The sequence below is a fragment of the Flavimaricola marinus genome (assembly GCF_900184895.1).
GTDB classification, from domain to species: domain Bacteria; phylum Pseudomonadota; class Alphaproteobacteria; order Rhodobacterales; family Rhodobacteraceae; genus Flavimaricola; species Flavimaricola marinus.
Window position 1 is genome coordinate 1078383 of record NZ_FXZK01000001.1, and the last position, 228015, is coordinate 1306397.

Below are 228015 nucleotides of genomic sequence, written 5' to 3' on the forward strand. Positions count from 1 at the left end.
GTTGACGTCCATCACCGCATCCCAATCGGCCTCGGAAAACTCCAGCGCATCATCGCGGCGAATGATGCCGGCGTTATTAATCAGGATATCGATATCAGGTCCGTCGAACAGGGTCTGACCCGCCATCGGATCGGCAAAATCGACGAGAACCGACGAGGCGACGCCGCCCCCGGCCTCGATCTGGGCGACCGTCTCGTCACAAGACCGGCGACCGGCGCAGAGCACCTCGGCCCCGGCTTGGGCCAAGCCCACGGCGATGGCCTGACCGATGCCGGTATTGGCCCCGGTCACGAGGGCGCGTTTGCCGTTCAGGGAAAAAGCAGCATTCACCGCAACGCCTCCATCGGGATCATGTCCATGTCGGTGAAGTCGACGTTATCACCGGCCATCGCCCAGCAGAAGGTATATGCGCCGGTCCCCGCACCGCAATGGATCGACCACGGCGGCGAGATCACCGCCTCTTCGTTGGCCATCACAATATGGCGGGTCTGCGACGGCTCGCCCATAAAGTGGAACACACGCTGGTCGGCGCCTACGTCAAAATAGAGATAGGCCTCCATCCGGCGGTCATGGGTGTGGGCGGGCATGGTGTTCCAGACGGAGCCTTCCGCGAATTGGGTGTAACCCATGAGCAATTGGCAGCTCTCGGCCACCTCCGGGTGGAGGAATTGCAGGATGACGCGCTCGTTGGCGGTCTCCTTGGCGCCCATCTCGACGCGGCGAGCGTCCGCGAGGGTGATCAGCTTGGTCGGGCATGTGCGATGGGCCGGAGCCGACAGGATGTAGAACCGGCCCGCGCCGGCAAACTCGACCGGGCCAGCACCCATCCCGATATACAGAACCTCGCCACGCTCCAGCGTGTAGGTTTCGCCGGTGACGGCGACGGTGCCCGTGTCGCCCACGTTCAACACCGCCATCTCGCGGCGCTCAAGGAAGGTCGCGGTGCCGGTCTCTTCGACGCGGTCCAGGGTCAGGGTGCCGGCGGCAGGAACAGCAGAGCCGAGGATCAGACGGTCATAGTGACTGTAGACGATGTTGATCTCGCCCTCCGCGAACAGGCCGCCCACATGGAAATGATCGCGCAACTGTTCGGTGTCCAATCCCTTGGCCGTCGCCGGATCAATCGCATAACGGGTTTGGGTCTTAAGCATGAGGTCGGTCCTTTTCGGTCAAAGAAAATCGTCGCGGCGCGGCGTGAAGGTGTCGATCAGAGTGCCGGCCGCCATGCAGACACAGCCGTGGCGCGCGCCGGACGGGATGATCAGGCTGTCTCCGGCGGCAAGGTCATGGTCCTGGCCATCCAGATGAAAACGGAACTTGCCGCTTTCCACGTAGGTCGATTGCACGTGAGGGTGATCGTGGAGCTTGCCCTCGGCACCTTCTTCGAAACGAAAAGCGACGACCATCAGCGGCTCCGCCTCGGCAAGAATTTGACGGGTGACACCAGGGTCGGCGGCGACAACGGGATAAGACATGTGAAACCTCCGAGGATTGAAAATCAGGCCGCGCGGGACGCAAGTCGAACAGACGGGGGCGCTTGAACCAGAGGTCCGATCAGGATACCCAAGCAGAACAGCATCCGAACAAGCGGCTCTCCGGGCAACACATCAGTCAAACGCTTTTCCTCACGGCTCCCCCACTCCCTCTTCATCCTCTACTAATATTCTAGTATACTACCTGTCAAGACTGGTATACTACGAAGACGAGCAAACACCGGCGACGGGAAAGGGCGCGCGGGGAAAGGGTGACGATGTCAACGGGACAAGCCATTGAACCGCTGGAGAAGATGGGGGAGCCGTCGGTCACCGATCAGGTATTCGGCGTCTTGCGGCACCAGATCCTCAACTTGACGCTCGAGCCCGGCACCAAACTCTCCGAGATAGAAGTCGCACGGCAGATGGACGTGTCGCGTCAGCCGGTGCGCAATGCCTTCTACAGCCTGTCGAAACAGGGGCTTCTCGTGATCCGGCCGCAGCGAGCCACGCAAGTCAGCCTGATCTCAGAGCCTGACGTCGCTCAGGCCAACTTCATCCGGACCGCTCTGGAAGCAGAGACCTGCCGGATCGCCGCACAGAGCATGACCAAGGATGATCTCAAGGTGCTGGAAACCCTGATCCAGGATCAGTTCTCGGCAGAGGCGGCGGGGGACAAGCCCTTGTTCCACCAGCTCGACGACCAATTCCACCAAGAGATCTGCAATCGGACCGGCGCACCGCACGCGTGGGAGATCATCTACGAATCCAAGGCTCACGTGGACCGGGTCCGCATGCTCTCGCTCGATCTCGGATTGAGGGCGGCGATCGACGGACATGTCGCGATCTTCGATGCGATCAAGGCCCGGAACGAGGTGGACGCGGTCGCCGCACTTCGGGCGCACCTGTCGCGGATCCGCATTGCATTCAACGACATCAAGGCCAGCCACCCCGACTGGTTCGACACCGACGCCTAGGCGATCGACCCTGCCATCGGCGCCATGCGGTGCATCAAGGCACACAGGCCCGTTCCCGAATACATCGCCCCTGACCTCGCCGCCCGCGGAACCGGCACTCCGGCCGGGGGCAACGGCGCGGGCCCGAATGACCGGCGCGCCGAACGGTTCAGGACCACCGACACGACCTGTCCGACAGCGGCGTGACTCCGGGCCGCGCGGTGCTTGCGTTGAATCGGACAAGCTGCGAGATTTCCAAGGACGCAAAGCCAACCAGAAGCCGGGGCCTAAAACTTGAGCACATCCACCAAAGAAACCGACATCTTCGATCTGCGCTTCGAGCGCAGCGCATCCGATCTGCTGCCGATGCTGGACGCGCTCTATTCCGGGCATCCGGAATACAAGGCCACGCGGCAAGAGCTGATCGACGAAATGCGCAAGGCGTGGAAGCAACGGCCCGCAGACCTCAAGACGCTCGATCTCAAACGGGATCTGGAACCTGATTGGTTCCAGCGGCCGGACATGGTGGGCTATGTCTTCTATATCGACAGGTTCGCCGGCAACCTGAAGGGCATCCACGACAAGCTCGACTACCTCGAATCGCTGGGGGTGACCTACGTGCACCTGATGCCGTGCCTCAAGCCACGGCCGGGGGACAGCGACGGCGGCTATTCGGTGATGGACTACCGCAAGATCAACCCCGATCTGGGCACCATGACAGAGCTGCAAAAGCTGGCGAAGGTGCTGCGAGAGCGGGGCATCTCGCTCTGCATCGACATGGTGCTGAACCACACGGCCAAGGAACATGAATGGGCGCAAAAGGCGCGCAAGGGCGACCCGGCCTACCAAGACATGTATCTGATGTTCGACGACGACCGGCTGCCAAAGGCCTACGAACAGTCGCTCGTCGAGGTCTTTCCCGACAACGCGCCGGGGAACTTCACCTATTACGACGATATGGAGAAATGGGTCTGGACCACGTTCAACGAACACCAGTGGGATCTGAACTGGGCCAACCCCCGCGTGTTCCTCGAAATCGCCAAGATCATGATGTTCCTCGCCAACAAGGGGCTCACGGTCATGCGGCTGGACGCCGTTGCCTTCATGTGGAAGCGGCTGGGCACCCGGTGCCAGTCGGAACCGGAAGTGCACATGATCCTGCGGGCGCTCAGGGCGGTGACGCGGATCGTTGCGGCGTCGGTGCTGCATCTGGAGGAAGCGATCGTCGGCCCCGCAGAGATGCTCACCTATTTCGGACGTGGCGAACACGACGGGCGGGAAGGCAACCTCGCCTACCACAACAACCTCATGGTGCAATACTGGAGCGCGCTGGCCACGCGGGACACCGGGATGATGACCTATGTCATGCGGACGCACTTCCCGGAAAACCTGACCAACGCCACCTATGCGACCTACGCCCGCTGCCACGACGATATCGGCTGGGCGATCACCGACGAAGACGCCAACGCAATGGGGGTCACCGGTCAGGGGCACCGGGCCTTCCTGTCTGACTTCTACGAAGGGGTGTTCGAGGGGAGCTTCGCCCGCGGCGCCCTGTTCCAGAGCAACGAGGAAACCGGCGACAAACGTATCTCCGGCACATTCGCGTCACTGGCGGGATTGGAACGGGCGCTGGAATCCGGAGACGACGTCCTCGTCAAGATGGCCGTCGAACGGATCCTGATGGGCAATGCCCTCATCGCCTCTTACGGCGGCGTGCCGCTGATCTATATGGGCGACGAGATCGCGCTGCTCAATGAATACAGCTATCTGGACGAACCGGATCACGCACACGACAGCCGCTGGCTGCACCGGCCGCACATGGATTGGAACGCGGTGGCCGAAGCCGAAAAGGGCGAAACGCCCGCCGGTCAGATTCTGGCAGGCACCCGGCATATTCTGGCGCGGCGCAAGGCCACGCCGCAATTGCACGGGGGCTACCCCACCCGAGTGCTCGACGCACCGAACAACGCGATCTTCGCCTTCGCGCGGATCACGCCGACGGGCAATCTGATCGGGCTTTTCAACTTCTCGGAATACGTGCAGGTGATCCCCCGCCAATGGCTCGTGGATAATGGCGTGACGCATTTCCACGATGCACTCGCGAACTCGAGCGCGGGGCTTCAGTCGGGAACGCTGACCTTGTTGCCATATGGGCGCGCTTGGGTCATCTGAATACCCTCAGTTCACGGCAATTGAATGAATTGATCGGCCGCAATAGCGGCCGATTTTCAATTGTATGGCTGAATACAATTCCAACTCAAACATTGTCGCAGCAGTCAATGGCAATTATCGACGAAAAAAAGACGCATGGTATGAAACCATGCGTCAGTGAAAATATGAATGCCGCGAGGGACAGAGAGCAACGGCATTCACATTTGGCAATAACGTCGATTAACAGCGGGGAGGAAGCAAATCGACTTGCCGAATTCAGTCGTTAAACGCGGGCGGTGCTGCCGCGCGGGCCGGCAAAGAACCAGATGATAAAGCCGAGAACGGGCAGAACCAAAACCAGAAGAGTCCAAAGAAGTTTCGACCCTCCGGAGGCACCGCTTTGCCAGATGTTGATCAGCGCGTAAACCGCAAGTGCCAAACCCAGGATGCCAAGAATACCATATTCCATGAGAGTCTCCAATTCTTCCAGTGTTGCTATCTACCAACGCGAAAGTCGGTGAATTGTTCCATGTAAATTTCGATACGAGCGGGATCGAGGCTATGACGGCCTATCCCGCGCCGTCCGGTCAGGCCGCGGGCATCGCGGCCGCTCCGGTCGCCTCGTCCACCGGCCGCGCCCCGACAAAGGTCCAGGCGTCACCCGTCTCCGAGACAGAGAACGCACGAGCGTCGACGGGAATGATCTTGTCGAGGAAACCGATCATCCGGTTCGCCCGCTCCGGTGCGCCGACCACGGCATAACGGGACACGTGCTTGAGCGCCCGGAACCGCGATTCAATGACGTCGTCGTCGAACAGGCTGTCCCAGTCGCTACCGGTAAAGCCGCTCAAATCGAGAAGAAGATTGACCTTCTTGTGCTGGTCGAACGCAATGTTCATCACCTTGGCCAGCGCCTCGGACGCGTCGTCCGTCATCCGGCCGGTCACCTTGAAGGCATAGACCGTCGGAACATCGGTCTTGATCTGCTGAATTGGTCCAAAAGAAAAAGCCATGTCGTTTCCCATCTGTCAGAGCGAAGAAGGGCCGGAGCGTATGCCCCGGCCCCTGCATTGATTAGCCTTCGTAGGCAGGCTGCTGCTCAAGCGCCTCTTGCGAAGCGTCGATGTAGACACGGAAGTGTCCGTCGCCGTCGGCACGCATGATGTTCAGCTCGTCCAGCGTCACGGCGACCGGGTGTTCGCCAATGCCGAGGAAGCCACCAACGTCGATCACGGCGCGGTCCAGCTTGCCGTCAGCGGTCAGAAGAAGCTCGGAAATCTCACCGACATCTTCGTCGCCAACGCCGTAGACGCGGGCACCGGTCAGGTCTTCGGTGTTGAGATCTTCGACCACGGCGGTCTGGAAACCGTCACGTTCGATGTCGGGACGGGTCAGCATGGGGCGGGCGTCTGCCTCCATCTGGTCCATCTCGGTGTCCATCTCTTCGGACATGTCCGTATCCAGTTCGGCGGCCATCTCTTCGTCGGTCATCTGGTCGTCCATCTCGGCACCCAGAGCGGTCCGCTCATAGGCAGGAGCGTCTTCCACGCCGGCTGTCGAGGCGTTGATCACCAGGAAGAAGTCGTCGCTGTCGCCCTCTTCGTTGACGAACTGGATTTCGGACATGTTCACCGAAACGTCCTTTTCGCCAATTCCGAGGAAACCGCCGACGCCGACGATCACGGATTGAACTTCGCCGGAACGGGTCAGAATGATTTCATTGATTTCACCAATGTCGTCCCATTCGGTTTCGCCGTCGGCGGCAATGGTATTGTTGATATCGGCCTCGGATGCGTAAACGCGCATACCGATCAATTCCGATGCATTCAGGTTTGTTTCCACGTCAAAGGTCATATCCGAAAAGGCGCTGGTATGGCCATCGGCATATGCTGCTGTTCCAAGAACCAATGCGGTGGCGGCTGTCGTGAGGAAGCGTGTCATTTCGTTTCTCCTATTAATGGTGCGCCGTCGTCGGGCGCTACAGCCTCACAACTGCGGCAACTCGATATTGGTTCCGTTCAATTCAACGATAGTTTGCTTGACGACGGGTCGATCGGCGGAAAAGTTCCGACGCATATATATAGTGCGCGGTCACTGAATGCTTGGCGGCTATTTCGGAACGATTTAATCAACGGCGCGTTGGATGGGTAATCGAAACGTGACAGGAGATCGCTATGACCATGAATACGCTCACCGACGTCTACCTTGACCAGCTGCAGGACATCTGGAGCGCCAACAAGCAATCGCTCGACGTTGTCGTCGAACTTGGCAAGGCCGCCAGCGACAAGGAGCTGTCGAAAGCCCTGATCGACGGCTCCAACGGCATCAACGACGGTCTGCAAAAGGTCGCCGAGATCTGCAACAAGCACGGCATCAAGCCGAGCGGCGAGCACTGCAAGGGGATGGAGGGCCTCGTCAAGGAAGCCCACGCCCACGTGCTGGATGCCGAATTCAGCGACGATGACGTGCGCGACGCCATGATCATCACGCAGTATCAGCGGATGGTGCACTACGCGTTGGCCGGCTACGGCTGCCTCGTCGCCTTCGCCAACCGGATCGGCGAAGACGAAGACGGCGCGATCCTGCAAGAATGCCTCGATCACACCTATGACGGCGACCGCCGCATGACCGAGATCGCGACGAGCGGCATCAACAAGGCCGCCGCCGCCTGATTGCACTGCCAGTGACGATAAAATGCCATGCCGGCCCCGCTGCATAGCCGGGGCCGGTTTGCTATGTGGTGCCCGGCATGATCGCGTCGGCGCGCGACTACTTCCGAGGCATACCCTTCTGCCGCATCAATCGCTTCTGCGCTGCAATACGGAACGGCGCATTGGGGGCGCCATAGCCGGAATAGCCGCCGCGCCGCTCGACGATTTCAAAGAACATCCCGCCTGCATAGGGTCTGGAATAGTATTGAAAGAACGTCCCGTTCGCGTCTTCGTCATAAAGAATGTTGCCCGCCTTGAGCTTGGCCAGCATCTCCGGCGCGAGGTCGAAGCGGGCGACGAGATCGGCGTAATAGTTGTCCGACATCGGCAGAGGCTCGAACCCTTTCGACGCCATCGCGGCACTCGTCGCAAAGATATCCGAGCTTGCCAGCGCGATATGCTGAACCGAGGCACCGAAGCTGTCGGCCAGAAAACCACCCGCCATCGTGCGATGCGTTTCGGCACCGTTCAGGGTGATGCGAATGGACCCGTCCGACGCCTCCAGCGCCTGACTGCGGACCAACCCGTCCGGGTCGACCACATCCACCATCGGCGTTTTCCGCATCTGGAAAAGCGTCGTGTAGAACAGCGACCAACTCAGCATTTCGTCGTAGCTCATCGTCTGCGCCAGATGGTCGATCCGGGTCAGCCCCGCATCGCCGTGCTCCCCGGCGGTCGGTTCGAATTCGACGGTCCAGACGTCATTCAGCCCCGAGGCCTCGTCGATAAAGTGCAGGACGCTGCCGCTCAGGCCGCGGATGGCGGGAATATCAAGCTCTCCCGGGCCGACCGCTTGCCTGAACGTATCCGCCCCGAGCTTCTGGGCACGATCCACGGCAGCGCCGGCATAATCGACGGCGATACCGATATCGCACACTGTGGTGCCGTGCATCGTGTAGGCGCTGCTGGCGTATCCGGTGGTCTCGCGGTTCACGACGATACGGATTTCGCCTTGGGTCCATAGCGCCAGCTTCTTGGCGATATGGGTGCCGGAATGCCGGAATCCGAGGGTTCGGAACATCTCCTCCAACGCATCCGCCTCGTCACGTCGGGTCGCGAACTCGACGAACGAGACGCCATTCACGAGGGCGCGTCCGGGCATTTCCGGGGCAGGCTGTGGTTCTACGGGCTCACAGCGTCGAACGTCATCCATCAGGGCCACGAGCGACCGATAGCCATCCTTGGCGATCGTTCTGGGCCGGCCGCCACGGAATTGATCGTTGAAGATCTCGAGCGAGATCGGCCCGGCGTATCCAGTGGCGACGACGGCCCTCATGAAATCGGCAACCGCAAGATCACCTTCGCCGGGCATATTGCGGAAATGACGCGACCAATAGAGCAGGTCCATCTCGATCAGCGGGGCATCGGCAAGCTGGACATAAAAGATCTTGTCGCCCGGAATGCGCCGGATCGTGTCCGGGTCGATCTTGCGTGCCAAGGTATGAAAACTGTCGAGGATCAAGCCGACGTTGTCGTGGTCCGCACGTCTGACGATCTCCCACGCATCACGGTGATCGTTGACATGCCTGCCCCATGCCAGCGCCTCATAACCGACGCGAAGGCCGCGGCTGGCCGCGCGGTCGCCCAGTTCGGCAAAGTCCTGCGCGGCGCGATCGATCCCGCCAAGAGCCTCCGGATGGCAGCTGGAGCACACCAGAACGAGATCGGTCCCCAGCTCCTGCATCAGATCGAACTTGCGCTCGGCGCGATCAAAGGCCTTTGCGCGCAGCGGCTCCGGCAACCCCTCGAAGTCACGGAAAGGCTGAAAAAGCTGGATCTCCAGCCCCATGGACCGGATCAGATCACCCACCTCGCGGGGATGGCCGTCGTGGGCGATGAAGTCCTGCTCGAAAATCTCGATACCGTCAAAGCCGGCGGCCGCAATGGCTTCCAGCTTTTCGACCAGATTGCCCGAGATGGATACCGTCGCGATGGAGGTCTTCATGCGTCGTCTCCCTGGATCGCGGCGCGAAGAGCCGCGTGGTCGATGTCCTGCCCGGTGAATATCTCCCAGGCATCGACACCCTGCCCAAAGAACAGCTCATAGCCCGTGATGACGGTCAGTCCGGCCTTTGCGGCGTCCTGAAGGAACTGGGTGTCCACAGGTGTATAGACCGCGTCAAAGACCCAAGTGGCGCCCTGCATCGCCTCGGCTTCGAGGGGCGAGCCTCCGATGCCGACCATTCCCAGCGGTGTGCAATTGATGATCCCGTCCGCACCGCGCGCGGCGGTAACGGCGTCGGTCAAGACCTCGATGCACGTCTCTGAGCCGAGCGATGTCAGCGCCTGCGCAAGAGCGTCCGCCTTGGCGGGATCGAGGTCGACGCAACGAATGACCCGCGCACCCAGCCCGACGAGCCCGAAAGCGACGGCCTTGCCCACGCCGCCGGTCCCGATCAGGCAGACCACGCCGGGCGGCTCGGTGCCGCGGATCGACCGGTAGGCATGCATGAAACCGGTATAGTCCGTGTTGAAACCCTTGGGTCCGTCCTCACCAAAGACAACCGTGTTGACGGCACCGATGCCGCGGACCAACGGGTCGGTCACGGTCACTTTTGCGGTCACGACCTCCTTGTAGGGATAGGTCACGTTGATGCCGCGATAGCCCGACTTGAGGACCTGTTCGAACACCTCGTCGAACGAGCGGCCCATGTCTTTCGGGATCAGCCGGTCATAGGTCACATCCCGGCCTGTCAGCTTGCCCGCAGTCCGGTGCAGTCGCGGCGATTTCGACCGGGTGATATTGTCGCCGATCAGGCCGAGTTTGATGGTGCCGGTCGTTGCTTGGGTCATGTCGTTGCCCTTCCAAAAAGGCGGTTCTTCATGGCGGTCCAGAGCGGTGTCTGACTGACAAAGATCATGATCACCGACACGAAAAGAACCAGAGAGAGCGGGCTGGTGACGATCCCCTCGAAAAAGCGGCCAAGGTCTTCCCGCTCGGAAATGATCGCGCGGCGCCAGTTGTCGTCCAGCAGGCGCGACAGGATCACACCCAGAATGACAGGTCCGAGCGGATAACCATAGTGGCGCATGAAATATCCGAACACGCCAAATCCGAGCATCCAGTAGACGTCGGTGATCGAATTGTTCACCGCATAGGCGCCCACGATCGACAACAGCAGGATCAGCGGAATGATGATCGAACGGGGCATTTCGACGATCTTGGTAAAGATCCTGATGCCTGTCAGCCCGAATATCAACATGAAGACGTTCGCCGTCAGCAGGGCTCCGACGATGAACCAGAACATGTCGGGTTGATCGATCATCAGCATCGGTCCGGGGTTCAGCCCGTGAATGAACAGCGCACCGATCATGATCGCAGTCACCGCGTCACCGGGAATGCCAAGCGTCATCATCGGGATGAACGCCCCGCCCACGGCGGCATTGTTGGCAGTCTCGGGCGCGACAAGGCCCTCCATCGCGCCCTCGCCAAAGGGGACGTCGGGCTCCTTGGTCACGCGTTTCGCATGGTCATAGGCCATCAGCGCGGCGATGTCGCCGCCGGTTCCGGGCAAGGCGCCGATGATCACCCCGATCGAAGAGGTCTGAAGCGACAGCGGCAGGTATTTCCGAATGGTGCCGAACGAGGGAACGATGCGGTCGATCTTCTGGCGGACCGACTTCATGTTGACGTTCTGAAGCTGCTGCAGCGCCTCGGAGACGCCAAACATGCCGATCATCACGGCGATGAACGAGATCCCGCCCTCCATGATCTTGAAGTCGAAGGTGAAACGCTCCGCGAAGGTCAGCGGGTCGCGACCGACGGCACCGATGGCAATGCCGAAGGCACCGGCAAAGATGCCCTTGACCAGAGACCCGCTCGACAGCGACCCGACCAGAAGGATGCCGAGCACGGCCAGCAGCATGTAGTCGCGGGGCTGAAAGGTCAGGGCGAATTCCGAAACGAAAGGCGCCGCAAGGGCCAGCACCAGAATGCCGATCAGCCCGCCGAAGAACGACATGACCGTGGTGACGCCGATGGCCTCGCCGGCCGCGCCCTTCTGCGCCATGGGATAGCCGTCCATCGCCGTGGCGATGGCCGAGGGCGCTCCGGGTATATTGAGCAGGATCGCGGTGCGTGAACCGCCGTAGACGCCGCCCATGTAGATGCCGACCATCAGCGAAATCGCGGGCAGCACCTCCCACGAGAAGGTAAAGGAGATCAGGATCGACACGGCCATCGTTACCGAAAGACCGGGGATCGCTCCGATATAGATGCCCGCAAAGGTGCCGACGCCTACCAACATCAAGAGCTGCGGCTGGGTAAAGACCGTCAGGATCGCAAGGAGGGTTTCCATGGTCAGCCCTTTCCCGAAAAGAAATTGCGGAAGATCTGGATGAACTCGGCCTCCGGCACGATGCCCGCAGGCAGCAGGACGGTGAACAGGATGCGAAACACCAGCCAGATCACCAGAAGGGACACGAATGCCATGGTCAGCGCATGGGCCCAGCTCTTGCCGGACAAGAGCTTGAAGGCGGCGATCAGAAACAGCGCGGCGGTCGGCAGGAAACCCAAGGGTTTCAGCAGCACGCCGAACAGCACGAGAAATCCGACGAAGACGACGACCATCATCGGCAGGATGTCTTTCGACAGGGTCTCGCCCGCAACCCTGGGCAGCCTCGCGGTGCGAACCGCGACCACAAGCGCAGAGATCACCATGACCAGACTCGTCGCCATCGGGATCGAACCGGGCGATGACAGCGCCTTGAACCCGGAGATGCCGTAGGCGCTGTATAGCAGGCCAAGGCTCGCCACGGTCAGAAAGACCGCAAAGCCAAGCTCACCCGGTCTGCGCTTTTCGACGTAGCCGCCCGGCAACGCGTCCGACGTGCCGTCGTGATGGTCCATGTCGCCTCTGAATTCGGGATCCATGATGTGCCTCCTCCCTCATGTGATATCCCGGCTCCCCACCCGGGAAAGAAAAAGGCGCCACCCTGCGATGGGCTGGGTGGCGCCTTTGGTCGGGCGGCCTGGCTGGGCCACCCGTTCGATACGGCTTGGTCTATTCGCCCGGGCGCGCGATGCCGAACTCTTCCGGCGACGCCTGCGTCAGACCGGCGTCATCCAGAAGCCATGCTGTGCCCTGCTGCCACTTGGTCAGAAACTCGGTGGCCTCGTCACCGCTGATGTTCATCATGGTAAAGCCGCGACCGTCCATCAGGGAAACGAACTCCTCGTTTTCGGCCGCTGTCGCATAGGCCGCGGTCAGTGCCTCGACCACGTCGTCCGGCGTGCCGTTCTTGACGAAAACGCCAAAGAAGGGGCCCCAGGGCAAGTAGGTCGCATAGTTTGCGTTGGCATCGGTTGCGATCTGCACATCGGGCAAGGTGGCGTTGGGCTCGGTATCGAACACCAGTAGCGGCTTCATGTTGCCGGCACGAACGCCTTCGATCGCCGCGCCCAGAACTGCGGGCATCACGTCGATGGCACCGCCCTGAAGGGCAGTCAGAGCGGGGCCGTCGCCGTCATAGGGAACCGCGATCACGTCGAGCTCGCCCTCGACGGTGTTCATCATCGCGGTGATGACCGACGGCAGGCCACCGGGACCGGTGGCGCCCATCTTCAGCTCGCCCGGGTTCTCGGCGATATAGGCCAGCATCCCAGCATAATCGTCGAACGGCGCGTCGACATTGGCCACCAGCAGGGGCGTGCCGCGGGCCAGCAGGTTGATCGGTGTAAAGGCGGAATAGTCCTCGTCGCCCAGACCCATGATCTTGTAGAGCATGGGGTTCTCGGCGCCCATCAACAGGGTATAGCCATCGGCCTCGGCATCGACGACGTAGTTCAGAGCGATCGCACCCACGGCACCGGTCATGTTCTGCATGACGACAGTGCCGCCAAGCGCGTCTTCGGCATGAGGGGTGACCGACCGCATCACGGTGTCGGTCGAGCCGCCGGCACCCCATTGGATGATGCCTTGAATCTCCTTCGCCGGATAATCTTGCGCGGTGGCAACGGTCGCACTCAGGCCAAGCGCTACGACGGCGCCCATAAGTTTCCGAGACATCTCTGTCCTCCCTAGGTGTTTTTCAGCCAACGATTCGCTCCTCGCCTCGTCGGTCGCCTCTGTTTATGTACCCACGGGTTAATTTGTCAAATAAAATGTACCCGTGGGTTAAAGTTATGCTATCCCAAGGTCAGAATCGTGAATTATCGAAGGCAGTTACCATGAATGGCAGCGCGGACAGCCCGGCCAACAGTCGCAAGACCTCGTGGAAAAAAGACCCCGAGGCCGTCAAAGAAAACATTCTGGCCATTGCCACCGAGGAATTCGCCGCCCACGGGCTGTCCGGCGCGAACATCAACGAAATCGCGCGCAAGACCTCCACGTCAAAGCGGATGATCTACTACTACTTCGGCGACAAGGAGGGGCTCTACTGCGCTGTCCTCGAAGGCGTCTACAGCGCGTTGCGGCGCAGCGAGGATCTGCTCGACGTGGCCGGGCTGGAACCGGTGCAGGCCCTGCGGCGGCTCGTGGAATCGACGTTCGACACCCACGCCAACGCACCGCACTTCATCCGGCTCGTGATGATCGAGAACATCCACAACGGCGACTACCTGCGGAAATCCGACATCGTGCCGAAACTGAACCGCTCGATCATCGACAAGCTCGAGGAAGTCTGCGCCCGGGGCAAGGCGATGGGTCTGTTTCGCGACGGCGCGGACGCGCTTCAGCTGCACTGGCTGATCAGCTCGTTCAGCTTCTACAACGTGTCGAACAAGGCCACCTTTTCGGCATCGTTCGGCACGTCGATCTACTCCAAGTCACAGCAATCGATCCTCAAGGCACGGACGACCGACATGATTCTGGCGGCCGTCGTGATCGGATATGAACCAAAGTCCTGGAACTGACGCGGCCCCCGATCCGTCATGGGTCTGATGAAGATCCGTTCAAACGTTGCGGGCGACAGGTGCGGCGGTCAAAGCAGCTTCTTGCGCAGGGTAGAGGATATGACCTCGCCGCTGATGACGAGGGCGAGGATCGTGATCAGGACCATCGAAACCTCCTGCCACTGAAACGTGTCGATCGCGCCCTGCAGGATGATCCCGATCCCCCCCGCACCAACGAGGCCGAGGACGGTGGATTCGCGCAGGTTGATGTCCCAACGCAGGATGCTGACGGCAAAGAACGCGGGCATGACCTGCGGGACGATGCCATAGATCACCGTCTTGAACCGAGAGGCACCGCAGGCCTCCAGCGCCTCGATGGGGGCGTGGTCGATCTCCTCGATCGCCTCGCCCAGAAGCTTGCCCAGAAATCCGATGGACCGAAACATGATCGCGATGATGCCCGCGATGATACCCGGGCCAAAGATCGCCACGAACAACAGCGCCCAGATGATCGTGTTGACCGACCGGGACGACACCAGAATGAAGCGGCCGATCCACAGGCAGGCCCTGTTCGGCGTCGTGTTCTGGGCCGAGATATAGGCCACCGGCAGCGACAGCAGGATGGCGAGCATCGTGGCGATGGTGGCGATGTTGATCGTCTGCCACGTCGCCTCGAGGATCGACGGCAGGTTGGTCGGATCGGGCGGCACCATCCGGGCAAAGAGATCCGCCAGCTGGATCGGCGCGTCCCAGACCCATTCCCAGATCACGTCGATGCTGCTCAGCGCCCAGACCACTACGACCGTGGCGGCCAGCATCACGAGATAGCGCCGCAGCCGCTCCGCAGGGGTGAATCGCGCCCAATCTTGTGCCCTGTCGGTGGTCATGTCATCCGCTTTCTGATCACGCCGCTGACGGCTTCGGATATCAGGATCGCGCCGACGATCACCATGGTGATGGCAAGCGCAAAGTCATAGTCGTAGCGGCCAAAGGCATTGGCGAGCGTCGCCCCGATGCCGCCCGCGCCGACGATGCCGACCACCGCAGACGCGCGCAGATTGCTGTCGAGCTGGTAGATGCCGAGGCCGACGAGACGGGGCATGATCTGCGGCAGGATGGCGTAGACCATGGTGCTCAGAAACGGCGCTCCGGCAGAGCGTATCGCCTCGACCTGACCGAAATCGATCTCTTCGATCCGTTCGGCCAGCAGCTTGGCGACAAAGCCGATGGAATAGATCGTCAGGGTCAGCGCACCGGCCAGCGGGCCAAATCCCACGGCCTTTACAAAAATGATCGCCACGATCACCGGATGGAAACTGCGCGCGAGGATAAAGATCCCGCGTCCAAGGAAATAGACCGGCTTGGGGGAGACGTTCCGCGCCGCCATGAAGGCCAGCGGCACCGACAGGATCATCCCGAGGGTGGTGGCGAGGATGGCGATCTTCAGGCTTTCCATAAAGCCCGAGATCATCAGGCCGGAGCGGTCGAAACTTGGCGGGAAAGCACCGCTGAAGATGCGCCCCGCACGCGCAAAGCCTTCGGACGTACGCTCCCAATCGATGGGCAGTGTGGCGATGGTGCCGATGACATAGGCCGCGACCGACAGAATGAATAGCCAGCGCAGGGCGGGCGACTGGATGAATGGCGGCTTGCGCCAGGTCGTCGGGGTGCTCATGCAACCGCCCCGATTTCCTGCCGGTCCTCGGACGGGGTGCCAGCATAGATTTCGTCCATCTGCGCGGCGTCCAGCGCGGCGGGCTTGTCGTCAAAGATGATGCGGCCATAGCGCATGCCGACGATGCGGTCGCTGAACTCCTTCGCTTCGGTCACGTTGTGGATGTTGATGATGACCGGCAGGTTCAGCTCGCGGGCAAGGTCGCGCAGCAGGGTCATGATCTGCTCCGACGTCTTGGGATCCAGCGAAGCGGTCGGCTCGTCCGCAAGCAGGATTTCGGGCCGCTGCATCAGGGCGCGGACCACGCCGACGCGCTGGCGTTCGCCGCCGGAAAGCTCGTCTGCACGCTTGTCGGCATATTGCGCAATGCCGACACGTTCCATCAGCTCGAACGCACGTTCGATGTCGGCAGCGGGATAGCGGCGGGTGATCGCCGCCCATGTCGAGATATAGCCGAGGCGACCGGACTGGACGTTCTCCATCACGCTCAGACGGTCCACCAGATTGAAGCCCTGAAACACCATGCCGATGCGGCGGCGGGCGCGGCGCAGATCCTTGGCGGCCAGCTTGGTGATGTCCGTGCCGTTGAGGGTGATCGACCCCTCGGTCGGCTCGACAAGACGGTTCACGCAGCGCAGCAGGGTGCTCTTGCCCGCGCCAGACGAACCGATGATCGACATCAGCTGTTCTCCCTGAACCAACAGGTTCAGATCCTTCAGGACAGGCGCACCTTTGCCGTATCGCTTCACGAGATTCTTGATTTCGAGCATGGAGCCTCTCAGGGGGTATTCGGGCCGCCCCGATCAAAGGATCGGGACGGCGATGTCGTTGCGGTTCGGGATCAGTTCGCCGCGAGACCCTGCGGCGTGTACTCGACACCGTTCGAGGCCTGGATTTCGCGGATGACGGCCCACTGGTCCTTGTAGGTGATCGGGATGAACCGGCTCACGCCTTCGAACTCGTCACCAAGGGCGGTGCCTTCGAATTCGAACGAAAAGAACGCCTGCCGGATCGTTTCGGCGAGCTCCGGATCCAGATCGTGCGCGAGTGTGAACGAGGTCGTCGGGAACGGATCGCTTTCCCAGATCTTGCGCACGTCGGCAGGGTCGTAGAGGCCGCGCTCGGCCATGCGGTCGACCACTTCCGACGCAACCGGTGCCGCGTCGTAGTCGCCCGCGACCACGCCCAGCATGGATTGGTCGTGCGAGCCGGAATAGATCACCTCGTAATCCTCGTCGGGAACGACGCCGAGGCCCGGAAACAGGGCGCGTGGCGCCTGGTTGCCGGAGTTCGACGTGGGCGAGGTATGCGCCACGCGCCGGCCCGCCAGATCGGATACCTGCTGGATGTCGCTGTCGGCCTGGGTAAAGACCTGCAGGCGATAGCCGAATTGGCCGTCGTCCGCACCCATGATGGCAAAGGGCACCGCACCGGCAAGGTTGACGGCAAACGGCGTCGGACCGGTCGAGAACCCGGCGATGTGCAAACGGCCCGACCGCATCGCTTCGACCTCGGCGGAGTTGGATTGCACCGCGAAGAACTGGACATCCTTGCCGGTCTCGGCCTCGAGGTGGGCGATGAACGGCGCCCAGATGTCGGCGTAAACGGCCGGATCCTCGACGGGGGTATAGGCAAATACCAATGTGTTGGGATCGTTCAGCTCTGCCGGATCGGTCGGAGTATCGGCGACCATATCGCCGTTCGCATCGCAATAAAGCACATCCAGCGCACCGCGCTCGGGACAATCCTGTGCGGCGGCGGCTGTCGCGCTTGCCAATACCACAAGGCTCGCAGCCCAGGCTGCGTTGGTCAGTCTTATCGTCATGTCAGTCAGTCTCCCTAGTTGTATCGCAACTCGCGGCGGGATCCTCCAACCCGGTGCCACGGCGATCTGGCTGAGCCTACGGCCCTTCTTCGACCCATGGCGAGGCTACCATTGTTAACAGTCGGTTACAGGGAGGGGGTCTTGTGTTAACAGTGTTACGGTCCGGCACGATATCGCAGGGTCAGACCTATACCGCGCACCCGCTTTGCGCCAGATTGTCAGTCTCGGCGGTGGATCAGGGAGGGATTGCACAGTGCCTGAGACGCGGGACCAGATGAATGCGTCGCCCATAGTCGCCATTGTCGATGATGACCATGAGGTTCGGGTCACGCTGTGCGAATTGCTGGAGCGCAGCGGCTTCACACCTGTGGCCTGCGAGGGCAGCGCCGATTTCCTGGCGCTGGGCGATCCGCCCCGTGTCGATCTCGCGATCATCGATCTGCGGCTGCGCGCGGAATCCGGACTCGACCTCGCGGTGCAGATCCGCGCCCGCTACGAATTGCCCATCGTCATGCTGACCGGCGTCGGCGACGAGATCGACCAGATCATCGGGCTCGAAACAGGCGCCGACGACTATCTGATGAAGCCGTTCAACCCCCGCGAACTGGTGGCGCGGATCCGGTCGGTGCTGCGGCGCTATGGGCACGGGGTCAACCGCAAGCCCTCGGCGCCCGAGCACACGATCGCCTTCGGCGCCAAGCGGATCGACCTCAAGAGCCGGGCCCTTCTGGATGCGGCGGGGGACGAGATCCCGCTGACCAACGGCGAATACCGGCTGCTGGAATATCTGGCCCGCAATCCCGAGCGGGTGATCTCGCGGCCCGAACTGCTGTCCGAACTCGGCTCGGACATGGAGCGCTACGTCGATCGCACCATCGACGTTCTGATCCTGCGGCTGCGGCGCAAGATCGAGGACACGCCGTCCAAACCGGTCCACCTGCAAACCCGGCGGGCGCAGGGGTATTACTTTCAGCTGAATGCCGATTGACCTCATGCCGACACGGTTCCGCGATCTAAGCGTCAAGGCGCGTCTGTTCAGCGCAATCGTGACGCTATGCGTGGTGACGCTGGTGATCTCGGGCGTCAGCCTGCTGATGCTGCGCAACGCCGAGAACTGGCTGGACAGGATCCACCAAGAGACACTCGCAGAAGTCTCGCAAGCACTCGAACTGTCCCGGAATGCCGCCGATCTCGCGACGGCGGCCCCGTTTCTGCTGACCGTGCAGATGCCGTTTCAACGGCAAGCGGACGCGGCCGAGATCCTGCGGACGATCGACCGGATGGACGATCTGTCCTCTGGCCGGGACGAATTGGACCTGCCCCTGTCGCGAATCCGGGTGGCCATCGACAGACTGCTGGGTCTCTCGTCTCCGCAAGGCGAGCTGGATGCTCAGATCGCACAGGGCGACGCCGATCTGACCCGGCTGTTGGACAGGTATGCACAACGGGCCGACCGCGAGCGGGCCAACCTCGATGACCGGCTGTCCTGGGCGGCGCTCAACAGGTTGGCGAACGAGGCGCGCAACATGACCCGCGCGCAGGGGATCCTCGAAGTGGGAGAGCTGAACCGTCGCTACAACAAGAGCCGTGCGGCGATGCCTCGGACAGAGATCGTGGCACAGGGGCTGCTGGAGATCGAAGCCGTGCTGACCCGGCAGCCCGAAGACCTGTTCCAGCTCAAGTATCGGTCGCTGACCGCAGCACTCGACGCCGAGAATGCGCTGTTCCGGATCAAGCAGTTGTCGGGCGACATCAGCGACTACGCGACCCGGCGCGTTCAGGACGCGCAGGATCGGTTGAGCCTCGCACAGATGCAAACCTCGCGGGATCTGGGCATCGCGCAGACCGGCGTCGCCGTCCTTGGCCTGTTCAGCCTGTGCATCGCGGTGATGTCGGCGCTCTTCGTGTCGCGCTACGTGACGCGGAACCTGCGGCGGATCGCCGACGGGATGCACCGGCTGGCCTCGGGCGACCATACGGCCACGCTCTCCGATCAGGGAATGTCGCACGACGAGATCGGGCAGCTGTTCCACGCTTTCGGCGTCTTTCGGGCCAATGCGCGCAAACTGGTCCGGCGCACCGCGCAGATCAAACGTCAGAACGCTATGTTCGCCAGTGTCTTCAGCAATATCAAGGACGGCGCCGCGATCCTGTCCTCCACCGGCGTGATCGAGGCCGAGAATGACAAGGTGCGTGCGCTGCTGCATCTTTCGCCCGGCGCCGGCAGCGGCCCCCAGACGATGCAGGATCTCTTCGCTGCGTCGTCCTTTGTCCTGCAAAGCAGCGAGGACGAACGCGGCGGGTTCGAGGAATATACCAATCCCGCAGGCGAAGTCATCGAGGTGCGCAAATCCGACCTGCCGGACGGGCGGGCGGTCTGGCTGTTGTCCGAGGCGACCGAGCGCAAGCTCATCGACGACCGGCTCGAAGAGATCCGGCGCGTCGAGACCCTGGGCAAGGTCACGGGCGAGGTCGCCCATGATTTCGGCAACATCCTGTCGACCATCTCGGGCAACCTGCACCTGCTCGATCCGATCGACCCGGCCACGGCGCCCATTCATCTCGGCCGCATCCGAACCGCGGTCGATCTGGGCGTGTCGCTGACGGAAAGGCTCGTGGCCTTTGCGCGCAAGCAACAACTCGATTCCGAACGGGTCGAAATCGGATCGCTGATCGAAGGGATGATGGACCTGCTGGATATCGCCCTGCCCCAGTCCGTGACACTCCACCTCGACCTCGGCGAGACCCCGCAATACGCCATCCTCGATCCCGGACAGTTGGAAAGCGCGCTTCTCAACGTCTGCATGAATGCGGGACAGGCGATCACCGGCTCCGGCAACATCTGGATCACGCTGGGGGCCGAGAACGATCAGGTCGTCCTGTCAGTCAGGGACGACGGGGCGGGGATGGACGAGAAGACCCGCCGCCGCGCATCCGATCCGTTCTTCACCGCCCGACCGGACGGCGAGGGCACCGGGCTGGGATTGTCGATGGTCTACGGATTCGTCACCCAATCCGGCGGGACGATGGTGATCCGCTCGGTCCTCGGCCGGGGCACGGAAATCACCATTCGGTTCCCCGCATCCCGGCAGGTGCCCGACAAGGAGGTCGGGCAAAGGCTGGCAGGCCGGGCGCTCGTGGTCGACGACGACCCCGCCTCGGCAAAGCACCTGCGGGGCTTGCTCAGCGCCATGGGCTACGCGGCAGACTGTGCCACCAGCTTCTCTCAGGCCCGGGACATCGTCGACCAGACGCCCGACTTCGCGCTGATCGTCTCGGACCTCAATCTGGATCACGGCCAGTCGGGGCTGCATCTGATCCAGACGGTCCTGCGCCGGGACGCATCCGCGCGCGCGGTGCTGATGTCCTCCAGACTGCCCGACGAAGCCATGCTGACAGAGCCCTACAAAGATCGGATCGCGATGCTGGAAAAGCCTGTCACAAGCGCTGTTCTGTTCGAGAAAGCCTCCGGTCTGGGGCGAACATGAGACCGGGCCGAAATGGTCGGCAGGCTCCGCATCGCGCGATAGCGCGGCGGGCATGAGCGCCCGCTATGCGTATCGCACCGGCTGCACCCCTGCGGCAAAGACGACACGGCGCTTTCGAAAGGCCGGACCCTCGACGATCTCCGGGCTGGTGATCCGATCCATTCGGAAATGCCGAACGTCTTCTCGGGTCGGGTCCCACGCGACCAGATACCAAAGCGGCGGCAGGATCAGCATGGCCTGCGGTTCCACACGGCGGGTCGACCTCGCGCCCCCCGCGTCGCTGTAGTCGAACGTCAGATGCAGACAGTCCAGAAACGCACGCTCAAAAGCCGGGAGCAGCTCGCTGTCGATCGGTCCGACGCCCGAGACATCGACCTGCGGGGCCAGCGGCCCGACATAGAGGCTGTCGAGCAATCGACGCAGGTCGCGGAGCTTGTCAGACGGCAAGGACTTTTCGATCTTCGACAGCCCGCTATCGGCAAGGCCGGCGAACGGAAGCGATCCCGCGGCCCGCATGCTCGCAATGCCAAGTATCAGCGCGAAGACTTCGGGCACCGACAATCTGGCCGTCGTCTGGACGGACCCCGGATCGAGATAGAGCCCGCCACCCCGGCCCTGATCGGCATGGATCACATAGCCCTCGTCACGCAGCGCGGACAGGTCGCGCAGGATGGTGCTGCGCGACGCACCGACCTCGGCTCCGAGGGCGTCGATTGTGGTCGGACCGCCGCGGCGGAGGCTTCGGACGATGGCGTCCTGTCTGGATCGGCTCTTCATTCTTCGTCCCTAGCACATAAAGGTGTCAGGTTTTGATACCTTTTGCGGCTAGGCCCGTTTGAACCAATCAAACAGGAGATACCACATGCCCACGATCGCCAATTTTCCCGCCCCGACGCTCGTCACGCTCGGTGACATCGAACTGGAGGTTTTCGAAGCAGGCGAGGAGAACAGAGGCAACCCCATCGTGCTGTGCCACGGATGGCCCGAACACGCCTATTCATGGCGGCACCAAATGCCCGCGCTCGCAAAGGCAGGTTTCCACGTCATCGTCCCCAACCAGCGGGGCTATGGCAATTCCTCGCGCCCCGAGGACGTGGCGGAATACGACATCGCCCATCTGACGGGGGATCTCGCCGCGCTCCTGGATCACTTCGGCTATGACGATGCGGTGTTCGTCGGGCATGACTGGGGCGCCAACGTCGTGTGGAACATGGCGCTGCTGCACCCAGACAGGGTGCGGAAGATCGTCAACCTCGCGCTGCCCTATCAGGTCCGAACGCCCATGCCCTGGATCGACTTCATGGCGGCGGTGTTTGGCGACGACAACTATTTCGTCCACTTCAACCGGCAGCCCGGCGTCGCGGATGCGGTCCTGAAACGGCACACCGGCCAGTTTCTGCAAAACCTGTTTCGCAAGAACCTGCCGCCGGAACCGCCGGAACCGGGCATGATGATGATCAACCTCGCCCAATCCTCGACGCCGCTGGGCGATCCGGTGATGAGCGACGACGAACTCGCCGTCTTCACGGCGTCGTTCGACGCGACCGGGTTCACCGGCAGTATCAACTGGTATCGAAACATGGACCGGAATTGGCATCTTCTGGCAAACGTCGATCCGGTCATTCGGCACCCCGCACTGATGATCTACGGCACTCAGGACATGATCCCTCCGTCCGAAAACCTCGCGGAATTCGTGCCCAACGTCGAGGTGCTCAGCCTTGAGTGCGGGCATTGGATTCAGCAGGAAAAGCCGCAGGAGACAACACAGGCGATCCTGAAATGGCTCGCCGTGGCGCAGGCCGCATAGGCCCGTCGACAGCGGCTCTCGGAGCACCGCGAAGGGCAAGCGACATCTGGCACCCGCCGCGATGTCGCGGCCAGCGTCAAGACGCGGCGCCTCCCTTCGGGATCGAGGGGGGCGCCAACGGCCTATCGGCCGCTCCCTGCATCAGGCGGGTTGCAGCAAATCGGCCCCGATCCGAAGGACTTCGGCCACCAGCAGATCCAGATCCTCGCTCCGGGTCCGGTGATTGCAGATCGCCACGCGCAGGCAATGACGGCCGCGCAACGTCGTATCGCTGATAACCGCGATCCCGGTCTCCTGCAGACGCAGCATGATTTCCGTGTTGTGGGCGCGCAATCCGGCTTCGTCCAAACCGTCCGGTTCATGGCGAAAGCAGACCACCGCCGCGACTGTCGGCGCCATCAGCGCCAGCTGCGGCTCCTTTTCGACAAGCGACGTGAGGTGACGCGCCTGAGCGACGGTCTGGTCCAGCATCCGGCCGAATGTCTCGACGCCGAATTGGCGCAGCATCATCCAGACCTTCAGCGCCCGAAATCCGCGCGAGGTTTCGGGACCGTAGTCGTGCAGGAATTCCGCGGCCGCCAGACCACGGGTCGCGACCTGCAGATACTCGGCATCCTCCGCAAAGGTGGCACGGTGAATCCTGCGGTCGCGGACCAGCGCACAGCCCACGTCGAACGGAGCCTGCAAACCCTTGTGCAGATCAAGCGCCAGCGAATCCGCGCGATCGATCCCGGCCACCAGATGCCGGCTTTCCGGTGCGATGGCGAACATCGCGCCGATACAGCCATCGACATGCAGCCAAAGGCCTTCCTCGCCGCACAGATCGGCGATCTCGGGGACAGGGTCGATGGAGCTGGTGTTGGTCGTCCCCGCCGTCGCAATCACACAGGCCGGGCGCAGGCCCGCCTCCCGGTCGGCCTGAATGGCCTTGCGGAGCGCGTCCATATCCATCTGAAACGCGTCATCCGTTGGCACACGAACCAGCGCCTTGGCCCCGAGGCCCAGCAGGTTCATCGCCTTCATGTGGCAATTATGGACCTGATCCGATGCGTAGAACCGAAGCGGTGCCGCAATGTCGGCCACGCTCTGCTGGTGCAGATCGACACCGGCCATCGCGTTTCGGGCGGCTGTCAGGCCCACGATATTCGCCATGGACCCGGCGTTGACCAATATGCCGCTTGCCCCTTCGGGAAAGCCCATCATTTGCCGCAGCCAATCCGTGACCTGCAGATCGACTTGGGCTGCGCCGGTATCTCCGCCGCCCAGGTTGGTGCCGTCGACCCCCGCCAGAAAGTCCGCCAAGGCGCCGGTCAAGCAGCCCGCGCCCATGTACCAGCCCCAGAAACGCGGATGAATATTGCCCATCGCATAGGGGTAGAGAGTCCCCGTCACGTCCGCATAGACGGCGTCCAGGGGCGTGCCTTTCGCCGGTGGCGGCCCCTCGAACCCTTGCCGCGTCGCGGCGGGCATCGGTTGCCAGACCGGGCCGTCGCGCAATCCTTGCAGCCGGGCGATGGCATCGTCGACCATCCCGTGAGCAAGCCTGCGCATCTCGTCCCAATTGTCGGGATCAAGCGAGATTTCCGATGCATCTTCACGAATCCGAGCCATTCTCAGCCCTCCATGTCAGTGGGTCATCCCGTCTCAATCGCGCCTTGCATCACGCGGCTCCATCCGGGTTTGGCGAGATGTGCCAGAGCCCTTCAAGGCTCCACCATCCTTGACCCACGAGTCAATGCCGGGCGGTTTCGGCGCCATCCGCCGGCAAAACGCCACACCAGAAAGGGCCAGTCGGCGCGGATCAAGGTCCACCCAAACGTGTCGCCGGCATGGTCGGGAGCCAGCCGAGACGATGCCCAACCTCCCGGCAGCAGTGCGCGGATGGTTCACCGATGCGGCTGGATCGTGGCGATATTCGTCGTGTAGAAGTGTCGGACAGGGCAAACCCGCCCCCGCATCGAAACCGACGCGCCCGGCCAAATGCGCACCGTGCAGACCTACCGGCCGTCGTGTCGCCGCGACGGCAACCCGCCATCCGCAAACGGGTGAACTTGCCACCGCGGGCACGGCGGAGCATCAAGGTTCACCACGCAATATTGGAAAGAAACAGATGACCAGCCAGCCACAGGACGCCGACACCATCAAAGAGCGGGTTTCGTCCCTGCTGTCGCAGATGACGGTCGAAGAGAAAGCCGGACAACTGACGCAATACTTCACCTTTCCCGGTGTGCAGGAACAGCTGGATGTCGTCGAAGCCGAGCTGCGGGCCGGTCGGGCCGGATCGCTACTCTTTGTGGCCGAGGCAGATGAGATTGACCGGCTGCAACGGATCGCGGTCGAGGAATCGCGGTTGGGGATTCCGGTGCTCTTCGGCTACGATGTCATCCACGGTTTCCGCACCGCCATGCCGGTGCCGCTGGCGCTTGCCGCCAGCTGGGATCCGCAACTGGCCGAGGATTGTCAGGCCGTCGCCGCGAAAGAAGCGCGGTCCATCGGGCTGCACTGGGCCTTCGCGCCGATGGTCGACATCGCCCGCGACCCGCGCTGGGGCCGGATGATCGAGGGCGCCGGCGAAGACCCCTACCTGGGATCGGCAATGGCCGCCGCGCAGGTCCGCGGCTTCCAAGGGCCGCGCATCGGAACGCCGGATCGGGTCATCGCCGGGCCGAAGCATTTCGCAGGCTATGGCGGATCTCTCGGCGGGCGCGACTATGACGAGGCCGATCTGTCCGACAGTGAGCTGTGGAACATTCACCTGCCGCCCTTCAAGGCCGCCATCGAGGCGGGGGCAGGCAATATCATGAGCGCCTACATGGGCCTCAACGGCGTGCCGGCATCGGGAAACCACTGGCTGCTGACCGAAGTGCTGCGCGACGCATGGGGCTTTGAGGGGTTCGTCGTGACGGATGCCGGAGCTGCCGCCGACCTCGAAACCCACCACTTCGCCGCCGACCTCAAGGATGCCGCCGTGCGGGCGCTCAACGCCGGGATCGACATGGAAATGGCGCCGCCTTTCGACGACAGGTCCGCGTTCAAGACGCTGCCCGAGGCGCTGAAGGCCGGGCGGATCACCATGGACCGGCTCGACCTTTCGGTCAGTCGCATTCTGGAACAGAAGTTCCGCATGGGGCTGTTTGAAAGCCCCTATGTCGACCGCGCACGATCCGTGCAGGTTCTGGCCATGCCCGAGCACCGGGAGGTGGCGCGTCGGGCCGCGGAACGATCCGCCGTTCTGCTGCGCAACACCGGCGACCTGCTGCCGCTGAGCCGCGATCAGGGGTCGATCGCGGTGATCGGACCGTTCGCCGATGCCGCCAGAGACACCTCCGGTCCGTGGATCTTCAAACAGGACGACGGCGAAACCGTCACCGTGCTGGAGGGCATTCGCAAGGCCGTAGGCAATGCGACGCGGGTGGATCATTCGGTGGGGGTTTCGGTCCCGAAACGGCTGCATCCGTCGATCTTTGAAAACCCGTTCACGCCCGCGACACCGGAAATCACGGTCGACGACGATGCCGAGATCGCGCAGGCGGTCAAACTGGCCACCGATGCGGAGGTCGCCGTTCTGGTCCTGGGCGAAGGGCAGATCATGATCGGCGAGCACGCGTCGCGCTCGACCCTCGACCTGCCGGGTCGCCAGCAGGAACTGCTCGAAGCCGTGGTGGCCACCGGCACACCGACGGTGCTCCTGATCATGACCGGCCGTCCGCTGGACCTGAAAGGTGTCGAGCCAGAGGCGCAAATGATGGTCTGGTATCCTGGTACGCGCGGCGGAGACGCCATCGCACGGCTGCTCTTTGGCGAGGCGGTGCCGGGCGGCAAGCTGCCCTACAACTGGCCGCGCAACATCGGCCAGATCCCCCTGCCCTACGCGCATCTTCGATCCTTCAAACCGGAAGAGACGACCATGCGCTATTGGAACGAGGGCAATGCGCCGCTGTTCCCGTTCGGCTTCGGTCTGAGCTACACCTCGTTCGACTACGACAATCTGAGGCTCTCGGCCGAACAGATCGCCGTCGGTGAGGCGATCGAGGTGACGGTCGATGTCACCAACAAGGGTGACGTGACGGCGGACGAGGTCGTCCAGCTCTACATCCACCAACGGTTCGGAACATCGGCCCGCCCGGTGCGCGAGTTGAAAGGCTTCCGACGGGTCAATATCGAGGCACACCAGACTCAGGAGGTGACGTTCACGCTCGGGCCGGACGAATTGCGGTATTGGAGCACCGCGACGCGGGACTGGGTGCAGGATGCGACGGTCTTCGATGTTTTCGTCGGAGGGTCGTCCACGGCGGCTTTGTCGACGCGGTTCGAGGTCACCGCCTAGCGATCCCGCCGAAAGCGGACAAGCGCGGCAGCCGTCGATGGGCAACTGCCGGTCCGACAACCCTCAAGGCAACAGCCCCCGCCCTTCGCCGAGGGAGGGGGCAACCCAACACGGTGCATCAGGGCGATCAAGAAGAGCCACACTCATGGCAGGAGGCCCGATGCCAAAGGCGAGCCCCGATTCGTGGAAAGCCTGTTCAGTCTGGCCGCATGATAGAGCAACGGGGCAGGATCAATGTCCGCACCGGAAAACCGACGCAACTGAACAAAGCTATGCATCGTCTCTTCGAGATTGCCCTACGGATCAAACGCTTCGCAGTTCCGATCGATGAGCGAGTTCGCGTGTCACTGGATTGAATGAATATCGCCAACGACGTGCTCAACCAAACGCGCACTGTTAGGAAAAGGGCGCGTCAGCTCCAGATCACATCAAGACGCTATGACCACCACCGCGATTGAAAATGCAACTCCAGGTGCCGCGGGCTCAGCTTTGGGAACTGTCATCCCCATATGTGCCCAAAAACTCACAGCGAACGGACTTCACTCTTATACTTCAAGCCAGAAGTTTCAGTTATAAGGGTAAAGTGGTGAGCCCGTCGGGGTTCGAACCCGAGACCTACTGATTAAAAGTCTTACGGTCTATTACTCCTCTTGTTTCGATGAGGCTCGTAGAAACACTGCAAGCCACTACAATATAACAAGATATCCTAGAATTAGTCTTACTTTCTTTATCTTCCCTACTTCCCTTTTCGACGACAAAAGCTTACCAATTGCTTACCCACTCAAGACACGAAGCATAGTCATGCCAAAGCAGCGTCTATCCAAATCCATCGTCGACCAACTCGAAGCACTCGACACAGAAACAGTCTACTGGGACGCCGCCCTCCCTGGTTTTGGCGTTCGGATTAAGCCCAGCGGGTCCAAATCCTACGTAGTCCAGTATCGTGTTAGAAGCTCTGGACGCTCGCGCAGAAAAACAATCGGACAACATGGGCCGCTTATGTCGTTTGCGCAGGCGAGATCAATTGCGACAGGTTTACTTTCAGACGTAGTGCGAGGCGGCGACCCGGTCGCGGAGGCGAGAGCAATTCGTGTCGCGCCAACGGTGCAAGACCTTTGCAACCAATATCTCGAAGCTCACGCCATACCGAAGAAGCGACCCAAAAGTGTTGCCAACGATCGTTCGATGATCGACCGCCTCATTCTGCCAGAAATGGCAGCGCATAAGGTTTCAGAAGTCGGCCACAAGGACATTCAGTCTTTCCACAACTCACTCAAAGCGACGCCCTACCAAGCCAACCGGGCACTATCCTTGCTTTCAAAGATGTTCGAGCTGGCAATCAAATGGGGAATGCGATCCGACAACCCCGCCAAGGGCATCGGCAAGTTCCAAGAAGAAAAACGCCACCGTTGGCTGTCGCAAGACGAGTTAAACCGACTGGGACAAGCTCTGGATCGGCATCCAAACCAGACAGCGGCGAACGCAATCCGACTACAACTTCTCACAGGTGCCCGCATTGGCGAGGTCCTGACTGCAAAATGGAGTGACTTCGATCTAGATCGCGGCGTCTGGATCAAGCCATCTCATCATACCAAACAGAAACGTACCGAACATTTGCCGTTGTCGTCGGCAGCAGTGACGCTCCTGAGTGGCGTTATGTCCAATCGTGCAGGTTCGGATTTCGTTTTCCCGGGCAGGTCTGGCGACAAGCCGATGATCGACCTCAAGAAGTTCTGGAGATCAGTTCTTTCGGTTGCCGAGATAAGCGACTACCGGATCCACGACAATCGTCACACCTACGCATCGCAGCTCGTATCGAACGGGGCAAGCTTGGCTATTGTCGGCCGCCTTCTCGGGCACACAAATCCAATGACAACCCAAAGGTACGCTCACATTGCGGATGACCCGCTCCGCGCTGCGACCGAGGTCATGGTCGGAAAAATGAAGCTTACGGTGTCAGTTAATAAAGGTACGTGATTGTTGTGTAAGGTCAGGATGCATCGATTTCAGTCGCCCTGCGTGTTTCAAGGCTCGAAAAACGTAGCGGTGAGATTAGCGACCTTTACTCGCTGACAGACGAGCAGATGGCCAAGCTTTCCCCGTTCTTCCCGAAGCCGCATGGCAAGCCGCGAGTTGATGTCAAGCGCGTGTCTATTGGGATTATCTTCATCAATCGCAATGGGTTGCGCTGGAGCGATGCTCCTGCCCCTTACGTCCTGCACAAGATGCTCTACGGCCGGTGGAAATGTCGAAGCGAGAAGGCATTTTCAAGCGGATAATGGCCTGGTTGACTGCGAAATACGGCCAGCGGAAGACCTTGATGATCGACGCGACGTACCTGAACGCACATCGAACGGCGACCAGCATGGCCGCCAGGAATGGGGGGTACGGTCGCGTGATCGGTCGCACCAAGGGCGGCATAAACACCTATCTACACGCCGCCTGCGAGAGGTGAGCCATGATGCGCCATTGGTTCGAGCACATTGGCGAATGACGATCGATCGACCTGTTTGTCACCGCCGGACAAGTGCGATGCTAGTCCTGATCCGCGATCTCGCCTCCAGAGGGGATCTTAAGTCCTCCTCCGTGCTGCAGGTTGTCGGATTGACCCCGGCTGTGGCCCGGCTTGCAGCCACTGTGGGGCCAGGTCATTCAGTCATCAGGCTTTGTACCGACAATTTGCGTATCAACGAAGCCACCGCTCGCTCGACGTCAAGGACCGTCTGCAGAAAGGTGGAGATCGGCAAGCAGAGCGAGTCGTCAGGGATCGTGGTGCTGCCGGGATAAGGGTTGCCGTACAGCAAGGCTCCGGGTTCCAACGACGCTCCTTTGCCTTGGTTGAAGCGCGGGACACTTTCAGCTTTTCGCATCGGATACCGCGCGATGCATCACCGTCGTAAAAGAGCTCAAAGTTGGTATTCGCCGCAGACCGCTACAAGTGCCGCTATTGCCCGATAAGCCATTTCTGCCGATCGTTTCAAGTACGTCCTGAGCCAGATCGGTTCGAGGTCTCTTGCGCAAGTTAAGCAGCTACCACTCCCTTGAGGCGTCAGTCAAGCTCTTCGTGCCGAATGGAGGACGCAAACATGGATTTTATCGCCAAGGCAACCGCATTGGTGGGCGGCACGGTCGCTTATGTGCGACGCAGGGGATCTCCCTCGTTTCAAGCCTTCGGCCCCGAGCCCGATATTCCCGAGGCCCGCAAACAAGGGATCATGACCTTGAAGATGCCCGTCGCCGAGGGCTGGAAAGATGGTCGCGTGCCCATATGCGCGCCCGGCCTTGCAGTGAACGCCTTTGCCACGGGCCTAGACCACCCACGCTGGATCGAGGTCCTGCCCAACGGTGACGTCCTGGTGGCTGAATCCAAAGAGCAGGCTGGTCCGCCAAAGACCCTGATGGATCACGCGGCACAAGCGACGATGCGGCGAGTCAAAGCAATTGGTGAAAGCGCGAACCGGGTTACCCTCTGGCGGGATGCAGACGGGGACGGCATGGCGGAAATCCGTGAGGTTTTCGTGGAGAATCAGAACCAGCCGTTCGGAATGGCGTTGGTTGGGAACCGTTTCTATCTCGGCAATACCGATGGCATCAAGGTGTTCGACTACACACCGGGCGACACCGCGCTGTCGGGCAGCGGTCAGACGCTGGTAGAGTTCAAGCCGCATGGCCACTGGACGCGGAGCCTCATCGTCTCATCCGACGGCACAAAGATTTATGCTGGTGTGGGATCCCTCTCGAACATCGGTGATCAGGGCCTTGAGGCCGAAGAGGGCCGTGCAGCGATCTGGGAGTTGGATCTGGCCTCCGGAAAGGCGCGCATTTTTGCTTCGGGCCTGCGCAATGCCGTCGGCATGGCTTGGGAGCCGGTCACGGGCAAGCTCTGGACCGTCGTCAACGAGCGTGATGGGCTGGGCGACGAAACGCCGCCTGATTATCTCACCTCGGTCGAGGAAGGAGGCTTCTACGGTTGGCCCTTTTGCTATTGGGGAAAGACATTGGACGATCGCGTCCCGCAAGACCCGGCCATGGTCGCCAAAGCGATCACGCCTGATTTTGCCCTCGGCGGCCACACAGCGTCGCTTGGTCTGTGCTGGATGCCGGAAGGTACACTGCCCGGTTTCGGATCCGGTATGGTGATTGGCCAGCATGGATCATGGAATCGCTCAAAGCTGAGCGGCTACAAGTTGATCTTCGTGCCGTTCGCCAACGGAGCACCGAGCGGCCCGGCGCAGGACATCCTCACAGGGTTTCTGTCCGAGGACGAGAAACTGGCCTATGGGCGGCCCGTTGGCGTGACGCTGGGGCCAGATGGAAAATCCCTCCTTATGGCGGATGACGTCGGCGATATAATCTGGCGCGTGTCTGGCGCGGCTTGAGGGCCGCCAGATGCGCGGAATGATGGCGCGAGTGTCGATTTCCGAAGAAGAAGGTCCTCGCGCCAGCGGACTATCTTGCCAAAGCCGGCGCCGAGTTGAATCCTGATCTCAAGTAGGCCGCCAACGGCCCGTCCTATGGGCTTTGCCGCAGCATTGGATAATTGCCTTGAACGGTCAGATTGGGCAGTGCACGACACGTGCCCAATATCGTCGAGCTCTACTCCTACCTGACCGCCGAAAGCCCTGTTCGAGCCCGGCGACGACTCGTTCCGTCTGGCAAGTTCTTCGCCAAACAATAGCTACTTGGCTACGCGCTGGTTGGAGAAGGTCGCTCGCCGCGCACCCGGAGCTTCGTTCTTGAACCGGCTCGCACCTTGTTTCGAATCGCCCGCTGTCTGAAGTGAACCGCGGCAAGATCAGTTTCGGCTGTCCAGTCCGGTCGTCTGGACGACACCCATCGCTTCCAGCGCGGAATCAGTGAAACTGTAGTCCACGATGTCACCGAGTTCGATCGCCGGGACATCGTTGAAATCGGGATTCGTATAGATGAAATCCACCGAGGCCTGCAGGGTATCGGCACGCATACAGCCATTGACGCACCAGAGTGTGGCATTGAACTCCGCAGTGCGTTCGATGCTGTCGCGCTCCAGGTCGGGGCGCGCAGCCGCCGCGGCCTCGACCCAGTGCTCAGGATTGGCAGCGAAATCGCGTGAGGCATCGATGATCGCATTGGTGAAGCGTTGAAGAGCCTCTTGCTTTTCTTCGATGGTGTCCTCGCGCGCGACCAGGAATTTCGGTTGGGCCGGCGCACGCGACGCAAAAACGTCGGCGGGCACCAAGATATGCAGGCCGGGCGTGTCCTCGACCGCAGCAAAAGTTCCGAATGAAACAGTCGTCGCATCCACCCGGCCGACCGCAAGCGCCTGAACACGGACGGACGGCGGGCCAATGGCGACATAGCTCGGTGCGTTGTCGTCGATGCCGAAGCTGCGTAACGCTGCCTGTGTCAGCGCATGGTCAAGGCCGCCGATGTCGGAGATCGCGAAGCTACGGCCGGTGAGTTCCTCGAGCGAGGTGATGTCCGATCGCGATGCGATCAGGAAGGGAATACCCGATCCAACAGAAAGGAAGCCGCGAACTGGTAGGTCGTTGCCCGCCGTGAGGCGGATTGCAGCATCGATGCTGATATGAGCAACGTCTACATCACCCGATTGAAGCGCAGCAGCTGCCAAAGGTGAGCCGTCTAGACCCACGAAGGTCACTTTGACCTGGTGCTTGTCGTAGTATCCGAAGTCCTCGGCCAGCTGAAACACTGAGGACGTAGTCGGATTGAATACGTTGTCGTCCGTGGCAAGTGTCACGATGAGTTCGGGGTATTCCTGCGCCAAGGCAGCGCCGGTCCCGGTCAATGCGACCAGTGCGGCAGCCGCGAGAGCCGATCTTAGCAATGATGTGGTCGATTCGAACATGACGGTTACCTCTAGTAAGGGCCCTCTGTCGCTAGGGCGGGAAAGTGGAATCACGCGGACCTTCGGAAGACGGGCAACGGCTCGAAGTCCTTGCTGAGTATCGTCCCGACAGCGTCATGCCCCATCCAGCCGCGGATGAGCGTGGCATAGACGCGGCGGAAGTCGGTTGTGTACTTGAGGTTCCCTTCATCGAGGTCGGTCAGACTCGGAACGCCGCCATAGTGACCGCCGTGTATTGGTTTGCCGATAATGAAAGCGGGGCCTGCTGTACCATGGTCGGTGCCTAGACTGGTATTCTCGGCCACCCTCCGGCCAAACTCGGAGAACGCCATCAACAACACGTCGTCGCCCCGCCCGAGCCTGTCCATGTCGCGCAGAAAGGCGGCAATGTGATCTGACGTGTATGACCACAGACGCGTATGCAGGTTGCCCTGATGGACATGGGTATCGAACGCGTTGTTTCGGTAGGGGACGTAGTAGACGTTGGTCGGGAAGTCGGCCGCAATCAGCGCGGCGACCCGTTCGAGTCCCCAGTTCACCAGACCGTAGTCGACAGGTGTTTCGTAGCTATCCCAAGCCTCGCGGACCAATCGTTCCGAACGGCTGGCGCTGGCCGCGATATCGAGCAGATAGTCCAGTGGAGGGTTTTGATCCACTCCGCTTTTGGCGTCGCCGGCTGCGATTGCTTTCGCCTCGGCATGGAACATGCGGCGGCTGAATTTCTCGGGATCGTCGAAGACCAGTGGCACATGGTGCATCGCCTTGACTGCAATCGACTGGTGGTCGTCGATGTTGACGAGAAAGTTCTGCCTGTGCCCTGCGGGATCGATGGCGTCCGCCATGCGTCCCAGCCACCCATAGACTTCGCCGCTATTCGGCGCGCCGGTCTGCCAATAGGCCATCGACGAAAAATGTGAGAACGATGGTTGGTCGTAGCCGACGCCGTGGACGATGGCCATCTGCCCGTCCTTGTAGAGCCGCTCGAAGCCCGTCATCGAGTTTTGGAAGGCAAAGTGGTCGTCGATGCGGATGGCCTTGTCTTCGCGGATGCCCAGATTTGGCCGCGACCGGTAGTAGGCGTCATCGGCAAAGGGAATGACGGTGTTCAGCCCATCATTTCCGCCGGACAATTCGACGATGACCAGGATACGGTCACTAGGGTCCTGCTTGGTCAGTTTCGACCAGACGGGCGAGCTGGCGATGCCTCCGGCACCTTCGAGAACGATGCTGTCATAGCCCGACTTGATAAGGGTGTCCCTTTCGTCGGCGGTCAGCTTGGATCGTTTGGCCATTTCACTGTTCCCTGGACACTTCAGGCTAATTGATACTGTGGCGTGCACATGATCGCGTGGGCCACCAACCGCAGACCGTATTCGGTATAACCCTGGGCCCTCTCCAGTTCGGACGTGCCGAGCTCTTCGGTCAGCATCTCGATCAGTGCATTGCGCGAAGACGCGGTCAGAGGCACGCACAGAAGACGTCCGCCAAGAAGGTCGACCGCGTCTTCGGTCGTGCGGGCGCCCTCGGCAGAGAGTGTCTTGGTCAGATCGAACTGGGCTGCTGCTCTTGGGATCGGCTTCAACTTGCGCATGGCCTCCTGCCAGCCCATGAGATTGCCGAACCGGGTATTGAAGCTCTCCTGTATGCCAGCGGTCGCACTGGGAGCCGCACCCTCTTCGAGCGTTGCGGCTGTGATTTCCATGCCCGCATTTATGTTGTCATTGGTTCGGCGGACGATGTCGCCCGGTTCGTAATTCGGGTCGACGAACGAGATCATGTCGGGGAACATCACCTCGCGGGCAAAGTTTCCGCGCTCGAACAGAAGGCCCGGGGTAATCCAGGCTCGGCCTTCACTCCATCCTGCGACGGTCGGCGGATAGAGCAGTATCTGACCCAAAGTCTTGCCGGTCGTAAACGGATCGGGGATCCCCGGCAGTGCGTCGAGGCCGAGCTTACGATATGTCGATAAAATGAGTTCGGTCGGCGACATGATATGCGTGGCGATGGACGCGTCGCTGTAGAAGTCCTCCGACAGGAACAGCGTCTTCAGAAACGGAGCCAGCTGGTAGTCGCCGTCGCGCAACAGGCTGCCCAGCTCGATGGCGAAACCCTCGGGAATGTCATCGCGCACGAAGAAGCGATAGAGCTTGGTGGCGATATAATTGGCCGTTTGCTCCTGATCGAGGATCATGGCGAGGATATCGTCCCCGTCAAAAGCCCCTCTCTCGCCGAAGAAGGTCTTATCGCCCGTGTCGTGTTTGGCTTCGTCGAAGCGAAATTCCAGATCGTCGTTGCTCCAGCCGGTGAAGGCGCGGGCGGCTTCGCGGATGTCATCCTCGGTGTAGTTGCCGACCCCCAAGGTAAAGAGTTCCATGACCTCGCGACCGAAATTCTCGTTTGGGGAGCCTTTCACGTTGTGCGTCGCATCGAGGAAAACGAGCATCGCCGGGTCTTTGGCGATCGCGGTCAAGAGATCGCGGAAGCTTCCCAGCGCGCCTGCCCGAAGCGTGTCGATCTGGAGCTTGATCTTGCGGTAATCGCGCACCTTTTCCTCTCCGGTCGCGAAATGGCCATGCCAGAAGAGCGTCATCTTTTCTTCAAGCGGATGGCCACTTCGGAGCATCCGCTCAAGCCACCAGAATGCGACGCGCCGGGTCTCGAGCATGCTTGCGCGGCGCCAGTAAAAGAAGCGATTGGTGGCAGGCTGCAACGGGCGCGGCCCGGTGGGCTTGTTCTTCACACCCATGACCTCGCCAGTTTCGGCGGCCTCGTCGGTTGTGGCCGGGCGCGAAGGGGGGAAATCGGCAAGGTTGGGTTCCCAGAAGCCGGAGTCTTCAAAATCCAGCAAGGTTGGTCCATCGGCCCGTCCGCTGATGAAAAGATCGACCGCGTCGCTTGGAGACATGGCTGCAAGTTCTGCGATCTCGGCTGGTGTCCCTCCGAAACCGGCACGGCTCAGAAGATGTTCGGCTCGTTTGATGTTCCAATGTGACGCGCTGATCGGCGCGAGGCTACCCTCGGCTAGTGGTGTCATGCCGGCCTCCCTCCAATGCGCCGTGGTCTGCCGCGCGGATCGATATCGGGATGGTAGGCAAGGCGCCGGTTTCGGACAATTCCCCGGCGACCTATCAGATCGATAAGCAAATCCTATCGGGTCGGATCGTCTGTCGGCGCGGGGCGTCCGAAGGCACCGGCCAGTTCCTCGAGAGCGGTTCCCTCGCGACCCATCGCCTGGATTCTGTCCCACAAAGAGCGGCGGAGTTCGGCAAAGACAGGGAGGCCGCGAGGATCCGTCTGAGAACGTGGCCCAGGCAGATCGACCGGGATGATGGCATCTATGCGGCCCGGTCTCGGGCGCAGAACCACGATCCTCTGGGAAAGGATGATCGCCTCATCGATGTCATGTGTCACGAAGACAACGGCCATGTGCCGCCGCTCCCAAAGCCGCAACAGTTCGATGCGAAGCGTTTCTCGTGTCATCGCGTCCAGCGCCGCGAAGGGCTCGTCCATCAGGAGCACATCGGGCTCGACGGCCAGCGCGCGAGCGAGGCCCACGCGCTGCTGCATCCCGCCCGAGAGTTCATGGGGATGGGCGTCGGCGAAATCCCGAAGCCCGACGACACCCAGCAAGGCCAGCGCACGGGATCTGCTGTCCAAGCGAGAATGGCCTCGAATACGCAGGACGAATTCGATATTGCTGACCACCGTCCGCCATGGCAGGAGCCGGGCGGATTGGAAGACGATCGCCATGTTCTGCGTGGGTTCGGGCGGGCGGCCATTGACCAAGACCTCGCCGCCATCGGGCTTGATAAGTCCGTTGATGAGCCGCAGCAATGTTGTTTTTCCGCAGCCAGACGGGCCGACCACGCTGACGAATTCGCCCGGCCGGACGTCGAAGGACAAGTCGTCCAGCGCGTGAACTCTGCCGTCCTTGAACGACTTGCTCACGCCTTTCAGCAATATTGGCGGATGCACAACTTCCGCCACCTCAGTCTCCACCGCGCATCTCAACCCGCCAGCGACCGAACTTCCGCTCGGCCAGCCTCAACGCAATGGTGATAAGCGAGCCCAGCGCCATCATCACAATCACCACTGCGAAATAGCGGTCCATCTGGAACCGGTTGCCGGCCTTTATCATGAGCCCACCAAGACCAGACTGGGCCATAGTGAGCTCGGCGATCACCGTTCCCACGATACAGATCGCCGCTCCGATGCGCAGCCCGGAAAGAATCGAGGGTAGTGCGTCAGGAACCATCACCTGCCAGAACAGCCTCCGCCGGGGAGCCCCGAACGACTCCGCCATCTCGACCAGATCCCTGTTGGCATTGGCGATTCCGGCCGTAGTGTTGATCAAGATCGGAAAGACCGCAGCCAACCAGACCAGCATGACCTTCGCCTCTGTATAGAGGCCGAACCAGACGATGATCAGCGGTATGAAGGCTGCGCTCGGGGTCGCGTTCACCGCGTTCACATAGGGGTCCAGCACACGGCCGATAAACGGAAAACCACCCAGCAGAATGCCGATCAGAATGCCTGACGTTGCGGCCAGCACGAAGCCGAGACCCAAAACCGCAAACGACTCGCCAAGTGCACGCGGGATTGTCCCGTCGGACCACATCTCGACGCTTTGCCAGAACACCGCCTCGGGACTCGGCATGACCAGATTGCCCGACGTAGTGTTCAGCAGTTTCATGCCGGCGATCAGAATGAGGAGAATGAACAACTGCCAGAACACGATGACACGGCGCGTTTGGGATTTCTTTGCCTCTGCCACTTGGGAGGCGGACTTTGCCGTGCGGTCACCGCCAGACGCTCTTCGAGCATCTTGAGCCTGCGCATCCTCTGCCTCCCGATCCGCCATGTCACCCTTCTATCTGGATGGCGCTTCTATTCTTCGCAATTCCAACTAGCCCGTTTGTATTTACACGTATCTGTCTATCGCGAATACAATACGTTGTATTGCATCGGATGCTTGCCGACGCTGTTAGACTGCCACTTAACGCATCGTGGCAGGAGCTGGAATTGAACACCACCACCTACGATTTCGAGGCCGGACTGGCAGAGCAGGACGAAAGTGCCCCACGCAGGGCCGTCCTGCCCATGACGCTGCAACAGTTGCGGATTTTCCATGCCGTGGCGAATGCAGAGACGATGACAAAGGCGGCCAAGCAACTTGGGCTGGCCCAGCCTTCGGTGTCACAGCAGCTGAACAGGCTCGAGGCATCCATCGGCACGCGTCTCTTCATCCGCCGCCCAAACGAAATGGAACTTACCGAGGCAGGACTCTACCTGTTGCCGCGCGTCGAGCAGTTGCTGCGAATCCTCAATGAGGCAGAAGACGGGCTGCAACGTTTTTGCGAAGGCCGCCCCGCCGTGGTCAAGTTGGCGGGTCTCGACTCGGTGTTGCGAAACCTCCTTCCCGGAGCGGTCGGCCGTCTACACGATTGCTTTCCCGGCGTGACCATGGACGTGCAGGAAAGTGCGCCTGCGGAAATCGTGGAATTACTCGATGCCAGGCGCATCAACTTCGGTCTGGTGGCGGGGAACTCGCTGGCCGAGACACACGAGCAATTCCTTCAAGTACCGATCATGGAGGACCCCTATGTTCTCGCCGTGCCCAAGGAATTGGATCTTGCCGGGGTGGCGGATCCGGCGCGGGAGCTGTCACCGGCCGCCTACCGAACTCTCAACCGGTCGATTCAATTTGCGTTCGGAAGCACGCATACCCGGCGCGTCTCGAATTGGTATGACAGGCTCTTGCCGGGTCATCAGCCGATCGTTCAATGTCGCAGCTACGAGTCCGCGCTTTCCTTCGTGCGGGCGGGAGCCGGTGTTTGTGTCGCGCCGGCGCTTTCCACGATCGGATCGGCAGGTCCGGACGCCGGTGTTAAGCGCTACCTGATCGGTGTTCCACCTCGGCGCATCGTTGCTCTGATGCTATCGCAGCACCGGACGATGGAGCCCATGGCGACCCTGATTGCAGCTTTGAAAGACGTCGGTCGGGCTCTCGACATGCAGACAATTCTGCCGACGCCGACGTTCCTTGCCGACGACGCGATGTCGCGCTAAGCGGGCCTCGCGCGATCGGTTTCTTGCGGTTTGAGGTCGGCTGACCCAATAGCTTTGACCTGCCCGTGAATCTTCGACCAGCCGCCACCGCAACCCATGGTGTGTTGAGACAACGCTCCGATACCTGTGGCATCCGGAAGCTTCTTCAATGCATCTCATAGGTAACATCAATCGAGGATTGGCGCAGTCTGGGCTCCTATAAAAGGAGCTTGCGATGAGACATTTTCTACTTGCGGTTTCGGTGATCCTGCCCGGTCCGGTTCTGGGTGAAAGCTTCGACGAGGCCTGGCGGCTAGGGGGCTTCAGCTTGCCCGAATCTGCCTGGTACGAGGCCAGCATCGACAAGATCATCGTCAGCAACATCGGGGTCTTCGGCCCCGACGGCGGCATGGACGGCCGTCTTTCCCTGGTTTCGACGGATGGCACCGTCGAGAATGCCGGTTGGGTCACCGGGCTCATGGACCCCAAGGGCATGTCGAGTCATGACGGGATGCTCTATGTGGCGGATGCCATCGGGATGCATGTTGTGTCGATCGCGGATGGGAGCCTTGTCTCCACCGTAGCGCTCGAGGGGGCCACGTTCCCCAACGACGTGGCGGTGAGCGCGGATGGGTCGGTCTACGTAACCGATTTCCTTGCGGGCGGTCTTTATCGCTACAGGGACGGAACCGCCGAGGTCTTTCTGCCGGCCGGAAGCTTGCCGCTCCCAAATGGCATTCTCGCCGTCGATGGAACTCTCTGGATCGGATCGTTCGGAGACGGAATGCAGGCTGATTTCAGCGTGGCCGAGCCCGGCGGGCTCTGGCTGGTGGATATCGAAAGCAAGGCCGTCACTCCCGTCGATGGGGCGCAGGGCCTTGGTAGCGTCGACGGGATGGTTGTCGTGGGCGACAGGGTGATCTTCGACGATAATCCGACCGGTACGATGTTCATTCACGACGCCGCTGGCACGCGCCAGCTTGCCTCCGTAGGACCAGGCGCCGCCGATCTCGGCGTGATGGGCGACATGGTCATCGTGCCCAATCTCGGCACGGGCGAAATCGTGGTCTACCGGTATTCCGCGGACTAGCCATACCTCCCTGGCACGCCGCGGGGGCTGGCTCCGAATCTTTCGGGGTCAGCCGCGCTTGATCATGCGGATCGAGCCCCGGTTCGGGTCGTATCCCCGCGCCGAAAGGCCGAAGGCAACAACGGCCACGCCTGTCACCACGGCACAGGACGTCCAATTCATTTGCCCATAGGCTGCGAAGCGGATCAGCTCGACCGCGTGCGTAAAGGGATTGAACATGGCAATGTCGTGCAGGAGCGAGGCACCGCTTTCCTGAAGTTTCCACAGCGGATAGAGCGCCGAAGACATGAAGAACATCGGGAAGATGACAAAATTCATCAGCCCGGCAAAGTTCTCGATCTGGCGGGTATAGACGGTGATCAAGAGACCGATGGACCCCAGCATTAGTCCCGAGAGAAGCATCGCCGGCGCGATCCAGATCATGCCGGCGAGCGTGGTGTAGTAGCCCACCAGCGCGGCGATTCCCAGAAATACATAGGCCTGCAGCATCGCGAGTATCGTAGCGCCTACGATCTTGGCCAGAAGTAAGTAGCTGCGTGGAAGGGGCGTCACCAGCATCACCCGCATGACGCCGGCCTCCCGGTCATAAACCATCGAGAGTGCCGATTGCATGCACTGGAAGAGGATGATGATCCCCACCAGCCCAGGCAGGATATATTCCTGATAGGGCGTGTAGGTCTGATAGGGTGGGATGATCGAAATACCCAAAAGGTTCTGCAGTCCGGTAGCGAAGATGAACAACCACAGCGAAGGCCGGACGATCGCTGATAAAAGGCGTTCATACTGACGCAGGAATTTCAGAATCTCCCGCTCGGTGACTGCATAAAGGCCAAGCATATAGCGACGTCGGACATGGGATACCTGATCAGTCACAGCTGAATTCCGGCTCGTCGACGCCAAGACTGTCAAGCGTGTTGGTTTGATGCAGGAACCCTTCAAGAGGAGCGATGCCGATGATTGCATTTGCGGTGGCAAGCAGGATCGGCTGTCTGAGCTGGTTGTCCCACGGGCGGAAACTCAGCTGTGCGCCCTTCGAACCGTCGAGCCGAAGCGCGTCTGATCGCAAGAAGGCCTCGATTGCGACCGAGTCGCGGTCTCGGGACTTGGCTTCCGCCGTCAGGACCGCGCGCATTGCAATCCAGACCGACCAATCCTGCCATGTCATCCGCCTGTCGTAGCCCACCGCCGTCTCGAACCGGCTGTTGACCTGCGGGGCGCCGTAGCGTTCAAGTGACCAGTGCCATTCAAGCGGCACAAGCCCCGTCGCACCGACCACGGGGCGGGGCAGAGCCGTCCGATAGGGCAAATAGCGCGAAAATTCGCCATAGCTGTCCGCGATGAAGACGGCATCGTAGTCGCGTGTATCCCCGGTCAGTAGGGCCACGTTATTCTGCTCGCGAAGCGCGGGATTGGTCGACAGGTCGAATTCTCGCGTCGCCACGATCCGCAACCGAAACCGCTCGGCCGCTTCAATGAACGACGCGGCGCGCGCCCGATCCCGTTCCGTCTTGCCATGCAGGAGAAGCACCTGCTGCCATTGCATCTTGACGAAGTGCTGGATCAGGGCATCGGCGATCATCCTGTCGCTGGCGGCCGTGTGCAGCATCCTGGCGTGACAGCGGCGGCGGAGCCAATCCTCGGGCGCGGTCGAGTTGAGGAGCAGCGGGCCATCCGGCCCGAGTGCCTCGGCAACCGCGTCGGCCTCCGGCGCGGGCAGATCGAGAATGATGTATCTCGCGCCCTCATCGGCCAGCGACCGGGCCGCTGCCAAGAGGTCACCGGGTTCGGCAACGCGCATGACCGACAGGTCGATCGTCAGATCCCGCGCATCGGTCAGCAACGAAAGGTCGCTGATGGCCATTCTTGCGGCAACCTCGGGGTCCCCTTGCCGGCTGGTTTCGATCCTTGCATAGGCAATGGCTTCATCGTAGCGCGGATCGGGATCGATACCGAGAAGCGCAATCCGCACCTCTTCCTGGGCCGCGGCGATCCCCGCCCAGACAGAGATGGCAAAGATGAGCAGGGCGCGCATCAATCGTCTATGACCACGGTATGGGGAACCTGTCCCACTGGGATTGAGCGTATTGGGCGCAGGGTGCCAGTGTCGATCAGGGTGATGTCATCCGACAACCCGTTTGCCACCACTGCGACGCTTTCGTCCCGGGTCAGCGCAACCGACCACGCGCGGCGACCTACCAGAACATAGTCTATCACCTCGTGCGTCACTCCGTCGATGACCGCGATATGGTTCGCGCGGCCCAGCGAAATATAGCCACGCGATCCATCGGCCGTCAGGGCCATGCCCACCGGCGTCACGTCCTCGGGACGAAAGCCTGGCGGCAGGAATTGCAGCACTTCCTTGATCTCGTTCGTAGCACGGTCGATGATATAGATCTCGCTCGACAATTCGGCCGAGACCCATAACTCGTTCGTCTCGGGTGTCAGCACGAACCGGCGCGGACGGGTTCCCACGATGATGTTGTCGACCACAGCACCGGCTTCGGTGTCGATCACGTGGATCATGTCGGCCACTTCAGAGGTAACATAGACGGTCGAGCCGTCTTCGGATGTGATCACCCCTTCGGGTTCGGCGCCCGTGGGCACGTCGTGGATCACGATCCGGCTGTCGGCCTCGATGATCTCGAGCATCGAGTCCTCTTCGTTCGAGACGTAGATCAGCGACTCGTCCGGCGAAAAGGCAAAGACTTCGGGGCTCGGCCCGGTTGGAATGCTGTCGACGACCTCAAGCGTCTCGACATCGATGATGTCGATCACGTCGTCGTCTCCGCAGGCAACATAGAGAAGCGTCCGGTCGGCGTTCAGCCTCATGTCGCGGGGGCGGCGTGAAGTTTCGATGGTGGCGATATGCTCGAATTCCGGGGAGAAGACCCAGATATCATGGCTTCTTTCGTTCGAGACGAAGATGCGGCCCGTCTCAAGGGCAAAAGCCGGCGTCGCCGCGATCAGGGCAACAAGAAGTGCGCGAAACATGAGCCTACCTCACGATGAACGTGCCGGCGAGGCCACGTTCCTCATAGCCGGCGATCCAGAAGTCATAGTTGCCCGGACGGATCGGAACGAACCAGATGTCGATCCTGCCTTCGTCGTCGAACTCGATGGCGTAGAGGCCGAAGGGCTGCACCTCAAGGTCATTGATCACCACCTGGTTGATCCATGAGTTACGGAACAGGTCGGGGGCCACGATCTGAAATTCTTCGCCGCCGTCATGGACGATCGACCAACGGTAATACTTGCCCGTCTCCAACTCGAATTCATTGACTGAAAGGGTCAGTTCCGCGCTGTCGATCTCCATATCGGGAAGCCGAGTCGCATTGCTTGCGAGGTTTCCTTCGGCATGCGCGGCGGCACCGGTGACCATCAGCAAAAGTGCCCAGATTGCGTGTTTCATCTTTCCTCCCGTCAAGACGTTGCCGTTTCATGATAGCCGGATCTACGAATTGGATTTGGTAATACTTGAGATTGAGTTACGCATTTTTGACGGGTGCTAGCATCGCCTGGAACGAGAAGACCATTCAGAGACCGGTTCGGGAGGAAAGTCATGAACAGACGTGATTTCAACAAGCTGTTCGCAGCAACCGCCGCAGCGGCGGTCCCCGCGAGAGGATTTGCTTTCTCGCCCGCCGCGAAAGAGGTTGCGGTCGGCGTCCAGCTGACCGGAACGGCCAGCTGGGAGATGCAGACGATCCTCGACAAGCGGCTCGATGTTCACAACGGGATCGCGCTGGACCTGATCGATGTGGCGAACAAGCAGGCCGGGCATGTTGCGCTCCTCTCAGGTGAGGCGGACTTGATCCTGTCGGATTACATCTGGGTCGCGTCGCTAAGAGCGGCAGGGGAGCCGATCACCTGCGTCCCGCATTCGCTGGCGGTGGGGGGGCTCATGGTTCCGGCAAACAGCGCTATCGGTGCGGTCACCGACCTGCCGGGCAAGACGATCGGCATCGCAGGCGGGCCGGTAGACAAGAGCTGGATCGCCCTTCAAGCCTACTACGCACAGCAAACGGGCGAGACTCTGGCCGACAAGGTGGATGCCAAATTCGGAGCGCCGCCCCTGATCAACGAGCTTCTGGCCAATGGCGAAGTGGATGCGAGCCTCAACTTCTGGCACTTCAACGCCCGCGCCAAGGCGGCTGGCAACTCCGAACTGATCTCGGTCGCCGAGATGATGACTGGCATGGGGATCACCAATCAACCACCCCTTCTGGCCTGGGTCTTTCTCGAGGAAACGGCGGACAAGAACGAAGACGCCCTGACCGGTTTCTTCGATGCCTCCTTCGAGGCAAAAGCACTTCTCGCCTCGGACGATGCAATCTGGGAGAGTTTGCGCGAACAGATGCGTGCGGCAGATGACGACGCGCTCTTTCAGACGCTCCGGGACGACTACCGTTCCGGGATAATTCCGGGATATAGTGACGAGATGATCGACGCGGCGGCCACCGCCTTTGAGATCATGGCCGAGTATGGCGGCCCGGAGTTGGTCGGCGACAGCCCGGTGATGGACCCGGGCACGTTCTGGGCCGGCTATCGCACATAGGCGAGCGGCGAGACGGAGGCCAATGGGGAAGCAGCGCGTCGACAGAAGCTCCTGGATCGAAGCTGCCTCGTTGCCGCTTCTCTTGCTTGTCTGGCAGCTCCTTGCGATGCTGGCAGACCATCGGCTGTTTCCGACACCGTTTGAAGTGTTTCGGGAAATCTGGCACCTCGCGACGGAACGCTACCTTCTCGAAGATCTCGGAAAGACCCTCGGTCGGGCCGCTCTCGCCTTTGTCGCCTCCATGACGATCGGGATAGCGATCGGCGGCGCGCTCGGTCGGGCACGAACGCTGGACCGGCTGTTTTCCAGTTGGATCCTGATCGGGCTGAACATCCCCGCGATCGTTGTCGCCATCGCCTGCTACATCTGGCTCGGCCTGTCCGAATTTGCGCTGATCCTTGCGGTCACGATCAACAAGACCCCACTGGTGGCCGTGACAATGCGCGAAGGCGTGCGTGCGCTCGATACCGGGCTGACCGAGTTGGCCCAGGCCTATCGCGTGCCCTTCTTGCGGCGGATGCGCCTATTCCTGGTGCCCCAGCTCATGCCCTTCGTGCTGACCTCGGCCCGGACGGGGTTGTCGCTCATCTGGAAGATCGTGCTCGTCTTCGAAGTTCTCGGCAGCGACGGCGGGGTCGGCTTCCGGATCGGCGTCTATTTCCAGAATTTCGACATCACCGGCATCCTTGCCTATACGCTGGCATTCATGGCGGTTGTGATCGCCTTCGAATACTTCGTCATGCGCCCACTCGAACGAAGGGTCCTCGGATGGCGCCAAGCATAGCTGTTTCGATAGATATCCGCGCAAAGCGGTTCGAAGGGGCGACCGGGCTGCTCCTCGATGGGCTGCGGCTCGACGTGTCCGAGGGCGAGGTGCTTGCCCTTGTCGGCCCCTCCGGGGTGGGAAAGTCGTCGCTCTTGCGGATGATCGCGGGGCTCGATGCAGATTTCGACGGCCAGATCACCGTGTTCGGACAGCCCGCGAGCGAAGCCGGCCCGCCGGGCTTCGTGTTTCAGGATCCGAGGCTGCTTCCGTGGCTTGGTGCCGCGGCCAATATCCGTGCGGTCAGTCCTGCGACGACCATGAGCGAGGCAGTCTCTCTGCTGGGCGAGATGGGGCTCTCCGGCTTCGAAACAGCTCTACCCGGAAGCCTTTCTGGGGGCATGCAGCGCAGGGTCGCTCTGGCGCGGGCGCTGGCCGTTCAGCCCCGGCTCCTGCTTCTTGATGAGCCCTTCGTTTCGATCGACCGCAAGTTGGTGCGCGAACTCCATGACGTGATCGGCCGGATCGCAGAGCAGCGCCGCCCCACCATGATCCTCGTGAGTCATGATCTCGAGGACGCCGCACGGCTCGCTGACCGGGTCATCCAGTTACAGGGCCGGCCCGCCCGAATTATCGCCGAAACCCGGGTGGAAACACGGCGGGCCGACCGCAACCCGGCACGGCTGCTCGAGATCGTGGCGCAACTGGACGAGGGGTCAGGGGAATGACCGGTTATGTGCTGGACCTACGTGAGATCCGCAAGTCCTATGGCAGGTCTGAAGCCCTCGCCGGCATCTCTTTAGCGATGCGGGAGGGCGAATTCGTAGGTCTCTTGGGACCAAACGGCGCGGGAAAATCGACGCTCTTCCAGATCATCGCCGGTCTCTTTGCGCCCGATGGAGGTCAGGTCCAGCTCTTCGGTCTCAATCATGCCTCAAACGGGCCGCGGATTCTCGCCCGGCTCGGCGTGGTGTTTCAGACTCGCTCGGTCGACCTCGACATCTCGGTCGTTGCCAATCTTCGGTTTCACGGTCGGCTTTTCGGACAGAGCGGAGGCGAACTTGCCCAAAGGATCGAGGCGCTCTGCGCGCAGTTCAACCTCGACGACTTCCGGAACCGGCCCGTCCGGACGCTGTCGGGCGGGCAGCAACGCAGGGTGGAAATCGCCCGCGCGCTGATCAACGAGCCCGCTCTGCTGATAATGGACGAACCGTCGGCCGGGCTTGACGCGTCTTCTCGGCGCGACCTGGTATCGCATGTCCGGGCCCTTGCCCGAACGGAAGGGGTGGCCGTATTGTGGGCTACCCATCTCGTGGATGAGGTCGGAGACGCGGATCGGATAGTCATTCTCGATCATGGACGGATCTTGGCCGACGACAAACCGACGGCGCTAATGGAGGCGACAAGTGCGGCGGACCTAACCGACGTCTACGAGAAGATACTGCACCGGCAGCTTGGGGACGAGGACCCGGGTTAGCCGGGCAGATCCGGTCACCACCCGCCGTCAGGGCGCGTGGGGCACCGCCGCTATTGCGCCCTCTCGATAGCCTTGAGCGACAAGTGCCTGTCGTGCAGCGTCTAGTGCCGCCGCATCGGGATTTGGCTGCCGTGACCAGAGAAAGCCAATCTCGCCCCGCGGCGCGCCTATCGCGAGAAGACGGGCATCCTCGGCTTCCCAAAGCACGACAAGGGGCAGGTTGCCGATCTGTGGAAGCCGGTTTATTCGGGCGAGGAATACCCCAGGCGAGATTTCGACGACGATCCCCTCTATGGCGAGAATCGGCCCGTCGAGCCTGCCCACATGGCAATTGATCCTCAACGTAAGCCGACTGTCATCGCGTTCCTCGATCCGGACCGTGTTGCCGTGGCAATCCCGCCCCAGCAAGGTCGGGGTGCGGGCAACCTCGAACCAGTCTCCCAAGAGCTTGCTCTGCTCGAAGGTAGTCACAGGGATCAGAGGCGTAGCGGGGTCGCGGACTTGCTGCGCAAGAGCAGGGAGCGCAAAAAGCATGGCCAATAAGATGCACACAACCCGCATGAACATGCCTGTCTCCTCTGTTTCCCTCCGGATAACAGGACGATCCGGCCGAGCCACGCAATGATTGGATACCAATATTGGCTATCGGATAATCCAATTCCCGGACCGCGTAGTCTTGCTCCGAGCGAAATCGGAGACCAAATGCGCATCTGGCAGGGCATTCTCACTGTAACCCTGATCTTGACGGCCGGATTGGGGCTTTTGGTCATGTCGGGCCACGGGCGCAACCTCATGTCACCCGCGCTGCAGGCGGAACTGCAAGTGCAGGATTTCCCGTTGCCGCCCGACATGGGGGTCGATCCGATGCGCGTGGCGGATTTCATGGTGGCTGAGTTGCAGGAGCGCATGGAAACCGACATCGCCATCCGCCTGACGATGAACGCGAACGTGGCCGACCAGATCAGGACGGTGGTGCTGCCGAGATTGATGAACGTCGTCGCGGTCCAGACGATGATGCGCGAAGTCCCCGAACTGTCCGAACTTTTGGATCTCGGGTCTTTCCGGCGGACGGTCAGCGGCACAGTCCAGAGCCGGAAGGCGGCCGAAGATGTGGCTCTGACGGTGCCCGGCGCGCTTCTGGCGACGATCGACGGAACAAGGGTTCCGGTGACAACGACCTCGACCGGAATGACAGCACTGGAGCTTGGGTCGATGACCGCCGGGGAGAGCCGGCAGATCGTCCTGTGGCTGAGCGAGAGCGCGGGATCGGTCGATCTTGGCCGCGCAATTCAGCTCGGTGCGGCCGAAGGTCAGCGAGGCCGCGTCCTTCTATGGGGAGAAACCGGATGGTTCGGCGCCGATGTGGAGGCGTTGCGCTGGGGACGCTGGATCGTAGGCGGCGTGCTTGCCGCTGCTTTCTTGTTCGGGCTAGCAGGAGCGATGCTCCCGTTTCTCAGTCGACGAAACGGCTGGCGCGATGATGGTGATGCGCGGGCGGCTCATCGTCCCTAATCATGGAGCGCAAGGCCCTACCGTACCAGGTGGCACCGGCGGGCGATCATTGCGGCTTCGCGGGCGTGACTGGTGCCTGCGCTGTTCCGAAAGTCAGCATTGAGGGGTCGAACAGGTAGAACCTCTGGCCCACCGAGGCCGAGCCGGTGGGCTGTTGGTCGGAGACTTCGTCCTCGATTTCCAGCGCGAGCGCCTCCGCCGTCGCCTCGGGTAGGGTCTCCTCTGCGTCAACAGTGCCCTGAATGTCTTCACCCGCGGCGATATCGCTCATGGCTCCGCTGATCTTGATCCGCAGGTCGTCCGAATAGGGAAGCTGATAGGCCCGCGGCTGACCCACGGGATAGTTGTCGCTGTCGAGCGGCTGAAGCCAAAGGAACACCTGACCAATTTCACCCTGAAGCTGATTGGGTTCGACTATTTCTGCCCAGAGCATGCGGAAGCTCGACGGGATCGGGCCGTCCGACGGTAAGCCGCGCAATTCGCCCACTGCGTTGAAGGTCAGTGGAATCAGCGCGACCGTCGCCGCCGTCGACAGGACCTTGAAGACCCAGTGCAGCCGAGACAGCAGGACAAGATATGCCAGAAGTGATACCACAAGTGCATAAGCTGCTGTTAAAGACAGGATCGTGAAGGTCATTGCTGGATCACCTGGCCGGTCGCGGCGTCGATTTGGCCCCCCTGCGTGTTTCCACCGGGCCCGTTGCCAGCCCCCTTGCCTCCGGTTCGGGTCATTTCCACGAGGCTTCGGGGGGTGTTCGTGACATTCTCGACCTCGTCGCCCGCGAGGGTGAAGCGCGCGGCGGTGACTTCGTCTCCCGTGCCCCTCAGTTCCAGCGTTTGATAGAAGACCACCTCGACCGAAGGATTCAGCTTTTCGATCTTGACCTCAACTGGCAGGGGCGCGGCACCATTGGCTATGTAGTGTACGATGTTGACGACATATTCGCCGTCCTGCAGACCACGGAAGGCCACAGTTTCCTGATTGAGCGGATTCGTGACCTCTTCGTTGTTGAGGAGGATCACATCCTTGAACATGCCCCTGTCATCGCGCTCCAGATGCATCAGCCCCGCTTCGCGCTGATTATACCAAACGATGTTTCCGGCTGGGTCCATTACGTAGGTATCGACGTCGTCGGGATTGTTGTCGGGCCAGGTCACGGTGATGATCATCTCGGCTTTGGGATCGATCTTGCCCTCCTCCGCAGGCGCATTGATCATCGCGAACGAGATGAAGAACATGAAGGTAATAGCCTTCAAGGCGTTGAACAGGAGCGCCGAAAAAATCTCGAATTCCGGTTCGGCCTCTTCCTCAAACATTGCGTTCCGCCCTCGCAAGGTTCGGCAGTAGTGACACCTCGGTGAAAGACACCGCTGTCTGGCTGATGTCCGTGACGAGCGCGTCGGCGACATTGTATTCGAGCCGGAGGAGAATGCCACCGATGAGGCCAGCGATCGTGGTCAGAAGCGAAACCGCCATGCCCGCGATCATGTCCTGTAGCGCTTCTCGCAGGGTCGCGACGTCGAAATTCGCCATGTCGCCCATCGAGTTCAGCATCATCACGAAACCGACCATCGTTCCCAGCATGCCCAGCTTGTAGAGCAGGTCCGCCCCGTAGGTGCCCACCTTCGTCCGGCGACGCAAACTAGCACCGAGACTCATCATCAGCATATGGGCGCTGCCCTCGGCGTCCGACGGGTTCTCTCTGGAACGCATGACGTCGGCGACGTAACTGTCGATCAGCCCGCCGCCGACCGGAACGTCAGGGATCGTCGAGCTTGTGGCCAGTCTTGCTTTCCAAATCATGGCTCGGCGGTATTCACGCGACAACTCGGTCAGGATCCACAGGCAATGGGCCGAGAACCCGACATAGAGCACCGCAATCAGGATCGTTATCCGTGATCTGTCGGCACTGAAGAGATAGGTCAGGAGCCCGTAGTCGTAGGACACTACCGCCCCGATTGTGATGAGCGCCATTATGAGCGCCCATTTCATAACCGCGTCATAGGCACCGTCACGGCCCGGTGTCAGGATTGCGTCGGCAAGCTGCGTCATTGTCTGTCCTACCTCAAATCGCTCCGGCTCTCGCGCCGGCGAAAAATCCAGGGCTCCTCGAATGTGACGTCAGGCTGCCACAGCCCGGCACCAACCGAGATCGCTTCGGACATCTGGGGCATGTAGTCGTCGGACTGCTCGATGAATGCGAGGGCGAGGCCCGCTCTGACCATCTCCGCGTTGAGATCCTCTCCACCGCTTTCGCAGACGCCATATTGCCGGCCGAGTTTGTCCGGTTCGCCCTGAAAGCGGCAGACGACTTCACCTCTGCCCGCAAGAAGCTGGAGTTTGCGAAAGGCCACGTCGTAGCAGCCCCAGAACTCGCCATTCAACTGGCAGGTCTGTGGGCGTTCCGGCGCGTCAATCCCCCACAGAATGACCCGCTGGTTCCCAAAGCTCAGGATATCGGCATCGATCACTTCGGCTGTTCCACGGATCTCGCTGGCATCGGACTGGGCATCGATGGGGTCGGCAAATGACAGGCCGAGCAGAAGGCTCATTGAAAAGACCAATATCGTGAATTTGAGCAAACGGTAGTTGCGGCCGTTATCAGTGGTCATGGGCAATCCAGTTCAAAGAAGGGGGGAGCCGGGCATGCGGATCGTATTGGCGGCGGCCCTGGCACTCATCGCGGGACCGCTTTTGGCGGATCCGGTTGCAGACCTGATCGCAGGTGAGCGCGACGAGTGTCGGGGCTGCGACTTGCAGGGCGCTGTTCTCAAGAAAGCCGATCTTTCCGGTGTCGACCTGACAGGCGCCAATCTGACGGACGCCACGTTCCACCGCGCCAATCTGCGTGGCGCGATCCTTGACGGGGTCACGGCGCGGGGCACGAACTTCAATCTGGCCGATCTGACACAGGCGCAGATGACGGAAGGAGATTTTGTGCGGGCCATGTTCTACGGCGCGCAAATGTCGGGCGCCGATCTGACTGCTGCCGACCTGACAGAGGCGCGTATGCAGACGGCCCGGCTGACCTCGGCCAAGCTGCCCGGTGCGATTCTGGACAGGACGCTCTTGCGTGATGCCGTCGCGAACAACGCCGATTTCAGCATGACCTCGATGCAGCAAACCAATCTCAACGGGGCCCGTCTGGGACGGAGCCTTTTCGACGGCGCAAACATCAGCTACGCGGGTTTCGTCCAAGCCGAGGCGAGCCGGGCGAGCTTCGTCAATGCGACTGTGTCCTACACGGATTTCTACGGCGCGGACCTGCGGCGCGGAACCGTGGCGGGCGCCACCCTGACCGGGAACCGCTTTACGACCGCTGCAACCCGGGAGTTGGATTTCGACGCGGCGACAATGACCGGGAACTTCATGTCGAACGGGCGGATGCAGGACTGATCTCATGGCGCCACCGACAGGACATAGGGTGACAGGACTTCCTCGAAACGGGTCTGACTTTGGAAATATCCCGTGTTGATCTCCTGAGTTTCCAGGTTCCTGGCTTGCTGGCCGCGCTTGCGCAGATAGGTCGCCTCGAGCATGACTGAGGTGGTGTCGTCAGGTGACCGGGCGGTGCACAGTTCGTGGATAAACTGGTTGCCCACCGGCTGTTCTCCGTCCCGCATGGGAACGTCCCTGCAATCGAGCGCCCATTCGCCGAAGCGGCCCTTGAAGTTGCGGATCAGGGTGAACGCCGTCCGGCGCACCATATCCTCGGTCCGGTCATCGGTCACGATCCGGCGGCCCTGCACGATGCCTTCGGGATCGACCAGCACCGACACGATGACGGGGTGCGCGTAAACGGATGTGCCCCCCTGAAGCGCCTTGTATTCCAGCTCGAGCGCCCTGGCGATGTAGTCCTGCTCGTCGTCGTAGGAGAACTGGACTTCGCGCAGGCCGGATTCCTCTGGCGTGCAGGTCATGTAATCCGAAAAGGAGCCAAGCTCCCGCCCCGGAGGCCCGCCATTCGTGCCGCAGGTGATCTCGCCGACACTTGCATCCGGAGCCTGCGTGACCGGCTGGCCCAGAACCACGTCCCAGATCGAATAAGCAGGAAGAACCTGATCCTGAGCAAGAGCCATCGGAGCCAAAAGGCCAAAGCAGAACAAGGCGGAGAGACAGCTGGGCGCTCTCATGGAGTCACTGCAGGCCCGCGCAAGCTCGCGCCGACGGATTGTCGTAGAACGCCGCGCATTCTTCGTAAGTAGGTTCAGCGCGGCCGATCATGTAGGCCTCAAGAAATGCCACCACATTTGCGACATCCCTGTCGCTGAAAGTCTTGCCGCGCATCGGTGCGGTTCCAGGTTCAAAATCCTCCAGGTCCATCCCAAAGCAGCGCCCGTCGCGATAGGCGGCCCGATCGTGATAGGGCATCGGGGTTGCTGGCCGGCCGCATCCGATCACCTCGATCAGTGCCGCCGTGTCCAGAGTGGTCTTGCGAAGGTTAGGGCCGACCGGGGCCTGAAGGGTGGTCCCCGACTTCCCGTCCCCGGCCCAGCCATGGCAATTCCCGCAATATCCGACCGATCGGTAGACGACCCTGCCACGCTCCGGATCGCCCACATATCCATCTGTCTCTTGGGCATGCATGGGCAGCGCTGCTAGCGCCACGATCGCCAGCGTCAGGGCGGCGAGCGGGATAGTCGTGGCATAACTCAATGACATGTTATCTCACTGTCTGGGCCGATTGGTGAAGGCAGAAATGCCGGGCAACCGAGGCCGCCCGGCATGGGATTCTCAGGTCATTAGCTGTCCAGAGCGAAGACCCATAGCATGTTGGCCGCCTGCATGTTGGACAGCTCCGGCGCCAAGCCACCGCCGACGCCAAGGCCGCCGCCGGTGATCGCCACATACTGCGTGCCATTCACCAGGAAGGTGATCGGCGCGGCCGAGAACGACGTTCCCACGTTCATCGACCACAGCTCATCCAAGGTCGATGCATTGTAGGCAGAGAATGTCCCGTCCATATGCCCGGCCCAGAGCAGATCGGCCGAAGCCATCACGCCGCCATACAGCGGGTAGGGCGTGTTGAGCGTCGCTGTCACGGTGTTCGTGGCGACGTCGACAGCGTTGATCGATCCGGTCTGTTCGCCGCTGTTCACACCTGCGCCACCGATGAAGATGTTGCCGGGGAGCACGTCACCAGGATCGACTGCCCGCACCGACAGATCGGAACAGCCTTCGATCCCGCCCGCATAGGCCAGCCCGAGTTCGGGGTTGTAGGCCGTCGGGAAGAAGTTGGTGCCGCCCTGAATGTTCGGACAGGTGGTGGCCGTATCGCCTGCGCGGGTGATCCTCCCGATCGCGTAGGACTGCAAGTCGGCTTCCGGATCGTATTCGATCGGCAGGCCGGTCTTGGGATCGATGCCTTCCGTCCAGTTCAGGTTGCCGACATAGGCCACCGAGTTGATGTAGGCACCGCTGTTCCGGTCGAGCGTGTAGAAGATGCCGTTCCGGCCGAAGCGGGCCATGACCTTGCGGTCCTCACCGTTGATGTTGGCTTCGACGAGAAGGGCGGGGCCGACCTCGTCATAATCCATGTAATCGCCGGGCGTGTACTGGAAGTACCAAGCCAGCTCGCCCGTATCGGCATCGAGGGCGACGGTCGAGTTGGTATAGAGGTTGTCGCCTGGCCGGTATTCCGGGTCATACATCGGAACCGGGTTGCCCGTGCCCCAGAAGACGAGGTTCGATTCCGGGTCGTAGGAGCCTGCGACCCATGCCGCGCCACCGCCGGTCTTCCAGCAGTCGGGGTTGCCCGTCTGCTCGCAGAGCCAGGTTTCGGAGCCCGGCTCGCCCGGTTCAGGGATCGTGTAGAAACGCCAGAGTTCCTCGCCCGAATTGGCGTCGATCGCGGCGATCCAGCCGCGGGTTGCCCAGTCACCATAGGACTGGCCCACGATGATCCTGTCGCCGATCACTTGTGGCGAGTTGGTAAAGCCCTCACCCACTTCGGTTGCAACTTGCACATCCCAGACCACGTCGCCGGTATCGCTGTCACAGGCGACGACGCGGCCGTCAGGCAGAACGCTGACGACGTTGTTGCCCGAAAGCGCAAGACCTCGGTTCGCCAGAAGGATGCCTTGGCTCGGGTCCTTGTCGATACCGGTGTCGCAGATCCAGACCGGCCGGGCGGCGGTTTCGCTCGTCAGGTCGTACTTGTAGGGCGTGCCCCAGGGATCCGACAGATAGAGAAATCCGTCATCGACAAGCGGGGTCGTCTGCATGGCGCCGATGCCGAAACCCGCGGGCTCCATGCCGCCGACCGGGGCGGCCATGACCAGGCGCAGGCCTTCGACGTTGCTGGAGTTGATCTGGTCAAGCGGCGAGAACCGGTTCAGGTCGAACGTCTTTCCGATCATCAGCCAGTTGCCGGCCTCCTCCTCGGACCCTGCCGCAAGCAAGCGCTCCATCGTTACCTCGGCGTGGGCCATGCCAGACGCAGTGGCGATTAAGCCTGCAATTAAATAGTGATATTTCATGTTTTGCCTCCCGACCTTACATGATTGTGGACTTCAGTAAGGACATGCTCGCACCATTGTTTAATGGATATTCCTATTAGCAATATTGGTTGTGCGATTATGACTCGGTGGCGTTCCGGACGAGTCGGTCCGTGACTTCGCCGATGCGGCGATCGCCAAGGAACAGAACCGACCATCCGAACGTAAGCGACCCCAAGGTGATCCCGGGGGTCGCGCAGGTCCGACTGACGGCTCTCGGTCAGATTCGGATCATGAAGTGTCTGCCATCCCATCCGGACTGGAACGCACCGGATGCTGGGTTGCCGCTACTTTCGCCACTCGCGAAGGAAGAGGAAGCGGATGATCCCCAGCGAGAACAGCGCCACCCCCGCATAGAGAGCATACCAGTATCCGTCCTGCAGGTCCGAATCCATCCTGACCTTGCGGTGCGATGTCGGGTCCGTGTATTCCGACCGACCGATGAAGCTCATGTCCAAACCAGAGGCGCGCATATCGCCGATGAAATAGGCCAGCCCGACGGTGATCAGGTAGGACAAGCCGACAATTAGGATCAGCGTCGTCGCAAGCGGGAGTCTGATGGGGCCCAGCCTGAATTTCACATTCAGAAAGAGGCTGACCAGAAGAGCGAGCATCGCGACGGCGAAATAGGTCCATACGAAGGGCTCGAAAAATCCGGGCATCTCGTAGAGAGCCGGATCGGAGGCCATCCTGACCGGACCGACCGCGTCGATACCCCATGGATGAAGCACAAGGTCGTCGGTGCCCCGAATGGTGGCGATGTCCCCGATCCACCAAGGCTGGAACCACGAATAGACCATCAATGCTGCCGCTGCCACGAGCAGGAGACGGAGGATCCAGGCCAAAGGACCCCCACCAAAAGTCCATGCTCCGTTTGTATCTGCCATCGTTCCTCCCCTCGCCTGCTATATCAAAGACTGGCAGGCATGCTCCATTCCAACGAAATCATATGCTTATTTGCTGCGATATCCGGCGTCTCGCCCTGAAAGCGTAGCAGCGAAGATTTTTTTTGGTCAAGCCACGGCGGCGTCCCGGCGGGACGCAAGCACGAAGATCTGCGTGCCTTTGGGGCACTCGGGCGGGGGTGCCGCCCACCCGCTGGGCGGCAGTACTTCCCATGATTGCCGCGGGATCCCTAAGGCCTACTGCATTGCAAACTAAACCAATATTCCCCAATTTTTAATGGTTCTCTGAGTGATCGGGCGTTCTTGGGACTACGTCAGAAGACGTCGCAGAGATCAGCGAGTGAGCGCGGGTTTTGCGATCGGTTTGCCGGCATCTGAGGCAAACGCGGCAGCGGCCAATTTTGTATATTGGTAAGGCGAATGATCGTAATGGGCCTCGTTGGGGGGCGGCTCTCGATGCGACGGGGCGTACTCCTCCGCGGGTGTCAAAGCCGCAATTCCGTTGGCCCCAAGAACGTTAACCCGAGGCGGGCCGGGTTAGATCGCGATCCCGGAAATCGGACCACACGGCAACGGCAACTTCTCGAAGCTCTGCTTGGAGGCTGAGCTGTTGATGCTTTGCTCGACATATTCGCAAAGCCGCGTTTGAAACAGGAGGAAAGGCCGCAGCGACGTCAGGTGTCGAGGCATGATTAGCACAGCGTCACGACCGACCATCTCGAGATCATAGAGCCTGAGACGGTCGAGGGTATGGCTAGTGAGATTTGGCAAAAGCGACATAGGGCAATGACAGGTCGCAAGACCTGCGGCGACGATGTCCACGGCGACCTGGTGCGTCGAAGCCCGGAAGAACGGTGCCGAGTTGGGTAGGTTGTCACGGTACCATGCCTGCGTTCGGTTTCCCCATGGCACGGCCGCGGTGACCTCGACATGCCGATTGAGGGCGCCGGCAACATCTCTGGACCTGTCGCGATGGGCCAGTGACTCTGCCACCTGTTCAAGCGAAACCGAATTCGGCACTGCCCAGACGATCCGGTCGCGAAAAAGGTGGCGGATCGACAGCGTGGCCATGTGGTCTTCGACATTTGCCGCGCTGACCACGCCGCAGTTGATCTGGTGCGCATCTATCATTTCGACGATGTCTTCGGAGTTGAGCGCAAATACATGTTCGAACCGTGTGAAGCGCCCGATCTCGATAGCTATGGAGGCCGCGGCCTCGGTGAATCGGCCGCGCAAGGATGGCGTGGCCCCGAACCGAAGCAATATCTGCTCGTCCTTGAAGCTATGAGAGTGTTCGGTTTCGTATTCCTGTCTCCGGTTCAAAAGGTCACGGGACGCCCGAAACCAATGTTCGCCAGCCGGCGTCAGTTCGACATTCTGGCCGCGCATTCGAAAGATGAGCTGCGTTCCAAGCTCTTCTTCGAACTTGGCCAATTGCTGCGAAATCGTCGGCTGCGACAGGCCGGTGAGACGCGTCGCCTTGCTGATCGATCCTGAAACAACGACCGCATTCAAGAGCTCTAAATATCGGAACGTAATGTTCATCGTGGCAACTCCTAAATGCCCATTATATCGGCACATTTAGAATTTGGAAACCAAATCCAATTTTGATCTTGGTGACATTGACATAGGTCAGCGGACAGCGTGGGCGTGGATCTCGCTACCATTCACAGCCGGTCCTGGCTTTATCCGGCCTTGGTCGCAGTGCTTCGCACGTTGCGGCCGGTTCAATACCCCTTGGCGGCCCTGTTGAAAGACACTCTCCTTGAGCGGAGTAGTGGCCTTCCCTAGGTATTTGATCCCACAGTTTGATGATGCGGTCCTTTCTCAGGAAGGGAAGGAAGCATTGTGGGCCACGTTCGTCACAGAAGCGCCATGACCACGCACGCCGTCAGATCAACAGTACAGAGATCGCAAGCTTTGCTCGCGCTACTGAGCAGGGAGTTGGCCATCCAACCTAGGACGGAGGCCAAAAGGCGCAAGCAGGCGACGGTCGCGGATCTGACGACCGGGCCGAAGAAACCTCGCTCCACGGTTCTGACTGAGACAGAGGAAGCCATCATCGATGCGTTTCGGCGGCACACGCTGCTGCCACTGGACGACTGTCTCTATGCCATTCAGCCCAGGATTCCGCACCGATAAGCTGTCGTGCGCCATCGGTTCAAGTACGATCGCGAATGCATCTCATGCCTGCCGGACGTATTTGAGGTTGCTACGCTTCCGCATGGTGTCTGACAGATCGTTCCAGCCCAGGACTTGCACGCGGTGGGTTGATCCGTCTGGGCGCTGGTTCGTCACCACGGTCGTCATGAGGGCTTCAATCGTCTGCACAAGCCCATCATTACTTTCATGAGTTTCTCTTTGGTCAACAATTTCGATATCAAAGCGCCTATGCTCCGACGCCAGGTCAGGCACGAAGGCATGGCGCAGCAGTATGTCGAACAGCCGCCGATCGGCCAACGTCAGCGCTTACGCGCCCTTAATCTCGATCAGCTCTGTTCAGGCCACCCCTTCCTCATCGTGAGTGATGCCGTATGCAGTCGAGGCCAGCACAAGCCTGTCCAGAGTCGCGGAGCAACTAACGCAACAGATCCTCCAATGTCACTGTATTCTAGCTTGGTAGACACTGACTCCTTTTCCTATTAATAAAAACAGCCACTTACGAGCGAGATTGGTCACACCTTTCTCGCCTCTGACCACATATTTTCCCGCTGTCGAGGCGCACCATTCTCTGCACAAGCCCGTCGAAACTCCTCGACTGGCATTGAACGGCAGAGAGCAACACATGACCAAACTCACTCAAGACCAACTGGCCGCCCGGTGGCACCTCTCGCCCCGGACGTTGGAGCAATGGCGCTGGCTGGGTAAGGGCCCGCGCTTCCTGAAGATCGGCGCGCGTGTCCTCTACCGCGAAGAGGACGTCAGCGCCTGGGAGGCCGCCCAGATTTGCCAGAACACATCCGGCCCCTTGCCGCCGGAGGCGTCCTGATGGCCCGGCTTCCCTCCCCTAATCGCATTAAGACCCATCAGGTCTATACTGTCTGGGAAGCGGCGCAGGCGCTAGGGCGTCACCGTCAGACGATCATTCGGTGGATCAAGGACAAGGGCCTCGAAGCGGATCGCGCCAAGGTGCCATGGCTGATCCGAGGCGCCGATTTAAAAACTTTTCTCGGCCACCGGCGCTCAGAAGCAAAGACCAAAATGGCACTCCATCACCTCTTTTGCCTCGGATGCAAATCACCACAAGAGCCCGATGGAAAATTTGCTGAATATACCCAGAAAACACCGACAACGGGCATGTTAAAGGCGCTCTGCCCCGCCTGCGGCTGCATCCTCAACAAGGTCGTCAAACGTGCCGATCTTGAGGCCATTCGGGCCAAGATCGAGGTCGCAGTGCAACAGGCCAACCCAAGAATAGTGTCCCTGCCCGAGCCCCGTTTAAATGATACCTCAGCAAGGGAGGCCCAGACCCATGGCAAAGCGCAACTCGGATAACCTGCGGATCAAGCGCAAGTACCTGGTCTGGCGTATGGAGGCCAAGGGGCTGTCGGATGCCTCGATCGACTAGGCCGCCGCTGCCATCGCCAGCTACGAGAGCTTCCTCGACGGCAAGGATTTTCGCAGCTTCCATTCTGAGCGCGCCCGCAGTTACAAGCGCCGTCTCGCATCTCAGCAAAACCAGCGCACCGGGGCCAAACTGTCCCTCGCGTCGATCAATGGAACACTGCGTGAGGTCCAGGCTTTCTACCACTGGCTTGCGGATCAATCCGGTTACAAGTCCAGGATCACGAGGTCAGATATCGAGTTCCTGTCGCCCGATCGCAAGTCAGACGCCGCCCGTCGCTCGTCCCTCTGGAAGCCTCACCCATCTCCCTCGCAAGTTGTCCAGCTTATCTCCGGAATGCCGGTCAAGACGGTGTTGCAGCGGAGGGACCGTGCCTTGATCGCTTTCCTGTTTCTGTCCGGATCGCGCGAAGGCGCAGCGATCACCCTGCGCCTCGGCCATGTTGATCTGGTTAATTCCTGCGTGAACTTTGACGGTCGCTCCGTCGACACTAAGTTTGGCAAAAGCTTCACCACGGCATTCTATCCGATGGGACGGGAGTGTGAGCAGGTCGTCCGCGACTGGATCGCTGAATTGAGATTCCAGCATCATTTCTCGGACAGTGACCCGCTGTTTCCCAAGACAAGGGTGGGGCTCGGGTCATCTCGTCGCTTCTCTGCCGTTGGCATTGATCGAAGCCCTTGGAAGAGCCCGTCATCAGCTGCCAAGATTTTCAAACAGGCTTTCGTTGATGCAGGATTGCCGCCGTTCTCACCCCACCGGGTCCGTGATACCTTAGCCGAACTGGCCAAAGACCATTGCCGTACGCCCGAGGACTACAAGGCGTGGTCGCAAAACATGGGGCACGACGACGTCCTCACGACCTTTAGATCCTACGGCTCTGTCGCACCCGGACGCCAGGTCGATCTTATGGCGCGGTTCCGCAAACGCGGTCCACTCGACAGCGTCGATGATTTTGACGTGATCGAATGATGTCACTTGGGCGACTGAACCCGCACGGTGACCCGATCAGGTGCCAGCCGATACCCACTCCAGGGGATATTTTCGATCAGCACCTTGCCATCCTCAGCCTCAAAGTCAGCTGACCCAAATCTCTGTGCAAGTTGCGACCGAGAGCGATTCACTGACTGGCGAACCGCAGCATCGTCGAGCAGACCCAATCGATCTGCCAGGACTCCACCACTGAGCGTCGGGTAATCAAGCGGGTCGAGTCCTTGCCCTGCTCCGACCAAGTGTTCATCCGCCAGAACGGACAGTAGGCGATACGCCGCCCCCTTGATCGAGATGATGCCGTTGATCACGACAAGCTGGCGCTTGCGATCAATCACCAATTCGAAAGCCTCTTTCGTCTCAACCGGGTCATGTTCAGGCGATAAAGATGGTCCCTCGGGCCAGGCTTGTGCGTTCTGAATCCTGCCAAACAAATGAGGCAGGCTGTCGGCTGGAAATTCGTCGGGACGACGCACTCCGAGTTCCTTGCGCATAACCGAGACGACTGCCTGACCATGTCTCTGCAGGAGTCCAGCAATTCGTCTAAGTGACGAGTCAGAGGGTTCTCCAAGATGGTCCACCGCATTCAATATCGCCGGGTAGCGCGTCAGCAGGTCTGCCCCAGCGATCATCTCATAGCCAAGCGCCGCACGAACATAAGATAGCGCTGCCTCCTTGTCTTGAACTCGGGCCCTGATGCCAGTCATCAGATCAACCCGGTAGGCCTCCGGCGGATCAAACCGTTCAAGTCCAGCCGCTAGCACCGCGAACCTGCGATCGATACATTGTGAACAAAGTCCACAATGAGCGAACTGTTTGGTCTGATTGTGAACATCGGCGCAACTGCGGGTGAAAGCGATCTGGTCTGCCATCCCCAGCCGGGCGATGGTCTCAATCACATCCGTCTTGGTGCGCCAGAAGAACGGGTTGTCCACACGTAGCGGAGTCTCAAAAATCCGGCTAAAGAGGCTCTGGAACCGCCGCAACGTCTGCGGATGCGTTGTCCGCGTCGCCCGCGTGCCCAACACATTGCCCACCGACGGAAGGTTGAGGCTTACCACACCGTTTTCATAGAAAGACACCCGATCTTTCCCGAAAGCCACCGCCGTCGCCATGCCAAGTGCGGCGAAGAGGAAAGATCGGGCACGATGCGTGCCCTCGGCATTGGTGCCGCCGCGCAACTGCACCCGCATGGGAATGTGTCTAAGGGTCTGTGAGCCGAGCTTCAAAGCCAAGTGCTTCTGCAGGTCACGCTGTATCGGCGCAATCTTTGTCGCCGAGAAATGGCTGATCAGCCCAACCTTGTGTTTACGTTCAATGATCTCTTCGAGCGCTCCCGCAAAGGAATCCAGACCACCGGAAAACATTAGTAGTGAGTCTGGCACCCAAGACCCCTCCGGCCCGAACTCGAAGTACTTCGTTTGGCCGCGATCATCACCGTCCATCGGAACAAACGAGAACTCGAAACGGTCGCCAGAGAGAAACATCAGGGCTTCCTCAAGCTCACGTTTCAGATCAGGGTCCGACCAGCGATCCAACTCCCGCACGGGAACCTCGACACAAAAGCGCCGATGCCACTTCGCGCCCATCTGTTGATCCGCGAGTCCGCCGCGACTTACGCTGGAATCAATGGCATACACAAAAGCCGCCAATTCAATAAGATCAATCGCCATTTCCGGCAACTGCGCCACAAGCTGTCGGCTCAACTGGCCGATACGAATCGAGACGGATTTGACCTTGCCGTCAATCTCAAAGCGCAATTGCTCATCACCGTCGCGATCCGCCAAGGGCGCAAAGCAGGTGACGATATGCTCAGACGGAGGTGCGGCGCCGGCCAAGCTCGGACCTCATCTTCTTAAAGGCATACCGGGTGAAGTCGTTGATCTTGTCCTGGCTGAGGGACTGCTCTTTCCAGACCGTCTTTCCGTACCAGCCGCCCGCGAACTCTTCCACGATCCGCGAGGCCTCGAACGTGTGCTGTGACAAGGCCCGAGAAAACTCCACACGGGCTGCATCGTCGGCAAAGCGCTTGCCCACGCCGGTATGGTTTGCCAACTCCCGGCTCAGGTAGTAGTCTAGTGAGCGGTAACTCAGCCGCGCAAAGAAATCCCGAGCTAGCACCGCGAAGTTCTGCCCACTGGCGAAAGAGGCCAGAGCCTTCCGGATCTCCTGCGGCGTGGGCTCAAACAGCGTCGGCAGTTGGCCGCGCATCTGAACCGAAAGGCTCTCCAGAAGCGCCGCTCTGCCCATCTCCCCCGCGTCGGAAGATCGGCCATTGTCAAAATTGTGTTGGGTGATCGCGTCATTGAGACCGGCCAACAGCCCAGACACCGAATCTAAAGCGCTGCGCTTAACACCAAGTTCCGACAAGGCTGCCTCAAAGCCCGGCGCTCTGGCGAGCAAAGGCAACTTGACCAGCAACTGCGCAACAAATTGGAAGGTTGGATCGTCTGAGGCGCGACGCAAATCCAGCTCGGACGCCCGCGCTGCTGCCTCTGCTACATTCTCAAGTGGTGCCGACGACTCCAGCAACTGGATGACATCACGCCACTTCTTTGACTGCGGCAAAGTCCCGAGCCTAATATGACCCATCCAAATCCTCCAAATCCCGCTCAGGTTGCGTCAGGATTCGGACGAAAGCAAAAGAAAACCAACTCGAAGCTTACCCTGCGCTTACCCAGTCAGATCGGTGAAGACGCAAAATACAACTATGCTATTGATAATAGTGGTGAGCCCGTCGGGGTTCGAACCCGAGACCTACTGATTAAAAGTCAGTTGCTCTACCAGCTGAGCTACAGGCCCCACGAGGCGTCGTTTAGAAAGCTGTGCGGTTGGGGTCAACCCATAAATGCGCAACATCTGGATTCATTCCATTCGCTCGTCTATATCGCCGCAGATGCACAAAGGCGGGACAATGGCTTTACGGTTCAGAAAAATGCACGGGCTGGGCAACGATTTCGTCGTGATCGACGGTCGGGGCGATGCGCCCGCCGTGCCGATCGACACGATCCGGGCCATGGCCGATAGGCACCGGGGGGTCGGCTATGACCAACTGGCAGTGCTTTCTGACCGGGCAGGCTCCGACGTGCATCTGACGTTCTACAACGCCGACGGCTCGCTATCGGCGGCTTGCGGCAACGCCACCCGGTGCATCGCACATTGGCTGATGGACGAACGCGGCTCCGATACGCTGACGCTCAGCACCGACCGGGGGCTGCTCTATGCTCGTGATGCCGGCGGCGGGCTCACGTCGGTCAACATGGGACACCCACAAACTCTGTGGCACGAGATCCCATTGTCTCGCGAATCAAGCACGCTGACCCTGCCGCTGGACGGGGAACCGACCGCCACCGGGATGGGAAACCCGCACTGCACCTTTTTCGTCGAGGATGCCGAGAGCATCGACCTCGCCACGCTCGGTCCGCGCTTCGAACACGACCCGCTGTTCCCCGAACGCACCAACGTGCAGTTCGCGACGGTGATCGGGCCGGATCACATCCGGATGCGGGTTTGGGAGCGTGGCACGGGAATCACCCTCGCCTCCGGCTCCTCCTCCTGTGCGACGGCGGTGGCTGCGTCCCGCAGGGGCCTCACTGGACGGTCCGTGACCATCACGCTCGACGGTGGCGACATCGCGGTCGACTGGCGCGACGATGGCGTCTGGATGACCGGCCCGACCGCGCATGTCTTCGACGGTGTCTGGCATGGCTGACGGCACCCAATCACCGCCCAAGTTCACCACCTTCGGCTGCCGCCTCAACGCCTACGAGACCGAGGCGATGAAGGATCTCGCCAGCCAAGCCGGCGTGCAGAACGCGGTGATCGTCAACACCTGCGCCGTGACCGCCGAGGCGGTGCGCAAGGCCAAGCAGGAAATCCGCAAGCTGCGGCGCGACAACCCGACGGCTACATTGATCGTCACCGGCTGCGCCGCTCAGACCGAACCCGACACCTTCGCCGCCATGCCCGAAGTCTCCAAGGTCATCGGCAACACCGAGAAGATGGCCGCCAGCACCTGGGCGCAAATGGCCCCCGACCTGATCGGAAAAACCGAGGCGGTGCAGGTCGACGACATCATGTCGGTGACCGAAAACGCCGGTCACCTGATCGACGGCTTCGGCACACGCAGCCGGGCCTATGTGCAAGTGCAGAACGGCTGCGACCACCGGTGCACCTTCTGCATCATCCCCTTCGGGCGGGGCAATTCGCGCTCCGTGCCCGCGGGCGTTGTGGTCGATCAGATCAAGCGGCTGGTGGACAAGGGCTACAACGAAGTCGTGCTCACCGGCGTCGACCTGACCTCATGGGGGGCAGACCTGCCCGCGCGGCCGCATCTCGGCGATCTCGTCCTGCGAATCCTCAAACTCGTGCCCGACCTGCCGCGCCTGCGGATCAGCAGCATCGACAGCATCGAGGCTGACCCGGCGCTGATGCAGGCCATCGCGACCGAGCCCCGGCTCATGCCGCACCTGCACCTGTCGCTGCAACACGGCGACGACCTCATCCTCAAACGGATGAAGCGGCGGCACCTGCGTGACGACGCCATCGCCTTCTGCCAAGAGGCGCGGCGGCTGCGGCCCGACATGACCTTCGGGGCCGACATCATCGCAGGCTTCCCGACAGAGACCGAGGCCGCGCACGGCAACTCCATGGCGCTGATCGAGGACTGCGATCTCACATGGCTGCACGTCTTCCCCTACTCGGCGCGGCAAGGCACGCCCGCCGCAAGAATGCCCGCCGTCAACGGCAAAGCTATCAAGGCCCGCGCCGCCGACCTGCGCGCCGCAGGAGCCAAGGCCGTCACCCGGCACCTGACCGCCCAGATCGGGCAGAGGCATCAGGTCCTGATGGAATCCCCCCGCATGGGCCGAACCGAGCACTTCGCCGAAGTCCACTTCGACGCGGACCAGCCCGAAGGACAAATCGTCGCCACCACAATCCGCGGAACGGACGGGGATCATCTCCTCGGCTGACGCTTCTTTTGGCCCCAAATACGGCTCTTTTGGCGCAACCTCCACTCCGGCAGACCCCCAGCGGTCTGACACCCCAATCCAAAGGACCGGCCATGCACCCCAACCCGATCTTCCGCAGAGCCGAGCGCGATCAGAACCTCGGTTTTGCGCGGGAACGGGGGTTCGGGATCTTGTCGATCAACGGTCAAGACGGGCCGCTGCTGGCGCATGTGCCCTTCTTGCTGAACGCCAGTGGGGACAGCCTCGATCTGCACCTCGTGCGGTCCAACCCCATCGCGCGGGCGCTCGATGCGCCGACGCAAGCGGTGATCGCGGTCAGCGGGCCTGACAGCTACGTCTCGCCCGACTGGTATGGGGTCGACGATCAGGTGCCCACTTGGAACTACGTCGCCGTGCACCTGCGCGGCACGCTGGAACTCCTGCCGCAAGAGGACATGCGCGAGATGCTCGACCGGCAGTCGGCGCATTTCGAAGAGGCGCTGCAGCCCAAGACGCCCTGGACCGCCTCCAAGATGACACCCGACGCGCTCGACCGGATGATGCGTCAGATCGTGCCGGCGCGAATGCAGGTCTCAAGCATTGATGGAACGTGGAAGCTCAACCAGAACAAGCCCGACGAGGTGCGGCTTCGGGCCGCGCAAAGCGTGAAGTCCTCGGCGCTCGGCTCCGACACCGCGCTGCTATCCGCCTTGATGCTCGCCCCGCGACAAGACTAGGATAGAACACCCAAGCAAAGGCGCACCGACATGAAACTGCTGATCTCCCCCGCCTCGCCCTTCGTGCGCAAGGCACGGCTGCTGATCCGGGAGGCCGGGCTGACGGACCGGGTCCAAGAGGTCGAGGTCAGCACCACGCCCTTGGCCACCGACACCAGCGTCATGGCCGCGAACCCGATCGGCAAGATCCCGGCGCTGCTGCGGGGCGACGGGCCCGCGATCTACGACAGCCGGGTGATCACCCGTTATCTGGACGCGCTGGCAGGAGGCAAATTCTACCCCGAGGCGCGGATCTGGGAGGTTTTGACGCTCGAGGCCACCGCCGACGGGATCATGGACGCGGCCGTCAACCTCACCTACGAGGGGCGGTTCCGCACGCCCGAGATGCAAAGCGCCGCATGGATGGACGCCCAATGGGGCAAAGCCAGCCGGGGCGTCAGTGCCATCAACGAGCGCTGGATGAGCCACCTCTCCGGGCCGCTCGACATCAGCCACATGGCCGTGGCCTGTGCGCTGTCCTACCTCGATCTGCGGCACGACGCACGCGGCTGGCGGGCAGGCAACGACGCGCTCGCCGCCTGGCACGCCAGCTTCAGCGAACGCGCCAGCATGGTCGCCACGAAGCCCGGCTGACATCCCGGCGCGACCCGGCCACCACTCAGGAACGGCCCGGTCGCCGAGATCGGCCCGGCTTCGCCAATCGCTCAGTTGGTTGCGTGACAGATCGGCCCTTGCGCCGATGACGGCAAGACTGATGGCACGGCACAGCTCCGGCGTGGGGCGCCGGTCGAAAGATACGACCGGATGTCACGGCCCCTGCCCTCCGCGAAATCCCGGGCAACGGCGGACCAATCAATCGATCCCGCCAAAGCCCAATCGACATCGACACCGATACTCGGCGGCTCCGAGTGGGGCGGTGTCGCTGGTGTCGGCCTCGCGAGGGGCGTTTGGGCATAGTTGGCAATGCGTTGCCCCTCCTCGAACGCATCCAAAGGCTGATTCCATCGCTCGCCGTTCAGCGTCAGACCAAGAGCCCGCGCCTTTGGATCGTATTCGGCGGTAAACAGGGTGCCGAACCCCTGGGCATACCGGTCCTGCAACAGCGGCGGCGTCAGGAAATGTCGGTTCAGCTTGCGGGGTTTGACGCGGAGCGTCTCGAGATGGGCCCGGCGCTCGAACGTGCGGGTGAAGGCGGGGCGATCGGCCGCGGTATTACCGCTCTGATGGTTGGTCGCGACGGGCTTCGGCATCACGGTCAACCCGCCGCCCGGTGCCATCTCGACACTGGCCAAACGGCCGGACGCATCCGCAAGCACCAGATTGTAGGCCATATGGGACGGCACCCGCGCCAAGGCGACAAGCGCCTCCTCGACGGTGTCACAGGTCTCGAGCACATAGCGCAGGATCGTCGTAATGCCGAAGCCGACGCCGGTTTCCGACCGGCCGCCATAGGCCAGCGCCACGCAAAGACCGGCATCGTTGATGCCGTCCGACAATCCCCACAGGAATTCGACCATGCCCATCACGGCGCGACCACGCCATTGGGTGCGCAGCAGCAAGCCTTCGTTCAACTCGGGCGACAGATCGTAGTTGCGGACCAGCCGAACGTGCCTCTTGCTGGCGGCGGCGGCGACCGAGCAGCCGCCGAGATAGGTCGGCGGGCACCATGTCGACAAGAAACGGGCAGCGCGGTCCGACCCCCCTGCCAGGGCGACCAATCGATCATAGGTCGGGACGAGCTCCGGCATGTGGCGCCGCAACGCGGACCGGCACTCCTCGCGCGATGGCCCGCTGTCTCCACCGCGTGCCACGAACCACGCCTCGTAGGCGGGCCACGAACGGTGCCAGCGTGCGGCCCATTTGGGTCCGGGCGTGGCTTCGTCCACGGCGTCGAAGGTCAGGGTCATCGCTGTCATGTCATTGGTCCGAATGTGAGGTTTCGAAAAAGAAGCGGATCATTTCCGCGCTGGCATCGGGGCCGGTGGGATCGGTGTAGGTGCCGGCCGTCCGGCCGCCCGACCAAGCGTGTCCCTGGCCCTCGATCGCCCAGTGTTCGACAATGGCGGTGCCGTCGGGGCCACAGGAGATCACACGGTTGACCTGACGGCCCGCCCTATGCTCGGTCAAAGAGGACTCGATGCTCTGCGGGGCATATGCGTCGATCGCCCGGCGTGCGATCGCCTCCCCGTTCGAGGGATGCACCGTCGGATCGGCCGTGCCGTGGAAGATGATGGTGCGGACAGGTCCGTGGATCTGCGGCGGACGGGCCTGCCCGGTGGCATTGCCCGCCATCGCGGCAAAGGCGGAGGGCACATCCCGGGCCGCCCCTACGGGCAGACCCGAATGGGCACCGACAGCGGCAAACACGTCGCCATACGCTTCACCCAGAATGACGGCCATCGCGGCGCCGGCCGACAGGCCCGCAACGAATGTCGCGTCGCGGCCGATCCCGTGGAGCCCGCCCACATGCGCCGCGAGCCCGGCGAGGATCGCCGGTTCGCCACGGCCCCTTTGCTGGTCGCCCCGGCTGAACCAGTTCCAGCACGATTGCGCATTATCGCCGCGCGACTGCTTCGGATAGACGATGACGAGGCGATGCTCTTCGGCCAAAGCATTCATGCCGGTGCCGGCTGCGAAATCCTCGGGGGTTTGGGTGCAGCCATGCAACATCATGATCACGCCGGTCAGCCCCTGCGCGGCAGAGGCCGGAACATAGGTCCGATAGGCGCGACTGCCAGCCGCACAGGTATAGGTGTCGCTTTCAAAGGTTGCGCCGACAGGCATCGCGTCAGGGGTGGCAGCTGCGGCGCCCCCCGGTCCCGCAAACTGCGCCAGCATTCGATCGAGCGACGGCAGCGCGGGCATCGGCGACGTGCCGGACCCGTCGGGCGGCGGCATCAAACCGTGCTGAGCGAGCGTGCGTTGGACAAGTGATTGTGCTGCCGACAGGCGTGCGCCATCGGTCGCCTGACGCGGAGCGCCTGCGTTGAAACGTTTCATATGGGTTCCTGTTTATGCGGGATGCACCCTATTTGATGCGGTCGACGAGGGCCTTCTTGATCTCGGCGCTGGCCTGCAAGGCGCCTAGGACGGTGATCGAGCCGATGGTCTCGCGGGCTAGTTCGGCGGAAATCGCGGGATCGAACCGGGCGAGCCCCACCACCTTGATGTGCAGGACTTCACCCGCATCCCGAACCGCCTCGAGATCGGCCACGGAATAGTCCCGCAGGCCAAGGTCCATCGTGTGACGCTCAAGCGATTTGGCCACGACCGCGCCGTGGCTTTCCAACTGGTTGCGGATCGCCGTGCGGATCAAATCGCTGCGGTTCGAATAAAAGCCTTCCTGCACCAGCAGGTCGATCCGCCCGAGATCGACAAACCCCAGATTGATCGTGAGCTTTTCGTTCTCCGGTTGCTTGTCTCTTAGCTGCCTGACATTGCTCATTCGCGTTTCTCCATCTGTATGGATGTTATATGGATGGTATTTGACATATTGCAAGCGCAGAATGCGGGTGAGGACCATGACGGAGCGGCACCCCGTCTCCACGCGGCACGCCCTCTGGCTTTCACGATACCCGGATTGATGGAATGCAGGCGCCAGAATGAGGGCGCACGTGGCCAATGCCACGGCAGGCCGGACAGATCGAATAGGCCGGGTGAACGAGCAATCGACCAACAGCCCGTATCGCCCGATGCGGCCACTCACCCCCGGAGGGGCAGACCGGCGGCTCAGCGTACGATCAGCTTGGTTCCGATCTTGATCCGGGGCGCGATCCAGCGAAGGTCCGACCGGCTCAGCCCGACGCACCCTGCCGTCGGATAACCCGGCCTGCGCCACTGGTGAATGAATATCGCCGATCCCGCTCCACGCTCTGCCCGGGGCCAGTTCCAATCGGTGATGAGCACGAGATCATACATCGGATCGGCACGGCGCAGCACTTCGTGACTGTGCGGATAGGGGGCCCGGACCATCAGGTTGTAGTCCTCGTGCTTCGGATCGTCCGACCACAGATCGCCGGGGCGGATCGGCACTGCCCAATCGGCAGGCTTGGACATCCGGTCGGGACGATAGAGCATACCCACCAGATCGTGCTCCCCGCGTGGCGTCGCCCCGTCGCCTTCCCGCTTGTCAGAGACAATGCCACCCCGGCCAATCGTGCAGGCGAACCGACGGTCGAGAAACCGCAGATGGGTCGGGGTCAGAACGAGGTCGGTGGGGCGCATCTGGAAGGCTCCGGCTTTGTCAGGCGGCATTCAGAAATGGTTTACCGTTGCGGCACGGTGCTGACCAGCGATGTGCAACGTTCGGTGCCGAAATCCGGCAATGCCGAAAATGGCACCGACGGCATACCGACGTCACACCGACGGCAGACCGACAGCCGTTTTCGGCCACCCCGATGGCGTTAACCATCGAGTCGCGAGGCAGGCCGATCGGCCGCAAACGCCGTGGGGCAGGAACCGGGTCCGCGTCACCAATCAGCCCCTTTCGCCGCCTTGCCGGGCAGGATAAAGGACCATATGCCAGTGATCTTTGATACCCTAGCAGAGCTTCGCGGACACGGCTTCGACACCGTGATCGACGTGCGTTCACCCGCGGAATTTGCCGAAGATCACGTCCCCGGCGCGATCAGCTTGCCCGTTCTGTCTGACGCCCAGCGCGCCGAGGTCGGCACGCTCTACAAGCAAACCAGCCCTTTCGATGCCCGCAAAGTCGGCGCCGCCCTTGTCGCCCGAAACGCAGCGCAGCACATCGAAAATGAGTTATTTCAATATGATGGCGGCTGGCGACCATTGATCTATTGCTGGCGCGGTGGTCAACGGTCGGGTTCCTTCACCTCGATCCTGCAACAGATCGGCTGGCGGGCCGATACGATAAAGGGCGGGTATCAGACCTATCGACGGCTGGTGCAGAAGGCGCTCTACGAACAGCCGCTCCCGCACAAATTGATCCTGCTCGACGGCAATACCGGCACCGCGAAAACCGACATTCTGGCCCTGCTCGCGCGGCGGGGCGTTCAGGTGCTGGACCTTGAGGGGCTGGCACGGCATCGCGGCTCGCTCCTCGGGGCGGTCGAGGGCGGTCAGCCTGCGCAAAAGGGCTTTGAATCGGCGCTCATCAGCGCTCTGGACAAGCTGGACCCGACACGCCCCGTCGTCGTCGAAGCCGAGAGCAGCAAGATCGGGCAACTCACCCTGCCCCCAAAGTTGTGGCATATCATGCGGACCGCTCCGCGGATCGAGATCACCGCTCCGCTCGAGGCTCGCGCCGCCTACCTTACGATGGCCTATGCCGATGTGATTGCAGATCCCGACACGCTGGCCAGCCGCCTCGAACCGCTGCGCTACTTCCGTGGCCACAAGATCGTGGATGGTTGGATCGAGCAGATGAAGGCCGGCGATTTCAAAGGCTTGGCGTCGGCGCTGATGGAGCAGCACTACGATCCGGCCTATGCCAAATCCCGTACCGTGCACGATCACGAGGTTCTGGACGTCCTCCGGGCGGACAGCCTCGACCATGCCGGCCAAGACGCGCTCGCCGCGCAGATCGAAGCACGGCTCAGCGAAATCTGACGCCTACTCCGGCGACCATCTGCCCGATCCGAGCGGCCGGGTATCCCGCTTCTTGAAGAGCTGTCAGTATCGCGGCGGCCTCTGTCTGCGGCACGCAGGCCAAGAGCCCTCCTGCCGTCTGCGGATCGAACATCAGGTCGCCCCGTGGGCCAATCGCTCCGATCACCACGCCAGCTCCAGCCTTGTTGTCCGGCAGGAGTGTCGATCCGATTCCAGCCTCCGAAAGCTCCAATGCGCCTTCCATGAGTGGTACTGCGGCGATGTCTACGGCCGCGGAAAGGCCGGACGCCTCGCAAATTCCAGCCACGTGGCCAGCAAGGCCAAAGCCCGTAACATCCGTCATCGCATGCGCATTTGCCAAGATCCTCGAGGCCGCGCCTTGCGGCTGAACCATCGAGGCAAAGGCCTCTGCTACGATGTCACCGCGTGCTTCCCCGGCCATCTCGGCGGCCATGATGACGCCCGAGCCTATGGGCTTCGTCAGGATCAGGACATCCCCCTCCTTGGCCCCGGCAATGGTAATCGGGTCCGCGTCGCACAGCCCCGTGACGGTGAATCCGATGGTCATTTCGTCGCTCATCGAGGAATGTCCGCCGACGATGGCCGCCCCCGCGTCGGACATCACCTCGGCGGCTGCCGCCATGATCTCGGCCAAGCTGCGCTCCTGCAGATCCGCCGACATTCGCGGCAGGATCACCGTCGCTGTCGCCGCCTGCGGGGTTGCGCCCATCGCCCAGACGTCGCCCAGCGCATGTATCGCCGCGATCCGGGTCATCACTACGGGATCATCCGTAAAGGCACGCAGGTGATCCGTCGAGATCACCTGCCGCTGTCCGCCGACCCGCAACATCGCCGCGTCGTCGCCCGGGACGGCCTCGACGTCCGCTCTGTCGGACTTGGGCAATGCCGCAAGCGCCCCCCGCAAAGCGCCGCGTCCGACCTTGGCCCCACATCCGCCACACATCGGCTTTGCGCCCAAGATCTCGGCCAGCCCATCGGCAGCAGTGCGAGGCACACTCACGGCCTCCATCTTTGGCAACTCTTTGAACTTGGTCATGAAGGCCAGATCGATGTGGTCCTTCCACCGCCAGAGCAACGGCCCGCTGAACGCCCGGCCCCACTTTTCCGCGAGTGCCCTCTTGCCCCCGAGCGAGATCAGCTTGAGGTAGTCCTTCTGTGGCCAATAGCTCTGCATGGTGCCACCTGACAGCGTAGCGACCAGATTGTCATGCAGAACCGGGGCCTGCCGCACCGCATAAACACCCGCCTTTGGCCGCGGGTCGTGGCTCAGATGCGCGCAATCGCCAGTGGCAAAGACCGACGGATCGCTAGACTGCAGGGTTTCACCGACAGTGATGAAGCCGTCATGTAGGTCCAACCCCGTCTTGGCCAACCAGTCATGCGGCTGTGCTCCCGCCGCACCGACCGTGAAGCGCGACGGCAGAGTTCGCCCATCCGAAAGAGCCACGTGATCGGCTTCGACACGCTCCACCTGCGCCTCTTCGATGACCTCGACACCCAGATCCCGCATTGCAGCCAAGACCTTGCGGCGCCCCGAAGGCGTTGCCTCTTTCAGCGCACGAGACCGGTCGATCAGACGCACCTCGGCCTCGCGCGTTGACTGTGCCAAGGCATGAGCCATTGCCATCGCCAGCTCTGCACCTGCCACGCCGCCCCCGATCACAACCACCTGCGCGGGGCCATCGGCCTCCAGAAAAGCCGCCCATTTGCGCGCGAAGGGGGTCAATGGCTTTGCAGGCACCCCATGCTCTGCAAAGCCGGGCAAGGCAGGCATCGACGAAGTGATCCCAATGTCGATCGCGGCCACATCGTAGGCAATCGAGGGACGTCCCGGCACGCTGATCCGCCTAGCCGCAAGGTCAATCCCGTCGACCGCACCCATGACCAGCCGTGCCCCGGCAAAGCGGGCGAGCTTGACCAGATCGATATCGAGATCGTCACGGCCGTAGTGGCCTGCCACATATCCGGGGAGCATTCCCGAATAGGCTGCGGTGGGTGCCGGGTCGATCACCGTCAGGCGCACACCGGGAAGCGGCTGCATTCCCCATTGGCGCAGCATCAGAGCATGTGAATGGCCGCCGCCAATCAGAACGAGGTCGCGGGTCAGGGGATAGGTTTGTTTCATGACCACTGTGTTACCCTTGCCGCGCCTATGCTGCTACGCAAAGTTTCGTCAGCGGAGGCCAACGATCAGGGAGACAACCACTGCCCTGCCCAGTCCCCATCTCGCACGAAACGCGCCCGCCGGTGGTCAGCCCCCAGATGCACGGCGTCAATGGTGTAGACGCGGCAGCGCAGGACCGCAAATGTCGCGGGGTCGGGCACTTTGGCATAGGCCAGTGCATCGGCAATCGGCTGACCGGGGGCCGGGGTCACTCCATAGCTTTGGCGCGAGGGGTCCGGCACCTTTGCCCAAATCTCGGCCACGTCGGGACCGGAGGCGATTTGCACATCGGCTTGAACCCGTACCTGCAATTGTTGCTCCGCATCCCAGACATGCAGGGCCGCTCTTGGTAGCTTGCGCAGGCTTGCAATCTTGTCTGAGTGCAGGTCCGTGTGAACTTCGAGCACTGCCTCTTCTGGACGTGCCCCGCGCAGGACGACGGTCCGGGCCTCCGGCCAGCCGTCCGGGCCTTGAGTCGCTAGGACCACATGCCGCGCAGGAGCGGCCCTGTCCGCCACGCCGTCGACCAAGGTTGCCCAAACGCGGCGGTGGATGCCGTCCAAGGTCTCAAACCAGTCACTCATAGCCCGTCATCTCCAGATAGCCTTGGCCGGTGTGCGTGCCAGTGACCCTGATCGGGCCCTCCCAATAGGGAACACTGACATCCATCCACGCTTGGGTGTTGATCGCGGACACCGTCACATCCACCCCTCGGTCGGGCAATTGCACCTGCCATTCGGTCGGAACTTGGCGACCCGCCACTTCAGTTTCGGCCAGTGGCCGTGCGGCAAAGGCTCCGTCGGGGTAGGCGGTCGTGGTGCCGTCAGGCTCGATCCACGTGGCCGAGGTATAGTCCCCGTCGCCGCGAAGGCGAAACCCCATCAGCCGCGCCCCGTCGTCGAACACGAGGCTGAACCAATCCCAGCCGCTTTGTCCCTCGGACAGCGGCTGTGTGGACCATTCCCTGTCTAGCCACGCCGTCCCGGTCACGGGGATCTCGCGATCCGATAGGCTTATAGAGCCCTCGATCGCAAAGAACGGCTGCGAGTAATAGTAGCTCGCCTGTCCCTCGGCCGATTTCACCGAATATCCCGCGTCACCGTGGAACACGAGCGGGCCTTCGGCTCTCAACTCCATGTCATATGTGAAGTCCGGCCCGCTGGCCGTCATGCGCATCTGATCAAAGCTGTCGCCCGCCATTTGCCAGTCGTCAATCCAGACAGCAAAGGGGCTGGCTGTGGCACCTGCCTGCCCGATACCGCCACGGGCCAACCGTTCCGCGACGAGGTGACGATCTGGCAGAGTGACCGCGGCATGACCCATCCAGACCTGCGGCGCCGTCCAGCCTTCGCCCGCCTCGGGCGCGAGGGCAGAGCGGAACACCGTCCATTGCAGACCGTATGGCGTGCCATCCGGTCCGGTAAGGTTGGCCGTCAAATACCACCATTCGATCCGATACTCTGGATGCGCCGCATGGTCGGCAGGGAAATCAAATGATGTTCCGCGTTGTGGCACGGCAAAACCTTCGCCCCCCGCCCCCAAGCCTGCGAAACCTTGGCCAATGGCCGCAAGTGGCCAAAAAAGAGCAAGGCACAGCGTGGCGGCTTTAACGTTCATTGGAGAACACCTTGAGCAACATGGATGGCGGCGTTCGGGCCAGTCGTCGCGCCGGCCACAATGCGGCCAATAGCGCCGCGATCATCGCGAAGCCTGCCAATCTCAAGTAGTCCAGCGGAAAGAAATACATCGGCAACCGCCATCCGAACGCCTCGACATTGACGACAGCGAGTAGCACCCAAGCCAACGCCAGCCCCAACGGAATGGCACAAAGCGTCGTCAGAACCGCCAAGAGCACCGCCCGGATCAACTCAAAGCGTCCTAGTGCCTTTGCCGTCACTCCAAGCGCCCAAACCGGGGCCAGTTGCGGCACCCGAAGTGCCGCCAGCGTGAGCAGGCTCATCAAAATGGCAAAGGCTGCAACGGCAAGCGTCAGCACATTCAACGCTGTGGTGACGGTAAAGGTGCGGTCAAAGACCTCTAGCGAGAACGCTTTGATCGCGGCCTGATTGGTCATCGCCTCGTCGCTCAGGCCAAACTCGTCGCGCAATACGGTGCGCAATCCCTGCACCTCGTCCAGCGGCAGCCGTAGACCAAAACGGAGTGCAGCGACTTCGGGATAAAGTTGGCGGAACAACGCCTCCCCAAGGATCGCCTGACCGACCGGGTTGCCATAATCGCCATAGATACCGACGACCGGCAGGCTCGTATTCGGCGCGACAAGGATCATTTCTGACAGGGCCAAGCCGGCACGCCGTGCCAGTTGTTCATTGACCAGAATCCCCTCCCCGCGGGCGACGCTGTCCCACGCACCGAGGTTGGCCTCCAGAAACTTCCAGTTGTCACGATAGGTCGCGTCATCGCGAGCGGCATAGATCGCGCCGGGCACGCCGGCCAAATCCCTGTCGACCGCCATCAGGGGCAGAACCGACCGGACACGAGGGGTCACGAAGGCTTCCAACGCTTCGGCCTGCCCCTCGTCCGACGCCGTGACATAAAGTTCGGAGGCGAGGCGCTGATCGAGGAACCCGGTGAACGTCAGCCGGAACGACGATACCATCGTCGAGACACCCACATTCGCGGCCATCGCCAGCAGAAGCGCCATCAAGGCGAGCGATAATCCCGGCAGTTGCTGCCGGGTATCGGCCCAGAACCATTGCCGCAGGCCGGGCGCAGCACGCGCTTCGCCCAGCCGAAGGCCGACGTCGAGGAGCATCGGCAAAGCCAGAGCCGCACCTATCAGCAACGCAGCCAGCAGCGCAAAGCCGGCCGCCAATCCTTCGCCAAACATAGCCAACCCCGCAGCCACGACCAGAAGGCCAAGCGCCGCAAGCCGCTGAATCCGCCGATCGACGCCCGCCGACATGGACCATGCCCGAGGCTTGGCAGCGGCCAGCAGCGGCATCCGCCACAGCTTCCAAAGTGCGGCGGACGAGGCGAGCAACGTGCCGCCGACCGCCATACCCAGCCCGGACAGCCACCAGATAAGACGAAGCGACAACGTCCCGCCCACATCGGCACCGTAGAGGCCCCGCAGCGTAGCCGCCACGTCCGGCAACAAGGCGGCCGCGACGACATAGCCCAAGCCGACCCCGATCGTGCCGGCCAGCAGAGCAAATCCCAGAAGCTCCAAGATCATCAACCAGATCAGCCGGTTGAGCGGAACGCCAAGAGCACGCATCGTGCGAACCACCCCGCGGCGCTGCTCAAACACCAAGCCGATTGCGCCATTCACGATGAAAATGCCCACAGCAAAACTGAGAAAACCAAATGCGGTGAGGTTCAGGTGAAAGCTATCTGTCAGCCGGCCAACGTCGGATCCCGCATCGGCCACGCGACGTGTCAGTTCCGGCGCCACCTCAGCCAACGGCTGCTGGCGCAATGGTTGCACAGGGTCCACGATCAGCCTCGACACCTGTCCCTGCCGGCCCAGCAACCGCTGAGCCACCCCGATGTCGGTGATGACCGTTCCGGGCGCGATATCATTGGCCACCACCTTCTGAGCAGGCACGTCACCGATCAACTCAAGCGCCTCGGCACGGCCAAAGACCTGGCCCTCGCCTAGCAAGAACGCCTCGATATCCGTGCCGTCCATGGCCTGCACAGGGGCCAGATCGCCGGGCGCGGTCAACACGTCGAGACCTACGACGCGGACCCCTTCAAGACGCCCCTCGACCACAGGGCTGACGCGCCAGCCGGCGCGACGGAGCGCGACGTAGGTCTCTTGTGGAATAAGGTCTCCACCTTCGGCCACAAGCTGGTCGAACCGCCCCTCCCCCAGGGTCGCCGCAGCGGCATCATAGCTGGCCCGGGCTTCGGCATTGATCGCCTGCACCCCAGACCAAAGGGCTGTGGCCAGAGCCAACCCCGCCAAAAAGGTAAAGAGCTGCAGCGGGTTGCGCCGCCAATAGGACATCAGCGCCGACAGAATAGTAGCCGTCATGCCACGACGCCGGCGCGCAGATGCAAACGCCGACCCATTCTGGCCGCCAGACGCTCCGAATGGGTGACCACCATAAGACCCGCACCGCTTTCCGCGACAAGGTCGAGCATCAGGCCCAGCACCGCGTCCGCGCTCGCCTCGTCGAGGTTTCCCGTCGGTTCATCGGCCAGCACCAGCTTTGGACGGGCGCAAAGCGTTCGGGCAATCGCGACGCGCTGTTGCTGACCACCGGACAATTGCTCGGGATACTTGGCCAGTTGCTCCGTCAGGCCCAAGCGCTCAGCGAGGCCTTGCGCAGCATCGACGTCATACTGACCCGCGAGACGCGCTTGAAAGGCGATGTTGTCCCGCACAGCCAGGGACGGGATCAAGTTGAACTGCTGGAAGATCACCCCAACGGTGGTCCGGCGAAGTGCCGCGCGTTCCCCGTCGTCCAGCCCCGCCAAATCGATGCCTGCCACGGTGATCGACCCGGCATCGGGCGTATCCAGACCCCCGACGAGATGCAGCAGAGTGCTCTTGCCGCTGCCGGATTCGCCCGTCAGCGCCAACGTTTCCCCTGCTGCGAGATCGAGGCTGACCCCGCGCAATACGGGCAAGGGTCCATCCGCACTTGCGAACGCCTTGGTCACGTCTTTGGCCGACAACAACATACAGATCCCCTCTACCCGGCTTAGATAAACCAAAACGACGATTTGGAAAGCGGGAGTCCCGATAGGATCATCGCCCAGTGATCGGCTCCCAGATCGCCAAGCAAGCGGTCATCCCCAGCAATGCGAGGGTCAAGACGACAAACCGCCATTTCTGCAATCTGCGGGACGGATCGGCGATCCACTCACGGACCGCACCAACAAAGGTCAACGGCCCGGGGTATAGCTGGCCGGACCGAGCCCGGCCCCGCGCGGCCAGTTGAAACAAAATCCGAAACGCTTCGACGCTCCAGGCCAGAAAAAGCACTCCCTGCGCTATCATAAATACCCACATGCTCAGCGCCCTTTTATTCACACCTGTCAAGCCGAACATGCCCACCGGCCCGAGGGATAGGCAAGACCCGGTCACATCTCTTCATATTGGCAAATAAACTCATCTTTTGGCGGAACAGCACCCACCCGGGGCGGGGGTTGTGATGGCTCAGCGCATCTCCACAAAGCTCTGGGCCGACCGGCCGGTGGCATCGATCACTGTCAGCGCCGAGAAGCCAGCGCCGAGACTGTCCAAGACGGTTTCTCGGCTGCGCGTTCTGACCAGTGGGGCGCCATTCGCAAGCCAGGTGAACGGGGCTATCCCGTCGCGCACTTTGACGGTCAGAACGTCGCCCTCCACGACCGCGCCATCGGGTGGAAACGCGATGGCCGGCGCGCCTACATTCGCCCGCTCCTGCGAAGAGCCAAAGCGCTGCAACGGCAACGGCAAGCGGTCGTTGCTGACCAACAGCGTCGCGGGCGGCGGCGGGGCCAAGGGTTCCACCGTGCCGAGCCGCGCAAACACATCGAATAAGACTGGCGCTGCCAAATCGCCGCCAAAGACGCCCGGCACGGGTGTGCCGTCCGCCCGCCCGAGCCAGACCCCGACGACGTGCCTTCCATCGAAGCCCATGGCCCAAGCATCCCTGTGCCCATAGGACGTGCCGGTCTTGAAGGCGATCTCGGTGTCGATCACACCACTTGGACGTGGCGTTTGGCGCAGGATGTCGGCCACCTGCCACGCGGCCACGTCACCCATCACGACGCGAGGGACGAACCCAGGCGTCGGCGCGCTACCCCAATGTAAATCGACCCGCGTGCCACCGTTGGCGATCGCCGCATAGAGCCCCACCATGTCCTCCAGTCGCAGCCCGACACCGCCCAATGCGACCGCAAGGCCGGGTCGGCCGCCGGGGATCACGGGTTCGGCGCCGCTGCGGCGCAGACCGGCAAGCAAGTGCTCCGGCCCCAAGGCTTGGGTCAGACTGACGGCGGGCAGGTTGAGCGACAGTTGCAGCGCCCGCCGCACCCGGATTTCGCCCCGCCACAGACCGTCGAAATTTTGCGGCCGATAGCCGTCAAAGTCAGTGGGCCGGTCGGCGATCATCGTCTCGGGATGCGCCAGCCCCCGGTCGAAGGCGAGGCCATAGACCAACGGCTTCAGCGTCGAACCGGGCGACCGCAGAGCCTGCGTCATATCGACAAACCCTTCACGGGCGTCGACGACATATCCAGACGATCCGACCGAAGCGAGCACGTCGCCCGTGGTATGGTTCGCCACCATGATCGCCACCTGAAGCCGATCGCCATGCGGCGCAACGGCCGCCGCGGCCAGCGCCTCCAACCGGGCCTGAAGTCCCGCGTCGATGGTCAGGTCGTGACGCACTTCGAGCGGAGCCGCATATCGCGCTCTGTCGGCAAGATGCGCCGCGAGGATCGGGAAATCCCGCCGAACCGAAGGTGACGCTTCGGTCAAGGCTGCCTCGACGGTCTCGGCATCCAAGATCCCGTCCCGCAGCATCCGACGCAACACGCGATCACGCGCGGCGTGAGCGGCCTCAGGATCGCGGTCTGGCCGGCGCGAAAGCGGCGCTTGCGGGATTGCCACCAACAAGGCCGATTCAGCGGGCGTCAGCCGTGCGGGTGGTTTCCCGAACCATGCGAACGTCGCTGCTCGCACGCCTTCGAGGTTGCCGCCAAACGGGGCGTGGTTGAGGTAAAGCGTCATGATCTGCTCTTTGCTCAACTGCCGTTCCAGCGCCCATGCCACCCGGATTTGCCGCAGTTTGCCCTGCCATCGCCCGGTCCCCGAATTCTCAAGCAGCCGCGCCACCTGCATCGTCAGCGTTGAGCCGCCCGAAACCAGCCGCCCATAGCGAACGGCCTGAGCGAACACCCTGCTCATTGCGACGAAATCGACGCCGCCATGGGTCCAGAACCGCTTGTCCTCGTAGCGCACCAGCATGTCGACATAACCGGGATCGACCGCATCCAGCGTGACCGCCAATCGCCATCGCCCCTCGGGCACGAGATAGGGGCGTAGCAGCTCTCCATTCCTGTCGCGCACCTCGACGGAGTGCTGGAACGCCAGCGGAGGCAGCACCGTCGCGCCGATGAACCGATCAAATGCGTCCCGCCCCAACGCCCCTGTCCAAAGGACGAGGGCAAGGGTCAGAAGCCAACGGCCGTATCGTCGGCTTCGGATCACTCGGTCACCGAGATCTGGCCAGTGTCCGTGTTGGCGCGCATCTGCGGCCGATACATGTCTTCTACGCTCGCCGCAGGATGGCGGAAGCTACCCGGTGACACCGCGCGCACCACATAGGCCAATTGGAACGAGGCGTCGGAGCGCCAATTGACGGCCGCCAAGAACCGATCCTGCCGGAATTCGGCATTCTCGCCGCGCACAGGGTCAAGCCACTCCAGCGCCCGGATATCGCCACCGCGCAGCAAGTTCGGATTGTCGATCTCGAACCCGGCGGGCAGCGGATCGTCGACCATCAAACGGGCTTCCTGTCGCCCAAAGGGCTGCACCGTCAACACGGTGACAAGGCGAGTGCCGACCGGCACACCGTCGGGCGAAGTCGTCTCGCCGTCCATCGTGTAATAGTCGCGCCTGATGCTGAAACCGTTGCCCCCTGCAGGCTCTGGTTCGAGCGGCACGCCAAAGGTCGTGACAGTCAACTCCGTCGGTTTGCCGCCGGTGTTTGCCACGTTGATCGGTGCAGCACGGGCGGACGCGTCACGCAACCGGACGAGTGGGCCGTCCGGTGCGACGCCGTTGATCGTCAGCCCGGTATCTCGGATGTCGTCAATCAGTGCATCGGCGGCCAGAAGTGTCCAGACGGCCTCTTGAGTCGAAACCCGGTCGCCCGCGCGCGCAAGCCGGGTCGACAGGAGATCGGCATCGACGACCGCGCTGCCCGCCTCGACGGCCAGCGCCAGAACGGCGGCGTTGTCGCGCCGAACAGATCCATAGTCAGACCGCCAGACAGAGGCTTCCCGATCATCCGGGATCGTGGAGATCCTCAAGACTGCTCGGCGGAACATCGCATCGGCCCGCTCCTGATCGCCATAGAACGCCAGAGCCGCCCCGAGTTGCGCCGCCGCAAGCGGGGTGGTGAAGGCATCCGCCCGTTCATCGACGTAGTAGCGCAAATCGCCGATTGCAGCCGCCCCTTCACGGGCCAGCACCATCAACGCATAGGCGATATCCTGACCGCCGGATTCAAAGTCGGGGGCATAGTTCACCCGGTTGCGCAGGTTGTCTATCGCGGAGTCAAACGCACGATCCGGCACTGTGTGTCCGCGCGCCCGTGCACGGCTCAGGAAATCAGTGACATAGGCGTCAAGCCACAGGTCTCCGGAATAGGGGCCCCAGAGGCCAAAGGCGCCGTTCGCGGCCTGATTGCCCAGCACCGCCTGAATGGCCTCGGTAATCCGCTGTTCGATCTCGTCGCCGTCGGCAAGGCCCATCGCCTGAGCCACGTCGTTGAAGTAGATGAGAGGCAGCGCCCGGCTGGTGATCTGTTCCGTGCAGCCGTAAGGATAGCGGTTGAGCGCCTCCAACAGGCCGGGGGCGTCGAACCGGGCAAGCGGCCCGATGGAAAGCGTGGCCGAGCCTGATCCGGGCGAGAATCCCGCGAAGACCTGATCGTCGAACGTGAACGTCGAACCCGCCGCGAGCGTGAACCGCGAGGTGCGCGATACCTCGGGATCGTTGAGCATGACGGGAACGGTAAGCACCTTTTCCAATTCTCGGCCATCCGGCGTGGTCAGGGATACGGTGATTTCATGGAGTCCGATCTCATCGGCCACAAAAGGCACCCGGTAAGTCTGCTTTGCACCCTCCGCCAGTTCGAAGCTGCTCGGCACGACCTGATTGAAGATCGACAGTCCATCGGCACTGACGACTAGTTGCATGGTGCCGGCAGGCCCATCCGCATGGACGATTTCAAGCAGCATTCGACTGCTGTCCCCCGGCGCCATGAAACGCGGCACGCTGGCCGTCACCACCACCGGGTCACGCACCAACACATCGGCTTCGGCCTGACCAACGGCCTGACCGGACCATGCCACCGCCATCAGACGGACCGTGCCGTTGAACGAGGGCAGGTCAAAAGTGACTTCGGCGCGGCCATCCGGCCCAATCTCGATCGGTCCGGAGAAGTAGGACACCAGCTCCTCGGTTGGTGGCGGCGCGTTCTGGCCGCTGTTGGCCTGCGCATCCCCACCAGAGCGGACGGTGCCCATTGCGCCGTTCATCCCGTCGATGAGCCGCCCATAGATGTCGCGCAACTCGACGCCCAATTTGCGTTGCCCGAAGTAATGCCCCTCGGGATCGGGGCTTTCAAACCCTGTGATGTTGAGGATCCCGACGTCGACCGCAGCTAGGGTGACATAAGCCTGATCCGTCGCGCCTTCGACCTGCATCTGCACGGTCAGCGGGCCACGCGGCGCGACGTCGGCGTTCCAATCAAGGCTTAGGGACAACTGCTTGTCACCCGGATCAACCGGGGCGTAAGCAAGGCCCATTGAGCGCGCTGGGTTGCGGTCTTGCCCCACGTCCATCGGTCGAATGACAGACGCCGTGACATAGGCACCTGCGCCCCACTCCTCGGTCACTGGCAAAGGAATGATGTTTTCACCTTCGCTCACTTCGACCGCCTCGATCGAGACGACCCGATTGGTCATCACAGTGACTATGGCGGTGCCTGCATAGCGCGGGACGATGCGGAAATTCGCCGTATCACCAATGGCGTAGTTCTCGGCGTCCAGAGAGGCTTCGAGCAGATCCGGCGTCGTGCCCGCGTCGGCTGGGGCATACCACCCTGCATAGAAGGTATCTGATGCAGCGATATACGCGCCGTCGGTTCGTTCGACGACAATCTCGTATTGGCCCCACTCAACCGGAGCGGACACCTCGACAGGCGTTGCCCCGAGCGCGACCGAGCCGGTAGCGATCCGGGTGCGCGTCGTCGTCGGCTCCCAGTTCCAGTCGCCGTATAGCTGATACCACTGGTAGGTCGTGCGCAGGCGGTTGATCGTCCATTGAACCTGCATCGGCTCTGCCGTGAGATCGGGGCTCAAGCCGATGAGGCTGAAGCTGGCATTGCCGCCTTCGGGGATCACATCCTCGGCTGCAGGGCGAATGCCGATCATTGCCATGTCGGGGCGAACCGGCACGGTCAGGCTGCGCTCGACGGGACGGCCAGAGCCTTCGGTCAGCCGAAGGGTCGCGACGGCCTCAAGCGGTTGGGACGCCCCTCCGAAGACCTCGGGCAAGTCCAATCCGACGATCGCGCTACCATCGGAATCGGTTCGGGATGCGCCGGAAATGCCCGCAAGTTGTGCTTCGAACCGCTCGTCATGGCGACCAAAGACAAAGCCCGGCCAAGCGTCCACACCATTTGCCGCGCGTAGCAATACCTCGCCCTCAATCGGCAGATCAGGGGCGGGGGGGCCAAACAGGTAGTTGGCCGCGACAGCGATCGCCGAAGGCTGGCCCAGGCGTAGGAACGGCTCTGTGACCATGTCGAAATCGATGCGTTCCGGCAAGAAATCTTCCACCAGAACCGACGCCGTCGCCAATGGCGGCGCATCGACATCGGCGAGGACGTCGATCTTCCAGGATCCGCGCGGTGCGGTGCCGACCGTCGCCAGGGCAAAGACGTGCCCGCCCGCGCTGTCGTCTGTGCTGCTGATGCGGCTATATTCGACGCCGTCAGGCCGGCTGAGGATCGCCGTCAGAGGCACGCCGGGCAAAGCCCGCGCCTTCGCGTCACGCATCAGGGCGGTCGCCCAAATCGTCTCTCCCGCCCGATAGGCACCCCTGTCGGTCGTCAGAAAGACATCGATCGGCGGCGCAGGCTCTCTTCCTTCGACCCCCCTGTCGGACAGATCGAATGCCGGCTCGGTCAGCGACAGGAACGCAAGATCGTCCGGTCCGTTCCGGACAGTCACCAACCCCGGCGCCGAGGATCCGGTGCCGCGCGATAGCCCGGCATCGAAACGGGCTAGTCCCGTCGCGTCTGTCTCTACGGTCCCAAGCACGCTATTGGCCCGAGACAAAAGCTGAACCTCTGCGCCTTCGACCGCCGTCGCATCGCCAAGGCTACGCACCACGACGGTCAAACCGTCGACGCCCTGCATCGTCGCGATCCCCAAATCCGACAACACGAACCACTGGGTCGCAGGCGGGTTGTCATCCCGATCGGCGCCAGGAACCGAGGCCTGAAGGACATAGACGCCCGCCTGTTGATCAGCCAACGCCTCAGACAAGGGCACCCGAGTCAGGCTGTCCTGATTCAGCTCACCCTGAACCTGCGCGGTCCCCGTCCAGAACACCTCGCCGATCTGGTCGGTGAAAAAGCTCTCCTGCCACGCATAGAGGGGGCTGGCGAAGAGATCCTCCTGCATCGACCGCAGGATATTCCGGTCGCTCATCCGGGCCAGAGACAGCTCGACTGTCTCGAGGTTCACCGTCTCCAACGGCACCGCAATGTCACCCATCCGAGGCAGCACATAGGCGCGGCTGACAAACCGCGCTGACGGCGTCCGGTCCCGGACATAGAGCGACAGTTCGACGGCCCGAACGAGCGTCTCGCCACTCTCGGCGGGGAGACCCTCGCGCATGACGACACGGTAACGCTCGCCATGCTGAACCCCGTCGATGCAAAGCTGGTCGCCGTTGACAGACACGGCCAGCCGCGGATCGGGAAGCTGCACATAGGTGGCGTAGTCGACGCCGGCCTGCACCAACGGCTCCGAGAAAAGCGCACAGATCCGGGGTGTTGCGCTATCGCTCTGCACATCCGTATCGGCAACTCGAAAGCCGTAGAGCCCGATCGCGCGCTCGAGCGCGGCCTCGGTATCGCGGCGCGGCGCGATGTCCTGAGCCAACCGCAAGGCCGGGATGGTCAGGCGACCGCGCTGCTTGGCTTCGAGGCTCAGAGCCATCTCGCCGAGAATCGAGGCCTGTGCCCCGGCGCTCTCCGCCCGAAGGTAGGCATTGATGATTGCCGGCAAGGAATTGTTGCGCGCAGCGTTCACATCGGCCGAATTGTTACCTGTGACGATCCGCCCAAGGCGACCATACTCGAGCCAAAGGTCGGACCTGTCCGTCAGGCTGACCGCCGCCCCGGTAAACCGAAATGCGCCAAGGGTATCGCCCCGTCCCCGAGCTTGATCGGCCGCGGCCAGAAGGGCGCCGGCCGAAAACTCGTCCGCAGCATGCAGACGGCCAATTCCACCTGCAAGACTACGGGCCGCCGAGATGTCCGCATCGGCCAGAAACGCCAGATCGGCCAGCCGCGTCGCTGCCAGATTCCGCACGGCCGGCGGGGTCCGGATCACTCGGCCTGAAATCGCACCCGAGTAAGCCTCGACGACACCGGTATCGACCTTCGGAAAGCACGCGTTCGAGCGTTGGTTGAACGTAAATGCGGTGCATTGGCCGTTGGAAAGGCAGGCGTTCTGGCAAGCGTCCAAAGTGGTGTCGAAGATGGCCGATATGTCACCGCCCGGATAGTCGACGTCACGGGAGATGACGAAACGCGCGTCCGGTGTCGCCTCTTGTCCGGTGGCAATGGACCCAATCAGGGCCAAAAAAACAACGGCGATCAATCTGTGCATCGGTAGAAATCCCTTTGGGCCGGAATGGGCAAAGGGTCGCACACCGAATACAGTCAGATCAACGTCGCAGTTGTGCAGATTGTGGCGGGTTTTCCTTACTTTCCCTCAGATGGCTCGGGATAATCGCGCAGAAAAACCCAAGCATCGTCGCCACTTAGATCGGCATCGAAGGCATATCCACCGGCCGAGAAATCCTTGATCGCCTCGGCGTCGACCAATCGGTTCTGCGTGATGAACCGGGCCATCGCGCCACGCGCCCGCTTGGCAAAGAAGCTGACGATCCGGGGTCTGCCCTCTTTCACCTCCATGAATTGCGGCGTGATGACGCGCAATTTCAAGGACTTGCGATCTGCCGCCTTGAAGTATTCCTCGGACGCGCAATTGATCAGAGTGTCCGTTCCAAGCGCCTGCGCCTGATCGCGGAGGGCCTTGGCAATCTGATCGCCCCAATAGTCGTAAAGCGTTGATCCTCTTCGGGTTTTCAAGCGACTCCCCATCTCAAGCCGATAGGGTTGGATGGCATCGAGCGGACGCAGCAACCCATAGAGCCCCGACAGGATCCGCAGGTGGTCCTGCGCCCATTGCAGGTCTTCGGGCTCCAGCGTCTTGGCCTCAAGCCCTTGATATGTATCACCATTAAAGATGAACGCAGCCGGGCGCACGGCCTCGGCATCAGGTTCTGCCGCAAAGGCGCGAAAGCGATCCCGGTTCAGCCGGGCGAGGTCGTCGGATATGCCCATCAACGACTTCAACCCGCCAAGTGTCAGATTTTTAGCGGTTTTTGACAAACGGACAGCGTCGTCCTGCCACGCGGGCCGAGTGGCTGGTACTGCGACGGGCGATAGATCGAGCGACTTGGCTGGCGAAATCACGGTGAGCATGGGCATCCTTCGGGTTGTTCCTGTGGGGATGTAGCGGGCCTCGGGGGCTAGGGCAAATCGCAGACCGTCAAAATCGCGAATCAATAGGTTAACCGCCCGAAACAAGCTGCGGTATGACGTCGGTACCACGTCGGTATGGCGTAGGTGTCGTTCTCGGGATCGGCCCCGTTAACGGCCCGCACCACAAACCTTGCCGAAGTGTTGAAGAAGCACCGGCGACACATGCGCCAATCGCCCGGAACGGGCATATCGCATGCGCCGAAGGCGCTCATTTTGGTAGCGGTCTGGTCGGAAATGTTCCGAGTTCTTCGATCTTGTAGCCGCGCGGGTAGCTCGGTCGTTTGATGCGGGTGTGGAGGTGCGGGCGGCGTCGGTCCGGCAGAAGCCTCAGTGCGCCGGCCCGCAGCCGCATCGCCCCCTTCAGCAAGCCGCGCAACCAGCCCGGTGCGGCATCGAACCCCATCGCCTGCAACAAAGGGGCATCCATGAACGCATGTGCCGCCGGCCGTCCCAACGGAATGAGAGCCTTGGGCAAATAGAACGACAGCAAAAGATCACGGGTCACCGCGCCAATTCTGGCGTTGCTCTCGGCATAGGCAAATTGCCGGGCCTCATATTGTCGGTTGAACGCCTCGAACGCATCCCGGTCTTCGGGGATTTCCAGAATGCCCATGGCATGGCCCAGCGCCCTGTAATGCGCCCAGATCGCCGCTTTCTCGTGCTCGGTCAGCGCCCGTTTGCCATAGCTGTCCAGCCATCGCTCCGGCTCGAACACGAAGGTCGACAAGACATAGAGCATGTCATCGTTGCTGATCCTGTACGCGCCGTGCATCGCGTTCATCCGGGCAAGGGCGGCTTGACCACGATCGCTGTCCAATCCGTTCTCGGTGATCTCCGACAGGATCAGTTCGGTATCGTCATAGCGCTTGCGCGTATCGCTCTCGAACGCTCCGATCTTGGCCAAGAGCCCCGAAATCGACGGCACGGCATAGGTCCGAAACAGGGCAAACTCCAACGCCCGCTCGATATCCCATGCGAATTCGCATGATCCCAGAAGGTGCACGATCCGGGTCGCGTCGGCCTCACTGTCCAGCGCGGCAATCTCGCGCGCCCAGCGCCCCATCTAGCCCTCCCGCAGAACGTCGAGCAGCGCCGGGCCAAACCGCTCCGCATGGCGCTCGCCGATCAGCCGCTCCAGCGCCGGCAAATCCTGCGGCTTGAGTTGTGCCACCTTGGCCAGTGCCGAGGCCGACAGGCTCATCGGTTTCCCCGTGCCGTCCTCGCCACGGGTCAGGGCCGATTGCGCGGCCAGAAGCCGGTCGTAGATGTCGCCCGCGTCGCGTCCCGCCAGCTTCCGGCGCCGGGGGTGGACCTCCTCGGCGGCTCCGGTGATGACCTCGAGAAACGCCTGCCCGTAGCTTTCCAGCTTTTTCGCCCCGACGCCGCCGATCCGGGCCATCTGGTCGAGGGTCTCTGGCCGGGTTTCGGCCATCTCGATCAGGGTCTTGTCATTGAAGATGATATAGGCGGGGGCGTTCAGCTGTTCCGCAAGGAACCGCCGCTTGGCCTTCAGTGCGCTCAGCAGCGGCGCGTGCTCTTCCGAGACCAGTTCGCGCACCTTCGGCCCGGTGCCCCGCGCCGCGCGGATCGTGTCCTTGCGCAGCGTGATCCCCTCTTCGCCCCGCAGGATCGGCCGTGCCTTGTCGGTCATCCGCAGCGCCCCGTGCCGTTCCGGATCGGGCCGCATCAGATCATGCCCCATCATCTGCCGGAAGATCGCCTGCCATTGCCGCTTGTCGTATTCCTTGCCCACGCCATAGGTGGGCAGGCTGTCATGGCCGCGCTGGCGGATTTTCTCGGTATCGGCCCCCAGAAGGATGTCGATCAGATGCCCCGCCCCGAACCACTCCTCTGTCCGCAGCGCCGCAGACAGCGCCATGCGCACCGGCGTCGTCCCGTCGAACACCTCGGCCGGCTTGTCGCAGAGATCGCAATGGCCGCAGGGAGCCGGATCTTCCCCGAAGTAACTGAGCAGCGTCTGCCGACGGCAGGTCAGCGCCTCGCACAGCCCAAGCAGCCCGTTCAACCGGGCATGATCCGCCGCCCGCCGTTCTGGCGGGGCGAGCCCTTCGTCGATCTGTTGGCGACGGTAGCGGATGTCGTCCGGACCAAAGAGCGTCAGTGTCTCGGCCGGAGCCCCGTCGCGCCCGGCCCGTCCGATCTCCTGGTAGTAGGCCTCGATGCTCTTGGGCAGATCCGCATGGGCGACCCAGCGGATATCCGGCTTGTCGATCCCCATGCCAAAGGCGACGGTGGCCACGACGATCAACCCGTCCTCCTGCTGAAACCGGCGCTCGGTCACGCGGCGGGCCTCGGCCTCCATGCCGCCGTGGTAATGCGTGGCCAGATGGCCCGCCTCGCCCAGCGCCCGCGCCAGCGATTCCGTCTTGGCCCGCGTTCCGCAATAGACGATCCCCGACTGTCCCTTGCGGGCGGCGGCAAAATTCAGGATTTGGGCGCGCGGGCTGTCCTTGGCGGCAAAGGCCAGATGAATATTCGGCCGGTCAAAGCCGCGGAGGAACACTTTCGGCGGTTGCCCGTCAAACAGCTTGCGGACGATCTCGTCGCGGGTTTCGGCATCGGCCGTGGCGGTAAAGGCGGCCAGCGGCACGTCGAGATACTGGCGCAACTCACCGATGCGCAGGTAATCGGGCCGGAAATCGTGGCCCCACTGGCTGACGCAATGGGCCTCGTCGACGGCGATCAGGCTGACGCCGACCCGGCGCAGCATCTGCGGCACCCCGCCCGACGCCAGCCGTTCGGGTGCCATGTAGAGCAACCGCAGCGAGCCGCGCTCCAGCGCCTCCCAGACCTCCGCCGTCTCTTCCTCGGTATTGCCCGAGGTCAGCGCCCCCGCCTCGACGCCCGCCTCCTTCAGCCCGCGCACCTGATCGCGCATCAGCGCAATCAGCGGCGAGATCACCACCGTCACCCCGTCGCGCACCAGCGCAGGTAGCTGAAAGCAAAGCGACTTGCCACCGCCGGTCGGCATGATGGCAAGGGTGTTCTCGCCCATCGTGACCGCCTCGACGATCTCTTGTTGGCCGGGGCGGAAGGCGTCAAAGCCAAAGACATCGCGCAAAAGCGTGGCAGCGCTCATCGGGTGTGCACCTGTGAGGTTAAGGGCGGATTGCTCGTTGCCCCCATCCTTACACAGGCAGAGATTCGGTGAACAGGGGGCGATCTCGCTCCCCCTTCATCTTGGCAAATAAACTCATGTCGATCCCGTCGGATCAGACAAACATCCCGATATTGTTCCGCAGGATGATCTCCAGCGCATAAATCGCGATCAGCGCCACGATGGGCGACAGGTCGATGCCTCCCATGTTCGGCAGGATCCGGCGGATCGGGCCGTAGATCGGCTCCAGCAGCCGGCTGAGCCCGTACCAAAGCTGGCTGACAAAGGGTTGCCGGATGTTGAGCACCTGAAACTGGATCAGCCAGCTCATGATGAAATGCGCAAAGATAAAGAACCGGGCGACGCCCAGAATGAGCATGAGGATTTCAAACAGGGATTGCATCGGGGCCGTCTCTCCTATTGCGACGGGCATCAGGTAATGTCGACGGAGCCCGAGGGCAATGCCTTTCCCCGAGGTCAATGTTGACGTGAACGTCAACTTGGCTAGCAAAGCATCGAAATCCGAGGCATTTTTCGATGTATCCGTTTATCCGTCAATTCAAGTCGATCTGGTCCGCCAAGCGCCAATCGCCCCTGTCCATTCTGGATGTACACGTCTCGCAGCATCGCTGCTGGCCCCATGATCTGGACATGTATCTGGAGATGAACAACGGCCGGGTTCTGACGATGCTTGATCTGGGCCGTTACGGCCTGGCCGTCCGGGCCGGATTGATCAAGATGCTCGCCCGCGAAAGATGGGGCCTGGCCGTCGCCGGGGCCACCACCCGCTATCGCAAGCGCATCCGCCCCTTTGCCAAGTTCGAGATGCGCACCCGCTGCATCGGCTGGGACGACAAGTTCCTCTACATGGAGCAGACGATCTGGCTGGGCGAGGAATGCGCCTTTCAGGGATTGCTCCGCACCTGCCTGACCGACCGCAACGGGATCGTCTCGACCCAGCGCAGTCTGGCCGCCTATGGGGCCGATCCGACCTCGCCCCCGCTCCCCGCCTGGGTGCAGGCATGGATCGACGCCGACGCCGTCCGCCCCTGGCCCCCGGAGCGCCCCGGCCCGCGCTGACCCGTCCGCACCTTGCGTAACAAAAACCATAGCTTGCCTTGCCCAGCCTTTTATTGCTTGATCCCCGCCAAACGGGGGGAACTGCATGGCGACGACGGCAAAGAAGCGTATCTGGGGCTGGATGGCGTTCGACTGGGCGACGCAGCCCTTCTACACTCTCGGCCTGACCTTCATCTTCGGCCCCTACTTCGCCAGCGTCGCCACCGAATATTTCGCCGCCAACGGCATGACCACCGAGGCCGCGGATGCGCAGGCCCAGTCGGTCTGGTCGCTGGGCCAGACCGCCGCCGGTCTGTTCATCGCCTTTACCGGCCCGGTTCTGGGCGCCTATGCCGACAGCACCGGCCGCCGGATGCCGTGGATCATCGGCTTCTCCGTCCTGTACGTCCTGTCCACATGGATGATGTGGTTCATGCTGCCGGACGGTTCGGCCCTGTGGTTCTGTCTGATCGCCTTTGCCATCGCCTTTGTCGCCGCTGAATTCGCCCTGATCTTTACCAATGCCCAACTGCCCGGTTTGGGCGATCCCTCGGAAGTGGGCCGGATCAGCGGCGCCGGTGCCGCACTGGGCTATTGGGGCGGTGTGACCGGCCTGTTCATCATGCTGCTGTTTTTCTTCGAGGCCAATCCCGAGACCGGCACCACCCTGCTCGGCGCCGACCCGGCCTTTGGCCTCGACCCCGACGCCCGTGAAGGCACGCGCATCGTCGGCCCGTTCATCGCGATCTGGTACGCGGTCTTCATGATCCCGTATTTCCTGTGGGTTCGCGAAGTCCGCCCGGTCGTCAAGCAGGGCGGCTTCAGGCTCGCCATGGCTGATTTCTGGCGCTCGCTTCGCTCTATCGCTGGCCGCGACAGCCTGAAGGGCTTTCTGTTGTCGTCGATGTTCTATCGCGACGCCCTCAACGCCCTGTATGGGTTTGGCGGCGTCTACGCCGTGCTCGTGCTCGACTGGACCCTGATCAACATCGCCATTTTCGGCATCGTCGGAGCCATCACCGCCGCCATCGCCACGTACCTCGCCGGTCGCGCCGATGCCCGCTATGGCCCCCGTCCGGTGATCATCTTTTGCATTCTGATCCTGATCGTCGTCTGCACCACCATCATCGCGATGTCGCGCGAGTCTCTCTACGGATTTGCCATCGCCCCCGGATCGACCCTGCCGGACACGATCTTTTACGTTTGCGGCGCAATCATCGGCGGCGCCGGTGGCGGCCTCTACACCGCGTCCCGTTCGATGATGGTGCGCCACACCCATCCGGACCGCCCCACCGAGGCATTTGGATTGTTTGCCCTGTCCGGCAAGGCGACCGCCTTTATGGCACCGGCGATGATCGGTGCCGTAACTTTGATCACCCAAAGCCCGAGACTGGGTATTTCGCCTGTGATCCTGCTTTTCTTGTTGGGTCTGCTTCTGCTAATGTTCGTCAACAAGAACGGAGATCGCGACGCATGACCCGACTGCCCCTTTTGATGATTGCCCTGTTGGCGTTGGCCGCGTGCCGGTCGGACAACACGTCGGTCAGTCAGGCGGCCCCCGCCGCCGTATCGACCCAGAACGCGGGCGACAATCGCGCCGCCAAAGCGTTGTTCGGCGCGATGCAGACCCCGAGCAACCAAGCCCCCGAGGCGTTGGGTTTCTATTCCCGCGGCTGTCAGGCGGGCGCTGTCGCCCTGCCCGAGACCGGCCCGACATGGCAGGCCATGCGACTGAGCCGCAACCGTAACTGGGGCCAGCCCATCCTTGTCGACTACATTCAGGATCTCAGCCGATTTGCCGCGACCCAGCCCGGTTGGGCCGGCCTTTACGTCGGCGACATGGCGCAGCCCCGCGGCGGCCCTATGCTGACCGGCCATGCCAGCCACCAGATCGGTCTGGACGCCGACATCTGGATGCTGCCCCCCGACCGTTTGAACCTGACCCGCCAGGAGCGTGAGGATCTCTCTTCGATCTCGACCCGCCGCGCCAACGGTGCCTATACCAACGACAACTGGACCCCGCAGCACGAGGCGATCCTGCGCCAAGCCGCGTCGGATCCCCGCGTCGACCGCATCTTCATCTTTCCCGGCGCCAAGGTCGCGATGTGTGAAAATGCCACCGGGGACCGCAGTTGGCTGCGCAAGATCCGCCCGTGGTATGGCCATCACTATCATTTCCACGTCCGTCTGAGCTGCCCCCCCGGCGACCGCACCTGCGAGACTCAGGCCCCGATCCCCGCCGGCGATGGCTGCGACGATGCCCGTCAGTGGGTGGCCAACATCCTGAACCCGCCGCCGCCGGATCCCAACGCGCCGCCCCCCGCGCCCCGCCGCGAGGTGACGATGGCGACCCTGCCGGCCCAGTGCACCGATGTGCTGAACAGCAACTAGCGTGTCGTTCAAAGCCGTTCTCGTAGCCCTTGCCATGCTGGGGCCCTCTCAGGCTGTGGCGGAGGCCGAGTATCTGGGATCGTATCAATGGGTCGACGACCGCTCTTATTTCGGCGGCTTTTCGGGCCTCGAGGTCAGCGACGACGGCATGAGCTTTGTCGCGATCAGCGATTCCGGCTACATGACCGATGGTGAGTTCCTCCGTGAGGACGACCGGATCGTCGGCTTGACCGTCGGTCCGTTCCTCGGGTTGAAGGACCGCAACGGCAATACCATGGGCGGCGGCTGGACCGACAGCGAGGGTCTGGCGATTGCCCCCACCGGAGAGCGCTTTATCAGCTTTGAGCGGATCGCCCGCGTGCGCGCAGAGACAGGTGAAAACGGCCGGCCCACCATGTTGCCTCGGATAGAGGCGTTTACCACGATGCAGCTCAATTCCGCTCTGGAGGCGCTGGCGATCGGCCCGGACGGTGCGCTCTACACCATCCCCGAGCGGTCTGGCCGCGTGGACCGCCCATTTCCGGTCTATCGCTATCTGAACGGCACTTGGGACGTCCCCTTTTCCCTGCCACGGATCGAGCCGTTTCTGGTCGTGGGCGCGGATGTCGGCCCGGATGGATTGCTCTACGTCTTGGAGCGCGATTTTACCGGCATCGGGTTTCGCAGCCGTGTGCGCCGGTTCGGGCTCGACGGATCGGGCGGTGAGATCCTGCTGGAGACGGCGAACGCCACCTTCGACAACCTCGAAGGCATCGCCGTCTGGGCCGACGATCTGGGCATCCGTCTGACCATGCTGTCGGATGACAATTTCAAATGGTTCCAGCGGACCGAGTTCGTCGAATACCGCATCACCGATTGACGCCCGCGTCCGAGCGGCCTAAAGGGGCGCGTCCCCGATCGGGGGCCAAGTGCCGCACCCTTGCCAAAACGGACCCTAGTGACATGAAACTCCTTCCCGGCATCATTGCCATGGCCGCCATTGTCGTGGCCTCGAACATCCTCGTGCAATTCCTGATCCTCGACGGATTGCTGACATGGGGTGCCTTTACCTATCCGCTCGCCTTTCTGGTGACCGACGTGATGAACCGCGTCTATGGGCCGAGCGCCGCCCGCCGGGTCGTCTTTGTCGGCTTTGTCACCGGGGCGATATGCTCGCTGATCGGCAGCCAGATCATGCTCGAATACGGCCCCGCCGTCGCGCTGCGCGTTGCGGTCGGATCGGCAACGGCGTTCCTCGTGGCGCAACTGCTGGACGTGGCGATCTTCAGCCGCCTGCGCGACGGCGCGTGGTGGCGCGCGCCGCTGGCGTCGACCCTGATCGGATCGACCGTGGACACCGCTCTGTTCTTTGGCATCGCCTTCTCGGCGGCGATTTCCTTTGGCCCGAATGCAGATGCCGCCATCGAATGGGCGCAGGGCCCGGCGGCGTTCCTTTTGGTCGGACCGGAGATGCCGCTCTGGATTACTCTGGCGGTTGCGGACTGGGCCGTAAAGCTGGCCGTGGCCCTGATCGCGCTGTTTCCATTCCGCCTAATCACTGGGCGCATGATGGCGCGCGTGGTGTAACGCTCTTATGAAATTTACCGTCGATGGTATATTTTAAATTGACATACACCAAATCTGTGCCAGCTTTGAGTTAGGCGAAATCAACGAAAGGAGGTGATCCAGTGCATCATAAGGTATTGGAGAAGTGTGTCGGGACAGCTTGGGGGACGCGTATCTAGGGCAGCCCCTGGAGACGAAGCAACCCAGGTGGGCCAGCGATTAGGTGAGACCTAACCGACGCCACCTCCTGAACTTAGGAAGGGCCGTCCCATCGCCGGGGCGGCCCTTTTTCAATGCCGGACGCTCTGTCTGTGTCCGACAGGCCCATGCCAGCCGCGCAACCGGCGCGTATTGTGGCGGTGGGCGTCCTGCCGAATGCCGCGGTGGGCCGATCCGTCCCTCTGGGCATACCGGCCCGACTGGGCCACGCTTTGCGTTACTTGACCGTCATCACGGCGCAGTCTGCATGAGCCGCAAGGTTCTGCGAGACGCTGCCCATCAGAACACCGCGCAGGCTGCCCAGCCCCCGTCTGCCGAGGATCACGAGGTCGGCGTCCTTGTCCCTTGCGCAGGAGAGGATGGCGTCCCCCGGCGGGCCGGACAGGATGTTGGTCGAGGCGAAGGTCTTGCCCTCTTCCTTGGCGATTTCTTCCGCCCGCGCGATCATGGAGGCGCCGCTTTCCTGGATCGTCTCCGTACTGACCGGCAGGGTGACGGTCGCATAGCCGACGGCGAAGGCCTCGTCATAGAGCTGTGGAACGTGCACGACGTGGAGTTTCGCGTTGTAGCGCCCCGCGATATCACAGGCGGCCCGAACCGCAGATTCGGCGTGATCCGATCCGTCGAAGGCCACAATGATCTGGTTGAACATCTCTCTCTCCTTTTGTCTTGTTCACCATTCTAGCAGCCTGGTCGGGCCGTGCATTGATTTGGGTCAAGTCACCGCAGAACTCGGAAACGGTCAGCCGGCATTTGGACCCGGCATGGCTGTGGTGGCCGCGTGCGGAACCCTGTCCCGGCGGCGGGCGTTCCTGTTGCAACAGGGTTGCCGTGGTGCATTGCGCCGATTGCCGGTAAGTCTGGCTGGTGCCGGACCCTCCGGGGGGAGTTTTTTCGCCAAGATGAAGATCAATGACCAGATAGAGATCGCCGACTGGGAGCTGACCGAGCAGTTTGTTCGCGCGTCCGGCCCCGGTGGTCAGAACGTCAACAAGGTGTCGACGGCGGTCGAGTTGCGCTTTTGGGCGGAGACTTCTCCAAACTTGCCCGATCCGGTGAAGCGCCGATTGAAGCGGTTGGCCGGTCAGCGTTGGACCAGCGATGGTGCCGTGGTGATCTTTGTTCAGGACACCCGGTCGCAGGCCCGCAATCGTGAATTGGCGAGGGAACGGCTGGCCGATCTGATCCGGCAGGCCACATTCGTGCCCAAGCGCCGGGTGCCGACGAAGCCGACCAAGGGTTCGGTCCGGCGCCGCCTGACCGCCAAGAAGGTTCGCGGGTCGGTGAAGGCGCTGCGCGGCAAGGTCGAGGGCGAGGATTAGCCTTCGTTCGGCGTTTCGACGGGGTTCTGCGCGGCCCGGAACCAAGCCACTAGCTTGGCCCGGTCTTCGGGCGGCAGGTCGGTGATGTTGGCGGGTGGCATGGCGTGGCTGACCCCGGCTTGCAGGTAGATGTCCCGCGCGTGCCGCGCGATATCGCTTTCGGTTTCGAGGAAGACCCCCTTTGGCGCCCAGCGGATACCGCTCCAGACCGGTTCGCGGGCGTGACACATAGAGCAGCGCCCCAGAACGATGTTGTGCGCCTCGTCGAAGCCTTCGGCGCTGGCGAACCGCTGCTCGAAGCTGGTGAGTTCGCGCGCTTCGGTCTCTTCGTAGCTGTCGTGCCCCGGCACCGTGGAGAGCCATGCGATGAGCAGGAACAGGATCACGGTGACCGCCCATGTCCAATGCGGCCCTTTGCCGGTGGAATGCATGGTGTTGAAGTAGTGCCGGATCGTCACCCCAGTGAGGAAGATCAGGCTGGCGATGAGCCACGCATACTGCGTTCCGAAGGCCAGCGGATAGTGGTTGGACAGCATCAGGAAGATGACCGGCAGCGTCAGGTAGTTGTTGTGCGTCGACCGCAGCTTGGCGATCTTGCCGTATTTCGCGTCCGGCGTTCGCCCGGCCTTGAGGTCGGCCACGACGATCCGCTGGTTCGGCATGATGATCAGGAACACGTTGGCCGTCATAATCGTGGCGGTGAACGCCCCGAGGTGCAGCAGCGCCGCCCGTCCGGTGAAGATCTGGTTATACCCCCAGGACATCGCCACCAGCACGATAAACAGCAGTATCATCAGCGTCGTCGGCCGGTTGCCCAGCGGCGATTTGCACAGGGTGTCGTAGACCAGCCAACCGATGGTGAGCGACCCGGCCGAGATCACGATCGCCTGCCAGACCGCGAGGTCGGCCTTGGCGAGGTCGATCATGTAGAGCTCTGCCCCGGCCCAGTAGACGATCATCAGGAGCGCCGCACCGGAGAGCCATGTGCTGTAGCTTTCCCATTTGAACCAGATGAGGTGCTCGGGCATTGCCGCGGGCGCGACCAGATATTTCTGGATATGGTAGAATCCGCCGCCATGTACCTGCCATTCCTCGCCATGCGCACCCGGCGGCAGGTGCGGGCCTTTGCGCAGACCGAGGTCGAGGGCGATGAAATAGAATGACGAGCCGATCCACGCCATGGCCGTGATCACGTGCACCCAGCGCACCGCGAAGGCGGCCCAGTCCCATAGGATGGCGAAGTCATACATGGTGCGGCTCCTGTTTGGTGGATGCGTGCAGGCTATCCAAAGCGCCCTTTATTCGGTATTGCCATAGAAAACCAAGCTGTATCAAATAAAACGGAACAATGTCCTATCTGGAGAACATCCGCACCTTTGTGCGTGTCTACGAATTGGGCAGCATGTCGGCGGCGGGCCGCGATATGCGCATTTCTCCGGCGGTCACATCCTCGCGCATCTCGCAGCTTGAAGAGCATCTGAGCGTTCGCCTTTTCCAGCGCACCACCCGCAGCCTGACCCCGACGGAGCAGGGCCGCGCCTTTTACGGCGGGGCCTGTGCCGTGCTGGAGGCCTTGGACGAGGCCGAGGGGCAGGTGGTCGACATCACCGAGAACCCCAAAGGGGCGTTGTTCGTCGCCGCCCCGCTGGGCGTCGGCCGCCGCCTGATCGCGCCGCATGTGCCTGCGTTTCATGCCGAATACCCGCAGGTGTCGGTCCGTCTGCGCCTGACCGATCGCCATGTGGACCTGACCAGCGAGGGGATCGATCTGTCGTTCTTCCTTGGCCAGCCCGAAGACAGCACCCTGCGCATTCGCGCGATTGCCGACTGTCCGAGGGTGCTCTGTGCCGCTCCGGAATATGTCGCCCGTCGCGGTACGCCGGAGGACGGTGCCGCGTTGGTCCGCGACCGCCACGAGTGCCTCAACCTGCGCTTTCCGGGTGCCAAGGAGTTTCGCTGGCGGTTGCAGACCCCTGCCGGACCGGAACGGTTTTCCGTCAGTGGCCATTTCGAGTGCGACGACGGTGACGTGCTGACCGATTGGGCCTTGGCGGGCCACGGTATTGCCCTCAAGCCGGTGTTCGAGGTTATGGAGCATCTGCGCACTGGCCGCTTGGTGCCTGTGGCAACCCAGACCCCGCCGGTGCCGATCCAGATGGCCTGTCTCTATACCCATCGCCGCAGGCAAGATCCCAAGAGCCGCCTGTTCATGGAATTCATGGTGGAACGACTGTCCGAAACCCTGCGCGCGGCGAAGTGGCCCTAGCTGCCCCGATAGGTGGAATACCCGAACGGCGAGAGCAGAAGCGGCACGTGGTAGTGCGATGCCTCCGACATGCCGAACCGCAGCGGGATCACGTCCAGAAAGCGCGGGCTTTCGGGCGCTGTGCCGTTGGCATCGAGGTAGTCGCCTGCGTGGAACACCAGCTCGTAGGTGCCGGTCGCGAAATCTTCGGCGGGCAGGATCTGGCTATCGGTCCGCCCGTCAGCGTTGGTGACGAGGCTGCGCAGGAAGGTGCGTGCCTCACCCTCGATCCGGTAGAGGTCGATCTTGAGCCCGGCGGCGGGGCAACCACGGGCAGTGTCGAGGACGTGGGTGGTGAGATAGCCTGACATTTGAGCCTCCTTGTTGAAATCAGTGTCGTTTGCTTTGCCAACAAAGGCAAATTGCCAACGCTTGAGAGTGTTTCGCCTATTTTTTGATAATTTTGCGGATTATTCTGGAATACAAGCAATCAACCCGGAGGTATGCCGTTGAACCGTTACCCGCGTGACATGACAGGATATGGCCCGACGCCCCCCGATCCGCAATGGCCGGGCGGGGCCAAGATCGCAGTCCAGATCGTCGTGAACTACGAAGAGGGCGGCGAGAACAACATCCTGCATGGCGATGCCGCATCCGAGGCCTTTCTGAGCGAGATCGTGGGCGCCGCTCCGTGGCCCGGCCAGCGCCATTGGAACATGGAAAGCATCTATGAATACGGCGCCCGCGCCGGTTTCTGGCGCTTGCACCGGATGCTTAGGGATATCCCTGTGACGGTGTATGGCGTCGCCACGGCTTTGGCCCGTGGCCCCGAGCAGGTGGCCGCGATGAAGCAGGCCGGTTGGGAGATCGCCAGCCACGGGCTGAAGTGGATCGACTACAAGGACACGCCGCAGGAGCAGGAACGCGCCGATCTGGCCGCCGCGATCAAGCTGCATACGGAGGTGACGGGCGAGCGGCCGCGTGGCCTCTATACCGGCCGCACCTCGATGAATTCGGTGCCTCTGGCCGCCGAGGAGGGCGGCTTTGCCTATGTCGCCGACACCTATGACGACGATCTGCCCTATTGGCTGGAGATCGGCGACCGCGATCAGTTGATCGTGCCCTATACGCTGGACGCCAACGATATGCGCTTTGCCACGCCGCAGGGATTCAACTCGGGCGATCAGTTCGAAGCCTATCTGCGCGACAGTTTCGACGTGCTCTATGCCGAGGGCGTGGCCGGTGCCCCCAAGATGATGTCGATCGGTCTGCATTGCCGTCTGGTCGGTCGCCCCGGCCGCGCGGCCGCGTTGAAGCGGGCGATCGACTATATGGCGCGCCACGAGGGCGTTTGGTTCGCCACGAGATTGCAGATTGCCGAGCATTGGGCGCGGGTGCATCCCCATACCCGCCGCGAACGTCCGTCGCAGATGGACCGCGCGGCCTTTGTCGCGGCCTTTGGTGGCATCTTTGAGCATTCGCCATGGATCGCCGAGGGGGCCTTTGATCTGGAGCTTGGTCCGACCCACGATTGCGCCGTTGGCGTGCATTCTGTCTTGGCACGCGTGTTCCGCGCGGCGACCGAGGACCAGCGCCTTGGAGTCTTGCGCGCGCACCCCGATCTGGCGGGCAAGCTGGCGGCCGCCAAGCGCCTGACGCCGGAGAGCACCGCCGAGCAGGCGGGTGCCGGGCTGGATGCGTTGACCGATGAGGAGCGTGCCGCGTTCACCGATCTGAACACGCGCTATACCGACCGCTTCGGCTTTCCGTTCATCATCGCGGTGAAGGACAACACCAAGGCGAGCATCCTCGCCGCATTCCAGCGCCGCATCGAGAATGACCGCGACACCGAGTTCGCCGAAGCCTGTCGTCAGGTCGAGCGCATCGCAGAGTTGCGCCTTATCGAAAAGCTGCCCCGATGACCGCGCGGATCACCCTGCGCCCACTGACGCCCGAGGCCTTTGCCCCGTTTGGTGACGTGATCCGGGCGCAGGGCGATCCCGACAAGATCATCAATCAGGGGCTTTGCGGCCGCTATCACGACCGCGCCCGGATGGCCTTTGACGACGGTCGCGCCGGGATCAGCCTGTTTCAGGCCGACCTCCGCACCCTGCCTCTGACCTTGGACATGATGGAGCGGCATCCCGAAGGCTCTCAGGCGTTCATCCCGATGTCGCCCGATCCTTTTGCGGTGATCGTGGCCCCGGATGCCGGTGGCGCTCCCAGCACGCCGCTGGCGTTTCTGACAGCGCCCGGCATGGCGGTGAACTATCATAAGAACACGTGGCACGGCGTGCTGACCCCGCTGAGCGGCACCGGCCTGTTTGCCGTCGTCGACCGGATCGGCCCCGGCGCCAACCTTGAAGAGCATTGGTTCGACACGCCCTACATCGTCGAGCCCTGAGACGACGACCGGCCGCTGGCCGGGTCCAGAGACGATCCAAACCGGCACAAGATCGGTCAATGCAACATGACAAGGGACACACAATATGGCGAATGCCTCAATCGGGACGCCCGCACAGCTGCGCGACCCCAACTATACGCCCGGATTGGCCAAGGCCGTTCCGCTGGGTCTGCAACATGTCCTGGCGATGTTCGTCTCGAACGTGACGCCGGCGATCATCATTTCCGGTGCTGCCGGCTTTGGCTTTGGCTCTGACGCCGGGGCGCAGGGCTTTCCGGATATGAGCTATCTGATCCAGATGTCGATGCTGTTTGCGGGCATTGCCACTCTGTTTCAGACCATCGGCATGGGCCCAGTGGGCGCCCGGTTGCCCATCGTGCAGGGCACCAGTTTTGCGTTTATCCCGATCATGATCCCGCTGGTGGCGGGCAAGGGCGTCGAGGCCCTGCCCGCCCTGTTCGGCGGCGTGCTGATCGGCGGTCTGTTTCATGCGCTGCTTGGCACGGTGATCGGCAAGATCCGCTTTGCCCTGCCGCCGCTCGTCACGGGCCTTGTCGTGACGATGATCGGCTTGGCGCTCGTCCGGGTCGGCATTCAATATGCCGCCGGTGGCGTTCCCGCGATTGGCACCCCCGAGTATGGCAGCCTGCTGAATTGGTCCGCCGCGCTTGTCGTGGTGCTGGTGACTTTGGGGCTCAAGTTCTTTACCCGGGGGATGCTTGCCGTGTCCGCTGTCTTTGTCGGGATCATCGCCGGATACGTCTATGCGCTGATGGTCGGCATGGTCACGCTGGAGGGCATCGGAACAAGCTGGAGCCGGGCGGCCGCCTTTGCCCCGCCGATGCCGTTCAAGTACGGCTTTGAGTTCAGCTTTGCCGCCGTCATCGGGTTTTGCCTGATGGCATTCGTCTCGGCCATCGAGACGGTCGGCGACGTGTCGGGCATCACCAAGGGCGGTGCCGGTCGCGAGGCCACCGATGTCGAGATTCAGGGCGCCACCTATGCCGATGGTTTCGGCACGGCCGTGGCTGGCGTGTTTGGCGGCATGCCCAACACCTCGTTCAGCCAGAACGTCGGGCTGATCGCCATGACCGGCGTGATGAGCCGCCATGTGGTGACCATTGGCGCCATCTTCCTGATCATCTGCGGCCTGATCCCCAAGGTCGGGGCCGTGATCCGCACCATTCCCATCGAAGTGCTGGGCGGCGGGGTCATCGTGATGTTTGGCATGGTCGTCGCGGCGGGTGTCTCGATGCTGTCGGACGTGAACTGGAATCGGCGCAACATGGTAATCTTTGCCATCGCTCTGTCCGTCGGCCTTGGCCTTCAGCTGGAGCCGCAGGCGGTGCAGTATCTGCCGGACACGCTCCGCATTCTGATGACCTCGGGCCTGTTGCCTGCCGCTGTCATCGCCATCGTGCTGAACCTTGCGCTGCCCGAGGAGCTGGAAGAGGACCAGACCGAAGAGATCGCCGGCGGGATGGCCAAAGCGCCGAAGTAGCCACTTTGCGAAGCAAAACCCCCGGTCGCGGTGATGCGGCCGGGGGTTTTTTTGTGTTTCGGGCGGCGTCGGGTGCCGCGGTCAGACGATCGGGCCGAGCGGCATGTGCCGGTTGATATCCTTGTAGAGCAGATAGCGGAACGGCCCCGGCCCGCCGGTGTAGCAGGCCTGCGGGCAGAAGGCGCGGAGCCACATGAAATCGCCCGCCTCGACCTCGACCCAATCCCGGTTCAGCCGATAGACCGCCTTGCCTTCCAGCACGAAGAGGCCGTGCTCCATCACGTGCGTTTCCTCAAAGGGGATCACGCCGCCGGGTTGCAGGGTGACGATGGTCACCGCCATGTCATGCGCCAGATCGGCGGGGTCGGTGAACAGGGTCGTGGCCCACGCCCCGTCCGTGTCGGGCATGACCTTGGGCGCGGTCGCTTGGTCCGTGGTCACCAAGGGCGCAGGCGGGGCGATGCCGGGGGCGGGGACGTAGGCTTTGCGGATCCAGTGGAACAGCGCCTTTTCGGTGGCCTTGAGGGTCCAGGCGCAGCCGGGGGGCAGATAGGCGTAGCCCCCTGCGGTGAGGTCGTGCGCCGTGCCCTCGATGGTGAGGGTGATCGCGCCGTGGGTAACGAAGAGCACGCCTTGGGCCTGCGGGTCCGGCTCGGGCGCGTCAGAGCCGCCGCCGGGCTGCACCTCCATCAGGTATTGGCTGAAGGTTTCCGCAAAGCCGGTCATCGGGCGGGCGAGCACCCAGAGCCGGGTCTCGGCCCATCCGGGGAGCCTGCTGGCGGTGATGTCGGACATCGTGGCACGGGGGAGGACGGCGTAGGCCTCGGTAAAGGTCGCGCGCTGGGTGTGGAGTGCTGTCTGAGGCGGCAGACCGCCGGGCGTGGATGACATGAGGTCCCCTTGGGTTGGATTTGGGGGGAGTATGGGGGGGATTTGAAGGGGGTGGTAGAGGGATTGAAGGAGATGGGGTTGTTTCAGGCGCTGCAGGCGGCAACCGCATTTAGGACGCGGCAACCGTTAACAGAGAATAAATACTTGTATGGGCATTTGAAGATCGATTAGCGATTGGTTTTTATTACGCTGTCCGAAATTTCTACAAATAGTTTTCTCGCCACCTTCTTGCTCGAAATTTCCCACTCATGTTCTATCAAACTCATAGCTTGCGCAATTCGACTCCTTGAGTTCACCTTATTCTTCAGTGATATTCTGATTAGACTCAGATGCCTGAATCTCGCGTTACCAATTCCGAGGCGTTTAGCCCTAGCTTTCATGTCGCCGTCGCACGCTACAAGGACGGCATCATTTTCTTGTGCAGTCAATGCCACAATATCATCAGATGATCCTGGCTTCGCTCCTTCGACAAAGTATATGACTTCGTGACCGGCCCTTTCAAACTCGCCGCCTACGCTTACTGGCACCCCTTCATCCAAAAAGACTTTGAGCGATGGCTTCACGGCTTTTTATGCTACTTTCTGTTGCCTTACGGCATCAACATCTTCAATCTTAAGGGTCGGAAACTCTTTAACAATATCGCCGTTCGAGTAGCCTGCTTCGATAAAATCCAGAATTGATCTAACGGGAACACGGGTGCCACTGATGACTTCAGCATTATGTGCCACGCGGCGATGTTTTTCAAAATTCCCGACGTCTTCAGGTGATCTCTTCCAAAGATCGGATACCGCAGTCTTCATGTCGGATTGAACGACATGAAGTGGTATTCTGAAGACTTTCTGATTGGATACCGGCTCAAAATAGTCGCCGCTTTCGTCGTCGTAAAAGACCACTTTCTTATTAAGGACCGCCATAACTTTGTTGTGCCAGTCAATGTCTCCTAGAGCCGCTAGCTCGACCTTGACCTCGCGAAGATGCTGAAGCGAGCACTTTAGATCCATCCTAAGTGTCTTGAGGACCTTCAGAGATAGAAGATCGTTAAACGAGTAAACTCGGCTATATGGAGAACGACGATTCTCTGCCGCAAACGAAGGTTCAAAAAACCCCGAAACATCCCAATTTCGCAGTTGCTGTACCGATAGACCCGTCAGTCGGGCAGCTTGCTCGTCCGTAAACGCCCAGATTATCGCATTTTGTTGGTTCATTTTCGGTCTTCCTCTAACCAAGACATAATGCCGGAACTCTCATCGGCCAATGTGGCAAAAATGACTCGAAAGACTTTACGGACCATTGCTCCCCTAAACCACCACCTCCCGCGCCACCTGATCGCCCACCCCAAACACCCGCTTGTACCGCTCGATCTCGTCGGCAGGCCCCATTGCCTTGTTCGGGTTGTCCGACAGCTTGACCGTGGGTCGTCCGTTGGCCGAGATCGCTTTGCAGACCAGTGAGAACGGCGCCAGCGCGTCGTCCTTCACCAGTCCTTTGAAATCGTTGGTCAGCATCGTGCCCCAGCCGAAGGACACCCGCACCCGTCCGGCGAATTGCGCTTGCAGGCTCACGATCTTGTCCACGTCCAGCCCGTCGGAGAAGATCACCAGCTTGTCCCGAGGGTCTTCGCCGCGGGATTTCCACCAGCGGATCGCCGTCTCTGCCCCCTCGGCCGGGTCGCCCGAGTCGATCCGGATCCCCGTCCAGCCGGCCAGCCAGTCGGGGGCGTGCTTGAGGAATCCCGCGGTGCCGTAGGTGTCGGGCAGGATGATCCGCAGGTTCCCCTCGTGTTCGGCGTGCCAGTCGGACAGCACGTCATAGGGCGCCTGCTGCAGGTCCGCGTCGTTGTCGGCCAGTGCGGAGTAGACCATCGGCAGTTCGTGGGCGTTGGTCCCGATGGCCTCGATATCCCGGTGCATGGCGATCCGGCAGTTGGAGGTGCCGATGAACTTGTCACCCAGCCCTTCGAGCATCGCCTGCACGCACCAGTCCTGCCAGAGGTAGCTGTGCCGCCGCCGCGTTCCGAAATCGGCCAGCCGCAGGTCCGGCACGTCGCGCAGTTGCTCGACCTTTTCCCAGAGCTTGGTCATCGCCCTGGCATAAAGCACCTGAAGCTCGAACCGCCCCATGTCGCCCAGCACCGCCCGCCCCCGAAGCTCCATCAGCGTCGCCAGCGCCGGGATTTCCCAGAGCATGACCTCGGGCCATGAGCCTTCGAAGGTCAGCTCGTACTGCCCGTCCCGCTTTTCGAGGTGGTAGGGCGGCAGTTTCATGTTCTCGAACCAGTCCATGAACTCGGGGCTGAACATCTGCCGTTTGCCGTAGAAGGTGTTGCCTCGCATCCACGTGGATTCCCCCCGGCTGAGCGACAGCGACCGGATGTGGTCGAGCTGTTCGCGCAACTCGCCCTCGTCGACCAGATCGGCCAGCCGGATGTGTTTCGACCGGTTGATCAGCGAGAAGGTGACCTGCGTGTCCGGCTTGTTCCGGAACACCGACTGGCACATCAGCAGCTTGTAGAAATCCGTGTCGATGAGCGACCGCACGATGGGGTCGATCTTCCACTTGTGGTTCCAGACGCGTGTGGCGATATCGACCATGGGGCTTCTCCGAGTTCAGGCCCCTTGTTAGAACAAGCGCTTGGCCTGTTGTCTAGGCTCGCTCTGTCGGAGCCATCCTATGCCTTGGTCGGTGCTCTGGGTCTGGCTGGTGGACCCCGCGCGGGAGCGGCGCAGGGTCCGGCTTGTGGGCTTACTTGCCCAAGGCTGCGCGCAGGGTGACAGCCATCGCCTCTGTCGGCCGCCCGATCAGCGAAGAGAGCGTCTTGCTGTCGTTGAACAAGGCGCCCTTGGCGGCCCCGGCTTCGCTGTCTGCCAGGAAGCCGGCGAACCCGTCCGGCAGCCCGGCCTTGACCATCGCGTCCTTGAGCGCGGCTTCGGGCAGGTCCAAGTAGGCGACCGGTTTGCCTGCCACGTCCGAGAGGATCTCGACGTATTGCGACAGCGTGAGCGCCTCGTCACCGGCCAGTTCCAGCACCTCGCCGTCGTGCCCCCCGGCCAGAACGACTGCGGCCGCTTCGGCGTAGTCGTTGCGCGGCGCGAAGGAATACTTGCCGTCGGCCGACGCCCCGAACCGCTGCCCCAGGCCGATGTCCTGCTCTGCGGTGCCGATGACGTTCTCGGAGTACCAGCCATTGCGCAGGAGCGTGTAGGACAGGCCGCTCTCGGCGAGTGCGGATTCCGTGGCCTTGTGTTCGGCGGCCAGCATCATCGGGCTGTCAGCCGCATCCAGCAGCGAGGTGTAGGCGATGAAGCCGACGCCCGCATCCTTGGCGGCGTCGATCACCGCGAGGTGCTGCGCCACACGTTGCCCCATCTCGCTCGACGAGATCAGCAATAGCCGGTCGATCCCCTGAAAGGCTGCCTTGAGCGATGCGCCGTCGTTGTAGTCGCCGAGGCGGGTTTCGATCCCCTTGCCGTCAAAGGCGGCGGCTTTTTCCGCGCTCCGCACGAGGACGACGATGTCAGAGGCGTCGACCCGCTTGGCGAGGTGATCGACGACCAAGCTGCCGAGTTGTCCGGAGGCGCCTGTGATGAGATATTTGGTCATTGGATTTCCTTTGGTTCCGAATCGTGTATAAGTCTCATTTAGAGACTGTATATCATTCCGAAAAGGAGGCAGTTTTGTGTGCCCAGGGAACATCGAGGGAACCACCATGACCGGACCGACCAACGACCGTATCGCCGCCATGAAGGCTGATGGCTTTGATCTGGAGGATTGCCCGGTCCGCACCATTCTGGATCATCTGGCTGCCAAATGGACGACCCTGATCGTGTTCGAGCTGGCCGAGGGAAGCCGCCGCTTCAACGCCTTGGGGCGCAGTTTGCCGGATATTTCCAAGCGGATGCTGACCCAATCGCTGCGCGAGCTGGAACGTGACGGATTGGTCCGCCGCGAGGTTTTTGACACAAAGCCGCCCAGTGTCGAATACAGTCTGACCGAGATGGGCCGGTCGTTTCTGGCGCCGCTGGAGACGATGACCGACTGGGCAGTTCAGAGCCAAGCCGACATCCTGCGCGCCCGCGCTGCCTTTGACGGGGCCGCCACCGCGTCGTGACGGACCCGGTCTAGTCGTCCCGGTTGGGTGGCAGCTTGGCCATTTCCCGATCGTGGATCTGTTGCCCGGTGTTCTCGTCGATCCCCAGAAGCGCCTCGATCTCGGCCACCAGCGCGTCTTCTTCCTCGTGTTCCACCCCATCGGCAAAGACCACGCTCCAGAGCGCGGCGACCATCGCTTCGCGTTCTTCGAGGCTGATCGCCCCTTGCAGCGTCTCGGCCAGATCGGCGGTGTCGGGGAGCTCCTCTTCGAGCAGTTCGCATTGCGCCCGCATCTTGGCCGCTTCGACCACGTTCAGCCCGTTGCGCCGGGCGAGGATCTTGTCGATCTGTTCGACCTCTTGGAACAGGTAGGCGTGGTCCACCTTGGCGGTGCGCACCATCAGCGCCCCGAGAGCGTATTTCGCCTCTTTGGGTGGCAGTTTCGTGATCGGCTCTTTGCCGTCAAAGAGGGCGAGGATACGTTGGAACATCGCTGCTGTCGCTTTTCGGTTGGCCAGAGTTCGGCCTCAGATTTGGCGAAATGACCCCGGATCGCAAGGGGAAAGCCCCGGAACCGGCGCCATCCCCGGCGTGCCCCCGTATTGCGGGCCCGCGTTTGGCGTGCCAAACAGCCTCATCGCGCCGCGATTGCCGGCCGCGAAGGGGAGGCGCGTCACGTGACAACGACCACATCCTGGCGCACCATTCTGATGATTTGCGCATCTACGACCCTTGTCGTCATCGGCGACGCCGCCGGCACCAAGTTGACGGCGGCCGGTTTCAGCCAGACCTTTGTGGCGTGGGCCCGATTTGCACTGGCCGCGATCCTGATCGCCCCGTTTTGCGGCGTGCGCCTTGCGGAAACCCCGAAGTTTTTCGACTGGCGACTGATCCTGCGCGGTGCTCTGATCTCGGCGGCGGTGATCTGCATCTTGCAGGCCCTGCGCACCGAACCGATGGCCAATGTATTCGGCGGGTTCTTTGTCAGCCCGATCGTCTCGTATTTCCTGTCGGCCCTCGTGCTCAAGGAACGCATCACCCTGCCCCGAACGCTGTTGTTGCTCGTCAGCTTTGCGGGGGTGCTGATCGTGGTGCGCCCCGGATTCGGGATGAGCGCGGGAATGCTGACTGCCCTGCTGGCGGGCGCTTTGCACGGCTCTTACCTTGTCGCGACCCGCTGGTTGGCCGGCGGGTATCGCCCCCGGTTCCTGTTGCTGTCGCAACTGGTGATCGGCGGGGTTCTGTTGATCCCCTTTGCCTTTGCCGCCCTGCCTCCGATCACCGGATGGGCCGTGCTTTTCCTCGTGATCTCGTCGCTGGGATCGGCGGGTGGCAACATGCTGTTGGTGCTGGTCAACCGGGTGACACCGGCGGGCGTGGTGGCCCCGCTGATCTATTTTCAGCTGGTTGCGGCTGTCGGCGTCGGCTGGGTCGCCTTTGGTCAGTGGCCGGATTTGATCAGCCTGACCGGACTGACGATCATCGCGGTGGCGGGGGTCTCGTCGGTCTGGTTTGCGGGCCGAGGCCGGTAGCCCCGCCCGCACGGAGTCGCCTTAGCTGACGGTGACGCCTGCGGCCTGCATGCCCGCCCGCGCGGCGTCCATCGACCCATCGAGATCGATCCCCCGGCAGAGGTCTGTCCGCACCGTCACGCCAAATCCCAGTTTGGCCGCATCCACCGCCGAGTAGTTCACGCAGAAATCCGTCGCCAGCCCGACCAGAGTCAGATCGGTGATCCCGCGGGTCCGCAGATAGCCTTCCAGTCCGGTGGGCGTGCTGTGGTCGTTCTCGAAGAACGCGGAGTAGCTGTCGATGGCGGGGTTGTAGCCCTTGCGGATGATCATGTCGGCCCGGTCGACCGTCAGATCGGGGTGAAACTGCGCCCCGAGAGAGCCTTGGATGCAGTGATCCGGCCAGAGCACCTGCGGCCCGTAGGGCATCTCGATCAGCGACATCGGCGCGGCCCCTTCGTGGCTGCTTGCAAAGGAGGAATGCCCTGCCGGGTGCCAATCCTGCGTGAGGATCACCGCCGATGCGTCGGCCATCAGCGCATTGATCCCCGGCACGATCTGATCGCCACCTGCGACGGCCAGCGCCCCGCCGGGGCAGAAATCGTTTTGCACGTCGATGACGAGGAGGGCGTGGGTCATGGGAGGCTCCGTTTGGGCTGATCTGTTGCGCCCCATTCTAAAGCCATTGGGTGCCGGGATGTAAGCTCGGCTTTGCCGCTGCGCCCCTAGTCGTCCTGATCCCGGTTCCTGTCGTGCAAGTTGTTACCCGCGAAGACCGGCAGCCACGGCGCACGCCGTATCGTCCAAAGCTCGTAGGTCGGTGCGGGATCCTGCCCGGCGTCTAGGGCGCCGAGGTGCAGTTCGACCTCGCCGTCGCTCTGCGCAAAGACCGACGAACCGCAGCGCGGGCAGAAGTGCCGCCCCTCGTAGGCCCTGGTCTCGCCGCTGATCCGCACGTTGGCCCGCGCGAATACGGCGGCGGCGTAGAACATCGCGCCGTGATGTTTACGGCAATCGGTGCAGTGGCAGACCCCGACCCGCAGCGGCGCACCTTCGGCCACGAACCGCACGTCGCCGCAGAGGCAGCCTCCGGTGAATTGCTCCATTTCGCGTCCTGACGTTGCTTGCCGCACATCTATACCGATTTGCCCAAAGCGTCCATTTCGGCCGGCTTCGTGCCGCTCGCCCGGAGGGTCTTGACCCACCGCGCCGCCGGGATTATCCCCCGCCCCTTCCCGAAAGGACCCAGCCCATGACCCGCACCGATACTCTGGCCATCGACTTTGGCACCTCGAACACGGCGGCGGCAGTGATGGTGGCGGGCAAGCCTCATATCATCCCGCTCGAGGTCGGTGCCGAGACGATGCCCACGGCGATCTTTCTGGATTTCACCAAGCGTCAGACCTTGGTCGGCGAGGCCGCCGTTTCGGCCCTGATCGACGGGCGCGATGGCCGGTTCATGCGCGCGCTCAAGAGTGTGCTCGGCACTCCGCTGATGCACGAAAAACGCCAGTTCTTGAACGAGCGGCTGACCCTGATCGAGATCGTGACCCGGCTGATTGCGGGCATCAAGGCCCGCGCCGAAGCCCATTGCGGCCAGCCATTCAGCCGCGTCCTGTCCGGCCGCCCCGTGCATTTCAAGACCCGCGACCCGGAGCGCGATGCGCTGGCGCTGGCCGATCTGGAAACGTGCTATCGCGCGGCCGGGTTCGAGGCGGTCGATTTCCTGTTCGAGCCTGCCGCCGCGGCGCTGGCGGCGGTGGGTGACACCCCCGGTCTGGGTCTGATCGTGGATATCGGCGGCGGCACTTCGGATTTCTCGTTGTTCACCCGTGAGGCGGGGCGCACCGAGGTGATCGCCAGCCACGGCATCCGCATGGGCGGCACCGATTTCGACCGCGCTTTGAGCATCGCTCATGTCATGCCGTTGTTCGGCAAGGGCACCGGTCTGCGCGCAGAGTTTGGCCCTGCGGTCCACGAAGCCCCGGTGGCGCTGTTTCACGATCTGGCCAGCTGGGAGAAGATCCCGTTTCTCTATACCGGTCAGACCCTGCGCGAGGTGGCCCGGATGCAGAAGGTCGCCGAAGCCCCCGAGAAGTTCGCTCGCCTTCATTCGGTGCTGGAGGATCACCTTGGCCATGACGTCGCCTTTGCCGTCGAGCGCGCCAAGATCGGCGCCAACAAGAACGGTCAGGGTCGTATCGACCTCGGCATCGTCGAAAAGGGCCTGAGCGAGACCCTGACCGCCGAGGCGATGAGCGACACCCTGACCGCAGAGACCGCGCAGATCGCCAATGCCGCCTCGCAGACCTTGGCCGATGCCGGCGTTGCCCCGTCGGATGTGGCCCGGATCGTGCTTGTCGGCGGCTCCAGCCTGCTGTCGAGCGTGTCGGGCGCCGTTCATGCCTTGATGCCAGAGGCCAAGCTGGAATATTCCAACGCCTTCACCGCTGTCGTCGACGGCCTTGCCATTGCGGCGGCCCACGGTTCTACATGATGTCGCATGGTGGGTTTCAACCCACCGCAAGACCGGAGTAAGAACGCGATATGTTCATTGTCGCCGCCCTCTATCAGTTCACCCGATTTGACGATCCCGCAGCATTGCGCGGCCCGCTGCAGGAAACCTGCGCCGAGCATGGCGTGACCGGCACCCTGCTCCTCGCTCCGGAAGGCATCAACGGCACCATCGCCGGCCCCCGCGATGGCATCGACGCCGTTCTCGATCATATCCGCACCCTGCCCGGCTGCGCCGATCTGGAGTGGAAGGAGAGCACCGCCTCGTCGCCGCCGTTCTATCGCATGAAGGTCCGCCTCAAGCGCGAGATCGTCACGATGGGCCAGCCCCATGTCGCCCCCGCCGAGGGAACCGGCCACTACGTCGCCCCGGAAGACTGGAACGATCTGATCGCCGACCCGGATGTGGCCGTCATCGACACCCGCAATGACTATGAGGTCGCCATCGGCACCTTTGACCGGGCGGTGAACCCCATGACCCGCAGCTTTGGCGAATTCCCCGAGTGGTGGGCCGCCAACAAGGACCAGTTCGAGGGCAAGCGCATCGCGATGTTCTGCACCGGCGGCATCCGCTGCGAAAAGTCGACCAATTTTCTGATCCAAGAGGGTGTCAGCGATGTCTATCACCTGAAGGGCGGCATTCTGAAATACTTGGAGGAAGTCCCGGAAGAGCAGAGCCGCTGGAACGGCGAATGCTTCGTGTTCGACAACCGCGTGTCGGTCGGCCACGGCCTCGTCGAAGGCCCGCACGTGCTGTGCCATGCCTGCCGCCGCCCGCTGACCCCGGACGATCTGACCCGCAATACCTATGAGCCGGGCGTCTCTTGCCACCATTGCGTGGACGAGACCTCTGCCGCCGACAAAGCCCGCTTCCGCGAGCGTCAGCGCCAGATGCTGCTGGCCCGCGAACGCGGCGAGGTTCACATCGGCCAACCGGTGCGCGGCGACGTTGATGGCTGACCGCTCTTCGCTCATCGCTCAGGGTTGGGCCCTGCTCTTGGGCGCGGCTTGCGGATATGCGGCGTTTGCGGCCGGGATGCCTTTGCCGTGGATGCTTGGCCCGATGGTCGGCACCACCATCGCCGCCCTGTTCAGCGCGCCGATCCGTGGCCCGGAGAAGCTGCGCCCCTTCGTGATCCCTGTGATCGGCGTCTTGCTCGGCTCCAGCGTGACCGCAGAGATCCTCGCCAGCGCGTTGGGCTGGTGGCCAAGCCTTCTGGTGCTGATCCCGTTCCTTGTGTGCGCGGCCGTAGTGTCGTTTCACTTCTACCGCCGAGTCGCGGGATATGATCCGGTGACCGCCTATTTCTGTGCCATGCCCGGTGGCCTGAACGACATGCTGATCCTCGGCGGTGCGGCAGGCGGCCAGGAAACCCGGATCGCGCTGGCCCATGCCAGCCGCATCCTGATCGTCGTGACCTTTGTCGTGATCTTCTACAGCGTGGCCCTTGGCGTGACCGCCACCGGCCGCAGCGCGGGATGGGTCAGGCTGGACGTGCTGTCTTGGCGGGATTGGCTCATCCTTGGGGGCTGCGCCATTCTGGGCGCCCGTCTGGGCAAGATCGCCCGTCTCCCCGCGCCGCAGATCGTTGGACCGATGATCCTGAGTGGTGCCGCACACGTGGCCGCCCTTGTCACCGTTCCGCCGCCGACCCTCGCCGTCATCGTCGCCCAGATCGTCGTGGGCACGGTGGTGGGCTGCCGGTTCGTCGGGTCGACCGCCCGTCAGGTGGGCCGCGACATCCTGTTTGCGGCGATTTCCACCGCCCTGATGATCGCGGTGGCCGTCGTCTTTGCCTTTGGCCTGTCCGCCTGGACGGACATTCCCGTCAGCCAGACCTTTCTGGGCTATTCCCCCGGCGGCCTGACCGAGATGAGCCTGCTCGCCCTCGCCATGGAGCAGGACGTCACCTATGTCTCCGCCCTGCATATCATTCGCATCACCATGGTGATCATGGCCGCCGCGCCGATCTTTGCCCTGTTGCGCAGGCGTTAGCGTGGCTTGCCCCTGACCGTTCCGCCGTGCACATTGCGATACGGAGGATCTCAGCATGACCAAACCCTGCATCATTTGCGTTGCCATCACGGGCAGTGTGCCGACCAAGGCCAACAACCCGGCCGTTCCGATCACCGTGCCGGAGCAGATCGAGAGCACCCACGAGGCGTTCGAGGCAGGTGCCAGCATCGCCCATTGCCATGTCCGCGACGACGAGGGCAAACCGACCTCCGATCCCGAGCGTTTCGCCCGCCTCAAGGAGGGTATCGAGGCTCATTGCCCCGGCATGATCGTGCAGCTTTCCACCGGCGGACGCTCTGGCGCAGGTGCCGAGCGCGGCGGGATGTTGCCCCTGCGCCCCGAGATGGCGTCGCTGTCCGTCGGGTCGAACAACTTTCCCACCCGCGTCTACGAGAACCCGCCCGATCTGGTCGACTGGCTCGCCGCCGAGATGACCAAATACGACGTGACCCCCGAGGTCGAAGCCTTTGACCTGAGCCACATCCATCAGGCCGTTGCCCGCCACAAGGCCGGGCAGCTACCCGGCAAGCTCTATGTCCAGTTCGTCATGGGCGTGAAGAACGCGATGCCGGTGGACCGCGATGTGTTCGACTATTACGTCCGCACGATGGAGCGCCTCGCCCCCGAGGCCGAGTGGTGCGCCGCCGGCGTCGGCCCCGGCCAGATCGTCGTCAACGAATGGGCGATTGCCGCAGGCGGGCATACCCGCACCGGCCTTGAGGACAACATGCGCATCGACCGCGAGACCTTGGCCCCGTCAAATGCCGCCCTCGTGCAGCGGGCCGTCGATCTGTGCGAGAAATACGAGCGCCCTGTCGCGACATGGCAGCAGGCAAGAGAGATCCTCGGCCTTCGCGCCGCCTGACCCAGATATTTGCAGAGCTGCAAACAAAAAGGCCGCCGGGCGGACCGGCGGCCATTTTCATGAAGTGCGCGCGCCTTATTCGGCGGCGAATGTCGCCAGATAGGCGTAGAGGTTCAGCGCGTCTTCTTCAGCGCGGACCTGGTAGGCCATCTTGCCGCGTGCGCGACGGTTGTCGAGCGTTTCGCGCAGCCAGCCGGTCGGGTCCTGAACATAGGCCACGAAGTTCTCTTCGGACCATGTCATGCCGTCCATCTGGCCGACTTCGACCAGAGCGTCGCCATAGGCGAAATCGGGATGCATGGCGATGCCACGACCGGTCAGGTTATACAGGTTTGGGCCCGTGCGCGCGTTGCGTCCGGCCAGCGTTTCACCGGCGTCGTTCACGACGACGTGGCAAGCAACGCATTGGCGGTTGAACTGCTCTTCGCCGGCGGCTGCATCTCCAGAGGCGTGGCCGTCTGCGAAAGCCGGTGCCGACAGTAGCGCCATTGCGGCGGCCAGTGTCAGATGTTTCATGGGTATCTCCCTTTAGATTGATGGTGCGACCGTGAGCCCCAGTCGAAGCGAAAGATAGTCTTTCCGCTGCTTGGGTCCAGCCCCATCACTGCAAATTGCGTGAAAGGCCCGGATTCCGCTTAGGCAACGGCATGGGCGATGGCGCATTGTTTCCACAACGCCCCCAAAGCGGCAACGAGATAGTCGATGTCTGCGTCAGAATGCAGCGGCGACGGGGTGAACCGCAGCCGCTCCGTCCCCTTTGGCACGGTGGGATAGTTGATCGGCTGCACATAGATATCCCATTCGCGCATCAGATAGTCGGCCAGCATCCGTGTCTTGACCGGGTCCTTGATCAGCACCGGCACGATATGGCTTTCGTTGCGCATATGCGGGATGCCCGCCCGGTCCAGCGCCGCCCGCAGCCGCGCTACCTGACGCCGTTGGCCGGCCCGCTCCATCTCGCTCTCCTTGAGGTGCGCGATCGACACCCGGGCCGCCGCGGCCACCGCCGGCGGCAGCGCCGTCGTAAAGATGAAACCCGAGGCAAAGGACCGGATGAAATCGCAGAGCGCAGCGGAGCCGGTGATATAGCCGCCGACCACGCCAAAGGCCTTGCCCAGCGTCCCTTCGATCAGGGTGATCCTGTCGGCAACGCCTTCCCGCTCGGACACGCCCCCGCCGCGCGGGCCGTACATCCCCACGGCGTGCACCTCGTCGAGATAGGTCATCGCCCCGTATTTCTCGGCCACATCGACGATGGCGCGAATCGGGGCCACGTCGCCATCCATCGAATAGACGCTCTCGAAGGCGACGATCTTGGGCACATCGGCGGGCAATGCCGCCAGCTTCGCCTCCAGATCGGCCACGTCGTTGTGCTTCCAGATCACCTTGGTGGCACGGCTGTGCCGGATGCCTTCGATCATCGAAGCATGGTTGCCCGCGTCCGACAGGATCACGCAATCCTTGATCCGGCTGCCCAGAGTGCTGAGCGCCGCCCAGTTGGACACGTAGCCGGAGGTGAACAGGAGGGCCGCCTCCTTGCCATGCAGGTCCGCCAACTCCCGCTCGAGGAGCAGGTGGTCATGGTTGGTGCCCGAGATATTGCGCGTGCCGCCCGCCCCGGTGCCGGTCCGCTCGACCGCCTCGCACATGGCGGCGATCACCTTGGGGTGCTGGCCCATCCCGAGGTAGTCGTTCGAGCACCAGACGGTGACGTCGCGAACCCCGTCGGTCCCGTGATTGGCCGCCTTGGGAAATTTGCCGCAAGAGCGCTCCAGCTCGGCGAAATAGCGATAGTTGCCGTCTGCCTTCAGGCCGTCGAGCTGTTCGTTGAAAAGGGCATCGAAATTCATGTCAGTGTCTTTCTTCTTGAGGCAGGTTTTTGGGCGCAGGCAACATCCAGCGCCAGAGTTTCGCGTCAGGCAAGGGAACGACCATCAACCAATGTTCCAACAAGGCCAGCGCGGTCAGGGCCGTGAGCAATGCAAATTCGATCTGCCCGGCGGCGGTATCGGCGGCGACGAGGCGCTCGACAAAGCAGGCCACCGACAGGCTGAGCAACGTGATCGAGATCGGGAAGGCCACCGTGATCGGACCGCGGCGGAAGTAGCTCTTGAGATGGCTCAAGCGGATCGGAACGAACTCCAGATTGATCCGCGGCACGCCGAGAAACAGGTTCAGCTTGGCGGAGATTCGGGCGGCAAACAGAATCAGATAGGTCCAGAGCGCGACCTGATTGGCGCCGCCGGAGGTCGCCAACACCACGCCGAGAAGCCCCAGAAGCAACGCGACCTCATGGTGCCAGACGGTATTCCAGGCCCGGACGAAACGTCGCCACCCCGACAGGCCGGCAGGACAGTCGCGGGTTTCGGAGCCCACGACGATGCCCGTCAGGAAGGCCATCTCGATCCAGCCCCAAATCGCCAGCGCCCCGAGAAATCCGGCATAGACGCCCCACAGTCCGGCCTCGCCCAGCGAGGTAATGATCCCCGCCACGCCAAGAGCCAACAACGGCACACCGCCCAAGAGCACCATGCCGTGGGCAGGCCCGCCCAACCGATCCGCCCAGCGCACCGCCAGCAGGATCGCGCCGGTGGCAAACCACCAGACAAAGATCGCCGCCACGACAGGGAGCAGGGTTTGGGTCATCTGGCGAATGTGTCCTTTGCTTCTTTGGGTCGAAAATATCCCGGGGGGAGGCGCAGCCGGGGGGGCAGAGCCCCCCTACGCGTCGGGTCTAGTAGACGGGCTCCATCCGGGGATTGTCCGGCACTTCGCTGGAGATCGCCGGGATCGTCAGCAACGATGCAAACGCCAGCGCCGCGCGGGCAGAGCCGCCCATACGGGTCAACCAGCCCCCCACACCTCCGGCTTTGCGACCCTTGGCGATGGCCACGTTCGCGGCCTCCATCCGGTTCAGGTTCTTGACCCAGCGCGGGTGGTCGATATCCAGCATCATCGGAAACACTTGACAGCTGATGTCGGAGGTCTTGCGGAACACTTCCTGCGCATACCACTTGGGATCGACGCCCAGCGCCTCGTGGAACGCGGGCCGCTGGTGATCGCGCACCCACATGGTCGAGAACACGGCCGTCAGAAAGAACTTGATCCACAGCTTGTTGGCAAAGCTCGTCGTCAGCTTGGGATCGGTCTTGAGCAGCAGCGCAAAGGCTTCACCGTGGCTGAACTCGTCGTTGCACCATTCCTTGAACCACTTGAAGATCGGGTGGAACCGCATCTCGGGATGCTGCTCCAGATGCCGGTAGATGGTGATATACCGCGCATAGCCGATCTTTTCCGACAGGTAGGTGGCGTAGTAGATGAACTTGGGCCGGAAATAGGTATATTTCTTGGCCTGCGTCAGAAACCCGAGGTTCACCGCGATCCCCGCTTCGCGCAGTGCATCGTTGATAAAGCCCGCATGCCGCGCCTCATCCCGCGCCATCAGTTGAAACAGCGTCGTGATATCCTCATTCGAGCCGCGCCGCTTCATCTCCTTGTACAGAACGCAGCCCGAGAATTCGGCGGTGCAGGACGAGATCAGAAAGTCGATGAACTCGGCCTTGAGCTTCGGCTCCATGCCGTCCCAGTCGACGGTGTCCCAGTCTTCGTTCTTTTTGAAGTGCCCCTTGTTAGGGTCGGCCTTCATCTGGGCGATCAGCACGTCCCATTCGGCGCGGACGGGTGTCACGTCGATGGCGTCCATCTCGTCGAAATCGGTGGTGTAGAACCGCGGCGTCAGCAGCGTGTTCTGCATCGCCACATTGGTGGCCTCTTCGTTGGTCAGCGGCGGCAGCGCCTCCTGCCGCGCAATCGCCTCTTCGGCGGTCGCGGCGGTCGAGGAATGCAGCGCTTCGTTGTCGCGGGAATGGGCGTTCATGACATCACCTCTTCGGAGAATGAGAACTCGCAGAGTTCCATGAATTCGAAATCGCCCGTGGCGCGAGTCCACATACGCTCCAGCCGGGAGGCGCGGGTGATCGTCGCGAGCCGCTTTTCCTCGACCAGTTCGCCGTAGGGCGCCATGATTTCCGGCCCCTGGACCTGCACGGTGTCGCCCGGATAGACCACGGCCCCGTTGTCGAACCGCACATGCGCCGACAGCTCCTCAAAACGGTGGCTCACCGTGACGGTGCAGGGCGCCGTCTCTGTTTCTCTGAATACCAGTCCCATGTTCGTTCCCTTTCGGTTCAAGCGGCTGGATGGCTGGTCCGCCGCGGTGTCATTCGGATCTTCAGTTCAAGAGATTGCCAAAGGCGGCGACGTTGTCCGCCCCGTAGCCGATCAGTTCGACCGTCAGCCCGGAGCTGTCGTCGATAATCGAGATGTTGCCGTTGCCCCGCCGTGCAATCCGCACCGGCGCGTCCGGAGCGAGCCCCAGCGTGTGCCGCTCGCGCTTGATCACCATGCCGACGACCCCGATGAACCCGGATTTCTCGTCCGATGAGGCGGCGATCACCGTCCCCGTGGTATCGGTGACCACATAGGCCCCGTTTCGATCTCCTAGGAGCACAACGGACCGCTCTTGCACGATCGGCGCTTCTGCGAGCACACCGACCTTCGGCATTCCCGACAGTTGCGCATAGCCGACGAGCCCGACCGCCCCGAGCATCAGCGCGAACATGGCGTAGACCAGCGGCCGTGGCACCATCTCTTCGGCTGCGTGCTTCATCGGGATGCCTTGATTGAAGGTTGGCATGGCGGTGCCTCCTATTCTGCTGCGACGGCGGTGCCGCCCGTGGTGTCTGCATCCAGACGCTCGACCTTGGGTTCCGCGACCCGCGTCTCTGCGGCCTCGGCAAAGATCCGGGCGACATTGGCGGCGTCCGGGATGCAGCGCAGAGCTGGCTGGGTATGCGCCATCCGCCACGGCCGGATGTGCGGCCATGTCATGGCATAGCTGAGCCGGACGTCACCGATCAGCTCGAACGCCAAGGTGCCGGTGCCGCCCTTGCGCAGATCCAGCTGAGCGTTGCCGATCTGGGTGTAGGGCAGGTTCAGCGTCATGGTCAGCGCCGCCCCGATCCGCATCGCCACCCTCTTGTTCGTGAGCGTATAGACGGCCGACCGCGCCTGAATCGTCGCCAGCCCGTAGATCATCCCGCAAGACACCAGCCCGATCACCACGAAGGGGATCGCATGGCCCAGCGCCACCGACAGTGGAAACTGCGTCGACGACACGCCGACCCGCCAGATGATCAGCAGCACGAAGTATCCGGCGATCCAGTGCAGCCCCATCGCTTCGCGTGCCAGACGACCGGGCAGCGGGCTTCCCTGCCAGAGAATGTGCTCTCCCTCGGGCAACCGCTCTGGCAGGCCGCGAATGGGTTCAACTTTGAAATCGTCATGGCTCATGGCAGGTTCCCTTGTCGTCTCGTTTCGCGCGTCCCCGGCTGGCTGAGCCGGGGACGACAGTCGGCGGATTTACAGTTGCGGGCCGGTCCGCTCCGGCGTGGCATAGAGCGTGCCGCCGGCGAAGTAGGCCATGATCTTTTCCTCTTCGAGGAGCGTGATCTCGTCGGCCTTTCTGGTCGTCGGAATGTCCGCGAAGTTGTGGCTGTAGAGCGAGCGCACGGTCACTCTGTCAGACCCGATCCGGCACATGTTGATCGGGATCAGCCGGGTCTGGCCGGTGCCTTCGGGGTTCATGTCCATCGACAGGAAGCGCACCATGCTTTCCGGCACATCGACCCACATGTCGGTGATCCGGCCCATGACCTCGCCGTCTCCGGCCACCACGGCCTTGCCGCGCGGATCGCGCCCGGCAGAGTGCCTGAAATCGGGCAGCGTCGACATCGGTCGGATCTTGGCATGGCCATGCCCGTCGAGTTCCGGCACGTCGCGCCGCGGCGCCCAAGCCGCCGGGCCAACACCGTCGACCATCGGATTGCCGGTGGGCACATAGGGTGCGCCGTTCGAGACCGAGGTTCGCGCCAGCGCCAGATCGGCCCTGTCGCCGCGCTGCCCCGAGGGTACCGTCAGCTCGCCCCGCCCATGCGGCAGGGTGAACGTCTTGTCCCCCGGCACAGGGAACGGCCCCTGATTGGCAGAGGCGTCGCCGTCGTCGTCGACCAGCGGATAGCCTTCGCGCATGTTCTCGGTTTGCAGGTAGTAGACCAGCCCGGCGAAGAAAATCCAGAACATCCAGATTGCTGCGCTCGCCAGATCAAAATCCCCGAAGAATGTGTTGCCGACCATGACTATTGTCCTCCTTTGGTCAGGTCGGGAATTCGGTCAGCTCGAGCTTGACCGATTCCCGCGTCGTCAATGCCGTGGTCCGCACGAGCGGCCCAAGGGCGATGAGGGTGATGAACAGAAGGCCGATCTCGGTGTGGTAGACGACCGAGTAGCCGGTGGCAGGCGTGGCGAGCGCCTCTCCGAGCATGCCGTTCCCTGCGGCATGATTGACGAGGTCACGCACGGTGCCCCCGATGAAGATCGATATGCCGGCGCCGGTGGCCTGCGCGGCCCCCCAGACGCCCAGCGCGAGCCCGCGCCCCGCCGCACCGCTGACCGGGACGGTCATCGCGGCGGTGAGAGTGGAGACCGCAAACAGGCCGGAGCCGAGCCCGATGAGCCCGGCCCCTGCAAAGAACAGCACGGGCGAATTGAGCGGCGAGGAAAAGATCACCGCCGCGAAGGCCACGATCCCGAACAGGATGCCGCGCCCGCACAGCCGGTAGGGATCATGCCCCTTGCTCAACCACCGCGCGGCCAGTGCCAGACCGATCAGTGCCCCGCCTGCCCACATCGCCGTCAGCAAGGTGGTGGCCGAGACCGACAGCCCGAGAATCTCGCCGCCGTAGGGTTCGAGCAGCACGTCCTGCATGTTGAACGCCAGCGTTCCGAGGAACACCACCGTCACCAACCGCACGACGTCGTTCTCACGCGAGAAATCCGCCCATGCGGTGAAGAAGACCGGCTTTGGCGCGGTCCGCTCCGCCTTGCTCATCGGCGAGAGCTTTTCCTGCTTCCACAGGGCGATCACGTTCAGGAGCAGGGTCACGACCGCCGCCCCCTGCACCACCTGCACCAGCCGCAGCGCCGAGTAATCGCTCAGCAGCGTCCCGATGATCAGCGCGGAGAACGCCATCCCCAGGAGATACATCACGTAGAGCAGCGACACGACCTTGGTCCGGGTGTCGTCCGAGGCCCGATCCGCCGCCAGCGCGAGGCCCGCGGTCTGCGTCATGTGCATCCCGAGCCCGGTCAGCAGGAACGCCACCGCAGCGGCCACCTGTCCGATCCCCGTAGCGTCGATGGCGCTGTCACCGGCCAGCACCAGAAGCGCCATCGGCATGATCGCCAGACCGCCGAATTGCCACATGGTGCCGAACCAAAGGTAGGGCACCCGCTTCCACCCGATGGCGGAGCGGTAGTTGTCGGACTGAAATCCGAGGATCGCCCGGAACGGGGCGATCAGCACCGGGATCGCGATCATCCCGGCCACGATGCTCGCCTGAACCGAAAGCTCGACGATCATCACCCGGTTGAGCGTGCCAAGCAGCATGACCCCGGCCATGCCCACGCTGATCTGGAACAGCGCCAGCCGCAGCAATTGCTTGAGCGGCAGCCCCTCGCTCGCCGCATCGGCAAAGGGCAGCGCCTTCGACGTCAGGGTCTTGAGCAGATTGGCGCGAAAGATCATGGCCTTTGGCTTTCGAAAGTGAACGCGTTCGAGATGTAGAAGCCCGAGTTGACCCGGCCGACATCGGCCAGATGCCCGGCGAGGCCGGTGTCATGAATCGCCCGCTGCACATCCTTGGAGGCATGCGGGATCATGACCGGCGACCGATCCTTGCGCGGGAACAGCTTGCCGATGCGGAACATCGCCATCAGCAGCGGCGTGCGCGGGGCGAGTGTGAACACGAACTTCCCGGACAGACGCGGGGTCATCCGCCCCATGATCTGCGCCAGATCATTCGAGGTGTAATAGATCATCGAATCCATCGCGAGCGCATGGTCGAACTGGCCCAGCGCCGGGTCGGTCATATCGCCCGAGCGCCAGTCGATCCTGCCGGCCAGCCCCTCCGGCATGCGCTTCTGCGCGATCTCGACCAGCGCGGGCGAGATGTCGATGGCCAGCACATCCGCGCCACGGGCCGCCAGCTCCACCGCCATCGCCCCCGTGCCGCAACCGGCATCCAGAATGCGCAGACCGGTCAGATCGGCGGGCACCTGATCGAGCATCAGAGCCCGCATCTTGTCCCGGCCGGCACGCACCGTGGCCCGCACCCCCGACACCGGGGCGTCAGAGGTCAGACGCTCCCAGACGGTGGTGGCCGAGCGGTCGAAGTAATCCTCGACCCGGGTCAAAGTGGTGGCATAGGCGGACATTTCAGCGCCTCCTATCGAGGCGCTGCGTGCGCGACAGGCGGTTGCCTGCAAACGCCGAAAGCGGCACCCGGTTGGATTGTGCGGAACGCTTGATCATCAATCAAACCCCAGAAGTTCAAAGATATCGCGGTCGGGCAACGGCGCAGGCGCCAGCGGCTCGGTGCCGTTCCAGAGCGTCTCCGCGAGGCGGATGTATTCCTTGCGGACCTGCACCACCTCCTCGTCGTCGGGCATCTCGAAGAGGGTCTTCTTCTTGAGGCGCGAGCGGCGAATGGCATCCAGATCGGGCATATGGGCGATCCGGTTGAAACCGACGGTGGCGCAATAGCGGTCGACCTCGTCGGTGGCCTTGCTGCGATTGGCGACGCAACCCGCAAGGCGGACCTTGTAGTTGCTCGACTTGGCCTGCACGGCGGCGATGATCCGGTTCATCGCATAGATGCTGTCGAAATCGTTGGCGGTGACGATCAGCGCCCGGTCGGCATGCTGCAACGGGGCGGCAAAGCCTCCGCAAACCACGTCACCCAACACGTCGAAGATGACCACATCGGTGTCTTCCAGCAGATGATGCTGCTTGAGCAGCTTGACCGTCTGTCCGACGACATAGCCGCCGCAACCCGTGCCCGCAGGGGGGCCGCCCGCCTCGACACATTTTACTCCGTTGAACCCGTCAAAGATGAAATCCTCCGGGCGCAATTCCTCGGCATGGAAATCCACCTCCTTGAGAATGTCGATCACCGTCGGCACAAGGCTGCCTGTCAGGGTAAAGGTGCTGTCGTGCTTGGGATCGCAACCGATCTGCAGCACGCGCTTGCCCAGCATCGAAAACGCTGCCGAAAGGTTCGACGAGGTCGTCGACTTGCCGATGCCACCCTTGCCATAGACGGCAAAGACCTTGGCCCCGTCGATCTTCATGCTGTCGTCCTGATGGACCTGCACAGAGCCTTCGCCATCCTGGCCGCGCAGGTTCGGTATCTCGTCTCTGGGGCTCATGAGAGCCTCCTTTCCATCGGGGAGCGATCCCCATCTTCTTTGGGTCCAAAATATCCCGGGGTCCGGGGCAGCGCCCCGGTCCGCAGGTCGAATTGATCCAGAGGTCCGGTCATTCTGCGGCCACCCCTTCCATGCGGTCCTCGATCGCGTCGGCAGCATCCTGCAGCGCCGCCAGCATCTCCGGGTTCGGGCTCCAATAGGCGCGGTCCGACGCCTCCAGAAGGCGATTGGCCATCCGCATCGACGCCTGAGGGTTCAGCCGGGCCAGACGCTCGCGCAATTCGGCATCGAGAACGAATGTCTCCGACAGGCGCTGATAGACCCAGGGTTCCACTTCGCCCGTGGTCGCCGACCAGCCCATCGTGTTGGTGATATGCGCCTCGATCTGGCGCACGCCTTCGTGGCCATGCTTGAGCAGGCTCTCGTAGAATTTCGGGTTCAGGCTGCGCGCACGGGTCTCCAGCGCCACCTGCGCCTGAAGCGTCCGCACCTTGGCCGCCCCGCGGGTCTGGTCCCCGATGTAGACCGGCGCGCTGACGCCACCCTTGGCCCGCTTCACCGCCCGGGCGATCCCACCGAGCGTGTCGAAGTAGTGGTCGACCGTGGTCACGCCCAACTCGATCGACTCGAGGTTCTGATAGGCCAGGTCCACGTCCCGCAACGTGCTTTGCAGCAGGTCCGCATTCGAGGCGGCCTTGCCGTTCACCCCGTAGGCAAAGCTCTTGCGCGCCTGATAGGCATCGGCCAGCTCGTCCTCGTCCCCGAAGGCGGAACTGTCGACCAAGGAATTCACGTTCGACCCGTAGGCCCCTTCGGCATTCGAGAACACCCGCAGTGCCGCGGTTTCCATGTCGCAGCCCGTCTTGGCCGCATAGGCCATCGCGTGGGCGCGGATGTAATTCATCTCGGCGGGCTCGTCGGCCATCGCACATTTAAGCGCGGCTTCCGCCAGCATACGGGTTTGCAGCGGCAACAGATCGCGGAAGATCCCAGACAAGGTCATGACCACGTCGATCCGGGCGCGGCCCAACTCGGCCAGCGGCACCAGATCGGCCCCGCAAAGCCTGCCATAGCCGTCAAAGCGCGGCTTGGCCCCCATCAGCGTCAGCGCCTGCGCAATCGGGACGCCGTCCGATTTGATGTTGTCAGACCCCCAGAGCACCAGCGCCACGGTCCGCGGCATCTCCTTTGGCGTGTCGATCAACAGTTGCGCCTGCGCCGCACCGTCGCGCATCGCATAGGCCGTCGGCATACGGAACGGATCGAAGGCATGGATGTTGCGCCCGGTCGGCAGGATATTCGGGCTGCGGATCAGATCGCCGCCCGGCACCGGCGCGATGTAATGCGCGGACAAGGCCCGCATCAGCGCCGGCAGTTCGTGATCCTCGGACAGCATCGCATCGGCCCGCTCCAGCGCCTTGGCATCGTCCTGCGGCATCAACCCGACCATCTCGGCCCGAACCTCGGCCGACATCGAGGTGCCCACGACATGCAACCCGTCCGGGATCAATGCCCCTTCCGTTTCCTGAAGTTGAAGCCAGAGCGTCGAGAGATCGGAGGAGTCCAGATCGACAGCCGCAGCCTGATCGCGGATCAGTTGTTCCATCTCGGGCCGCCCGGCGTCGTCCTGCCGCATGCTGCGCCAGCGGGTCAGAGTGTCCCTGAGCTCCAGAAGCCCCTTGTATAGCCCGGCCGAGGCGAGCGGCGGCGTCAGATGCGACACCATCACCGCGCCGGAACGCCGCTTGGCAAGGCTCGCCTCCGACGGATTGTTCGCCGCATAAAGATAAACGTTCGGAAGCTCACCGATCAGCCGGTCCGGCCAATCATTCGCCCCAAGCCCGTTCTGCTTGCCCGGCATGAATTCCAGCGCGCCGTGCATCCCGAAATGCAACACCACATCGGCGCGAAAGCTGTCCCGTATCCATTGGTAGAACTGGACGAAAGCGTGCGTCGGCGCAAAGCCCCGCTCGAAGAGCAGCCGCATCGGGTCGCCCTCATAGCCGAAGGTCGGCTGCACGCCGACAAAGACATTTCCGAACTGATGGCCGAGGATGAACACCCCGCGCCCGTCCGATTGCACCTTGCCCGGTGCAGGGCCCCATACCGCCTCGATCTCCTTCAGTGAAACGCTGGTGCGCACGATGGTATCGGCATCCACATGGGCGGCCACGTTGGCCTCTTGGCCGAACTGCCGGGCATTGCCGTCGAGGATCGCGTGGCGCAGATCGTCAACGCTTGCCGGCACGTCGAGCGTATAGCCCTCGGCCTTCATCCGGGTCAGCGTGTTGAACAGGCTCTCGAACACGCTGAGATAGGCGGCGGTGCCGACGGCGCCCGCATTCGGCGGAAAGCCGAACAGGACCACGCCGACCTTCTTGTCGGCATTGCGCTTGCGACGCAGGGTCGCCGTGCGCAGGGTCTTTTCGGCAAGGCTCTCGATCCGCTCGTGGCAGGGGGCCATCGTCTTGCTGGCGGCCATGTTCTGGCACATCCGCGCACACCCCTGACAGCCCTCGGCCCCGTGCCGTCCGGCATAGACCGTGGGGCAGGTCGCCCCGTCAATCTCGGGCAGGGCAACGAGCATGGTCGTCTCGATCGGGCCGAGGCCCTGTGGGTCGGCGGCCCACTGACCGAGCGTCTGAAACTCCAGCGGCTGAGCCGCGATATACGGCACATCGAGCTTCTTGAGCAAAGCGACGGCAGCGTCGCTGTCGTTATAGGCGGGGCCGCCGATCAGCGAGAACCCGGTGAGCGAGACCATCGCATCGACCTGGCCCATGAAGAAGGCTTCGATGGCGGGCTGACCATTCAGGCCGCCCGCAAAAGCCGGGATGACGCGCATTCCCTTTGCCTCGAATGCCGCGATGACGGCATCGTAATGAGCGGTATCGCCGGACAGGATATAGGACCGAAGCATCAACAACCCGATGGTCGCCACCGGCTGCGCAGGGCGCGGCAGGGCAGCGGCATCGGTGGTGATATGATGGCCGGGCAGCTTGGGGTGGTAGACCCCCACTTCGGGGTATTCGACGGGGGCCTCGACCTTTACGCCCTGAAACTCGGGCCGGCTGGAATAGCGGCCGATCAGAAAGCGGAGCATCTGCTCCATGTTCTCGTCCGAGCCGCCAAGCCAGTATTGCATGGTCAGGAACCATGCACGCAGGTCTTGCGACTTGCCCGGGATCAGTCGCAGGATCTTGGGCAGGCGGCGCAGGGTCTTCATCTGCTTGGCCCCGGAACTGGCCGAAGGCTTGCCCGATCCACGCAGGGATTTGAGCACTTTCATCGCCGCCGACTGCGGCTTGGCCATGTCCAGATCGCCCATCTTGGTCAGCTTGACGATGGCTGTGTCGGCGATCACGCCGACCAGCGCATCACAGTGATCGCGGCGCACGGTCAAGGCCGGAACGATGGCGTTCAGATGCTCTTCCAGAAAGAGCAGGTTCGCCACGATCAGGTCGCCATTGGACACTGCCGTCTGAGCCTCGGCGAGAGCGGTCGGGTTCTCGCCCCATTCGCCGGCCGCACAGACCTGCACCTGCAGACCGGGGAAATCGCGGGCCAGGCTCTGGCCGACACGCTCCACCGGTCCGGCCGCGTGGCTGTCGAGCGTGAGGATCACCACGCGGTAGGGCTTTGGGATCACCTCATCGCGCATAGTGGGCCTTTGCCTCATACAGCGTCTCGACGCTGATCTGGTTGATGCCCTTCTCGATAGCGAAGGTCTCGGTATTGCGGCGCGCCTTGCCGCGCACAAAGAACGGGATCTTCTTCAGTTCGCGTTCGGCATCCGACAGCCAGACGACGTTCTCGTCCGTCACCGCGTCTGGCAAAGGCACTCCGTTGTCCTTCATCTTGGCGGGCAAACTCCCGCCGGAGGCATCCGCACTATCCACCCGCGCCTGCGCCTTGGCACCATGGTGCGAGGGGCCGGCTGCGTCGTGGAACTCGAAATCCTCGCGGAACATCGCCAAGAGGTGCTCTTCCAACCCCATCACGAGGGGATGGATCAAGGTGTCGAACAACACGTTCGCGCCCTCGAATCCCATGACCGGCGAATAGCGGGCCGGGAAATCCTGAACGTGCACCGGGGCCGAGATCACGGCGCAGGGAATACCCAGACGCTTGCCGATGTGCCGCTCCATCTGAGTGCCGAGGATCATCTCGGGTGCGGCCGCCTCGATCGCAGCCTCGACTTCGAGGTAGTCGTCGGTGATCAGCGGCGCGACGCCGTAGTCCTTGGCCATGGCCCGCAGGGGCCTCGCCATTTCGCGATTGTAGCAGCCCATGCCGACAACCTCGAAACCCATCTCGTCACGCGCCACGCGGGCCATCGCCATCACGTGACTGCCGTCCCCGAACAGGAACACCCGCTTGCCGGTGAGGTAGGTGCTGTCCACCGACGATGACCACCACGGCAGCCTAAGGCGGCTTTCGTCACGGGCGACCGGTTTGCCCGAAAGGCGCGCAATTTCCGCGATGAAGTCGCGGGTGCCGCCGACGCCGATGGGCAGGACGCTGGTATAGGACTGGTCGTGGGTCTTCTCCAGCCAGCGGGCTGCCGCCTCGCCGGTTTCCGGATAGAGCAACACGTTGAAATGGGCCGCCGGCAACCGTGCAATATCGGCGGGCGTGGCGTTCAGGGGTGCGACCACATTGACCTGCACTCCGAGCTCGGACAGCAGGCCGGTGATCTCTTCGACATTGTCGCGCGCCCGGAAGCCGAGCGCCGTAGGCCCGAGAATGTTGCAGCTTATGCGACTGGTCCGCTCTTGCGGCTGCGCGAGCGTGCGCACGATCTGAAACAGCGTCTCATCCGCGCCGAAGTTTTCCTTGCGCTGGTAGGACGGCAGTTCGAGCGGGATCACCGGAATGCCCAGATCCATCGTTTCGGCCATGCCGCCAGGGTCATCCTGGATCAACTCGGCCGTGCAGGAGGCTCCGACGATGATCGCTTGCGGATCGAACCGCTCGACCGCCTCCTTGCAGGCGGTCTTGAACAGGTTGGCCGTATCGGCCCCGAGATCCCGCGCCTGAAAGGTGGTGTAGCTGACCGGCGGGCGGTGATTGCGCCGCTCGATCATGGTGAACAGCAGGTCGGCATAGGTGTCGCCCTGCGGCGCGTGCAGCACATAGTGCAGGCCCTTCATCGCGGTGGCGACGCGCATGGCCCCGACATGGGGCGGGCCTTCGTATGTCCAGACGGTGAGCTTCATGTCGGGCAGCCGGGGGCGCTTTGCCCCCCGGACCCCCAAACCGTATTTGCGGCCAAAAGAAACATCATTCCGCGGCCTCCAGCTTCAGGAGTGATTTGCGCCGGAGCGGCCGCGAGAAGAGGCCCGCGAGGTCGCCGGCCTGTTCGTAGAAATGCACCGGTGTGAAGACCAATTCGATCGCCCATTTGGTCGCGAGCCCTTCGGCTTCGAGCGGGTTGGCGAGACCGAGGCCGCAGACGGTGAGATCCGCGCGGGCCGCGCGGGCCCGGTCCAGTTGCTTTTCCACGTCCTGCCCTTCGGAGATTTGCGGCCCGGCGGGCAGCAGGTCCAGATCGGGGCCGTGTATCGCGTCGTGGATGTAGGGGCTGCCCACTTCGATCGCGGTCATGCCGCATTCGCGGGTGAGGAAGCGGGCCAGCGGAATTTCAAGCTGGCTGTCGGGAAAGAAGAAGATAGACTTGCCGCGCAGATGCTCGGAGGCTTGTGCGATGGCTTTGCGGGCGCGGGCGCGGGGCGCGTCGGTGACGGCGGCGAAGACCTCTTCGGAGACGCCGAATTCGGTGGCGATGGCGTGCAGCCAAGCGGTGGTGCCCTCGTCGCCGAAGGGCATTGGTGCTGGCAGATGCCGGGCCCCGCGCCGTTCCAGTGCGGCGTGGGTTTCACCCAGAAACGGCTGCGCCAGTGCGAAGACCGTGTTTGGCCCGACACCCGTTTCGCCGTCGATCCGCTGGGCCGGAAGACAGGTGACGGTCTCGATGCCCATCGCTTTGAGCAGGCCCAGCATCTGATCTTCGACCACATCGGGCAGAGCGCCGACCACCAGTAGCTGCCTTGCGTCGGTCTCGGGCAGGACGGGGACCATGCAGGCGAGCGCCGCATCTTCGCCTTCGGTGAACGTCGTCTCGATCCCGGAGCCGGAGTAATTGAGAATCCGCACATGTGGCGCATGTTTGGCGCTGAGCCGTTCGGCGGCCTTGTGCAGGTCGATCTTGATCACCTCCGAGGGACAGGAGCCCACGAGGAACAGCTGCCGGATGTCCGGGCGGCGGGCGAGCAACTGCTCGACCACGCGGTCTATCTCGACCTGCGCGTCGGCCATGCCGGCCAGATCGGTCTCTTCGAGAATTGCCGTGCCGAATCGCGGCTCGGCAAAGATCATCACCCCTGCCGCCGATTGCAGCAGATGCGCACAAGTCCGCGAGCCGACCACCAGAAAGAACGCGTCCTGCATCTTGCGATGCAGCCAAATGATCCCGGTGAGGCCACAAAAGACTTCGCGCTGTCCGCGCTCCTTGAGCACCGGCGCCGTCCGGCAGCCGCCGTTTGCGGGCGCGAGCGGGGCATTCATGCTGCGGCCTCCATGTCGAGGCGTGCGGCGCGCAGCTTTAGCAGGAACTGGCCTGCATTGATGACGTAGGCCAGGTAGGCCGCCAGCGCCAGAAACATCAGCCCGCGTGGATCGAGCCCTCCCGTGAAGAGCGCAAGGATATAGGCGGTATGCAAAGCGATGACCGCAAAGCTGAACACATCTTCCCAAAAGAACGCCGGCGCGAAGAGGTATTGCCCGAAGACCACTTTTTCCCAGATCGCGCCTGTGACCATGATCAGGTAGAGCACCCCGGTCTTGATCACGATCGACAGGGTCGCGGCGGAATACCCATCCCCCGAGACCAGATAGCGCACGACCAGAGCCAGCGAGATCAGGAAGACGAGGAACTGAAACGGTGCCAGCAAACCTTGGACCAGTGTCCAGCGCGTGGCATCGCGGCGCGCCCGCTGATCCGCGGTGTAGAGCCTGCCGGAGCCGTCTGCGCCGTCGTGCTCCTTCTGTCCACCCATTGGCATGTCACGTTCCCTAGACCGGTTGTTAGTCCGAGACTATGGGTCCAAATGCCGATGTGTCAACTTTAAGTTACATGTTTGCGCGGCAGGCGCATCTGGTGACGCCACGACAGATTTACGCATGAAGTGCTTACTTTACAGCGTGTTGGTCAGATTTATCCCCGAGATCGGCAGATAATTGTCAAGCTATACTTACAGCAGACTAGCGCTTTCATCATATAGCCGGTTATAGTATGTCAGCCTTGGATGACAGCCATGAGGACTGTTCGATCACCGGGGGGGCCATCAGATGTCTGAAGGATCCAGAAATGCAGCGGAGCCCCGAATCGGGGATCAGTCGCATGTGGATCAGTCGTCTGAAGAGCGCCCGTATCAGGAGGCCGCGCTAAAGGCCTATTGCGCGGCGCATGATCTCGAACCGGAATGGCTGGCAAAACTGATCGTGGCCTGTCTGGCGGTGCCGGGCTCTACACATGTCGCGGTGGCGAAACAGATGCAGCAATCGGGGATCGATGCGGTCTCGATCGCAGAGCGTTACGTGCCCGCCGCAGCCCGCCTTCTTGGTGAACAATGGTGCTCGGATCAGTCTGATTTCGCCCGCGTGACGGTGGGCTGTTCTCGGCTTCACCGGGTGCTGCGCGACGTGGCGACCGCTTGGCGCGGCCCCGAGTTGACCGACCCGTCGGCGCAGTCCTTGCTCATTGTCGTGGAGAGCGGCACCTACCATACGCTCGGGGCGACCGTCCTGAGCGGTGCGCTTCGTCGCAGCGGATTTGCGGTCCGGCTGCTGGTGGGCGCCGAGCAGGCGGACCTCGAGGCGCACCTGCAGAATTCCGATTACGCAGCGGTGTTTATATCGGCTTCCGGGGTCGAAAGCCTTGAAACCGTGCGCCGTTTCGTGGATTTGATCCGCAATGTCGCGTCTTTGAAGCTGCCGGTGGTGATCGGCGGACCCATCACGAGGGCCGATGAAACAACAGCACATGAGATACTCGTTTTGACTGGGGCAGACTATTGCACGGACGATCCAAATGAGGCGCTCGACCTATGCGGCCTTGCGCAACACAAGAGGGCGGAGCCAATGACCGGCTCGACGCAGCGGGCCTGACAAGTGCGGGTGCTTTGTCACGGGACGGCCTCGCAATGACGCCGCGCGGAACCAAATACTGGAACAGTGGCACGATTCCGTTGATCGGCCCGGAGATCCTCGGGGATATCATCTCCGAGATCTCGGATCTGGCGATGGTCATATCCGAGACCGGAACGATCCTGTCCGTGCTGGTCAATCCCTTGCAGGATTTTCGCCCCCATCTCGAAGACTGGGAAGGCAAGGACGTTCGCGAAACGCTGGCGCCGGAAAGCGTCGCCAAGCTCGACACCCGTCTGGCCGATTTTCTGGAGAACGGCCCGTCGCACCGCCCCATCGAGTTGAACCATGCCGAAGGCCCGAATGGCTGGGAATTCCCGATCCGCTATTCGCTCCATCGCATTGGGCCCGACGGGTCGATCCTGATGCTCGGCCGCGACTTGCGCCCGATTGCGGAGATGCAGCAGCAGCTCGTGAGAGCCCAGATCTCGCTTGAGCAGGACTTTGAAACGCAGCGCGAATCCGACGCCCGTTTCAGGATGATCATGGAACGCACAAACGAGGCGTTTGCCATCGTGTCGTTGCGGACCGGCCGCGTGACGGACTCAAACACCGTTGCAGCCAGCCTCTTGGGCATGGCGGGCGACGACTTGCAGGATGCGCCTTTCGCCCCGGAATTCGAACTGCGCAAGCGGGGCGACGTGATGGAGGCGTTGAGCGCACAGGCCATTGCCGACCGCCCAATGCCTGTTCAGGTCACGTCCCGCAAGTCCGGCACCCATCTGCGCATCATTCCCACGATGTTCCGCGCCTCTGGCGAGCGGCTCCTGATGTGCCGGATCGAGCCGGAGGAGGGTGGCTCGATCATTGCCGACAGCCTGTCATCCAACCTCGCCGCGCTTTATCAGCAGGGCCCTGATTCCATCGTCTTTACCGATGCCGCCGGCAAGATCCTGGCTGCCAACGAGAGCTTTCTCAACCTGATAGAGGCCGCTCATGATCTGAGCGTCAAGGGACGCACACTCGGCGATTACCTGATGCGCGGGTCCGTCGACCTGAAGGTGCTTACCGAGAACGCGGCCCGTTCGGGCAGGATGCGGGCCTATCCGACCAAGGTCGTCGGTGCGTTTGGCACTCCACGCACCGTCGAGATCGCGGTGACCTGTATTCAGGCGGGGGATTCGTCGGTCTTTGCCCATGTCATCCGCGACGCAAGCCGCACCGATCATCTGCGCCCGGTTCGCACCCCGGTCACGGACGACAACGTCCGGTCGGTCATGGAATTGGTCGGTAGCGCGTCCCTCAAGGACATTGTCGCCGAGACCACCAACGTCGTTGAGAAAATGTGCATCGAGACGGCTGTCGAGTTGACGATGAACAACCGCGTCGCCGCGGCGGAGATGCTCGGCCTGTCCCGGCAATCTCTCTACGTGAAACTGCGCAAATACGGACTGTTGGCGCGGGACGATCCAAGCTGATCGCCACAACCCACTGATACCAAACAAGCGACGAGGATCGGCGGGCAGGATTGCCGGTTGGCTTGGCCTGTCGTCGGCATATTGCTCCGCGATATGTCCAGTTTGGTTTACACTTGCAGACTCCGCATCTGTCACTCTAGACTGACAGCATGACAGTTGCATCCGCATTCCCGTCGGTGCCGCGCCGTTGGCCAGAGCCACGCGCCGCGCTGCGCCTGATCAAGCCGGTGACATGGTTTCCACCGATGTGGGCCTATCTCTGCGGCGCCGTCTCGTCCGGTGCGTCGCCGTCGGGCCAATGGGGGTTGGTGGTGCTCGGCGTCGTGCTTGCCGGGCCGGTTGTCTGCGGGATGAGCCAAGCGGCGAATGACTGGTGCGACCGCCACGTCGACGCCATCAACGAGCCTGATCGCCCGATCCCGTCGGGACGAATCCCCGGCCGTTGGGGCCTGTGGATCGCTCTGGCCATGACCGTCCTGTCGCTGATCATCGGTTGGCAACTCGGCCCGTGGGGCTTTGGCGCGACGATCCTCGGCGTTGCCGCCGCGTGGGCCTATTCCGCCGAGCCGATCCGGCTCAAGCGTTCTGGCTGGTGGGGCCCCGGAGTCTGCGGGCTGAGCTATGAGACCTTGCCGTGGCTGACCGGCGCTGCCGTGATGGCCGCCGGCGCACCACGGTTCGAGATCGTCGCGATCGCCGTTCTTTACGGGCTGGGCGCGCATGGCATCATGACGTTGAACGACTTCAAGGCGCTTGAGGGCGACCGCCAGACGGGCGTGAACTCCCTACCCGTGACCATGGGTCCGGAGCGCGCCGCGCGGTTGGCCTGCTGGGTGATGGCGGTGCCGCAGGTCGTCGTGATCGCCCTGCTCGTCCTGTGGGACAAGCCGCTCCATGCGGTTGCCATCGCGATCCTGCTCGGCGCTCAGGCCGCGGCGATGCGGGTGATGCTCCGTGATCCGAAGGGCAAGGCCCCTTGGTACAACGGCACGGGAATTCTGTTTTACATCAGCGGCATGATGATTTCGGCCTATGCCCTGCGCGGATTGGGAGTGATCTGATGAACACGCTATCCTGGAGCCAGATCGTGCGCCTTGGCCTCGTGCAGATGTGCCTCGGCGCGATTGTCGTGCTGACCACTTCGACGCTCAACCGCCTGATGGTGGTGGAGCTTTCGTTGCCTGCAGTTCTGCCCGGTGCGCTGGTCGGTCTGCACTATGGCATTCAGATCACGCGGCCGCATTGGGGCTTTGCCTCCGACATCGGCGGCGGCCGGACCCGGTTCATCATTGGCGGCATGGCCGTGCTGGGGGCGGGCGCGATGCTGGCCGCGATGGCGGTGCCGATGTTTGCCACGAGCTTTGGCCTTGGCCTCACCGTGTCGATCCTCGCCTATGCGATGATTGGGATGGGGGTCGGCGCCTCGGGCACGTCCTTGCTGGCGTTGCTCGCCACGGCGACCGCCGCCCGGCGACGTCCGGCAGCGGCGACGATCACTTGGCTGATGATGATCTTTGGCATCGCCATGACCGCAGGACTGGTCGGCGGGATGCTCGACCCCTATAGCCCGGCGCGGCTCTTGCAAGTCGTGGGCGCCGTATGCCTGATCGCCGTGTTGCTGACTGCGGTCGCGGTCTGGGGCATCGAGCGGTCGGTCCGTTCGGTGCGAGAGGCTGATCCGGCACCCTTTCGTGAGGGCCTGACCGAAGTGTGGCAAGAGCCTCGCGCCCGCAATTTCACGCTGTTCGTGTTCCTCTCGATGACCGCCTACTTCATGCAGGAACTGATCCTGGAGCCCTATGCGGGCCTCGTCTTCAGCTTTACCCCCGGCCAATCGACGCAACTGTCAGGGGCGCAAAACGGCGGCGTCTTTCTGGGTATGTTGACCGTGGGCATCGTGGCGACCGGATTTCGGATCGGCGCGCTGCGCAATTGGGTCGTCGTCGGCTGTCTTGGCTCGGCCGTGGCGCTGGCCGGCATCACGCTTGTCGGACCCTTGGGGCCGGGTGCGCCTTTGGTGCCGGTGGTTGTCGCTCTGGGCTTTTTCAACGGCATGTTCGCCGTCGCGGCGATCGGGTCGATGATGGCGCTGGCGGGCGAGGGCAAGGGCCACCGAGAAGGCACCCGAATGGGCCTGTGGGGCGCGGCGCAGGCCGTGGCCGCGGGCTTTGGCGGGCTGGTCGGTGCGGCGATGGTCGACCTGATGCGGACGACCCTGACCGACGTGCAAGCCTTTGGCACTGTGTTTCTTTTCGAGGCGGGATTGTTTGTCGCGGCGGCCCTGATGGCCGCGAAAGTCATGGATCGGCGGGTCGCTCCGTCGACATTGGTTCCGGGAGAGTGAACATGGAATATGACGTCGTCGTCGTGGGCGGAGGACCGTCCGGCGCAACCGCCGCCGAGGATCTGGCCCGCTCTGGATTGACCGTGGCGCTGCTGGACCGGGCCGGCAGGATCAAGCCCTGTGGGGGTGCCGTGCCGCCCCGGATGATCGCGGATTTCCACATTCCCGACAGTCAGATCGTGGCCAAGATCCAGACCGCCCGGATGATCTCTCCCACCGGGCGGCATGTCGATATTCCGATTGAGAATGGTTTCGTCGGCATGGTCGACCGCGAGCATTTCGACGAATTTCTGCGCACCCGCGCGCAAGAGGCGGGTGCGGATCGCTATGCCGGGACCTATACCCGGATCGACCGCAGCGGCGACAGGCCCGAGGTCGTATATCGCGACAAGGCCAGCGGCACGGAAACGCGCCTGGCAACGAAGATGATCATCGGCGCAGACGGTGCCCGATCGAACGTGGCGCGGGACGAAGTGCCCGGCGGAGACAAAATCCCCTATGTCATTGCTTACCACGAAATCATTGAGGCTCCGTTAAGGACGGAAAATTATGATCCAGTGCGCTGCGACGTGATCTATGACGGCGCGATTTCGCCCGACTTTTATGGCTGGATTTTCCCTCATGGGGGGCAGGCCAGCGTCGGCATGGGGTCGATGGTTAAGTCGGTCGACCTCAAGGTCGCCACCGCCGCCCTGCGCGAAACGGCCGGGCTGACTGACTGCAAGACGATCCGCCGCGAGGGCGCGCCGATCCCGCTCAAGCCATTGGATCGGTGGGATAATGGCCGCGACGTCGTGCTGGCCGGGGATGCCGCCGGTGTGGTTGCGCCGTCGTCCGGTGAGGGGATATACTATGCCATGGTCGGTGGTCGCGTGGCGGCGACGGCGGTGGCGGCCAAGCTCAAGACCGGTCGGATCAAGGACCTGCAACTGGCGCGCAAGCTGTTTTTGCGCGAACATGGTCAGGTCTTTCGGGTGTTGGGCGCAATGCAGAATGCATACTATCGCAGCGACGAAAGGCGCGAGCGGTTCGTGTCGCTCTGCCACGATATTGATGTGCAAAAACTGACGTTTGAGGCCTATATGAACAAGAAGCTGGTAAAGGCCAGACCCCTTGCCCACCTCAAGATCGGGGCCAAGAACCTTGCCCATTTGAGCGGCCTCGTGTCGCCTTTGCGGACCTGAGCCTGTGCCGGTGATGATCCCCGCCTGGGTCGACGGCGCCCTGACTCCGGTGGAGAAGTTGGAGGTGCATCAGCGCGGCCTGCGTCACAAGGCCGTCAGCGTCTTTGTTCTGAGCGAAGGCCGCGTGCTGATCCAGCGCCGGGCCTTGGGCAAATACCACACGCCCGGCCTGTGGGCGAACACCTGCTGCACCCATCCCGACTGGTCCGAAGACCCGGCCGACTGCGCCGTCCGCCGCCTGGACGAAGAGCTTGGGATCAAAGGGATTTATCCCACTTTCCGCGACCGTGTCGAATACCGTGCGGAGGTGGGAAATGGCCTGATCGAGCACGAGCTGGTCGACATATTCGTGGCGATGGCGCCGGCCGATTTGCGCGTTGCCCCGAACCCTGACGAGGTCATGGCGACCCGCTGGGTCGACCTTTATGATCTAGCTGCGGAAGTGGCCCGGCGGCCCTCCGAGTTCACCCCTTGGATGCGCATTTACATGGCCGAGCACAAGGACGCGATCTTTGGGACGCTGGCCCGCGCCTGAGCCCGAATCAAAGAGTTAATCCACCGAAATTGCCTGCGGTCTGCCGTCGGTGTGACGTCGGTATCCCGTCGGTGCCATTACCGACATTTCGAGTGTTATAGCTGCGACCGTTGCATGAGACGCAAGCCGGGCGATCGACTGCTCGCGGGGTGGCGATCCGCCCACGGTGTTGGGCGATTTATGGTCGGGTTGCCAGAGCTGGGATCGAGCCGTGCGCTGCGGGTGACGGATCGCCAGCCCGTCGGGGCGGGCAGTCGATGGTCCGGCGGCCTTCGGCCTTTGCTCCGGACCAATCACACGAGCCGGGCGATGGTCTGCCTTGGCAGAGGCGATCCGGCGGTAGTGTTGGGCGGATTATTGTCGGTTTGCTGGTGCCGGGATCGAGCCGTGTGCTGCGAGCGCCAGATCGCCGGGGCGGGCCGCCGATGCCCGGCGCCTTCGGCTCGATCCCGGACCTGACGCCGCCCTAGACCGACGCGCCGATTCGGTTTGCTTTGATCCCCGCCGCTTCCATCGCCGTTGCCGCGATGTCGACCGCCGTCAGCCCGGCTTCGGCATACATCGCGTCGGGCGCGGCGTGGTCGATGAACCGGTCGGGCAGCGTCATGGTCCGCATCTGGCAGGAGCCGCCCAGCAGCCCTTCGTTGGCCGCCATGTGCAGCACCATCGCGCCAAAGCCGCCTTGCGCCCCTTGCTCGACGGTGATCACCGCCTTGTGGTGCCGCATGAGTTGCCGGATCAGCGGCTTGTCCAGAGGCTTGGCAAAGCGGGCATCGACGATGGTGGTGCCGACCCGGTGCTCGCGCAGCAGTTTCGCCGCCTTGCGGCATTCCCCCAGATGCGCCCCGAAGGAGAGCAGCGCCACGTCCGAGCCTTCGGCGACCACCCTGCCCTTGCCGATTTCGAGGACCGCGCCGCGATCCGGCATCGCCAATCCTTCGCCTTCGCCGCGTGGGTAGCGGAAGGCGATCGGGCCGTCGTCATAGGCGGCGGCGGTGCGCACCATGTGCATCAGTTCGACCTCGTCGCCGGCGGCCATGACGACCATGTTCGGCAGGGCGGCCAGATAGCCGATGTCGAAGGCCCCTGCGTGGGTCGGCCCGTCGGCCCCGACCAGCCCGGCCCGGTCAATCGCGAACCGCACCGGCAGGTTTTGCAGCGCGACGTCGTGAACGATCTGGTCGTAGCCCCGTTGCAGAAACGTCGAGTAGATCGCGGCGAAGGGTTTGAGCCCGCTGCCCGCCATGGCGGCGGCAAAGGTCACGGCGTGCTGCTCTGCGATACCGACGTCGAAGACGCGGCTGGCGAACCGCTTGCCCATGATGTCGACCCCGGTCCCGGAGGGCATCGCGGCGGTGACCGCGACGATGGACGGATCGAGTGCGGCCTCTTGCGTCAACGCCTGGCCGAAGACCTTTGTGTAGCTCGGTGCGTTGGGAATGGATTTCGCCTGAGCCCCGGTGCCGACGTTGAACTTGCCGACGCCATGGTATTTGTCGGCGGAGGTTTCGGCGGGGGCGTAGCCTTTGCCCTTGACCGTGCAGACGTGGATCAGCACCGGCCCGGTGGCGCGGGTGCGTGCCGCCCGGAGCACCGGCAGAAGCTGCGACATGTCGTGCCCGTCGATCGGCCCGATGTAGGAAAACCCGAGCTGCTCGAACAGCGTCCCCTGCCCGCCCGGAAGCCCGGTGACCAGTTGCCGCGCCCGCCGCGCGTGTTCGCGCAGGGGTCCGGGCAGAGCGGCCTCGAATCCTTCGGCCATCTTTTGCATGTCGCCCATCGGCGAGGCGTAGAGGCCGGAAAGGTATTTCGACATCGCCCCCACGGGCGGCGCGATGGACATTTCGTTGTCGTTGAGGATGACGAACATCCGGCGGCCCTCGTGGCCCGCGTTGTTCATCGCCTCGTAGGCCATGCCCGCGGAGATCGAGCCGTCGCCGATCACCGCGATGGAATCGCCCGTCGGCTGCCCCATGTCACGCGCCACGGCAAAGCCGAGGGCGGCGCTGATCGAGGTGGAGCTATGCGCGGCACCGAACGGGTCGTAGGCGCTCTCGGATCGCTTGGTGAAGCCGGACAGCCCGCCCTCTTGCCGCAGAGTGCGGATCCGGTCGCGCCGCCCGGTGAGCACCTTGTGCGGGTAGCATTGGTGGCCGACGTCCCAGACGAGCTTGTCGCGGGGCGTGTCGAACACGGCGTGCAGCGCGACGGCCAGCTCCACCACGCCAAGCGAGGAGCCGAGGTGCCCGCCGGTTTCGGACACGGCCGAGACGACTTCGGCACGCAGCTCATCGGCCACCAGCGTCAGATCGCTGTCGGACATCCGCCGCAGATCGGCGGGGCCTGCGACGCGGTCCAGCGTCGGTGTCGCGGGCCTGTCGTTGAGCCCGTCATCGGGCCTGTCTGCGGGGCGATCTGCGGGGCCATGTGTCATCTGCGTATCCTTTTCGGCCAAAAGGCCCTAAGACGGAAATGGCGCCACACCGGTATTGAGCCGCTGCGACGCCATTCTCCTGTAGCCAACAGGAAGGGAACTGGAGCTTTCGCGTGCGACGACAGCCCCAAGTATCGGACCATTCCGGGAGGGAGGGCCCGATCGGCATGGAACCGGCGGCATGCGTCGCTGCGGCCGGTTCCGATCTGCGTCAGACCACGTCGGTCTGAGTGAGGGCCGGCACCTCGAGCGCCGACCACGGTGTCGGATCCGGTGCCTCGCGCGCCCGGTCGGGCAGCGCCCCACCGATGGCCGCGATCACCGCGATGATCAGCCAGATCGCCAGAACGAAGACCATCGCGTAGCCTGCGCCCTTGAGCATCAGGAAGGTGACTTCGGCGCTGAGCTTGCTCTTGGCAGAGAGCCCGAGGGGCGAGTTATCGTCGCTCATGCTGTTTCTCCTCTCAGTTCAGGGGGGCATAGCCGTGGGTTTGCGCCCAGACATACCAGTTGTCGACGACCGTGCCGGAAAGCAGGATCCCGATGCCGCCTGTCAGCGGTGTGAGGACTGCAAACCACCACGCCCAGCGGTGGATACCTTCCATCGTGGCGTTGAAGCCCATGGTCCAGCGCCAGAACAAGGCCGCCCGTTCCGAGGCCGTGCCCCGATCCACGATCTGTTCGATCTCGCGTTCGCCGCCGAAACGGCTGACCGCTAGAATGGTCGCTCCATGCATCGCGAACAGGAGTGCCGAGCCGTAGAGGAAGGCGATCGAGAGCGCGTGGAACGGGTTGTAGAACAGGTTGCCGTGGGTGATGGAGAACAGGTTCGTCCAGTCGAGGTGCGGGAAGATCCCGTAGGGCACCGCTTCGGACCAGCTGCCCAGCATGATCGGCCGGATCAGCCCTAGCACGAGGATCAGCCACAGCAGCGCCGCGAAGGCCCATGCCACGTGATGCCCCATCCCGAGCGCCGTCGCCCGGTTGTATGTCCGCACCCACCAGGTGCCGCACCCAACCAGAAAGAAGAACGACGCGATCAGCCACCAGCCGCCGTCATTGAGCGGCGCGAAGCCCAGCCCGTATTCCGGCCCCGGCGGCTCCAGAGCCAACCAGAACAGATCCCGAAAGAAAATCCCCGGCGAGTAATCGACCTGCGCCCAGAAATTCATCCCGATGATGAAGAACCAGGCCGCAAAGCAGACCACCGAGACGAGTCCGTAGGCCCCGAGGTGAACCGGCCCGATCTGGGCGTTTCCAAGTAGACCGGCGAGGGTGGAAAAGCGGGTGCCTTTCGTCCTGTTGCCGTCGGTCTCTGCGTTGGCGGACATGCCCATTTCGGGCGGTCCCTGAACCTGCACTTGCGTGAAGATATTCTGATATTCAGCCATTTTTCATATCCTCCTTACAGGTTCACCCACCAGGGCAGCTCGTAGTACCAATCCCACCAGATGATCCATTCGTCGAACCAGATGGTCCCCGAGATCACGATGCAGATCGCCGACCACAGCCCCGCGTTCAGCGCCAGGAACAGCCCGACCCGGTGAATGCCGAGAGGTCCGACCGAATAGCCGATCAGATCGCGGAAATAGGTGTCTTCGTGATCCGGCGAGCGGATTTCGTCGCCCTTCTTGGACGGGTTGACCGCCGACAGCACCAGTGACCCGTGCAGCGCGAGTGCGACCGCCGTCACCCAGAAAAAGCTGATCGCGACCATATGTGCCGGGTTGTAGTGGAAGTTGCCGTAGGCGTAGCCCACGTTGTTCACCCAATCGAGGTGGCTGAAGATGCCATAGGGAAATCCGTATCCCCATGCCCCCATCAGCACCGGTCGGATCACGACCAGAGTCACGTAGGCAAGGATCGCGATGCTGAAGGCGAACGGCACGTGATAGCCGATCCCCAGCTTGCGGCAGATCTCGACCTCTCGCATCATCCAGCTGACGAAGGCCCCGATCGCGCAGATCGTGATGATCTGCCACAACCCGCCTTCGAGAAGCGGCGCGGCCCCCAGCCCGACCTCGAGCGACGGCGGATCAATCGAGATCAGCCAAGGGTTCCATGTGGGGCCTTGGCTGGCCCCGTAAAATATCAAGATCGTCCCTAGTGCGGCGAAAAAGAACGCCGTGACTCCGAAGAAGCCCACGTAAAAAGGCCCCACCCAGAAGTCGAACAGATCCCCGCCAACCAGCGTCCCGCCACGGACCCGGTATTTTCTTTCGAAGCTGAGCTGAGCCATCTTCCGTCTCCATCTATGGATGACGCCGTGGTCCTCTGGCCGAGGCTGGTGTCATTCCGCGTGCATTGTGTCGGGTTTGCTACGGGCGGACGGCAATGGCCCGCCCGCAGCTGTTTTCAAAGGCCGGGATCGACCTGGTTACATGTCGCCGCCGAAGGCGAGCGTGAACCAGTTGGTTTCCGGATTGCTGAGCAGGACGAGGTGAATCATCGCCGCGAGCAAGAACAGAAACACGCCCTGTGCCACGAACACGCGGCGCGGGTCGAAGATGAGCCAGATCTTGTAGAACTGTGCCATTTGGATGTTCCTTCCTTACCAGCTGAACCAGGGCAGTTTGATGTACGTCAGGATATGAGCCACGACGGCGACGATCGTGAAGATCGTGAACCCGCTCATATACACCGAGTGCAGTTCCTGCGCCTGCTCGTCAGTGAGACCTGTGAAGGACAGGTCGGTTTTATCAGCCATGTTTTTCTCCAGAAAAATTGCACTGATGCCGCAGGTCCCCTGCGGCCGGGTCACGACAGAGGCTCATCCTCTGCCCTTGGTCCGTCAGCCCCCCGAAAGGGTCTGCCGAATGGGTGTGCCCTGGCGAATGCCTAGGCCGAAAAGATATGCGGCGTGATGATCCGGGCCTGTGTCCACGCGCGGGCGACCGGCCCCTTTTCGGGCAGAGTCAGCTGACGCAGCGCCGAGAGCGCCCATGTCAGCGTGGCCAGTGGCAGGGCCGCTAGAAAAATGATCCCGAAATAGGCGTAATATTCGCGCTTGGGCGGTGCGTGCCGCTCGCGCACCATCGGCGTATCCGTGGTGAAATCGCTCATGTCTTATCCTCCCGTTTTCGGTTGAAGTGTTTGCACCGTTTCCAGCACCACCCGTTCGGCCCCGGCATCTAGCGCGGCCCGTTCGGCCGCGTCGCGCAGGCTCTTGGCCGCGGAAATCCGCGTCAGGATCGGGTGTGTGGCAACGATCTCGTCGAGCTTGGCCTGTGCATCCGCGTCCCACGGGAAATCCCGGCGGAGCGGCGTCAGCGTGGCGTCGGTCTGATCCATCTCCGTACCCAGCGGCAGGATGTGGAAGAGCGCATCAAAGAGGCCGTTGCAGACCTCCTGAATGAGGTAGGTCGCCCCGGCATAGCCCATGAACGGGGTGCCTGTGGCCCTGCGGATGGCAGCCCCCGGGAACGACGCCGGAATGAAGGCAGGCTGCGGTCCGTGCCCGCCCTTCATCTCGGCCATGTACATTTTCTCGTTGATCGAGCCCATCACGATGAGCGGTCGCTTGCTGTGCAGCATCGCGCGCACGTCGTCGTTGTTGGTCTTTTTCCCGCGGGTCCGGCTGACCGCAAAGGCGCAGGGAAAGCCCAGATCGTCCTCGAGGTATTTTCGGATGCCACGGGTATAGGTCTCGGTGCCGACCACGGCGAATTCGCAGGTGGCATAGAAATCCTGCGTGACCGAGCGCCACAGATCCCAGACCGGCTTGATCGTGGAATGCTTTTCGCGCTCGATGAACGGCTCGGGGTCGAGGCCGGTCAGCTCGCCCAGCTTGCGCAGGAAACGGGTGGTGGAATCGATTCCGAAGGGGGCTTGCAGATAGGGCTTGCGCAGCACCTCGCACAGGCCGCGGCCAAATTCGCGATACATGCAGATGTTCACATCGGCATTCACCAGATTGCGCATCTCGGCCAGATGCGCGCCCAGCGGCATCACCATGTTGACCTCGGCCCCGATGCCTTCGACGAGGCGGCGGATCTCGGCCAGATCGGAGGGCATGTTGAAGGTGCCATACATCGGCCCAAGGATATTGACGCGGGGGGCCGCGCCCTCTTCGCGCTTTTTCTCCGGCGGCATCCGGCCCTTGGTCATGCCGAATTCGGTAAAGATCCAGGTCATTGCGCGGTCGGCGCTTTCCCATTGATCCTCGTCGATCGTGCGCGGCAGAAAGCGCTGGATGTTGGTGCCCTGCGGGGTCACGCCGCCGCCAATCATCTCGGCGATAGAGCCTGTGACCACGACGGCCGGCAACGCCGGATCGAGCACCCCCCAGGCGCGCTTCATCGCGGCCTCGGTGCCCTCGCCCATCTCGGTTTCGCCCAATCCCGTCACCACGATCGGCAACTCATGGGGCGGCAATCCGTCGGTGTAGTGCAACACCGAGGTCACCGGCAGGTTCTCGCAACCCACCGGGCCGTCGATCACCACCTGCAGACCTTTGACGGCGCAAAACGCGTAGACAGCGCCCCAATATCCGCCCGCGCGGTCATGATCAGTAACTAGCATGATGCACCCCGCGCCGATTTCTTTGGGTCAGAAATATCCCGGGGTCCGGGGCGGAGCCCCGAAAAGGGGTGGGGGGGTGGGCCCCCCAGCGCATTTGCCATCGGCGTACGGCCGCAATTGGCCTTACCAATCGCTTTCCCGCACCACGCGGAATTTATGTTTAAATTCCGCGTCATATCATCTGCTCCGCCGCCGCCGCACGGGCCTGCTTGTCGAGCTTTTTCTGATGCTGGGCGCGGAAATCGGGGCGCAGGTTGGGGCTACCTTCCCAGACGCCGGCGGTATCGCCCGCACCGACGCCTTCGAAGAAGGCTTTCATCCGGTCCATCCGGTCTTTGCCCGCGATGGCTGCATTGACCACCTGGCCGAGGCTGCCTGCACCGGCTGGCCCCATCAGGGGCCGCGCCGAGATCAGGTTGGTGAAGTAGAGCGCCGGGATCGCCAGTTCCTTGGCCTTTTGCACGACGGGGGTCGTTCCGATGGCCAGATCGGGTTTGATCGCTTCCATCGCCGACAGATCGTCTTCCAGCGAGGCGCGGTATTTCACCGTCACGCCCTTGGCGCGAAGCCACTCCGCATCCGCAGCGGACCAAGGCGTTTTCGGGCAGGCGGTGCCGACATAGGGCACATTCGCCCCGCTTTCGATCAGCAGCCGCGCCACCAGAAGCTCGGAGCCTTCGTAGCCCGACAGCGTGATCGTTCCGTTGATCGGTGCGCCTCCGAGCGCCCCTTTGATCGCGGGCAGAAAAGCGTTTTGCGCGGCGGCGATTTGGGCGGCGGGAACGTTGAACGCCTCGCCGATGCCGGCCAGCCAAGCGGCGGTGCCGTCGTGACCGACGGGGGCGCTGCCCACCACCGGCCGCCCTGCCGCCTGAAATTCGCGGATCGCGGCGGTGTAGAACGGATGGATCGCGGCCACGGCGCCGCAATCGAGCGCGGCATAAAGCTCGCGCCATTCGCGGGTCGGCACGACCGGCCCGGCGGCGAGCCCCATCGGGGCCAGCATCGCGCCGATCATCATCGGGTCCGCCGGGAACATCTCGCCCAGAAGCGCCACGGTCGGCCGGTCGGATTTGCCGCCGACCGGGGCTTGGACCGGGCCTGCCTTGATCTCTTCGCGGGCGTAGTTGAGCATCGCGCCGGCGAGCACATCCTTGGCCTCGGCATGGGTCGGAATGCCGAAACCCGGCACGTCGATGCCGACGATCCGCACGCCGTTGATCTCGCGCGGCAGCAGCCGCAGCGGCACGCCGGAGGCCGTCGGCACGCAGAGGTTGGTCATGACGATGGCGTCATACCGATCCGGGTCCGCCAGATCGTGGACGCTTTCGCGGATGTCCTCGAACAGCTTGCCGGTGACCAGCGTTTCGGAGTTGAACGGCACGTAGCCAACCGACCGCCGCGCACCGTAGAAATGCGACACGAAGGTGAGCCCGTAGACGCAGCAGGCCGAGCCGGAGAGGACCGTCGCCACCCGCTTCATCCGAAGGCCGACCCGTAGCGACCCGAAGGCCGGACACATGGACTGTGGCTGGTCGTGTGGGCCCACCGGGTAGTCGGTGGCGTAGCGGTCGAGGATTTCGGACTGGCCTGCGGCGCGGGCCGCCTTTGCCATTTCGTCCTTGGAGTTGCAGCCGCCGGTTGGGGGCTCTGCCCCCGACGCTGACGCGTCTCCCCCGGGATATTTCTGACCCAAAGAAGGTGAGGCCGATGTATCCCGCGACGTCGGTTCCGACGCCGGCGTTACGACGACATTGCCGTCGGCGTCTTTGCTGACTTCATATCCCTGCGCACCGTCATGCATGGCGCGGCTCCGACTTTTGGATGTCGCGCAGCAGTTTGGCGATCTGCTCGGGCCGAGCGTTCGCCAGCATTTGCAGGACGGACTCGGGGATTTGCCGATCAGGCGTCATCGTAGATCACCTCTAGGCTTTCCTGAATCGCGCCGTATTTGCCCCGCATGTCGGTGGCGGTGGCAGGCACAAGTTCGTAGTCGCCGCCCGTGTCTTTGCTGTCGAAAAGGCCCAGGAGACCGTCCTGGTCGAGCGGCGTCGGCCGCACCGGCGGTGCGATGCCGACCGCCTCTGCCAACCCCGCGAACATCGGCCCCCACTTGCTCTCGTTGGTGCCGACGATTTGGTAGTTCGCCGATTTCTTGCGCAGGTCGTCGTCTTGCGGGATGGCCGCAAGCACCGGGATGTCGACCGCTTTGGCAAAGGCCTGCGCCTCGCCTGTGCCGTCGTCCTTGTTGATCACGAGACCCGCGACCCCGACATTGCCGCCGAGTTTGCGGAAGTATTCCACCGCCGAGCAGACGTTGTTTGCCACGTAGAGCGATTGCAGATCGTTCGAGCCGACGAGGATCACCTTTTGCGCCATGTCCCGCGCGATCGGCAGCCCGAAGCCGCCGCAGACCACGTCGCCCAGAAAATCGAGCAGCACGTAGTCGAAATCCCAATCGTGGAACCCGAGCTTTTCCAAGAGCTCGAACCCGTGGATGATCCCGCGTCCGCCGCAGCCGCGTCCGACCTCTGGCCCGCCAAGCTCCATCGCGAAGACGCCGCCTCGCTTGAAGCAGACATCGCCGATGGCGACTTCTTCGCCCGCCAGCTTTTTCTTGGACGAGGTCTCGATGATCGTGGGACACGCCTTGCCACCGAACAGCAGCGAAGTGGTGTCGGATTTCGGATCGCAGCCGATCAGCAGGACCCGTTTGCCCATCTCGGCCATCATGTGGCTGAGGTTGGCCAGCGTGAAGCTTTTGCCGATCCCTCCCTTGCCATAGATCGCGATGATCTGGGTGTGCTTGGTCGGCTCGCCCTGCGGCACTTCGAGAGAGGGCTCTTGGCTGGCCTCGTCGCGCAGGCGCTTGTCGAAATCCTTCAGATTCGGCACTTCGTCTTTCATGCGACGTTCTCCCAGTCGAGTATCATTTTCAGGCAGGCGGGGTCGGTAAAGGCCTGCTCATAGGCCGATGCCGCATCCGTTGCCGGACGTGTGTGCGTGATCAGATCGTCGAGCCGGAGCGTCCCGCTTTCGACGAGCGCGCGTGTGGCGATCATGTCGTCGGCGGCCCATTCGGCGGCGATCCGGAACCGCGCCTCTTTCATGAAGGCGGGCGGAAAGGCGAATTGCAGCGGCTGGGTGTAGAACCCGGCGAGGACGACTTCGCCGCCCTTGGCGATGCGCCCGACCAGATCGTTGAGCAGGTCGGCCTGCCCGGAGGCGTCGTAAATCGCGGTGTAGTCGCGGCGCGGATCGGCATCGGGGTGGATCACCTCGTAGCCTGAAGCACCCGTGGTTCGGCTTGGATCGATTTCCCAGACGGTGGGCGGTGGGGCCCCTGCGGCGACCGTCAGCCGCGCGAGAAGCCGTCCGAGCACGCCGTGACCGACGATCAGATCGGGAACGGTCTTGCCCGGCCCGGCCATCGCGTGCCGCGCCGTGGCGGCCAGCGCCAGGAGCGCCCCGTCGGCCTGAAGCGCGCCGTCGATCCGCGTGACTCGGCTCGCCTTCGTGACCAGCCGACGTGCGGCCCCGCCAAACAGCCCATGCGCCCCGAGATAGCAGGAGGCCCCGGGCACGAAGACCCGCGTACCGACCCGAAATCCGGTATCGGCGCCGGCCTCGACGACTTCGCCCGCGGCCTCGTAGCCAGGGACGAGCGGATAGCCCATGCCGGGGAACGGCGGCATCTCGCCCGACCAGAACAGCTTTTCCGTTCCGGTCGAGATGCCGGAATGCGTGATCTGCACAACGAGGTCGTCCGGCTCCGGCGCCACCAACGGCACGGAGTCGAGCGACAACGCGCCGGGTGCGCTTAGGATGACGGCCTTGGTGTCCATCGATCTCTCCCCTTGCTGCCATTTTCGTCGACACCGATTCCATCGAACCGGGTGACATGGCGTGCTGTAAGTTTAACCTTACATATCAATCTGTCAATTATAATGGACAGTCGGCTGTCAATCTGCCCTGACAGCCTGCAAAACCGACGTCACGAAGGGGCGCCGTACCGGGCTGAGCCGGAGGTGCGTAAAGCCGGCGGCATGGAGAAGGGCCGAGATCTCATCCGCCGAGCGGGCCCGGCCTGTCTGCATCGCCATGCAATAGAGCGCGAAATAGGCGTCGCCCGCCCGTTCGGGCCGGTCGCCCCCGGTCATCGGCTCCGACACGATGAGCCGCCCGCCCTTGGGCAAGGCGGCGTGAACGGCGCTCAGCAAGCGCGCGACGGTGGCGTCGCTGTGATCGTAGAGCACCCGTATCAGGCTGATCGCATCCATCCCCTTCGGCAGCGGCTGATCCCGGAACGAACCGGGCACGATGGTCAAAGCGTGATCCATCGCGTCAAAGCGGCTGCGCGCGGCGGGGGCCACGGCGGGCAGATCGAACAGGGTTAGCGCGATATCGGGGCTGGCGCGGGCCACGGCGGCGAGGAACGCCCCGGTGCCGCCGCCCACGTCCATCAGGCTGCGCACACCTCTGAGGTCTACGGCGGCCAGCGTGTCCTCTGCGACGAGCGTCTGGCTGTCGGCCATGAGCCGCGAGTATCGCTCGGCCGTCGCCGGATCGGTGGCCGCCCCGGCGCCAAAGACATAGGGCCAGAAATCGGCCAGTTCGGTGACTGTCTGCCCGCGAAAGAACTCCACCGGATCGGACAGATCGCGATAGAGCACTTCGTGGTGGCGGATCATCTCGGCCAATCCCGGCACCCCGGTCAACGCCGCCCCGCGCCGGGTCAGTCCAAAGCGGCCGTCGCGCTTGCGCTTGAGCAGGCCCAGCGCCGCGCCGCCATTGAGCAACACAAGCATCCGCTCCGTCGGAACCGACGCGACCCGGCCCAGATGCTCTGCATCCTGCGGCCCGGCCAACAGGAGGTGCGGTATCTCGAACGCCACCAGAGCCGACAGGATCTGCGAATGACAGAACCCCGCCACCAGATCGAACATCGCCTCGCCCTCGGCCCGCACGATCCGGCGGGTCAGCGGAAACCGCGCCGCCCAAGCCTGAAACCCGCGAGATGCCACGAGCCGATTGACCCAGCCGCCAGCTTGCCTCTGCCCGACGGGCGGGCTTCGCAGGGGGGCGGGGATATCGCTCACGGGTGTCTCTTCATCTTGGCAAGAAAACTCATGGCGCCACGTCCTACTCCCCGGGAACGGTGAGTTTGGCGCGCGCCGCTGCGGGCACGAGGCGGTCCGCGTAGGCCCGCACCATCTGCGCCAGGCCCGCTTCGCCGGGGCAGGCCGGGATCGACGAAATCGCCCCGGCCAGAATGTCGTCCAGCCGGCCGACGGCGCCGCGCACCCCCAAAAGCGTGACCGCATTGGGCCGACCGTGCAGGTCGTCCTGCCCTGCCGGTTTGCCCAACTCGCCCTCGTCGCAGAGCGCGTCGCGCAGGTCGTCGGCCACTTGAAACGCCTCGCCGATGCGGGCGCCGAGTTCTTCCCAAGGCTCTGCCTCTTGCCCGGCCGCAATCGCCCCCATCTGGGTGGCGGCGATGAACAGCGCCCCGGTCTTGGACTGGTGGTAGGCCGAGAGGTCGATGTCGTCCTCGCTCTCCCATCCCTGCCCGGCGCAGATGCCCCCCGGCATCCCCGTCCGCCGCCCAAGGACCGAGATCAGCCCGAGCGCCCGCGCCGGATCGTTGATCCCGGCCTGTGCCAGCACTTCGAACCCCATCACGATCAGGCTGTCACCGCAGAGCAGCGCCAGCGGTTGCGAGAACGCCCGGTGCACCGACGGTTTGCCCCGCCTCGTATCCGCATCGTCGAACATCGGCAGGTCGTCATGCACGAGGCTGGCGCAGTGGATCAGTTCCAGTGCGGCCGCGGCCGCATCGGTCAGTTCCGGCCTGTCGTCTCCACAGGCCCGCGCGACGGATACGAGGATCGTCGGCCGGATCCGCGCCCCGCCCGGCGTGACCGCGTATTCGAGGGCCGCGGCCAGTTTCGGCGGCGTGGTGCCCCTTTGACCGGCCCGAATGGCGGCGGTGACGGCGGCGTCGATCCGTGCGGCTGTGCTCATGAGGCGGTCCTTGTTCAGCGGCGGCTTTGGGTGTGTCACCCATTTTGGACAGTCATTGTGTAAACCAGACTGGACAGTTTTCCATTCCGAGTCAACAATCACCCCAAGGAGGAGTGCATGACGTCCACCGAATCTCGGCCAGCGCATGTGGCGATTATCGGAGCCGGTATCGCCGGGCTTGCGGCTGCCCTGCGCCTGAGCGCCGCCGGCCACGCGGTGACCGTGATCGAGGCCCAGCCCGGTCCGGGTGGCAAGATGCGCGCGCTGCCCAGCGCCGCCGGTCCGGTGGATGCGGGCCCCACCGTTCTGACCATGCGCCCGGTGTTCGAGGATCTGTTCGCCGCTGCGGGGGAGCGCTTGCAGGATCACCTGACCCTGACCCCGCTGCCGATCCTTGCCCGTCATTTCTGGGATGACGGGGCGACCCTCGACCTGATGGCAGACCGCGACGCCAGCGCCGCCAACATCGCGGCGGCCTTTGGCCCCCGAGCTGCCCGCGAGTTCACCGATTTTGCCGCCCGCGCCGCCCGCTTGTTCGATGCCTTTGACGCCCCGATGATGCAAAGCCCCGCCCCGTCACAGACGGCATTGGCAATGACGGTCGCCGCCCGCCCCGGTCTGATCCGCGACATGGCCCCCTGGGCGTCGCTCGGGGCGATGCTGGACGGCGCGTTCTCAGACCCTCATCTGGCCCAGTTGTTCGGCCGCTATGCCACCTATGTCGGCGGCTCGCCCTATGCCTCGCCTGCTCTGCTCTCGCTGATTGCCGAGGCGGAGGCCCGCGGCGTCTGGGCGATCAAGGGCGGAATGCATCGCCTTGCCCGAACCTTGGAACAACTGGCACGCGATCGGGGCGCCGCGTTCCTCTATGCCACCCGCGCCCAGCGCATCGAGATGCGCGATGGCCGGGCCGCTGGCGTGACCACGACCAATGGTCGTGTCCCGGCCGATGCGGTTCTGTTCAACGGTGATCCGAGGGCGCTGCATCGCGGCCTCTTGGGCGAGGCGGTGACCCAGGCGGTGCCGTCTTCGGCGGTGGGGCCGCGCAGCCTGTCGGCATGGGTTCATGCCTTTGCCGCGACCCCGAGCGGCCCGGACCTTGCCTATCACACGGTGTTCTTCGGCCATGATCCCCGCGCCGAGTTCGACGCCTTGGCCCGCGGCCAGCGCCCGCGTGACGCCACCTTGTATATCTGCGCTCAGGATCGGGCCGGCCCTGCCCGCCCGACCGGCCCCGAACGATTTGAGATCATTCTGAACGGCGCTCCGACCGGACCTCGGACCGCCGCCCGCCCAGAGACCGAGAGGGATATTGCCCAATGTCAGACACAAGTGTTCGACCGCCTCGCAGCCTTCGGGCTGAGCTTCGATCCGCGACCGGGGCCAATGAGCCTGACCAGCCCGGAGGGGTTCGCCCGCCTGTTTCCGGCCAGCACCGGTTCCCTCTACGGGCGGAGCCCACATGGTCTGACGGCGGGCCTGAAGCGCCCGACGGCCCGAACCCCGGTGCCGGGCCTCTACCTCTGCGGCGGCGGGGCGCATCCGGGGGCGGGGGTGCCGATGGCGACCCTCTCCGCCAGGCACGCGGCAGATGCGATCATGGCGGACCAAACTTCGCCCTCGCCGTCCCGCCGGACGGCTATGCGTGGTGGTATATCGACGGGATCAGCGCCTGCGGCACACGCGCGGTCTCGGTCATCGCCTTCATAGGCTCTGTCTTTTCGCCCTGGTACAAATGGTCGGGACGCCGCGACCCGGAGAACCACGTCTGCATCAACGTGGCGACCTATGGCCCCGGTGGCCGGTTTACAATGACCGATCGCGGCCGCGCGGCCCTGCGCCAGAGCGCAGATACCTTCGAGGTGGGGCCGTCAAAGTTGCACTGGGATGGCGGGCGTCTGGTCATCGACATCGACGAGATTTCCGGGCCACCGGTGATTTCCCGCGTGAGGGGGCGGATCACGGTCACGCCCCATGCGGTCACGGATGTTGAAATGCCGCTGACCGCCGACGGGGCGCACATCTGGCGTCCGTTTGCGCCCAGCGCCGATATCTCGGTCGATCTGGAAGCCGACGGCTGGGAGTGGGACGGCCACGGCTATTTCGACGCCAATTTCGGCACCCGCGCCTTGGAGGCCGATTTCAAGTTCTGGACCTGGGGTCGCTATCCCCGGTCCGACGGCGCGATCTGTTTCTATGACGCGATCCGTCGCGATGGGTCGGAATTGGAGGCGGCGATCGCCTTTGACGGGACCGGCGCGGCGCGCGTCGTGGAGGCTCCGCCCCGGACGCGGTTCAAGCGGTCGCTCTGGCAGGTGAAACGCGAGACGCGGGCGGACCCCGGTGTGGTGCCGAGGCAGGTTCTGGGGATGCTGGATGCGCCGTTCTATTCCCGGTCGTCGGTGACGACACAGGTTGACGGCGAAGTGGTGACGGGGGTGCACGAGGCGCTGGATCTGGATCGATTTGCCTCGCCGCTGATCAAGCCGATGCTGGCGGTCAGGGTTCCGAGGCGGGCGGGCTGGACGTTTCCGTCTTAGCGCCTGCCGAGGCGGAGTGGTGGGGGCGCACTGTGCGCCCCCGACCGGCAAGTCAGGTGTAGTAGACGTCGCGGAACACCAAGTGGACGATATCGTCCCGCTTGATGCCGAGCGCCGCAAGTTGGGCATCGGACATCGCCTGAAGTGTATGCACGCGGCGCATCCGCGGATTATTCTCCGCGATGCTGACGATCGTCGCGCTGAACCAATTGCCGATGCGCGAGAGCACATCCACCTTTGGGTAAAAATCGTTGTTCGGGATGGCATGAGCCATTGGAATCCGTCCTGTATTGTTGCGCCTAATTGGCTGCACAAGACTTAGGCAGTTTGAGAACAGGTCAACACCACCATGGGTGCAATGCCGCAATGCAGCATTTGCATGGCTGGGAGCGTCACGTCCGCCTGCCCGACGCGCGGGTGATTCCCTTATTCCGCCGCCAGATCAAGCTGCTGGGCGTCGTAGAGCCTGCGATACCGTCCACCCTGCATCAACAATTCGGCGTGGGTGCCGACCTCGGTGATCCGGCCCGCTTCGATCACCGCGATTCGACTGGCTCCCCGGATGGTCGCCAAACGGTGTGCGATGACGAGCACGGTGCGCCCCTGAGCAAGCTCTTCTAGGGAGGCCTGAATCAGGCGCTCTGTCTCGGTGTCGAGCGCGGAGGTGGCTTCGTCGAGGATCAGGATCGGCGGGTTGCGCAGGAAGATCCGCGCGATGGCGACCCGCTGTTTCTGACCGCCCGAGAGCTTGACCCCCCGCTCGCCGATGACGGTGTCGAGCCCCAAGGGCAGGTCGTCGATCATCTGATCGAGCCGCGCCCGGCGGGCGGCGTCCAGGATCTCGCTCTCTGACGCCTCGAGCCGTCCGTAGGCGATGTTTTCCCGCAGGGTGCCGCCGAACAGGAAAACGTCCTGGCTGACGATCCCGATTTGCTGCCGCAGCGAGGCGATGGTGACGGACCGGATGTCCTGCCCATCGACGGTGATCGCCCCGTGCGAGACTTCGTAGAAGCGCGGCACGAGGGCGGCGAGCGTGGTCTTGCCCGCGCCGGATGGCCCGACGAAGGCGACGGTTTCACCGGGCGCGACCGTGAGCGAGATGCCTGACAGGATCACCCTGTCGGTCGCGTAGCCGAAGCCCACGTCGTCGAACCTGATCTCGCCCTTGACCGGCCCCAGATCGGGCGCGCCGGGCGCATCGGTGATGTCGGGCGCGGTGGCCAGCAATTCCGAGTAGCGTTTGAACCCGGCGATCCCCTTGGGATAGGTCTCGATCACGGCGGCGATCTTTTCCAGCGGCTGATAGAACACGTTGATCAGCAAGAGGAACCCGACGAAGCCGCCGACGGTCAGGCTGCCTTGGGTGACGAACCATGTGCCTGCGAGCAGGATGACCACTTGCAACAGCCGCATTCCCAGAAAGTTCAGCGAGATGGTGATCGCCATGATCCGGTAGGCTTCGCGCTTGACCGCGCCGTATTTCGTGTTGTCGACGGCAAAGAGCGCCTTTTCGTGCTCTTCGTTGGCAAAGGCCCGCACGACCCGCGCCCCGCCGACGTTCTCTTCGATTCGGGCGTTGAATGCCCCGACCCTTTCGAACTGGCTGCGGAAGTTGCGCGTCATCTCGCCGCCGTAGCGGAAGGCCAGCCAGAACACCAAGGGCGCGATGGTCGACGCGATCAACGCAAGCGGCGGGTGCACGTAGAACATCAGTGCCAGCGCCCCGAGGAAAGTCATCAGCGCGACGAAGAGGTCCTCCGGCCCGTGGTGCGCGATCTCTCCGATCTCTTCGAGGTCCTTGGTCAGCCGCCCCACGAGGTGCCCGGTCTTTTGTTCGTCAAAGAAGCTGACGGGCAGGTTCTGCAGATGCTCGAAGGCCCGCCGCCGCATCTCTGTCTCGATCGAGATCCCGAGCACGTGCCCCCAGTAGGTGACGATCGCCATCAGCGCGGTGTTGAGCAGGTAGATCACGAGCAGCCCCGCCGCCGCCAGCACGATCAGCCCCCAATCGCCGCGCGGCAGCAGCGTGTCCACGAAGACCTTGACCGCGAGCGGGAAGCCCAGCGCCAGAAGCCCCGCCAGCACCGCGCAGCCGAAATCGAGCAGGAACAGTCTGCGATGGGGCGCGTAATAGCTGAAGAAGTCCTTGAGCATAGGCGGGACGCTTTCCGGTATCGGGATGCCCGGAGGCAGACCAGATTGAGCCATGAGAGTCCAGTGTCGGGCGACAGCGATCACGCACCCGCCCCGGATAATTGATCTGGCTCAACGCTTGGATCCGCGAAATGGCCTATCCTGACGGCAGGATTTGGATGGAGGCCAGAATGGAGACAAACGCACTTCCCCACTATGACGATACGGTCAACACGACCGGTTGTTGTCCCAAGTTCAACCCGAAGGGTTGGGACGGCGCCGAGCTTCATTTCGCGGACAAGCCCTTTGTCCGGGCGGAAACGAGGTCGGCCCTGCATGTGCCGATCAACATGGACAAGGTCTTTGGCCGGGTGCAGCGCAACATCGAAGTGGTTGCCGCCTATGACCCGGACGACTACATCGTTCTGAGCCGCGATCTGACGCCGTGGAAGGCCGAGCATCTGTTTGCGGTCAAGGCGCCGGTACCTTCGGAGGAGGCGGTGACGCTGACCGGCGATTATGTGACCAAGGTCTTTGAAGGCCCGTATCGCAAGGCCAAGGACTGGTTCGAGGAGCTTCAGCGCCTCGCCGCCGAGGCCGGTCGTGAAACCGACGAGGTCTATTTCTTCTACACGACCTGTCCGAAATGCGCCAAAGCCTACGGCGAGAACTATGTCGTCGGCGTTGTCCGCGTTGCCTGACGGCGGGTTGCGCCCCGCTGCCCGGTGAGGTTTCCCCGATGAAGCGCCCCGCCAACCCGATGCCCGACGATATTGCGCGGGCGATTGACGCGGCCGGTTTGCGCCCCGCCTACGACGCCCGGCCCTGGTATCAGCGCAATGACTATCTGGGTTGGATCGCCCGCGCCAAACGCGCCGAGACGCGGGCCAAGCGGTTGCAGCAGATGCTCGACGAGCTGCGTGCGGGCGATGCCTACATGAAGATGCCGTGGGGCCGAGGGCGGTCGCGGGAGTAACCCCCTGTCAGCCGGCGAAGCCGTCCTCGTCTGCGAGCGCCTCAAACCCCGGCGGGATCGCCAGACCGAGCTCTTGGCAGAGGAGCCGCACGTCGTGCCAATCGCTCGGCCGCAGCTCGTAGCCGCTGTGCGATTGGATCAGCCAGTGCGGCGGCACGCACCGAACTTCGGTGCCCAGAATGAAGCCGCTGCCCGAGACGTGATCGGCGACGTAGGAGACCCCGCCCGCGTTGCTGCCGTCGGGGTTGAGGATGTAGGAATGCACGTCGATCAACCGCCCTTGCCGATCCTCCAGCACGAAGTTGTGCTCCCACGAGTCGGGTCGCGCCACCTCGACATAGCCGCGCGCGTCGAGCATCGCCCTGAGCGCCGGGACGTGGACCGCGGGCAGCGCGATATCGAGATCGTTGTGCTCTCTGGTCTGCCGCTTGAGAACCGCGTCGACCGCCCAGCCGCCGTCGATACAGACCTCAAGCCCGCGCTCTTGCGTGGCCAGCCAAAACTCGACGACGGATTCTGCCTGCATCGGATACACCTTGGAACCTTGGCACGTTGCGCGATTGGCCGAGGGTCGGACGCGGGGCCGATCGTTGTCAAGCCAGCGGCCGCGACCCGCTCTTGCAGAGAGGCGGTCACCTTGTAGAGTGCGCCGACACTTCACACCCCAAAGGACCGCGCGGATGATCCCTGTATTTGACGGACACAACGATTTTCTGTTGAGGCTCCATACCAATCCGGGCAAGCGCGAGGCGATCTGGTCGGGCGCGGAGAGCGGCGGCCATCTGGACCTGCAACGGATGAAGGCTGGCGGCTTTGTCGGTGGGTTCTTTGCGGTCTTTGTCCCGCCGACCGGCCCAGTCGATTTTGCATCCTTTGACGCGATGCTGAGCGATCCGCCCTATGACCTGCCCTTGCCCGAGCAGATGGATCACAAGGCGGCCATGGCCCCGGCCCTCGATATGGTCTCGCATTTGATAGCGCTGGAGCGGACGGGCGATCTGTCGATCTGCCGTTCTGTTGTCGAGATCGACGCCGCGATGACCGAAAGCCGGATCGCGGCCATTCTGCATATGGAGGGGGCCGAGGCGATCGACCCCGATCTCGATAGCCTCTATGCCTTTCACGCCATGGGCCTGCGCTCGCTCGGCCCGGTCTGGTCGCGCCCGACCGCCTTTGGCCACGGCGTGCCGTTTCGCTATCCCGGCGCCCCGGATACCGGCCCGGGCCTGACCGATGCCGGCAAACGTCTGGTCAGGGCCTGCAACGATCTGGGCATCATGATCGACCTGAGCCACCTCAACGGCAAGGGTTTCGACGATGTCGCCGCCCTTTCCGACGCGCCCTTGGTCGCCACCCACTCCAACGCCCATGCGGTGACCCCATCGACCCGCAATCTGACCGACCGCCAGTTGCAGATGATCCGCGACAGCGACGGCATGGTCGGCCTCAACTTTGCCACCGTGTTCCTGCGCGAGGATGGCAAGCAGGAGGCCGCCACCGGATGGGATCCGATCCTGCGCCACCTCGATCACCTGATCGGTGTGCTGGGCGAAGACCGCGTCGGCTTTGGCTCGGATTTCGACGGGGCGACGGTGCCGGAGGTGATCGGCGATGTCGCGGGAATGCCCGCGATGATCGAGGCGCTCAGGCAGCATGGCTATGACGATGCTCTGCTGACCAAGCTGGCCCATGCCAACTGGCTGGCGCTGCTGCGCCGCACGTGGAAGACCGCGCCCTGAAACGACAAAGGGCGGCCCTTGCGCGCCGCCCCGTCTCGTCCGTCTTACCTGAACCGATCAGTTCTCGACGGCCATCATGTCGCCGAAGACCTCGGTCGTCACGGAGCCGCCGTTGCTGATCGTGCCTTGGGCGGTGCCTTCGATCGCGGAGCCGTTGGCGCCGATGAAATCAGCGACCACCTCGAGATCCCAGATCTCGGCATCGGTGCCGTCGGTGAACGAGCCGATGGCGTTGGCGGTGAAGTTGGTGCCCTTAATTTCGCCTTCGGTCAGCGTCAGAGAGCCGTCCATGTCGACGTCGCCACGGGTGTTGAAGTTGTCCATCGTGCCCGTCATGGCGCCGGTGCCGAAATCGGCCTGAAGCGTCAGATCCGACATCATGTCGTAGTCGCTGATGCTGACTGCCGGGGAATCGTTGGAGAACCCGACGACGCCTTCGTAGGTGGCAGTGCCGGAATCGCGCATCTGGTCAGAGGGCGTGTTGCTCAACTCGGACAGTTCGAAATTGAGATCGTCGATCAGGAGGAACTGGTCGTCGAAACTTGCCCCGGTCCCGCCGGAGGTGCTTTGTGTGCCTTGGCTCGACGACGTATCGGTGCCCTCGTCGGAGGAGAACCAACTGTCGCAGCCGGATAGAAAGAGGGCCGCAGCGCTGACCGCCACGATACCCTTGATGGGGTGTGTCATTATTCCGCTCGCCTCAAATGATGGGCCCTTTGTGGGCCTCTGATGATCCGGTCATTGTGCCGGAAACTGATGTTTGAAGCAACGCCCCTTGGTGCGTGGGGCGCTGCATCGCAGGCTTATGGCAACACTGTGCCTAGTTTTGATCCACGCCGAAGGTTCCGAAGATGTCGCCCTGGCTTTCGCCTTCGGGGGTGTAGCTGCCGGTGATCGCACCGGTGATCGCGGTCCCGGTCTCGCCCCGGAACTGCCCGTCGAGATCGAGATCGAGCGCGATGGTCGTCCCGTCATCGACGATGTCGCCGTTGCCGTTGGCGGCCATCAGGTTCTGCACGATCGCCCCGTCGGTCACGTCGACCGTCCCGGAGACGTTGCCGTTGGCCGAATTGAACGATGTGATCGAGCCGCTGATGTCGTTGTTTTCGAAGTCGGCGGTAAGCGACATGTCGGCAAAGAGATCGGCGCCGGGGTTGGCCGAGGTGACAGGCACGTCGTAGTTGAACGCCGCAACGCCGCGGTATTCCACGTTGCCGCTATTGTCCTGGGGCATCATTTCCGGGTCTGTCGCGGGCAGATCTTCGAGCTGGTTGACGAATTGCACCGCTTCGATCGCCTGTTTGTTGAAATCGGGGTTTTCGGTGCCCAGACAGCCGCCAAGCAGCGTCATCGCGATGCCCGTGCCGATGAGTGATGTTGATTTGCGTAGCATGTGCGGTCCTCGATCTGTTCTCAAAACGAAAAGGTCTTTTGCGGTCAGGTCTGCCGGTGCCTTTGCGTCAACATAGACCAATCACCCCGGGGTGACCCGGCCTAATTGCCGGTTTTGTCCAACAATCTGAGCGAGAATTCGCCAGACGCGTCACAGTCCGCAACAATGCACGAGCGGATCAGATCCCTATTTTGGAGGGCTCCAGCGGCTGCTGATTGGGATTGAGCCGCGCCACCGACAGGTTCAGCGCCGCCGCGATCGTCACCCAGACCAGATAGGGCACGAAGGCCAGCCCGGCCCACAGGTCGAGCGCGAAATGCGTCGCCGTCGCGCCGGCGACCGCCACCCAGAGCCCGGCCATGATCGGCAACGCCCCGCGCAACCGCCGCAGTCCGAAGAAAACCGGTGTCCAAAGCGCGTTGAGCGCGATCTGTAGCGCCCAGAAGGCCATCGCGTAGTGGCTCCCCTCGAGCGGCGCGACCCGCGCCCCGGCGAAGGCGATCAGGAAGTAGATCGACGTCCACATGATCGGAAAGAGCCAGTTCGGCGGTGTCCAGCTCGGCTTGTTGAGCGCCTGATACCACGGCCCTGTCGGGAACAGCGCACCGGTCGCCCCGGCGGTGAAGGTTGCGCCCAGAAAGATGAGAAACAGGACGAAGTCCATGGCGGGATTCCTTTCAGGATGACCAGCCTCAATCTAGACCGACGCCGCCCTGCTGCAAGCCCGTTCGCCGGTCCGTCAGGCGGACCGCCCCTGTTCGGCCCGCAGGTTGGCCAGCACATCCAGCAGCGCCCTTGTCCGCCCGACCTGCGCCTGCCCCCGGCTCGCAGCCTCCACCAGATAGGCGACTTCAGGCAGGGGCTGGGCATAGATCACGGCCGATTGCGGCATCACGACCGTGGTCGCCGCCTTGATCGTGGCCTGCGCCATCCATCCCAGTTTCTGACCGCGCGAGGTATGCGCCCGCTGTCCGATGCTGTCGCAGCCCTGCCGTCGCACCTGCGCCCCGATCCCGGCGTAGATCAGCCTTGCGGCAAAGATCCCGATCCGCGCGTTTGCCGGCAGGGCGCTGATCCCGGATTCAGACCGCAGATAGAGCCTGTCCGCCTCGGCCAGAAGCCGCCCGACCATCCGTTTGATCGCCGGATCGGGCTGCGGGTCCGAGAGGAATGCGCGGGGGTCGATCCCCGCCTCCTCCATCCAGTCGAGCGGCAGATAGATCCGCCCGGCCCGCGCGTCTTCGCCCACATCGCGGGCGATGTTAGTCAGTTGCATAGCGACGCCCAGATCGCAGGCCCTCGCCAGCGCATCCGCATCGCGCACCCCCATCAGCACGCACATCATCGCGCCCACGGCGCTGGCCACCCGCGCCGAATAATCGCGCACCCCCGACAACGTCGCGTAGCGCCGCTCTTGCGCATCCCATGCCAGCCCTTCGAGCAGCGCTTCGGGCAGGGCGCGCGGCATGTCGACGTCTTGGATCAGAGCCGCAAAGGCACGGTCTTCGGGCGCGTCGCGTGGCGTGCCAGCATAGGCCCGGTCGAGCCTGTCCTGCAACGACAGCACCGCCCGGCCCTTTTCCGAGCCTTCGTCGACCTCGTCGTCGGCGAGCCTGCAAAAGGCATAGAGCGCCAGCGCCGGATCCCGCACAGAGGCGGGCAGCAGCTTGGACGCGGCGTGGAAGGACAGCGATCCGGTGCGGATCACCGCTTTGCAATGGGCGAGGTCGTCTGGCCTGATGTTGGAGCGCATCGCAGGTCCTATTCGGCAGCCATTGGCAGGGTCGTCTTGCGGGATGCCGGCGCGTCGGGCACCAGTTGCTCCAGCACCTTGGCGCTGGCCACCACCCCCGGAACGCCGGCCCCCGGATGCGTGCCTGCACCGACGAGGAACAGACCCTTGGCCTCTTCCGAGACGTTGTGCGGCCGGAACCATGCGCTTTGCAGGATCCGCGGCTCGACCGAGAAGCCGCAGCCGTGCGGCGAGAGGTACCGCGAGCGGAAATCCTCGGGCGTGAAGGTGAGCGAGGCCGACAGGTGGTCTTGGAAGCCCGGAAGGGTCTGTTCCAGCACGGCGGCGACCTTTTCCTGATACTTGGCCGCTTCGGTGGACCAATCGACCGGATTGTCGTGCCCCAGATGCGGCACCGGCGAGAGGGCGTAGAACGTGTCGCCTCCGGCCGGGGCGACACCCGGATCGGTGACCGAGGGCCGATGCAGATAGAGGCTCATGTCGTCTGCCAGATGGCCCTTCATGAAGATGTCTTGCAGCAACCCTTCGTAGCGCGGCCCGGCGAGGATGGTGTGATGCCCCACATCCGGCCACATGGCGGAGGTGCCTTTGGTGCCGAAATACCAGACAAAGAGCCCCATGGACCAACGGCTGCGCTTGAGCTTTGCCCGTGTCCATCGCCTCTTACGGTGATTGCGCAGGAGGTGGTTGTAGGTGTGGCCCGCATCGGCGTTCGAGACGACCAACGGGGCCGCCATGACAGCGCCGTCGGTCAGCCGAACCCCTTGCACAGAGCCTGTTTCGATGAGAATCTCGTCGACTTCGGCGCCTTGGATCACCTGCCCGCCCTGCCGCTCGATCACCTTGACCATGGCATCGGCGATCGCCTGCACCCCGCCCACCGAATAGTGGACGCCGTATTCCTTTTCGAGATGCGAGACGAGCGCATACATCGAGGTGACGTGCATCGGATCGCCGCCGATGAACAGCGGGTGGAAGGACAGCGCCATGCGCAGACGCTCGTCCTTGACCCGCGCCCGCGCCAGCCCGAGGATCGAACGATCCGCCCTGAGCCGCGCAAATTCGGGCAGAACCTTGATGGTTTCCCACAGCTTGTGCATCGGCTTGGTGACCATGCCTTCGTAGCCGACGACATAGCGCCGGGCGCTGTCCTTGAGGAATCTCTTGTAGCCTTTGACGTCGCCGGGACTGAGCCGCGCGACCTCGGCCACCATCGTTTCGGTGCTGCCGGTGGCGGTAAAGACCGACCCGTCCTGCCACCTGATCTCGTAGAACGGCTCGACGGGCCGCAGGTCGACGTCGCGGTCGAAGTCTTCGCCGCAATCCTCCCAAAGTTGCCGGTAAAGCTGCGGCACGGTGACGATCGTCGGGCCGAGATCGAATCGATGCCCGTTCTGGTCAATCGAGGAGCCGCGACCGCCTGCCCGATCGAGGCGGTCCAGCACCGTCACGGCGTAGCCCTTGGCCCCAAGGCGCATGGCGGCGGACAGCCCGCCAAGGCCGGCGCCGATCACGATGGCTTTGTCAGTGTCTGCTGAAGGCTGGCCGAATACTGTCATACGGGAACGATAGCGGTGTAAACCAAAGTTGACAATCTTGGATTTTTGCGCCCTTTTACAAGGCAAACGCCCTGCGCTCTGCCTTTCCAAACCGCAGAGGCTGTGCAAAGGTAGATTGACACTTCTCGCTGCGAGGTCACATGACCCAAGTCGCCAGCCTTTCCTTTTATCGCTTTGCCGGACGGGCGGCCCGGTTCTGGGCGCTGAGCCAGATGGCCTGGGCCCGCGGGCCGCTGGCCCGCACGCCGGACATCGGCTTTTGGAAGCTCTGCGGTTCGGGCAAGGGCGAGGGATTTACGCCGGTGATGTTCCCCGAGGTCTTTGCCATCGTCGCCACATGGCCGGACGAGGCGACCGCCCGCGCCCGTGTCTCGGAGGCGCCTGTGTTCGCCCGATATACCCAGCGCGCCGCCGAAGCCTGGACGGTCTTTTTGACCGCCACCTCGTCGAAGGGCGATTGGTCGGGGGTAGCCCCGTTCGAGATCGCCGCGCCGCAGCCCGGCCCCTTGGCCGCCTTGACCCGTGCCACCGTGAAGCCCGTCATTGCCGCGCAGTTCTGGCGCCGGGTCCCGGATATTTCCGCCAAGATCGGGGCCGATGCCAACGTCGCCTTCAAGATCGGCATGGGAGAGGTGCCGCTATTGCATCAGGTGACCTTCTCGATCTGGCCTGACGAGGCGGCGATGGCCGCCTTTGCCCGCACCGGCCCCCATGCCGAGGCGATCAGGGCCGTCCGCACCGAGGGTTGGTTCAAGAACGAGCTCTACGCCCGGTTCAACGTCACATCCGATATGGGCAGTTGGGGCGGCGTGTCGCCCCTCGCTGCTCTGAAAGAGGCCGCATGAAACAGCCCTTCCCCTTTTCCGCCATCGTCGGCCAAGACGAGATGAAGCGCGCGATGATCCTCACCGCGATCGACCCGTCGATCGGCGGGGTTCTGGTGTTTGGCGATCGTGGCACGGGCAAGTCCACAGCCGTGCGTGCGCTGGCCGCGCTGCTGCCGCCGATCACGGCCGTCAAGGGCTGCCCGGTGAACTCGGAGAACGCCGCGACTGTGCCGGAATGGGCTGGAATAGACACTGTTTCGACCCACGAGGTGCCTACCCCTGTCGTCGATCTGCCCTTGGGCGTGTCTGAGGACAGAGTGACCGGCGCGCTCGATATCGAGCGGGCGTTGACCAAGGGCGAAAAGGCGTTTCAGCCGGGTCTTCTGGCCCGCGCCAACCGGGGGTATCTTTATATCGACGAGGTGAACCTGCTGGAGGATCATATCGTCGACCTCCTGCTCGACGTGGCGCAATCGGGCGAGAACGTGGTCGAGCGGGAGGGGCTGAGCATCCGTCACGCCGCCCGCTTTGTCCTCGTTGGCTCGGGCAACCCGGAGGAGGGCGAGTTGCGGCCCCAGTTGCTCGACCGGTTCGGTTTGTCGGTCGAGGTGGCCTCGCCCAAGGATATCGATGCCCGCGTCGAGGTGATCCGCCGCCGCGATGGATATGAGACCGACAACGCCGCCTTCATGCTGCGCTGGCAGGCCGAGGATGCCGCCATACGCGAGCAGATTTTGGGGGCACGCAAGGCTCTGAAGAAGCTCAAGACGCCGGAGACGGCGCTGCGCGATGTGGCGGAGCTGTGTCTGGCGCTGGGCTCGGATGGATTGCGCGGCGAGTTGACCCTGCTCAAGGCCGCCCGCGCCTATGCCGCGTGGCGCGACGATACCGCTCTGACCCGCGGCCATATCCGCGATGTGGCCCCGATGGCCCTGCGCCACCGGCTGCGCCGCGATCCGCTGGACGAGGCAGGAAGCGGCACCCGTGTGGTGCGCATCGTGGAGGAGGTTCTTGGCTGATCTGGCCGACCCCTTTACCCGCGCCACTTTGGCGCTGAGCCTGTTGGCAATTGATCCCAAGGGGCTGGGCGGGATGCACATCCGTGCCCGCGTCGGCCCCGTCCGCACCGCCTTGGCCGAGATGTTCGGAGCTTTGCCCCTGCCGCTCACCCGGTTGCATCCAGGGGTATCGGACAGCGCCCTGTACGGCGGGCTCGATCTGGCCGCGACCCTGGCGGCAGGCCAGTTGGTGCTGGAACAGGGTCTGTTACTGACGCCTAGCGCCTTGGTGATGCCGATGGCGGAGCGGCTGACGCCGGACCTCGCCGCCCGTTTGGCGTTGGTCCTCGACCAAGGTACGGGGCATTGCCTGATTGCGCTTGACGAAGGCGCGGAGCCGGATGAGAGCTTGCCTGCCTCTCTGGCCGAGCGTCTGGCGTTTTCGGTGGATCTGGAGCCGGTTGCCGTGGGCGATCTGACCGGGTTTCCGCCGGAGCCGGAGGAGCTGATCGCCGCTCGGGCGGCTTTGCCGTGCGTCGCGTACCCATCAGATGCGCTTGCGCAGATCGCGGGACTTTGTGCGCAACTGGGTGTGGATTCAGGCCGTGCGGGGCTGATGGCGTTGCGGGCGGCGCGAGCCAATGCGGCGCTGTTGGGCAAGGATAGTATCGATTTCGACGATGTCACGACAGCCTGTGCGCTGGTTCTGGCGCATCGGGCCACTGTGTTCCCTGTGGCGGACGAGGAGCAGGTGCCGCCGCCCCCACCCCCGGAGCAGGAGGGTGAGGCCGAGGCGCCCGACCCCGATGACGATGCGCTGCACCTGCCGGAGGAACTGCTGTTGGAAGCGGTGCGCGCGATGATCCCGGATGACCTGTTGGCCCGGCTGGCGGCAGGCAAGATCAAGGGCGCGCGCGGGTCTGGCACGGGTGCGAAGAAGAAGGGCAATCGGCGCGGGCGGCCGAAGCCGTCGCGCCCTGGCCGTCTGGGCGATGGTCAGCGGATCGACATAGTGGCGACCCTGCGAGCCGCCGCCCCCTGGCAGACGGTGCGGGGCCGGGATGGGCCGCTGAAGATCCGCCCCGACGACATTCGCGTCAAACGCTATGAGGACAAGTCGGATCGGTTGCTGATCTTTGCCGTCGATGCCTCTGGCTCTGCGGCGCTGGCGCGTTTGGCCGAGGCGAAGGGCGCTGTCGAGCTGCTCCTCGCGCAGGCCTATGCCCGCCGCGATCATGTGGCGCTGATTGCGTTTCGCGGCACGGAGGCGGAGATACTTCTGCCCCCGACCCGCAGCCTTGTGCAGACCAAGCGCCGGTTGGCCGCGCTGCCCGGCGGCGGTGGCACCCCGCTGGCCGCTGGCCTGAAGGCCGCGTTGGAGCTGGCCGGTCAGGCCGGGCGGCGCGGTCTGACCCCGACCTTGGCGCTGCTGACCGATGGCCGGGCGAATATCGCGCTGGATGGTGCGGCCGACCGGGCGCAGGCGGCGGAGGATGCCCAGCGCATTGCTGCAGGTATGCGCGTCAATGGCGTGGAGGCTCTCGTGATAGACACCGGGAACAGGCCGGAGCGGGCGCTGCGCGAGCTTGCCGGGACGTTGGGTGCCGTCTATCTGCCCCTGCCCCGCGCCGATGCGGAGCGGCTCTCGAAGGCTGTCTCTGCCGCGCTGGACTGACCCCGATGCGCTGGCCCGAGGATGCCGCCGGCTGGCCGATGGCCGAGCATTCACGCATGGTTCTGGGCCGTCCGCACCGCTGGCACGTGCAGGAAGCCGGTGAGGGCCCGACCCTGATCCTGATCCACGGCGCCGGGGGCGCGACGCAAAGCTGGCGCGGGCTGTTTCCGCTGCTGGCAAAGACACATCACGTGGTGGCGGTGGACCTTCCCGGTCAGGGCTTTACCCAGATGGGTGCGCGCGGGCGCTGTGGGTTGGATCCGATGGCGGAGGACCTGTTGTCGCTTGTCCGTCAGCAGGGTTGGACCCCTGCCGCCCTGATCGGCCATTCCGCCGGCGTCGCGGTGGCGTTGCGCATGGTGGAACTGGGCCTGCGCGTTCCGGTGGTCGGCATCAACGCCGCCTTGGCGAACTTCAAGGGCGTTGCGGGCTGGCTGTTTCCGACGATGGCCAAGGTGTTGGCGCTGACGCCGATGACGGCGACGGTGTTTGCGGCCACCGCATCGGAGGCGACGGTGCGCAATCTCATCAAGGGAACCGGGTCGCGGCTCGACGCCGAAGGGCTGGCCCTGTATCGCCGCCTCGCCACCGACCGGACCCATGTGGACGCGACCCTGACGATGATGGCTCAGTGGCGGCTGGACGGATTGCTGGCGCGGCTGCCGCGGATCGACGTGCCGGTGGACCTGATCGTGGGCACCGGTGATCTGGCCGTGCCGCCTGCGACGAGCGACGAGGCCGCTGCGCTGTTGCCAGACGCCCGCGTGACCGCGCTGACCGGATTGGGCCATCTGGCGCATGAGGAGGCTCCGGCGGAGGTGGCGGAAGCCATCTTGCGGGTCTTGAGCCGATCAGACTGAGCCGCGCTGTCGACCGACGGGGGCCACGCAACCGCGACAAGCGATCTACCGCTCGAATTGACGCGGCATTTTCATGGTCAAGCCACCGCAGCAGGATTATAACGCCGCAAAACCGCAGGCACGAAAGGCTTTCCATGACCAACCATCTCTATCAGGGCGACTTGCCCGATGGCCTCGACCTTGGCCCGATCGTGGCGATTGATTGCGAGACGATGGGGCTGAACCCGCACCGAGATCGGCTGTGCCTGATCCAGATGTCGGGCGGCGACGGGAACTGCCACCTCGTGCAGGTTGCCAAGGGGCAGACCGAAGCGCCGAACCTGTGCCGGATGCTCGAAGATCCGAATGTGCTCAAGCTGTTCCACTTTGGCCGGTTTGACATCGCGGCCCTGCATCATGCCTTTGGGGCCACGACCGCGCCTGTGTATTGCACCAAGATCGCGTCCAAGATGGTGCGGACCTTCACCGATCGGCACGGCCTGAAGTATCTGCTGCAGGAGTTGCTGAGCGTGGATATTTCCAAGCATCAGCAACAGTCCGACTGGGGCGCCGAGACGCTGACCGAGGCGCAGTTGGATTATGCGGCGTCGGACGTTCTGTATCTGCACAAACTGCGCGAAAAGCTCGACGTATTGCTGGCCCGCGAGGGGCGCACCGAGCTGGCGCAGGCCTGTTTCGAATTCCTGCCCACTCGCGCCAAGCTGGATCTCGCCGGCTGGCCCGAGATCGACATCTTCTCGCACTGACATGCGGGACCGGCGCAACATACGTCGCCGTAGGGGCCGGGCATGAACGGTTCGGACAACCTGTATTCGCAGTTTGTGGCATGGAGCAAGATGCTGCTGCCGCTGGCTGCGCTTGCCCTGTTGTCCACGCTGTTCCTTTGGGCGCGGGCCAGCGAGCCGACCGCAATTCCGATTGCGGAATTGGAAGAGCTTGCCCGCGAGCCGCGTATCAGTGAGCCCTATTTCGCGGGCATTGCCGACGACGGGTCCGTCATCGCCTTGGCTGCCGAAGAGATCCGGCCCGATGCGGACCGCCCCGATGCCTTTGCCGTGACCACCATCCGCGCCGAGATCGACGCCACAGATGGCAGCCGGATCGAGATCACCGCGGGCCGGGGCGAGATCGACCCCCGCGCCAAGACCGCCACGATGAGCGAGTTGGCCCGCCTGACCTCTTCGAGCGGCTATGTGATGGAGACCGAGGGCCTTGTGGCCGATCTGTCGACCGGCACGATCACCTCGCTTGGGCCGCTCGAAGTGCAGGCGCCTTACGGTGATTTTACCGCCGGAGGGCTGACGATCGCGCTATCCGAGAGCGGTGAGGGCCAGCAGATGGTTTTCAATGGCGGCGTCCGCCTGCTATATCAACCGCAACCATAAGGATCGCTTTTGATGATTGCCCGTCTGACAGCCGCTGCTTTGATGATCCTTTGGCCGCTTGCCGGCATTGCCCAGACCAACATCGCGCTGGGCGGGCTGAACGCCGATCCGACCGAAGCGGTCGAGATCACCGCCGATCAGCTGACTGTCGATCAGGACAGCCGCAGCGCCACCTTTGCAGGCAATGTCATCATCGGGCAGGGCGAATTGCGCATCGCCGCGGGCAACGTCCGCGTCGTCTATGACGATGCCTCGGGCCAGATCGCGCAACTTATGGCGACCGGCGGGGTGACCCTTGTCACCGCGACCGAAGCGGCCGAGGCGCAATCGGCGGAGTATGATCTGACCACCGGCCTGCTGACCATGACCGGCGACGTGCTATTGACCCAAGGCGCCAGCGCCCTGAGCGCCGACCGGATGGTCGTCAACCTGACCGCCAACACCGCCCAGATGGATGGACGCGTCCGCACTGTGTTCCAGCAAGGCAACAACTGATGGCCGATGCCGACCAGCGCCATGAACTGACCGTGACCGAGGGCGCGGCGGGGCTTGAGATCATCAACCTCCGCAAGAGCTATCGCAAGCGCCCTGTGATCCGCGACGTGAGCCTGAAGCTCGCGCGCGGCGAGGTCGTCGCGCTGCTTGGCCCGAACGGATCGGGCAAGACCACTTGCTTTTATTCCATCGCCGGTCTGGTGACGCCCGAGGGCGGTCAGGTGATCGTGGACGGGCGCGACGTGACCTTGCTGCCGATGTATCGGCGGGCGCGGCTTGGGATCGGTTATCTGCCGCAGGAAATGTCGATCTTTCGGGGGTTGAACGTCGAGGACAACATCCTGTCGATTCTGGAGATCGCGGTGCCGGACCGCACCAGCCGCCGCGAAAAGCTCGAAGAATTGCTGTCGGAATTCGCCATCGAACACCTGCGCCGTGCCCCGGCGCTGGCCCTGTCGGGTGGTGAACGCCGCCGCGTCGAAATCGCACGCTGTCTGGCCGCTGGCCCGAAATATGTGCTGCTGGATGAGCCCTTTGCCGGCGTCGATCCGATTGCGGTGGGCGAGATCAGGGTGCTCGTCTCTGCGCTGTGCGACCGGGGAATCGGCGTGTTGATCACCGATCACAACGTCCGCGAAACCCTCGAAATCGTGGATCGTGCCTATATTCTGCACGATGGCAAGGTTCTGATGTCGGGCACCACGGACGAGGTGATCCGCGACGAGAAGGTGCGCAGCGTCTATCTGGGGCAGAGTTTCCGCGTGACGTGATCTCGCGCAATGTTAACCACTGAACCATTGACAACGACCCCCTCAGTAGTGCGGAATACACAGAATGAGGAACCCGTTTTTCCAGCGCGCTTCGGCTCAGGCGTTTCCGCCTAAGAGGTGCTATCATTCTGAAAAACAGGTGAAATCCTCATCTCACTCAGCTGTGCCCAATTCGACACCGGTGCCTTGATGATCAAGGGCCGCAGGTGGCGCATCTGACTACTATAGGAGACGAAATGCGGTATCAGATCAGCGGAAAACAGATCGACATTGGCGAAGCTCTGCAGACGCATGTGCGCACCGAACTGGACGCCATGTTGTCGAAGTATGCCGGACGCCCGACCGAGGCGAACGTGGTTTTCTCGAAGAGCGCACACGAGTTTGTTTGCGAGACGGTCGTGCACCTTTCCACCGGTTTGAATGCATCAGCCACCGGCAAGGCGACCGAGATCTATGCTGCCCTGGATGCCAGTTGCGAGAAGATGGACAAGCAGTTGCGCCGCTACAAGCGCCGCCTCAAGGACCATCACAAGGCCCGCCCAAACCCGGTTGAACTTTTGGAAGCAGGCTCGTATATCCTCGCTGCATCGGAGGACGAAGAGGACTCGGCCACGACACCGGACAGCCCGGTGATCGTAGCGGAACTTCAAACAAAGATCCCTTCTCTTTCGGTGGGCGAGGCGGTGATGCAGATGGAATTGGCACACGCGCCGGTTCTGGTTTTCCGCAACGAGAAGACGAACGGAATAAACGTCGTTTACAGGCGTGATGATGGCAATATTGGCTGGGTCGATCCCCGAACGGACGGGTGAACCCAGCACCACAAACTATGAGGCCAAGAGACTCATGCAGTTGGCAAATATCCTGAAGCCCTCGAGCGTTCGCGTTCTTGGTGGAACGAGCAGCAAGAAGCGGCTGTTTCAGGACTTGGGCGAAATGGCGGAATCTGTCTATCGTTTGAATGCGGAGACCGTGATCGAAGCCCTGACAGAGCGTGAGGGGCTTGGCCCGACCGGCGTGGGACAAGGCGTTGCCTTGCCCCATGCCCGACTGGAAGGTCTCAGCGAGGTTTGTGGTCTGTTCATCCGGCTTGAGCGGCCGCTGGATTTCGATTCGGTCGACCGTCAGCCTGTCGATCTGGTTTTTGCGCTGTTTGCCCCGACCGAAGCCGGCGTCGAGCACCTCAAGGCATTGGCCCTCGTGTCCCGCACTTTGCGCGATTCCGCGGTGCGGTCCAAGTTGCGCGCCAACCACGATCCGTCGACGCTGCACACGATCCTGACGGACGTCACCTCGTCGCAGGCGGCCTGACCGGCCCCCCTACCCCCAATCAGAGAATCCGAACATCTCGTAGTCGCGCCCGTAGGCGTCGCGCGCGGCTTTTTCGATGTCGGCGTCATAGACCTTGGCCAAGGCGTAGTGGTGGGGATCGGTGTCCTGCGTCATTGCCGGAGCATCGTCGCGACCCACCTGCCGCGCGAGGTAGGCGAGGTCTGTCCCAAGGCTGTCTTCGCGCAGGATCATGTCGGGCGGAGCGAAGCCTGACATGCCTTGCAACAGCACCCCTTGGCTGGCCCATGCCGGATCGATCCGCAGATTCGTCTGCCCGCCGAGATTGGGCTTGAGAAAGCTCAGAAACGACAGGAACGCCGCCCGGTGCTCGGCCGTGCCGTAGTCCTCGCCGACGTCGCCCTCTGGAAGCGGCAGATTGAATTGCCGCCGCAGGTTCTGCCGCAGTTCGGGGAACGTCCCTGCGCCGCTGGCGGGCAGAATGCGCTCGCAGAATGCGGCATGCGCCCGCGCGACGGGGTGTCGGAGGACGGTAAAACTGCGGTGCCCCGGATGTTTGCCCATCCACTGGCGCAACGTCTTGTTGGTGAATTTGCCGTGCAGCGCGGCACCGCCGTCGAGTGCGACCAGCCAGTCGCGCACGGCGGCCTCTGGCCCGGAGCGCAGCGGCAGGTAGAGCAACGGGGTTTTCGGCGCGGCCACATAAGTGGGAATCGCCGGCCCGCGCCGCGGCTCGAAATTCGGAGTTCGGGTCAGATTGAACCGATCCGCTCGCGCCAGCGCCGTTTCCATCTCGTCGAAGTTCTGCACCTTTTCGGAAAGCGGCTCCGGGTTCTGCTTCTTGAGCTTCTTGTTCAGCCCTTCGATCCGCGCCGGGATGCCGAGCCATGCCGCGAGACCGTTCATCACCTCGACGTCCTGCAGGTCTTCGTAGTCGACGTAGAAGGCGGTCTGGCCGGTGCGTTGCAGCCCGTTGAGAATCCGCACCTGAAACGCCTGAAGCGCATCCAGATGCCGGGCGAATTCACCCGGTTCGAAGCGGATGGTTTCGGATTTGGCGTGCTTGACGTTGGTCAGCTTCCACTGGCCGGTGGCGGCGGCGATCTTGCGGCTCACGTAGCTTTCCACCGGATTGCGGGTCAGCACGATCTTGGCGCAGCGCGGGTCGGGCAGGCACATCTCCATGACCCGCGGATCGTGATCGTTGAAATAGCGGAACCCCGCGATGACGGAGGGCCGACCGGCCCCCTCGGCCTTGACCGCGGAGATCAGCCGGGCGGGATCGCTGTCCCGCTGCGCCTGCGTGATCCCGAGCACCTCGGTGCTGTTCGGATAGCCGATGAAGTGCGGATTGAACGCCTCGCCCAGACAGGACACCCCGTCGAACGCGTTGAGATTGGCCTCGAGAAAATTGGAGCCGGTCCGCATATCTGCAAAGACGATAAAGTAGTCGAAACGCGACATCTCTTCCAACCGGTTGGGGGTCACTTGACCAGATAAGGTTTACGCTTGGGCGGCGTGGCATTCTCGGCGGGCGGGTCGACGGGGAAATCGCCCATCAGGTAGGGGTGCATTCCCTGGTTCTTGAGGTTTTGCAGGAACTGTCCAAAGCCATTGAGATCCACCATGCGCGGCGCCTCGGTCAATCGACGCATCCCCTTGTTCGAGATCAGATCGACGATGCTTTGCAGCGCCTCCATCGGGTTTTCGATGAACTCGGCCATCGTCCAGATACGGATATGGGCCTTGGCATAGGGTGACCGCAGGGCGCGAAGATGCTCGGCCTCGATCCTTTGCAGCCGCGCCGCTTCTGTCCGCAGATCGGCGAAGTTGGCGTTGGACTGGAACAGCGACACCGCCCACGCCCCGGAGATGACGACGATATGCGCGCTGGGGTCCTTGGCGATGTCCCAGCTGATGTCTTGCGTATCGGAGGGGCCGAATTGAAAGCACTGCCGCTCGCCCCGCGTGTTCCAGATCAGGTTGGTCAGGAACATCCGCCCGTTCTTGTCCCGCAAGGCGGGGCTGTCGCTCAGCGCCCCGGCGAAGGTTTCCTGCTCGCCTTCGAAATGCACACGGTCCGGCGCATAGAGGTGGCCGTGCACCCGCGCCCCTGTGGCCCGCGCGAGCCACGGTTCGAAATTCTCGAAGAGCTCGGCAAAGCCCTGAAACACTGAATAGGGCGCGGAAGTGACCCCGTTTTCCCAATTCTCGTTGGGAAAACGGCTCTGCATGTAGAGCCCCGGCCGACCCCGCGTCCGCCTGTCGACGGCCTTGGCGAAGATCCGGTCGATTTTGCCCGGATTCGGCTCTGCCCCGGCGGCGCCACGGGCATCGGGCGCAAGAAACGCCTCGAACAGCCTGTCCGCATGGGGCCAGATCTTGCGCGCGACGAAGCAATCGGATCGCCGCAAAAGCTGCAGGTGATCGTCGTAGAAGATGTGCGGTTTGCCCTGGAAGTCGAACTTGGACAGTGTCAGCGACCGGCTCTCCACGTGCTGCGAATAGAGCCGGGTGAGCGTCTGGAAATAGCTTTCGTCAGGAATCCAGACCTTGCGGAAGTAGCGGTCGTAGGTTTCCCGATCCGGGTCTTGCAGGATGGCTGACAGGGTGCGCCGGGTCAGGCACCACCACTGGCTGCCCATATGCGGCACGATCCCGTCCGGGATCCGTCGCCTGAGCTTGAACCGGCGCTGGAAGTTGACGTAGCGGTCAAAGAGCTTGCGGTGCCGCTTCCACGAAAACGGAAACCGCAGGGTGAACCGCTCTTCGGACAGGCCGCCGACCGTCCACGGCACATCGGCGGTCGTCGCGCTTTCGATGAAGTCGGTGCCGGGCCGGGCGTCGAGGTAGCGCCGAAGCTCCTTGGCGGGCCGCAGCGGCATGCAGGAGCCGGACGCGAGGTACACGTGCCGCACGTCGGGAAAGGTGCTCAGCATCAGCTCGGAGGCGGCCTGCGTGCCCGCAACGATCCCCCATGTGCCCCATTCGCAGCGATGCCGTGCCGAGAATTTCACCTGATCGGAGAGATCGGACAGATTGCCGACGAAGGCGTCGTAGGTCTTGCGCGGAACCGTCTTGTCGACGTGAACGACAACCGGGCAGCCCCCGGCAACCCAGAACCGGATCACTTGCTCGGCCCGGTGCAGCGCGGTGTGGACGAGCATGACGACGCCGACGCTCACGCCCAGTTCCCCTTGGACATCAGCCCGAGGATCTCGAGCTGTCGCCAGTTGATATACTTCTCGCTCCACTTGCACCAAAGATCCGGGTTTTCCACCAGTCCGGCGGCATAGGCCCGGTATTCATGCGAATTGGCATAGTGCTGTTTGCGCTCCAGCTCTTCGCGCGCCTTGACGGTGAACGTGTCGAGGAACTTGGTGTGCAGCAGCACGCCGGAGGCTTTCTCGCCGCCCCATTCGTCGTAGACAAGGTTGAGCCCGCGTGGCAGCAGCATGTGCGTCGAGCTGACGTAGGCATATTGCCGATCCCATTTGACCAGCGGAATCTTGTTCAGCGCGGGAGCTCTGTCCGGCTCCGTGGGGAAGAATTTCCGCGCCCTTGGCCCGCCTTGGATCCAGAGATTGCCGAACTTGGTGTTCTTGGAGATCGCGTAGTTGCCCGCATCGAACCAGCAGGCCAGATCGATCGGATCCTGCCCCCGCTCGTAGGGGGCCTCGTCGATCCGCCCCTTGGGATACATGTCCAGCAGCATCGCCCCGAAGGATTTGATCGACGACGCGTCCAGCCAATCGGTCAGCGCCCTCAGCGGCCGGGTGTCGCAGAACGGGTAGACCAGAAGCTCGTCCGGATCGACGACGAGGCACCAATGCTTGTGCCCGTGTTGCCATTGCAGCCAATTGAGCCAATCGACCCCGAACCGCGCCCGCTTGTAGCTGCCCGTGGTTGTCCACAGCGAGACGTCGCCCTGCCCCGCCAGATATTCCCGCCCGCCATCATCGCTGTCGTTGTCGACCATGATGAAGTGCCCGACCCCCATCTTGCGATAGTAGTCGAGGAAATACGGCAGACGGACGTTTTCGTTCCGAAAGGTGGAAAAGACGATGATGTCGTCGGGCCGAATCTCTCTTGTTCGATCGTTCACAGCCGTCAATTGCCGCGATTTGCGCCACGCACGGATGCGCCAACGCTTTCGCTGCAATCTAAGTCGATATGATCGCAGAAACCCCAATCTCGTCCCTTTGCCGCCCTAGCCCCGCCTGCAACACCCCACCTATCAGCAATGCATTAACACGTTCTTGAAGTGTTCGTCCCACGTCGGCGGATCGAAAACCCGCTGTGTATCGCGCTGATGTCGGTTGTCTGCTGCGTCCTCGATCGTGTTTTTCCATAGATAGCGGTCCGTTACCGGCAGGTAAACTGCGCTTTGCCCGAGCACCTCGCGACAGATGGCCAGATCGCCACAGATGACCGGCACCCCGAGGGCCGCCGCTTCGGCCAATGGCAGGCCGAACCCTTCGGCGACGGAGGGAAAGAGCAACCCGTTGGACCCCGCCAGAAGCGCCGCCACCGCCCCGTCGGACAGCCCCGCCAATTCGGTGACGCCGGCAGGCTTTGCGTCGAGCCGGGCGAAGACCGCCTCGTTGTTCCAGCCTCTGGATCCGCAGATGAACAGTCGTGGTCCGGCGCCCCCGAGCTCGTCCCAGATGTCCAGAAGGAGCGCGTGGTTCTTGCGCGGCTCGATGGTGCCGAGGCTCACGAAATAGGGGGTCGACAGGTCGAGCCCGGCGGGCAATTCCTCCTGTTTTGGCACTGTGGGTCGTACTCCCAGTGGCACGGCCAGAACCGGCGGCGCCGGCTGTCCGATGTGCCGCAGGATGTCGGATTTGCTCACCTCCGACGGGCAAAGGATCAGGTCCGCCATCTGCCCGACCCTCTGTAGCTTGGCCGCAAAACCGGAGACCGTCCCGTCGCGCTGCATTTCCGGATGGTCGAGCGGGATGGTGTCGTGGATCATCACGATGACCCGCGATTGCGGAATACTGCGCAGGGCGGCGAGGCTGCGTGACCCGAGGTTGCTGTGCCCGACGTTGAGACAGGCGGTGCCCGCGGGCAAGTGACCGCGCAGCATCCGCCCCAGCCCCCGCGTCGTCGCCCGGCGCACCGCGTGCCTGCGGGCGAAGCTCTGCCCCGCTTGTCGTTTGGGATCGAGCCGCCGCGACAGCTGGGACAGCAGATCGGGCGTGCCCCAATCGCCGGTATCGCCGGCGTGAAGGATCGTGCGGATGCCGCTTTCGTCGAGCAACACATACCCCAGCGCGGTATGCACGAGGCCCCAGACCGGGACCGCGTCATCGAGCAAGGCGAAGGCGTATTCCCGTTCGACCCGGTCGACCCCGGTCAGAACCCGTCCCGCCCGGGACACGAGCCGGGTCAGGTCCAGCAGACGTGCGAGCGGGCGTTCAGTCTGATCAAGCCGGGTCATGCGACCCCTGCCCAAGGCGCGCCCCTACTGGGCCGCGTTACGCATGGCGAGCATTTCGTGCAGATACTGCCCGAATTCTTCGCGCAATTCCGGACGTGCGAGGCCGAAGGCCACGGTCGCCTGAAGGAACCCGGCCTTGGAGCCGCAATCGAACCGCTCACCCCGGAACCGGAAGCCGTAGACGTCGCGCCCTTTCCGGATCTCTTCGGCGATGGCGTCTGTCAGTTGCAATTCGCCACCGGCGCTTGGTTTGATCTGGTTGAGGTTCTGCAGAACCTTGGGCGTAAGGATATACCGCCCGATCACGGCAAGGTTCGACGGTGCGGTGCCGGCGGGCGGCTTTTCCACCATCCCCTTGACCGAGACCATCGACCCCATGTCCTGATCGATGTCGAGCACACCGTAGGACGAGGTCTTGTCGTTCGGCACTTCCATCGCGGCAACGACGCAGCCGCCGGTTTCGGCATGGGCTTCGACCATCTGCTGCAGGCAGGGTTTCTCGGCGGCGATCACATCGTCGGGGAGCATGACGGCGAAGGGCTCGTTTCCGATCAGCCGGCGGGCGCACCAGACCGCGTGGCCGAGGCCCAGCGCCTTGTGCTGCCGGATATAGGCAATCGCGCCGCTGTCCATGTTCGTCGCCTTGAGCGTGTTGAGCAGCTCGTCCTTGCCGTCCTTGCGCAGCTTGTTCTCAAGCTCCGGAAGGTGATCGAAATAGTCTTCGAGCGCGGATTTGCCCCGCGCCGTGACGAAGATGAATTCCTTGATACCGGCGGCGCGGGCCTCGTCGATGGCGTATTGCACCAACGGGCGATCGACGAGCGTCATGATCTCTTTCGGCACCGATTTTGTCGCGGGGAGGAACCGGGTTCCCATGCCTGCCACGGGAAAGACTGCCTTGGTAACGCGCTTTTTCATCAATTCTCCTGTCAGCCAACCGATTGCTGGACGATACCGTCATTAACCGCCCGATCTTATCACCAGATTGCGTTCGATTACAGCCCCACCCACGGCACCGACGTGGCCAAAATCGGACAAACTCCGAATTTGTCTTCGTTAGCGTCTAAATCTTGCGCAAATGTGACAGATTCGAAATCTCTTGGTGAACACGGTCGTCGAAACGCCACAACCGGAAGCTGTTTTCGTCTCGGTTCGAGGCGCCGAACTGTCCTCCGCTTTGCAGCCATACGCCACCGTCTGTAAACTGCACCCGATGCCGGCGCGCCGTGTGAGACAGGATCACCAGGGTGATCCGTTCGCCCGCAGCGACGGCCTGTTCGGCCTCTTGCAAGAGCGCCTTCCTGTCGCGTCGTCGTCCGGACATGACCCGGTGCCCACGCCCGGTCCGCACGGTCATCGGCAGGAAATCCGTCTCCGCGACGCCGATCTCGGGCAGAGCCTCCATCGGGCGCGCCGCTCCGTCGATCCAGCCGCTGTCGAACCCGTCGAGCAGCCGCCCGACGTCCCGAGGCTCCAGCCGGCCCGCCACCATGTGTCGAAGCAGCCGCGCCCTTTGCGCCGCCCGTTCGGCATCGCGCAGCGCCAAAGCGTCGAGCCCGGCGCCGTGTCTGCGAAGGAATGCGGCATGACTGGCTCCGATTTCGAAGAGGCTGAGCGGCACCCTGTCGTCCCGCCGCCGGGCGCTGGCGGCGAAGCCGTGGTGCACCTGCGCCAAGGGCACGAAAGCGGTGCGCGTCTCGGCCATCCCGAGCCTCAGATTGAGGTCCGTCTCATCCAGATAGAACCGGAAAGCAGGGTCGAATCCGCCCATTCGAGCCAGAATGTCCCGCCGCACCGCCATGTTGGTGCCCTCGGTCTTGGCCGCGCGACCGGGCGCGTTCTGGTGGATGGTCACCTGCTGTTCGTCGACGGGGAGATCCCGCGTGGTTGCGTCGCTTTGCGCGACCCGCGCCTTCCACTGAAAGCTGATCCCGTTGCGCCCCCGGACAAAGCCGCCAGCGGCGCTGACGTCGGGCGACGCGAAGGCTGCGGCGAGGTAGTCGAGCCAGGTCGGCTCCGGCACGGCGTCATCGTCGATGAAGGCGACGATATCTCCGGCCGCCTGCGCGATCCCGAGGTTGCGCGCCGCCGAAATGTTCGCCTCGTCGAAGCCCACCGTCTTGATTTGCCCAGACCAGTCGGTGATCGCGGACAGCCCTTGCGGATCCGCGACCACGATCACCTCGAACCGAGGGTAATAGAGCTGCCCCAGCCCCGTCAGGCATCGCCGGAGCGCCGCGGGGCGGCCCCGGCTGACGACAACGACGCTGACCGACAGGTCTGTCACGGCATGGGCCTGATCTTAGGCCGGTTTCAGTTCGACGCCCGGCGCATAGGCGATGAAGAAGGTGTTGGCGAACCCCTCTTTGCCGTAGGCGAGCGGCTTGTGATCGTCAAAGCCGACCACATGCCCGCCGGCCCCGCGCAGCACGGCGTCAGCGGCGGCGGTGTCCCATTCCATCGTCCGCCCCAGTCGAGGATAGAGATCGGCCTCGCCCGCAGCGATCAGGCAGAACTTCAGCGACGAGCCGGCGCTGGTCATGTCCTTGACGCCATACTTGCTGATGTAGTCGTCGGTCGCCTGATCCCGGTGCGATTTGGAGGCGACGACCATCAGCGCCGAGTTGTCGGGCGATGCGTTGACGCTGATCGGATGCGTCGGCCCGACGGTGTCCACGGCCAGATCCCCGGTCTCCTCGACCGTCTGTCCGCTGGCGTCGGTGTAGAACAGCCGCTTCTTGGCCGGAGCGTAGACGATGCCCCGCACCGGCACGCCGTCGACGACATAGGCGATGTTCACAGTAAAGTCGCCACGCCGCTGCACGAATTCCTTCGTTCCGTCGAGCGGGTCGACGATCAGGAAGGTCGAAACGGCCTGGCCGTGGCTGTCGGCCTGCTCTTCGGTGACGAGTGCCACATCCGGAAACGCGGCCCGCAGACCGGCCGAGATGATCGCGTCGGCGGCTTCGTCCGCCTCGGTGACCGGGCTGCTGTCGCTTTTGGTTTTCACCTCGAAATCGGGGGAGTTGTAGATCTCCATGATCTTGGCGCCAGCTTCCAATGCCAAGGTGCGCATCACGGATGTCAGTGTGTCAAAATTCATCGTAGCCTCTATGTAATTGTCCGCGTCCGGCGATTTTATTGATTTGCCGGGGTTGCCCCCTTATGGTTCCGGCTCAACGGATCGGCAAGGAATTCGTGCGATCAGGTCTATGCCCCAATGTGGCCAAAGACCTGTGCGCAATAAGAGTGCAGGCCAAGCAGGACCATGGCGATGTTTCAGACGACCCAGAAAAGAACGCCGACCCGCAGTATTCTGGCGATACTGGAATTGATCTATCATTCCACCGTCCGCAACATCCGCAAGACCCACCGCAATGCGCTGGCAGGTCTTGTGATGAACATCATTCAGACCATCGTGTTCATTGCCGCGTTCTTCCTGATGTTCAACATTCTGGGCATGCGCGGCAATGCGATCCGCGGCGATTTCATGCTCTATCTGATGTCGGGCATCTTTCTGTTCCTGCTCCATACCAAGACGATGGGCGCCGTGGTCAAGGCCGAGGGCCCGACCTCCGCGATGATGCAACACGCGCCGCTGAACACATTGATCACCATTTGCGCGGCGGCTTTGGGCACCCTGTATCTGCAATTGCTGTCGCTGTTCGTGGTGCTGTTCTTCTACCATGTGCTTTTTGCCCCGATCACCATCGACGATCCCGTCGGCGCGATGGAGATGGTGTTGCTGGCATGGCTCAGCGGAGTCGGCGTCGGCGTCGTCTTTCTGTCGATCAAGCCGTGGGCGCCGGAGTTCGTCACCATCGCCGCGTCGATCTATTCCCGCGCCAACATGATCGCCAGCGGCAAGATGTTCGTCGCCAATTCGTTGCCCGGATACATGCTTGTTATGTTCGACTGGAACCCGCTTTTCCATGCCATCGACCAGTGCCGCGGATACGTGTTCCTGAACTACAATCCGCATTTCAGCTCTCCGACCTATCCGCTCTATATCGCTATCGGGCTGATCGTTCTGGGCCTGATGGGCGAATACTACACCCGTCGCCACGCTTCGGTCAGCTGGGGCGCGACCCGGTAGGACTGGTCGATTGGCCTGTCCGGCCCCCCCTGTCCGGGTGACACCGAGGCAAGCACGACCGCACAAACCGGCCTCGCTATTGCGGCCCGTCTCGGAATCTCGATTGCGACGCCCTGCGCCTTGTTTAAGGCCTCGTGCGGCCTGCTTTGCGCCCATCCGGCCCAGATTGTGCGGATGCGGCATTCATAGTGCCCAACTTTACCATTTTAGACCCAAGCCGAAGGTTGCAGCCCCTCGGAGCCCTCCCTATATACCCGTCAACCGGCCCTGAGCAGACGATGCGATGGGCCGCTCTCCAGTTGGCACGGGTGCCGGAACGGGTCCGTGCTGCTCAAACCGCCTAACGTAAAGGGATTTGAAAATGGCTAAAGTCATCGGCATCGACCTCGGTACCACCAACTCGTGTGTGGCCATCATGGATGGGTCCAAACCGCGGGTCATCGAAAACTCGGAAGGTGCACGCACCACGCCGTCCATCGTCGCCTTCACGGATGAAGAGCGTCTCGTAGGTCAGCCCGCCAAGCGGCAGGCCGTCACCAACCCCGACAACACCGTCTTCGCCGTCAAGCGTTTGATCGGCCGTCGCTTTGACGACGCCGATATTGCCAAGGACAAGAAGAACCTCCCGTATGCCGTGATCGACGGCGGCAATGGTGATGCATGGGTCGAGGCCAAGGGTGAGAAATACTCCCCGAGCCAGATTTCTGCGTTCATCCTCGGCAAGATGAAGGAAACCGCCGAGAGCTATCTTGGTGAGGAAGTCACGCAGGCCGTCATCACCGTGCCCGCCTACTTCAACGACGCCCAGCGTCAGGCCACCAAGGACGCCGGCAAGATCGCTGGCCTCGAAGTGCTGCGCATCATCAACGAGCCGACCGCTGCCGCGCTCGCCTACGGCCTCGACAAGAAAGAGACCAAGACCATCGCCGTCTATGACCTTGGTGGTGGTACCTTCGACGTGACCATTCTTGAGATCGACGACGGCCTGTTCGAAGTGAAATCCACCAACGGTGATACCTTCCTTGGTGGTGAAGACTTCGACATGCGCATCGTCAACTACCTCGCCGACGAGTTCAAGAAAGAGCACGCCGTCGACCTGACCAAGGACAAGATGGCCCTTCAGCGTCTGAAGGAAGCCGCCGAGAAGGCCAAGATCGAGCTGTCCTCCTCGACCCAGACCGAGATCAACCAGCCGTTCATCTCGATGGGCTCCAACGGTCAGCCGCTGCACATGGTGATGAAGCTGACCCGCGCAAAGCTGGAAAGCCTCGTTGGCGATCTGATCAAGGCCTCTATCAAGCCGTGTCAGGCTGCTCTGAAGGACGCCGGCCTGTCCGTCGGCGAGATCGACGAGGTTGTTCTCGTCGGTGGTATGACCCGCATGCCCCGCGTCAAGGAAGAGGTCGCCAAGTTCTTTGGCAAGGAGCCGCATCAGGGTGTGAACCCCGATGAGGTCGTGGCCCTCGGCGCCGCCATTCAGGCCGGTGTTCTGCAAGGCGACGTCAAGGACGTGGTTCTGCTCGACGTGACCCCGCTTTCCTTGGGTATCGAGACCCTCGGTGGTGTGTTCACCCGCCTGATCGACCGCAACACGACGATCCCGACCAAGAAGTCCCAGGTCTTCTCGACCGCCGAGGACAACCAGAACGCCGTGACGATCCGGGTGTTCCAGGGTGAGCGCGAGATGGCGCAGGACAACAAGATGCTCGGCCAGTTCAATCTGGAGAACATCCCGCCTGCACCGCGCGGCATGCCTCAGATCGAGGTGACCTTCGACATCGACGCCAACGGCATCGTGTCGGTCAGCGCCAAGGACAAGGGCACCGGCAAGGAGCAGACGATCACCATCCAAGCCTCTGGTGGTCTGTCCGACGAGGACATCGACAAGATGGTCCGCGACGCCGAGGAAAACGCCGAAGCCGACAAGGCCCGCAAGGAGCTTGTGGAAGCCAAGAACCAGGCCGAGAGCCTCATCCACTCGACCGAGAAGTCGATGGAAGAGCACGCCGACAAGGTGGACCCGACCACCATCGAAGCGATCGAACTGGCCATTGCCGCGCTCAAGGACGATCTGGACGGCGACAATGCCGACAAGATCAAGTCCGGCGTTCAAAACGTGACCGAAGCCGCCATGAAGCTGGGCGAGGCCATCTACAAGGCCAGCCAGGAAGCGGAAGACGGCGATCAGGCGACTGCCGCCGACGAGGGTGACGACGACGGTATCGTTGATGCCGATTTCGAAGACCTCGACGACGACAAGCGTGGTCAATAAGGCTTTGTCAGCCTGACCTATCCCGGATCGGCCCGCCCGTCATACGCGGTGCGGGCCGATTTCGGTTTCGGTTTGCATGAAGGGGACGACCTCAGATGGCAAAACAGGATTACTACGATCTCCTCGGCGTGCGCAAAGGCGCCAGCGCCGACGAGATCAAGAAGGGCTACCGCACCAAGGCCAAAGAGCTGCATCCCGACCGCAACTCTGACAACCCGAATGCGGAAGCTCAGTTCAAAGAGATCAACGAAGCCTACGACGTTCTGAAGGACGCCGAGAAGAAGGCGGCCTACGACCGCTTTGGTCATGCGGCCTTTGAGGGTGGCATGGGTGGCGGTGGCCGTCCCGGCGGCCGTGGCGGCATGGGCGGCCAGGGCGATTTCGCCTCTGCCTTCTCGGACGTGTTCGACGATCTGTTCGGCGACATGATGGGTGGCCGCGGTGGCGGTCGCAGCCGTGCCGCCCGCGGCAACGATCTGCGCTACAACCTCCGCATCAGCCTCGAAGAGGCTTATGCCGGTCTGCAAAAGACCATCAACGTGCCCACGGCCGTGTCCTGCACATCCTGCAAGGGCACCGGCGCCGAGGGCGGCAGCGAGCCGCAGACCTGCCCCACCTGTGCCGGCATGGGCAAGGTTCGGGCGCAGCAGGGCTTCTTCACGGTCGAGCGCACCTGCCCCACCTGTAACGGCATGGGACAGACGATCAAGAACCCGTGCACCACCTGTCACGGTGCCGGCCGCGTCGACAAGGACCGTTCCTTGTCGGTCAACATCCCGGCGGGTGTCGAGACCGGCACACGCATTCGTCTGGCAGGCGAAGGTGAGGCGGGTATGCGCGGTGGCCCGACGGGCGACCTCTACATCTTTATCGAGGTCAAGGACCACGCCCTGTTCCAGCGCGACGGGATGGACCTGTATTGCCGCGTGCCCGTGTCGATGACTGCCGCCGCGATGGGTGGCGATATCGAAGTGCCCACGATCGACGGTGGCAAGAGCCGGGTCAAGATCCCCGAGGGCAGCCAATCCGGCCGCCAGATGCGCCTGCGCAGCAAGGGCATGCCCGCGATTCGCGGCAAGGACATCGGCGACATGTTCATCGAACTGGCCGTCGAGACTCCGGTCAACCTGACCAGCCGCCAGAAGGAACTTCTGCGCGAGTTCGACAAGCTCAGCGCCGAGAACAACCCTCAATCGGCGGGCTTTTTCAGCGCGGTGAAGAACTTTTGGGAGGGCATGAAGGGGTAACCTTCGCCCATTAACCAATTGCTAACCGGAATCGGCGGACTGTCAGGATATGACAGCCCGCCGTTCCTTTGCCGAGATGCCTCTACCGTTCTTTGACAAGGACGCCGACGAGGCTTTGACCACGGAGCCGACCCCGCGCGGCAAGCAACCGTCCTACATCGCGGATCACCGCAAGCGTCTGCGCAGTCGCTTCATGCAGGGCGGCGCCGCGGCTCTACCGGACTATGAGCTGCTCGAACTGGTGTTGTTCCGCGCGATCCCCCGTCAGGACGTCAAACCCCTCGCCCGCGCCTTGATCGACCATTTCGGCGATTACAATCGCGTGCTGTCCGCCAGCCCGTTGCAGCTGCAAAAGGTCAAAGGCGTCGGCGAGGCGGTGGTGATCGAGCTCAAGATCATCGAGGCCGCCGCCCAGCGCCTTGCCCGCGCCAAGGTGATGGAGCGCCATGTGATGACCGGCTGGGACAGCCTGCTGGACTATTGCCACACCGTCATGGCCCATCGTGATACCGAGCAATTCCGAATCCTCTTTCTGGACCGCAAGAACGTGCTGATCGCCGACGAGGAGCAGGCCCGTGGCACGGTGGATCACGTGCCCGTCTATCCCCGCGAAGTGGTCAAGCGGGCGCTGGAGCTGAATGCATCGGCGCTCATCCTTGTACACAATCACCCGTCAGGCGACCCGACTCCGTCGCAGAGCGATATTGCCATGACAGCCCAGATCGACAGCGCCGCCCAGACGCTGGGTCTGACGGTGCACGACCATATCATCGTGGGCAAATCCCGCGAGATCAGCTTTCGTTCCGAAGGGCTTCTCTAGAACGGCGCGGAGGGCGCCCAGAGTTCGACCCGGCGGTTCATCTGCCGCCCCCAGACCGTATCGTCGCAACCCATGGGCAGCGCCTCGCCCAAAGCCACGGTTCGCAGGGTCAAGCCCTCGGGCAGCGTGCCGCCCAGCACAGAGACGATGGCCGAGCGCACCGTTTCGGCCCGCGCTGCGGACAACCGCTGGTTTGTGGAGGCCGGCCCGCGACCGTCGCTGAACCCCAGCAGCAGCAGATCCTGCCCGGCATACTGTCCGTCGCGGATGGCCTGCGCCACACTGCGCACATGCGCCCGTGAGGCCGGGTCCAGCCCGCTTTGCCCGGCGCCAAATCGGAAGGTGGGCGTAAGCCGGTCGTGTCCTTCCATCGCGTCGATCATGCGTTGGAGCGCGGCAAGCCCGACCTCGTCGCCCGCCGCACCGATGGCCGCGGCGAGCCTGTCGCCTTGCTCCGAGATCGGGATCGGGACGGCGTTCTGACCCGGCACTCCGATCCGTTTGAGGATCAACTGGGCATCGGCGGTGTTGAGCCAATCGATGAAGTCTTGCGCCACAGGCCCCAGCCGCCGCACCGGCAGGTAGAGGAACAATGGCATCGTCAGCGGGTAATCCCCGGTCCGCACCTCTGTGAGCCCGGCCCGGGTTCGGAGCCCGCATGGGCCGGAGAGCGGCAGCGCGTCGGCGTTGCCAATCGTCTCGAAGGATGTGATCCCGAGCGCGTTCGGCGCGGCCAGAACGGCGGCCACGACCGCCTGATCCCCCGGATGCTGCACGACGTCGGCGGACAGCTCTCTCCCGGTCGCCTCGAGCACGTTCTGCACGAAACCCTGTGCCAAGCCGGTATTCGGATTGCCAAGATGCAGCTCGATCGGCTGATCGGGGCCGCCCAGCGCCTGCCAATTGGTGACCTCGCCCGCGTAGGCCCGGGCGAGGTCTTCCAGCGCGATCTCGTCAATCGGATTGGCCGGAGAGACCAGCGGCACCAGCGCGTCGAACGCAAGAATCCGCACCCGCGCCGGGGCGTTGAGCTGGCCCATCCCCGCGTCGCGTGCCACCTCTGCCTCGGCAGGCGAGATCTCTCGTGCAGCCATGACCACATCGGCCTCGTGCGCGAAGAGATCGGCAAAACCGTCCTCGGTCGTCGTCAGCCGAAACGACAGCCGCGCGATTGCGGTGCCGTCGCTATCGGTCAGATCGTAGCGAAAGGTGGAGAGCGTCTCCTCGACCCGCGTGGCGATCAGGCCGTGGGCACGAGCGTAGCCTTCGACCATCGCGGGCAGGATCAGCCCGCCCAGCCGCCCTGTCCCCGAGAACCGCAGCAGATCGACAAAGGCGTCCGGGTCGGGACAGGTGGCCCCGATGCACGAGACCTTGGCGTAGTCGAGCGTGATCTCTCCCTGCGCGGTTTCGAGCCGTAGATAGCGCCCATCATAGCCAAGGACGCGACCTTGCAGGCTCAAGGTGCCGTCGGTGGCCCGAAGCTCCACGGTCTCTTGCGCCGATACGCTGGACGCACACAAAAAAAGCGCGGCGATTATCGCCGCACTTTTCAGAAGCCTTTCGCCAGGTCTGTTTGCTCTGTGCGTCATCTCGACGCGAGTGTCAGGCTCCGCAGCATGTTTTTCAACACCAGAAATTCACCAATTGCATCGCAATCCGGCATGGTCATCGTCAGGTCGAGCGCCTGCGACTCGGCCCCCGGAATGATCTGGATCGATTGAGCGGCAATGGCGCGGCCACAGTTGGCGCTTTGCACTTCGGCCTCGACGCTGAGTTCGACGGTGCCGTCCCGCTGCGAGATGCCGCTGGGATAGGTGTAGACCTCTGCAATCATTGCCCCTTCGATGGGAACGTCGCCCATCCGCATCAGAAACCCGCCGGTTCCGGCCTGTGCCGCGTCGATGCTACGGGCCGAAGCGGCCCAGACGTGACCGTCTTCCTGATAGCCTGCGCCGAATTCGAGCGCATGGATGCCAAGCCCGGTGTCGCCCTGCCATTGCAGCACGGCCCGGTCGTATTGGGCGAAATCAGGCACCGACACGATTGCGGCGGCACCGAAGCCGCCCGGCATGTCGGCGATGAACACCGCTTCTTGCGCCAGCGCCGGCACCATCACGGTGGCCTTGCCCTGCGAATCGGTCAGCACCGAGACGATCATTCCCTGGTGATGCAGCGTTCCGACCGCGTCGATCGCGCAGGGAGCGCTGAGTTCCAGCATCACTGTCGCGGCCGGTCCGGCGGTGGCCGACATATCGGCCGCACAGCTCATTTCGACGTCGGTGCCCTGCGGCATCGCGTCCGTGACGGGCGCATCAAGCTCGACCGCCGCCAGTCGCACCGGTTCGGTGGGGGGATCGGCCGGCTGGAACGCGTCAGGCACCGATAGCGCGGCGCTGAAGGACGGTTCGGGCATGTAGGGCACATCCGTGGCCTCTGCCTCTGCGCTGGCCACCACGGGCTCTGCCAAGGGCTGAATCCCTGTTTCATCCTCGGCGACCATGCGAGAGGCGAGCGCGTCGCCGTTCTGCATCACAAAGCCGATTGCCATCGCGACCGAGAACGTGCCGCCTGCGACAAGATATTTGCGGACCTGGGCCATGGGTGTCTCCTGTTCCTACGCGGATTTGGAAACACTGTGTCAATCATTGATGGCTCGGTCTGGACGCGACAAAGGTATCATCGCGGCGCAATCGTGGCAGCGCCGCGGCAGGGTTTGTCAGAGCTTGCCGTGGCAATGCTTGAATTTCTTGCCCGATCCGCATGGGCAGGCGTCGTTGCGCGCCGGGTTTCCCCATGTGCTGGGATCGTCTTCGACGAAGCCTTCGGCGGGCGTGCCTGCCTCTGCCGTTTCCGCACTCGCACTCGCGCCTGCGGCGGCTGCGGCGGCAGGAGCCGCTACCGCAGCGCCAGCGGCTGCGGGATTGGCCCGCCGCTGCTGTTCGAGCACCTGAGCCATCATCGACTGCTGCTCTTCGGCCGTCATCGGACGGATTTGCGACAGTTTCTGAGTGACTTCGGTACGAAGACCGTCGAGCAATCCTTCAAAAAGCTGGAAGCTTTCGGTTTTGTATTCGTTCAGCGGGTCGCGCTGCGCATAACCCCGGAAGCCGACGACGGACCGCAAATGTTCGAGCGTCAGCAAATGCTCGCGCCACTTGGCGTCGATGGTTTGCAGCAGGATTTGCTTTTCGATGTTGCGCATGGTGTCGGCGCCGAAGGCCTCGGCCTTTTCCGCCATCTTTTCGTCGCTGGCCTGTTCGAGCCGCTCGCGGATGGCCTCCTGATCGACGCCTTCCTCGGCGGCCCATTCGGCAACCGGCACGTCAAGGCCAAGTTGCGTTTTCAGGTCTTCGCTGAGCCCTTCGACGTCCCATTGATCGGCATAGGCCTTGGCCGGCATGTGCAGCCCGACGAGGTCTTCGACAACCTGATGGCGCATGTCCTGCACGACTTCGGAGAGGTCTTTGCTTTCCATGATCTCGCGGCGCTGTGCAAAGATCACCTTGCGCTGCTCGTTCATCACATCGTCGAATTTCAAGAGCTGCTTGCGGATGTCGAAGTTGCGACCCTCGACCTTGGCCTGCGCCCGTTCCAGCGACTTGTTCACCCAAGGGTGCACGATCGCCTCGCCTTCTTTCATCCCCAGCGTCGACAGAACCTTGTCGAGCCGCTCGGAGCCGAAGATCCGCATCAGGTCGTCTTCGAGCGACAGGAAGAAGGAGGACCGGCCCGGATCGCCCTGACGGCCGGAACGGCCGCGCAGCTGGTTGTCGATCCGGCGGCTTTCGTGCCGTTCGGTCGCCAGAACGTACAGACCGCCGGCGGCAAGAACGGTTTTCTTGTCCTCGGCGTGTTCGGCTTCGATCTTGGCGCGGACCTCCTCGGGATCGGCTTCGGGATCGGCGGCCAATGCTTCGAGCACTTTCATCTCGACGTTGCCGCCAAGCTGAATGTCGGTGCCGCGACCGGCCATGTTCGTGGCGATGGTCACAGCGCCGGGGCGGCCTGCGTCGGCTACGATCTGTGCCTCTTGCTCGTGCTGGCGAGCGTTGAGCACGTTGTGCGGGATTCCCGCTTTCTTGAGCAGCTCGGCGAGGAATTCGGATTTCTCGATCGAGGTGGTGCCGACGAGGATCGGTTGACCCTTTTTGTGTGCCTCTTCGATCGCCTTGACCACACCGTCGAATTTCTCTTTCGCGGTCCGGTAGACCTGATCGTGTTCGTCCTCGCGGGCGATGGGCCGGTTGGTTGGCACCTCTACCACGCCAAGCCCGTAGATCTCGGCAAATTCCTCGGCCTCGGTCAGCGCCGTGCCGGTCATGCCGGACAGCTTGTTGTAGAGCCGGAAGTAGTTCTGGAAGGTCACGGAGGCCAGCGTCACGTTCTCTGGCTGGATCGCCACGCCTTCCTTGGCCTCGATCGCCTGATGCAGACCGTCCGAGAGCCGCCGCCCCACCATCATCCGCCCGGTGAATTCGTCGATCAGGACGACGCTGCCATCACGCACGATATAGTCCTTGTCCCGCGTGAACAGCTTGTGTGCCCGCAGGCCCTGGTTCACGTGGTGGACGATTGTCGTCGATTCGGGGTCGTAGAGCGATTGCCCCTCGGGCAGCGCCCCTGCTTCGAGCAATTTCTCTTCGAGGAACTCGTTCCCCTCGTCGGTGAAGCTGACGTTGCGCGTCTTTTCGTCCAACTCGAAGTGCTCGTCCTTGATGAACGGGATCAGGGTGTCGATGGACTTGTAGAGCTCGGACCGGTCCTGCGACGGCCCGGAGATGATCAGCGGCGTCCGCGCTTCGTCGATCAGGATCGAGTCGACCTCGTCCACGATCGCGTAGTTGTGCGGGCGCTGGTTCATCTGGCTGAGGTCGGACTTCATGTTGTCGCGCAGATAGTCGAAGCCCAGCTCGTTGTTCGTCGCATACGTGATGTGCGCGCCGTAGGCTTCTTTCTTTTCGCCTTCGGGCTGCTGAGGATAGACGACGCCGGTCGTCATCCCCAGAGCGCCATAGACCTTGGACATCCACTCGGCGTCCCGCTTGGCGAGGTAGTCGTTTACCGTGACCACATGCACGCCCTTGCCGGTCAGCGCGTTCAGATAGGCGGGGAAGGTCGCGACGAGGGTTTTGCCCTCGCCCGTCTTCATTTCGGAGATGTTGCCCTGATGCAGGAAAATGCCGCCCATCAACTGCACATCGAAGGCCCGCAGGCCGAGCGCGCGTTTGGCCGCCTCGCGGCAATTGGCGAAGGCTTCGGGCAGCAGGTCGTCGAGGCTTTCCCCGGCGAGCGCCCGTTTGGACAGTTCTTCCGTCTTGTCCTTCAGCCCCTGATCCGAGAGCTTTTCGAATTCAGGTTCGAGCGCGTTGATTTTCGCAACCAGCGGTCGGGTGGCTTTGACCTTGCGATCATTCGTCGTGCCAAAAACCTTTTTGGCAATCGATCCGATACCCAGCATATGACGTGTTCTCCGACCAGCCTACTTTGTTTTGATGAGGAGGCTGCTTGCTGCCCCCGTGCCTGAGGCATAAGTAGGGGTCAAAGCACGGCCCCCTCGGAGCCTTTTGGCGATGTAAGGGTGCCATGCCACAGTGTCAACGTCACGCACCTGTGTGACCGATCAAGGAACCGTTTGAATGCTAAAATACACCGCTAGAGTTGCTGTCTTGTCCATTGCCCTGTCTGCGGGCGGCTATGCGATGGCAGAGAGCCACTCGGAAGCGCCGGGCCCGAACACCGTCGTGGCCACCGTCAACGGCACCGAAATCACCCTCGGCCAGATGATCATCGCCCGCAGCCAGCTGCCGCCGCAGTATCAGCAACTGCCGCCGGATGTCCTGTTCAGCGGCGTCATGGATCAGTTGATCCAGCAGCAGGTTCTGGCCGACAGCCTCGAGGCCGATCCGGTGCGCGTCACCATCGCGCTTGAGAACGAGCGCCGCTCTCTGCTCGCCGGTGAAGTCATCAACACCATCGTCGAGGGTGCCCTGACCGAAGAGGCGATTGAGCAGGTCTACAACGATCTGGTCGTCAGCGTCGGCCCGGCCAAGGAATTCAACGCCTCGCACATTCTCGTGGCCACCGAAGACGAGGCCAACGCCGTTCTCGCCCGCATCGACGCCGGCGAATCCTTTGAGGATCTGGCCCGCGAAGTTTCGACCGACATGGGCTCTGGCGCCAATGGCGGCAGCCTGGGCTGGTTCGGCCAAGGCATGATGGTCGCTCCGTTCGAGGAAGCCGTGATGTCGCTGGACGCCGGTGCGATGTCTGCCCCGGTTCAGACCCAGTTCGGCTGGCACATCATCGTTCTGAACGACACCCGCGAGCAGGAGGCTCCGTCGCTGGAGGACGTGCGCGAGGAGTTGGAGAACGAAGTGCGCAACAACGCCATCGAATCCCGTCTTGTCGAGCTGATGGACGCGGCAGATGTCGTCCGCCCCGAAGAAGGCGCTTTCGATCCGTCGATCCTGAGCAACCTCGATTTGATTGCGGAGTAACGCAGAATGGCCGTTTCGCCCCTCGCCCCCGCGGCGTTTCCTGACCTGCCGGTGATCCAAGGCGTTCGCTTTGCCGCCGTTGAGGCCGGTGTCCGGTACAAGAACCGCACCGACCTCATGCTTGCCGAGTTGTGCGAAGGCACAACGGTGGCGGGCGTCTACACGACTTCGGCCACGCGCTCTGCTGCGGTGCGTGACTGTCAGGACAAGACCGGCGGTGTCGATCAGGGCCGGGCGGCGTTTCTGGTCAATTCCGGCAATTCGAACGCCTTTACCGGACAGGCCGGTGACGAGGCCGTGCAGGCGATCTGTGCCGCTGCGGCCGAGACCCTGGGCATCGATGCCTCGCGCATCTTTACCTCGTCGACCGGCGTGATCGGCGAGCCAATGAAATACGAGCGTATCGTCGATGCCCTGCCCAAACTGTCGGATGCATTGAGCGACACCGCCATCGATGCCGCCGCCCGTGCCATCATGACGACGGACACCTTCCCCAAGGGTGCCGCCGCCGAGATCACCGTCGACGGCCAGACCGTCCGCATTGCGGGCATTGCCAAGGGATCGGGCATGATCGCGCCCGATATGGCGACGATGCTGGTCTATATCTTTACCGATGCAAAGATCGGCTATCGCGATTTGCAGGGCATGTTGAGCCACTTCACCGACCGGACCTTCAACTGCATCACCGTCGATAGCGATACCTCCACGTCGGACACTCTGCTGATGGCGGCCACCGGCGCATCGGGTGTGGATGTGACGGGCAACAGCTCCTTCAACAGCGCGCTTGAGGCGCTGATGCTGAACCTTGCTCATCAGGTCGTGCGCGACGGCGAAGGTGCCACGAAGTTCGTCGAGGTCCGTGTCAGCGGTGCGGCCGACGATGCCGATGCCCGCAAGGTCGCAATGGCCATCGCCAATTCGCCGCTCGTCAAGACGGCCATCGCTGGTGAAGACCCCAACTGGGGTCGCATCGTCATGGCCGTTGGCAAATCCGGCGCCGAGGCCGACCGCGACAAGCTGACGATCCGGTTCGGAGACATGCTGGTCGCCGAGAATGGCTGGGTATCGTCGAAATACGTCGAGGACGACGCCGCCGCCTATATGAAGGGCCAGGAGATCGTGATCGACCTCGACATGGGCCTTGGCGAAGGCATTTCGAACGTCTGGACCTGCGATCTGACCCACCGGTATATCGACATCAACGCCGACTACCGGTCGTGACCAAGGTCGTTCTTGTCTCTGCCGTTGCGTTGATCGACGTGGATGGCCGGGTGCTGCTTGCGCAGCGCCCGGAAGGCAAATCCATGGCGGGCCTGTGGGAATTTCCGGGTGGCAAGGTCGAGCCGGGAGAGACCCCCGAAGCGGCCCTGATTCGCGAGCTGCACGAGGAATTGGGGATCAATACGTGGTCCTCCTGCCTCGCGCCCCTGACATTCGCCTCGCACAGCTATGACAGTTTCCACCTGCTGATGCCGCTGTTCGCCTGCCGTAGGTGGGAAGGCACCCCACAACCGCGCGAAGGACAGGTTCTAAAGTGGGCGCATGCGCGCGATTTGCGCGATTATCCGATGCCCCCTGCCGATATTCCGCTCATTCCCATTCTGCGCGACTGGCTTTAGCGCATCGATTTTGGGCAGCTGCCCCGACGGGAACTTTGTTCACGAATCCTAAATAATGTGCGGATTTGTAATGATTTATTCTCTTTTGTAAGCTAAGTTTGTATCAACTTCGCAATCGGGGGCTTACGAATGTTGCGCACGATCACACTGGGGAGCTGTGTTTCGGTCCAGGGCCTGTTGGTCCGCAATCTGGATAATGGGCGCGTCGTCATCCAAGTGGGTGACCGCACCTATGAGGGAATGCCGGTCAACGCGTCCGTCAAGCCGACCACTCTCAACTAATACTGCTGCTTTTGTCTGTTCAGACTGAAAAAGGGATGGCCCGCGCCATCCCTTTTTGCATCGTTATATGAAGTGGTGAGCGATCAGAGCGACCGCTCGACCGTTTCTCTTTCAAAGATCTCGATGACGTCATTGGGCCGGATGTCTTCGTAGGCCTCGAACGCCATGCCGCATTCCTGACCGGACTGCACCTCTGGCACCTCGTCCTTGAAACGCTTGAGCGTCTTGAGCGTGCCTTCGTGGATCACCACGTCGTCGCGCAGCAAGCGCACACCGGCGGAGCGACGTGCGACGCCTTCGGTGACCAGACAACCCGCGACACGGCCAACCCCGGAGACCTTGAAGACCTCCTGAATCTTGGCGTAGCCGATGAACTTTTCGCGAATCTCATCGGACAAGAGGCCCGAAGCGGCAGCTTTCACATCGTCAACGAGATCGTAGATCACGCTGTAGTAGCGGATCTCGATACCCTTCTGGTTCGCGGTTTGACGTGCCGAGGCGTTGGCCCGGACGTTGAAGCCGAACACGGGCGCACCGGACGCTTCGGCAAGGCCGATGTCGCTTTCGGTGATGGCACCCACGCCGGAGTGCAGGACGCGCACGCGCACTTCGTCGTTGCCGATCTTTTCCATCGCCTGAACGATGGCTTCGGCGGAGCCTTGCACGTCGGCTTTGACGAGGATCGGCAGCTCGGACACGTTCTGATCGTCCTTGGCCTTGGCCATCAACTGTTCAAGCGTGGTCGCGGCACCCAGAGCGGCGCGCTTTTCCTTGGCGGCCTTCTCGCGGTATTCCGCGATCTCGCGGGCCTGCGCCTCGGTCTCGACGACGTTCAGAACGTCACCGGCCTCGGGCGTGCCGTTCAAACCGAGCACCTCGACGGGCACGGACGGTGCCGCCTCGGTGACGCGGTCGCCCTTGTCGTCGATCAGCGCGCGGACCTTGCCCCACTTTTCACCCACGACGAAGATGTCGCCCTGGCGAAGCGTCCCCGACTGAACCAGCACCGTCGCAACCGGACCGCGGCCGACGTCGAGCTGAGCTTCGATCACGGCGCCCATTGCGGGCTTGTCGGGATTGGCCTTGAGTTCGAGCAATTCGGACTGCAGTGCGATGTTCTCGAGAAGGTTGTCGAGGCCCTGCCCAGTGGTCGCGGACACTTCCACGTCCAGAACGTCACCGGACATCTTCTCGACGATCACTTCGTGCTGCAACAGATCGGTCCGCACCTTGTCCGCATTGGCGGCAGGCTTGTCGATCTTGTTGATCGCCACGATCATCGGCACCTTGGCCGCCTTGGCGTGGTTGATCGCCTCGATGGTCTGCGGCATGACCGCATCGTCGGCAGCGACGACAAGCACCACGATGTCCGTCACCTGAGCACCGCGAGCCCGCATCGACGTAAACGCCGCGTGGCCGGGTGTATCGAGGAAGGTCAGCAAAGTGCCGTTCACATCGACCTGATAGGCGCCGATGTGCTGCGTGATGCCGCCGGCTTCGCCGGACACGACCTTGGTCTTGCGGATCGCATCCAGAAGCGACGTCTTACCATGATCGACGTGGCCCATCACCGTGATGATCGGCGGACGTGGCTGCAGATCTTCGGGCTTGTCGGGCGCCTGTTCGATGACCTGTTCCACGTCGGCATCGGACACCCGAACGACGGTGTGACCGAATTCCTCGATGATCAGTTCGGCGGTGTCGGCGTCGATGGTCTGGTTCTGCGTCGCCATGATACCGTTGTTCATCAGCGCCTTGACCACATCGGAAACACGCTCAGCCATACGGTTGGCAAGCTCGCTCACGGTGATCGCCTCGGGCAGAGACACGTCGCGATAGACCTTTTCACGCTCGACATTCCCGCCCATCGCCTTCTGGCGAGCCCGGTCCTGTTTGCGCTTCATCGCGGCCATGGAACGCTGGCGGCCACCTTCGCGGCCCGACAGGGCGTCGTTCAGCGTCAGCTTGCCGCCGCGGCGACCGTCGCCCATGTCGCCCTTTGGCTTGGCGGATGTCTTGTCGTTGCGGTTGTCGCGCTCGCGGTCGACCTTGCGGGGATTGCCAGGTGCACGCAGCTGACCGGCCGGATCCTGCGCGACGGCAGGATCGGGTTCCGCAGCGGCGGCGGCACGACGGGCGGTTTCCTCGGCCTTGGCCTTCTTGCGTTCTTCTTCCTCGGCCTTGGCCTTGAGCGCCTCTTCGCGTTCCCGCTCTTCGGCTTCCTTGGCCTCCATCTCGGCACGACGGCGCTCGCGCTCGGCGGCGCGTTCCTTTTCCTCGGCTTCGCGGGCGGCGGCCTCTTCGGCTTCACGGGCGCGGGCCAGTGCCAGCGCCTTCATCCGACGCTCGAGTTCGACATCGGAGATGCCTGCGGGTCGTTTCGATGGGTCACCGGTCACTTGTGGCGCAGGCGTATTGGCCAAAGCACCCGGCTTTGGGACCACAACGCGCTTGCGCTTGGTTTCCACCACGACGTTCTTGGTACGCCCGTGGCTAAAGCTTTGCTTCACATTCCCGGGCCGGGAAGGTGCACCACGCAGACCAAGAGGTTTTTTGCCGTCGGTATCGCTCATCAAACTTATGTATCCTTCATGGCGGGCGTATCCCCACCGTCTATCTCGCGTAATCCACGCAGCTTTGTGGCTTCCTCTACTACACGGTCGCTGAGTCCGCCAGATGCGAGCGCGCCATGTATCACACTTTGCCGTCCGAATGCCAAACCCAATTCCTGAGCTGTCAAACAGCCGAAGTATCGCGCGCCTTCCGGCGTCCAGAGTTTGGTTTTGCCCCGCTCAGAGCCATCGCTGGCCTGGACTAATACTCGCACACGGCCACGGGGCGGGCCGTTTGCAAGCCATGCTTTTACCTTCTCGAACCCACAAACTGCAAGCCCTGCCTTTCGGGCCATTGCAATCAGGTCCACCACGCGCCGTGCCAGCTGTTTCTCGACTTCGTCGATCAGCCCTTCCGGCACAGTCACATTGGCCTTTGCCGAGCGGGCGAACTGGCCTTTGCCGGCCTTGTCCAGGACCGCGCGGTTGGACGTGACCCACATACCACGGCCGGGCAATTTGCCCAAGATGTCAGGCACGACCTGATTCTCTGGCCCGACGACAAACCGGATCAGCCCAGCCTTCGGCTGGACCTCACCTGTGACGATGCATCGCCGCTCCGGGCCGTCCTGTTCGGTATGTTTGCCCCCACGGGTCATGTGCGCGGTTTCGGAGACCTGAGATCAGGCCCCCGCCTCCTCTGTTTCTTCGCCTTCTTCGGCGCCTTCGTCGGCTGCTTCGAGTTCGGCGGGATCAACCCAGCCGAGCATCACGCGCGCGGTCATCACGAGGTCCTGGGCTTCCTCCAGGCTCATCTCGAATTTCTCGAGCACACCGTCGTCCTTGGTGCGTACGCCGTCCACGGTGGTCCAGCCGCCGGCCAGTTCCCAGTCGGCGCAGGTGGCGAAATCCTCGAGCGTCTTGACGCCGTCTTCGGCCAGAGCCTCGATCATCTGCGGTGTCAGGCCGGCAAAATTCACGAGGCTGTCTTCGACACCCAATTCGCGGGCGTGATCCAGTGCCTTCTTGTTCATCGCCTCGAGGTGATCGCGGGCGCGGGCCTGCAATTCGCTGGCAGTGCCTTCGTCTACGCCATCGATGACGAGCAGTTCGTCAGCCTCGACATAGGCCACTTCTTCGAGGTTGGTGAACCCTTCCGCGACCAGAAGCTGGGCAAAGAATTCGTCCAGATCCAGCGTGTCCATGAACAGCTTGGTCCGGGTTTCGAACTCGGCCTGACGACGCTTGGATTCCTCTTCCTCGGTCATGATGTCGATGTCGAGCCCGGTGAGCTGCGATGCCAGACGCACGTTCTGACCCCGACGGCCGATGGCCAGCGAGAGCTGCTCTTCGGGCACCACGACTTCGATCCGCTCGGCGTCTTCGTCGAAGACCACCTTGGAGACTTCGGCAGGCTGAAGCGCGTTGACGAGGAAGGTCGGCATGTCCTCGTTCCACGGGATGATGTCGATCTTTTCGCCCTGAAGCTCGTTGACGACGGCCTGTACACGGCTGCCGCGCATACCGACGCAGGCACCGACGGGGTCGATGGAGCCGTCGTAGCTGATCACGGCGATCTTTGCGCGCGAGCCCGGATCGCGGGCGACGGCCTTGATCTCGATGATGCCGTCATAGATTTCCGGCACTTCCATCTTGAACAGAGCGGCCATGAATTCCGGTGCGGTCCGCGACAGGAAGATCTGCGGGCCACGCTGTTCGCGGCGCACGTCCTTGATGAAGCAGCGGATGCGGTCGCCGGGGCGATAGGCTTCGCGGCCGATCTTTTCGTTGCGGCGCAGGATCGCTTCGCCGGCGCCCACATCGACGATGACGTTGCCGTATTCTTCGCGCTTGACGGTGGCGTTGATGATCGTGCCGGCGCGGTCCTTGAACTCTTCGTACTGGCGATCACGCTCGGCTTCGCGGACCTTTTGCAGGATCACCTGCTTGGCCGATTGCGCTGCGATGCGGCCCAGCTCGACGGGCGGGACTTCTTCGACGAAGGTGTCGCCGACAGCCGGATCGGCCATGTATTGCTTGGCCTGCTCGACGGTGAATTCGGCCTGATAGTTCTCGAGCTCTTCGTCCTCGACCACGGTGCGGACGCGGGTGAACGTGGCTTTGCCGGTCTTGCGATCAATCGCGACGCGGATATCCATTTCGGCGCCGTAGCGCGACTTGGCGGCGCGGGCGAGGCTTTCTTCCATCGCTTCGACGACCAAGTTGGGGTCGATCATCTTTTCGCGGGCCACGGCCTCGGCGGTTTGCAACAGTTCAAGCTGGTTGGCGGATGTGATTGCCATCAGTGGATCTCCCCTTTGCGCGGCTTCGCGCGATCATCATCGTCATCGTCATCGTCACCATCAATGATGGTTTGCACTTCGTCGAATTGAGCCTCGTCGATCTGGCCCTTGTCCTTGCGACCGCGCAGAACCTCGCGGATCAGCTCGTCGGTGAGGACAAGTTTGGCGTCGCTCAGCCATTCGAATTTCAGGCCGATCGTCAGATCCTGCCCGTGTTCGTCGATCTCGATCAGAACCTCCTCGCCTTCGGTTCCGACCAGCTCGCCTTTGAACCGGCGGCGGCCGCCGATCATTTCGGTCGTCTCGAGCTTGGCCTCGTTGCCCGCCCACAGATCAAAGTCCTTGAGCCGGGTCAGCGGCCGGTCGATGCCGGGACTGGAGATCTCCAGCGTGTAGGCTTCGACGATCGGATCCTCGACGTCCAGCACGGCGGAAACGGCGGTGGAAATGGTGGCGCATTCATCGACTTCGATGCCGCCGTCGGGCCGCTGGGCCATGATTTGCAGGATGCTGTCCTTGCCGGTCATCAACCGCACCCGCACCAGTTCGAACCCGAGATCCTCGATCACGGGTTGGACGATGTCGGCGATGCGGCGGTCGATGGCCGCTTTGGCGATAAGGTCGTTAGACATTGGCTCTTTCGCTAGGCTTGAGTCGCAGGCACAAAAAAACGGGCGCGCGGCCCGTGAAAATTTCCGGTGGGCGCTGGGGGTGGAGGCCAGCACGCCGCTGTTGATCTGCATATAGGGAAAGCCGGTCGAGTCTGCAAGCGCCATGATTCCGGGCGTGGATTATGCGTCGGTATCGCGTCGGTATGGCGTAGGTGCGGTTTTCGGCGTTTGCGCCGAGTTGACGATCAGACCACGAGATGTTGTGCTTGCCGCTACATCTTGATTTGTTCGGCCGCGGCGCTTGCCACGACCTGCCGGAACCACAGCAATCCGATCAGCGTGACCACCATCATGCCGGAGCCAAGCCCGAAGGCGACGCTGATCTCACCCAAGCCCTCGGCCAAGGCGCCCGCGATCGGCGGGGCGGCCATCATCAGCCCGTAGTAGATCGAGAAATAGATCCCCATGCCGAAGGCTCGCGCCTCTGGTGCGAGGAACAGCGATGGCAGGGCGGCAATCGGCCCTGCGATCAATCCCGCCAGAACGCCGGTGATCCCGAACAGCAGCGGCAAGAGCCCGACCGGCGCATAGATCAGTGCCGGAAACAGGATCGCGGAAACCACGAGGCAGCCCAGCACCAGCCCGTCCCGCCCGCCGAGCCTGTCTCCGATCCAGCCGCCGAAGAGCGTCGCCAGCGTCAGCGTCAGCATGTAGAGGCTGGTGATCGAACTGGCGTCGGTGGCGCTGAGACCCCTGCCGGTGAGCACCAGTGGCCCGAAGCCGAAGACCATCGCGATCCCGGTGTTGAAGATCCCCCACGTCACGGACGACAGGACGAGCGGCCGCATCGGCAGCGCGACCGATTTGAGCCCACGCACCCGGACCACGGCACCCGGCGGAGCCTGATAGACCAGCAGGAACAGCGCCAGCGCCACAACACTGATCGCGGTGGACGCCAGCCATGCGGCGCCGAGGCCACCGACGCCGGCCAAGGTCGGCAAGATCAGGAGGCTCGCCGCGATGCCCAGAGGCCAAGAGCTGATGAACAGCGACATGGCGGTGGCCATGGAGGCCCCCGCGAACCAGTCGATCACCAGCTTGGTCATCACCACGTTGATCACCACGCCGCCGATGCCGGATACGATTCGACCCGCGATCAGCCCTGTCAGTCCCGCCGCATAGGCGATCATCACGCTGCCGAGGATCATCAGCAGCAGGCTGGCGATGACCGTTCGCTTGTCTCCGAACCAGGCGGCCACGGCGCCGCCGAGCATCCCCACGATGATCCCCGGCCCGAGGTAGAGCCCGATCAGCAGGCCGACCTCGACGAGGCTGAGCGCGAGGCTGTCGATGAGCAGAGGCGAGAGCGCCCCGACCGACTGAAACTGAAACGCCATCGCGGTGCGGGCGAGAAACAGCACGAAGAGGATGAGCCAGCGGTTCTGCATGTCTTGGTTCCGGTGGGTGCCTGACCCGGTCAACGAAAAACGCCCCGCCGAGGGGCGGGGCGTTTGCTTATTCCATGGCGGGGCCGATCAGGCGAACCACCACCGCTCGATCACGCGGCTGCTGTCGAGGTGGAAGACGTTGCCGATCTCGCCATGCGCCAGCTTGGACGAGTGCGCGTCGACGTAGTTGGCATACATCGGGATGACCGTGCCGCCCTCTGTCGAGCAGAGCATCTGCATCTCGGTATACATCTCGCGCCGCTTGTCGGTGTCGAGCTCGGCCCGTGCGGTGAGCAGAAGTTCCTGGAAGCGGGCGTTTTCCCAACCCGATTCGTTCCATGGCACGCCGGATTCGTAGGCGAGGCTGAACATCCAGTCTTCGGTGACCCGGCCGGAGTAGTAGGATTCGCACCAAGGCTTTTTCAGCCAGACGTTGGACCAGTAGCCGTCGGCCGGCTCTTGGATCACGTTGATGTTGATCCCTGCCGCCGCGGCAGAGGCCTGCACCAGAAGCGCCGCGTCGACCCCGCCGTTGAAGGCGGCGGAGGATGCCGACAGATCGACCGAAAGCCCGTCGAAGCCGGCCTCGGCGAGCAGGAATTTCGCCTTGTCCGGATCGTAGGAGTTCTGCGGCAGATCAGCGGCGTAGTACTGGTTGGCCGGACCGATCGGATGGTCGTTGGCCACGGCGCCGTGCCCTTGCAGGATCTTGTCCACCATCTCCTGACGGTTGAACGCATGTTTCAGCGCCTGACGCACGGCCAGATTGCCGAAGGGTTCGACCCCGACGAGCATCGGGAAGGTGTAGTGCTGGTTGCCCGTCACTTCTGCGATCACGATGTTCGGATTGGCCCGCAGCAGCGGCTCGGTCTGGAAATCGACGCGGCTGACCATATCGACCTGATTGGTCATCAGCGCGGTCATCCGGGCCGAAGTGTCGTTGATCGCGATCACTTCGACGCTGTCGAACCAGCCGGCCTTGCCGTCCTTGTAGTGCCCCTCGACACGGCTGAGCAGGGTCCGCACGCCCGGCTCGAAGCTTTCGACCTTGTAGAGCCCGGTGCCGATCCCGTTCGCGATCGCGCCCGGAATGTCGTCGGAGGGATACATCAGCAGGTGATAGTCGGTCAGCAGGAACGGGAAGTCGGCGTTGCCCGTGGCCAGCGTGAACTGCACGGTGTGTTCATCGACCTTCACCATTTCAGTGATCGGCGCGACGATGGGCTGTGCAGCGGACTGCGCGCCCTCTTCGGTGTGCATCTGCAGCGAGGCGATCACGTCGTCGGCGTTGAACGGCTTGCCGTTGTGGAACGTCACACCCTGACGCAGCTTGAACGTCCAGGTTTTGGCGTCCGGGGTCGCTTCCCAGCTTTCGGCCAATTCACCGACCAGTTCGCCGGAGGCGGAAATCTCGGTCAGGCAGTCGAACACAGCGCCGTGGCCGACGGTGATCATGTAGGTGTCGGAGTGGGTCCGACCGTCCCAGCTGTCGGAGGAGTTCGCCCCGGCGATGCCGAGCCGGAACGTTCCGCCGGAGGTCTGGGCCTGAAGCCGCACGCCGGATGCGGCGAGCACGCCAGCGGCTGCACCCGTCTTGAGAAGCCCGCGTCTACTGATTTGTCTCATGGAAGTCTCCCTGTTGTCGTCTTTCACTGCCTCTTTGCGAGGCGATTCTGGTTACATCTTAGCAGTTGCTGCGTCGCCGATGTTATCAACTCCGCGTTCTTTGAGCAGCTCTGTCAGCCAATCCGGGTCCATTTCCGGCACCGAACTGAGCAGCAAGTCCGTGTAGGGATGGTGCGGCGGCTTGAACATGTCGTCCTTTGGTCCGGCCTCGACCACCTTTCCCTGCTGCATCACGACGACTTCGTCGGCGATTGCCCGCACCGTCGCCAGATCGTGGGTGATGAACATGTAGGCCAGCCCGAGTTCGTCCTGAAGCCGCGCCAGAAGCCGCAGGATCCCTTCCGCCACCAGCTGATCCAGCGCCGAGGTCACCTCGTCGCAGATGATCATCCGGGGCTCTGCCGCCAGCGCCCGCGCGATGCCGATCCGCTGTTTCTGCCCGCCCGAAAGCTCGGAGGGCAGCCGGTGGTAATACTGATCCGAGGGCAGTTCGATCTGTTCGAGCAGATCGTCCACCCGCGCCCGCAGCGCCTTGCCCGACAGCCCCATATAGAACTGCACCGGCCGGGCGATGATCTGCCCGATGCTCATTCGCGGATTGAGCGCCGTGTCGGCCATCTGGTAGATCATCTGGACCTGCCGCAGCTGATCCTTGCTCCGCTTGCGATAATCCGGCGCGAGGGGGTTGCCGTCGAATTCGATGCTGCCCGCGATGGGCGGCAGAAGCCCGGTGATGCACCGCGCGGTCGTGGATTTGCCCGAGCCGCTTTCCCCGACCACGGCGACGGTCCGTCCGGGGTGAATGTCGAAGCTGACATCGTCGAGAACCTTGGCGGTGCCGTAGGCGGCGCTGACATTGCGGATCGAGACCAGCGGCGTCTGATCCGCCGGCACGGCGGGCTTTTTCGGACGCTCGAAGCTGCGCACCGCCCAGAGCGATTTGGTATAATCCTCCGTCGGCGCGGTGAGCATCGTCCGGGTGTCGGCCTCTTCGACCTCGTCGCCCTTGAGCAGAACTTTGATCCTGTCGGCCATCTGCGCCACCACGGCCAGATCGTGGGTGATGTAGATCGCGGCGGTGCCGAACTGATCGACGATCTCGCGGATCGCGGCGAGCACTTCGATCTGGGTGGTCACGTCGAGCGCGGTTGTCGGCTCGTCAAAGATGATGAGGTCGGGCCGGCAGGCCATCGCCATCGCCGTCATCGCCCGCTGAAGCTGACCACCCGAAACCTGATGCGGATAGCGAAAGCCGATGTGCTCGGGATCGGGCAGGCGCAGCTTGGCGTAGAGCTCGATCCCGTCCGCTTCGCTTTCGGCGCGGGACCGGATGCCGTGCTGCACCGGGGCCTCGACGTGCTGGTCGATGAGCCGGTGCGCCGGGTTGAAGCTCGCCGCTGCGGATTGCGCGACATAGGCGATGCGGCTGCCGAGCAGTTTACGTTTCTTGTCCGCCGAGGCTTTGGTCAGGTCGACACCATCGAAATCGACGCTGCCTTTCGAGATCCGAACGCCGTCGCGCACAAAGCCCATCGCCGCCAGACCGAGCGTGGATTTACCGGCGCCGGATTCCCCGATCAGCCCGAGCACTTCGCCCTTGTCGAGGTGCAGCGAGGCGCCGTTGATGATCGGGTTCCATTGCTCGTCGGAGCGGCCCTCGATCCAGAGATCCTTGATGGTCAGCAGCCGGCTCATTCTTTCAGCCCCGATGATTTGTGAAGCATCCAGTCGACCACGAAATTGACCGCGACGGTCAGCAGCGCGATGGCGCCGGCGGCCATCAGCGGCGCGGTCGCCACCAGCGGCGCGAAGGCGGCGAAGTTGATGAACGGCGCGAGGTCACGCACCATGGTGCCCCAGTCGGCCAGCGGTGGCTGGATGCCGACCCCGAGGAACGACAGCGAGGCGATGGTGAGGAACACGAAGCAGAACCGCAGCCCGAACTCGGCCAGCAGCGGGGCTGTGGCGTTGGGCAGAATCTCGCGGAACATGATCCAGCGGATCCCCTCGCCGCGCAGACGGGCGGCTTCGATATAGTCCATCACGACGATCCCCGATCCGACGGCCCGTGCCAGACGGAACACCCGCGTGCTGTCGATCACCGCGATGATCAGGATCATGTAGAGCGTCAGCAGCCCCTTTTCCCCATCCGCCCAGACGCTCGCAATCGTCATCAGCAGCAGCGAGAAGATCAGCGATGGGATCGCCATCAGCACATCGACCATCCGGCTGAGCAGTTGATCGACCCAGCCGCCGACCAGTGCTGCGATGAACCCGAATGTGCCCCCGAGGACGAAGGCGATCAGCGTCGTCACGAAGGCGATGCCCACAGTATTCTGCGCACCGTAGATCAGCCGGCTGAGGATATCCCGCCCGATCTGGTCGGTGCCGAGCGGATAGGCCGGATCGCCCCCCACCGCCGGATTGCCGCCGGGGATGACATTGGCCGCACCGAGGATCTCGGACTGGCCATAGGGCGCGATGACCCCGGCAAAGATCGCGAGGATCGCATAGAGGATGATAACGAGGATGCCGAAGGACGCGGTGAGCGGCATTTGCCGGAACAGCTTGCGCGTCGCAGCGCTGCCGACGGACCGCCCCAGCAGCCGGAACAGCCAGCCCGCAATCCCGAAGATCACCAGCCCGTTGACCGCCACCCAGAGGAAGAAATACTTGTTCGCGATGGCCGGATCGGCGCTGTAGGCATTGACGTATCCGATCAGGACTCCGACCAGCGCCACGACCGCCGCGACATAGCCGAAGGCCACGGCCAAGGGCATATCCCGAAACCGCGGTGCGTTGCCGGTGGCTTTTTGCCCGGCCCAGCGCCCGGCCCAGGCTACTGCGAACATGCCGACGAGACCGGCGGCGATCCAGAGAAGCGCGCTCATTTCGGGTGCCTCAGTCGCGGGTTCGACAGGATCGACAGGATGTCAGCCGTCAGGTTCAGCAGGATGTAGGCCGCAGCAAAGATCAGGCAGCAGGCCTGCACGACGGGGATGTCCCGGATCTTGACGCTGTCCACGAACAACTGCCCGATGCCGGGATAGACGAACACCACCTCGACCACGACCACCCCTGTGATCAGGTAGGCCAGATTGAGCGCGATCACGTTGATGATTGGCGCGAGCGCGTTCGGCAGCGCGTGCGTGACGATCACCCGCAGCGGCGACATCCCCTTGAGCCGCGCCATCTCGATGTAGGGCGAGGCCAGCAGGTTGATGATCGCAGCCCGCGTCATCCGCATCATATGCGCCGTGACCACCAGCGTGAGTGTCAGCGCGGGCAGCATCGTCGCCTTGAGCCGGGCATCGAAGGGCATGTCGTTGAAGATGTTCGACAGCGACGGAAAGATCGGGTTCAGCACGGCCAGCAGCAGGATCAGGATATAGGCCACGAAGAATTCCGGGCTGGAGATCGACGAGAGCGTGAAGATGTTCGCCGCCTTGTCGAAGACCGAATTCCGGTAGAGCGCCGCGAGGATCCCCAAGGTGACCGCCAGCGGCACCGCGATCAGGGCGGTGACCCCGGCCAGAAACATGGTGTTGGCCAGACGCGGCGCGATCTGGTCGACGACCGTGACCCCTGTGTTCGACGTCGATCCGAAGTTCGACGCGAAGTTCGCCTGTGCAAAGCTGACGCCCATATCCCCGGTGACCGCTCCGCCGAGCCATTCGAAATACCGGGTGACGGGCGGCTTATCGAGACCGATCTGTTGACGGATTGCTTCGACCGCTTCGGGCGTGGCCCCTTGGCCGAGGATCGCTTGGGCAAAGTCGCCGGGCAGGCTGTTGACCGCGATGAAGATCACCATTGAGACAACGAGCAGCGTCAGCAGGCCGAGCCCGAGGCGCTGTAGGATGATCAGTTGGACCGATCTCAAGCGTTGTTCCCTCCCCAGGGAGATGCCGTTTCAGGCGTTTATTGACTCTCAAGTTAACAAACAGGCGGAGTCTGTAAAGCGCTAAAGCCCCAGAAGCGCGGGGTTGCGGCCAAAGCTATCCATGCTGCGCACCAATTCAGCACTGATCCCCGGCTCTGACAGAGCGTGTCCGGCGCGCGGCACCATGTGCAGCCGCGACTTGGGCCAGAGGTGATCCAGAGCGTGCGCCGCAGCGGGTGGGCAGATCATATCATACCGCCCCTGCACGATCACGCCGGGGATATGCGCGATCCGGTCCATCCGGTTGAGGATCTGCTGTTCCTCGCTCAGAAAGCCGTGGTTCTGGAAATAGTGGTTCTCCAGCCGGGCAAAGGCGCGGGCGTATTCGGCGGGGCTTTCGCCGCCCGGCCCGTCGTTGTCGATGGAGGCCAGCGCGTTTTCCCAAGAGGCCCACGCCCGGCCGAACCGCGTCTCTGTCTGGATATCGCCGGAAAACAGGCGACGGTGATATGCGCCGATCAGGTCGTCCTGTTCGTCTGCGGGGATCAGCCCGGTGAACCGCGCCCAGAGGTCGGGCCAGAATTTGCCCGCGCCGCCGCCGTAGAACCAGTCGAGCTCGCCCTGGGTCATCAAGAAGACGCCGCGCAGCACCAGACCGAGGGTCCGCTCCGGGTGCTCTTGCCCATAGATCAACGCCAGCGTTGCGCCCCAGCTGCCGCCGAAGACCACCCATCTGTCGATCTCGAGCGTCGCCCGGATCTGTTCGATATCGGCCACGAGGTGCCACGTGGTGTTCGCCTCGACGCTGGCGTGGGGCCGTGACCGACCGCAGCCGCGCTGATCGAACAGGATCACACGGTAGATCGCCGGGTCGAAATACCGCCGCATCGTCGGGCTGCACCCGCCGCCCGGCCCGCCGTGCAGCACCACGACGGGGATGCCGTCGGGGTTGCCGCATTGCTCCATATACACCCGGTGACCGTCGCCCACCTCCAGCATCCGCTGGTCGAAGGGATCGATCGGGGGGTATAGGTGCGACACCGCGCGCTTTTGACCTGAGACCTTGTCCATAATCGACCTATATAACGCTCAGACCCGAGCTTCCATCACTATGGAGATTTTTCCGATGCAGACCGCAACCAACACCATCGACGACGCCGAAATCGCCAAATTCGAGGCGATGGCCGCAGAGTGGTGGGATTTGGAGGGCAAGTTCAAGCCCCTGCATATGCTCAACCCCTGCCGGTTGGATTACATCACCAGCCAGATTGCCGCCGAGTTTGCCCGCGATCTGGATGCCTCCGCCCCGTTCGAGGGGTTGCGCATTCTCGATATTGGTTGTGGTGGCGGCCTGCTCTGCGAGCCGATGGCCCGGCTGGGCGCGACCGTCGTCGGCGTGGATGCCGCGCCGCGCAACATCCCGGTGGCGCAGGTTCATGCCGAGCAGATGGGACTGACCATCGACTACCGCGTCGGCACCGCCGAGGCGCTGGCCGAAGCGGGCGAACAGTTCGACGTGGTGCTCAACATGGAGGTCGTGGAGCATGTCGCCGATCCGCTGGGCTATCTGACTGCCTGCCAGCAGTTGCTCAAACCCGGTGGCTTGCACATCTGTTCGACGATCAACCGCAATCCCAAGAGCTTTGCGATGGCCATCGTGGGCGCCGAGTGGGTGATGCGCTGGCTGCCCAAGGGCACCCATGAATTCGCCAAGTTCATCACGCCCGACGAATTGTTCGACCTGCTGCAAAAGGCGGGCCTCGATCCGGTGGACCGCAAGGGATTCCAGTTCAACCCGATCTCATGGACCTGGCGCATCTCGGACCGTGATCTGACGGTCAACTATGTGACCGCCGCGACGAAACCGTAGGTCCGCCGCGGGCTGCGGGTCAGGACAATGTCCGCTCGGCCCGTTGTGTCCGGTAGGAGAACAGGATCAGCGCCAGCAGGGTGACCACGAAGGGGATCGTCTGCACGAGTTCGCCTGGTATCCACGAGAAGATGCCGGGCATCACGATGGAGAGCGCTTCGAACAGCCCAAAGAGCAGGGCTGCCAGCATGGCTCCGACCGGATGCCGCGCCCCGAGCAGCACGGCGCCGAGCGCGATGAAGCCTCGCCCGGCCGTCATGTCCCGCGTGAAGCCGATGTAGTTGAACATCGCGAGCTGTGCCCCGCCCAGCCCGGCGAGCGCCCCGGATGCCACCAGCGACCACGCCCGCACGGCGTTGACCCCGATCCCTGCCGCCTCGGGTGCGGCGGGGTATTCCCCCACCCCGCGCAGCCACATGCCGCGCGGCGTGCGGTAGAGGAAATACCAGATCCCCGCGACGCTCAGCGCCGCCAGCCACGAAAGTGCCGAATGCCCGGTGAAGAAGTTCAGCACGGGGATGCCTTCGAAGGCCGGGATGTCGATCGAGGGGATCGCCTTGGACTGCAGGTTGATCGAGGTGCCCTTGTCGCCGCCCGTGGCGAGCGAGAGAGCGAAGACGGTGCCCCCCGCGGCAAGGATGTTGACCGCAAAGCCCACGAGGATCACGTCGGCCTTATACCGCAGGTGGAACAGCGCCATGATCGCCCCGAGTGCCGCCCCGGCCCCCATCCCCGCCACGACGCCGACATACCACGGCGCATAGACCGACACGACGACGGCGGTGAGGGCCGCGATCAGCATCATCCCTTCGAGCGCCACGTTCAATGCGCCCCCCAGATCAGAGATCAGCCCGCCGAGCGTGGCGAACAACAACGGCGTCGAGGCCCGGATGACGGTGATGAGGAACGTCGCCGAAAAGACGACTTCGAGAAGATCGGTCATCGTGCGACCTCTGGCTTGCGGCCCATCAGGCGGGCGATGAACGCCCGACCGGGCAGTGTGAAGGACGAGGCGACGAGCAGGATGATGAGCGCCTGAACGACGCCGAGGATCTCGGTCGGCACGTCGGTCCGCAGACCCATCAGTTGCGCCCCCTGTCGCAGGTAGCCGTAGGCCAGCGCCACGACCGGCACCGCGAGCGGCCGCGATTTGGCGACGATGGCGATCAGGATCCCTTCGAAGGCGAGGTTGCCGTCAAAGTCGATGGCGATGCGTCCGAAGGCCCGCCCCTGCACATAGACCGCCCCGAGCAGCCCACCGATGGCGCCGGAGACCGTCATCGTGCTGATCATCACCACATTGGCGCGGATGCCTGCCCCTTCGGCAAAGGTGGGGTTGTGCCCGACGAGCCGAAGCTTCAGCCCCCAGACGGTGCGGTAGAGCACGAACCAGACGAGCCCGGTCATCACCAGCGCGACCACGATCCCCAGATCGAACCGCGTGCCCTGAATGATTGCCGGCAGCACCGAGGCATCCGGGAAATCGGGCGAGTTGAGCTGCCCCGATCCCGGCGGTGCGAGGTGCGCCCGGATCACCCAGTTCACCACCCGGATCGCGATGTAGTTGAGCATCAGCGACGACACGATCTCGGAGGCGCCGAACCGCGCCTTGGCATAGCCGGGGATGAACCCCCAGACCGAACCGGCGCACATCGCCACGAGCATCCCGAGCGGGATCGACAGCGGCGTCACCCCGATGGGCGAGAGCGCGATGAACGACGCGGCAAGGCCGCCGACATAGACCTGCCCCTGCACGCCCAGCGCGAATTGCCGCGCCTGAAACACGAGGCTGAAGGCCAGCCCGGTGAGCGTGAGCTTTGCCACGTCGTCGATCCAGAGACCCCGCGTCCGGTTCGACGAAAACGGCGCGGTGAGGAAGGTGCGGAACGCCTTGATCGGCTCTTCGGAGGTGGCGAGCACGATCAGGAACGCCACGGCCAGGGCGATGGCGACGGCGAGCAGCACCCGGGTGACTTCGGTCAGTGCGGAGGCGGGACGGATGCTGCTCATCGCATGGCCCCCGCCATCGCCTCGGGCGTCTGCGTCTCGATCCCCAGCATATAGGCCCCCAGCGTTTCGGAGGTCAGCTCCGCATGGTTGACGAAGGCCGCGACGATCCGGCCACGGTAGAACACCACCAGACGGTCGGACAGGGCCAGCAGCTCTTGCAGATCGGCCGACGAGAGCAACACGGCAGCACCGCCGTCGCGGGCGTCGGTGATGCTCTTCCAGATGAATTGCGTGGCTCCGAGATCGACGCCGCGCGTCGGCTGATTGACCAGCAGGATCTGCGGTTGTTCGGACAGTTCGCGGGCGACGACGACCTTTTGCATGTTGCCCCCCGACAGGGTGCCGACATCCACGTCCGGGCCACCGACGCGGATCGAGAACCGGTCGATCAGCGCCACGGCGTTGTCGCGGATACCTTTGAGGTTCAGGATGCCGCGCCGGACGAAGCGGGGATCGTCGAGCCGGGTGGCGGCGAGGTTCTCAGCGACGCTGGCCCCGGTGGCGAGCCCTTGGGCGATGCGGTCCTCGGGGATGCTGGCCAAGCCGCGGTCGCGCCGTTCGAGCACGGTCAGCTCGTCGAGCGGGGTGCCTTGCAGGGTGAGCGAGCCGCCTGCGACGGGGCGCAGACCGGCGATGGCCTCGAGCAGTTCGGCCTGCCCGTTGCCTTCGACACCCACCAGCCCGAGGATTTCGCCGTGGTGCACGTTGAGCGTGAGATCATCGGCGAGAGTGACCCCGTTTCCGGCCACAAGGCGCAGGTTTTTGACCTCGAGCGCTCGTTCGCCCGTCGTCGCGGCGCGGTCGACGCGCAGCGAAACCTCGCGCCCGACCATCATCGCGGCGAGCGAGGATTCGTCGACGTCCTTGGTTTCGACCTCGCCCACGGTCTTGCCGCCGCGCATGACGGTGATCCGGTCGGAGATCTCGAGCACTTCGGGCAGCTTGTGGGCGATGAAAATGACGGTGCGCCCCTGCGCGGTGAGCGCGCGGATCGCGGTAAACAGCTCTTCGACCTCTTGCGGGGCGAGCACGGCTGTCGGCTCGTCGAGGATCAGGATTTGCGCGTCGCGGTAAAGCGCCTTGAGGATCTCGACCCGCTGTTGCTGCCCCACGGGCAAGCGCCGCACGGCGGGGAGCGGATCGACGGTCAGCCGGAATTTCTGCGACAGCTCGCGCACCGTGGCGATGGCCTTCGCCCTATCAAAGCTGATCCCCTTGGCCGGTTCGGACCCCAACACCACGTTCTCGTAGACCGAGAAGGACGGGACCAGCGAGAAGTGCTGGAACACCATCCCGATGCCGGCCTCGATGGCGTCCTTGGGGCCGGTGAAATCGACCTTTTGCCCGTTGACCGTGAGGCTGCCCGCGTCTGGCTTTTCCAGCCCGAAGAGGACTTTCATCAAGGTGGATTTGCCTGCGCCGTTCTCGCCGACAACGGCGTGCACTTCGCCGGGGCGGACGGTCAGGTTGACCCCGTCGTTGGCGACGGTGCCGCCGGGATAGATGCGGGTGATGCCGGTGGCTTTGAGGATCGGATCTGTCATCAGAACGGTCGGGCGCGGCGACACAGCCGCCGCGCCCGGTATCCATTACATGGTGCTGTCGACGGCGATGTCGCCAGCGGCAATCTGAGCTTCCAGATCCGTGATCGCGGCGCGCACGTCTTCCGGCACGAGTGTCTCATACTGCTCGTTCATCGAGATCCCGACGGCGCCTTCGGACAGGCCCAGAAGCTGGGTGGTGCCATAGGGCGCGTCACCGGCCAGCGTCATTTCCAGCGCGGTGTAGAGCGAATCGCCGATCTTTTTCTCGACCGAGGTGAGGATCACTGCGGCCTGCTCCGGATCGGTGGGCGCAAAGATCGCGGCTTGGTCGCTGTCCACGCCGACGGCGAGGTGGCCTTCGTCGCGGGCCGCCTGAAGTGCGCCGATGCCGGTGCCGCCCGCGATCGGGAAGACCACGTCGACGCCTTGGTCGAACATCGCCAGTGCGATTTCCTTGCCCTTGGCCGGGTCGGTGAAGGTGCCAGCGACCGCGCGGACGATCTCGATATCCGGGTTGGCCGCACGGGCGCCCTGCTCGAATCCGACGGCGAATTCGAGGATCGTGGCCCCTTCGACGCCGAAGATTTCACCCAGCTTGCCTGTCTCGGAGACGGACGCGGCGGCGTAGCCTGCGAGGTAGGCCGCGGTCGAGACCCGGTAGGTCAGCGCCATGATGTTCGGGAAGGCACCGCCGCTGAAATCGGGGGTGTCGTCGAAGATGATGAACTTGGTGTCGCTGAATTCGCCCGAAAGCTCCTGCATGAAGCCGTTCATTTCCCAGGTTCCGGCGATGACCACGTCAAAGCCCTGATCGGCGGCATCGGCAAGCGCAGGCTCCCAGCGGCCACGGTCGTTGCCGGCCTCGATCACGGTGACATCGACGGGCAGGTCCGCCTCGGCCCGCACCAGCCCTGCGGCGGCGCTGTCAAAGAAGCTCTTGTCCCCCAGCGTGCCGTGCACGACGAGTGCCACGGTCATCGGATTGTCGGCGGAATATTCCTGCGCAAAGGCGACGCCTGCGGTCATCATGGTGGCGAGGCCGGTGCCGAGCATGAGGTGCGCGACGCTGCGGCGGGTCAGTTTGGTCATGGCAGTCTCTCCTGTTGGGTTGGTCTTTTTGAGGGTGGTCTGATTACGGCGTCCAGTGGGCAGAGGCCGCAAAGAGGGCGCAAAGCCGGTCGATATCCGCTGTTTCGATGAAGGTGACCGGCGGGGTGCCGAGCCGCCCGGACGGATCGACGAGCGTCATCCCCCGAGTCAGCCCCGGTGCCAGCGCCACATCGACGCTATGCGTCTGGACGGCGGTGATCAGCCCCGGTTCGATCACGGCAGCGGCCGCGAGCGGATCGACGAAGCGAAAGTGCCCGTCGCCGCCATAGCTGAAGCTGACCTTGCGGGCATGCAGCATCAGATGCGCCGAAAATTCGGCAAGCGGCGTCCCCGGCAGCGCCTCGATCAGCGCGTCGATCGCATCCGATTCCATGGCGTGTGCGGAGCACACCTCCCATGCCGCGACGACGGTAGGGATATCGGCCGCGAAGACGATCGCTGCCGCCTCTGGATCGGCGTAGATGTTGAACTCTGCCGCGGGCGTGGTGTTGCCCCGGCCGAACAGCGTGCCGCCCATGATCGTCAACTGCCCGATCCCGTCGCTGATCATCGGCGCCATGCGCAATGCCAACGCCAGGTTGGTCAGTGGGCCGATCATCAACAGGTCGATCTTGGTGCCGGTCCGCGCGGCGGCGCTGAGGGTGGTGACGAGGAATTCGACACCGTCCCGTTCGCTCGGATCGGCCGCCTTCACCGGCCTTGGCGCGGAGCCGAGCCCGTCCTCGCCGTGGATGTTTCGTGCGTCGATGACGGCCCCGGTCAGGGGCCGTGACTGGCCCATATGCACCGGCACGTCCGCTTTGGCGAGGCTGAGCACATCGAGGATGTTGCGCGTCGCCGCCTCCAGGCTGACGTTGCCGAAGACCGTCGTGATCGCCAGCGGCGTGATCCCGTGGGCGAGCAGCATCAAGAGCGCCTGAGCGTCGTCGACCCCGCCATCGGTATCGAGGATCAGAGGATTGCGCGTCATGCTGCGGCTCCGTTTTGGGCGACCCTGTCCCAGAAATCGGCGTAGGTCGCGGAATAGGTTTCCCGGATCGAGGCGAGGCTTTGCCGGGTCAGCGCCCCGTCGCGCACGAGCGCCTCGCCGGCGACGAAGCTGTGCCGCAGATCCCGACCGGAGCCGGAATAGACCAGCGCGGTTTCCACATCGGGCGTTTCCGACCAGCCGGGTCCGCGCATATCGAAGGCCACGATGTCGGCGGCCTTGCCGACCTCGAGCGAGCCGGTTTCGCCGTCGATCCCGAGCGCCCGCGCCCCGTCGATCGTGGCCATTCGCACCAGTTCGCGCGAGCTGATCGGCTGCGCCCGCCCCTCGCGGTGCGATGCCACCAACCCGGCCATCCGCATTTCGGCGACCATGTCGTAGGCGTTGTTCGCCGCGACGTTGTCGGTGCCCAGCGCCACCGTCACGCCCGCCGCCCGCAGATCGACCACAGGGCAGATCGCTTCGCGCCCCGACCGAAGCCCAGCTGTGGCGCAGTGCGCGACGGAGGCCGCGGGCGCGCGGGCAAAGACGGCAATGTCTTCGGCAGACAGATCGAGGCAATGGGCGGCGTGCACCCGCCCGGCAAAGAACCCGGCCTTTTCGAGCGCCTGCGCCGCCGTGACCCCGTATTGCGCCAGCGTCTGTTCGTTGTCTTCCGGTCCGCAGGCCATGTGCAGATGCAAGCCGCAGCCCAGCCGATTGGCCTCGGCGACTTCGTCCTGCAACAGCGCCTCGGAGTTATCCACATAGGGCGCGTGCGGGCCGAACCACGGGATCACCCGGCCCCGGCGCTGCCCCTCGACAAAGGCCGCCGCCTTGCTCAGCTCGTCGATCCCGCGCGCCCGGTCGCCCAGCTCGACGATCCCGTAGGCGATCACCGCCCGCAACCCGGCGGCATCCGCAGCGGCGGCGACTTCCTCGGCAAAGAAATATTGATCGCAGAAGGTGGTGGTGCCAGACAGCGCCATCTCCGCACAGGAGAGTGCGACGGCGGGGCCGATGTCGCGCCCTTCGAGGCTGAGTTCCGGCACGCGGATCGTGTTATACCAGCCCTCCATCGTCAGCAGAGAGTGCCCTTCGGAGCGCCCCCGAAACAGCACCATCGCAGTGTGGGTGTGGGCATTCACGAGGCCCGGCATGACGAGATGCCCGGTGAGGTCTGTCACCCGATCGAAGCTAGTCGGATCTGGCATCGTCGTGGCGTCGCCGACGCCGTGGATGCGGCCGTCGCGGATGGCCACCCAGCCGGAGGTGTAGTGCGTATCGTCGGCATCGACCGTGAGGACCGTGGCCCCGTGCAATAGTTCAGAAGTCATTTGACCGTAGCTTGGTAAAGCGGTTTACTTGACCGCGATATTGGACAGGGGTGAACCGGGTTGTCAAACGCTATCCCACCAAATGACCGCGACGGCAGCTTGCCATTTCCCGGCTGCTGCGTTGCTAGGCAGAGGTCCCAAAGATGAGTCGCAATCCGTTTCAGGCCGACCCGCAGGTGCCTGCCCGGCTGGCCTGCCATGACGCCGAGGCGGTGCGCGATGCGGCGGCCCCCTTGATCGAGGCGGGCGTGTTGCCCCGCGCAGATGCGCTCGACCTGGTCGACAGGTTCGGCCTCGGCGGCGTTTCGGATTTGATGTGCCACCTGCTCGAAACCGCGAAGGGCCTGTCGCGCCCGCCGATCTCGGGCTTTGTGGTGGGCGCTGTGGGTTTGGGCGCCGCGACGGGCGACCTGATCCTTGGCGGCAACATGGAGTTTCCGGGGACGAGCCTGCATCACACGCTGCACGGGGAAGGCTTTGTCGCCATTCGTGCGTTTCAGCGGGGTGAAGGGCTGGCGGAACTGGCGATTGGCGAGGCGCATCCCTGTGCGCATTGCCGTCAGGTGCTGACCGAGTTTGCCGGGGCCGACGATCTGATCCTGATCGATCCTCTGGGGCATCGCCTGTCGCTGGCCGAGCTATATCCCTGGCCCTTCGATCCCGGCTATCTGGATCAGCCTGGCGCTGTTGCCGGCGTCGGCCATGGATTGCAGGTGGCGGGCGAGGTGCCCGATACCGTCGCGCGGCTGCTGAGCCGGACGCCGATCCACGCGCCCTATTCCGGTGTGCCTGCCGCGCTGGTGCTGGAGGCCGGGGGCCGGATGGTTGCTGGCGGCAGCATTGAAAGCGTGGCGTTCAACCCGACGCTCGCCCCGGTGCAGACCGCGTTGGTAGCACTGGTTGCGGAAGGCGGCGCGCCGTCCGACATCTCCGCCGCGTGGCTGGCTCAACCAGAGGGCGGCGCGGTAGATCATGGGCCGCCGACCAAGTCCCTGCTCGCAGCGATCGCGCCGGGGGCCCCGTTGACGGAGGTGCGTTGGAGATGATCCGCGATTTCGCCCGGATGACGTGGCCCGAGGTCGAGGCGGCTTTGGCGCTGCGCCTGCCTGCGTTGCTGCCCATCGGGGCGATCGAGCAGCATGGGGCGCATCTGCCATTGACCACGGATCACGATCTGGCCTGTGGCGTTGCCCGCGAAGTTGCTGTCCGGACGGGGGCGTTTCTGCTGCCCGGACTGGCTTATGGCGATGCGGCGACGGCGCAGAGCTTTCCGGGGACGCTGTCGATCCGGCCCGATACGCTAAGGGCGCTCGTCGTGGATATCGGGCTGGACCTCAAGCGACAGGGCATTCCCGCCCTGATCACGGTGAACGCCCATTTCGGCAATCGCGATCCGGTTGCGCAGGCGGCGCGGCTGCTTGGCGAGGCGGGGATGCCGGTTCTGATGCTGGATCATCCGGGGCTGGAGGAATTGGCCGAGGCGCTGTGCGAAAGCACGCCCGCGGGGCCGGGGTTCTTTCATGCCGACGAGGTGGAGACCTCGATGATGCTCGCCCTGCGACCCGACGCTGTGCAGATGGATAAGGCAGCGCCGGAGTATCCGGAGTTTCCGCCGACCTTCGGCATGGAGCCGATGCAGTTGCGCGAAATCTCTAAAAGCGGCGTGTTCGGAGATCCGCGCCCCTCGACCTCCGAGACGGGTCAGGCGTTTCTGACCGGGATTGCGGATCGCGCCCTGCCCCTCATCACAGCATTCATGGCCCGCCACGGGCTGCCGGAGGGCCCATGGCCACGCTGAGCGATGTCGCCCGTGCGGCGGGGCTTTCGCCCACGGCCGTGTCGCGCCATCTGAATGGCCGGATCACCCTGCCTGCCGAGACTCGCGCCCGAATCGAGGCGGCGATCGACGCGCTAGATTATCGGCCCAACCTGCTGGCCCGTCGCCTGTCAACCGGACGGACCGAGGCGATTGGCCTCGTCACGCCGGAGATCGACAACCCGTTCTTTGCCGAGCTTGCCGCCGCGGTGGAGGTTGCTGCGGCCGATCATGGCTATGCAGTGTCGATCACCTCGACCCGAGGCGATCCGGCCCGCGAGACGGCGGCAATCGAGCGCCTGCGCGACCGCCATGTCGATGGGCTGATGCTGATGACCGGAACTCCGCAGGACGGCACCCTCGCCGCGGCGCTGGAGGGGCTGACAAACGTATTGCTGCTGGACGAGGATATTCCGGGGCCGGATTTGCCGCGCCTGTTCGTGGACAACACCGCAGGTGCGCGGGCGGCGACGCGCCAGTTGATCGAGCTTGGGCATCGTCATATCGCGCATATCTCGGGCCAACGCGGCGTCTCCAGCGTCGAGCAACGCTATGCCGGATATCTGGAAGCGCTGGCCGAGGCAGGCCTGTCCGCCGGACCCTGTGCCTTTGGCCGGTATCGCCGGGAGTTCGGAGAGGTCGCGGCCCGCGAGATGCTCGCCGCCGACCCGCGCCCCACCGCGATTGTCACCGGTTCGGACGAAATCGCTATCGGCGTGATGACGGTGGCACGACAGAATGGGCTGACTCTGCCTGCCGATCTGTCGCTGACCGGGTTCGACGATATCCTCTATGCCGCGCTGATCGACCCGCCCCTGACCACCGTCCGTCAGCCGGTGGCCGAGATGGGCCGGATCGCCTTTGACACCTTGCTGGCCAGCCTGAACGGCGAGGAGGTGCCGCGCCTGACCATCCTGCCGGTGACCCTGCAAATCCGAAATTCGACCGCTTCCCCGAAAGGACTCGTCCGATGACCAAACCCCGCATTCTGATGGCTGGCGAAAGCTGGACCGTGCATTCGATCCACCAGAAGGGCTTCGACAGCTTTACCACCACGGAATATGCCGAGGGCGGTGGCCATCTGATTGCGGCGCTCGAGGCGGCGGGCTGGGATGTGACCTATCAGCCGGCCCATGTGGCCGCCCGGGACTTTCCGGATACGGCCGAGGCGCTGGGCGCTTTCGATGTGGTCTTGTTGTCCGATATCGGGGCGAACACGCTGTTGCTTCACCCCGACACCTTTGCCCGCGCGGAGGCTCGCCCCGATCGGCTGGCCTCGATCCGCGACTATGTGGCGGCGGGCGGCGGGCTGATCATGGTGGGCGGTTATCTCACCTTTCAGGGGATCGACGCCAAGGCGCAATACGCCGGATCACCGGTGGAAGAAGCCCTGCCGGTCACCTTCTCGCGCCACGATGATCGGGTGGAATGCCCGGCGGGCGTCACGGCCGAGCTTGCGATGCCCGGTCATCCCATGCTTGAGGGCGTGAGCGGCGATTGGCCCGCCCTGCTGGGCTATAACCGGGCGCAGGCACGCGACGGGGCCGAGATCGTCGCCACGGCAGGCGGCGATCCCCTGTTGGTGGCGGGCACCCACGGCAAGGGCCGGGGTGTCGCCTTTGCCAGCGATTGCGGGCCGCATTGGGCGCCGCCGTCCTTTGTGGAATGGTCGGGCTATGCCGCCCTGTGGGCGAATATGGCGGGCTGGGCCGCCGGCCGGATCGGCTGACCCGGCCCCGGCGCCGAGTCTCAGGCTCTGGTGGGTTCGTCCGGCTTCTGCCCGTCGTCCGGCGTGCTGAGCGTGGCCCAGTTGTCGTCCTGCGGCGGCGGCGGCGGCGTCATGCAGGCGCCTTTGTGGATCGTGACCTTGGCAATGAAATTGGCCGAGACCGGAGCCGTAACGAAGAGGAAGCCCATGATCAGCAGTTCGTGCAGGGCGCCGTCCCCGAAGGTGAAGCTGTTGATCATGGAGGCCACGAGAAACGCCCCGATCCCCAGCGTGCCGGCCTTGGTCGGCGCGTGGAGCCGCGCCATGGAATCGTTGAGCTTGACCAGCCCGATCCCGGCGACGAGCGTGAAGACCGATCCGATGATCAGGCAGAGGAAGATGGCGAAGGTTGCGAGAGCAGAGAGGGTCATTCGATGATGTCCCCCCGCAGCACGAACCGGGCGTAGGCCACTGTCGAGACAAAGCCGAGCATGGCGATGATCAGCACCGCCTCGAAGTAGATCTGCGTTCCCTGAAAAATCCCGATCAACACCAGCAAGGCGATGGCGTTGATGAACATAGTGTCGAGCGCAAGGATGCGGTCACCGACGCTTGGCCCGACATAGAGCCGGATCATCGCGAGGATTTGCGAGACTGCGACAATGACAAAGGCCGCGTAGATCGACCACGTCATCAGACTGTTGGCGAGAGCTTCCATGTCGGTCATTCGAAAATCTCCTTCAAGCGCCGTTCGTAGCGGTTCTTGATATCATCGCGCACCGCATCGGGATCGTCGGTGTCGAGCGCGTGGACCAGAAGGCTGTGCCCTTCGTCCGAGAGGTCTGCCGAGACGGTTCCCGGCGTCAGCGTGATAGTCCCGGCCAGCACGGTGATGGCTTCGGGTGTGCGAAGGTCCAGCGGGACGATCACCCAAGTCGACCGGATCCGCGCATTGGGCCGGGTGAGCACGATCCAAGCCACCTGAATGTTGGCGACGATGATGTCCCAGACCACAAGCAGCACGTAGCTGAACATCGGCAGCAACCTGAAACGCCCCGGACGATCCGGCCACCATCGCGCGGTGCTGATCGGAATGACGATCCCGAGGATCAGCCCGAACACCGCCATCCCCGGCGAATAGGTCTGCTGGAGTAGAACCCATACGAGCGTGAGCAAGAGCGTCAGCGAGGGGTGCGGCAACAGCCAGCGGAGTGCCTGTTTCATCCTAATGCGCCTCCTCTTCGTCGGTGTCTGAATAGGGGTCTGACAGTTTGCCCGGCGTATCGAGCACGGTGGCGATGTAGGGTTCGGGCGCGAAGAGCTGCGCCGAAATCGCGCTGGTGTAGCGCGTCATCGGCCCGGCAAGGACCGTATGCGCCACAAGCAGCGCCAGCAGTCCGCCGACCGCCACGTAGGACAGCGGCGACGGTGCGGCCTGAACTTCGGCGCCCGGATCGACCGCGACGCTTTGCGATTTCCAGAACAGCACGCTGCCCGCCCGACCAAAGCCCACGACGGCGATCAGGCTGGAGATCAGGATCACCGCCCAGATCCAGGCGACCGACCCGGTGTCGAAGGAGGCGTCGAGGATCAGCAGTTTGCCGACGAAGCCCGACAGCGGCGGCAGCCCCGCCATCGCGATCGCCGCCATGAAGAACATCCCCGCGGTGAGCGCAGAACCGGCCACCGGTGCCTGTGCCGTCAGCATGAGGTCGGCCCTGCTGGACCGCACCAGATCGACGATCAGGAACAGCGCCCCTGCCGCCAGCGTGGAGTGGATGATGTAATAGAGCGCCGCCGTGATCCCTTCGGCGGTGAACAGCGAGATCGAGATCATCACCATGCCCATCGACCCGATCACCGAGAACGCCACCAGCCGGTCCAGCTTGCGCGCGGCCAGCAGCCCGACCATCCCGATGGCAAGAGAGACCAGCGCCGCCGGCAAGAGCCACCAGCCGTGCAGCCCCGCCGTCGCCTCCAGATCGGGCGGGAAGATCATCGTGTAGACACGGATGATCGCATAGGCGCCGACCTTGGTCATGATCGCGAAGAGAGCGGCCACGGGGGCGGGCGCTTCGGCATAGCTGGACGGCAGCCAGAAGTGCAGCGGCACGACCGCCGCCTTGATCGCAAAGACCATGAGCAGCAGGACCGCCGCGATCCGGATGCCGACCGTGTCCGACGGGTCGATCAGCTGCACCCTCTCGGCCAGATCGGCCATGTTCAGCGTGCCGGTCTGGGCATAGATCGCGCCGAGCGCGAACAGGAACAGCGTCGAGCCGAGCAGGTTGTAGAGCACGTATTGCACCCCTGCCCGCAGCCTGACCGTGCCGCCTTGGTGGATCATTAGACCGTAGGAGGCGATCAACAGCACTTCGAAGAACACGAAGAGGTTGAACAAGTCACCCGTCAGGAACGCCCCCATGATCCCCATGAGCTGAAATTGATAGAGCGCGTGGAAGTGCCAGCCCCTGTAATCCCAGCGCGATCCGACCGCGTAGAGCAGGACGAAGAACGCCAGCACCGCCGTGAGCAGCACCATCAGCGTCGACAGTCTGTCCGCCACCAGAACGATCCCGAAGGGCGCCGCCCAGTCCCCGAGTTGATAGAGCGTGACGGTCCCGTCGGAGGCTTGCCACGCCAGCCCGGCGGCCACCACGACGAGCGCAAACACACCCGCCAGCGACACCGACCGCTGGATCACGATGTGATAGCGTGCCGCCAGCACGATGAACGGCGCCAGAAACGCCGGCAGAACGATGGGTAGAATGATCCAGTGGCTCACGATGCGTCCTCCGCCGCGGGGGCTTTGGTGTCATCGTCGACGTGGTCGTCGTCGCCACCCAGATAGGCCCCGAGGGCGATCATCACAACCACCGCCGTCATCCCGAAGGAGATGACGATGGCCGTCAGCACCAGCGCCTGCGGCAGCGGGTCCGTGTAGGCAACCGCTCCGTCCGACAGGATCGGCGGCGCCCCGACCGTCAGCCGACCGGAGGCAAAGAGGAACACGTTGACCGCGTAGGTCAGCAGCGACACCCCCATGATGACCGGGAAGGTCCGCAAACGCAGGACGAGGTATATCCCGCCTGCTGTGAGCACGCCGATGGCGGAGGCTACGAGAAATTCCATGTCAGGCCTCCGTCCTTGGCTGGAGTGGATCGGGCGGGTCGTCGCGCGAGGGGTCGATGTCCATCGGGTGTTCCACATCCGGCACATGCGCCCGCCGCGCCAATCGCGAGAAGCTTTCCAGCGACAGCATTACCGCCCCGACCACGGCGAGGAACACGCCGAGGTCGAACAGTGCCGCTGTCGCCAGTTCGAATTCCTGAAACGGCGGGATCCGCACGTAGGTGTAATCCGAGGTGAGGAACGGCTTGCCCACGAACCAGGACCCGATCCCGGTCAGCCCGGCGGTCAGCACCCCGGCCCCGATGACCCCGTGGTAGGGGTAGCGCAGCCGCGCCGATGTCCAGGCAAAGCCGCTGGCCATGTATTGCATCACGAAGCCGATCGACACCACGAGGCCGGCGATGAACCCGCCGCCCGGCTCGTTGTGCCCGCGCAGGAAGATGTAGAAGCCCACCAGCATCACCACCGGCATGATGACCCGCGTCATGACCACCATCATCATCGGGTGCATGTCGCCCGCCCGCGGATCGGTCGGCTTGCGATTGAGCAGCCGCGCCCGGACCGGCCCATCCAGAAGCGCCTCTGTCAGCGCATAGATCAGCAGGGCGGCGATCCCGAGCACGATGATCTCGCCGTAGGTATCAAAGCCCCGGAAATCGACGAGGATCACGTTGACGACGTTCGTGCCGCCACCGCCCTTGTAGGAATTGGCCAAGTGGAATTCGGAGATGCTCGGGCTGATCGTGTCGCGCAAGAGATAGTGGTAGGACAGCGCCATGGTCGCCACTCCGGCCGCGACGGCCAGAACCGCATCGCGGGTGCGCCGCAGGACGGTGCTTTCGATCGGTGTCCGGTTCGGCAGGAAATTCAGCGCCAGAAGCAGCAGAATGATCGTCACCACCTCGACCGTGAGCTGCGTCATCGCAAGATCGGGCGCGCTGAAGAACACGAAGCCGACCGACACGACGAGCCCGACGATCCCGATGAGCACCAGAGACAGGAGCCTGTTCCGGTGCAAGAGCACCAGACCGAGGGTCGCCGCGACGAGCATGGCCCAGCCTGCGATCTGCACCGGGCTTGCCACTTGCGGCACCCGCGTGGCCGGTCCGACCGTTCCGGTGGCCCAGGCGTGGTAACCAACCGCCACGACGGCGACCGTCATGATCGCCGCATAGCGCGTGAACGACCCGTTGTGCACGCCGTGGATCACCCGCTCGGACAGCCTCACGACCCCGCCGATGATCGCGTCGAAGATCCGCTTTGCCTCGGGCCGGGGCGCGGCATCCCACAGCCGCAGGAGCGGGTTGAAGGCCGAGACGACGATCAGGCCGCCGACGACCGCGGCGATGGACATGTAGAGCGCCGGAACGAGGCCGTGCCAGATCTTGATATGCTGATATGGAAGCTCCGCCGTGCCGCCGAGAACCGATGCCGTGACCAGCTTGACGAATGGCTCGACGAGGAACGGTGCGATGCCGATGCCCACCACCAGCACCACCAGAAACGCGGGCGGCAGCCAGAGCCCCGGCTCCGGATCGTGTGGCTTGTGGGGGTAATCGTCCCGCACCGGGCCAAGGAACACATGCCCGATCAGCCGGAAGCAATAGGCCGCCGAGAACAGCGAGCCGAGCACGGCCAGCCCCGGCACCAGCCAGTGCGAGTCGAGGAGCACGGTGTGGTAGGCCTCTTCGAGCATCATCTCCTTGGACAGGAAGCCGTTGAGCAGCGGAATCCCCGCCATCGACAGCGCCGCCAGCGTGGCGATCCCGAAGGTGACCGGCATCAGGTGCCGCAACCCGCCGAGCCGCCGGATATCGCGGGTGTGGGTTTCGTGGTCGATGATCCCTGCCGACATGAAGAGCGCCGCCTTGAACGTGGCGTGGTTCATGATGTGGAACACCGCCGCCATCGCCCCAAAGGCCGTTCCGGTGCCCAAGAGCATGGTGATCAGCCCGAGGTGCGAGACCGTCGAGAACGCCAGCAGCGCCTTGAGGTCATGCTTGAACAGCGCGATCACGGCGCCGAGCACCATGGTGATGAGCCCTGCCCCGGTGACCAGAACGAACCACTCCGGCGTGCCGGACAGCACCGGCCACATCCGCGCCATCAGGAAGATGCCCGCTTTGACCATCGTCGCGGAGTGCAGATAGGCCGAGACCGGCGTCGGTGCCGCCATCGCGTGCGGAAGCCAGAAGTGGAACGGGAACTGCGCCGATTTGGTAAAGCACCCCAGAAGGATCAGGATCAGCGCGGGCAGATAGAGCGGCGAGCCTTGGATCAGCTCGCGGTTTTGCAGGATCACGCTGAGATCATAGCTGCCCACGATATTGCCGAGGATCAGCATGCCACCGATCATCGCCAGCCCGCCCATGCCCGTCACGGTCAGCGCCATCCGCGCGCCCTGGCGACCTTCTGGCAGGTGCTTCCAATAGCCGATGAGCAGGAACGACGACAGCGAGGTCAGCTCCCAGAACACCAGCAACAGAAGGATGTTGTCGCTGAGCACGATCCCCACCATCGCGCCTTGGAACAGCAGCAGATAGGTGAAGAACTCGCCCATGTTGTCCTCGCGGGCGAGGTAGAACCGGGCGTAGGTGATGATCAGCAGCCCGATCCCGAGGATCAGCATCGCAAAGAAGAACCCCAACCCGTCGAGCATCAGCGTGACGTTGAGCCCCAGCAGCGGGATCCAATCGATACGGGCGGTGACCATCTCTCCGGCCAGCACGGCGGGCAGGTTGGTCAGCAAACCGACGAATGCCGCAAGACTGACCGCAAAGGTCACCCCCGCACAGGCGGCGCGGCCGGCTGTGTTCATCAGACCGGGAAGCAAGGCCCCTAAGAAGGGAAGTGCGACGACAAGGAAGAGGGACACGCGAACTCCTGATCTGACACTCGAAAGTTGAGCCTTTTTGTGGGAATTTAACCGGGATCTCAAGCGAACTCGGTGCCGTGGGGTCATAAATTTGCGTGAAGGCACGCGGCCGCTGCACCGGTAGCGCCATTGAAAACAGCTTCAACCGCGACTGGATGCGACAATTGAGCGCGAAGGCCGGCCCTCTTTGGATCGGGTGTACCGGACCTCGGCGCCGATCAATCGCCCAGCAGAATGAAATCCCGCGCGCCGACGCTGATTTCCGCCTCGCCTCCGACGGCGGGCGGCGGGGTATCGACCCGGTTGAAGGTATCGAGATCGAACCGCCGCCCGGCGACCTCTGCGGTGATCCGCACGACGGCCCCCATGAACTGCACGGCGGTGATGGTGGCGGGCAGAACGACTTCACGGCTGGGATCACGCCCCAGACGCGCTGCTTCGGGCCGAAGTGCGACACCGATGGTCGCCCCCTTGGCGGCATCGAGCGGACGGTCGAGCGCCAGCGGCAATCCGTTCAGCGTGACCGAGCCGGTGGCGGGATCCGTCACGACGGCGTCGAAGGTATTCAGCGTGCCGACGAAACCGGCCACAAAGCGGGTCGCCGGCGCATTGTAGATCTCGAACGGAGTCCCGATCTGGTCCGCCCGGCCGCCCGACATGACGACGACCCTGTCGGACATCGACAGCGCCTCTTCCTGATCGTGGGTCACAAAGATCGTGGTGATGCCGAGCCGTTTCTGAATCGCCCGGATCTCTGTCCGCAGGCTGACACGGATTTTCGCATCGAGCGCCGAGAGCGGTTCGTCGAGCAGCAGGACCTTGGGCCGGGGGGCCAAGGCGCGGGCCAGTGCGACACGCTGCTGTTGGCCGCCCGAGAGCTGGAACGGATAGCGTGCGCCGAGGTCTGCCAGACCGATGAGGTCGAGCATCTCGGCGACCCGCGCATCCCGTTCGGCACGCCCGACGCCCGCGACCTTGAGCCCGAAGGCGACGTTCTGACCGACGGTCAGGTTTGGGAACAGGGCGTAGGATTGAAACACCATCCCGATGGCGCGCTGGTTGGGCCGAAGCCCGGTCACGTCGCGCCCGTCGATGGTGATCGACCCGGCGGAGGGTGTCTCGAACCCGCCGACCATCCGCAGCACCGTCGTCTTGCCACAGCCGGACGGACCGAGGAGTGACACGAACTCGCCCTGCTCGACCGCGATCGAGAAATCCTTGACCACGTGGTTCTGCCCGAAGGATTTCTGCAGATTGGAAAGATCGAGAAACGCCATCAGGACATTGCCCTCGTATGTTTGGAAAACCGGGTGGAGAGTTGGATCAGGCCCATGCAGGCCCAGGTGATCGCAAAGGCGATCACCGCGAGGGCGGCAGGTTCGTAGGCCTTGTTGGCCCCGAGGATCTGCATGTACGGCCCGAAGGCGGGCCGATCGAGAAGCGCCGCCATTGTGAATTCACCGATGACGATTGCAAGCGTCAGGAAAGCGCCTGACAACACGGCCGGCAGCACGTTGGGCAGGATCACGCGTGCGAGGATGGTGCCCCACCCTGCCCCCATGCTCTGCGCCGCCTCGGTGAGCGTTGCGACGTCGATGGCCCGCAGGCCGGTGTCGACGGCCCGATACATATACGGCAGCGACAGCATCGAGTAGCCGAACATCAGGAGGATATTGGTGCCTGTCGCCGTCCCGGTCATCGGCAGCCACGACGAGGTGTTGTAAAGCCGGATATAGCCGAAAACGACGACGATGGCCGGGATCACCAGCGGCAGAAGGGTGACGAATTCCACCCAAGGCCGCATTCCCGGCAGTTTCAGCCGCACCCAATAGGCCGTCGGCACCACCAGCAGGATGCCAAACGCGATCGTCACGAGCGCCATGACCACCGAGAAGGTGAATGTCGCCTGAAACTGGGGATCGGCCAGCACCACCCGGTAGGCGTCGAGAGAGTAGACCCCCCGCCGCATCGACAGCGAGAACTCGGCCATGCCGAAGAGCGGCAGGATAAAGTAGAGCACCCCGAACAGGAACGCGATCCAGGCAAAGACTTTGTTCATTTGAGCCACCTTTCGGAGCGGATGCGCAGCACGATGTAGATCGTATTGGCCAGACCGGTGATGACGATCATCCCGAACGCGAGCGCGTAGCCGAGATTGGGCGAGCCAAGGACGTCGCCCCGGATTTGCGCATAGAGCAGGATCGGTGCGATATTCAACGACGGCCCGGTCAACGCGATGGCGGTGGCCACCGCTCCGAACGCGTTGGCAAACAGCAGCGCCATCGTCCCGAGGATCGACGGGAACAGGATCGGAAAGGCGACCATCCGCCAGTATTGTAGCCCGGTCGCGCCGAGCACTTCGGCCGCTTCGCGCCATTCGCGTTTCAGCCCGTCGAGCGCCGGGGTGATGATCAGGATCATCAGCGGGATCTGGAAGAACAGGTAGGTGACGATCAGTCCCCATGTGCTGAGCAGGTTCCAGCCATAGACCCGCAGATTGATTCCCCATTCGGTCCGCAGATACATGGTGATCAGGCCCGCCGGACCGATCGTGGCGATGAACGCAAAGGCCAACGGCACACCGGCGAAGTTCGATGCCACCCCGGAAAAGGTGATCATCGGCCCCCGCACCCGTTTGGGCAGACTGCCCAGGGTGATCGCGGCGGCGATGGCAAAACCTATCGCGCAGCCAAGCAGGGCGGACATGAAGCTGACCTTGATCGAGACCCAATAGGCGTTTCGGATCGAGGCGGTGTTCAGCCCGATGATGTTCTGGAAGGTAAACGCGCCTTCGGGCGTTCTGAATGCGCCGACGACGATGTAGAGCGTCGGCAGGATCAGGAACAGCACCGCGAAGACGATGAAAGGCACGAGGCCGAGCCAGTTCGCTGCGCGTCCGCGCAATGTTTCGGCCATGGACTTGCCCCCGTGCGTTGCGCCCCGGCCAAAGCCGGGGCGCCCGTTTCAATTATTCGACGACGTTGGCGCCGACGACCTGATCCCAGCCGGACACGACGGCGTCGCGGTTGGAGTTCACCTGATCGAGCGTCGGGAAGACGGCGGCGGCATAGCTTTCTGCCGGCGGCAGGGCATCCATCATCTCCTGCGGGATCACGCCGCGCTCGGCCAGATCGTTGAACCGGATCGGGTGGCAATAGCCGGCGAGCCAGCCGAGCTGACCTTCGTCGGAATAGAGATATTCCATCCAGAGCTTCGCCGCTTCGGGCTGCGGTGCGTAGGCGGAGATCGCCTGCACGTAGACACCTGCCAGAACCGCATCCGACGGCACGACGATCTCGACCGGCGGGTTGCCTGCCAACGTGTCGCGTGCGGACAGCGCGTTGTAGTCCCACTGGATCACGATGGGAGTGGTGCCTTGCG

At 63.1% G+C, this 228015-nt stretch carries 214 protein-coding genes, 1 tRNA gene and 2 pseudogenes (2 of these 217 running past the window's edge); 77 read left to right on the top strand and 140 right to left on the bottom strand.

What is annotated here, in order from left to right; all coding sequences use genetic code 11:
* The 3 genes in view from kduD to LOM8899_RS05245 are tightly spaced (at most 18 nt apart) and all read right to left on the bottom strand, a layout consistent with a single transcriptional unit that may run on beyond the window.
* A protein-coding gene (kduD, locus tag LOM8899_RS05235) for a 2-dehydro-3-deoxy-D-gluconate 5-dehydrogenase KduD (protein WP_093991047.1) crosses the window boundary here: on the bottom strand, positions 1-330 show its start. The gene continues 414 nt to the left of window position 1, outside the view; 330 of the gene's 744 nt are visible here — the first part of the coding sequence; it begins with the start codon at positions 328-330; the stop codon falls past the left edge of the window.
* On the bottom strand, positions 327-1151 hold the full coding sequence (gene kduI, locus LOM8899_RS05240) for a 5-dehydro-4-deoxy-D-glucuronate isomerase (RefSeq protein ID WP_093991048.1): 825 nt from the start codon (positions 1149-1151) through the stop codon (positions 327-329). The genes kduD and kduI overlap by 4 nt, the downstream gene beginning before the upstream one ends.
* A gap of 18 nt (positions 1152-1169) precedes the next feature.
* Entirely contained in the window at positions 1170-1475 is a 306-nt protein-coding gene (locus LOM8899_RS05245) for a cupin domain-containing protein (RefSeq protein ID WP_093991049.1), read from the bottom strand.
* A 275-nt stretch (positions 1476-1750) separates the two neighbouring features.
* On the opposite strand from LOM8899_RS05245, the gene LOM8899_RS05250 reads away from it, so the two are divergent.
* Both LOM8899_RS05250 and LOM8899_RS05255 read left to right on the top strand, forming a co-directional pair.
* Positions 1751-2449, top strand: coding sequence for a GntR family transcriptional regulator (locus LOM8899_RS05250; protein ID WP_093991050.1), 699 nt, complete (start codon positions 1751-1753; stop codon positions 2447-2449).
* A 273-nt stretch (positions 2450-2722) separates the two neighbouring features.
* Positions 2723-4603, top strand: coding sequence for an alpha-amylase family protein (locus tag LOM8899_RS05255; RefSeq protein WP_245820435.1), 1881 nt, complete (start codon positions 2723-2725; stop codon positions 4601-4603).
* A gap of 262 nt (positions 4604-4865) precedes the next feature.
* Here the strand turns inward: LOM8899_RS05255 and LOM8899_RS05260 are convergent, their stop codons facing one another.
* From LOM8899_RS05260 to LOM8899_RS05270, 3 genes are all read right to left on the bottom strand, one after another.
* Positions 4866-5051 (bottom strand): PLDc N-terminal domain-containing protein, encoded by a 186-nt coding sequence (locus LOM8899_RS05260; protein WP_093991051.1) that lies wholly within the window; start codon positions 5049-5051, stop codon positions 4866-4868.
* A 118-nt stretch (positions 5052-5169) separates the two neighbouring features.
* Positions 5170-5595: a SpoIIAA family protein gene (locus LOM8899_RS05265; RefSeq protein ID WP_093991436.1), complete on the bottom strand. Its 426-nt coding sequence runs from the start codon at positions 5593-5595 to the stop codon at positions 5170-5172.
* 61 nt (positions 5596-5656) lie between these two features.
* Positions 5657-6523 carry a PRC-barrel domain-containing protein gene (locus LOM8899_RS05270; protein WP_093991052.1) on the bottom strand — a complete coding sequence of 289 codons (867 nt, stop codon included), beginning with the start codon at positions 6521-6523 and terminating at the stop codon, positions 5657-5659.
* 233 nt (positions 6524-6756) lie between these two features.
* Here LOM8899_RS05270 and LOM8899_RS05275 point away from each other — a divergent pair, with 233 nt between their 5' ends.
* Positions 6757-7254 (top strand): ferritin-like domain-containing protein, encoded by a 498-nt coding sequence (locus LOM8899_RS05275; protein WP_093991053.1) that lies wholly within the window; start codon positions 6757-6759, stop codon positions 7252-7254.
* A gap of 97 nt (positions 7255-7351) precedes the next feature.
* Here LOM8899_RS05275 and LOM8899_RS05280 read toward each other — a convergent pair whose 3' ends face one another.
* The 5 genes from LOM8899_RS05280 to LOM8899_RS05300 form a co-directional block, all read right to left on the bottom strand.
* Positions 7352-9238, bottom strand: coding sequence for a bifunctional sugar phosphate isomerase/epimerase/4-hydroxyphenylpyruvate dioxygenase family protein (locus LOM8899_RS05280; protein WP_093991054.1), 1887 nt, complete (start codon positions 9236-9238; stop codon positions 7352-7354).
* Positions 9235-10086: a shikimate dehydrogenase family protein gene (locus LOM8899_RS05285; RefSeq protein ID WP_093991055.1), complete on the bottom strand. Its 852-nt coding sequence runs from the start codon at positions 10084-10086 to the stop codon at positions 9235-9237. Before LOM8899_RS05285 ends, LOM8899_RS05280 begins: the two co-directional genes overlap by 4 nt.
* A complete protein-coding gene (locus LOM8899_RS05290; protein WP_093991056.1) occupies positions 10083-11591 on the bottom strand; it encodes a tripartite tricarboxylate transporter permease in 1509 nt (502 codons plus the stop codon). Before LOM8899_RS05290 ends, LOM8899_RS05285 begins: the two co-directional genes overlap by 4 nt.
* A 2-nt stretch (positions 11592-11593) precedes the next feature.
* A complete protein-coding gene (locus LOM8899_RS05295; protein ID WP_093991057.1) occupies positions 11594-12166 on the bottom strand; it encodes a tripartite tricarboxylate transporter TctB family protein in 573 nt (190 codons plus the stop codon).
* Positions 12167-12296: 130 nt separating this feature from the next.
* Complete coding sequence (locus LOM8899_RS05300) at positions 12297-13301, bottom strand: Bug family tripartite tricarboxylate transporter substrate binding protein (RefSeq protein WP_093991058.1); 1005 nt, start codon at positions 13299-13301, stop codon at positions 12297-12299.
* 161 nt (positions 13302-13462) lie between these two features.
* On the opposite strand from LOM8899_RS05300, the gene LOM8899_RS05305 reads away from it, so the two are divergent.
* A complete protein-coding gene (locus LOM8899_RS05305; RefSeq protein WP_093991059.1) occupies positions 13463-14146 on the top strand; it encodes a TetR/AcrR family transcriptional regulator in 684 nt (227 codons plus the stop codon).
* A 68-nt stretch (positions 14147-14214) separates the two neighbouring features.
* Here the strand turns inward: LOM8899_RS05305 and phnE (LOM8899_RS05310) are convergent, their stop codons facing one another.
* The 4 genes from phnE (LOM8899_RS05310) to phnD form a co-directional block, all read right to left on the bottom strand.
* On the bottom strand, positions 14215-15012 hold the full coding sequence (gene phnE / locus LOM8899_RS05310) for a phosphonate ABC transporter, permease protein PhnE (RefSeq protein WP_093991060.1): 798 nt from the start codon (positions 15010-15012) through the stop codon (positions 14215-14217).
* Positions 15009-15800 carry a phosphonate ABC transporter, permease protein PhnE gene (phnE, locus tag LOM8899_RS05315; RefSeq protein ID WP_093991061.1) on the bottom strand — a complete coding sequence of 264 codons (792 nt, stop codon included), beginning with the start codon at positions 15798-15800 and terminating at the stop codon, positions 15009-15011. Before phnE (LOM8899_RS05315) ends, phnE (LOM8899_RS05310) begins: the two co-directional genes overlap by 4 nt.
* The gene (gene phnC, locus LOM8899_RS05320; protein ID WP_093991062.1) at positions 15797-16570 is read right to left on the bottom strand and encodes a phosphonate ABC transporter ATP-binding protein; all 774 of its coding nucleotides are present in this window, start codon (positions 16568-16570) and stop codon (positions 15797-15799) included. Before phnC ends, phnE (LOM8899_RS05315) begins: the two co-directional genes overlap by 4 nt.
* 71 nt (positions 16571-16641) lie before the next feature.
* Positions 16642-17625 carry a phosphate/phosphite/phosphonate ABC transporter substrate-binding protein gene (gene phnD, locus LOM8899_RS05325; protein WP_093991063.1) on the bottom strand — a complete coding sequence of 328 codons (984 nt, stop codon included), beginning with the start codon at positions 17623-17625 and terminating at the stop codon, positions 16642-16644.
* A 274-nt stretch (positions 17626-17899) separates the two neighbouring features.
* Here phnD and LOM8899_RS05330 point away from each other — a divergent pair, with 274 nt between their 5' ends.
* Both LOM8899_RS05330 and LOM8899_RS05335 read left to right on the top strand, forming a co-directional pair.
* Positions 17900-18613: a response regulator gene (locus LOM8899_RS05330; RefSeq protein ID WP_093991064.1), complete on the top strand. Its 714-nt coding sequence runs from the start codon at positions 17900-17902 to the stop codon at positions 18611-18613.
* Positions 18603-21113 (top strand): ATP-binding protein, encoded by a 2511-nt coding sequence (locus LOM8899_RS05335; protein ID WP_093991065.1) that lies wholly within the window; start codon positions 18603-18605, stop codon positions 21111-21113. The genes LOM8899_RS05330 and LOM8899_RS05335 overlap by 11 nt, the downstream gene beginning before the upstream one ends.
* A gap of 63 nt (positions 21114-21176) precedes the next feature.
* Here the strand turns inward: LOM8899_RS05335 and LOM8899_RS05340 are convergent, their stop codons facing one another.
* Positions 21177-21890, bottom strand: a complete 714-nt coding sequence (locus tag LOM8899_RS05340; RefSeq protein WP_093991066.1) for a helix-turn-helix transcriptional regulator — start codon at positions 21888-21890, stop codon at positions 21177-21179.
* Positions 21891-21975: 85 nt separating this feature from the next.
* Here LOM8899_RS05340 and LOM8899_RS05345 point away from each other — a divergent pair, with 85 nt between their 5' ends.
* On the top strand, positions 21976-22920 hold the full coding sequence (locus tag LOM8899_RS05345; protein WP_093991067.1) for an alpha/beta fold hydrolase: 945 nt from the start codon (positions 21976-21978) through the stop codon (positions 22918-22920).
* Between the two features lie 141 nt (positions 22921-23061).
* On the opposite strand, the gene LOM8899_RS05350 is transcribed toward LOM8899_RS05345, so the two are convergent.
* The gene (locus LOM8899_RS05350) at positions 23062-24531 is read right to left on the bottom strand and encodes a pyridoxal phosphate-dependent decarboxylase family protein (RefSeq protein WP_245820436.1); all 1470 of its coding nucleotides are present in this window, start codon (positions 24529-24531) and stop codon (positions 23062-23064) included.
* Positions 24532-25030: 499 nt separating this feature from the next.
* Here LOM8899_RS05350 and bglX point away from each other — a divergent pair, with 499 nt between their 5' ends.
* The 4 genes and pseudogenes from bglX (at position 25031) to LOM8899_RS05375 (ending at position 31626) form a co-directional block, all read left to right on the top strand.
* Positions 25031-27247: a beta-glucosidase BglX gene (bglX, locus tag LOM8899_RS05355; RefSeq protein ID WP_093991068.1), complete on the top strand. Its 2217-nt coding sequence runs from the start codon at positions 25031-25033 to the stop codon at positions 27245-27247.
* Between the two features lie 801 nt (positions 27248-28048).
* Positions 28049-29224, top strand: coding sequence for a tyrosine-type recombinase/integrase (locus LOM8899_RS05360; RefSeq protein ID WP_093991069.1), 1176 nt, complete (start codon positions 28049-28051; stop codon positions 29222-29224).
* Positions 29225-29298: 74 nt separating this feature from the next.
* Positions 29299-29696: pseudogene (locus tag LOM8899_RS05365) on the top strand (transposase); the annotation flags it as partial.
* A gap of 637 nt (positions 29697-30333) precedes the next feature.
* Positions 30334-31626 (top strand): PQQ-dependent sugar dehydrogenase, encoded by a 1293-nt coding sequence (locus tag LOM8899_RS05375; RefSeq protein ID WP_093991438.1) that lies wholly within the window; start codon positions 30334-30336, stop codon positions 31624-31626.
* A gap of 416 nt (positions 31627-32042) precedes the next feature.
* Here LOM8899_RS05375 and LOM8899_RS05380 read toward each other — a convergent pair whose 3' ends face one another.
* The 5 genes from LOM8899_RS05380 to LOM8899_RS05400 all read right to left on the bottom strand — a co-directional run bounded on the left by LOM8899_RS05380 (position 32043) and on the right by LOM8899_RS05400 (position 37956).
* Positions 32043-33095 carry an ABC transporter substrate-binding protein gene (locus LOM8899_RS05380; protein WP_093991071.1) on the bottom strand — a complete coding sequence of 351 codons (1053 nt, stop codon included), beginning with the start codon at positions 33093-33095 and terminating at the stop codon, positions 32043-32045.
* A gap of 50 nt (positions 33096-33145) precedes the next feature.
* Positions 33146-34387: a DUF1501 domain-containing protein gene (locus LOM8899_RS05385; RefSeq protein ID WP_093991072.1), complete on the bottom strand. Its 1242-nt coding sequence runs from the start codon at positions 34385-34387 to the stop codon at positions 33146-33148.
* Positions 34388-34407: 20 nt separating this feature from the next.
* Positions 34408-36129: a DUF1800 domain-containing protein gene (locus tag LOM8899_RS05390; protein WP_093991073.1), complete on the bottom strand. Its 1722-nt coding sequence runs from the start codon at positions 36127-36129 to the stop codon at positions 34408-34410.
* Positions 36130-36242: 113 nt separating this feature from the next.
* Positions 36243-37082 carry an ABC transporter ATP-binding protein gene (locus tag LOM8899_RS05395; protein ID WP_245820437.1) on the bottom strand — a complete coding sequence of 280 codons (840 nt, stop codon included), beginning with the start codon at positions 37080-37082 and terminating at the stop codon, positions 36243-36245.
* Position 37083: 1 nt separating this feature from the next.
* Entirely contained in the window at positions 37084-37956 is an 873-nt protein-coding gene (locus LOM8899_RS05400; protein ID WP_093991074.1) for an ABC transporter permease, read from the bottom strand.
* 161 nt (positions 37957-38117) lie between these two features.
* On the opposite strand from LOM8899_RS05400, the gene LOM8899_RS05405 reads away from it, so the two are divergent.
* On the top strand, positions 38118-39164 hold the full coding sequence (locus LOM8899_RS05405; protein WP_168770472.1) for a LysR family transcriptional regulator: 1047 nt from the start codon (positions 38118-38120) through the stop codon (positions 39162-39164).
* 214 nt (positions 39165-39378) lie between these two features.
* Complete coding sequence (locus tag LOM8899_RS05410) at positions 39379-40233, top strand: NHL repeat-containing protein (protein WP_093991076.1); 855 nt, start codon at positions 39379-39381, stop codon at positions 40231-40233.
* Positions 40234-40281: 48 nt separating this feature from the next.
* On the opposite strand, the gene LOM8899_RS05415 is transcribed toward LOM8899_RS05410, so the two are convergent.
* The 5 genes from LOM8899_RS05415 to LOM8899_RS23900 are packed head-to-tail and all read right to left on the bottom strand — an operon-like array spanning position 40282 to position 43929.
* Complete coding sequence (locus tag LOM8899_RS05415; RefSeq protein WP_306456469.1) at positions 40282-41106, bottom strand: lanthanide ABC transporter permease protein PedC; 825 nt, start codon at positions 41104-41106, stop codon at positions 40282-40284.
* Positions 41099-42265, bottom strand: coding sequence for a type 1 periplasmic-binding domain-containing protein (locus LOM8899_RS05420; RefSeq protein ID WP_093991078.1), 1167 nt, complete (start codon positions 42263-42265; stop codon positions 41099-41101). Before LOM8899_RS05420 ends, LOM8899_RS05415 begins: the two co-directional genes overlap by 8 nt.
* On the bottom strand, positions 42265-43224 hold the full coding sequence (locus LOM8899_RS05425; RefSeq protein ID WP_093991079.1) for a PQQ-dependent catabolism-associated beta-propeller protein: 960 nt from the start codon (positions 43222-43224) through the stop codon (positions 42265-42267). The genes LOM8899_RS05420 and LOM8899_RS05425 overlap by 1 nt, the downstream gene beginning before the upstream one ends.
* 4 nt (positions 43225-43228) lie before the next feature.
* Positions 43229-43642, bottom strand: a complete 414-nt coding sequence (locus LOM8899_RS05430) for a cupredoxin domain-containing protein (RefSeq protein WP_093991080.1) — start codon at positions 43640-43642, stop codon at positions 43229-43231.
* Between the two features lie 11 nt (positions 43643-43653).
* Complete coding sequence (locus LOM8899_RS23900; RefSeq protein WP_370739299.1) at positions 43654-43929, bottom strand: hypothetical protein; 276 nt, start codon at positions 43927-43929, stop codon at positions 43654-43656.
* Between LOM8899_RS23900 and LOM8899_RS05435 the strand changes: the two genes are divergently transcribed.
* The 4 genes from LOM8899_RS05435 to LOM8899_RS05450 are packed head-to-tail and all read left to right on the top strand — an operon-like array spanning position 43817 to position 47028.
* Positions 43817-44788 carry an ABC transporter substrate-binding protein gene (locus LOM8899_RS05435; RefSeq protein WP_370739300.1) on the top strand — a complete coding sequence of 324 codons (972 nt, stop codon included), beginning with the start codon at positions 43817-43819 and terminating at the stop codon, positions 44786-44788. The genes LOM8899_RS23900 and LOM8899_RS05435 overlap by 113 nt on opposite strands.
* A 22-nt stretch (positions 44789-44810) precedes the next feature.
* Positions 44811-45572 (top strand): ABC transporter permease, encoded by a 762-nt coding sequence (locus tag LOM8899_RS05440; RefSeq protein ID WP_245820438.1) that lies wholly within the window; start codon positions 44811-44813, stop codon positions 45570-45572.
* Entirely contained in the window at positions 45557-46279 is a 723-nt protein-coding gene (locus LOM8899_RS05445; RefSeq protein WP_093991082.1) for an ABC transporter ATP-binding protein, read from the top strand. The genes LOM8899_RS05440 and LOM8899_RS05445 overlap by 16 nt, the downstream gene beginning before the upstream one ends.
* Entirely contained in the window at positions 46276-47028 is a 753-nt protein-coding gene (locus tag LOM8899_RS05450) for an ATP-binding cassette domain-containing protein (RefSeq protein WP_093991083.1), read from the top strand. The genes LOM8899_RS05445 and LOM8899_RS05450 overlap by 4 nt, the downstream gene beginning before the upstream one ends.
* 27 nt (positions 47029-47055) lie before the next feature.
* Here LOM8899_RS05450 and LOM8899_RS05455 read toward each other — a convergent pair whose 3' ends face one another.
* Positions 47056-47595 (bottom strand): lipocalin family protein, encoded by a 540-nt coding sequence (locus LOM8899_RS05455; RefSeq protein ID WP_093991084.1) that lies wholly within the window; start codon positions 47593-47595, stop codon positions 47056-47058.
* A gap of 135 nt (positions 47596-47730) precedes the next feature.
* Here LOM8899_RS05455 and LOM8899_RS05460 point away from each other — a divergent pair, with 135 nt between their 5' ends.
* Positions 47731-48540, top strand: coding sequence for a hypothetical protein (locus LOM8899_RS05460; protein ID WP_093991085.1), 810 nt, complete (start codon positions 47731-47733; stop codon positions 48538-48540).
* Positions 48541-48586: 46 nt separating this feature from the next.
* Here LOM8899_RS05460 and LOM8899_RS05465 read toward each other — a convergent pair whose 3' ends face one another.
* The 4 genes from LOM8899_RS05465 to LOM8899_RS05480 are packed head-to-tail and all read right to left on the bottom strand — an operon-like array spanning position 48587 to position 51153.
* The gene (locus LOM8899_RS05465; protein ID WP_093991086.1) at positions 48587-49177 is read right to left on the bottom strand and encodes a hypothetical protein; all 591 of its coding nucleotides are present in this window, start codon (positions 49175-49177) and stop codon (positions 48587-48589) included.
* A complete protein-coding gene (locus LOM8899_RS05470) occupies positions 49174-49857 on the bottom strand; it encodes a hypothetical protein (protein ID WP_093991087.1) in 684 nt (227 codons plus the stop codon). Before LOM8899_RS05470 ends, LOM8899_RS05465 begins: the two co-directional genes overlap by 4 nt.
* Positions 49850-50593 carry a MotA/TolQ/ExbB proton channel family protein gene (locus tag LOM8899_RS05475; RefSeq protein WP_093991088.1) on the bottom strand — a complete coding sequence of 248 codons (744 nt, stop codon included), beginning with the start codon at positions 50591-50593 and terminating at the stop codon, positions 49850-49852. Before LOM8899_RS05475 ends, LOM8899_RS05470 begins: the two co-directional genes overlap by 8 nt.
* Positions 50594-50601: 8 nt before the next feature.
* Positions 50602-51153 (bottom strand): thermonuclease family protein, encoded by a 552-nt coding sequence (locus tag LOM8899_RS05480; RefSeq protein ID WP_093991089.1) that lies wholly within the window; start codon positions 51151-51153, stop codon positions 50602-50604.
* A gap of 34 nt (positions 51154-51187) precedes the next feature.
* On the opposite strand from LOM8899_RS05480, the gene LOM8899_RS05485 reads away from it, so the two are divergent.
* Entirely contained in the window at positions 51188-51937 is a 750-nt protein-coding gene (locus LOM8899_RS05485) for a pentapeptide repeat-containing protein (RefSeq protein ID WP_168770473.1), read from the top strand.
* Between the two features lie 2 nt (positions 51938-51939).
* On the opposite strand, the gene LOM8899_RS05490 is transcribed toward LOM8899_RS05485, so the two are convergent.
* The 5 genes from LOM8899_RS05490 to LOM8899_RS05510 form a co-directional block, all read right to left on the bottom strand.
* Positions 51940-52674, bottom strand: a complete 735-nt coding sequence (locus LOM8899_RS05490) for a hypothetical protein (protein ID WP_133064979.1) — start codon at positions 52672-52674, stop codon at positions 51940-51942.
* 4 nt (positions 52675-52678) lie between these two features.
* Complete coding sequence (locus LOM8899_RS05495) at positions 52679-53203, bottom strand: c-type cytochrome (protein WP_093991092.1); 525 nt, start codon at positions 53201-53203, stop codon at positions 52679-52681.
* A gap of 80 nt (positions 53204-53283) precedes the next feature.
* Positions 53284-55020 carry a pyrroloquinoline quinone-dependent dehydrogenase gene (locus tag LOM8899_RS05500; RefSeq protein WP_093991093.1) on the bottom strand — a complete coding sequence of 579 codons (1737 nt, stop codon included), beginning with the start codon at positions 55018-55020 and terminating at the stop codon, positions 53284-53286.
* A gap of 305 nt (positions 55021-55325) precedes the next feature.
* Positions 55326-55925 carry a hypothetical protein gene (locus tag LOM8899_RS05505; RefSeq protein WP_133064980.1) on the bottom strand — a complete coding sequence of 200 codons (600 nt, stop codon included), beginning with the start codon at positions 55923-55925 and terminating at the stop codon, positions 55326-55328.
* Between the two features lie 555 nt (positions 55926-56480).
* A complete protein-coding gene (locus LOM8899_RS05510; protein WP_168770474.1) occupies positions 56481-57488 on the bottom strand; it encodes a LysR family transcriptional regulator in 1008 nt (335 codons plus the stop codon).
* Positions 57489-57791: 303 nt separating this feature from the next.
* Between LOM8899_RS05510 and LOM8899_RS23680 the strand changes: the two are divergent.
* A pseudogene (locus tag LOM8899_RS23680) lies at positions 57792-58079 on the top strand (IS481 family transposase); the annotation flags it as partial.
* A 48-nt stretch (positions 58080-58127) separates the two neighbouring features.
* On the opposite strand, the gene LOM8899_RS05520 reads toward LOM8899_RS23680, so the two are convergent.
* Positions 58128-58403: a hypothetical protein gene (locus tag LOM8899_RS05520; RefSeq protein ID WP_093991096.1), complete on the bottom strand. Its 276-nt coding sequence runs from the start codon at positions 58401-58403 to the stop codon at positions 58128-58130.
* Positions 58404-58728: 325 nt separating this feature from the next.
* Here LOM8899_RS05520 and LOM8899_RS05525 point away from each other — a divergent pair, with 325 nt between their 5' ends.
* The 3 genes from LOM8899_RS05525 (at position 58729) to LOM8899_RS23685 (ending at position 60480) form a co-directional block, all read left to right on the top strand.
* Positions 58729-58932, top strand: a complete 204-nt coding sequence (locus LOM8899_RS05525; RefSeq protein WP_093991097.1) for a helix-turn-helix transcriptional regulator — start codon at positions 58729-58731, stop codon at positions 58930-58932.
* Entirely contained in the window at positions 58932-59438 is a 507-nt protein-coding gene (locus tag LOM8899_RS05530; RefSeq protein WP_245820439.1) for a helix-turn-helix domain-containing protein, read from the top strand. The genes LOM8899_RS05525 and LOM8899_RS05530 overlap by 1 nt, the downstream gene beginning before the upstream one ends.
* 313 nt (positions 59439-59751) lie before the next feature.
* Complete coding sequence (locus tag LOM8899_RS23685; RefSeq protein WP_281253197.1) at positions 59752-60480, top strand: tyrosine-type recombinase/integrase; 729 nt, start codon at positions 59752-59754, stop codon at positions 60478-60480.
* A 2-nt stretch (positions 60481-60482) separates the two neighbouring features.
* Here the strand turns inward: LOM8899_RS23685 and LOM8899_RS05540 are convergent, their stop codons facing one another.
* From LOM8899_RS05540 to LOM8899_RS05550, 3 genes are all read right to left on the bottom strand, one after another.
* Positions 60483-62336, bottom strand: a complete 1854-nt coding sequence (locus LOM8899_RS05540; RefSeq protein WP_093991098.1) for a 7-cyano-7-deazaguanine synthase — start codon at positions 62334-62336, stop codon at positions 60483-60485.
* A complete protein-coding gene (locus tag LOM8899_RS05545) occupies positions 62311-63066 on the bottom strand; it encodes a hypothetical protein (protein WP_245820441.1) in 756 nt (251 codons plus the stop codon). Before LOM8899_RS05545 ends, LOM8899_RS05540 begins: the two co-directional genes overlap by 26 nt.
* A 158-nt stretch (positions 63067-63224) precedes the next feature.
* Positions 63225-63300: transfer RNA gene (locus LOM8899_RS05550), tRNA-Lys, on the bottom strand.
* 112 nt (positions 63301-63412) lie between these two features.
* Between LOM8899_RS05550 and dapF the strand changes: the two genes are divergently transcribed.
* The 4 genes from dapF to LOM8899_RS05570 all read left to right on the top strand — a co-directional run bounded on the left by dapF (position 63413) and on the right by LOM8899_RS05570 (position 66820).
* Positions 63413-64210, top strand: a complete 798-nt coding sequence (gene dapF, locus LOM8899_RS05555) for a diaminopimelate epimerase (protein ID WP_245820442.1) — start codon at positions 63413-63415, stop codon at positions 64208-64210.
* A complete protein-coding gene (gene mtaB / locus LOM8899_RS05560) occupies positions 64203-65471 on the top strand; it encodes a tRNA (N(6)-L-threonylcarbamoyladenosine(37)-C(2))-methylthiotransferase MtaB (RefSeq protein WP_093991101.1) in 1269 nt (422 codons plus the stop codon). The genes dapF and mtaB overlap by 8 nt, the downstream gene beginning before the upstream one ends.
* Positions 65472-65563: 92 nt before the next feature.
* A complete protein-coding gene (locus tag LOM8899_RS05565; RefSeq protein ID WP_093991102.1) occupies positions 65564-66187 on the top strand; it encodes an FMN-binding negative transcriptional regulator in 624 nt (207 codons plus the stop codon).
* Positions 66188-66217: 30 nt separating this feature from the next.
* A complete protein-coding gene (locus LOM8899_RS05570; RefSeq protein WP_093991103.1) occupies positions 66218-66820 on the top strand; it encodes a glutathione S-transferase in 603 nt (200 codons plus the stop codon).
* Between the two features lie 71 nt (positions 66821-66891).
* On the opposite strand, the gene LOM8899_RS05575 is transcribed toward LOM8899_RS05570, so the two are convergent.
* The 4 genes from LOM8899_RS05575 to LOM8899_RS05590 form a co-directional block, all read right to left on the bottom strand.
* A complete protein-coding gene (locus tag LOM8899_RS05575; protein WP_093991104.1) occupies positions 66892-68103 on the bottom strand; it encodes a C45 family autoproteolytic acyltransferase/hydrolase in 1212 nt (403 codons plus the stop codon).
* 1 nt (position 68104) lies between these two features.
* A complete protein-coding gene (locus LOM8899_RS05580; RefSeq protein ID WP_093991105.1) occupies positions 68105-69187 on the bottom strand; it encodes an extracellular catalytic domain type 1 short-chain-length polyhydroxyalkanoate depolymerase in 1083 nt (360 codons plus the stop codon).
* Between the two features lie 28 nt (positions 69188-69215).
* A complete protein-coding gene (locus LOM8899_RS05585) occupies positions 69216-69632 on the bottom strand; it encodes a ribbon-helix-helix domain-containing protein (RefSeq protein WP_093991106.1) in 417 nt (138 codons plus the stop codon).
* A gap of 284 nt (positions 69633-69916) precedes the next feature.
* Positions 69917-70411, bottom strand: coding sequence for a L,D-transpeptidase family protein (locus LOM8899_RS05590; RefSeq protein WP_093991442.1), 495 nt, complete (start codon positions 70409-70411; stop codon positions 69917-69919).
* 294 nt (positions 70412-70705) lie between these two features.
* Between LOM8899_RS05590 and mnmH the strand changes: the two genes are divergently transcribed.
* Complete coding sequence (gene mnmH, locus LOM8899_RS05595) at positions 70706-71758, top strand: tRNA 2-selenouridine(34) synthase MnmH (protein ID WP_093991107.1); 1053 nt, start codon at positions 70706-70708, stop codon at positions 71756-71758.
* On the opposite strand, the gene selD is transcribed toward mnmH, so the two are convergent.
* From selD to LOM8899_RS05655, 12 genes are all read right to left on the bottom strand, one after another.
* The gene (gene selD, locus LOM8899_RS05600; RefSeq protein ID WP_093991443.1) at positions 71745-73904 is read right to left on the bottom strand and encodes a selenide, water dikinase SelD; all 2160 of its coding nucleotides are present in this window, start codon (positions 73902-73904) and stop codon (positions 71745-71747) included. The two genes, mnmH and selD, sit on opposite strands and share 14 nt — an antisense overlap.
* Before the next feature lie 65 nt (positions 73905-73969).
* Positions 73970-74527 (bottom strand): pyridoxamine 5'-phosphate oxidase family protein, encoded by a 558-nt coding sequence (locus LOM8899_RS05605; RefSeq protein ID WP_093991108.1) that lies wholly within the window; start codon positions 74525-74527, stop codon positions 73970-73972.
* Positions 74520-75560 (bottom strand): lipocalin-like domain-containing protein, encoded by a 1041-nt coding sequence (locus tag LOM8899_RS05610; protein WP_093991109.1) that lies wholly within the window; start codon positions 75558-75560, stop codon positions 74520-74522. Before LOM8899_RS05610 ends, LOM8899_RS05605 begins: the two co-directional genes overlap by 8 nt.
* Complete coding sequence (locus LOM8899_RS05615; protein ID WP_093991110.1) at positions 75550-77943, bottom strand: ABC transporter permease; 2394 nt, start codon at positions 77941-77943, stop codon at positions 75550-75552. Before LOM8899_RS05615 ends, LOM8899_RS05610 begins: the two co-directional genes overlap by 11 nt.
* On the bottom strand, positions 77940-78596 hold the full coding sequence (locus LOM8899_RS05620; RefSeq protein ID WP_093991111.1) for an ABC transporter ATP-binding protein: 657 nt from the start codon (positions 78594-78596) through the stop codon (positions 77940-77942). The genes LOM8899_RS05615 and LOM8899_RS05620 overlap by 4 nt, the downstream gene beginning before the upstream one ends.
* Positions 78597-78663: 67 nt before the next feature.
* Positions 78664-78927 (bottom strand): hypothetical protein, encoded by a 264-nt coding sequence (locus LOM8899_RS05625; protein ID WP_133064981.1) that lies wholly within the window; start codon positions 78925-78927, stop codon positions 78664-78666.
* A 147-nt stretch (positions 78928-79074) separates the two neighbouring features.
* A complete protein-coding gene (gene pbpC, locus LOM8899_RS05630; RefSeq protein WP_093991444.1) occupies positions 79075-81111 on the bottom strand; it encodes a penicillin-binding protein 1C in 2037 nt (678 codons plus the stop codon).
* Positions 81111-86540 carry an alpha-2-macroglobulin family protein gene (locus tag LOM8899_RS05635; protein WP_093991113.1) on the bottom strand — a complete coding sequence of 1810 codons (5430 nt, stop codon included), beginning with the start codon at positions 86538-86540 and terminating at the stop codon, positions 81111-81113. Before LOM8899_RS05635 ends, pbpC begins: the two co-directional genes overlap by 1 nt.
* Positions 86541-86635: 95 nt before the next feature.
* Positions 86636-87421, bottom strand: coding sequence for a peroxide stress protein YaaA (gene yaaA / locus LOM8899_RS05640; RefSeq protein WP_093991445.1), 786 nt, complete (start codon positions 87419-87421; stop codon positions 86636-86638).
* A 268-nt stretch (positions 87422-87689) separates the two neighbouring features.
* Positions 87690-88544, bottom strand: a complete 855-nt coding sequence (locus LOM8899_RS05645; RefSeq protein WP_093991114.1) for an oxygenase MpaB family protein — start codon at positions 88542-88544, stop codon at positions 87690-87692.
* Positions 88545-90581, bottom strand: a complete 2037-nt coding sequence (gene recQ, locus LOM8899_RS05650) for a DNA helicase RecQ (protein ID WP_093991115.1) — start codon at positions 90579-90581, stop codon at positions 88545-88547.
* Positions 90582-90714: 133 nt separating this feature from the next.
* A complete protein-coding gene (locus LOM8899_RS05655; RefSeq protein ID WP_093991446.1) occupies positions 90715-91002 on the bottom strand; it encodes a YggT family protein in 288 nt (95 codons plus the stop codon).
* Positions 91003-91136: 134 nt separating this feature from the next.
* Here LOM8899_RS05655 and LOM8899_RS05660 point away from each other — a divergent pair, with 134 nt between their 5' ends.
* From LOM8899_RS05660 to LOM8899_RS05680, 5 genes are all read left to right on the top strand, one after another.
* The gene (locus tag LOM8899_RS05660; protein WP_093991116.1) at positions 91137-91679 is read left to right on the top strand and encodes an acyl-CoA thioesterase; all 543 of its coding nucleotides are present in this window, start codon (positions 91137-91139) and stop codon (positions 91677-91679) included.
* 85 nt (positions 91680-91764) lie between these two features.
* Positions 91765-93135 (top strand): MFS transporter, encoded by a 1371-nt coding sequence (locus LOM8899_RS05665; protein WP_093991117.1) that lies wholly within the window; start codon positions 91765-91767, stop codon positions 93133-93135.
* Positions 93132-94049 (top strand): penicillin-insensitive murein endopeptidase, encoded by a 918-nt coding sequence (gene mepA / locus LOM8899_RS05670; RefSeq protein ID WP_093991118.1) that lies wholly within the window; start codon positions 93132-93134, stop codon positions 94047-94049. Before LOM8899_RS05665 ends, mepA begins: the two co-directional genes overlap by 4 nt.
* A gap of 1 nt (position 94050) precedes the next feature.
* Positions 94051-94908 (top strand): esterase-like activity of phytase family protein, encoded by an 858-nt coding sequence (locus LOM8899_RS05675; protein ID WP_245820443.1) that lies wholly within the window; start codon positions 94051-94053, stop codon positions 94906-94908.
* An 83-nt stretch (positions 94909-94991) separates the two neighbouring features.
* Positions 94992-95615, top strand: a complete 624-nt coding sequence (locus LOM8899_RS05680) for a queuosine precursor transporter (protein ID WP_093991120.1) — start codon at positions 94992-94994, stop codon at positions 95613-95615.
* 415 nt (positions 95616-96030) lie between these two features.
* On the opposite strand, the gene LOM8899_RS05685 is transcribed toward LOM8899_RS05680, so the two are convergent.
* On the bottom strand, positions 96031-96465 hold the full coding sequence (locus tag LOM8899_RS05685; protein ID WP_093991121.1) for a universal stress protein: 435 nt from the start codon (positions 96463-96465) through the stop codon (positions 96031-96033).
* Between the two features lie 250 nt (positions 96466-96715).
* On the opposite strand from LOM8899_RS05685, the gene arfB reads away from it, so the two are divergent.
* Positions 96716-97135 carry an alternative ribosome rescue aminoacyl-tRNA hydrolase ArfB gene (gene arfB / locus LOM8899_RS05690; RefSeq protein WP_093991122.1) on the top strand — a complete coding sequence of 140 codons (420 nt, stop codon included), beginning with the start codon at positions 96716-96718 and terminating at the stop codon, positions 97133-97135.
* Here the strand turns inward: arfB and LOM8899_RS05695 are convergent.
* On the bottom strand, positions 97132-98385 hold the full coding sequence (locus tag LOM8899_RS05695) for a urate hydroxylase PuuD (RefSeq protein ID WP_093991123.1): 1254 nt from the start codon (positions 98383-98385) through the stop codon (positions 97132-97134). The two genes, arfB and LOM8899_RS05695, sit on opposite strands and share 4 nt — an antisense overlap.
* 98 nt (positions 98386-98483) lie before the next feature.
* On the opposite strand from LOM8899_RS05695, the gene LOM8899_RS05700 reads away from it, so the two are divergent.
* Positions 98484-99401 (top strand): LysR family transcriptional regulator, encoded by a 918-nt coding sequence (locus tag LOM8899_RS05700; RefSeq protein ID WP_093991124.1) that lies wholly within the window; start codon positions 98484-98486, stop codon positions 99399-99401.
* On the opposite strand, the gene uraH is transcribed toward LOM8899_RS05700, so the two are convergent.
* Positions 99398-99751: a hydroxyisourate hydrolase gene (gene uraH / locus LOM8899_RS05705; RefSeq protein ID WP_093991125.1), complete on the bottom strand. Its 354-nt coding sequence runs from the start codon at positions 99749-99751 to the stop codon at positions 99398-99400. The two genes, LOM8899_RS05700 and uraH, sit on opposite strands and share 4 nt — an antisense overlap.
* A 138-nt stretch (positions 99752-99889) precedes the next feature.
* Between uraH and puuE the strand changes: the two genes are divergently transcribed.
* The 3 genes from puuE (at position 99890) to LOM8899_RS05720 (ending at position 103285) form a co-directional block, all read left to right on the top strand.
* Positions 99890-101302: an allantoinase PuuE gene (gene puuE / locus LOM8899_RS05710; protein WP_093991447.1), complete on the top strand. Its 1413-nt coding sequence runs from the start codon at positions 99890-99892 to the stop codon at positions 101300-101302.
* Entirely contained in the window at positions 101299-101784 is a 486-nt protein-coding gene (locus LOM8899_RS05715; RefSeq protein ID WP_093991126.1) for an ureidoglycolate lyase, read from the top strand. The genes puuE and LOM8899_RS05715 overlap by 4 nt, the downstream gene beginning before the upstream one ends.
* 85 nt (positions 101785-101869) lie before the next feature.
* Positions 101870-103285, top strand: coding sequence for a nucleobase:cation symporter-2 family protein (locus LOM8899_RS05720; RefSeq protein WP_093991127.1), 1416 nt, complete (start codon positions 101870-101872; stop codon positions 103283-103285).
* An 81-nt stretch (positions 103286-103366) separates the two neighbouring features.
* On the opposite strand, the gene LOM8899_RS05725 is transcribed toward LOM8899_RS05720, so the two are convergent.
* The 5 genes from LOM8899_RS05725 to LOM8899_RS05740 form a co-directional block, all read right to left on the bottom strand.
* Positions 103367-104176: a bifunctional allantoicase/(S)-ureidoglycine aminohydrolase gene (locus LOM8899_RS05725; protein ID WP_093991128.1), complete on the bottom strand. Its 810-nt coding sequence runs from the start codon at positions 104174-104176 to the stop codon at positions 103367-103369.
* Positions 104177-104343: 167 nt separating this feature from the next.
* Positions 104344-104739 (bottom strand): DUF5615 family PIN-like protein, encoded by a 396-nt coding sequence (locus LOM8899_RS23190; protein ID WP_133064982.1) that lies wholly within the window; start codon positions 104737-104739, stop codon positions 104344-104346.
* A 6-nt stretch (positions 104740-104745) separates the two neighbouring features.
* Positions 104746-105381 (bottom strand): DUF433 domain-containing protein, encoded by a 636-nt coding sequence (locus LOM8899_RS05730; RefSeq protein WP_093991129.1) that lies wholly within the window; start codon positions 105379-105381, stop codon positions 104746-104748.
* Between the two features lie 93 nt (positions 105382-105474).
* Complete coding sequence (pncB, locus tag LOM8899_RS05735) at positions 105475-106767, bottom strand: nicotinate phosphoribosyltransferase (protein WP_093991130.1); 1293 nt, start codon at positions 106765-106767, stop codon at positions 105475-105477.
* 151 nt (positions 106768-106918) lie between these two features.
* Positions 106919-107776, bottom strand: coding sequence for an SDR family oxidoreductase (locus LOM8899_RS05740; RefSeq protein WP_093991131.1), 858 nt, complete (start codon positions 107774-107776; stop codon positions 106919-106921).
* Positions 107777-107882: 106 nt separating this feature from the next.
* On the opposite strand from LOM8899_RS05740, the gene LOM8899_RS05745 reads away from it, so the two are divergent.
* The gene (locus LOM8899_RS05745) at positions 107883-108284 is read left to right on the top strand and encodes a winged helix-turn-helix transcriptional regulator (protein WP_093991132.1); all 402 of its coding nucleotides are present in this window, start codon (positions 107883-107885) and stop codon (positions 108282-108284) included.
* 10 nt (positions 108285-108294) lie between these two features.
* Here the strand turns inward: LOM8899_RS05745 and LOM8899_RS05750 are convergent, their stop codons facing one another.
* Positions 108295-108756 (bottom strand): tellurite resistance TerB family protein, encoded by a 462-nt coding sequence (locus tag LOM8899_RS05750; protein ID WP_093991133.1) that lies wholly within the window; start codon positions 108754-108756, stop codon positions 108295-108297.
* 186 nt (positions 108757-108942) lie between these two features.
* On the opposite strand from LOM8899_RS05750, the gene LOM8899_RS05755 reads away from it, so the two are divergent.
* The gene (locus tag LOM8899_RS05755) at positions 108943-109797 is read left to right on the top strand and encodes a DMT family transporter (RefSeq protein ID WP_306456475.1); all 855 of its coding nucleotides are present in this window, start codon (positions 108943-108945) and stop codon (positions 109795-109797) included.
* Between the two features lie 21 nt (positions 109798-109818).
* Here LOM8899_RS05755 and pncA read toward each other — a convergent pair whose 3' ends face one another.
* Both pncA and LOM8899_RS05765 read right to left on the bottom strand, forming a co-directional pair.
* Positions 109819-110415 (bottom strand): bifunctional nicotinamidase/pyrazinamidase, encoded by a 597-nt coding sequence (pncA, locus tag LOM8899_RS05760; protein ID WP_093991134.1) that lies wholly within the window; start codon positions 110413-110415, stop codon positions 109819-109821.
* 86 nt (positions 110416-110501) lie between these two features.
* A complete protein-coding gene (locus LOM8899_RS05765) occupies positions 110502-110882 on the bottom strand; it encodes a GFA family protein (RefSeq protein ID WP_093991135.1) in 381 nt (126 codons plus the stop codon).
* A 146-nt stretch (positions 110883-111028) separates the two neighbouring features.
* Between LOM8899_RS05765 and LOM8899_RS05770 the strand changes: the two genes are divergently transcribed.
* From LOM8899_RS05770 to LOM8899_RS05785, 4 genes are read left to right on the top strand one after another with little or no spacing between them, the layout of a single operon-like run.
* Complete coding sequence (locus tag LOM8899_RS05770) at positions 111029-112273, top strand: Hsp70 family protein (RefSeq protein WP_093991136.1); 1245 nt, start codon at positions 111029-111031, stop codon at positions 112271-112273.
* A gap of 50 nt (positions 112274-112323) precedes the next feature.
* A complete protein-coding gene (gene trhO / locus LOM8899_RS05775; RefSeq protein WP_093991137.1) occupies positions 112324-113250 on the top strand; it encodes an oxygen-dependent tRNA uridine(34) hydroxylase TrhO in 927 nt (308 codons plus the stop codon).
* The gene (locus LOM8899_RS05780; protein WP_093991138.1) at positions 113243-114286 is read left to right on the top strand and encodes an AbrB family transcriptional regulator; all 1044 of its coding nucleotides are present in this window, start codon (positions 113243-113245) and stop codon (positions 114284-114286) included. Before trhO ends, LOM8899_RS05780 begins: the two co-directional genes overlap by 8 nt.
* 55 nt (positions 114287-114341) lie before the next feature.
* Entirely contained in the window at positions 114342-115172 is an 831-nt protein-coding gene (locus LOM8899_RS05785; RefSeq protein ID WP_093991139.1) for a 3-oxoadipate:acetyl-CoA acetyltransferase, read from the top strand.
* Between the two features lie 75 nt (positions 115173-115247).
* Here LOM8899_RS05785 and LOM8899_RS05790 read toward each other — a convergent pair whose 3' ends face one another.
* The 15 genes from LOM8899_RS05790 to bchF form a co-directional block, all read right to left on the bottom strand.
* Positions 115248-115688: a c-type cytochrome gene (locus LOM8899_RS05790; RefSeq protein ID WP_093991140.1), complete on the bottom strand. Its 441-nt coding sequence runs from the start codon at positions 115686-115688 to the stop codon at positions 115248-115250.
* 119 nt (positions 115689-115807) lie between these two features.
* Positions 115808-117022, bottom strand: coding sequence for a 5-aminolevulinate synthase (hemA, locus tag LOM8899_RS05795; protein WP_093991141.1), 1215 nt, complete (start codon positions 117020-117022; stop codon positions 115808-115810).
* Position 117023: 1 nt separating this feature from the next.
* A complete protein-coding gene (gene puhE, locus LOM8899_RS05800; RefSeq protein ID WP_093991142.1) occupies positions 117024-117818 on the bottom strand; it encodes a putative photosynthetic complex assembly protein PuhE in 795 nt (264 codons plus the stop codon).
* Positions 117819-117906: 88 nt separating this feature from the next.
* Positions 117907-119049 (bottom strand): magnesium-protoporphyrin IX monomethyl ester (oxidative) cyclase, encoded by a 1143-nt coding sequence (gene acsF, locus LOM8899_RS05805; RefSeq protein WP_093991143.1) that lies wholly within the window; start codon positions 119047-119049, stop codon positions 117907-117909.
* Entirely contained in the window at positions 119046-119342 is a 297-nt protein-coding gene (locus LOM8899_RS05810) for an O2-dependent cyclase accessory protein (RefSeq protein ID WP_093991144.1), read from the bottom strand. Before LOM8899_RS05810 ends, acsF begins: the two co-directional genes overlap by 4 nt.
* Positions 119343-119403: 61 nt before the next feature.
* Positions 119404-119868 carry a photosynthetic complex assembly protein PuhC gene (gene puhC / locus LOM8899_RS05815; RefSeq protein ID WP_245820444.1) on the bottom strand — a complete coding sequence of 155 codons (465 nt, stop codon included), beginning with the start codon at positions 119866-119868 and terminating at the stop codon, positions 119404-119406.
* Positions 119869-119879: 11 nt separating this feature from the next.
* Positions 119880-120524 carry a photosynthetic complex putative assembly protein PuhB gene (gene puhB / locus LOM8899_RS05820; protein ID WP_093991145.1) on the bottom strand — a complete coding sequence of 215 codons (645 nt, stop codon included), beginning with the start codon at positions 120522-120524 and terminating at the stop codon, positions 119880-119882.
* A gap of 69 nt (positions 120525-120593) precedes the next feature.
* The gene (gene puhA, locus LOM8899_RS05825; protein ID WP_093991146.1) at positions 120594-121367 is read right to left on the bottom strand and encodes a photosynthetic reaction center subunit H; all 774 of its coding nucleotides are present in this window, start codon (positions 121365-121367) and stop codon (positions 120594-120596) included.
* A gap of 19 nt (positions 121368-121386) precedes the next feature.
* Entirely contained in the window at positions 121387-122817 is a 1431-nt protein-coding gene (locus LOM8899_RS05830) for a PucC family protein (protein ID WP_093991147.1), read from the bottom strand.
* Complete coding sequence (gene bchM, locus LOM8899_RS05835) at positions 122814-123506, bottom strand: magnesium protoporphyrin IX methyltransferase (RefSeq protein ID WP_093991148.1); 693 nt, start codon at positions 123504-123506, stop codon at positions 122814-122816. The genes LOM8899_RS05830 and bchM overlap by 4 nt, the downstream gene beginning before the upstream one ends.
* Before the next feature lie 96 nt (positions 123507-123602).
* On the bottom strand, positions 123603-124499 hold the full coding sequence (gene bchL / locus LOM8899_RS05840; protein WP_093991149.1) for a ferredoxin:protochlorophyllide reductase (ATP-dependent) iron-sulfur ATP-binding protein: 897 nt from the start codon (positions 124497-124499) through the stop codon (positions 123603-123605).
* A gap of 109 nt (positions 124500-124608) precedes the next feature.
* Positions 124609-128160, bottom strand: a complete 3552-nt coding sequence (locus LOM8899_RS05845) for a magnesium chelatase subunit H (RefSeq protein ID WP_093991150.1) — start codon at positions 128158-128160, stop codon at positions 124609-124611.
* Positions 128150-129718 (bottom strand): ferredoxin:protochlorophyllide reductase (ATP-dependent) subunit B, encoded by a 1569-nt coding sequence (gene bchB, locus LOM8899_RS05850; protein WP_093991450.1) that lies wholly within the window; start codon positions 129716-129718, stop codon positions 128150-128152. Before bchB ends, LOM8899_RS05845 begins: the two co-directional genes overlap by 11 nt.
* A gap of 64 nt (positions 129719-129782) precedes the next feature.
* Positions 129783-131066 carry a ferredoxin:protochlorophyllide reductase (ATP-dependent) subunit N gene (locus tag LOM8899_RS05855; protein ID WP_093991151.1) on the bottom strand — a complete coding sequence of 428 codons (1284 nt, stop codon included), beginning with the start codon at positions 131064-131066 and terminating at the stop codon, positions 129783-129785.
* The gene (bchF, locus tag LOM8899_RS05860; RefSeq protein ID WP_245820445.1) at positions 131063-131563 is read right to left on the bottom strand and encodes a 2-vinyl bacteriochlorophyllide hydratase; all 501 of its coding nucleotides are present in this window, start codon (positions 131561-131563) and stop codon (positions 131063-131065) included. Before bchF ends, LOM8899_RS05855 begins: the two co-directional genes overlap by 4 nt.
* 340 nt (positions 131564-131903) lie before the next feature.
* Between bchF and LOM8899_RS05865 the strand changes: the two genes are divergently transcribed.
* From LOM8899_RS05865 to idi, 6 genes are all read left to right on the top strand, one after another.
* Positions 131904-132668 (top strand): cobalamin B12-binding domain-containing protein, encoded by a 765-nt coding sequence (locus LOM8899_RS05865; RefSeq protein ID WP_168770475.1) that lies wholly within the window; start codon positions 131904-131906, stop codon positions 132666-132668.
* 35 nt (positions 132669-132703) lie between these two features.
* The gene (gene ppsR / locus LOM8899_RS05870; RefSeq protein ID WP_093991154.1) at positions 132704-134125 is read left to right on the top strand and encodes a transcriptional regulator PpsR; all 1422 of its coding nucleotides are present in this window, start codon (positions 132704-132706) and stop codon (positions 134123-134125) included.
* Between the two features lie 149 nt (positions 134126-134274).
* Positions 134275-135186 (top strand): chlorophyll synthase ChlG, encoded by a 912-nt coding sequence (gene chlG, locus LOM8899_RS05875; protein ID WP_093991155.1) that lies wholly within the window; start codon positions 134275-134277, stop codon positions 135184-135186.
* A complete protein-coding gene (locus LOM8899_RS05880; RefSeq protein WP_093991156.1) occupies positions 135186-136469 on the top strand; it encodes a BCD family MFS transporter in 1284 nt (427 codons plus the stop codon). Before chlG ends, LOM8899_RS05880 begins: the two co-directional genes overlap by 1 nt.
* Before the next feature lie 2 nt (positions 136470-136471).
* Complete coding sequence (locus LOM8899_RS05885) at positions 136472-137653, top strand: geranylgeranyl diphosphate reductase (protein ID WP_093991157.1); 1182 nt, start codon at positions 136472-136474, stop codon at positions 137651-137653.
* 4 nt (positions 137654-137657) lie between these two features.
* Positions 137658-138188 (top strand): isopentenyl-diphosphate Delta-isomerase, encoded by a 531-nt coding sequence (idi, locus tag LOM8899_RS05890; RefSeq protein ID WP_211096161.1) that lies wholly within the window; start codon positions 137658-137660, stop codon positions 138186-138188.
* Positions 138189-138654: 466 nt separating this feature from the next.
* On the opposite strand, the gene dxs is transcribed toward idi, so the two are convergent.
* The 13 genes from dxs to LOM8899_RS05955 form a co-directional block, all read right to left on the bottom strand.
* The gene (gene dxs, locus LOM8899_RS05895) at positions 138655-140622 is read right to left on the bottom strand and encodes a 1-deoxy-D-xylulose-5-phosphate synthase (RefSeq protein ID WP_093991452.1); all 1968 of its coding nucleotides are present in this window, start codon (positions 140620-140622) and stop codon (positions 138655-138657) included.
* A 211-nt stretch (positions 140623-140833) separates the two neighbouring features.
* On the bottom strand, positions 140834-141073 hold the full coding sequence (gene pufX, locus LOM8899_RS05900; RefSeq protein WP_093991158.1) for an RC-LH1 core complex protein PufX: 240 nt from the start codon (positions 141071-141073) through the stop codon (positions 140834-140836).
* A 13-nt stretch (positions 141074-141086) separates the two neighbouring features.
* Positions 141087-142013 carry a photosynthetic reaction center subunit M gene (gene pufM, locus LOM8899_RS05905; RefSeq protein WP_093991159.1) on the bottom strand — a complete coding sequence of 309 codons (927 nt, stop codon included), beginning with the start codon at positions 142011-142013 and terminating at the stop codon, positions 141087-141089.
* A gap of 14 nt (positions 142014-142027) precedes the next feature.
* Positions 142028-142861 (bottom strand): photosynthetic reaction center subunit L, encoded by an 834-nt coding sequence (gene pufL / locus LOM8899_RS05910; RefSeq protein ID WP_093991160.1) that lies wholly within the window; start codon positions 142859-142861, stop codon positions 142028-142030.
* Positions 142862-142999: 138 nt separating this feature from the next.
* Positions 143000-143158 carry a light-harvesting antenna LH1, alpha subunit gene (gene pufA / locus LOM8899_RS05915; protein WP_093991161.1) on the bottom strand — a complete coding sequence of 53 codons (159 nt, stop codon included), beginning with the start codon at positions 143156-143158 and terminating at the stop codon, positions 143000-143002.
* 15 nt (positions 143159-143173) lie between these two features.
* Positions 143174-143329, bottom strand: a complete 156-nt coding sequence (gene pufB / locus LOM8899_RS05920; protein ID WP_093991162.1) for a light-harvesting antenna LH1, beta subunit — start codon at positions 143327-143329, stop codon at positions 143174-143176.
* A gap of 131 nt (positions 143330-143460) precedes the next feature.
* Positions 143461-143685, bottom strand: coding sequence for a cytochrome PufQ (gene pufQ, locus LOM8899_RS05925; protein WP_093991163.1), 225 nt, complete (start codon positions 143683-143685; stop codon positions 143461-143463).
* Between the two features lie 3 nt (positions 143686-143688).
* Positions 143689-145143, bottom strand: coding sequence for a chlorophyllide a reductase subunit Z (gene bchZ, locus LOM8899_RS05930; RefSeq protein WP_093991164.1), 1455 nt, complete (start codon positions 145141-145143; stop codon positions 143689-143691).
* Between the two features lie 172 nt (positions 145144-145315).
* On the bottom strand, positions 145316-146758 hold the full coding sequence (gene bchY / locus LOM8899_RS05935) for a chlorophyllide a reductase subunit Y (RefSeq protein WP_370739288.1): 1443 nt from the start codon (positions 146756-146758) through the stop codon (positions 145316-145318).
* Between the two features lie 287 nt (positions 146759-147045).
* Positions 147046-148050: a chlorophyllide a reductase iron protein subunit X gene (locus LOM8899_RS05940; protein WP_093991166.1), complete on the bottom strand. Its 1005-nt coding sequence runs from the start codon at positions 148048-148050 to the stop codon at positions 147046-147048.
* Complete coding sequence (bchC, locus tag LOM8899_RS05945) at positions 148047-148988, bottom strand: chlorophyll synthesis pathway protein BchC (RefSeq protein WP_093991167.1); 942 nt, start codon at positions 148986-148988, stop codon at positions 148047-148049. Before bchC ends, LOM8899_RS05940 begins: the two co-directional genes overlap by 4 nt.
* Before the next feature lie 117 nt (positions 148989-149105).
* Entirely contained in the window at positions 149106-150233 is a 1128-nt protein-coding gene (locus LOM8899_RS05950; RefSeq protein WP_245820464.1) for a methyltransferase, read from the bottom strand.
* 52 nt (positions 150234-150285) lie between these two features.
* The gene (locus LOM8899_RS05955) at positions 150286-151167 is read right to left on the bottom strand and encodes a polyprenyl synthetase family protein (protein ID WP_093991454.1); all 882 of its coding nucleotides are present in this window, start codon (positions 151165-151167) and stop codon (positions 150286-150288) included.
* Between the two features lie 117 nt (positions 151168-151284).
* Between LOM8899_RS05955 and crtD the strand changes: the two genes are divergently transcribed.
* Both crtD and crtC read left to right on the top strand, forming a co-directional pair.
* Positions 151285-152877 carry a 1-hydroxycarotenoid 3,4-desaturase CrtD gene (gene crtD / locus LOM8899_RS05960; RefSeq protein ID WP_093991168.1) on the top strand — a complete coding sequence of 531 codons (1593 nt, stop codon included), beginning with the start codon at positions 151285-151287 and terminating at the stop codon, positions 152875-152877.
* The gene (gene crtC, locus LOM8899_RS05965) at positions 152874-153707 is read left to right on the top strand and encodes a carotenoid 1,2-hydratase (RefSeq protein WP_503100229.1); all 834 of its coding nucleotides are present in this window, start codon (positions 152874-152876) and stop codon (positions 153705-153707) included. The genes crtD and crtC overlap by 4 nt, the downstream gene beginning before the upstream one ends.
* Positions 153708-153759: 52 nt before the next feature.
* Here the strand turns inward: crtC and LOM8899_RS05970 are convergent, their stop codons facing one another.
* Entirely contained in the window at positions 153760-153981 is a 222-nt protein-coding gene (locus LOM8899_RS05970; protein ID WP_093991169.1) for a DUF1127 domain-containing protein, read from the bottom strand.
* A gap of 152 nt (positions 153982-154133) precedes the next feature.
* Positions 154134-155861, bottom strand: coding sequence for an ABC transporter ATP-binding protein (locus LOM8899_RS05975; RefSeq protein ID WP_093991170.1), 1728 nt, complete (start codon positions 155859-155861; stop codon positions 154134-154136).
* 170 nt (positions 155862-156031) lie between these two features.
* Here LOM8899_RS05975 and LOM8899_RS05980 point away from each other — a divergent pair, with 170 nt between their 5' ends.
* Together LOM8899_RS05980 and LOM8899_RS05985 are read left to right on the top strand one after the other, a co-directional pair.
* Positions 156032-156541 (top strand): hydrolase, encoded by a 510-nt coding sequence (locus LOM8899_RS05980; RefSeq protein WP_093991456.1) that lies wholly within the window; start codon positions 156032-156034, stop codon positions 156539-156541.
* A 38-nt stretch (positions 156542-156579) separates the two neighbouring features.
* Complete coding sequence (locus tag LOM8899_RS05985) at positions 156580-156816, top strand: YdeI/OmpD-associated family protein (protein WP_211096162.1); 237 nt, start codon at positions 156580-156582, stop codon at positions 156814-156816.
* Between the two features lie 7 nt (positions 156817-156823).
* Here LOM8899_RS05985 and LOM8899_RS05990 read toward each other — a convergent pair whose 3' ends face one another.
* Positions 156824-157342, bottom strand: a complete 519-nt coding sequence (locus LOM8899_RS05990) for a nucleotidyltransferase domain-containing protein (RefSeq protein ID WP_093991171.1) — start codon at positions 157340-157342, stop codon at positions 156824-156826.
* 154 nt (positions 157343-157496) lie between these two features.
* Here LOM8899_RS05990 and LOM8899_RS05995 point away from each other — a divergent pair, with 154 nt between their 5' ends.
* The gene (locus LOM8899_RS05995; protein ID WP_093991172.1) at positions 157497-158555 is read left to right on the top strand and encodes a dipeptidase; all 1059 of its coding nucleotides are present in this window, start codon (positions 157497-157499) and stop codon (positions 158553-158555) included.
* 57 nt (positions 158556-158612) lie between these two features.
* Here the strand turns inward: LOM8899_RS05995 and LOM8899_RS06000 are convergent, their stop codons facing one another.
* From LOM8899_RS06000 to LOM8899_RS06020, 5 genes are all read right to left on the bottom strand, one after another.
* On the bottom strand, positions 158613-159242 hold the full coding sequence (locus tag LOM8899_RS06000) for a HupA family protein (RefSeq protein WP_093991173.1): 630 nt from the start codon (positions 159240-159242) through the stop codon (positions 158613-158615).
* A 133-nt stretch (positions 159243-159375) separates the two neighbouring features.
* Positions 159376-159948 carry a HupA family protein gene (locus LOM8899_RS06005; RefSeq protein WP_093991174.1) on the bottom strand — a complete coding sequence of 191 codons (573 nt, stop codon included), beginning with the start codon at positions 159946-159948 and terminating at the stop codon, positions 159376-159378.
* A gap of 178 nt (positions 159949-160126) precedes the next feature.
* Complete coding sequence (gene tspO / locus LOM8899_RS06010; RefSeq protein ID WP_093991175.1) at positions 160127-160612, bottom strand: tryptophan-rich sensory protein TspO; 486 nt, start codon at positions 160610-160612, stop codon at positions 160127-160129.
* Positions 160613-160687: 75 nt separating this feature from the next.
* Complete coding sequence (gene crtB, locus LOM8899_RS06015) at positions 160688-161701, bottom strand: 15-cis-phytoene synthase (RefSeq protein ID WP_093991176.1); 1014 nt, start codon at positions 161699-161701, stop codon at positions 160688-160690.
* An 8-nt stretch (positions 161702-161709) separates the two neighbouring features.
* A complete protein-coding gene (locus LOM8899_RS06020; RefSeq protein ID WP_093991177.1) occupies positions 161710-163260 on the bottom strand; it encodes a phytoene desaturase in 1551 nt (516 codons plus the stop codon).
* A 140-nt stretch (positions 163261-163400) separates the two neighbouring features.
* On the opposite strand from LOM8899_RS06020, the gene crtA reads away from it, so the two are divergent.
* The 10 genes from crtA to LOM8899_RS06070 all read left to right on the top strand — a co-directional run bounded on the left by crtA (position 163401) and on the right by LOM8899_RS06070 (position 171581).
* Positions 163401-164105 carry a spheroidene monooxygenase gene (gene crtA, locus LOM8899_RS06025; RefSeq protein ID WP_093991178.1) on the top strand — a complete coding sequence of 235 codons (705 nt, stop codon included), beginning with the start codon at positions 163401-163403 and terminating at the stop codon, positions 164103-164105.
* Positions 164102-165106, top strand: coding sequence for a magnesium chelatase ATPase subunit I (gene bchI / locus LOM8899_RS06030; RefSeq protein WP_093991179.1), 1005 nt, complete (start codon positions 164102-164104; stop codon positions 165104-165106). Before crtA ends, bchI begins: the two co-directional genes overlap by 4 nt.
* Complete coding sequence (locus LOM8899_RS06035) at positions 165099-166760, top strand: magnesium chelatase subunit D (protein WP_370739290.1); 1662 nt, start codon at positions 165099-165101, stop codon at positions 166758-166760. Before bchI ends, LOM8899_RS06035 begins: the two co-directional genes overlap by 8 nt.
* Before the next feature lie 5 nt (positions 166761-166765).
* Positions 166766-167620, top strand: coding sequence for an alpha/beta fold hydrolase BchO (gene bchO, locus LOM8899_RS06040; RefSeq protein WP_093991181.1), 855 nt, complete (start codon positions 166766-166768; stop codon positions 167618-167620).
* A 134-nt stretch (positions 167621-167754) separates the two neighbouring features.
* On the top strand, positions 167755-168366 hold the full coding sequence (locus LOM8899_RS06045) for a ribonuclease D (protein WP_093991182.1): 612 nt from the start codon (positions 167755-167757) through the stop codon (positions 168364-168366).
* A gap of 42 nt (positions 168367-168408) precedes the next feature.
* Positions 168409-169005, top strand: a complete 597-nt coding sequence (locus LOM8899_RS06050) for an LPS export ABC transporter periplasmic protein LptC (RefSeq protein ID WP_093991183.1) — start codon at positions 168409-168411, stop codon at positions 169003-169005.
* 12 nt (positions 169006-169017) lie between these two features.
* Positions 169018-169500 (top strand): LptA/OstA family protein, encoded by a 483-nt coding sequence (locus LOM8899_RS06055; RefSeq protein WP_093991184.1) that lies wholly within the window; start codon positions 169018-169020, stop codon positions 169498-169500.
* Positions 169500-170270 carry an LPS export ABC transporter ATP-binding protein gene (gene lptB, locus LOM8899_RS06060; protein WP_093991185.1) on the top strand — a complete coding sequence of 257 codons (771 nt, stop codon included), beginning with the start codon at positions 169500-169502 and terminating at the stop codon, positions 170268-170270. Before LOM8899_RS06055 ends, lptB begins: the two co-directional genes overlap by 1 nt.
* 236 nt (positions 170271-170506) lie before the next feature.
* Positions 170507-171082 (top strand): ribosome hibernation-promoting factor, HPF/YfiA family, encoded by a 576-nt coding sequence (gene hpf, locus LOM8899_RS06065; RefSeq protein WP_093991186.1) that lies wholly within the window; start codon positions 170507-170509, stop codon positions 171080-171082.
* 34 nt (positions 171083-171116) lie between these two features.
* Positions 171117-171581: a PTS sugar transporter subunit IIA gene (locus tag LOM8899_RS06070; protein ID WP_093991187.1), complete on the top strand. Its 465-nt coding sequence runs from the start codon at positions 171117-171119 to the stop codon at positions 171579-171581.
* Positions 171582-171590: 9 nt separating this feature from the next.
* Here LOM8899_RS06070 and LOM8899_RS06075 read toward each other — a convergent pair whose 3' ends face one another.
* The 7 genes from LOM8899_RS06075 to cysQ all read right to left on the bottom strand — a co-directional run bounded on the left by LOM8899_RS06075 (position 171591) and on the right by cysQ (position 180109).
* Positions 171591-173024 carry a nodulation protein NodH gene (locus tag LOM8899_RS06075; protein WP_093991458.1) on the bottom strand — a complete coding sequence of 478 codons (1434 nt, stop codon included), beginning with the start codon at positions 173022-173024 and terminating at the stop codon, positions 171591-171593.
* Positions 173025-173044: 20 nt separating this feature from the next.
* Positions 173045-174745: a DUF5927 domain-containing protein gene (locus tag LOM8899_RS06080; RefSeq protein ID WP_093991188.1), complete on the bottom strand. Its 1701-nt coding sequence runs from the start codon at positions 174743-174745 to the stop codon at positions 173045-173047.
* Entirely contained in the window at positions 174742-175752 is a 1011-nt protein-coding gene (locus LOM8899_RS06085; RefSeq protein WP_093991189.1) for a glycosyltransferase family 2 protein, read from the bottom strand. The genes LOM8899_RS06080 and LOM8899_RS06085 overlap by 4 nt, the downstream gene beginning before the upstream one ends.
* 45 nt (positions 175753-175797) lie before the next feature.
* Entirely contained in the window at positions 175798-177006 is a 1209-nt protein-coding gene (locus LOM8899_RS06090) for a glycosyltransferase family 4 protein (protein ID WP_093991190.1), read from the bottom strand.
* A 24-nt stretch (positions 177007-177030) separates the two neighbouring features.
* The gene (galU, locus tag LOM8899_RS06095) at positions 177031-177924 is read right to left on the bottom strand and encodes a UTP--glucose-1-phosphate uridylyltransferase GalU (RefSeq protein WP_093991191.1); all 894 of its coding nucleotides are present in this window, start codon (positions 177922-177924) and stop codon (positions 177031-177033) included.
* Positions 177925-178069: 145 nt separating this feature from the next.
* Complete coding sequence (locus LOM8899_RS06100; RefSeq protein ID WP_093991192.1) at positions 178070-179293, bottom strand: glycosyltransferase family 2 protein; 1224 nt, start codon at positions 179291-179293, stop codon at positions 178070-178072.
* A gap of 15 nt (positions 179294-179308) precedes the next feature.
* Positions 179309-180109, bottom strand: coding sequence for a 3'(2'),5'-bisphosphate nucleotidase CysQ (cysQ, locus tag LOM8899_RS06105; RefSeq protein WP_093991193.1), 801 nt, complete (start codon positions 180107-180109; stop codon positions 179309-179311).
* Positions 180110-180280: 171 nt separating this feature from the next.
* On the opposite strand from cysQ, the gene LOM8899_RS06110 reads away from it, so the two are divergent.
* The 4 genes from LOM8899_RS06110 (at position 180281) to radC (ending at position 185441) form a co-directional block, all read left to right on the top strand.
* Positions 180281-181102 carry an ABC transporter permease gene (locus tag LOM8899_RS06110; RefSeq protein WP_093991459.1) on the top strand — a complete coding sequence of 274 codons (822 nt, stop codon included), beginning with the start codon at positions 180281-180283 and terminating at the stop codon, positions 181100-181102.
* 361 nt (positions 181103-181463) lie between these two features.
* Complete coding sequence (dnaK, locus tag LOM8899_RS06115; RefSeq protein ID WP_093991194.1) at positions 181464-183374, top strand: molecular chaperone DnaK; 1911 nt, start codon at positions 181464-181466, stop codon at positions 183372-183374.
* A 95-nt stretch (positions 183375-183469) separates the two neighbouring features.
* Complete coding sequence (gene dnaJ / locus LOM8899_RS06120) at positions 183470-184621, top strand: molecular chaperone DnaJ (protein ID WP_093991195.1); 1152 nt, start codon at positions 183470-183472, stop codon at positions 184619-184621.
* Positions 184622-184670: 49 nt separating this feature from the next.
* Positions 184671-185441, top strand: coding sequence for a RadC family protein (gene radC, locus LOM8899_RS06125; protein ID WP_093991196.1), 771 nt, complete (start codon positions 184671-184673; stop codon positions 185439-185441).
* Here the strand turns inward: radC and LOM8899_RS06130 are convergent.
* The 3 genes from LOM8899_RS06130 to secA form a co-directional block, all read right to left on the bottom strand.
* The gene (locus LOM8899_RS06130; RefSeq protein WP_245820446.1) at positions 185438-186931 is read right to left on the bottom strand and encodes a phosphate ABC transporter substrate-binding/OmpA family protein; all 1494 of its coding nucleotides are present in this window, start codon (positions 186929-186931) and stop codon (positions 185438-185440) included. The genes radC and LOM8899_RS06130 overlap by 4 nt on opposite strands.
* A gap of 98 nt (positions 186932-187029) precedes the next feature.
* Positions 187030-188043 (bottom strand): hypothetical protein, encoded by a 1014-nt coding sequence (locus LOM8899_RS06135; protein ID WP_093991197.1) that lies wholly within the window; start codon positions 188041-188043, stop codon positions 187030-187032.
* 117 nt (positions 188044-188160) lie between these two features.
* Positions 188161-190902, bottom strand: coding sequence for a preprotein translocase subunit SecA (gene secA / locus LOM8899_RS06140; protein ID WP_093991198.1), 2742 nt, complete (start codon positions 190900-190902; stop codon positions 188161-188163).
* A gap of 178 nt (positions 190903-191080) precedes the next feature.
* On the opposite strand from secA, the gene LOM8899_RS06145 reads away from it, so the two are divergent.
* From LOM8899_RS06145 to mutT, 3 genes are read left to right on the top strand one after another with little or no spacing between them, the layout of a single operon-like run.
* Positions 191081-191941 (top strand): peptidylprolyl isomerase, encoded by an 861-nt coding sequence (locus tag LOM8899_RS06145; protein WP_093991199.1) that lies wholly within the window; start codon positions 191081-191083, stop codon positions 191939-191941.
* Between the two features lie 6 nt (positions 191942-191947).
* Positions 191948-193162 (top strand): bifunctional glutamate N-acetyltransferase/amino-acid acetyltransferase ArgJ, encoded by a 1215-nt coding sequence (argJ, locus tag LOM8899_RS06150; RefSeq protein WP_093991200.1) that lies wholly within the window; start codon positions 191948-191950, stop codon positions 193160-193162.
* A complete protein-coding gene (mutT, locus tag LOM8899_RS06155; protein WP_093991201.1) occupies positions 193159-193560 on the top strand; it encodes an 8-oxo-dGTP diphosphatase MutT in 402 nt (133 codons plus the stop codon). Before argJ ends, mutT begins: the two co-directional genes overlap by 4 nt.
* A 365-nt stretch (positions 193561-193925) precedes the next feature.
* On the opposite strand, the gene infB is transcribed toward mutT, so the two are convergent.
* From infB to pip, 10 genes are all read right to left on the bottom strand, one after another.
* Positions 193926-196415 (bottom strand): translation initiation factor IF-2, encoded by a 2490-nt coding sequence (gene infB / locus LOM8899_RS06165; RefSeq protein ID WP_093991203.1) that lies wholly within the window; start codon positions 196413-196415, stop codon positions 193926-193928.
* Between the two features lie 5 nt (positions 196416-196420).
* On the bottom strand, positions 196421-197053 hold the full coding sequence (locus LOM8899_RS06170; protein ID WP_093991204.1) for an RNA-binding protein: 633 nt from the start codon (positions 197051-197053) through the stop codon (positions 196421-196423).
* A 24-nt stretch (positions 197054-197077) separates the two neighbouring features.
* Positions 197078-198697 carry a transcription termination factor NusA gene (gene nusA, locus LOM8899_RS06175; RefSeq protein ID WP_093991205.1) on the bottom strand — a complete coding sequence of 540 codons (1620 nt, stop codon included), beginning with the start codon at positions 198695-198697 and terminating at the stop codon, positions 197078-197080.
* Positions 198697-199329, bottom strand: a complete 633-nt coding sequence (rimP, locus tag LOM8899_RS06180; protein WP_093991461.1) for a ribosome maturation factor RimP — start codon at positions 199327-199329, stop codon at positions 198697-198699. The genes nusA and rimP overlap by 1 nt, the downstream gene beginning before the upstream one ends.
* A 251-nt stretch (positions 199330-199580) precedes the next feature.
* Complete coding sequence (locus LOM8899_RS06185) at positions 199581-200756, bottom strand: MFS transporter (RefSeq protein ID WP_093991206.1); 1176 nt, start codon at positions 200754-200756, stop codon at positions 199581-199583.
* Positions 200757-200843: 87 nt separating this feature from the next.
* Entirely contained in the window at positions 200844-202382 is a 1539-nt protein-coding gene (locus LOM8899_RS06190) for an ABC transporter substrate-binding protein (protein WP_093991207.1), read from the bottom strand.
* A gap of 51 nt (positions 202383-202433) precedes the next feature.
* On the bottom strand, positions 202434-204077 hold the full coding sequence (locus LOM8899_RS06195) for an ABC transporter ATP-binding protein (RefSeq protein WP_093991208.1): 1644 nt from the start codon (positions 204075-204077) through the stop codon (positions 202434-202436).
* Positions 204074-205273, bottom strand: a complete 1200-nt coding sequence (locus tag LOM8899_RS06200) for an ABC transporter permease (protein WP_093991209.1) — start codon at positions 205271-205273, stop codon at positions 204074-204076. Before LOM8899_RS06200 ends, LOM8899_RS06195 begins: the two co-directional genes overlap by 4 nt.
* Entirely contained in the window at positions 205270-206265 is a 996-nt protein-coding gene (locus LOM8899_RS06205) for an ABC transporter permease (protein WP_093991210.1), read from the bottom strand. The genes LOM8899_RS06200 and LOM8899_RS06205 overlap by 4 nt, the downstream gene beginning before the upstream one ends.
* A gap of 81 nt (positions 206266-206346) precedes the next feature.
* Complete coding sequence (gene pip / locus LOM8899_RS06210) at positions 206347-207336, bottom strand: prolyl aminopeptidase (RefSeq protein ID WP_093991211.1); 990 nt, start codon at positions 207334-207336, stop codon at positions 206347-206349.
* A 55-nt stretch (positions 207337-207391) separates the two neighbouring features.
* Here pip and ubiG point away from each other — a divergent pair, with 55 nt between their 5' ends.
* Complete coding sequence (gene ubiG, locus LOM8899_RS06215) at positions 207392-208135, top strand: bifunctional 2-polyprenyl-6-hydroxyphenol methylase/3-demethylubiquinol 3-O-methyltransferase UbiG (RefSeq protein ID WP_093991462.1); 744 nt, start codon at positions 207392-207394, stop codon at positions 208133-208135.
* Positions 208136-208154: 19 nt separating this feature from the next.
* Here ubiG and LOM8899_RS06220 read toward each other — a convergent pair whose 3' ends face one another.
* The 6 genes from LOM8899_RS06220 to LOM8899_RS06245 are packed head-to-tail and all read right to left on the bottom strand — an operon-like array spanning position 208155 to position 215103.
* Positions 208155-209078, bottom strand: a complete 924-nt coding sequence (locus LOM8899_RS06220; protein ID WP_093991212.1) for an ABC transporter permease — start codon at positions 209076-209078, stop codon at positions 208155-208157.
* Positions 209075-210145 carry an ABC transporter permease gene (locus tag LOM8899_RS06225; RefSeq protein ID WP_093991213.1) on the bottom strand — a complete coding sequence of 357 codons (1071 nt, stop codon included), beginning with the start codon at positions 210143-210145 and terminating at the stop codon, positions 209075-209077. The genes LOM8899_RS06220 and LOM8899_RS06225 overlap by 4 nt, the downstream gene beginning before the upstream one ends.
* A complete protein-coding gene (locus tag LOM8899_RS06230; protein ID WP_093991463.1) occupies positions 210142-211689 on the bottom strand; it encodes an ABC transporter ATP-binding protein in 1548 nt (515 codons plus the stop codon). The genes LOM8899_RS06225 and LOM8899_RS06230 overlap by 4 nt, the downstream gene beginning before the upstream one ends.
* Positions 211690-211734: 45 nt before the next feature.
* Positions 211735-212778: a BMP family lipoprotein gene (locus LOM8899_RS06235; RefSeq protein ID WP_245820447.1), complete on the bottom strand. Its 1044-nt coding sequence runs from the start codon at positions 212776-212778 to the stop codon at positions 211735-211737.
* Between the two features lie 43 nt (positions 212779-212821).
* Positions 212822-213769, bottom strand: coding sequence for a nucleoside hydrolase (locus tag LOM8899_RS06240; RefSeq protein ID WP_093991214.1), 948 nt, complete (start codon positions 213767-213769; stop codon positions 212822-212824).
* Positions 213766-215103 (bottom strand): amidohydrolase family protein, encoded by a 1338-nt coding sequence (locus tag LOM8899_RS06245; protein ID WP_093991215.1) that lies wholly within the window; start codon positions 215101-215103, stop codon positions 213766-213768. The genes LOM8899_RS06240 and LOM8899_RS06245 overlap by 4 nt, the downstream gene beginning before the upstream one ends.
* 143 nt (positions 215104-215246) lie before the next feature.
* Here LOM8899_RS06245 and LOM8899_RS06250 point away from each other — a divergent pair, with 143 nt between their 5' ends.
* From LOM8899_RS06250 to LOM8899_RS06265, 4 genes are read left to right on the top strand one after another with little or no spacing between them, the layout of a single operon-like run.
* Complete coding sequence (locus tag LOM8899_RS06250; protein WP_093991216.1) at positions 215247-216149, top strand: hypothetical protein; 903 nt, start codon at positions 215247-215249, stop codon at positions 216147-216149.
* Positions 216146-216901, top strand: a complete 756-nt coding sequence (locus LOM8899_RS06255) for a creatininase family protein (protein ID WP_093991217.1) — start codon at positions 216146-216148, stop codon at positions 216899-216901. Before LOM8899_RS06250 ends, LOM8899_RS06255 begins: the two co-directional genes overlap by 4 nt.
* Complete coding sequence (locus tag LOM8899_RS06260; protein WP_093991218.1) at positions 216889-217893, top strand: LacI family DNA-binding transcriptional regulator; 1005 nt, start codon at positions 216889-216891, stop codon at positions 217891-217893. Before LOM8899_RS06255 ends, LOM8899_RS06260 begins: the two co-directional genes overlap by 13 nt.
* A complete protein-coding gene (locus tag LOM8899_RS06265) occupies positions 217890-218648 on the top strand; it encodes a glutamine amidotransferase (protein WP_093991219.1) in 759 nt (252 codons plus the stop codon). Before LOM8899_RS06260 ends, LOM8899_RS06265 begins: the two co-directional genes overlap by 4 nt.
* Before the next feature lie 20 nt (positions 218649-218668).
* Here LOM8899_RS06265 and mnhG read toward each other — a convergent pair whose 3' ends face one another.
* From mnhG to LOM8899_RS06315, 10 genes are all read right to left on the bottom strand, one after another.
* Positions 218669-219058, bottom strand: a complete 390-nt coding sequence (gene mnhG / locus LOM8899_RS06270; RefSeq protein ID WP_093991220.1) for a monovalent cation/H(+) antiporter subunit G — start codon at positions 219056-219058, stop codon at positions 218669-218671.
* Positions 219055-219345: a K+/H+ antiporter subunit F gene (locus tag LOM8899_RS06275; protein ID WP_211096169.1), complete on the bottom strand. Its 291-nt coding sequence runs from the start codon at positions 219343-219345 to the stop codon at positions 219055-219057. Before LOM8899_RS06275 ends, mnhG begins: the two co-directional genes overlap by 4 nt.
* Positions 219346-219350: 5 nt before the next feature.
* Positions 219351-219851, bottom strand: coding sequence for a Na+/H+ antiporter subunit E (locus LOM8899_RS06280; protein WP_093991221.1), 501 nt, complete (start codon positions 219849-219851; stop codon positions 219351-219353).
* Between the two features lies 1 nt (position 219852).
* A complete protein-coding gene (locus tag LOM8899_RS06285) occupies positions 219853-221412 on the bottom strand; it encodes a monovalent cation/H+ antiporter subunit D (protein ID WP_093991222.1) in 1560 nt (519 codons plus the stop codon).
* Positions 221409-221759, bottom strand: a complete 351-nt coding sequence (locus LOM8899_RS06290; RefSeq protein ID WP_093991223.1) for a Na+/H+ antiporter subunit C — start codon at positions 221757-221759, stop codon at positions 221409-221411. The genes LOM8899_RS06285 and LOM8899_RS06290 overlap by 4 nt, the downstream gene beginning before the upstream one ends.
* A 1-nt stretch (position 221760) precedes the next feature.
* On the bottom strand, positions 221761-224634 hold the full coding sequence (locus LOM8899_RS06295; RefSeq protein ID WP_093991224.1) for a monovalent cation/H+ antiporter subunit A: 2874 nt from the start codon (positions 224632-224634) through the stop codon (positions 221761-221763).
* Between the two features lie 218 nt (positions 224635-224852).
* Positions 224853-225911: an ABC transporter ATP-binding protein gene (locus LOM8899_RS06300; RefSeq protein WP_093991225.1), complete on the bottom strand. Its 1059-nt coding sequence runs from the start codon at positions 225909-225911 to the stop codon at positions 224853-224855.
* On the bottom strand, positions 225911-226693 hold the full coding sequence (locus LOM8899_RS06305; protein WP_093991226.1) for an ABC transporter permease: 783 nt from the start codon (positions 226691-226693) through the stop codon (positions 225911-225913). Before LOM8899_RS06305 ends, LOM8899_RS06300 begins: the two co-directional genes overlap by 1 nt.
* Positions 226690-227550 (bottom strand): ABC transporter permease, encoded by an 861-nt coding sequence (locus LOM8899_RS06310; RefSeq protein ID WP_093991227.1) that lies wholly within the window; start codon positions 227548-227550, stop codon positions 226690-226692. The genes LOM8899_RS06305 and LOM8899_RS06310 overlap by 4 nt, the downstream gene beginning before the upstream one ends.
* A 52-nt stretch (positions 227551-227602) precedes the next feature.
* On the bottom strand, positions 227603-228015 hold the 3' end of the coding sequence (locus tag LOM8899_RS06315; protein ID WP_093991228.1) for an ABC transporter substrate-binding protein. Its footprint extends 691 nt past the window's final position; only the last 413 of its 1104 coding nucleotides appear in the window; its start codon lies off the right edge, out of view; the stop codon is at positions 227603-227605.

Coding starts and splice junctions, on each gene's coding strand:
- kduI (WP_093991048.1), bottom strand. CDS start 1,151: ATGCTTAAGACCCAAACCCGTTATGCGATTGATCCGGCGACGGCCAAG.
- LOM8899_RS05245 (WP_093991049.1), bottom strand. CDS start 1,475: ATGTCTTATCCCGTTGTCGCCGCCGACCCTGGTGTCACCCGTCAAATT.
- LOM8899_RS05250 (WP_093991050.1), top strand. CDS start 1,751: ATGTCAACGGGACAAGCCATTGAACCGCTGGAGAAGATGGGGGAGCCG.
- LOM8899_RS05260 (WP_093991051.1), bottom strand. CDS start 5,051: ATGGAATATGGTATTCTTGGCATCCTGGGTTTGGCACTTGCGGTTTAC.
- LOM8899_RS05265 (WP_093991436.1), bottom strand. CDS start 5,595: ATGGCTTTTTCTTTTGGACCAATTCAGCAGATCAAGACCGATGTTCCG.
- LOM8899_RS05270 (WP_093991052.1), bottom strand. CDS start 6,523: ATGACACGCTTCCTCACGACAGCCGCCACCGCATTGGTTCTTGGAACA.
- LOM8899_RS05275 (WP_093991053.1), top strand. CDS start 6,757: ATGACCATGAATACGCTCACCGACGTCTACCTTGACCAGCTGCAGGAC.
- LOM8899_RS05280 (WP_093991054.1), bottom strand. CDS start 9,238: ATGAAGACCTCCATCGCGACGGTATCCATCTCGGGCAATCTGGTCGAA.
- LOM8899_RS05285 (WP_093991055.1), bottom strand. CDS start 10,086: ATGACCCAAGCAACGACCGGCACCATCAAACTCGGCCTGATCGGCGAC.
- LOM8899_RS05290 (WP_093991056.1), bottom strand. CDS start 11,591: ATGGAAACCCTCCTTGCGATCCTGACGGTCTTTACCCAGCCGCAGCTC.
- LOM8899_RS05295 (WP_093991057.1), bottom strand. CDS start 12,166: ATGGATCCCGAATTCAGAGGCGACATGGACCATCACGACGGCACGTCG.
- LOM8899_RS05300 (WP_093991058.1), bottom strand. CDS start 13,301: ATGTCTCGGAAACTTATGGGCGCCGTCGTAGCGCTTGGCCTGAGTGCG.
- LOM8899_RS05305 (WP_093991059.1), top strand. CDS start 13,463: ATGAATGGCAGCGCGGACAGCCCGGCCAACAGTCGCAAGACCTCGTGG.
- phnE (WP_093991060.1), bottom strand. CDS start 15,012: ATGACCACCGACAGGGCACAAGATTGGGCGCGATTCACCCCTGCGGAG.
- phnE (WP_093991061.1), bottom strand. CDS start 15,800: ATGAGCACCCCGACGACCTGGCGCAAGCCGCCATTCATCCAGTCGCCC.
- phnC (WP_093991062.1), bottom strand. CDS start 16,570: ATGCTCGAAATCAAGAATCTCGTGAAGCGATACGGCAAAGGTGCGCCT.
- phnD (WP_093991063.1), bottom strand. CDS start 17,625: ATGACGATAAGACTGACCAACGCAGCCTGGGCTGCGAGCCTTGTGGTA.
- LOM8899_RS05330 (WP_093991064.1), top strand. CDS start 17,900: ATGAATGCGTCGCCCATAGTCGCCATTGTCGATGATGACCATGAGGTT.
- LOM8899_RS05335 (WP_093991065.1), top strand. CDS start 18,603: ATGCCGATTGACCTCATGCCGACACGGTTCCGCGATCTAAGCGTCAAG.
- LOM8899_RS05340 (WP_093991066.1), bottom strand. CDS start 21,890: ATGAAGAGCCGATCCAGACAGGACGCCATCGTCCGAAGCCTCCGCCGC.
- LOM8899_RS05345 (WP_093991067.1), top strand. CDS start 21,976: ATGCCCACGATCGCCAATTTTCCCGCCCCGACGCTCGTCACGCTCGGT.
- LOM8899_RS05350 (WP_245820436.1), bottom strand. CDS start 24,531: ATGGCTCGGATTCGTGAAGATGCATCGGAAATCTCGCTTGATCCCGAC.
- bglX (WP_093991068.1), top strand. CDS start 25,031: ATGACCAGCCAGCCACAGGACGCCGACACCATCAAAGAGCGGGTTTCG.
- LOM8899_RS05360 (WP_093991069.1), top strand. CDS start 28,049: ATGCCAAAGCAGCGTCTATCCAAATCCATCGTCGACCAACTCGAAGCA.
- LOM8899_RS05375 (WP_093991438.1), top strand. CDS start 30,334: ATGGATTTTATCGCCAAGGCAACCGCATTGGTGGGCGGCACGGTCGCT.
- LOM8899_RS05380 (WP_093991071.1), bottom strand. CDS start 33,095: ATGTTCGAATCGACCACATCATTGCTAAGATCGGCTCTCGCGGCTGCC.
- LOM8899_RS05385 (WP_093991072.1), bottom strand. CDS start 34,387: ATGGCCAAACGATCCAAGCTGACCGCCGACGAAAGGGACACCCTTATC.
- LOM8899_RS05390 (WP_093991073.1), bottom strand. CDS start 36,129: ATGACACCACTAGCCGAGGGTAGCCTCGCGCCGATCAGCGCGTCACAT.
- LOM8899_RS05400 (WP_093991074.1), bottom strand. CDS start 37,956: ATGGCGGATCGGGAGGCAGAGGATGCGCAGGCTCAAGATGCTCGAAGA.
- LOM8899_RS05410 (WP_093991076.1), top strand. CDS start 39,379: ATGAGACATTTTCTACTTGCGGTTTCGGTGATCCTGCCCGGTCCGGTT.
- LOM8899_RS05420 (WP_093991078.1), bottom strand. CDS start 42,265: ATGCGCGCCCTGCTCATCTTTGCCATCTCTGTCTGGGCGGGGATCGCC.
- LOM8899_RS05425 (WP_093991079.1), bottom strand. CDS start 43,224: ATGTTTCGCGCACTTCTTGTTGCCCTGATCGCGGCGACGCCGGCTTTT.
- LOM8899_RS05430 (WP_093991080.1), bottom strand. CDS start 43,642: ATGAAACACGCAATCTGGGCACTTTTGCTGATGGTCACCGGTGCCGCC.
- LOM8899_RS05440 (WP_245820438.1), top strand. CDS start 44,811: ATGGGGAAGCAGCGCGTCGACAGAAGCTCCTGGATCGAAGCTGCCTCG.
- LOM8899_RS05445 (WP_093991082.1), top strand. CDS start 45,557: ATGGCGCCAAGCATAGCTGTTTCGATAGATATCCGCGCAAAGCGGTTC.
- LOM8899_RS05450 (WP_093991083.1), top strand. CDS start 46,276: ATGACCGGTTATGTGCTGGACCTACGTGAGATCCGCAAGTCCTATGGC.
- LOM8899_RS05455 (WP_093991084.1), bottom strand. CDS start 47,595: ATGTTCATGCGGGTTGTGTGCATCTTATTGGCCATGCTTTTTGCGCTC.
- LOM8899_RS05460 (WP_093991085.1), top strand. CDS start 47,731: ATGCGCATCTGGCAGGGCATTCTCACTGTAACCCTGATCTTGACGGCC.
- LOM8899_RS05465 (WP_093991086.1), bottom strand. CDS start 49,177: ATGACCTTCACGATCCTGTCTTTAACAGCAGCTTATGCACTTGTGGTA.
- LOM8899_RS05470 (WP_093991087.1), bottom strand. CDS start 49,857: ATGTTTGAGGAAGAGGCCGAACCGGAATTCGAGATTTTTTCGGCGCTC.
- LOM8899_RS05475 (WP_093991088.1), bottom strand. CDS start 50,593: ATGACGCAGCTTGCCGACGCAATCCTGACACCGGGCCGTGACGGTGCC.
- LOM8899_RS05480 (WP_093991089.1), bottom strand. CDS start 51,153: ATGACCACTGATAACGGCCGCAACTACCGTTTGCTCAAATTCACGATA.
- LOM8899_RS05485 (WP_168770473.1), top strand. CDS start 51,188: ATGCGGATCGTATTGGCGGCGGCCCTGGCACTCATCGCGGGACCGCTT.
- LOM8899_RS05490 (WP_133064979.1), bottom strand. CDS start 52,674: ATGAGAGCGCCCAGCTGTCTCTCCGCCTTGTTCTGCTTTGGCCTTTTG.
- LOM8899_RS05495 (WP_093991092.1), bottom strand. CDS start 53,203: ATGTCATTGAGTTATGCCACGACTATCCCGCTCGCCGCCCTGACGCTG.
- LOM8899_RS05500 (WP_093991093.1), bottom strand. CDS start 55,020: ATGAAATATCACTATTTAATTGCAGGCTTAATCGCCACTGCGTCTGGC.
- LOM8899_RS05505 (WP_133064980.1), bottom strand. CDS start 55,925: ATGGCAGATACAAACGGAGCATGGACTTTTGGTGGGGGTCCTTTGGCC.
- LOM8899_RS05510 (WP_168770474.1), bottom strand. CDS start 57,488: ATGAACATTACGTTCCGATATTTAGAGCTCTTGAATGCGGTCGTTGTT.
- LOM8899_RS05525 (WP_093991097.1), top strand. CDS start 58,729: ATGACCAAACTCACTCAAGACCAACTGGCCGCCCGGTGGCACCTCTCG.
- LOM8899_RS05530 (WP_245820439.1), top strand. CDS start 58,932: ATGGCCCGGCTTCCCTCCCCTAATCGCATTAAGACCCATCAGGTCTAT.
- dapF (WP_245820442.1), top strand. CDS start 63,413: ATGGCTTTACGGTTCAGAAAAATGCACGGGCTGGGCAACGATTTCGTC.
- mtaB (WP_093991101.1), top strand. CDS start 64,203: ATGGCTGACGGCACCCAATCACCGCCCAAGTTCACCACCTTCGGCTGC.
- LOM8899_RS05565 (WP_093991102.1), top strand. CDS start 65,564: ATGCACCCCAACCCGATCTTCCGCAGAGCCGAGCGCGATCAGAACCTC.
- LOM8899_RS05570 (WP_093991103.1), top strand. CDS start 66,218: ATGAAACTGCTGATCTCCCCCGCCTCGCCCTTCGTGCGCAAGGCACGG.
- LOM8899_RS05575 (WP_093991104.1), bottom strand. CDS start 68,103: ATGACAGCGATGACCCTGACCTTCGACGCCGTGGACGAAGCCACGCCC.
- LOM8899_RS05580 (WP_093991105.1), bottom strand. CDS start 69,187: ATGAAACGTTTCAACGCAGGCGCTCCGCGTCAGGCGACCGATGGCGCA.
- LOM8899_RS05585 (WP_093991106.1), bottom strand. CDS start 69,632: ATGAGCAATGTCAGGCAGCTAAGAGACAAGCAACCGGAGAACGAAAAG.
- LOM8899_RS05590 (WP_093991442.1), bottom strand. CDS start 70,411: ATGCGCCCCACCGACCTCGTTCTGACCCCGACCCATCTGCGGTTTCTC.
- mnmH (WP_093991107.1), top strand. CDS start 70,706: ATGCCAGTGATCTTTGATACCCTAGCAGAGCTTCGCGGACACGGCTTC.
- selD (WP_093991443.1), bottom strand. CDS start 73,904: ATGAAACAAACCTATCCCCTGACCCGCGACCTCGTTCTGATTGGCGGC.
- LOM8899_RS05605 (WP_093991108.1), bottom strand. CDS start 74,527: ATGAGTGACTGGTTTGAGACCTTGGACGGCATCCACCGCCGCGTTTGG.
- LOM8899_RS05610 (WP_093991109.1), bottom strand. CDS start 75,560: ATGAACGTTAAAGCCGCCACGCTGTGCCTTGCTCTTTTTTGGCCACTT.
- LOM8899_RS05615 (WP_093991110.1), bottom strand. CDS start 77,943: ATGACGGCTACTATTCTGTCGGCGCTGATGTCCTATTGGCGGCGCAAC.
- LOM8899_RS05620 (WP_093991111.1), bottom strand. CDS start 78,596: ATGTTGTTGTCGGCCAAAGACGTGACCAAGGCGTTCGCAAGTGCGGAT.
- LOM8899_RS05625 (WP_133064981.1), bottom strand. CDS start 78,927: ATGTGGGTATTTATGATAGCGCAGGGAGTGCTTTTTCTGGCCTGGAGC.
- LOM8899_RS05635 (WP_093991113.1), bottom strand. CDS start 86,540: ATGCACAGATTGATCGCCGTTGTTTTTTTGGCCCTGATTGGGTCCATT.
- yaaA (WP_093991445.1), bottom strand. CDS start 87,421: ATGCTCACCGTGATTTCGCCAGCCAAGTCGCTCGATCTATCGCCCGTC.
- LOM8899_RS05645 (WP_093991114.1), bottom strand. CDS start 88,544: ATGGGGCGCTGGGCGCGCGAGATTGCCGCGCTGGACAGTGAGGCCGAC.
- recQ (WP_093991115.1), bottom strand. CDS start 90,581: ATGAGCGCTGCCACGCTTTTGCGCGATGTCTTTGGCTTTGACGCCTTC.
- LOM8899_RS05655 (WP_093991446.1), bottom strand. CDS start 91,002: ATGCAATCCCTGTTTGAAATCCTCATGCTCATTCTGGGCGTCGCCCGG.
- LOM8899_RS05660 (WP_093991116.1), top strand. CDS start 91,137: ATGTATCCGTTTATCCGTCAATTCAAGTCGATCTGGTCCGCCAAGCGC.
- LOM8899_RS05665 (WP_093991117.1), top strand. CDS start 91,765: ATGGCGACGACGGCAAAGAAGCGTATCTGGGGCTGGATGGCGTTCGAC.
- mepA (WP_093991118.1), top strand. CDS start 93,132: ATGACCCGACTGCCCCTTTTGATGATTGCCCTGTTGGCGTTGGCCGCG.
- LOM8899_RS05680 (WP_093991120.1), top strand. CDS start 94,992: ATGAAACTCCTTCCCGGCATCATTGCCATGGCCGCCATTGTCGTGGCC.
- LOM8899_RS05685 (WP_093991121.1), bottom strand. CDS start 96,465: ATGTTCAACCAGATCATTGTGGCCTTCGACGGATCGGATCACGCCGAA.
- arfB (WP_093991122.1), top strand. CDS start 96,716: ATGAAGATCAATGACCAGATAGAGATCGCCGACTGGGAGCTGACCGAG.
- LOM8899_RS05695 (WP_093991123.1), bottom strand. CDS start 98,385: ATGTATGACTTCGCCATCCTATGGGACTGGGCCGCCTTCGCGGTGCGC.
- LOM8899_RS05700 (WP_093991124.1), top strand. CDS start 98,484: ATGTCCTATCTGGAGAACATCCGCACCTTTGTGCGTGTCTACGAATTG.
- uraH (WP_093991125.1), bottom strand. CDS start 99,751: ATGTCAGGCTATCTCACCACCCACGTCCTCGACACTGCCCGTGGTTGC.
- LOM8899_RS05715 (WP_093991126.1), top strand. CDS start 101,299: ATGACCGCGCGGATCACCCTGCGCCCACTGACGCCCGAGGCCTTTGCC.
- LOM8899_RS05720 (WP_093991127.1), top strand. CDS start 101,870: ATGGCGAATGCCTCAATCGGGACGCCCGCACAGCTGCGCGACCCCAAC.
- LOM8899_RS05725 (WP_093991128.1), bottom strand. CDS start 104,176: ATGTCATCCACGCCCGGCGGTCTGCCGCCTCAGACAGCACTCCACACC.
- LOM8899_RS05730 (WP_093991129.1), bottom strand. CDS start 105,381: ATGAACCAACAAAATGCGATAATCTGGGCGTTTACGGACGAGCAAGCT.
- pncB (WP_093991130.1), bottom strand. CDS start 106,767: ATGGTCGATATCGCCACACGCGTCTGGAACCACAAGTGGAAGATCGAC.
- LOM8899_RS05740 (WP_093991131.1), bottom strand. CDS start 107,776: ATGACCAAATATCTCATCACAGGCGCCTCCGGACAACTCGGCAGCTTG.
- LOM8899_RS05745 (WP_093991132.1), top strand. CDS start 107,883: ATGACCGGACCGACCAACGACCGTATCGCCGCCATGAAGGCTGATGGC.
- LOM8899_RS05750 (WP_093991133.1), bottom strand. CDS start 108,756: ATGTTCCAACGTATCCTCGCCCTCTTTGACGGCAAAGAGCCGATCACG.
- pncA (WP_093991134.1), bottom strand. CDS start 110,415: ATGACCCACGCCCTCCTCGTCATCGACGTGCAAAACGATTTCTGCCCC.
- LOM8899_RS05765 (WP_093991135.1), bottom strand. CDS start 110,882: ATGGAGCAATTCACCGGAGGCTGCCTCTGCGGCGACGTGCGGTTCGTG.
- LOM8899_RS05770 (WP_093991136.1), top strand. CDS start 111,029: ATGACCCGCACCGATACTCTGGCCATCGACTTTGGCACCTCGAACACG.
- trhO (WP_093991137.1), top strand. CDS start 112,324: ATGTTCATTGTCGCCGCCCTCTATCAGTTCACCCGATTTGACGATCCC.
- LOM8899_RS05780 (WP_093991138.1), top strand. CDS start 113,243: ATGGCTGACCGCTCTTCGCTCATCGCTCAGGGTTGGGCCCTGCTCTTG.
- LOM8899_RS05785 (WP_093991139.1), top strand. CDS start 114,342: ATGACCAAACCCTGCATCATTTGCGTTGCCATCACGGGCAGTGTGCCG.
- LOM8899_RS05790 (WP_093991140.1), bottom strand. CDS start 115,688: ATGAAACATCTGACACTGGCCGCCGCAATGGCGCTACTGTCGGCACCG.
- hemA (WP_093991141.1), bottom strand. CDS start 117,022: ATGAATTTCGATGCCCTTTTCAACGAACAGCTCGACGGCCTGAAGGCA.
- puhE (WP_093991142.1), bottom strand. CDS start 117,818: ATGACCCAAACCCTGCTCCCTGTCGTGGCGGCGATCTTTGTCTGGTGG.
- acsF (WP_093991143.1), bottom strand. CDS start 119,049: ATGAACGCCCATTCCCGCGACAACGAAGCGCTGCATTCCTCGACCGCC.
- LOM8899_RS05810 (WP_093991144.1), bottom strand. CDS start 119,342: ATGGGACTGGTATTCAGAGAAACAGAGACGGCGCCCTGCACCGTCACG.
- puhC (WP_245820444.1), bottom strand. CDS start 119,868: ATGCCAACCTTCAATCAAGGCATCCCGATGAAGCACGCAGCCGAAGAG.
- puhB (WP_093991145.1), bottom strand. CDS start 120,524: ATGAGCCATGACGATTTCAAAGTTGAACCCATTCGCGGCCTGCCAGAG.
- puhA (WP_093991146.1), bottom strand. CDS start 121,367: ATGGTCGGCAACACATTCTTCGGGGATTTTGATCTGGCGAGCGCAGCA.
- LOM8899_RS05830 (WP_093991147.1), bottom strand. CDS start 122,817: ATGATCTTTCGCGCCAATCTGCTCAAGACCCTGACGTCGAAGGCGCTG.
- bchM (WP_093991148.1), bottom strand. CDS start 123,506: ATGTCCGCCTATGCCACCACTTTGACCCGGGTCGAGGATTACTTCGAC.
- bchL (WP_093991149.1), bottom strand. CDS start 124,499: ATGAGCCCCAGAGACGAGATACCGAACCTGCGCGGCCAGGATGGCGAA.
- LOM8899_RS05845 (WP_093991150.1), bottom strand. CDS start 128,160: ATGCGCGATGAGGTGATCCCAAAGCCCTACCGCGTGGTGATCCTCACG.
- bchB (WP_093991450.1), bottom strand. CDS start 129,718: ATGAAGCTCACCGTCTGGACATACGAAGGCCCGCCCCATGTCGGGGCC.
- LOM8899_RS05855 (WP_093991151.1), bottom strand. CDS start 131,066: ATGAATGCCCCGCTCGCGCCCGCAAACGGCGGCTGCCGGACGGCGCCG.
- bchF (WP_245820445.1), bottom strand. CDS start 131,563: ATGCCAATGGGTGGACAGAAGGAGCACGACGGCGCAGACGGCTCCGGC.
- ppsR (WP_093991154.1), top strand. CDS start 132,704: ATGACGCCGCGCGGAACCAAATACTGGAACAGTGGCACGATTCCGTTG.
- chlG (WP_093991155.1), top strand. CDS start 134,275: ATGACAGTTGCATCCGCATTCCCGTCGGTGCCGCGCCGTTGGCCAGAG.
- LOM8899_RS05880 (WP_093991156.1), top strand. CDS start 135,186: ATGAACACGCTATCCTGGAGCCAGATCGTGCGCCTTGGCCTCGTGCAG.
- LOM8899_RS05885 (WP_093991157.1), top strand. CDS start 136,472: ATGGAATATGACGTCGTCGTCGTGGGCGGAGGACCGTCCGGCGCAACC.
- dxs (WP_093991452.1), bottom strand. CDS start 140,622: ATGACACATGGCCCCGCAGATCGCCCCGCAGACAGGCCCGATGACGGG.
- pufX (WP_093991158.1), bottom strand. CDS start 141,073: ATGAGCGACGATAACTCGCCCCTCGGGCTCTCTGCCAAGAGCAAGCTC.
- pufM (WP_093991159.1), bottom strand. CDS start 142,013: ATGGCTGAATATCAGAATATCTTCACGCAAGTGCAGGTTCAGGGACCG.
- pufL (WP_093991160.1), bottom strand. CDS start 142,861: ATGGCTCAGCTCAGCTTCGAAAGAAAATACCGGGTCCGTGGCGGGACG.
- pufA (WP_093991161.1), bottom strand. CDS start 143,158: ATGGCACAGTTCTACAAGATCTGGCTCATCTTCGACCCGCGCCGCGTG.
- pufB (WP_093991162.1), bottom strand. CDS start 143,329: ATGGCTGATAAAACCGACCTGTCCTTCACAGGTCTCACTGACGAGCAG.
- pufQ (WP_093991163.1), bottom strand. CDS start 143,685: ATGAGCGATTTCACCACGGATACGCCGATGGTGCGCGAGCGGCACGCA.
- bchZ (WP_093991164.1), bottom strand. CDS start 145,143: ATGCTAGTTACTGATCATGACCGCGCGGGCGGATATTGGGGCGCTGTC.
- bchY (WP_370739288.1), bottom strand. CDS start 146,758: ATGGCAAAGGCGGCCCGCGCCGCAGGCCAGTCCGAAATCCTCGACCGC.
- LOM8899_RS05940 (WP_093991166.1), bottom strand. CDS start 148,050: ATGAAAGACGAAGTGCCGAATCTGAAGGATTTCGACAAGCGCCTGCGC.
- bchC (WP_093991167.1), bottom strand. CDS start 148,988: ATGGACACCAAGGCCGTCATCCTAAGCGCACCCGGCGCGTTGTCGCTC.
- LOM8899_RS05955 (WP_093991454.1), bottom strand. CDS start 151,167: ATGAGCACAGCCGCACGGATCGACGCCGCCGTCACCGCCGCCATTCGG.
- crtD (WP_093991168.1), top strand. CDS start 151,285: ATGACGTCCACCGAATCTCGGCCAGCGCATGTGGCGATTATCGGAGCC.
- LOM8899_RS05970 (WP_093991169.1), bottom strand. CDS start 153,981: ATGGCTCATGCCATCCCGAACAACGATTTTTACCCAAAGGTGGATGTG.
- LOM8899_RS05975 (WP_093991170.1), bottom strand. CDS start 155,861: ATGCTCAAGGACTTCTTCAGCTATTACGCGCCCCATCGCAGACTGTTC.
- LOM8899_RS05980 (WP_093991456.1), top strand. CDS start 156,032: ATGGAGACAAACGCACTTCCCCACTATGACGATACGGTCAACACGACC.
- LOM8899_RS05985 (WP_211096162.1), top strand. CDS start 156,580: ATGAAGCGCCCCGCCAACCCGATGCCCGACGATATTGCGCGGGCGATT.
- LOM8899_RS05990 (WP_093991171.1), bottom strand. CDS start 157,342: ATGCAGGCAGAATCCGTCGTCGAGTTTTGGCTGGCCACGCAAGAGCGC.
- LOM8899_RS05995 (WP_093991172.1), top strand. CDS start 157,497: ATGATCCCTGTATTTGACGGACACAACGATTTTCTGTTGAGGCTCCAT.
- LOM8899_RS06000 (WP_093991173.1), bottom strand. CDS start 159,242: ATGACACACCCCATCAAGGGTATCGTGGCGGTCAGCGCTGCGGCCCTC.
- LOM8899_RS06005 (WP_093991174.1), bottom strand. CDS start 159,948: ATGCTACGCAAATCAACATCACTCATCGGCACGGGCATCGCGATGACG.
- tspO (WP_093991175.1), bottom strand. CDS start 160,612: ATGGACTTCGTCCTGTTTCTCATCTTTCTGGGCGCAACCTTCACCGCC.
- crtB (WP_093991176.1), bottom strand. CDS start 161,701: ATGCGCTCCAACATCAGGCCAGACGACCTCGCCCATTGCAAAGCGGTG.
- LOM8899_RS06020 (WP_093991177.1), bottom strand. CDS start 163,260: ATGACAGTATTCGGCCAGCCTTCAGCAGACACTGACAAAGCCATCGTG.
- crtA (WP_093991178.1), top strand. CDS start 163,401: ATGACCCAAGTCGCCAGCCTTTCCTTTTATCGCTTTGCCGGACGGGCG.
- bchI (WP_093991179.1), top strand. CDS start 164,102: ATGAAACAGCCCTTCCCCTTTTCCGCCATCGTCGGCCAAGACGAGATG.
- bchO (WP_093991181.1), top strand. CDS start 166,766: ATGCGCTGGCCCGAGGATGCCGCCGGCTGGCCGATGGCCGAGCATTCA.
- LOM8899_RS06045 (WP_093991182.1), top strand. CDS start 167,755: ATGACCAACCATCTCTATCAGGGCGACTTGCCCGATGGCCTCGACCTT.
- LOM8899_RS06050 (WP_093991183.1), top strand. CDS start 168,409: ATGAACGGTTCGGACAACCTGTATTCGCAGTTTGTGGCATGGAGCAAG.
- LOM8899_RS06055 (WP_093991184.1), top strand. CDS start 169,018: ATGATTGCCCGTCTGACAGCCGCTGCTTTGATGATCCTTTGGCCGCTT.
- lptB (WP_093991185.1), top strand. CDS start 169,500: ATGGCCGATGCCGACCAGCGCCATGAACTGACCGTGACCGAGGGCGCG.
- hpf (WP_093991186.1), top strand. CDS start 170,507: ATGCGGTATCAGATCAGCGGAAAACAGATCGACATTGGCGAAGCTCTG.
- LOM8899_RS06070 (WP_093991187.1), top strand. CDS start 171,117: ATGCAGTTGGCAAATATCCTGAAGCCCTCGAGCGTTCGCGTTCTTGGT.
- LOM8899_RS06075 (WP_093991458.1), bottom strand. CDS start 173,024: ATGTCGCGTTTCGACTACTTTATCGTCTTTGCAGATATGCGGACCGGC.
- LOM8899_RS06090 (WP_093991190.1), bottom strand. CDS start 177,006: ATGACCCGGCTTGATCAGACTGAACGCCCGCTCGCACGTCTGCTGGAC.
- galU (WP_093991191.1), bottom strand. CDS start 177,924: ATGAAAAAGCGCGTTACCAAGGCAGTCTTTCCCGTGGCAGGCATGGGA.
- cysQ (WP_093991193.1), bottom strand. CDS start 180,109: ATGAATTTTGACACACTGACATCCGTGATGCGCACCTTGGCATTGGAA.
- LOM8899_RS06110 (WP_093991459.1), top strand. CDS start 180,281: ATGTTTCAGACGACCCAGAAAAGAACGCCGACCCGCAGTATTCTGGCG.
- dnaK (WP_093991194.1), top strand. CDS start 181,464: ATGGCTAAAGTCATCGGCATCGACCTCGGTACCACCAACTCGTGTGTG.
- dnaJ (WP_093991195.1), top strand. CDS start 183,470: ATGGCAAAACAGGATTACTACGATCTCCTCGGCGTGCGCAAAGGCGCC.
- radC (WP_093991196.1), top strand. CDS start 184,671: ATGACAGCCCGCCGTTCCTTTGCCGAGATGCCTCTACCGTTCTTTGAC.
- LOM8899_RS06135 (WP_093991197.1), bottom strand. CDS start 188,043: ATGGCCCAGGTCCGCAAATATCTTGTCGCAGGCGGCACGTTCTCGGTC.
- secA (WP_093991198.1), bottom strand. CDS start 190,902: ATGCTGGGTATCGGATCGATTGCCAAAAAGGTTTTTGGCACGACGAAT.
- LOM8899_RS06145 (WP_093991199.1), top strand. CDS start 191,081: ATGCTAAAATACACCGCTAGAGTTGCTGTCTTGTCCATTGCCCTGTCT.
- argJ (WP_093991200.1), top strand. CDS start 191,948: ATGGCCGTTTCGCCCCTCGCCCCCGCGGCGTTTCCTGACCTGCCGGTG.
- infB (WP_093991203.1), bottom strand. CDS start 196,415: ATGAGCGATACCGACGGCAAAAAACCTCTTGGTCTGCGTGGTGCACCT.
- LOM8899_RS06170 (WP_093991204.1), bottom strand. CDS start 197,053: ATGACCCGTGGGGGCAAACATACCGAACAGGACGGCCCGGAGCGGCGA.
- nusA (WP_093991205.1), bottom strand. CDS start 198,697: ATGGCAATCACATCCGCCAACCAGCTTGAACTGTTGCAAACCGCCGAG.
- rimP (WP_093991461.1), bottom strand. CDS start 199,329: ATGTCTAACGACCTTATCGCCAAAGCGGCCATCGACCGCCGCATCGCC.
- LOM8899_RS06185 (WP_093991206.1), bottom strand. CDS start 200,756: ATGCAGAACCGCTGGCTCATCCTCTTCGTGCTGTTTCTCGCCCGCACC.
- LOM8899_RS06190 (WP_093991207.1), bottom strand. CDS start 202,382: ATGAGACAAATCAGTAGACGCGGGCTTCTCAAGACGGGTGCAGCCGCT.
- LOM8899_RS06195 (WP_093991208.1), bottom strand. CDS start 204,077: ATGAGCCGGCTGCTGACCATCAAGGATCTCTGGATCGAGGGCCGCTCC.
- LOM8899_RS06200 (WP_093991209.1), bottom strand. CDS start 205,273: ATGAGCGCGCTTCTCTGGATCGCCGCCGGTCTCGTCGGCATGTTCGCA.
- pip (WP_093991211.1), bottom strand. CDS start 207,336: ATGGACAAGGTCTCAGGTCAAAAGCGCGCGGTGTCGCACCTATACCCC.
- ubiG (WP_093991462.1), top strand. CDS start 207,392: ATGCAGACCGCAACCAACACCATCGACGACGCCGAAATCGCCAAATTC.
- LOM8899_RS06220 (WP_093991212.1), bottom strand. CDS start 209,078: ATGACCGATCTTCTCGAAGTCGTCTTTTCGGCGACGTTCCTCATCACC.
- LOM8899_RS06225 (WP_093991213.1), bottom strand. CDS start 210,145: ATGAGCAGCATCCGTCCCGCCTCCGCACTGACCGAAGTCACCCGGGTG.
- LOM8899_RS06230 (WP_093991463.1), bottom strand. CDS start 211,689: ATGACAGATCCGATCCTCAAAGCCACCGGCATCACCCGCATCTATCCC.
- LOM8899_RS06235 (WP_245820447.1), bottom strand. CDS start 212,778: ATGACCAAACTGACCCGCCGCAGCGTCGCGCACCTCATGCTCGGCACC.
- LOM8899_RS06240 (WP_093991214.1), bottom strand. CDS start 213,769: ATGACGCGCAATCCTCTGATCCTCGATACCGATGGCGGGGTCGACGAC.
- LOM8899_RS06245 (WP_093991215.1), bottom strand. CDS start 215,103: ATGACTTCTGAACTATTGCACGGGGCCACGGTCCTCACGGTCGATGCC.
- LOM8899_RS06250 (WP_093991216.1), top strand. CDS start 215,247: ATGAGTCGCAATCCGTTTCAGGCCGACCCGCAGGTGCCTGCCCGGCTG.
- LOM8899_RS06255 (WP_093991217.1), top strand. CDS start 216,146: ATGATCCGCGATTTCGCCCGGATGACGTGGCCCGAGGTCGAGGCGGCT.
- LOM8899_RS06260 (WP_093991218.1), top strand. CDS start 216,889: ATGGCCACGCTGAGCGATGTCGCCCGTGCGGCGGGGCTTTCGCCCACG.
- LOM8899_RS06265 (WP_093991219.1), top strand. CDS start 217,890: ATGACCAAACCCCGCATTCTGATGGCTGGCGAAAGCTGGACCGTGCAT.
- mnhG (WP_093991220.1), bottom strand. CDS start 219,058: ATGACCCTCTCTGCTCTCGCAACCTTCGCCATCTTCCTCTGCCTGATC.
- LOM8899_RS06275 (WP_211096169.1), bottom strand. CDS start 219,345: ATGGAAGCTCTCGCCAACAGTCTGATGACGTGGTCGATCTACGCGGCC.
- LOM8899_RS06280 (WP_093991221.1), bottom strand. CDS start 219,851: ATGAAACAGGCACTCCGCTGGCTGTTGCCGCACCCCTCGCTGACGCTC.
- LOM8899_RS06290 (WP_093991223.1), bottom strand. CDS start 221,759: ATGGAATTTCTCGTAGCCTCCGCCATCGGCGTGCTCACAGCAGGCGGG.
- LOM8899_RS06300 (WP_093991225.1), bottom strand. CDS start 225,911: ATGGCGTTTCTCGATCTTTCCAATCTGCAGAAATCCTTCGGGCAGAAC.
- LOM8899_RS06305 (WP_093991226.1), bottom strand. CDS start 226,693: ATGAACAAAGTCTTTGCCTGGATCGCGTTCCTGTTCGGGGTGCTCTAC.
- LOM8899_RS06310 (WP_093991227.1), bottom strand. CDS start 227,550: ATGGCCGAAACATTGCGCGGACGCGCAGCGAACTGGCTCGGCCTCGTG.